The 226790-nt window shown below is 72.7% G+C and carries 198 protein-coding genes and 1 pseudogene; 102 read left to right on the top strand and 97 right to left on the bottom strand.

Features of this window, described 5'->3' with window-relative positions; translation table 11 throughout:
- The first annotated feature begins 48 nt into the window (after nt 1-48).
- From ACLQ2R_RS11380 to ACLQ2R_RS11365, 4 genes are all read left to right on the top strand, one after another.
- On the top strand, nt 49-249 hold the full coding sequence (locus tag ACLQ2R_RS11380; RefSeq protein ID WP_425959370.1) for an MbtH family protein: 201 nt from the start codon (nt 49-51) through the stop codon (nt 247-249).
- Between the two features lie 129 nt (nt 250-378).
- Complete coding sequence (locus ACLQ2R_RS11375) at nt 379-5571, top strand: amino acid adenylation domain-containing protein (protein WP_425959369.1); 5193 nt, start codon at nt 379-381, stop codon at nt 5569-5571.
- 97 nt (nt 5572-5668) lie between these two features.
- The gene (locus tag ACLQ2R_RS11370; protein WP_425959368.1) at nt 5669-11332 is read left to right on the top strand and encodes an amino acid adenylation domain-containing protein; all 5664 of its coding nucleotides are present in this window, start codon (nt 5669-5671) and stop codon (nt 11330-11332) included.
- Nucleotides 11329-12429, top strand: a complete 1101-nt coding sequence (locus ACLQ2R_RS11365; RefSeq protein ID WP_425959367.1) for a TauD/TfdA family dioxygenase — start codon at nt 11329-11331, stop codon at nt 12427-12429. The genes ACLQ2R_RS11370 and ACLQ2R_RS11365 overlap by 4 nt, the downstream gene beginning before the upstream one ends.
- Before the next feature lie 12 nt (nt 12430-12441).
- Here ACLQ2R_RS11365 and ACLQ2R_RS11360 read toward each other — a convergent pair whose 3' ends face one another.
- Nucleotides 12442-13254: a YczE/YyaS/YitT family protein gene (locus ACLQ2R_RS11360; RefSeq protein ID WP_425959366.1), complete on the bottom strand. Its 813-nt coding sequence runs from the start codon at nt 13252-13254 to the stop codon at nt 12442-12444.
- Between the two features lie 94 nt (nt 13255-13348).
- On the opposite strand from ACLQ2R_RS11360, the gene ACLQ2R_RS11355 reads away from it, so the two are divergent.
- A complete protein-coding gene (locus ACLQ2R_RS11355; RefSeq protein WP_425959365.1) occupies nt 13349-14836 on the top strand; it encodes a PLP-dependent aminotransferase family protein in 1488 nt (495 codons plus the stop codon).
- A gap of 98 nt (nt 14837-14934) precedes the next feature.
- Here the strand turns inward: ACLQ2R_RS11355 and ACLQ2R_RS11350 are convergent, their stop codons facing one another.
- On the bottom strand, nt 14935-15771 hold the full coding sequence (locus ACLQ2R_RS11350; RefSeq protein WP_425959364.1) for a hypothetical protein: 837 nt from the start codon (nt 15769-15771) through the stop codon (nt 14935-14937).
- 130 nt (nt 15772-15901) lie between these two features.
- A complete protein-coding gene (locus tag ACLQ2R_RS11345; RefSeq protein WP_425959363.1) occupies nt 15902-16198 on the bottom strand; it encodes a hypothetical protein in 297 nt (98 codons plus the stop codon).
- A 238-nt stretch (nt 16199-16436) separates the two neighbouring features.
- Between ACLQ2R_RS11345 and ACLQ2R_RS11340 the strand changes: the two genes are divergently transcribed.
- The gene (locus ACLQ2R_RS11340) at nt 16437-17435 is read left to right on the top strand and encodes an ABC transporter substrate-binding protein (RefSeq protein WP_425959362.1); all 999 of its coding nucleotides are present in this window, start codon (nt 16437-16439) and stop codon (nt 17433-17435) included.
- Between the two features lie 25 nt (nt 17436-17460).
- Here the strand turns inward: ACLQ2R_RS11340 and ACLQ2R_RS11335 are convergent, their stop codons facing one another.
- The 6 genes from ACLQ2R_RS11335 to ACLQ2R_RS11310 all read right to left on the bottom strand — a co-directional run bounded on the left by ACLQ2R_RS11335 (nt 17461) and on the right by ACLQ2R_RS11310 (nt 26006).
- A complete protein-coding gene (locus tag ACLQ2R_RS11335; RefSeq protein WP_425959361.1) occupies nt 17461-19218 on the bottom strand; it encodes an ABC transporter ATP-binding protein in 1758 nt (585 codons plus the stop codon).
- The gene (locus tag ACLQ2R_RS11330) at nt 19215-21035 is read right to left on the bottom strand and encodes an ABC transporter transmembrane domain-containing protein (RefSeq protein ID WP_425959360.1); all 1821 of its coding nucleotides are present in this window, start codon (nt 21033-21035) and stop codon (nt 19215-19217) included. Before ACLQ2R_RS11330 ends, ACLQ2R_RS11335 begins: the two co-directional genes overlap by 4 nt.
- Nucleotides 21032-22066: a FecCD family ABC transporter permease gene (locus ACLQ2R_RS11325; protein WP_425959359.1), complete on the bottom strand. Its 1035-nt coding sequence runs from the start codon at nt 22064-22066 to the stop codon at nt 21032-21034. The genes ACLQ2R_RS11330 and ACLQ2R_RS11325 overlap by 4 nt, the downstream gene beginning before the upstream one ends.
- A complete protein-coding gene (locus ACLQ2R_RS11320; protein ID WP_425959358.1) occupies nt 22063-23061 on the bottom strand; it encodes an iron chelate uptake ABC transporter family permease subunit in 999 nt (332 codons plus the stop codon). Before ACLQ2R_RS11320 ends, ACLQ2R_RS11325 begins: the two co-directional genes overlap by 4 nt.
- Nucleotides 23062-23424: 363 nt before the next feature.
- On the bottom strand, nt 23425-24999 hold the full coding sequence (locus ACLQ2R_RS11315; RefSeq protein WP_425959357.1) for an N-acetylmuramoyl-L-alanine amidase: 1575 nt from the start codon (nt 24997-24999) through the stop codon (nt 23425-23427).
- Between the two features lie 407 nt (nt 25000-25406).
- Nucleotides 25407-26006, bottom strand: coding sequence for a DUF1349 domain-containing protein (locus ACLQ2R_RS11310; RefSeq protein ID WP_425959356.1), 600 nt, complete (start codon nt 26004-26006; stop codon nt 25407-25409).
- A gap of 245 nt (nt 26007-26251) precedes the next feature.
- Here ACLQ2R_RS11310 and ACLQ2R_RS11305 point away from each other — a divergent pair, with 245 nt between their 5' ends.
- Nucleotides 26252-26746, top strand: coding sequence for a cupin domain-containing protein (locus ACLQ2R_RS11305; protein ID WP_425959355.1), 495 nt, complete (start codon nt 26252-26254; stop codon nt 26744-26746).
- Nucleotides 26747-26750: 4 nt separating this feature from the next.
- Nucleotides 26751-27422: an ArsR/SmtB family transcription factor gene (locus ACLQ2R_RS11300; protein WP_425959354.1), complete on the top strand. Its 672-nt coding sequence runs from the start codon at nt 26751-26753 to the stop codon at nt 27420-27422.
- An 86-nt stretch (nt 27423-27508) separates the two neighbouring features.
- Here the strand turns inward: ACLQ2R_RS11300 and ACLQ2R_RS11295 are convergent, their stop codons facing one another.
- Both ACLQ2R_RS11295 and ACLQ2R_RS11290 read right to left on the bottom strand, forming a co-directional pair.
- The gene (locus tag ACLQ2R_RS11295) at nt 27509-29827 is read right to left on the bottom strand and encodes an SDR family NAD(P)-dependent oxidoreductase (protein ID WP_425959353.1); all 2319 of its coding nucleotides are present in this window, start codon (nt 29825-29827) and stop codon (nt 27509-27511) included.
- A 14-nt stretch (nt 29828-29841) separates the two neighbouring features.
- On the bottom strand, nt 29842-30552 hold the full coding sequence (locus tag ACLQ2R_RS11290) for a TetR/AcrR family transcriptional regulator (protein ID WP_425959352.1): 711 nt from the start codon (nt 30550-30552) through the stop codon (nt 29842-29844).
- 194 nt (nt 30553-30746) lie between these two features.
- Between ACLQ2R_RS11290 and ACLQ2R_RS11285 the strand changes: the two genes are divergently transcribed.
- The 4 genes from ACLQ2R_RS11285 to ACLQ2R_RS11270 all read left to right on the top strand — a co-directional run bounded on the left by ACLQ2R_RS11285 (nt 30747) and on the right by ACLQ2R_RS11270 (nt 32871).
- Complete coding sequence (locus ACLQ2R_RS11285) at nt 30747-31466, top strand: maleylpyruvate isomerase family mycothiol-dependent enzyme (RefSeq protein ID WP_425959351.1); 720 nt, start codon at nt 30747-30749, stop codon at nt 31464-31466.
- A 271-nt stretch (nt 31467-31737) separates the two neighbouring features.
- Complete coding sequence (locus ACLQ2R_RS11280; protein WP_425959350.1) at nt 31738-32130, top strand: hypothetical protein; 393 nt, start codon at nt 31738-31740, stop codon at nt 32128-32130.
- Nucleotides 32127-32654, top strand: a complete 528-nt coding sequence (locus tag ACLQ2R_RS11275) for a DUF6036 family nucleotidyltransferase (RefSeq protein WP_425959349.1) — start codon at nt 32127-32129, stop codon at nt 32652-32654. Before ACLQ2R_RS11280 ends, ACLQ2R_RS11275 begins: the two co-directional genes overlap by 4 nt.
- A 34-nt stretch (nt 32655-32688) precedes the next feature.
- The gene (locus tag ACLQ2R_RS11270; RefSeq protein ID WP_425959348.1) at nt 32689-32871 is read left to right on the top strand and encodes a hypothetical protein; all 183 of its coding nucleotides are present in this window, start codon (nt 32689-32691) and stop codon (nt 32869-32871) included.
- Nucleotides 32872-32948: 77 nt separating this feature from the next.
- Here ACLQ2R_RS11270 and ACLQ2R_RS11265 read toward each other — a convergent pair whose 3' ends face one another.
- From ACLQ2R_RS11265 to chvE, 5 genes are all read right to left on the bottom strand, one after another.
- On the bottom strand, nt 32949-33374 hold the full coding sequence (locus tag ACLQ2R_RS11265) for a hypothetical protein (protein ID WP_425959347.1): 426 nt from the start codon (nt 33372-33374) through the stop codon (nt 32949-32951).
- Between the two features lie 302 nt (nt 33375-33676).
- Nucleotides 33677-34756 (bottom strand): TerC family protein, encoded by a 1080-nt coding sequence (locus tag ACLQ2R_RS11260; RefSeq protein WP_425959346.1) that lies wholly within the window; start codon nt 34754-34756, stop codon nt 33677-33679.
- 195 nt (nt 34757-34951) lie between these two features.
- Nucleotides 34952-36205 carry a multiple monosaccharide ABC transporter permease gene (gene mmsB, locus ACLQ2R_RS11255; RefSeq protein WP_425959345.1) on the bottom strand — a complete coding sequence of 418 codons (1254 nt, stop codon included), beginning with the start codon at nt 36203-36205 and terminating at the stop codon, nt 34952-34954.
- 9 nt (nt 36206-36214) lie between these two features.
- Nucleotides 36215-37744: a multiple monosaccharide ABC transporter ATP-binding protein gene (mmsA, locus tag ACLQ2R_RS11250; RefSeq protein ID WP_425959344.1), complete on the bottom strand. Its 1530-nt coding sequence runs from the start codon at nt 37742-37744 to the stop codon at nt 36215-36217.
- Between the two features lie 105 nt (nt 37745-37849).
- On the bottom strand, nt 37850-38986 hold the full coding sequence (chvE, locus tag ACLQ2R_RS11245) for a multiple monosaccharide ABC transporter substrate-binding protein (protein ID WP_425959343.1): 1137 nt from the start codon (nt 38984-38986) through the stop codon (nt 37850-37852).
- A 239-nt stretch (nt 38987-39225) separates the two neighbouring features.
- Here chvE and ACLQ2R_RS11240 point away from each other — a divergent pair, with 239 nt between their 5' ends.
- The 8 genes from ACLQ2R_RS11240 to ACLQ2R_RS11205 all read left to right on the top strand — a co-directional run bounded on the left by ACLQ2R_RS11240 (nt 39226) and on the right by ACLQ2R_RS11205 (nt 49224).
- On the top strand, nt 39226-40215 hold the full coding sequence (locus ACLQ2R_RS11240; protein WP_425959673.1) for a LacI family DNA-binding transcriptional regulator: 990 nt from the start codon (nt 39226-39228) through the stop codon (nt 40213-40215).
- Between the two features lie 69 nt (nt 40216-40284).
- Nucleotides 40285-41802: a sugar ABC transporter ATP-binding protein gene (locus ACLQ2R_RS11235; RefSeq protein WP_425959342.1), complete on the top strand. Its 1518-nt coding sequence runs from the start codon at nt 40285-40287 to the stop codon at nt 41800-41802.
- Nucleotides 41799-42848 carry an ABC transporter permease gene (locus ACLQ2R_RS11230; RefSeq protein WP_425959341.1) on the top strand — a complete coding sequence of 350 codons (1050 nt, stop codon included), beginning with the start codon at nt 41799-41801 and terminating at the stop codon, nt 42846-42848. Before ACLQ2R_RS11235 ends, ACLQ2R_RS11230 begins: the two co-directional genes overlap by 4 nt.
- Nucleotides 42845-43831: a galactofuranose ABC transporter, permease protein YjfF gene (gene yjfF, locus ACLQ2R_RS11225; RefSeq protein WP_425959340.1), complete on the top strand. Its 987-nt coding sequence runs from the start codon at nt 42845-42847 to the stop codon at nt 43829-43831. Before ACLQ2R_RS11230 ends, yjfF begins: the two co-directional genes overlap by 4 nt.
- Nucleotides 43832-43921: 90 nt before the next feature.
- Nucleotides 43922-45604: a ribulokinase gene (gene araB / locus ACLQ2R_RS11220; protein WP_425959339.1), complete on the top strand. Its 1683-nt coding sequence runs from the start codon at nt 43922-43924 to the stop codon at nt 45602-45604.
- Nucleotides 45601-46272: an L-ribulose-5-phosphate 4-epimerase gene (locus ACLQ2R_RS11215; RefSeq protein ID WP_425959338.1), complete on the top strand. Its 672-nt coding sequence runs from the start codon at nt 45601-45603 to the stop codon at nt 46270-46272. The genes araB and ACLQ2R_RS11215 overlap by 4 nt, the downstream gene beginning before the upstream one ends.
- A complete protein-coding gene (gene araA, locus ACLQ2R_RS11210) occupies nt 46269-47765 on the top strand; it encodes an L-arabinose isomerase (RefSeq protein ID WP_386232032.1) in 1497 nt (498 codons plus the stop codon). Before ACLQ2R_RS11215 ends, araA begins: the two co-directional genes overlap by 4 nt.
- Before the next feature lie 766 nt (nt 47766-48531).
- Nucleotides 48532-49224 carry a hypothetical protein gene (locus ACLQ2R_RS11205; RefSeq protein ID WP_425959337.1) on the top strand — a complete coding sequence of 231 codons (693 nt, stop codon included), beginning with the start codon at nt 48532-48534 and terminating at the stop codon, nt 49222-49224.
- Here ACLQ2R_RS11205 and ACLQ2R_RS11200 read toward each other — a convergent pair.
- The 8 genes from ACLQ2R_RS11200 to ACLQ2R_RS11165 all read right to left on the bottom strand — a co-directional run bounded on the left by ACLQ2R_RS11200 (nt 49214) and on the right by ACLQ2R_RS11165 (nt 58792).
- Nucleotides 49214-50398, bottom strand: coding sequence for a transposase domain-containing protein (locus ACLQ2R_RS11200; protein WP_425959336.1), 1185 nt, complete (start codon nt 50396-50398; stop codon nt 49214-49216). The two genes, ACLQ2R_RS11205 and ACLQ2R_RS11200, sit on opposite strands and share 11 nt — an antisense overlap.
- A 195-nt stretch (nt 50399-50593) precedes the next feature.
- On the bottom strand, nt 50594-51703 hold the full coding sequence (locus tag ACLQ2R_RS11195) for a LacI family DNA-binding transcriptional regulator (RefSeq protein WP_425959334.1): 1110 nt from the start codon (nt 51701-51703) through the stop codon (nt 50594-50596).
- Between the two features lie 26 nt (nt 51704-51729).
- Nucleotides 51730-52929 carry a metal-dependent hydrolase family protein gene (locus ACLQ2R_RS11190; protein ID WP_386232044.1) on the bottom strand — a complete coding sequence of 400 codons (1200 nt, stop codon included), beginning with the start codon at nt 52927-52929 and terminating at the stop codon, nt 51730-51732.
- Nucleotides 52930-53032: 103 nt separating this feature from the next.
- Nucleotides 53033-53998 (bottom strand): ABC transporter ATP-binding protein, encoded by a 966-nt coding sequence (locus ACLQ2R_RS11185; RefSeq protein ID WP_425959332.1) that lies wholly within the window; start codon nt 53996-53998, stop codon nt 53033-53035.
- Complete coding sequence (locus ACLQ2R_RS11180; protein WP_425959330.1) at nt 53995-55128, bottom strand: ABC transporter ATP-binding protein; 1134 nt, start codon at nt 55126-55128, stop codon at nt 53995-53997. The genes ACLQ2R_RS11185 and ACLQ2R_RS11180 overlap by 4 nt, the downstream gene beginning before the upstream one ends.
- Entirely contained in the window at nt 55125-56114 is a 990-nt protein-coding gene (locus tag ACLQ2R_RS11175; protein ID WP_425959329.1) for an ABC transporter permease, read from the bottom strand. Before ACLQ2R_RS11175 ends, ACLQ2R_RS11180 begins: the two co-directional genes overlap by 4 nt.
- A 7-nt stretch (nt 56115-56121) precedes the next feature.
- On the bottom strand, nt 56122-57183 hold the full coding sequence (locus tag ACLQ2R_RS11170; RefSeq protein WP_425959327.1) for an ABC transporter permease: 1062 nt from the start codon (nt 57181-57183) through the stop codon (nt 56122-56124).
- A 13-nt stretch (nt 57184-57196) separates the two neighbouring features.
- Entirely contained in the window at nt 57197-58792 is a 1596-nt protein-coding gene (locus ACLQ2R_RS11165) for an ABC transporter substrate-binding protein (RefSeq protein WP_425959325.1), read from the bottom strand.
- Nucleotides 58793-59628: 836 nt separating this feature from the next.
- Here ACLQ2R_RS11165 and ACLQ2R_RS11160 point away from each other — a divergent pair.
- The 6 genes from ACLQ2R_RS11160 (at nt 59629) to ACLQ2R_RS11135 (ending at nt 65886) form a co-directional block, all read left to right on the top strand.
- A complete protein-coding gene (locus ACLQ2R_RS11160; protein WP_425959324.1) occupies nt 59629-60858 on the top strand; it encodes an amidohydrolase family protein in 1230 nt (409 codons plus the stop codon).
- A complete protein-coding gene (locus tag ACLQ2R_RS11155) occupies nt 60855-61274 on the top strand; it encodes a nuclear transport factor 2 family protein (protein ID WP_425959323.1) in 420 nt (139 codons plus the stop codon). Before ACLQ2R_RS11160 ends, ACLQ2R_RS11155 begins: the two co-directional genes overlap by 4 nt.
- Nucleotides 61271-61618 carry a TIGR04076 family protein gene (locus ACLQ2R_RS11150; protein ID WP_425959322.1) on the top strand — a complete coding sequence of 116 codons (348 nt, stop codon included), beginning with the start codon at nt 61271-61273 and terminating at the stop codon, nt 61616-61618. The genes ACLQ2R_RS11155 and ACLQ2R_RS11150 overlap by 4 nt, the downstream gene beginning before the upstream one ends.
- A gap of 9 nt (nt 61619-61627) precedes the next feature.
- Complete coding sequence (locus ACLQ2R_RS11145; protein ID WP_425959321.1) at nt 61628-62731, top strand: LLM class flavin-dependent oxidoreductase; 1104 nt, start codon at nt 61628-61630, stop codon at nt 62729-62731.
- Between the two features lie 262 nt (nt 62732-62993).
- Nucleotides 62994-64436 carry a kynureninase gene (kynU, locus tag ACLQ2R_RS11140; RefSeq protein ID WP_425959320.1) on the top strand — a complete coding sequence of 481 codons (1443 nt, stop codon included), beginning with the start codon at nt 62994-62996 and terminating at the stop codon, nt 64434-64436.
- 94 nt (nt 64437-64530) lie between these two features.
- Complete coding sequence (locus ACLQ2R_RS11135) at nt 64531-65886, top strand: FAD-dependent oxidoreductase (RefSeq protein ID WP_425959319.1); 1356 nt, start codon at nt 64531-64533, stop codon at nt 65884-65886.
- Nucleotides 65887-65914: 28 nt separating this feature from the next.
- On the opposite strand, the gene ACLQ2R_RS11130 is transcribed toward ACLQ2R_RS11135, so the two are convergent.
- Nucleotides 65915-66481: a helix-turn-helix domain-containing protein gene (locus tag ACLQ2R_RS11130; protein ID WP_425959318.1), complete on the bottom strand. Its 567-nt coding sequence runs from the start codon at nt 66479-66481 to the stop codon at nt 65915-65917.
- Between the two features lie 275 nt (nt 66482-66756).
- Here ACLQ2R_RS11130 and ACLQ2R_RS11125 point away from each other — a divergent pair, with 275 nt between their 5' ends.
- Nucleotides 66757-67887, top strand: coding sequence for a damage-control phosphatase ARMT1 family protein (locus ACLQ2R_RS11125; protein ID WP_425959317.1), 1131 nt, complete (start codon nt 66757-66759; stop codon nt 67885-67887).
- A gap of 103 nt (nt 67888-67990) precedes the next feature.
- Here the strand turns inward: ACLQ2R_RS11125 and ACLQ2R_RS11120 are convergent, their stop codons facing one another.
- Nucleotides 67991-68659, bottom strand: coding sequence for an AIM24 family protein (locus ACLQ2R_RS11120; RefSeq protein ID WP_425959316.1), 669 nt, complete (start codon nt 68657-68659; stop codon nt 67991-67993).
- 189 nt (nt 68660-68848) lie between these two features.
- On the opposite strand from ACLQ2R_RS11120, the gene ACLQ2R_RS11115 reads away from it, so the two are divergent.
- The 5 genes from ACLQ2R_RS11115 to ACLQ2R_RS11095 all read left to right on the top strand — a co-directional run bounded on the left by ACLQ2R_RS11115 (nt 68849) and on the right by ACLQ2R_RS11095 (nt 74094).
- Complete coding sequence (locus ACLQ2R_RS11115; RefSeq protein ID WP_425959315.1) at nt 68849-69646, top strand: RibD family protein; 798 nt, start codon at nt 68849-68851, stop codon at nt 69644-69646.
- A 95-nt stretch (nt 69647-69741) separates the two neighbouring features.
- The gene (locus tag ACLQ2R_RS11110; RefSeq protein WP_425959314.1) at nt 69742-70185 is read left to right on the top strand and encodes a deaminase; all 444 of its coding nucleotides are present in this window, start codon (nt 69742-69744) and stop codon (nt 70183-70185) included.
- Nucleotides 70186-70469: 284 nt separating this feature from the next.
- Nucleotides 70470-71870 (top strand): glycosyltransferase family 9 protein, encoded by a 1401-nt coding sequence (locus ACLQ2R_RS11105; RefSeq protein WP_425959313.1) that lies wholly within the window; start codon nt 70470-70472, stop codon nt 71868-71870.
- Nucleotides 71871-72103: 233 nt separating this feature from the next.
- On the top strand, nt 72104-73132 hold the full coding sequence (locus ACLQ2R_RS11100) for a glycosyltransferase family 9 protein (protein WP_425959312.1): 1029 nt from the start codon (nt 72104-72106) through the stop codon (nt 73130-73132).
- Entirely contained in the window at nt 73129-74094 is a 966-nt protein-coding gene (locus tag ACLQ2R_RS11095; RefSeq protein ID WP_425959311.1) for a UDP-glucuronic acid decarboxylase family protein, read from the top strand. Before ACLQ2R_RS11100 ends, ACLQ2R_RS11095 begins: the two co-directional genes overlap by 4 nt.
- Before the next feature lie 115 nt (nt 74095-74209).
- Here the strand turns inward: ACLQ2R_RS11095 and ACLQ2R_RS11090 are convergent, their stop codons facing one another.
- The 12 genes from ACLQ2R_RS11090 to ACLQ2R_RS11035 all read right to left on the bottom strand — a co-directional run bounded on the left by ACLQ2R_RS11090 (nt 74210) and on the right by ACLQ2R_RS11035 (nt 87692).
- Nucleotides 74210-74938: a hypothetical protein gene (locus ACLQ2R_RS11090; protein ID WP_425959310.1), complete on the bottom strand. Its 729-nt coding sequence runs from the start codon at nt 74936-74938 to the stop codon at nt 74210-74212.
- Between the two features lie 67 nt (nt 74939-75005).
- The gene (locus ACLQ2R_RS11085; protein ID WP_425959309.1) at nt 75006-75515 is read right to left on the bottom strand and encodes a GNAT family N-acetyltransferase; all 510 of its coding nucleotides are present in this window, start codon (nt 75513-75515) and stop codon (nt 75006-75008) included.
- Nucleotides 75516-75592: 77 nt separating this feature from the next.
- Nucleotides 75593-76774 (bottom strand): ROK family protein, encoded by a 1182-nt coding sequence (locus tag ACLQ2R_RS11080; protein WP_425959308.1) that lies wholly within the window; start codon nt 76772-76774, stop codon nt 75593-75595.
- 176 nt (nt 76775-76950) lie between these two features.
- Nucleotides 76951-78447, bottom strand: a complete 1497-nt coding sequence (locus tag ACLQ2R_RS11075) for a hypothetical protein (protein ID WP_425959307.1) — start codon at nt 78445-78447, stop codon at nt 76951-76953.
- A gap of 236 nt (nt 78448-78683) precedes the next feature.
- A complete protein-coding gene (locus ACLQ2R_RS11070; RefSeq protein ID WP_425959306.1) occupies nt 78684-80189 on the bottom strand; it encodes a S1 family peptidase in 1506 nt (501 codons plus the stop codon).
- Between the two features lie 85 nt (nt 80190-80274).
- Nucleotides 80275-81234: a LysR family transcriptional regulator gene (locus ACLQ2R_RS11065; protein ID WP_425959305.1), complete on the bottom strand. Its 960-nt coding sequence runs from the start codon at nt 81232-81234 to the stop codon at nt 80275-80277.
- Nucleotides 81235-81529: 295 nt separating this feature from the next.
- The gene (locus ACLQ2R_RS11060) at nt 81530-82210 is read right to left on the bottom strand and encodes an AAA family ATPase (RefSeq protein WP_425959304.1); all 681 of its coding nucleotides are present in this window, start codon (nt 82208-82210) and stop codon (nt 81530-81532) included.
- Between the two features lie 7 nt (nt 82211-82217).
- Nucleotides 82218-83039 carry a patatin-like phospholipase family protein gene (locus tag ACLQ2R_RS11055; RefSeq protein ID WP_425959302.1) on the bottom strand — a complete coding sequence of 274 codons (822 nt, stop codon included), beginning with the start codon at nt 83037-83039 and terminating at the stop codon, nt 82218-82220.
- Nucleotides 83040-83058: 19 nt separating this feature from the next.
- Nucleotides 83059-83895, bottom strand: coding sequence for a carbohydrate ABC transporter permease (locus tag ACLQ2R_RS11050; RefSeq protein ID WP_425959301.1), 837 nt, complete (start codon nt 83893-83895; stop codon nt 83059-83061).
- Nucleotides 83892-84839 carry a carbohydrate ABC transporter permease gene (locus tag ACLQ2R_RS11045; RefSeq protein ID WP_425959300.1) on the bottom strand — a complete coding sequence of 316 codons (948 nt, stop codon included), beginning with the start codon at nt 84837-84839 and terminating at the stop codon, nt 83892-83894. The genes ACLQ2R_RS11050 and ACLQ2R_RS11045 overlap by 4 nt, the downstream gene beginning before the upstream one ends.
- Nucleotides 84836-86176: an ABC transporter substrate-binding protein gene (locus ACLQ2R_RS11040; protein WP_425959299.1), complete on the bottom strand. Its 1341-nt coding sequence runs from the start codon at nt 86174-86176 to the stop codon at nt 84836-84838. The genes ACLQ2R_RS11045 and ACLQ2R_RS11040 overlap by 4 nt, the downstream gene beginning before the upstream one ends.
- Nucleotides 86177-86180: 4 nt before the next feature.
- Nucleotides 86181-87692, bottom strand: a complete 1512-nt coding sequence (locus ACLQ2R_RS11035; protein ID WP_425959298.1) for an alpha-N-arabinofuranosidase — start codon at nt 87690-87692, stop codon at nt 86181-86183.
- Between the two features lie 181 nt (nt 87693-87873).
- Here ACLQ2R_RS11035 and ACLQ2R_RS11030 point away from each other — a divergent pair, with 181 nt between their 5' ends.
- Nucleotides 87874-88887, top strand: a complete 1014-nt coding sequence (locus ACLQ2R_RS11030; protein WP_425959297.1) for a LacI family DNA-binding transcriptional regulator — start codon at nt 87874-87876, stop codon at nt 88885-88887.
- Nucleotides 88888-88922: 35 nt separating this feature from the next.
- Here ACLQ2R_RS11030 and ACLQ2R_RS11025 read toward each other — a convergent pair whose 3' ends face one another.
- On the bottom strand, nt 88923-89321 hold the full coding sequence (locus tag ACLQ2R_RS11025; protein ID WP_425959296.1) for a PPOX class F420-dependent oxidoreductase: 399 nt from the start codon (nt 89319-89321) through the stop codon (nt 88923-88925).
- A 68-nt stretch (nt 89322-89389) separates the two neighbouring features.
- Between ACLQ2R_RS11025 and soxR the strand changes: the two genes are divergently transcribed.
- The 5 genes from soxR to ACLQ2R_RS11000 all read left to right on the top strand — a co-directional run bounded on the left by soxR (nt 89390) and on the right by ACLQ2R_RS11000 (nt 95964).
- Nucleotides 89390-89848: a redox-sensitive transcriptional activator SoxR gene (gene soxR / locus ACLQ2R_RS11020; protein WP_425959295.1), complete on the top strand. Its 459-nt coding sequence runs from the start codon at nt 89390-89392 to the stop codon at nt 89846-89848.
- 229 nt (nt 89849-90077) lie between these two features.
- Entirely contained in the window at nt 90078-93353 is a 3276-nt protein-coding gene (locus ACLQ2R_RS11015) for a cellulose binding domain-containing protein (protein ID WP_425959294.1), read from the top strand.
- Nucleotides 93354-93859: 506 nt separating this feature from the next.
- A complete protein-coding gene (locus ACLQ2R_RS11010; protein ID WP_425959293.1) occupies nt 93860-94459 on the top strand; it encodes a TIGR02611 family protein in 600 nt (199 codons plus the stop codon).
- A 98-nt stretch (nt 94460-94557) separates the two neighbouring features.
- Nucleotides 94558-95379 (top strand): APH(3'') family aminoglycoside O-phosphotransferase, encoded by an 822-nt coding sequence (locus tag ACLQ2R_RS11005; protein WP_425959292.1) that lies wholly within the window; start codon nt 94558-94560, stop codon nt 95377-95379.
- Between the two features lie 210 nt (nt 95380-95589).
- The gene (locus tag ACLQ2R_RS11000; RefSeq protein ID WP_386232153.1) at nt 95590-95964 is read left to right on the top strand and encodes a hypothetical protein; all 375 of its coding nucleotides are present in this window, start codon (nt 95590-95592) and stop codon (nt 95962-95964) included.
- A 483-nt stretch (nt 95965-96447) separates the two neighbouring features.
- Here ACLQ2R_RS11000 and ACLQ2R_RS10995 read toward each other — a convergent pair whose 3' ends face one another.
- Complete coding sequence (locus ACLQ2R_RS10995) at nt 96448-97218, bottom strand: TetR/AcrR family transcriptional regulator (protein WP_425959291.1); 771 nt, start codon at nt 97216-97218, stop codon at nt 96448-96450.
- A gap of 137 nt (nt 97219-97355) precedes the next feature.
- Here ACLQ2R_RS10995 and ACLQ2R_RS10990 point away from each other — a divergent pair, with 137 nt between their 5' ends.
- The 3 genes from ACLQ2R_RS10990 to ACLQ2R_RS10980 all read left to right on the top strand — a co-directional run bounded on the left by ACLQ2R_RS10990 (nt 97356) and on the right by ACLQ2R_RS10980 (nt 100612).
- A complete protein-coding gene (locus tag ACLQ2R_RS10990) occupies nt 97356-98396 on the top strand; it encodes an ATP-binding cassette domain-containing protein (protein WP_425959290.1) in 1041 nt (346 codons plus the stop codon).
- Complete coding sequence (locus ACLQ2R_RS10985) at nt 98393-99271, top strand: ABC transporter permease (RefSeq protein ID WP_425959289.1); 879 nt, start codon at nt 98393-98395, stop codon at nt 99269-99271. Before ACLQ2R_RS10990 ends, ACLQ2R_RS10985 begins: the two co-directional genes overlap by 4 nt.
- Before the next feature lie 309 nt (nt 99272-99580).
- The gene (locus ACLQ2R_RS10980; protein ID WP_425959287.1) at nt 99581-100612 is read left to right on the top strand and encodes a hypothetical protein; all 1032 of its coding nucleotides are present in this window, start codon (nt 99581-99583) and stop codon (nt 100610-100612) included.
- Nucleotides 100613-100708: 96 nt separating this feature from the next.
- On the opposite strand, the gene ACLQ2R_RS10975 is transcribed toward ACLQ2R_RS10980, so the two are convergent.
- Complete coding sequence (locus ACLQ2R_RS10975) at nt 100709-101029, bottom strand: GroES family chaperonin (protein ID WP_386232223.1); 321 nt, start codon at nt 101027-101029, stop codon at nt 100709-100711.
- Nucleotides 101030-101107: 78 nt separating this feature from the next.
- On the opposite strand from ACLQ2R_RS10975, the gene ACLQ2R_RS10970 reads away from it, so the two are divergent.
- The gene (locus ACLQ2R_RS10970) at nt 101108-102766 is read left to right on the top strand and encodes a DUF885 domain-containing protein (protein WP_425959286.1); all 1659 of its coding nucleotides are present in this window, start codon (nt 101108-101110) and stop codon (nt 102764-102766) included.
- Here ACLQ2R_RS10970 and ACLQ2R_RS10965 read toward each other — a convergent pair.
- The 3 genes from ACLQ2R_RS10965 to ACLQ2R_RS10955 all read right to left on the bottom strand — a co-directional run bounded on the left by ACLQ2R_RS10965 (nt 102756) and on the right by ACLQ2R_RS10955 (nt 107294).
- Complete coding sequence (locus ACLQ2R_RS10965; RefSeq protein ID WP_425959285.1) at nt 102756-103613, bottom strand: ABC transporter ATP-binding protein; 858 nt, start codon at nt 103611-103613, stop codon at nt 102756-102758. The genes ACLQ2R_RS10970 and ACLQ2R_RS10965 overlap by 11 nt on opposite strands.
- A 414-nt stretch (nt 103614-104027) precedes the next feature.
- Nucleotides 104028-106424 carry a helicase-associated domain-containing protein gene (locus ACLQ2R_RS10960; RefSeq protein ID WP_425959284.1) on the bottom strand — a complete coding sequence of 799 codons (2397 nt, stop codon included), beginning with the start codon at nt 106422-106424 and terminating at the stop codon, nt 104028-104030.
- Nucleotides 106425-106739: 315 nt separating this feature from the next.
- Nucleotides 106740-107294, bottom strand: coding sequence for an ATP-binding protein (locus tag ACLQ2R_RS10955; protein WP_425959672.1), 555 nt, complete (start codon nt 107292-107294; stop codon nt 106740-106742).
- A gap of 185 nt (nt 107295-107479) precedes the next feature.
- Between ACLQ2R_RS10955 and ACLQ2R_RS10950 the strand changes: the two genes are divergently transcribed.
- From ACLQ2R_RS10950 to ACLQ2R_RS10935, 4 genes are all read left to right on the top strand, one after another.
- Nucleotides 107480-108340 (top strand): helix-turn-helix domain-containing protein, encoded by an 861-nt coding sequence (locus ACLQ2R_RS10950; protein ID WP_425959671.1) that lies wholly within the window; start codon nt 107480-107482, stop codon nt 108338-108340.
- Entirely contained in the window at nt 108341-108577 is a 237-nt protein-coding gene (locus ACLQ2R_RS10945; RefSeq protein WP_386232247.1) for a DUF397 domain-containing protein, read from the top strand.
- Between the two features lie 122 nt (nt 108578-108699).
- The gene (locus ACLQ2R_RS10940; protein WP_362803356.1) at nt 108700-108957 is read left to right on the top strand and encodes a hypothetical protein; all 258 of its coding nucleotides are present in this window, start codon (nt 108700-108702) and stop codon (nt 108955-108957) included.
- A gap of 278 nt (nt 108958-109235) precedes the next feature.
- Nucleotides 109236-110021 carry a hypothetical protein gene (locus ACLQ2R_RS10935; RefSeq protein ID WP_425959283.1) on the top strand — a complete coding sequence of 262 codons (786 nt, stop codon included), beginning with the start codon at nt 109236-109238 and terminating at the stop codon, nt 110019-110021.
- Nucleotides 110022-110066: 45 nt separating this feature from the next.
- Here ACLQ2R_RS10935 and ACLQ2R_RS10930 read toward each other — a convergent pair whose 3' ends face one another.
- The gene (locus ACLQ2R_RS10930; protein ID WP_425959282.1) at nt 110067-110678 is read right to left on the bottom strand and encodes a histidine phosphatase family protein; all 612 of its coding nucleotides are present in this window, start codon (nt 110676-110678) and stop codon (nt 110067-110069) included.
- Between the two features lie 127 nt (nt 110679-110805).
- A complete protein-coding gene (locus tag ACLQ2R_RS10925) occupies nt 110806-111720 on the bottom strand; it encodes a TIGR03621 family F420-dependent LLM class oxidoreductase (protein ID WP_425959281.1) in 915 nt (304 codons plus the stop codon).
- 171 nt (nt 111721-111891) lie between these two features.
- Between ACLQ2R_RS10925 and ACLQ2R_RS10920 the strand changes: the two genes are divergently transcribed.
- The 10 genes and pseudogenes from ACLQ2R_RS10920 to ACLQ2R_RS10875 all read left to right on the top strand — a co-directional run.
- A complete protein-coding gene (locus tag ACLQ2R_RS10920) occupies nt 111892-112671 on the top strand; it encodes a phytanoyl-CoA dioxygenase family protein (RefSeq protein ID WP_425959280.1) in 780 nt (259 codons plus the stop codon).
- Entirely contained in the window at nt 112664-113755 is a 1092-nt protein-coding gene (locus ACLQ2R_RS10915) for a phosphotriesterase family protein (RefSeq protein WP_425959278.1), read from the top strand. The genes ACLQ2R_RS10920 and ACLQ2R_RS10915 overlap by 8 nt, the downstream gene beginning before the upstream one ends.
- On the top strand, nt 113752-114954 hold the full coding sequence (locus ACLQ2R_RS10910; protein ID WP_425959277.1) for a cytochrome P450: 1203 nt from the start codon (nt 113752-113754) through the stop codon (nt 114952-114954). The genes ACLQ2R_RS10915 and ACLQ2R_RS10910 overlap by 4 nt, the downstream gene beginning before the upstream one ends.
- A 164-nt stretch (nt 114955-115118) precedes the next feature.
- Nucleotides 115119-115940: an SDR family NAD(P)-dependent oxidoreductase gene (locus ACLQ2R_RS10905; protein WP_425959276.1), complete on the top strand. Its 822-nt coding sequence runs from the start codon at nt 115119-115121 to the stop codon at nt 115938-115940.
- On the top strand, nt 115937-116788 hold the full coding sequence (locus tag ACLQ2R_RS10900) for a Gfo/Idh/MocA family protein (RefSeq protein WP_425959275.1): 852 nt from the start codon (nt 115937-115939) through the stop codon (nt 116786-116788). Before ACLQ2R_RS10905 ends, ACLQ2R_RS10900 begins: the two co-directional genes overlap by 4 nt.
- A 430-nt stretch (nt 116789-117218) precedes the next feature.
- Complete coding sequence (locus ACLQ2R_RS10895) at nt 117219-118184, top strand: ABC transporter substrate-binding protein (protein ID WP_425959274.1); 966 nt, start codon at nt 117219-117221, stop codon at nt 118182-118184.
- A 245-nt stretch (nt 118185-118429) separates the two neighbouring features.
- On the top strand, nt 118430-119443 hold the full coding sequence (locus tag ACLQ2R_RS10890; protein ID WP_425959670.1) for a FecCD family ABC transporter permease: 1014 nt from the start codon (nt 118430-118432) through the stop codon (nt 119441-119443).
- An 81-nt stretch (nt 119444-119524) separates the two neighbouring features.
- Nucleotides 119525-120325 (top strand): ABC transporter ATP-binding protein, encoded by an 801-nt coding sequence (locus ACLQ2R_RS10885; RefSeq protein ID WP_425959272.1) that lies wholly within the window; start codon nt 119525-119527, stop codon nt 120323-120325.
- Nucleotides 120326-120437: 112 nt separating this feature from the next.
- A complete protein-coding gene (locus ACLQ2R_RS10880) occupies nt 120438-121175 on the top strand; it encodes an adenosylcobinamide amidohydrolase (protein WP_425959270.1) in 738 nt (245 codons plus the stop codon).
- 62 nt (nt 121176-121237) lie between these two features.
- Nucleotides 121238-121726: pseudogene (locus ACLQ2R_RS10875) on the top strand (Uma2 family endonuclease); the annotation flags it as partial.
- On the opposite strand, the gene ACLQ2R_RS10870 reads toward ACLQ2R_RS10875, so the two are convergent.
- Both ACLQ2R_RS10870 and ACLQ2R_RS10865 read right to left on the bottom strand, forming a co-directional pair.
- Nucleotides 121657-123504 carry a hydantoinase B/oxoprolinase family protein gene (locus ACLQ2R_RS10870; RefSeq protein ID WP_425959268.1) on the bottom strand — a complete coding sequence of 616 codons (1848 nt, stop codon included), beginning with the start codon at nt 123502-123504 and terminating at the stop codon, nt 121657-121659. The pseudogene ACLQ2R_RS10875 and the gene ACLQ2R_RS10870 overlap by 70 nt on opposite strands.
- Complete coding sequence (locus ACLQ2R_RS10865; protein ID WP_425959267.1) at nt 123501-125681, bottom strand: hydantoinase/oxoprolinase family protein; 2181 nt, start codon at nt 125679-125681, stop codon at nt 123501-123503. Before ACLQ2R_RS10865 ends, ACLQ2R_RS10870 begins: the two co-directional genes overlap by 4 nt.
- 588 nt (nt 125682-126269) lie before the next feature.
- Here ACLQ2R_RS10865 and ACLQ2R_RS10860 point away from each other — a divergent pair.
- The 3 genes from ACLQ2R_RS10860 (at nt 126270) to ACLQ2R_RS10850 (ending at nt 130336) form a co-directional block, all read left to right on the top strand.
- Nucleotides 126270-127856 carry a tetratricopeptide repeat protein gene (locus ACLQ2R_RS10860; protein WP_425959266.1) on the top strand — a complete coding sequence of 529 codons (1587 nt, stop codon included), beginning with the start codon at nt 126270-126272 and terminating at the stop codon, nt 127854-127856.
- Nucleotides 127857-127861: 5 nt separating this feature from the next.
- Nucleotides 127862-129385: a serine/threonine-protein kinase gene (locus tag ACLQ2R_RS10855; RefSeq protein ID WP_425959265.1), complete on the top strand. Its 1524-nt coding sequence runs from the start codon at nt 127862-127864 to the stop codon at nt 129383-129385.
- A 288-nt stretch (nt 129386-129673) separates the two neighbouring features.
- A complete protein-coding gene (locus ACLQ2R_RS10850; protein ID WP_425959264.1) occupies nt 129674-130336 on the top strand; it encodes a response regulator in 663 nt (220 codons plus the stop codon).
- On the opposite strand, the gene ACLQ2R_RS10845 is transcribed toward ACLQ2R_RS10850, so the two are convergent.
- A complete protein-coding gene (locus ACLQ2R_RS10845; protein ID WP_425959263.1) occupies nt 130276-130461 on the bottom strand; it encodes a hypothetical protein in 186 nt (61 codons plus the stop codon). The two genes, ACLQ2R_RS10850 and ACLQ2R_RS10845, sit on opposite strands and share 61 nt — an antisense overlap.
- Nucleotides 130462-130669: 208 nt before the next feature.
- Between ACLQ2R_RS10845 and gdhA the strand changes: the two genes are divergently transcribed.
- Complete coding sequence (gdhA, locus tag ACLQ2R_RS10840) at nt 130670-132013, top strand: NADP-specific glutamate dehydrogenase (RefSeq protein WP_425959262.1); 1344 nt, start codon at nt 130670-130672, stop codon at nt 132011-132013.
- Nucleotides 132014-132236: 223 nt separating this feature from the next.
- On the opposite strand, the gene ACLQ2R_RS10835 is transcribed toward gdhA, so the two are convergent.
- Nucleotides 132237-133232 carry a phosphotransferase family protein gene (locus tag ACLQ2R_RS10835; RefSeq protein WP_425959261.1) on the bottom strand — a complete coding sequence of 332 codons (996 nt, stop codon included), beginning with the start codon at nt 133230-133232 and terminating at the stop codon, nt 132237-132239.
- Between the two features lie 90 nt (nt 133233-133322).
- Here ACLQ2R_RS10835 and ACLQ2R_RS10830 point away from each other — a divergent pair, with 90 nt between their 5' ends.
- Nucleotides 133323-134651: an MFS transporter gene (locus tag ACLQ2R_RS10830; protein WP_425959260.1), complete on the top strand. Its 1329-nt coding sequence runs from the start codon at nt 133323-133325 to the stop codon at nt 134649-134651.
- Here ACLQ2R_RS10830 and ACLQ2R_RS10825 read toward each other — a convergent pair.
- Nucleotides 134641-136104, bottom strand: a complete 1464-nt coding sequence (locus ACLQ2R_RS10825) for an RNA polymerase subunit sigma-70 (protein ID WP_425959259.1) — start codon at nt 136102-136104, stop codon at nt 134641-134643. The two genes, ACLQ2R_RS10830 and ACLQ2R_RS10825, sit on opposite strands and share 11 nt — an antisense overlap.
- Before the next feature lie 231 nt (nt 136105-136335).
- Between ACLQ2R_RS10825 and ACLQ2R_RS10820 the strand changes: the two genes are divergently transcribed.
- The 3 genes from ACLQ2R_RS10820 to ACLQ2R_RS10810 all read left to right on the top strand — a co-directional run bounded on the left by ACLQ2R_RS10820 (nt 136336) and on the right by ACLQ2R_RS10810 (nt 138585).
- Entirely contained in the window at nt 136336-136941 is a 606-nt protein-coding gene (locus ACLQ2R_RS10820; protein WP_425959258.1) for a dihydrofolate reductase family protein, read from the top strand.
- A 211-nt stretch (nt 136942-137152) separates the two neighbouring features.
- Entirely contained in the window at nt 137153-137914 is a 762-nt protein-coding gene (locus ACLQ2R_RS10815; RefSeq protein ID WP_425959257.1) for a carbonic anhydrase family protein, read from the top strand.
- A gap of 89 nt (nt 137915-138003) precedes the next feature.
- Entirely contained in the window at nt 138004-138585 is a 582-nt protein-coding gene (locus tag ACLQ2R_RS10810; RefSeq protein WP_425959256.1) for a putative glycolipid-binding domain-containing protein, read from the top strand.
- A gap of 78 nt (nt 138586-138663) precedes the next feature.
- Here ACLQ2R_RS10810 and ACLQ2R_RS10805 read toward each other — a convergent pair whose 3' ends face one another.
- A complete protein-coding gene (locus tag ACLQ2R_RS10805) occupies nt 138664-138891 on the bottom strand; it encodes a hypothetical protein (RefSeq protein ID WP_425959255.1) in 228 nt (75 codons plus the stop codon).
- Nucleotides 138882-139340, bottom strand: coding sequence for an ATP-binding protein (locus ACLQ2R_RS10800; RefSeq protein WP_425959254.1), 459 nt, complete (start codon nt 139338-139340; stop codon nt 138882-138884). Before ACLQ2R_RS10800 ends, ACLQ2R_RS10805 begins: the two co-directional genes overlap by 10 nt.
- Before the next feature lie 135 nt (nt 139341-139475).
- On the opposite strand from ACLQ2R_RS10800, the gene ACLQ2R_RS10795 reads away from it, so the two are divergent.
- The 6 genes from ACLQ2R_RS10795 (at nt 139476) to ACLQ2R_RS10770 (ending at nt 144789) form a co-directional block, all read left to right on the top strand.
- On the top strand, nt 139476-140309 hold the full coding sequence (locus tag ACLQ2R_RS10795; RefSeq protein ID WP_425959253.1) for a helix-turn-helix domain-containing protein: 834 nt from the start codon (nt 139476-139478) through the stop codon (nt 140307-140309).
- On the top strand, nt 140294-140497 hold the full coding sequence (locus ACLQ2R_RS10790; protein ID WP_425959252.1) for a DUF397 domain-containing protein: 204 nt from the start codon (nt 140294-140296) through the stop codon (nt 140495-140497). The genes ACLQ2R_RS10795 and ACLQ2R_RS10790 overlap by 16 nt, the downstream gene beginning before the upstream one ends.
- A gap of 39 nt (nt 140498-140536) precedes the next feature.
- Entirely contained in the window at nt 140537-140740 is a 204-nt protein-coding gene (locus tag ACLQ2R_RS10785; protein ID WP_425959251.1) for a DUF397 domain-containing protein, read from the top strand.
- Nucleotides 140741-140984: 244 nt separating this feature from the next.
- On the top strand, nt 140985-143060 hold the full coding sequence (locus tag ACLQ2R_RS10780; protein ID WP_425959250.1) for a DUF6421 family protein: 2076 nt from the start codon (nt 140985-140987) through the stop codon (nt 143058-143060).
- Nucleotides 143057-143710 carry an SDR family NAD(P)-dependent oxidoreductase gene (locus ACLQ2R_RS10775; RefSeq protein WP_425959249.1) on the top strand — a complete coding sequence of 218 codons (654 nt, stop codon included), beginning with the start codon at nt 143057-143059 and terminating at the stop codon, nt 143708-143710. Before ACLQ2R_RS10780 ends, ACLQ2R_RS10775 begins: the two co-directional genes overlap by 4 nt.
- A gap of 14 nt (nt 143711-143724) precedes the next feature.
- A complete protein-coding gene (locus ACLQ2R_RS10770; RefSeq protein ID WP_425959248.1) occupies nt 143725-144789 on the top strand; it encodes a threonine aldolase family protein in 1065 nt (354 codons plus the stop codon).
- A 152-nt stretch (nt 144790-144941) separates the two neighbouring features.
- On the opposite strand, the gene ACLQ2R_RS10765 is transcribed toward ACLQ2R_RS10770, so the two are convergent.
- Both ACLQ2R_RS10765 and ACLQ2R_RS10760 read right to left on the bottom strand, forming a co-directional pair.
- Complete coding sequence (locus tag ACLQ2R_RS10765; protein ID WP_425959247.1) at nt 144942-145241, bottom strand: DUF3467 domain-containing protein; 300 nt, start codon at nt 145239-145241, stop codon at nt 144942-144944.
- A 74-nt stretch (nt 145242-145315) separates the two neighbouring features.
- The gene (locus ACLQ2R_RS10760; protein ID WP_425959246.1) at nt 145316-145975 is read right to left on the bottom strand and encodes a DUF305 domain-containing protein; all 660 of its coding nucleotides are present in this window, start codon (nt 145973-145975) and stop codon (nt 145316-145318) included.
- A 122-nt stretch (nt 145976-146097) separates the two neighbouring features.
- Here ACLQ2R_RS10760 and ACLQ2R_RS10755 point away from each other — a divergent pair, with 122 nt between their 5' ends.
- Complete coding sequence (locus ACLQ2R_RS10755) at nt 146098-146805, top strand: DUF3105 domain-containing protein (RefSeq protein ID WP_425959245.1); 708 nt, start codon at nt 146098-146100, stop codon at nt 146803-146805.
- Nucleotides 146806-147024: 219 nt separating this feature from the next.
- On the opposite strand, the gene ACLQ2R_RS10750 is transcribed toward ACLQ2R_RS10755, so the two are convergent.
- Together ACLQ2R_RS10750 and ACLQ2R_RS10745 are read right to left on the bottom strand one after the other, a co-directional pair.
- Complete coding sequence (locus ACLQ2R_RS10750; protein WP_425959244.1) at nt 147025-148596, bottom strand: ABC transporter permease; 1572 nt, start codon at nt 148594-148596, stop codon at nt 147025-147027.
- Nucleotides 148593-149486 (bottom strand): ATP-binding cassette domain-containing protein, encoded by an 894-nt coding sequence (locus tag ACLQ2R_RS10745; RefSeq protein ID WP_425959243.1) that lies wholly within the window; start codon nt 149484-149486, stop codon nt 148593-148595. The genes ACLQ2R_RS10750 and ACLQ2R_RS10745 overlap by 4 nt, the downstream gene beginning before the upstream one ends.
- 79 nt (nt 149487-149565) lie before the next feature.
- Here ACLQ2R_RS10745 and ACLQ2R_RS10740 point away from each other — a divergent pair, with 79 nt between their 5' ends.
- Complete coding sequence (locus ACLQ2R_RS10740) at nt 149566-150051, top strand: GbsR/MarR family transcriptional regulator (protein ID WP_425959242.1); 486 nt, start codon at nt 149566-149568, stop codon at nt 150049-150051.
- Nucleotides 150052-150151: 100 nt separating this feature from the next.
- On the opposite strand, the gene ald is transcribed toward ACLQ2R_RS10740, so the two are convergent.
- Nucleotides 150152-151270, bottom strand: a complete 1119-nt coding sequence (gene ald / locus ACLQ2R_RS10735) for an alanine dehydrogenase (protein WP_425959241.1) — start codon at nt 151268-151270, stop codon at nt 150152-150154.
- A gap of 1246 nt (nt 151271-152516) precedes the next feature.
- Here ald and ACLQ2R_RS10730 point away from each other — a divergent pair.
- From ACLQ2R_RS10730 to ACLQ2R_RS10710, 5 genes are all read left to right on the top strand, one after another.
- Nucleotides 152517-153446 (top strand): SecDF P1 head subdomain-containing protein, encoded by a 930-nt coding sequence (locus tag ACLQ2R_RS10730; protein WP_425959240.1) that lies wholly within the window; start codon nt 152517-152519, stop codon nt 153444-153446.
- Nucleotides 153447-153926: 480 nt separating this feature from the next.
- Nucleotides 153927-155258 (top strand): helix-turn-helix domain-containing protein, encoded by a 1332-nt coding sequence (locus ACLQ2R_RS10725; RefSeq protein ID WP_425959239.1) that lies wholly within the window; start codon nt 153927-153929, stop codon nt 155256-155258.
- 243 nt (nt 155259-155501) lie between these two features.
- Complete coding sequence (locus ACLQ2R_RS10720; protein ID WP_425959238.1) at nt 155502-156116, top strand: copper resistance CopC family protein; 615 nt, start codon at nt 155502-155504, stop codon at nt 156114-156116.
- On the top strand, nt 156113-158155 hold the full coding sequence (locus ACLQ2R_RS10715; RefSeq protein ID WP_425959237.1) for a cytochrome c oxidase assembly protein: 2043 nt from the start codon (nt 156113-156115) through the stop codon (nt 158153-158155). Before ACLQ2R_RS10720 ends, ACLQ2R_RS10715 begins: the two co-directional genes overlap by 4 nt.
- Before the next feature lie 191 nt (nt 158156-158346).
- Nucleotides 158347-158748: a sensor histidine kinase gene (locus ACLQ2R_RS10710; RefSeq protein WP_425959236.1), complete on the top strand. Its 402-nt coding sequence runs from the start codon at nt 158347-158349 to the stop codon at nt 158746-158748.
- Between the two features lie 236 nt (nt 158749-158984).
- Here the strand turns inward: ACLQ2R_RS10710 and map are convergent, their stop codons facing one another.
- On the bottom strand, nt 158985-159833 hold the full coding sequence (gene map, locus ACLQ2R_RS10705) for a type I methionyl aminopeptidase (RefSeq protein ID WP_386232355.1): 849 nt from the start codon (nt 159831-159833) through the stop codon (nt 158985-158987).
- Between the two features lie 43 nt (nt 159834-159876).
- On the opposite strand from map, the gene ACLQ2R_RS10700 reads away from it, so the two are divergent.
- The gene (locus ACLQ2R_RS10700) at nt 159877-160047 is read left to right on the top strand and encodes a hypothetical protein (RefSeq protein ID WP_425959235.1); all 171 of its coding nucleotides are present in this window, start codon (nt 159877-159879) and stop codon (nt 160045-160047) included.
- A 25-nt stretch (nt 160048-160072) separates the two neighbouring features.
- Here the strand turns inward: ACLQ2R_RS10700 and ACLQ2R_RS10695 are convergent, their stop codons facing one another.
- Nucleotides 160073-160732: a cyclase family protein gene (locus tag ACLQ2R_RS10695; protein ID WP_425959234.1), complete on the bottom strand. Its 660-nt coding sequence runs from the start codon at nt 160730-160732 to the stop codon at nt 160073-160075.
- Nucleotides 160729-160998, bottom strand: coding sequence for a CBU_0592 family membrane protein (locus ACLQ2R_RS10690; protein ID WP_425959233.1), 270 nt, complete (start codon nt 160996-160998; stop codon nt 160729-160731). Before ACLQ2R_RS10690 ends, ACLQ2R_RS10695 begins: the two co-directional genes overlap by 4 nt.
- A gap of 103 nt (nt 160999-161101) precedes the next feature.
- Between ACLQ2R_RS10690 and ACLQ2R_RS10685 the strand changes: the two genes are divergently transcribed.
- Nucleotides 161102-162043: a LysR family transcriptional regulator gene (locus ACLQ2R_RS10685; protein ID WP_425959232.1), complete on the top strand. Its 942-nt coding sequence runs from the start codon at nt 161102-161104 to the stop codon at nt 162041-162043.
- Between the two features lie 131 nt (nt 162044-162174).
- On the opposite strand, the gene ACLQ2R_RS10680 is transcribed toward ACLQ2R_RS10685, so the two are convergent.
- Nucleotides 162175-162753, bottom strand: a complete 579-nt coding sequence (locus tag ACLQ2R_RS10680; RefSeq protein ID WP_425959231.1) for a hypothetical protein — start codon at nt 162751-162753, stop codon at nt 162175-162177.
- 123 nt (nt 162754-162876) lie between these two features.
- On the opposite strand from ACLQ2R_RS10680, the gene npdG reads away from it, so the two are divergent.
- The gene (gene npdG, locus ACLQ2R_RS10675; RefSeq protein WP_425959230.1) at nt 162877-163554 is read left to right on the top strand and encodes an NADPH-dependent F420 reductase; all 678 of its coding nucleotides are present in this window, start codon (nt 162877-162879) and stop codon (nt 163552-163554) included.
- Nucleotides 163555-163561: 7 nt separating this feature from the next.
- Here npdG and ACLQ2R_RS10670 read toward each other — a convergent pair whose 3' ends face one another.
- Nucleotides 163562-165040, bottom strand: coding sequence for a PLP-dependent aminotransferase family protein (locus ACLQ2R_RS10670; protein WP_425959229.1), 1479 nt, complete (start codon nt 165038-165040; stop codon nt 163562-163564).
- A gap of 62 nt (nt 165041-165102) precedes the next feature.
- Here ACLQ2R_RS10670 and ACLQ2R_RS10665 point away from each other — a divergent pair, with 62 nt between their 5' ends.
- Both ACLQ2R_RS10665 and ACLQ2R_RS10660 read left to right on the top strand, forming a co-directional pair.
- Nucleotides 165103-166275: a trans-sulfuration enzyme family protein gene (locus ACLQ2R_RS10665; protein ID WP_425959228.1), complete on the top strand. Its 1173-nt coding sequence runs from the start codon at nt 165103-165105 to the stop codon at nt 166273-166275.
- A gap of 144 nt (nt 166276-166419) precedes the next feature.
- Nucleotides 166420-167331, top strand: coding sequence for a threonine/serine dehydratase (locus tag ACLQ2R_RS10660; RefSeq protein WP_425959227.1), 912 nt, complete (start codon nt 166420-166422; stop codon nt 167329-167331).
- Between the two features lie 153 nt (nt 167332-167484).
- Here the strand turns inward: ACLQ2R_RS10660 and panB are convergent, their stop codons facing one another.
- Nucleotides 167485-168330 carry a 3-methyl-2-oxobutanoate hydroxymethyltransferase gene (panB, locus tag ACLQ2R_RS10655; RefSeq protein ID WP_425959226.1) on the bottom strand — a complete coding sequence of 282 codons (846 nt, stop codon included), beginning with the start codon at nt 168328-168330 and terminating at the stop codon, nt 167485-167487.
- 383 nt (nt 168331-168713) lie between these two features.
- Here panB and ACLQ2R_RS10650 point away from each other — a divergent pair, with 383 nt between their 5' ends.
- The 3 genes from ACLQ2R_RS10650 to ACLQ2R_RS10640 all read left to right on the top strand — a co-directional run bounded on the left by ACLQ2R_RS10650 (nt 168714) and on the right by ACLQ2R_RS10640 (nt 172500).
- The gene (locus tag ACLQ2R_RS10650) at nt 168714-170021 is read left to right on the top strand and encodes an MFS transporter (RefSeq protein ID WP_425959225.1); all 1308 of its coding nucleotides are present in this window, start codon (nt 168714-168716) and stop codon (nt 170019-170021) included.
- 287 nt (nt 170022-170308) lie between these two features.
- A complete protein-coding gene (locus tag ACLQ2R_RS10645) occupies nt 170309-171874 on the top strand; it encodes an MFS transporter (RefSeq protein ID WP_425959224.1) in 1566 nt (521 codons plus the stop codon).
- A gap of 8 nt (nt 171875-171882) precedes the next feature.
- Nucleotides 171883-172500, top strand: coding sequence for a TetR/AcrR family transcriptional regulator (locus tag ACLQ2R_RS10640; protein ID WP_425959223.1), 618 nt, complete (start codon nt 171883-171885; stop codon nt 172498-172500).
- A 20-nt stretch (nt 172501-172520) separates the two neighbouring features.
- Here the strand turns inward: ACLQ2R_RS10640 and ACLQ2R_RS10635 are convergent, their stop codons facing one another.
- From ACLQ2R_RS10635 to ACLQ2R_RS10590, 10 genes are all read right to left on the bottom strand, one after another.
- Entirely contained in the window at nt 172521-172766 is a 246-nt protein-coding gene (locus tag ACLQ2R_RS10635) for a DUF397 domain-containing protein (RefSeq protein ID WP_425959222.1), read from the bottom strand.
- Entirely contained in the window at nt 172751-173260 is a 510-nt protein-coding gene (locus ACLQ2R_RS10630; RefSeq protein ID WP_425959669.1) for a DUF5753 domain-containing protein, read from the bottom strand. Before ACLQ2R_RS10630 ends, ACLQ2R_RS10635 begins: the two co-directional genes overlap by 16 nt.
- Nucleotides 173260-173445 (bottom strand): hypothetical protein, encoded by a 186-nt coding sequence (locus ACLQ2R_RS10625; RefSeq protein ID WP_425959221.1) that lies wholly within the window; start codon nt 173443-173445, stop codon nt 173260-173262. The genes ACLQ2R_RS10630 and ACLQ2R_RS10625 overlap by 1 nt, the downstream gene beginning before the upstream one ends.
- 63 nt (nt 173446-173508) lie before the next feature.
- Entirely contained in the window at nt 173509-175290 is a 1782-nt protein-coding gene (locus ACLQ2R_RS10620) for an NAD+ synthase (protein WP_425959220.1), read from the bottom strand.
- A 136-nt stretch (nt 175291-175426) separates the two neighbouring features.
- On the bottom strand, nt 175427-177565 hold the full coding sequence (locus ACLQ2R_RS10615) for a sensor histidine kinase (protein ID WP_425959218.1): 2139 nt from the start codon (nt 177563-177565) through the stop codon (nt 175427-175429).
- Nucleotides 177566-177567: 2 nt separating this feature from the next.
- The gene (locus tag ACLQ2R_RS10610; protein ID WP_425959217.1) at nt 177568-179079 is read right to left on the bottom strand and encodes a BTAD domain-containing putative transcriptional regulator; all 1512 of its coding nucleotides are present in this window, start codon (nt 179077-179079) and stop codon (nt 177568-177570) included.
- A gap of 84 nt (nt 179080-179163) precedes the next feature.
- Entirely contained in the window at nt 179164-181122 is a 1959-nt protein-coding gene (locus ACLQ2R_RS10605) for a sensor histidine kinase (protein WP_425959215.1), read from the bottom strand.
- A 321-nt stretch (nt 181123-181443) separates the two neighbouring features.
- Nucleotides 181444-182436 carry a terpene synthase family protein gene (locus ACLQ2R_RS10600; protein WP_425959214.1) on the bottom strand — a complete coding sequence of 331 codons (993 nt, stop codon included), beginning with the start codon at nt 182434-182436 and terminating at the stop codon, nt 181444-181446.
- A 185-nt stretch (nt 182437-182621) separates the two neighbouring features.
- Entirely contained in the window at nt 182622-183188 is a 567-nt protein-coding gene (locus ACLQ2R_RS10595) for an EF-hand domain-containing protein (RefSeq protein WP_425959213.1), read from the bottom strand.
- Between the two features lie 35 nt (nt 183189-183223).
- Entirely contained in the window at nt 183224-184123 is a 900-nt protein-coding gene (locus ACLQ2R_RS10590) for a terpene synthase family protein (RefSeq protein WP_425959212.1), read from the bottom strand.
- A gap of 191 nt (nt 184124-184314) precedes the next feature.
- On the opposite strand from ACLQ2R_RS10590, the gene ACLQ2R_RS10585 reads away from it, so the two are divergent.
- The 6 genes from ACLQ2R_RS10585 (at nt 184315) to ACLQ2R_RS10560 (ending at nt 193539) form a co-directional block, all read left to right on the top strand.
- Entirely contained in the window at nt 184315-185676 is a 1362-nt protein-coding gene (locus tag ACLQ2R_RS10585; RefSeq protein ID WP_425959211.1) for a glutamine synthetase family protein, read from the top strand.
- A gap of 270 nt (nt 185677-185946) precedes the next feature.
- Entirely contained in the window at nt 185947-187119 is a 1173-nt protein-coding gene (locus ACLQ2R_RS10580; protein ID WP_425959209.1) for a cellulose binding domain-containing protein, read from the top strand.
- A 385-nt stretch (nt 187120-187504) separates the two neighbouring features.
- On the top strand, nt 187505-188263 hold the full coding sequence (locus ACLQ2R_RS10575) for a PaaI family thioesterase (RefSeq protein WP_425959208.1): 759 nt from the start codon (nt 187505-187507) through the stop codon (nt 188261-188263).
- Nucleotides 188264-188387: 124 nt separating this feature from the next.
- Complete coding sequence (locus tag ACLQ2R_RS10570) at nt 188388-189089, top strand: type 1 glutamine amidotransferase (RefSeq protein WP_425959207.1); 702 nt, start codon at nt 188388-188390, stop codon at nt 189087-189089.
- A 114-nt stretch (nt 189090-189203) separates the two neighbouring features.
- A complete protein-coding gene (locus ACLQ2R_RS10565; protein WP_425959668.1) occupies nt 189204-192212 on the top strand; it encodes a bifunctional [glutamine synthetase] adenylyltransferase/[glutamine synthetase]-adenylyl-L-tyrosine phosphorylase in 3009 nt (1002 codons plus the stop codon).
- Between the two features lie 94 nt (nt 192213-192306).
- On the top strand, nt 192307-193539 hold the full coding sequence (locus ACLQ2R_RS10560; RefSeq protein WP_425959206.1) for a hypothetical protein: 1233 nt from the start codon (nt 192307-192309) through the stop codon (nt 193537-193539).
- Between the two features lie 149 nt (nt 193540-193688).
- On the opposite strand, the gene ACLQ2R_RS10555 is transcribed toward ACLQ2R_RS10560, so the two are convergent.
- The 6 genes from ACLQ2R_RS10555 to ACLQ2R_RS10530 all read right to left on the bottom strand — a co-directional run bounded on the left by ACLQ2R_RS10555 (nt 193689) and on the right by ACLQ2R_RS10530 (nt 198295).
- A complete protein-coding gene (locus tag ACLQ2R_RS10555) occupies nt 193689-194522 on the bottom strand; it encodes an LLM class flavin-dependent oxidoreductase (protein ID WP_425959205.1) in 834 nt (277 codons plus the stop codon).
- 7 nt (nt 194523-194529) lie between these two features.
- The gene (locus tag ACLQ2R_RS10550) at nt 194530-195285 is read right to left on the bottom strand and encodes an NlpC/P60 family protein (protein ID WP_425959204.1); all 756 of its coding nucleotides are present in this window, start codon (nt 195283-195285) and stop codon (nt 194530-194532) included.
- 240 nt (nt 195286-195525) lie between these two features.
- Complete coding sequence (locus ACLQ2R_RS10545; RefSeq protein WP_425959203.1) at nt 195526-195786, bottom strand: hypothetical protein; 261 nt, start codon at nt 195784-195786, stop codon at nt 195526-195528.
- 106 nt (nt 195787-195892) lie between these two features.
- Nucleotides 195893-196279: a nuclear transport factor 2 family protein gene (locus ACLQ2R_RS10540; RefSeq protein ID WP_425959202.1), complete on the bottom strand. Its 387-nt coding sequence runs from the start codon at nt 196277-196279 to the stop codon at nt 195893-195895.
- Between the two features lie 215 nt (nt 196280-196494).
- Complete coding sequence (locus ACLQ2R_RS10535) at nt 196495-197142, bottom strand: response regulator (RefSeq protein WP_425959201.1); 648 nt, start codon at nt 197140-197142, stop codon at nt 196495-196497.
- Nucleotides 197117-198295, bottom strand: coding sequence for a sensor histidine kinase (locus ACLQ2R_RS10530; protein WP_425959199.1), 1179 nt, complete (start codon nt 198293-198295; stop codon nt 197117-197119). Before ACLQ2R_RS10530 ends, ACLQ2R_RS10535 begins: the two co-directional genes overlap by 26 nt.
- Nucleotides 198296-198457: 162 nt before the next feature.
- Here ACLQ2R_RS10530 and ACLQ2R_RS10525 point away from each other — a divergent pair, with 162 nt between their 5' ends.
- From ACLQ2R_RS10525 to ACLQ2R_RS10515, 3 genes are all read left to right on the top strand, one after another.
- On the top strand, nt 198458-199171 hold the full coding sequence (locus tag ACLQ2R_RS10525; RefSeq protein ID WP_425959198.1) for an ABC transporter ATP-binding protein: 714 nt from the start codon (nt 198458-198460) through the stop codon (nt 199169-199171).
- Entirely contained in the window at nt 199168-200022 is an 855-nt protein-coding gene (locus ACLQ2R_RS10520) for an ABC transporter permease (RefSeq protein ID WP_425959196.1), read from the top strand. The genes ACLQ2R_RS10525 and ACLQ2R_RS10520 overlap by 4 nt, the downstream gene beginning before the upstream one ends.
- A 78-nt stretch (nt 200023-200100) precedes the next feature.
- Nucleotides 200101-200340, top strand: coding sequence for a hypothetical protein (locus ACLQ2R_RS10515; RefSeq protein WP_425959195.1), 240 nt, complete (start codon nt 200101-200103; stop codon nt 200338-200340).
- Between the two features lie 67 nt (nt 200341-200407).
- Here ACLQ2R_RS10515 and ACLQ2R_RS10510 read toward each other — a convergent pair whose 3' ends face one another.
- The 3 genes from ACLQ2R_RS10510 to ACLQ2R_RS10500 are packed head-to-tail and all read right to left on the bottom strand — an operon-like array spanning nt 200408 to nt 201712.
- A complete protein-coding gene (locus ACLQ2R_RS10510; protein ID WP_425959193.1) occupies nt 200408-200590 on the bottom strand; it encodes a hypothetical protein in 183 nt (60 codons plus the stop codon).
- 34 nt (nt 200591-200624) lie between these two features.
- A complete protein-coding gene (locus ACLQ2R_RS10505) occupies nt 200625-201059 on the bottom strand; it encodes a hypothetical protein (RefSeq protein WP_425959192.1) in 435 nt (144 codons plus the stop codon).
- On the bottom strand, nt 201056-201712 hold the full coding sequence (locus tag ACLQ2R_RS10500) for a hypothetical protein (protein ID WP_425959684.1): 657 nt from the start codon (nt 201710-201712) through the stop codon (nt 201056-201058). The genes ACLQ2R_RS10505 and ACLQ2R_RS10500 overlap by 4 nt, the downstream gene beginning before the upstream one ends.
- Between ACLQ2R_RS10500 and ACLQ2R_RS10495 the strand changes: the two genes are divergently transcribed.
- Complete coding sequence (locus ACLQ2R_RS10495) at nt 201656-202069, top strand: phosphotransferase (protein WP_425959667.1); 414 nt, start codon at nt 201656-201658, stop codon at nt 202067-202069. The genes ACLQ2R_RS10500 and ACLQ2R_RS10495 overlap by 57 nt on opposite strands.
- Nucleotides 202070-202273: 204 nt before the next feature.
- On the opposite strand, the gene glnA is transcribed toward ACLQ2R_RS10495, so the two are convergent.
- Together glnA and ACLQ2R_RS10485 are read right to left on the bottom strand one after the other, a co-directional pair.
- The gene (gene glnA / locus ACLQ2R_RS10490) at nt 202274-203698 is read right to left on the bottom strand and encodes a type I glutamate--ammonia ligase (RefSeq protein WP_386232472.1); all 1425 of its coding nucleotides are present in this window, start codon (nt 203696-203698) and stop codon (nt 202274-202276) included.
- A 161-nt stretch (nt 203699-203859) separates the two neighbouring features.
- The gene (locus ACLQ2R_RS10485) at nt 203860-204900 is read right to left on the bottom strand and encodes a hypothetical protein (protein WP_425959191.1); all 1041 of its coding nucleotides are present in this window, start codon (nt 204898-204900) and stop codon (nt 203860-203862) included.
- A gap of 118 nt (nt 204901-205018) precedes the next feature.
- Between ACLQ2R_RS10485 and ACLQ2R_RS10480 the strand changes: the two genes are divergently transcribed.
- The 3 genes from ACLQ2R_RS10480 (at nt 205019) to ACLQ2R_RS10470 (ending at nt 207945) form a co-directional block, all read left to right on the top strand.
- On the top strand, nt 205019-205480 hold the full coding sequence (locus tag ACLQ2R_RS10480) for an RDD family protein (protein ID WP_425959190.1): 462 nt from the start codon (nt 205019-205021) through the stop codon (nt 205478-205480).
- A 183-nt stretch (nt 205481-205663) separates the two neighbouring features.
- Nucleotides 205664-206710 (top strand): RNA polymerase subunit sigma-70, encoded by a 1047-nt coding sequence (locus ACLQ2R_RS10475; protein ID WP_425959666.1) that lies wholly within the window; start codon nt 205664-205666, stop codon nt 206708-206710.
- A gap of 101 nt (nt 206711-206811) precedes the next feature.
- Nucleotides 206812-207945, top strand: coding sequence for a serine hydrolase domain-containing protein (locus ACLQ2R_RS10470; protein ID WP_425959189.1), 1134 nt, complete (start codon nt 206812-206814; stop codon nt 207943-207945).
- On the opposite strand, the gene ACLQ2R_RS10465 is transcribed toward ACLQ2R_RS10470, so the two are convergent.
- From ACLQ2R_RS10465 to ACLQ2R_RS10420, 10 genes are all read right to left on the bottom strand, one after another.
- Nucleotides 207942-208754, bottom strand: a complete 813-nt coding sequence (locus ACLQ2R_RS10465) for a class I SAM-dependent methyltransferase (protein ID WP_425959188.1) — start codon at nt 208752-208754, stop codon at nt 207942-207944. The two genes, ACLQ2R_RS10470 and ACLQ2R_RS10465, sit on opposite strands and share 4 nt — an antisense overlap.
- A complete protein-coding gene (locus tag ACLQ2R_RS10460; protein ID WP_386232488.1) occupies nt 208754-209431 on the bottom strand; it encodes a DUF4191 domain-containing protein in 678 nt (225 codons plus the stop codon). Before ACLQ2R_RS10460 ends, ACLQ2R_RS10465 begins: the two co-directional genes overlap by 1 nt.
- A gap of 89 nt (nt 209432-209520) precedes the next feature.
- Complete coding sequence (locus ACLQ2R_RS10455; protein ID WP_425959187.1) at nt 209521-212016, bottom strand: beta-glucosidase; 2496 nt, start codon at nt 212014-212016, stop codon at nt 209521-209523.
- Between the two features lie 189 nt (nt 212017-212205).
- A complete protein-coding gene (gene lipA / locus ACLQ2R_RS10450) occupies nt 212206-213135 on the bottom strand; it encodes a lipoyl synthase (protein ID WP_425959186.1) in 930 nt (309 codons plus the stop codon).
- A 150-nt stretch (nt 213136-213285) separates the two neighbouring features.
- Nucleotides 213286-213963, bottom strand: a complete 678-nt coding sequence (gene lipB, locus ACLQ2R_RS10445) for a lipoyl(octanoyl) transferase LipB (RefSeq protein ID WP_425959185.1) — start codon at nt 213961-213963, stop codon at nt 213286-213288.
- Nucleotides 213964-213991: 28 nt separating this feature from the next.
- On the bottom strand, nt 213992-214729 hold the full coding sequence (locus tag ACLQ2R_RS10440; RefSeq protein ID WP_386232498.1) for a Type 1 glutamine amidotransferase-like domain-containing protein: 738 nt from the start codon (nt 214727-214729) through the stop codon (nt 213992-213994).
- A gap of 40 nt (nt 214730-214769) precedes the next feature.
- Nucleotides 214770-215672 carry a TIGR01777 family oxidoreductase gene (locus ACLQ2R_RS10435; protein ID WP_425959184.1) on the bottom strand — a complete coding sequence of 301 codons (903 nt, stop codon included), beginning with the start codon at nt 215670-215672 and terminating at the stop codon, nt 214770-214772.
- Nucleotides 215673-216000: 328 nt separating this feature from the next.
- The gene (gene sucB, locus ACLQ2R_RS10430) at nt 216001-217542 is read right to left on the bottom strand and encodes a 2-oxoglutarate dehydrogenase, E2 component, dihydrolipoamide succinyltransferase (protein WP_425959183.1); all 1542 of its coding nucleotides are present in this window, start codon (nt 217540-217542) and stop codon (nt 216001-216003) included.
- A gap of 38 nt (nt 217543-217580) precedes the next feature.
- Nucleotides 217581-218960, bottom strand: coding sequence for a dihydrolipoyl dehydrogenase (lpdA, locus tag ACLQ2R_RS10425; protein ID WP_425959182.1), 1380 nt, complete (start codon nt 218958-218960; stop codon nt 217581-217583).
- A gap of 255 nt (nt 218961-219215) precedes the next feature.
- Nucleotides 219216-220748 (bottom strand): leucyl aminopeptidase, encoded by a 1533-nt coding sequence (locus tag ACLQ2R_RS10420; protein ID WP_425959181.1) that lies wholly within the window; start codon nt 220746-220748, stop codon nt 219216-219218.
- 90 nt (nt 220749-220838) lie between these two features.
- Between ACLQ2R_RS10420 and ACLQ2R_RS10415 the strand changes: the two genes are divergently transcribed.
- From ACLQ2R_RS10415 to ACLQ2R_RS10405, 3 genes are all read left to right on the top strand, one after another.
- Complete coding sequence (locus ACLQ2R_RS10415; RefSeq protein ID WP_425959180.1) at nt 220839-221186, top strand: GntR family transcriptional regulator; 348 nt, start codon at nt 220839-220841, stop codon at nt 221184-221186.
- Nucleotides 221187-221224: 38 nt separating this feature from the next.
- Nucleotides 221225-222217, top strand: a complete 993-nt coding sequence (locus ACLQ2R_RS10410; RefSeq protein ID WP_425959179.1) for a DUF1648 domain-containing protein — start codon at nt 221225-221227, stop codon at nt 222215-222217.
- A gap of 291 nt (nt 222218-222508) precedes the next feature.
- Nucleotides 222509-223459, top strand: a complete 951-nt coding sequence (locus tag ACLQ2R_RS10405) for a CPBP family intramembrane glutamic endopeptidase (RefSeq protein WP_425959178.1) — start codon at nt 222509-222511, stop codon at nt 223457-223459.
- A 117-nt stretch (nt 223460-223576) separates the two neighbouring features.
- Here the strand turns inward: ACLQ2R_RS10405 and ACLQ2R_RS10400 are convergent, their stop codons facing one another.
- The gene (locus tag ACLQ2R_RS10400) at nt 223577-224434 is read right to left on the bottom strand and encodes an adenosylcobinamide-GDP ribazoletransferase (protein ID WP_425959177.1); all 858 of its coding nucleotides are present in this window, start codon (nt 224432-224434) and stop codon (nt 223577-223579) included.
- Between the two features lie 473 nt (nt 224435-224907).
- Nucleotides 224908-225684 (bottom strand): bifunctional adenosylcobinamide kinase/adenosylcobinamide-phosphate guanylyltransferase, encoded by a 777-nt coding sequence (locus ACLQ2R_RS10395; protein ID WP_425959176.1) that lies wholly within the window; start codon nt 225682-225684, stop codon nt 224908-224910.
- Nucleotides 225685-226433: 749 nt separating this feature from the next.
- On the opposite strand from ACLQ2R_RS10395, the gene ACLQ2R_RS10390 reads away from it, so the two are divergent.
- Entirely contained in the window at nt 226434-226640 is a 207-nt protein-coding gene (locus ACLQ2R_RS10390) for a hypothetical protein (RefSeq protein WP_362814343.1), read from the top strand.
- Nucleotides 226641-226790 lie beyond the last annotated feature (150 nt).

The following is a 226790-nucleotide window of genomic DNA, read 5'->3' as shown; positions in this document are numbered from 1 at the left end:
GACCAACCGGAACGTACGAAACATCACACGCGAAACTACGGAGTCTTCATGAGCAACCCGTTCGAGGATGAGAACGGCCGGTATCTCGTGCTCGCCAACGCCGAGGGGCAGCACTCCCTGTGGCCGGTGTCCGTCGAGGTCCCCGGAGGCTGGGACGTCGTGCACGGAGAGGACGCCCGTCAGGGCTGCCTGGACTTCGTCAACGCCACCTGGACCGACATGCGCCCTCGCAGCCTTCCGGTCCCGTAGGCATTCAAGACCCGTCGGCTGATTTTTCGCACCCGAAACCGCGCTCACCGTAATCCGTATCCCCGTTTTACGTCGCCATTCCTCCCTGCTTCTGTTTGGTACGGCACCCTGCCGCGAATTGGAGATCTCATGAACGCCCTTCCTGTCCGGAGGAATCTGGCCGAGTTGTTCGAGGCGCGGGTGGTGGCGGCTCCGGGTGGGGAGGCGGTGGTGTGTGGTGGGGTGCGGTTGTCGGCGGGTGAGGTGAACGCGCGGGCGAATGTGCTGGCGCGGCGGTTGGTGGCGGCGGGGGTGGGTGTGGAGTCGCCGGTGGTGGTGTTGATGGAGCGTTCGGTGGATGTGGTGGTGGCGTTGCTGGCGGTGGTGAAGGCGGGTGGGGTGTATGTGCCGTTGCATCCGGGGTTTCCGGTGGGTCGGATGCGGTGGGTGGTGGAGGAGACGGGTGCGCGGGTGGTGGTGACCGATGGGGTGTTCGCCGGTCACGAGGTGATGGGTCATGTTCCGGTGGTGCTGGTGGTCGGCGCGGGGGAGGGCGCCGACACCGAGGACACCGAGGACACCGAGGACACCGAGGACACGGACGCCGTGGATACGGATGCCGAGGAGGCGGCTGATCTGGGGTTGGCGATCGACCCGGACCGGCTGGCGTACGTGATGTTCACCTCGGGGTCGACGGGGACGCCCAAGGGTGTCGCGGTGACCCACCGCAACGTCGCCTCCTTCGCGGCCGACCGCCTCTGGCACGGTCCGGAGCACCGCAGGGTCCTGTTCCACACGGCCTCGTCCTTCGACGTGTCCATGTACGAACTGTGGGTGCCGCTGCTGAACGGCGGGACCGTCGTCGTGGCCCCGCCCGGCGTGGTGGACGCGCCGGTGGTGAAGTGGGCGCTGGAGGAGGAACGGGTCACCGCGATATTCCTGACGACCGGCCTGTTCAACGTGCTGGCCGAGGAGTCGCCCGCCGTGCTGGCCGCCGTCCCCGAGCTGTGGATCGCCGGAGAGGCCGCGTCCCCGGCCGCGGTCGGGCGTGTCCTGAGAGCGGGCGGGAACGTCCACAACGGCTACGGCCCCACCGAGACCACGATCTACGCCACCGCGCACAACGTGACCGAACCCGGTGACGTCGTCCCGATCGGCGCGCCGCTCGACGACACGAGCGCGTACGTCCTGGACGGGGGGCTTCGGCCGGTGCCGGCGGGGGTGGCCGGCGAGTTGTACGTCGCGGGTGAGCATCTGGCGCGGGGGTATCTGGGGCGTCCCGATCTGACGGCCGAGCGGTTCGTGGCCGATCCGTACGGGGTGGCGGGCTCGCGGATGTACCGAACCGGCGACCTGGTGCGGGTACTCCCCGACGGGCTTCTCGACTACGTCGGCCGGGCCGACGGCCAGGTCAAGATCCGTGGTATCCGGATCGAGCTGGGCGAGGTGGAGAGCGCCCTGGCCCGTCATCCCGAGCTGGCCCAGGTCGTGGTGGTGGCCAGGGAGGACCGGCCCGGGGACAGGCGGCTGGTCGCCTACCTGGTCCCGCACCACGAGGGGGACGCGGGGGAGGAGGGGGAGCTCGCCGGGAGGGTGCGGCGGTTCGCCGAGGAGAGTCTTCCGGCCTTCATGGTGCCCTCCGCCTTCGTCGTGCTGGAGGAGCTGCCCCTCAACCACAACGGCAAGGTCGACCGCCGCGCCCTGCCCGCACCCGAGAGGGTCGCCTCCGGCACGGCGCCGCGTACACCGGTCGAGGAGATCCTCTGCGGGCTGTTCGCGGAGCTGCTCGCCGTGCCGGGAATCGGGATCGACGACGACTTCTTCGCGCTCGGCGGCCACTCGCTGCTGGCCACCCGCGCGGTGTCCGGGATCAGGACGGCGCTCTCGGTCGAACTGCAGGTACGGACGGTCTTCGAGGCGCCGACCGTCGCCGAGCTGGCGGTCAGGGTCGAGGAGGCGAGGGGGAGGGACGGCGGGGTCCGGCCGACGCTCGTCGCCTCGGACGATCCGGACCCGGTGCTCTCCTTCGCCCAGCACCGGATGTGGATCCTCGAACAGCTCTCCGAGTCGGCCGGGCTCTACACGATCCCGCTGGTGCTGCGCCTGTCGGGGCGGCTGGACCGGGTGGCGTTGCGGGCCGCGATCGGGGACGTGGCGTGGCGGCACGAGACGCTCCGGACGGTCCTCCCGTCGAGGGAGGGACGACCGGGCCGGCTGGTGCTGGAGACCGTACCCGGCCTCACGGTGACGGAGGTCGACGAGGCGGGTCTCGAACGGGCGGTCCGCGAGGTGGCGCTGCACGCCTTCGACCTGTCGGCCGAGCCGCCGATGCGGGCGCACCTGTTCGCCCTGCGCCCCGGTTCCCCCGACGCCGACGCTGACGCTGACGCCGACGACGCCGACGCCGACGCCGACGCCGGGGGTTCCGACGGCACCGGGGGGCGTGAGGAGCACGTGCTGGTCCTGCTGCTTCACCACATCGCCGCCGACGGGTGGTCGATGGCCCCGCTGAGGCGCGACCTGGCGATCGCGTACGAGGCCCGCGTCCGCGGTGAGGCACCGAAGTGGAAGCCGCCGGCGGTGCGGTACACCGACTACGCCCGGTGGCAGCGCGACCTGCTGGGCGACGCCGCCGATCCCGGCAGCGTCATGAGCGCGCAGAGCGCCTACTGGAGGCGGACCCTGGCGGGGCTGCCCGACGAGCTCGCGCTGCCCGTCGACAGACCCCGGCCGGCGGTGGCCGGGTACCGGGGGGAGTCGGTGCCGCTGCGGTTCTCGCCGGAGCTGCACGGACGGCTGCTGACCATGGCCAGGGAGACGCGGGCGACGCTGTTCATGGCGTTGCAGGCGGGACTGGCCGCGCTGCTGACCCGGCTGGGGGCGGGCGAGGACGTGCCGATCGGCTCACCGGCCGCGGGCCGCGGGGACGAGGCCCTGGACGACCTGGTCGGTTTCTTCGTCAACACCCTGGTGCTGCGCACCGACACGTCGGGGAACCCGACGTTCCGCGAGCTGCTGTCCAGGGTCAAGGAGACGGGCCTGGCCGCGTACGCGCACCAGGACGTGCCGTTCGAGCACCTGGTGGAGGTCGTCAACCCCGCGCGCGTTCCCGGCCGCAACCCGCTCTTCCAGGTGATGCTCGCGCTCAAGAACACCCCGGACGACGAGACCGGTCTGTCGGGCCTGACGGTGACGGCGGACCCGGCCTACTCGCTGTACGGCCTGAGCGGCGCGAAGTGCGACCTGCTGTTCGGCCTCACCGAGCACTTCACCGACGGCGCCGCCCCCGCGGGGATCGAAGGGGTTCTGCAGTACGCGACCGACCTGTTCGACCGCGACACGGCCGAGTCGATCGCCACCCGGCTGGTGAGGCTGCTGGAGACGGTGGTGGAGGACCCGGACGTCCGGACGGGCGCGGTGGAACTGCTCGCCCCCGACGAGCGGCACGCGCTGCTGGAGAAGGGGAACGCCACCTGGTCCCCGATCCCCGGCGGCAACCTGGCCGAGTTGTTCGAGGCGCGGGTGGTGGCGGCTCCGGGTGGGGAGGCGGTGGTGTGTGGTGGGGTGCGGTTGTCGGCGGGTGAGGTGAACGCGCGGGCGAATGTGCTGGCGCGGCGGTTGGTGGCGGCGGGGGTGGGTGTGGAGTCGCCGGTGGTGGTGTTGATGGAGCGTTCGGTGGATGTGGTGGTGGCGTTGCTGGCGGTGGTGAAGGCGGGTGGGGTGTATGTGCCGTTGCATCCGGGGTTTCCGGTGGGGCGGATGCGGTGGGTGGTGGAGGAGACGGGTGCGCGGGTGGTGGTGACCGATGGGGTGTTCGCCGGTCACGAGGTGATGGGGCATGTTCCGTCGGTGCTGGTGGTCGACGCGGGGACCGAGAGGGGGGACGCCGGGGAGGCGGCCGATCTGGGGTTGGAGATCGATCCGGACCGGCTGGCGTACGTGATGTTCACCTCGGGGTCGACGGGGACGCCCAAGGGTGTCGCGGTCACCCACCGCAACGTCGCCGCCCTGGCCGCCGACCGTCGCTGGCGGGGACACGACCGGGTGCTGTCGCATTCCGCGTTCGCCTTCGACGCCTCGACGTACGAGCTGTGGGTGCCGTTGCTGAACGGAGGGACCGTCGTCGTGGCCCCGCCGGGACACCTCGGCGCCGCCGCGCTGGAGGAGGCGGTGCGGCGGGAACGGGTGTCCGGCGTGTTCATGACGACCGGCCTGTTCAACGTGCTGGCCGAGGAGTCGCCCGCCGTGCTGGCCGCCGTCCCGCACCTGTGGACCGGTGGCGAGGCCGCCTCCGTCCCCGCCATGCGCGGCGTCCTCGACGCCGGTGGCACCCTGCACCACGTCTACGGCCCGACCGAGACGACGACGTTCGCCCTGTCGGGCCAGGTGACGGAACCGCCGTCCGGGACCGTCCCGCTGGGCGGACCCCTGGACAACACGCGCGTGTACGTCCTGGACGGGGGGCTTCGGCCGGTGCCGGCGGGGGTGGCCGGTGAGTTGTACGTCGCGGGTGAGCATCTGGCGCGGGGGTATCTGGGGCGTCCCGATCTGACGGCCGAGCGGTTCGTGGCCGATCCGTACGGGGTGCCGGGCTCGCGGATGTACCGCACCGGAGACCTGATGCGGCGCCGCGCGGGCGGGGACCTGGAGTTCGTCGGCCGGGCCGACGGCCAGGTCAAGATCCGCGGCTTCCGCATCGAGCCGGGTGAGGTGGAGGGGACGCTGGCCCGTCATCCCGCGCTGGCCCAGGTCGTGGTGGTGGCCAGGGAGGACCGGCCCGGGGACAGGCGGCTGGTCGCCTACCTGGTCCCGCACCACGCGCCGCTCACCTCCTCCTTGGACGAGACACCGCCGGCGAACGGGGCGGGCGCGGTCGGCGCGGCCGGCGGGGTGGGCGCGGCCGATGCCGGGGAGCGGGGGGAGCTCGCCGGGAGGGTGCGGCGGTTCGCCGAGGAGGGTCTTCCGGCCTTCATGGTCCCCTCCGCCTTCGTCGTGCTGGAGGAGCTGCCCCTCAACCACAACGGCAAGGTCGACCGCCGCGCCCTGCCCGCACCCGCGTGGCAGGAGCCGGTCACCGCGTCCGTGGCGCCCAGGACCGAGGCCGAGGAGCTGGTCGCCGACGTCTGGGCCGAGGTGCTCGGCCTGGAACGGGTCGGCGTGCGGGAGGACTTCTTCTCGCTCGGCGGCAACTCGCTGCTGGCCATCAGGGTCGCCGCCAGGATCAGGGCCGCGGTGGACCTGGAGATCCCGGTCAACGCGGTCTTCACCGATCCGACCGTGGAGAGGCTGGCCGACACCGTCGAGGCGCTGCTGATCGCGGACATCGAACGACAGAGCTCCTGAGCCGTCCGCTCGTGACTCCCGGCCTCCGAGCCGTCCCTCACGATTCCCGGCTCCCGAGCCGTTTTCCCATGATTCTCAAGGAAGGAAGAAGTCTCGGATGACCGAGCAGTTGTCGCAGCGCGCCGTAGGCCTTGAGGCCGGCAAACGCGCCCTGCTGTCGAAGCGGTTGCGCGGCAGGGGGGCGAGCGTCACGGTCTCGCCGCGCCCGGAGGGAACGGAACCGCCGCCCTCCAGCGGTCAGGAGCGGTTGTGGTTCATGGAGCAGCTCGCTCCCGGCAACACCGCGTACATCATCCCGCTGGCCATGCGGCTGGGGGGTGAGCTGGAGCCCGCGTCGCTGGAGCGGGCCGTGACGGCACTGGTGGCGCGGCACGAGGCGCTGCGGATGCGCTTCCCCGCAGGCGGTGACGGGCTGCCGAGGGTCGTGGTCGACGACCCCGGCCCGGTCGCGCTGGACGTCGTCGAGGCGGGGAGCGCCGAGCGGGCGGCCGAGCTGGTCGGCGAGGAGCTGATCCGCCCGTTCGACCTGGCCGCCGACGCGCTGCTGCGCGCGACGCTCTTCCGCATCGCCCCCGACGACCACGTCCTCCTGCTGGCCGTGCACCACATCGTGATCGACGGCCGGTCGCTGGAGATCATGGGTGACGAGCTGCTCCGGCTGTACGCGGGAGTGCGCGCGGGCTTTTCGGAGGGACCGGCCGGGCCGGCGGACCTGCCGGAGCTGTCCGTGCAGTTCGGCGACTTCGCCGCCTGGGAACGCGAGCGGCTGGCCGGTCCCGCGGCCGAGGCCGACGCCGCGTTCTGGCGGGAGCGGCTGGCGGGCCTGAGCGACCTGGAGCTGCCCACCGACCGGCCGCGTCCGGCCGAGCAGCGCTTCGAGGGCGCGGTGCACGCCTTCACCTGGGACGCCGAGCTGTCCGAGGCCGTACGCGAGCTGGGCAGGGCGCACAACGCCACGCTCTACATGACGCTGCTGGCCGCGTACCAGGCGGTTCTGGCCCGGTACGCGGGCCAGGACGACTTCGCGGTCGGCTCGCCGGTCGCGGGCCGTCCGTACCGCGAGCTGGAGGGTGTGGTCGGCTCCTTCGTCAACATGGTGACGCTGCGGGCCGACACCGGCGGGGACCCGAGCGTGGCCGAGCACCTGGCGCGCACCAGGCAGAGCGTGCTGGACGCGCTGACCCGCCAGGACTACCCCTTCCACCAGGTGGTCAGCGACCTGGGGGTGACGCGCGACCCGAGCCGTTCGGTGATCTTCCAGGCGACGTTCGCCCTGAACGAGCGGCTGGTCGCCGAGCGCGAGGTGGCCGGGCTGCGGGTGGGCCCGTTCACCTCGCCGCTGGAGGTCACCCAGTTCGACCTGGCGCTGTACGTCACCGACGGTGGCGAGGGCGGGTTGAGCGGCTTCTTCACCTACCGCACGGACCTGTTCGACCCGGCCTCGATCGAGCGCGTCGAGCGTTCGATGAGGCGCTTCCTGCGCGAGGCGGTGGCCGACCCCGGACGCCGCCTGTCCCTGGTGCCGCTGCTGGAGGAGCGGGAGCGGGAACTGCTGCTGGGGGAGTGGGCCGGTACGCAGACCTGGGAGCCCGCGTACCGCACGCTGGGCGAGATGGCCGAGGCGCAGGCGGCGCGCACCCCGGACGCGCTCGCGCTGGTCGCCGGTGAGCGGTCGCTGACCTTCGCCGAGCTGCACCGCCGCGCCGACCGGCTGGCCCGCGGGCTGCGCCGGTACGGGGTCGGCCCGGACGCGCGGGTGGCGATCTGCCTGGACGCCGCCGCCGACGCCGCCGTGGCGATCCTGGCGGTGCTCAAGGCGGGCGGCGCCTACCTGCCGCTGGACCCCGAGCAGCCGCGCGAACGGCTGGAGTTCCTGCTGGCGGACTCCGGCGCCGTCGTGCTGGTCACCGACCCCGCGCTGCGCGACCGCGCGGCCGGCTTCACCGGCACCGTCGTCGAGGTGAACGACACGGACCGCGCCACGGGAACGGACTCGGAGGAGGAGCCGCCCCTGGAGCCGGTCGCGGGTCCCGGCGACCTCGCGTACGTGATCTACACCTCCGGTACCACCGGGCGGCCCAAGGGCGTCGGCGTCCAGCACCGCCACATCGTGGCCTACCTGGAGTACGTCCGCCGGGCCTACGACATCGTGCCCGGAGCGGCCTTCGGCCTGCTGCAGTCGCTGGCGTTCGACTTCAGCATGCTGATGTTCTACCTGCCGCTGACCGGCGGCGGCACCCTGCACCAGCTTCCCCGGCGCGGTTCCGGCCCCGAGCTGGCCGAGGCCGTGGCCGGTCTCGACTACCTGAAGATGACCCCCTCGCACCTGGCCGCGCTGGGCGCGGAGGTGGACCCCCTGCTGCTGATGCCGCGCCGGGCGCTGGTCCTGGCCGGAGAGGCCGCGCCGACGGAGTGGGCGCGCGAGCTGGCCGCCACCGCCGGGTGCGCGATCTTCAACAGCTACGGTCCCACCGAGACGGTGGTGGCGGTGACCACCGAGAGGGTCGACCCGTCGGCCGTCGCGGCGGGCCCGGCCTGGCCGATCGGCCGCCCGCTGCCCGGTGCCCGCGCCTACGTGCTGGACCCGGGGTTGCGGCTGGTCCCGGCCGGGGTGGCCGGTGAGCTCTACGTCGGCGGCGACACCCTGGCGCGGGGGTACCTGGGCCGTCCGGGCCTGACGGCCGAGCGGTTCGTCGCCGACCCCTACGGGGAGCCGGGAGCCCGCATGTACCGCACGGGAGACCTGGTGCGCCGGCTGGAGGACGGGAGGCTGGAGTTCCTCGGCCGTACCGACCACCAGGTGAAGATCCGCGGCTACCGGGTGGAGCTGGGGGAGATCGAGGCCGCGCTGGCCACGCTGCCCGGCGTGGTGCAGGGTGTGGTGGACCTGCGCGGCGACCGCCTGGTCGCCTGGCTGGAGAAGGCGCCCGGCGCCGAGGCCATGGCGGTGGGCGAGGTGCGCGCGCACCTGGGGGAACGGGTGCCCGACTACATGGTGCCCGGCCGGTTCACCTGGCTGGACCGGCTGCCCTTGCAGGCGCACGGCAAGGTCGACCGCGCGGCACTGCCCGACCCCGAGCCCGGCCGCGCCGACGAGCAGGCCGGTCACGTCGCCCCCCGGGGGCCGGTCGAGGAGGCCGTCGCCGGGATCTGGGCCGGTGTCCTGGACGTCGAGAACGTCGGGGTGCACGAGAACTTCTTCGACCTGGGCGGGCACTCGCTGCTGGCCACCCAGGTCGTGGCCCGCATCCGCAAGACCCTGCCCGGCGTCAGGCCGCCGGTCGGCGTGCTGGAGATGTTCACGCACCCCACCGTCGCGGAGCTGGCCGCGCTCATCGCCGAACGCCGGAGCGGGACCGGGGACGGGGACGGGACGGCGGCACCCCGGCGGATGCTGGCCGAGCTGACCCGCCCGATCGCCCCCGCGGACCGCGTCGGATCGGTCGTCTGCGTGCCGTACGGCGGCGCCAACGCGGTCGTCTACCAGACGCTGGCCGACGCGATGCCCCCCGGCTACTCCCTCTACGCGGTCGCCGCCCCCGGGCGCGAACCCGGCGAGGAGACCCAGCTTCCCTTCGAGGAGGTGGCCGAGCGGTGCGTGGCCGAGCTCGCCGAGCACGTCCCGGGACCGATCGTGATCTACGGGCACTGCGCGCCCGGCAGCGCGCTGGGGGTGGAGCTGGCCCGCCGCCTGGAGAGCTCCGGGCGGAAACTGGACGCCCTCTACCTGGGTGGCATCTTCCCCTTCGCCAAACCCAGGGGACGCCTGCTGGGCCCGCTCAGCACCCTGATCAGCGACCGGTTGCAGGGCACCCGTTCCGTCGCGGCCGAGCTGCGCGCCATCGGCGGTGACATGTCCGGCCTGGACGAGGAGCAGGTGGCGTTCACCGTCGAGCTGATGCGCCAGGACGGGCGGATGGCCGAGAGGTACTTCACCGACCTGCTGGCCGTCGACCAGCCCCGGCTGAAGGCGCCAATCATCTCCGTCGTCGGCGAGCGCGACCCGGGTACCGAGTTCTACCGGGAGCGCTTCAAGGAGTGGTGCCTGCTGTCGGAGTCGGCGTCGCTGGTCGTCATCGACGAGGCCGGGCACTTCTTCCCCAAGTACCGCGCCGGCGAGCTGGCCCGGATCGTCACCGAGACCCACGTCGGCGACGCCGCCTGGCGGGCCCGGCACTCCGAGGACGCGGGCGGCACCTGGTGGCTGCTCGACAGCGTGCGGCACCCGGCACCGGCCGGGTCCCTCACCGATGCCCCGGCCGGGTCGCGGGCCGACTCCCCGAACGGGTCGCGTACCGGATCACCGGCCGGCGCCGGGACCACGCGCGGGAACGGAAGCGGGAGCGGGAGCGGGAGCACGGCCGCGGGACGCGAGCCGACCATGCGCCGGTTCCTGCCCGTCGCGGCCGGGCAGCTGATCTCGCTGACCGGATCGGCGCTGACCGAGTTCGCGGTCCCGATCTGGATCTACACCGTCACCGGGTCGGTGGCACACTTCGGGCTTATCGCGCTGCTGGCGCTGGTACCGGGCATCGTCGTGGCGCCGCTGGCCGGTGCCGTGGTCGACCGCTACGACCGGCGCCGGGTGATGATCGCCGGTGACCTGGCCTCGGGCCTCTCCCAGGCGGTCATGCTCGCCCTGCTGCTCACCGACAGGCTCACCGTCGGCCCGCTGTACGGGCTGATAGCCGTGGTGTCGGTGTCGGTGACCTTCCAGCGGCTGGCCTACCAGGCGGCCATCCCGCAACTGGTGCCCAAACGCTACCTCGGGCACGCCAACGGCATCGTGCAGCTCGCCATCGGCACCGCGCAGTTCCTGGTCCCGCTGATCGCGGTGGCCATGCTCGCCGCGATCGGGCTGGAGGGCATCCTGACCATCCAGGTGGCCGCCTACCTCTTCGCCGTCGTGGTGGTCCTGATCGTCAAGTTCCCGACCACGCTGGGGCTGCACCGCCGGGAGTCGATCTCGGCCGAGATCGTCAACGGTTTCCGCTTCTCCCTGGGGGACCGCAACTTCCGGGCCATGCTCTTCTTCTTCGCCGGGGTGAACCTGTTCCTGGCCCCGATGTTCGTCATGATCTCGCCGCTGGTGCTGTCGTTCGCCTCGCTGACGGCGGCGGGCGCCATCGCGGTCGCGGCCGGCGCGGGCACCGTCGCAGGCGGCGTCACCATGAGCCTGTGGGGCGGCCCGACCCGGCGCAGGCTCCGCGGGGTGATCGCCACGATCCCGCTGCTGGCCCTGTCCGGCGTCCTGATCGGGCTGCGGCCCAACCTCTGGCTGATCGGCGCGGGCGCCTTCGGCCTGTCCTTCGCCCTGTCCCTGGTCAACGGCATGATCATGACGATCATCCAGGTCAAGGTGCCGCACCGTTTCCAGGGACGCGTCATCGCGGTCAACACGATGATCGCCGCGGCCACCGTGCCGATCGGCTTCGGTGTCGTCGCCCCACTCGCCGGTCCGCTCCTGGACCCGCTGCTGGCCCCCGGAGGCCCGCTCGCCGGGACCCTCGGCGCGGTCATCGGCACCGGGCCCGGACGCGGCATCGCCCTGCTGTACCTGCTGTCCGGCGTGTGCATGGTCCTGCTCGTGATCGCCGGCTCCCGGATCCGCGTGCTGTCGCGCTTCGACGAGCGGGTGCCCGACGCCAGGCCCGACGACCTCGTGGGTCTCGAGGAGCTGGAGAGAGCCCGCGCGTCCTCACCCGTCCCGGCTCCGCGTCAGGAGCCTTTGACCCGTATTCCGACCGGAGGCCGACTGTGAACACCACCACCACCATCGACTGGGAGATCAGGGAGGGCCGCCCGGCTGCGGCCGACGCCCAGGGATCCGATCTCGACCGGACCTGCGACTGGCTGCGCGGGAGCCGCGACGCCATCCGCGCCGGGCTGGACGAGCACGGCGCCCTCTACCTGCGGGGACTGCCGGTCACGTCCGTGCAGGACGTCGCCCGGGTGCGCGACGCCCTGGTCTCCAGGCTCGCCGGGTACGTCGAGAAGGCCACCCCGCGCAGCCACTTCGGCGGCGACGTCTACTCCTCCACCGACCTGCCCCCCTCGCAGGCGATCCGCCCGCACAACGAGAACAGCTACGCGCTCACCTTCCCCGGGATGCTGATGTTCTGCTGCCTGGTCGCCCCCGACGAGGGCGGCGCCACCCCGGTGACCGACGTGCGCAAGGTGCTGAACGACATCCCCGCCCCGCTCGCCGACCGGTTCCGCGAGCACGGCTGGTCGCTGGTGCGCAACTACGGCGACCACATCAGCCTGGGCTGGCGCACCGCCTTCGGCACCGAGGACAGGGAGGAGGTCGCGGCCTACTGCGCGGAGAACCACATCGCCCACGAGTGGGTCGGCGAGGACCGGCTGCGCACCGTGCAGCGCCGCTCGGCGACCGTCCGCCACCCCGGGACGGGTGAGGAGGCCTGGTTCAACCACACCGTCTTCTGGAACGAGTGGGCGCTGGAGGAGGAGGTCCGCGAGGTGTTCCTGGAGGACCTGGGACACGCCGGCCTGCCCTTCAACACCGCCTACGGGAACGGGGAGCCGATCTCCCGGCAGGACATCGAGATCATCGACGAGGCCTACCGCAGGGCGACGGTGCGGGAGACCTGGCGGCCGGGCGACATCCTGATCGTCGACAACATCCTCGCCGCGCACGCCCGCGAGTCCTTCAAGGGCTCCCGCAAGATCGTGGTCACCATGGGCGACCCGGTCGCCCTGGACGCGTGCTCCCCGACCGTCCCGCCCCGGGCCGGGTTCGCCACGTCCGGGACCGCGTCCGGGGCCGCGTCCGGGACGGTGTCCGAGGGGGGCGCCGCGCCCGCGAGGACCCGCCGCTGGTTCGGCCGCCGCTCCTGACGGCGGGCGGCGTCACCCGGTGGGGGCGCCGGCCCGTCGCCGGTAGCCCTCGCCGTCCTCGCCGTCCTCGCCGCTCTTGCCGTCCTTTCGCGCGGCCGGGGAACGCGCGGGCCGGTCGTCGGCGCGGTAGGCGAACCAGGGCAGGAAGAACTGGGCGACTGGGCCGACCGCGAGCGCGTACAGGACGGTGCCGGCGCCTGCCCTCCCGCCGAGGAGCCAGCCCGCGGTGAGCACGGTGAGCTCGATCAGCGTACGGACGAGCCGGATGGAGCGCCCGGTCACGGCGGCCGTGCCGGTCATCAGCCCGTCGCGGGGGCCGGGCCCGAAGCGCGCGCCGACGTAGAGGGCCATGGCGAACCCGTTGAGCAGGACGCCCCCGGCCAGCAGACCGATCCGCCCCGGCAGGCCGAGGTTCGCCGGGACGAGCCAGAGACCCAGGTCCGAGGACGTCGCCAGGACGGCGATGTTGGCGAAGGTGCCGAACGTCGGTCTCTGACGCAGGGGGATCCACAGCAGGAGCACCAGGGCCCCGACGGCGGCGCTGATCGTGCCGAAACTCAGGGGGACGTGATGCCCCAGGCCCTCGTACAGCACGCTCCAGGGGTTGACGCCCAGCGAGGCCCGGAGCATCAGCGAGAGGCTGAACCCGTACAGGGCCAGGCCGGTGAACAGCCGGCAGAGGCGTCCCAGCGGGCGCTCGCCGAGGGGGAGGTAGGTGAGGGGCGGTACGGGCGGGCGCGCGGACGCTGCCGGCCCGGCCGTGGGACGTCTCTCGTGACGGCGCGGAAAGCCGCGCCCGTGACGGTCGGTGATCTCCTGCTTCATGCCGGTCGCCTCCGGTGGACGTGTCTCGGGCCGATGGAGGCGATCCTGGTACGGTGACCGGCCTGGAGAACATGGCCAATTTCCGAGGAGTGGCATGGCCGGCTCGAACCCGCCCCGGCCCCCGGAGGGGACGGGCCGCACCGGCCGCGTCCTGGGGAGCCGGCAGCTCGCCGCCCTGCTGCCCGACGCGGCGGGATCGCGGCCCGCCTACCGCCACCTGGCCCAGGCGATCAGCGCGCTGATCCTGGACGGGCGGATCGCGTTGCACGTCAGGCTCCCGGCCGAGCGGGAGCTGGCCTCCGCCCTGAACATCAGCCGGGCCACCGTCACCGCCGTGTACGACCTGCTGCGCGAGAGCGGCCACGCGCGCAGCCGCCAGGGTTCGGGCACCTGGACGGCCCTGCCCGAGGGGGCCGTCCCCAGGGACGTCACCCGGCGTCTCGAGCCCCCGGACACGACGATCGACCTGGCCAGGGCGGCTCCGGGGCTGCCGGAGCGGGTGCTCGCCGACGCCCTGCACCGGGTCGCGCCCCGGCTGGCCGAGCACGCGCACACCCCCGGCTACCACCCCTACGGGCTTCCGGAGCTGCGCGCCGCGGTCGCCGCGCGTTTCACCCGGCGGGGGCTGGCCACCGTGCCCGAACAGGTCCTGGTCACCTCCGGCGCGCAGCACGCCCTCACGCTCGTCCTGGGGCTGCTGTGCCGCCCCGGCGACCGCGTCATGACCGAGAACCCGTCCTATCCGAACGCCCTGGAGGCCCTGCGACGCGCCCGGCTGCGCACCGTGCCGGTCCCGATGACCGACGACGGCTGGGACGTCGAGATCGTCGAGTCCACCCTGCGGCAGGTGGTTCCCCGGCTGGCCTACCTGATCCCCGACTTCCACAACCCGACCGGCCTGCTCATGCCCGGTCACGAACGCGCCCGCGTCCTGCGCGCCGCCCAGCGCTCCGGCACCTGGCTGGTCGTCGACGAGACCATGGCCGACCTGGCCCTCGACGTCCCCGCGCCACGGCCCTTCGCCTCGTACGCCGAACCCGGCGGGGCCGGTCAGGTCATCACCGTCGGCTCGATGAGCAAGACCCACTGGGGCGGCCTGCGCGTCGGATGGCTGCGCGCCCCGTCGCGTCTGGTCACCGAGCTGGCCGGTCAGCGCATCGCGACCGACCTGGGCGGTTCGGTCCTGGACCAGCTCTTGGCCCTGGACCTGCTGGGCCGGGAGGAGGAGCTGCTTCCGCAACGCCTGGAGCGCGTGCGCGAGCAGCGTGCGGCCCTGGTCGCCGCCCTGTCCGAGCGCATCCCGCGGTGGACCTGGCGGACCCCGCCCGGCGGCCTGTCGCTCTGGGTCGACCTGGGCGAGCCCATCGCCTCGGCGCTGGCCGAGCGTGCCATGGACTACGGGGTGCGGATCGAGGGCGGCGCCTACTTCGCCGGCGAGCCGGGCGTCTTCGAGCAGCGTCTGCGCATCCCGTACACGACACCTCCGGACACCCTGCGCGAGGCCGTGCACCGCATGGCCGCCACGCTCGCCGCCGGCCTGCCGATCCCGTCGGCCGACCGGCGCCCGAACTGGGTCGCCTGAGGACGCCCCGGACTGCTCCGTCGCGGTCACCCGCGCCGGGCGGGGCAGCAGGTCGGGCGGGTCGGCAGGCCGGGGCGCGTACAGGATGCCGGGATGCGTCAGGAGGCCGGGGCGGGCGGGGTGACGGGTGCCGACGGGGTGGCGGGTGCGGGCGGAGAGGCCGGTGCGGTCGGTGCGGTCGGGACCCCCGGAGTGGGCGGGGTCGCGGGCGCGGACGGGGCGGCCGGAGGTGCGGCCGGGGGTCCGCCGGGCCGGTGGCCGTGGTGCCGGCCGTCCCGCTCCCCGCGCATGCCGTGCCGGTCGCGCCCGGCCGCGTCGCGGATCATCACGGCGGTGGCCGTCCCGGCGTTCACCGTCGCCATGACCTGGACCTTCTGGCCGGTCTTGATCGTGTCGATGCCGGTACCGGCGCCGGTGTCAGGTCCGGTGCCGGTGCCGGTGCCGGTGCCGGTGCCGGTGCCGGTGTCGGGTCCGGGTCCGGGTCCGGGGCCGCCCCGGCCGATCCGGGTGTCGCCGTTGACCGCGTACTCCCGGGTGTGGCCGTCCTCGCTCCTGACCGTGATCGAGTCCTGGTCGACGGCCGTGACGTCTCCGTACTGGGTGGCGACGGTCACGTAGGCGCCCTTGCCGTCGGGTACGACGAACTCGCCGTGGAGGGCGGGACCGCCCGGGCCCATCCGGTGGCCCCGGCCCCGATGCTGTCCGGGCAGCTTCTCGGAGGGCGGCCCGGACGGGCTCGCCGTCGGGGGCGTGGGGGCGGCCGTGGGTGTCGGGGCCGGCGAGGGCGAGAACGCCGCCGCGCCCGCGACGCCGGCGCCCGTGATCACGACGAGCGCGGTGGTGGCGGCGAGCAGCAGGGAGCGGGGAAGGCGGCGCCTGGGCGGTTCGTTCGCCAGGGTCTCCGCGGAGCTGAATCGATCCGGCTCAGGTGCCATCGTTCTTCCTCCCGATAGATGCGTAATACGACAACCATGCATCAACGCACCTAAAAGCACCGTAAGAGCCGTCCGTAACCGTGCCTCCGGCCCCGCCTCGTGATCGGGGGCGGGGCCGGGGCGGCGCCTCCTAGTGGAGGAGGTAGAGGTCGAAGGAGGAGCCGGCGGCGGCCCTGCACTCGAAGTCGAGGGCGCCGTTGAAGACGGCCCTGACGCCGGCGTTGGCGCAGAAACTGCGCATCTTGTAGTTGCCCGCGTAGTACCAGCCTCCGGCGAGCCGTGCGGAGTCGGACGCCGACACGGTCGCGGACGACGCGGACGACGCGGACGACGCGGTCGCTGCCGTCGCGGGAGCGGCCGTGGCCGTGGCGCCGAGGGCCAGCCCGCCGGCGATCAGCACCGCCGTGGCCAGACGACGAGTTCTCATTCTGTTTCCGCCCTTCGTGAGGAGGCGCGCGTTCGTGAACGTCGATCCGATGAGAATCGCGGCCGAAGCGCGTCATGTCCCTTCAGAGAGTCCACGGGCTTCCTTGGAAGCCACTTGCGGATCACCTGGAGATCCTCGTGCGGCGATGCGGCTCGTCCGGATCCGGCGAGACGGCCCGTCCCAAAATACTTAGGCAATGCTAACCTAAGTGCACGTTCAGGACCTTCCAAGGAGCACGATGAAAGCCGGCGTTCCCTCCCTTCGTTCACGGTTCGTCGCGGCACTGGTGGCGGGAGCCTTCGCGCTGGCGGCATGCGGCTCCCCGGCGGCGCCCGCGCAGAGACCGGCCGCCTCGCCGGGCAACGCGGCCTTTCCCGTCTCGATCGAGCACAAGTTCGGCTCCACGACCGTGCCGGCCCAGCCGCAGCGGGTCGTCACCGTCGGCTGGAACGACCAGGACTTCGCGCTGTCCCTCGGCGTGGTCCCGGTCAGCACGCGGGCGTGGTTCGACGAGTACGCGACCTACCCCTGGGTCGCGCCGAAGCTGAACGGCAAGCCCCTGTCCGCCTTCTCCGCCGAGCTGAACTACGAGGCCATCGCCAAGGAGCGTCCCGACCTGATCCTCGCCTTCTACGAGGTGATCTCGAAGGAGGCGTACGAGAAGCTGTCGTCGATCGCCCCGACGGTCGTGCAGTCGGCCACCTACCCCGACGAGCAGACGCCCTGGGACGTGCAGACGCTGACCACCGGCAAGGCCCTCGGCAAGAACGCCGAGGCCCAGGCGCTGGTCGACAAGGTCAAGGCCAGGATCGAGGAGGCGAAGAAGGCGCACCCCGAGTTCGCCGGCAAGATCATGGCGGTCGACTTCGGCCCGGACAAGGGCCAGCACTGGATCCTCCCGGCCAAGGACCCGCGCCGCGCGCTGTTCGACGCGCTCGGGTTCGGCACCCAGGAGGTCGAGAACGAGCTCAGCGAGGAACGGCTCGACCTCATCGACAAGGACGTGCTGTTCGTCAACGGCGCGACCAAGAAGACGATGCTGGCCTCGCCCGCCTTCTCCCGGCTGGACGTGGTCAAGACCGACCGCACCCTCTACGCCGGCTTCGACACCCCGCTGGGCGGCGCGCTGTCCTACAGCGGCCCCGACGCCCTGCTGTACGCGCTGGACGCCCTCGTCCCGCAGCTCGCCAACGCCGTGGACGGCGACCCGGCCACCGTGGTCGGCGACCTGTCGTAAGGAACGTCGCCCCGGCGCGAGACGCTCAGCGGGTCTCCCACGCCTGCCAGAGGCGGGCGTAGCGGCCGCCGGCGGCGACCAGACGATCGTGGGGCCCCTCCTCGACGATCCGCCCGTGCTCCAGGACGACGACCCGGTCGGCGGAGACGGCCTGGGTCAGCCGGTGCGCCACGACCAGGGTGGTCCTGCCGCGCGTGGCGGCGGCGGCCGAGTCCTCCAGCACGCGGGCGCCCATGCTGCCCGCCTCCGCGGTGGCCTCGTCCAGGACGGCGACGGCCGGATCCGCCAGGACCAGGCGGGCCAGGGCGAGCTGCTGCGCCTGGGCGGCCGTCACCTCGTGGCCGCCCTCCCCGACCACGGTGTCCAGGCCCTCGGGCAGCGCCAGCACCCACGGCAGCGCCCCGACCGTCTCCAGCGCCGAGGAGACCTGCCCGGCCGTCGCGCCGGGACGGGCCAGGCGCAGGTCCTCGACGAGGGGCCCGGCGAAGACGTGGGTCTCCTGCGTGATGATCGCCACGTGCCGGCGGAGTTCCGCCGTGCCGAGCGAGGAGGGGGAGACCCCGCCGATCAGCACGCTGCCGCCGCCCGGACGCAGCGAACCGGCCGCGATGGCGGCCAGGGTCGACTTGCCCGCACCGGTCGAGCCGACCAGGGCCACCCGGGCACCGGCGGGGACGCGCAGGGTGACGCCGTGCAGCACCTCGGCCGAGTCGTCGTAGCCGAAGCGCACGTCGACCAGGTCGAGCGATGCGTCGGCCGGCGCCGGTCCCCCCTCGGGCTCGGGGGCGGGCTCCAGCCGCACGACGCCGACCAGCCTAGCCAGGCTCGCCCCGGCCGCCTGTACCTCGTCGAAGACGAACAGCAGCGTGCCGATCGGGTTGAACAGCCGGTGGAACAGCACGGCCGCGGCGGCGGCCTCGCCGACGGTGACGGCGTCCGCGCGGACCAGCAGGAAACCGGCGGCCAGGATGGTGGTCAGGCCGCAGAACTCGGCCCTGTTGACCCGCCCCACGAAACGCGTGAACAGGTCCAGCACCCCGACCGACACCTCGCTCGAGTCGCGTGAGGTGGTCTCGACGGCGCGCAGGTGGTCCTCCTCCACGCGGTAGGCGTGGACCGTGCGCACGCCCTGCATGCTCTCCACCAGCCGTTGCGACGAGCGCGCGACCGAGGCGCGCTGCCTGGCGTAGTGGGGCGCGGCACGCGGGAGGTACCAGCGCAGCGCCAGCACGTACAGCGGCACCGCGACGGCCCCGGCCAGGCCGAGCCGCCAGTCGAGGCCGACCATCGCGGCCAGGCTCAGCGTGCCGAGCAGGATCGAGGCGATCACGCCGGGGACCACGTCGGAGACGGCCCCGGTGACCTCGGCGGCGTCCGCGCTGACGCGCGACAGCAGGTCGCCCCTGCCCGCGCGTTCCAGCCGGGTGAGCGGGAGCGCCAGCGCGCTCGCGACCGTACGCTCGCGCAGGTCGGCCAGGATCTGGCCTCCCAGCCTGGCCACCAGGTAGGACGTCAGCCCGGTGGCCGCACCGCCGACGAGCGCCGACAGCGCGATGGTCACGGCGACGCCGACGATCACCGAGGTGCCCGACTGCTCGCGCACGCGGTCGACGAGCATGCCCATCACGTACGCGGGGACGACCGACGCGGTCGCGCCGAGCAGGCCCACGAGCAGTGTCACGACCACGGCGCCACGCCGCTCGCGCAGGCGGGGACGGATCCAGCGCCAGGTCTCGCGGCCGCTCGCGATCGGCAGCAGGTCCCGTTCCCGTGGCGTGCTCATCGCTGCACCGTCCGCCGGTAGTCGTCGTCGGTGGCACCCAGGCCGGCGTGCGACCCCTCGGCGACCACCCTGCCGCCGTCCAGCACGACCACCCGGTCGGCGGCGGCGAGCAGGGCGGGGCTGGTGGTCACGACCACGGTGGTGAACAGGCCGCTTCCGGGGTGGCGCAGGGAGCGCAGGCCCTGGGCGATGTCCTGCTCGGTGACCGTGTCCACGGCCGTGGTCGGGTCGTGCAGCACCAGGACCGCCGGGCGGGCCAGCAGCGCCCTGGCCAGGGCCACCCGCTGGCGCTGACCGCCCGACAGGCTCGCGCCTCGCTCCACCACCCGGTGTTCCAGGCCGCCGGGATGGGCGGCGACCACGTCGTCGGCCGCGGACGCGCTCAGCACCGCCGCGAACTCCTCCGGGCTCCGGGGACGGCCGCCCACGGTCAGGTTGGTGGCGAGGGTCCCTTCGAACAGGTCGGTGTGGTGGGGTTCGACGAGGATCCGGCCACCGGCCCGTACGGTTCCGTCGTACTCGTCGGGGCTCACCCGCCCGGACAGCACCCGCACCAGCGCCTCGGCGTCGGCGGGACGGTAGGCCACGACACCGACGAACTCGCCCGGCCCGGCCACCAGGTCCAGCCCCGCGAGCGTGCCGTGGCGCAGCCCGGCCACCTCCAGCCCGATCGGTCCCACGGGGCCGACCGGCCCTTCCGGCCCGGCCGGCTCTCGTGCCGTCCGGCCGGAGTCGCCGAGGACGGCGGGTGGCGGCCCGGCGGACGACGGCCCGGCGGACGGCGGTTCCGCGGGCAGCAGCGGGGGCGCGCCGGTCACGCGCGCCACCCGGTCGGCCGAGGCGCGCGCCTCGGCCACCCAGCCGGGCACCATCGTCAGCGTGCCCACGGGCTCCATCAGGAACTGCGCCAGCCCGATCACCGTCAGGAACTCACCGGCCGAGATCCGGCCGCGCAGCGCGAACCACCCGGCGAGCACCGCGATCCCGCACGCCAGCAGCGCGCCGCCCGCGCTGGAGACGGCCGCGTAGATCCCCTGGGTACGGGCGGCGCGCAGCGCGGCGGCCAGCGAGAGCCGGCTGACCCGCGCGTACCGCCGGGAGGCCGCCGCCTCGGCGCCGAGGCCGCGCAGCGGTCGTACGCCGCTGACCAGGTCGGTCGCCAGCGACGCGGCCCGGCCGGCCAGCTCCTGCTGGTCGGCGACGTGCCGGGTGATGTACGGGGTGCCGGCGTGCAGCACCAGCAGCGTCAGGGGGGTGGCGACCAGGACGGCCACCCCGAGGGGCAGGTCGACGAGCAGCAGCGTCACGGCGCACACCGCGGCGGCGACCAGCGCCCCGACCGCGCGCGGCAGGTGGTCCAGGAGCTCGGCGGTGGCGTCGGTGTCACCGGAGGAGATCGTCAGCAGCTCGCCCGCGCGCAGGTCGGTGTCCAGCCCGCGCCGGTCGATGATCCTCCCGGCGAGTTCCAGGCGCAGCAGGTGGGCCTCGTCGGCGATGGCGCGCATGAGGGTCCGCGCGCCGTACCGGTAGGCCATGGTCAGGGCGGTGAACAGCGCGGCCAGCGCGGCCGACCACCACAGCAGCGACCCGCCGTCGCCCGGGCCGATCGCGCGGTCGACGATCACGCCGATGAGGATCGGCACACTCGCCTCGCACACCTGGTGCAGGCTGAGCAGCAGGGTGCCCGCGCCCAGGCGCGCGCGGTTGCGCCTGACGGTCCTGCGCAGGACGTCCGCCCCGGTCGTGCGCCGCGCGTCCGCCCCGGTCGTATGCCGCGCGTCGGTCCCGGTCGTGCGCTCCGCGTCCGTTCCGGTCATGCGCGTGCCTGCCTGGCCAGCAGCCAGGCGAAGTAGGCCCCGCCCAGGCTCACGGTCACCACCCCCACCGGTAGTTGCGTCGGAGAGAAAAGCCGCACCGCCAGGAAGTCGCTCACCAGCAGCAGCACCGCGCCGGTCAGGGCGGCGGGGACCAGGGCGATCCCGGGGGCCCGGGTCAGGCGTGCCGCGATCTGCGGGGCCGCGAGCGCGACGAAGGAGATGGGGCCGGCCGTGGCGGTCGCGACGGCGGTCAGCGCCACCCCCACCGCCAGGTAGGCCAGCCTGGCCGGCCCGCCCCGCACACCCAGCGAGGTGGCGGCGTCCTCGCCGAGCTCCATGACGCGCAGGCGCGCGCCCAGGGCCAGCAGCAGCAGGCAGAGCACGCCCAGGGCGCACAGCACAGGCGGGACCTGTTGCCAGCGCAGGTCGTTCAGGGTGCCGCGGGCCCACAGCGCCGCCGCGAAGGCCGCGCGCAGGTCCACCTTGATGATGAGCCATTGGTTCAGCGAGCCGAGGATCGCGCTGACCCCGATCCCCACGATGATCAGGCGCAGTCCCGGCGCCCCGCGCCGGAGGGCCAGCAGGTAGACCACCGTGGCCGCGGCCAGCCCGCCCACCAGGGCTCCCGTGGCGCTCAGCCAGTAGCCGCGGCCCACGAAGGCCATCGTGACCAGGACGCCGGTGTAGGCGCCGGTGTCGAAGCCGATCACGTCGGGGCTGCCCAGCGGGTTGCGCAGCAGCGACTGGAAGACCGCGCCGCTCAGGCCGAGCGCGGCCCCCACCAGCAGGGCCAGCAGTACGCGCGGCAGCCGCCAGTCCAGGACGATCAGCCGGGCGAAACCGGTCTCCTGGCCGGTCAGCACCCGCACGACCTCGCCGGGGGAGAGGGCGAACTCGCCGGTGCCCAGCGCGAGCACCGCCACCACGGCCGCCACCGCGACCAGGATCGCGCACACCACGGCCGTCCGTACGGCCAGGCGCATCGAGAAGGCGGGCCAGGGGCGTACCACCACGGTCCTGCGGGCCGTCACAGCGCACCGGCCCTGGACCTGCGGACCATCCAGATCAGCAGGGGCGCCCCGACGAACGCCGTGACGATCCCCGCCTGCAACTCGGCCGGCCTGATGACCAGCCGGCCGACGACGTCGGCGGCCAGCAGCAGGACGGGGCCGCAGACGAGCGTGAAGGCCAGGATCCAGCGCTGGTCGGGGCCGATCAGCCAGCGGGCCGCGTGCGGGACCATCAGGCCGACGAACCCGATCGGCCCCACCGCGGCCGTGGACGCGCCGGCCAGCAGCATCACCGCCACCAGGGCCAGGGTCCTCGTGGTCGCGACGCTCGCGCCCAGGGAGCGGGCCAGGTCGTCGCCCATCGCGACCGCGTTGAGCGACCTGGCCGTCAGCAGCGCCAGGAACAGGCCGACGCCGACGAACGGGGCGATGGCCCAGGCGATGTCCAGGTCACGCCCGCCGAGGGTACCGACGTCCCAGAAGCGGAGGTAGTCGAAGGCGCGGGGGCGGATCAGCCTGATCCCGCTCGACAGGCCCTCCAGCACCGCGCCCAGCGCCACCCCGGCCAGCGTCAGCCGCAGGGGGGTCGCGCCGGCCCTGCCCATCGAGCCGAGCGCGTAGACCGCCACCAGCGCGACGGCCACCCCGGCGAAGGCGAACCAGACGTAGGCCCAGATGTCGGTCAGCCCGAGCAGCCCGACCGCGATCACCACGAACAGCGCCGCCCCGGCGTTGGCGCCGAGGATCTGCGTGTCGGCCAGCGGGTTGCGCGTCACGGCCTGGATGAGCGCCCCGCACACCGCCAGCGCGACGCCCACCATGAGGCCGAGGACGGTACGGGGGACGCGCAGGTTGCGGACGAGCGCCTGCTCGTCGGTGTCGGTGAAGTGGAACAGCGCGTCCCAGACGACCTGCGGGCCGATGGCGCGGGTCCCCAGGGCCAGGCTCAGCACGCACGCGACCACCAGCAGCATCAGGCAGACCCAGAGCCAGACGACGCGCCGTGCGGGGGACATGGGAACTCTTTCGTGGCTGCTCTGAGCGGGCGGGGGGCGGAGAGCTCGCCTGAAAGAGGTAAGGCTTTCCTAATTAAGGTAAGCCTAATAGGGATGGGCCAATTTCGACAAACCGGACGGCATGCATCATTCGCGATAAGTGATCATTGGTGGGCGGGGTGGGGTCCGGAAGGCCGCTCGAGGACACGGGGGCGAAGGCCGGGGGCCGGGGCTGAGAGCGAGGAGCAAGAAACGAGGGGCAAGAGGGCGGGCCGGGGTGCGGGGGGCAAGGCGCGGGGGCCGGGGGGGCAAGGCGCGGGGACGGGGCCGAAGAGCCGGGGGTGAGGACCCGGCCGGGGAGCCGGCCGGGCCGGGGAGGGCGGGTCAGAGGCGGGTGAGGCGTACGGCGTCGGCGATGACGAGTCCCGTGCCGGAGGTCCACCTGCTGACGCCGACGGCGTCGTACCTCCCGGCCCTGAGGGTGAAGGTGCCGATGCTCCGCCAGGCGCCGCCACCGGCGCGCTGGTCGACGTAGACCGTCCTGCGCCCGGAGGAGGTGGCCACGACGTACGGGGTGGAGCCGTTGTGGCCGGGGGCCGCCGGGTGCCAGACCCTGACCTGGTAGGCGCCCGCGGAGGGGACGGTGAAGCGGTACCAGGCGACGTCGCTGGACCTGACCGGCTTCGCCTGGCAGTGGTCGGGGCCGTGGCGGCCGGTGGAGGAGGCGGAGACGGCCCACCCCGCGCTCGCGGTGAACGCGCCGGAGGTGGAGTTGTCGACGGTGGCCGACCAGGGGGCGGTGCTCCCCGTGACGTAGCGCATGTACCTGGCCCAGTCCCAGTGGGAGCCCGGGTCGGTGTGCGTGGCGCCGGGGACCTGGTTGTGCCCGATGATGTGCGCGCGGTCCTTGGGGATGCCGTACCTGTCGCAGACGGCGCGGGTCAGGGCCGCCGAGGCGCGGTACATCGCGTCGGTGAACCAGGAGGCGTCATTGACGAACCCCTCGTGCTCGATGCCGATGGACCTGGTGTTGTACGACCGGTTGCCGGCGTGCCAGGCGACGTCCTTGTCGCGGACCATCTGGGTGATGTCGCCGTCGGAGGAGCGGACCACGTAGTGCGCCGAGACCCGGGCGGCGGGATTCTGGAACCAGGAGAGCGTTCCGGCGTAGGCCCCCTGCGTGACGTGGACGACGACGCGGTCGATGGTGTGGCTTCCCGGCCTTGCCGCGACGGTCCGGTTGCCGGCGTTGGCGGCCACCCAGTGCGCGCCCGGGTGGTCCGGGCTCGCGGGCTCGGGAGCCGCCTCCCGCAGGCCCTCGGGGACGCCGCGGTCGGCCCGCACCTCCGTGGCGGGGACGGTGAGGACCTCCCCGCCCGCGACGGTGGCGCGCACGCCCCTGCCGAGGAGGTCGTAGACGGTGTCGGCGTACAGCCTGGCCGTCTCCGGGCCGGAGGCGTTGCCGTACTCGGCCACGGCCCGGTACCACCGCCCGGCGTCCTTCCTGGCGGCGGCGTCGAGGCCGAGGGTGTCGGCGTGGGAACGCAGCACGGCGGCGCCCCCGAGGACGTTGGCCGCGTCGTCCCGGCGCAGCGTCGCCGCCGGTCGCCCGGTCAGCTCGGCCGCGCGTTCCAGGACGCGCGTCGTGGGGTTGCTGACCAGGTGCATCACCCCGTACCCGCCGCTCGCGCTCGGCTCGCCGCCGTGGCCGTCGAGGTGCGTCTCGGCGTACGCGAGCGCCACGAGCAGGTCGCGCGGCACGTCGTAGGCGGCGGCGGCACGGGCGAAGGCGTCCGCCAGGGGGCTCGCCGCCCGGGAGCTCTCCGCCGGGGAACCCGCACTCGGGACGCCTGTCGCCCGGGCGTCCGCCGTCTGGGCGGGCGTGAGGAGCAGGACGGTGAGAACGGCGGACAGGACGGCGGCTGGTCGGCGACGCGAGCGCGGCCGGGCGTTCTGCACGGAGCCTCCTCGAAAATCGGGGATCGGGGCCGGCGTCCCGGGTCGAGGGCCAGGAAGGGCCCGGGACCCGGTGACGAGAGGTCGGGGACGGGGATTCGGGCCCGTCCGGACACCGGCTGATTCGGCACCGTAAAGCAGAATTGCGATAAATGTAAATAATTAACACTTGTTTGCTTGTTTTAATAAATTCCCTTTTTTGATCTGATAGGTCGCCGTATGCGCAGGTGAAAGAGGTCGTGGGCGTCGCGTGCCGGTCGATTCGGGCCGCGGTGGCGGTGCCGCCCTCGCCGGTCGGTCGCCGCGACGGTGGCGGCCACGACGGGACGGCGGGGGCGGGCCTTGGAGGCCGAGGGGCTCCCGCCGTCCGTGAGGAGGTCGCACGCCGTTGTGCGGGTCCGCGGGGGAGGTCAAACGCCGTTGCGCAGGTCCGCGAGGCGTTCCGGGGAGTGGCGGATGTCCTCGAAGCGGACGGTGCAGCCCTGGCCGGTGGGCGACTGCGCCTGGAAGCCGACCTCGGGGTCCCCGTCGAGCGCGAAGTACCTGATCAGGTGCCAGAAGCCCGCGTCCGTCGAGGCGTGGAAGGCGAAGGCGGAACCGAGCCGCGAGATCCGCAGCCTGATGTCGTCGCCCTCCAGGGTCAGGGAGTTGCAGTCGTCGGACACCCCGCGGGTCACCACGGAGACGATCGTGGGCCTGCCCTGCGGGGACATCTCCAGGCAGAACTTCGCCCAGGTGTGCTCGCCGGCGTGCAGCAGGAGGACCCCGGCGTCGTAGGTGGACAGCAGATCGACCCTGACGCGGGCGCTCAGGGTGAAATCCCCCTCCAGCCGCCCGACCAGCGCGGGGGCGTTGGCGAAGCGGTCGGGGCCGCCGGGGTCGGTGAACAGGTCGGTGCCGGGGCCCGCCTCGACGGTCAGGGCGTCGTCGCCGTCGACACTCCATCCGGCCGGCGGGTTCAGCCAGCGCAGCGGGGCGGGGAAGGCGGGCAGGGTGACCGGTTCGGTCATGGGGATCTTCCTCTCACGGTGGGGCGGGAACGCTCTCGACGGCAGGCCCGGAACGGTCGGGTGGTCGTACGGCGGCCCGTCCGGAGGTCTCGCGCCGCGAGGTGATCTTCTCTGGAATGCGACGGTACCGCTCCCGCGAGAGGGGCGGAACGGGTCCTTCCCCCTGTTTCCGCCGGGCCTTCCCTCGCTTGTTCTCTTCTTCTATAGTTCTTTGGAACAATGGCCTGCAGGAGGGTGAGGGTGCGATGTCATACCCGGAGGCGCGTTACGCGGGCGAGGCGGGCGAGAGCAGCGGGGTCTTCCGGCCCGCCTCCGCCGAACCTGACCTGACGATGGGCGCGAGCGGGACGCGGGTGCACTACCTGGGCACCGGCGCGTCGACGGACGGGCAGTTCGGCCTGTACCGCTGGGACATGGGAGGGAAGCCGACCGGTCCGGCACCCCACTTCCACAGGACGATCTCCGAGTCCTTCTTCGTCCTGTCCGGGACGGTCCGCCTGTTCGACGGGGAGCGCACGGTCGACGCGACGACGGGGGACTTCCTCCACGTCCCGCAGGGCGGCATCCACAGTTTCAGCAACACCTCCGGCGAACCGGCGTCCATGCTCATCCTCTTCACGCCCGGGGCGCCCCGCGAGGCGTACTTCGAGGAGCTCGCCGAGATCTCCGCCGGCGGGCGCACCCTGAGCGACGCCGAGTGGACGGAGCTCTACCTCCGCCACGACCAGTACATGGTCTGACGTCATGGCGGAGTTCCCCGAGGAGCCGATCTACCGGCAGCTCGCGCGTATCGGCAGGACGCTGGCCAGCCCCGTGCGGCTGAGGCTGCTCGACGTGCTCGACCAGGGCGAGCGCACCGTCGAGCAGCTCTCCGACGAGGCGGACGTCCCGCTGAAGAACACCTCGGCCCAGCTGCAGCAGCTCCGCGCCGCCCACCTGGTGACGAGCCGCAGGGACGGTACGCGCGTCTACTACCGGCTGGCCGACGAACGGGTCTCCCGGTTCCTGGGTGAGCTGCAGGACTTCGCCGGGGACAGGCTCGCCGACCTCCGGGAGGCCGTGTCCGCGCACCTCGGTGACCCCGTGGCGCTGGAGCCGGTGACCGCCGAGGAGCTGTCCCGGCGCCTGGCCGACCCCGGCGTCGTGGTCGTCGACGTCCGCTCCGCCGCCGCCCACGCCGACGGCCACGTGCCCGGGGCGGTCTCGGTCCCCCTGGCCGAGCTGCGGGACCGGCTCGGGGAGCTGCCCCGGGACGCCGAGATCGTGGCCTACTGCGGCGGGCCCTACTGCGTGGTCTCCCCGCGGGCCGTGCGGCTGCTGCGCGACCACGGCCTGCGGGCGCGCCCGCTGGAGGGCGGGATCACCCGCTGGCGCCGTACGGGGAACCGGACGGAGCAGGGACCCGGAGCGAGGTGACCGCGGGTACCTCGCAGGACCTCGCGGGGTGTCACCGGGCTTCGTGTCGGTCTCGGTGTCGGTGTCGGTCGGTCTCGTGCGGCCTGTCAGGGCCGGTGCCTGCGGACCATGCCCGCCGCCAGGGGCGCGTCCGCGAAGTCCCCGGCCGCGATCCGGGCCGCGACGGTACGGCGCACGAGACGGTCGGCCAGGGAGGGGACGTGCCTGCCGACCATCATCTCGACGCGTCCCCGGGCGGTGGTCGCCACGTCCCGGGGAGCGCGGCGGGAGGTGACGGCGCGGACGATCGCGTCGACCACGCCCTCGACGGGCTCCGGCCGGGAGACCGCGTCCAGGGACAGCCCGGCCCGCCTGGTGCTGTCGTGGATCGGGCTGCGGACCATGCTCGGGTAGACCGTCGTCACGCCGACGTGCGTGCCTACCTCCAGGCGGAGCGCGTCGGCGTAGGCCGCGAGCGCCCGCTTGGAGACACCGTACGCCGCCGCGAGCGGCAGCGGCAGGAGCGCCATCCGCGAGGCGATGAAGACCACCTGCCCGCGGGCGCGTACGAGATGGGGCATGGCGGCGGCCGTCACGCGCCAGGCGCCGAGGAGGTTCAGCCGCAGCTGCGCCTCGGCCTCCTCGCCGGGGGCGAGCTCGGCGGGCGCGGGCCCGCCCCGGCCCGCGTTGTTCACCAGCAGGTCGATGCCGCCGAGCAGCGCCACGGCCTCGGCCACGGCCGCGTCGACGGACGCGGGGGAGGTGATGTCGCACGCGACGATCGGGACACCGGGACCGTCCCCGAGGACGGCGGAGCCGGCGGGGACGGCGATGTCCAGGCCGACCACGCGCGCTCCCCGGGCGGTGAACCGGGCGCTCATGGCCCTTCCGAAGGTCCCGGCGGCGCCGGTGACGACGATCCGGCGACCGGCGAGCGCGCGGGACGGGGAGGGGCGCAGCTCGCGCCGCATGACGCGGAGGTAGCCGTCGACGTCGATCCGCATGTGGGGCCTGCGCTCCCCCCAGCGGGCGCGCGCGGCGGCGAGCTCGGCGGAGGCGATCCTCCGCGCGGTCCGAGGATCGGGCAGGCGGTGGGTCCCGGCGCGTACGGCGGCCACCAGACGCCCCTGGACCTCGACGACGGGCAGCGCCGAACCGGTCGACTGCATCAGCCCGACGTAGCTGATCGAGGCGTCGCCGACGGGGAAGACGTGGCGGTACAGCAGGAGCGACGACGGGTCGGGCACCGGCGCCGGGTCGAGGAACGGCGTCACGGCCCGGTAGCCGGTGCACCAGACGATGTGGTCGACCTCGTCGGACCGGCCGTCGGCGAAGTGGACCCGGGAGCCGTCCAGGCGGGCGATGCCGGGACGCGCGAGGATCTCGCCCCGCGCCACCAGCGCGGGGACCGCGTCGCTCAGGGTCGGGTGGTCCTGGAGCACGCCCCGGACGGGGGCGGGCAGGCGCGGCCCGGCGTGCCGGGGACCGGCCACCCTGAGCACCGCCTGGGAGACCACCTGCCGCACCCGCCAGGGCAGCAGGGCGGCGAGGGCGCCGTTGAGCTGGTCGGAGGGACGGCCGAGCAGCCGCTTCGGCAGCACCCAGACACCCCGCCGGGCCGACAGCAGCACGGCGGAGGCGTGCCCGGCCAGCTCGGCGGCGATGTCCACCGCGGAGTTGCCGGTGCCCACGACGAGCACGCGCCTGCCCGCCAGCTCGGCGGGGCCGACGTAGTCGTGCGCGTGGGACTCGGTGCCGGTGAACGTCCCCGGATACGGAGGGTCGGGCAGAAGGGGCTCGTGGTTGTGCCCGTTGGCCACCACCAGGTGCTCCACCGTCTCGCGGTAGGCCCCCTCGGGACCGGTCAGCTCCAGCTCCCAGCCGTCGCCGGTACGCCTGGCCGACTCCAGGACGGTGCCGAACCGGAACCGCTCGCCGACGCCGAAGTGGTCGGCGTACGAGCGCAGGTACTCCAGCATCTGGGCCCGGCCGGGGTAGTCGGGCCAGTCGGGAGGCATGGGGAAGTCGGAGAACTCGGTACGCGGCCTGCTCGTGTTGAGGCGGAGGCTCTCGTAGGAGGCGGTGCCGGGTTCCAGCCGCCACAGGCCGCCGAGGGAGCCGGCGCGCTCGATCCCGAAGACGGGCAGGCCGGCCTCGACGAGGGCCTTGACGGCGGCGATGCCCGCCGCCCCGCCCCCGACCACGGCGGTCATCCCCGCGGCCGTCGTCTGCCTGGCCGTCACTCCCACGGTCGGCACCTCCGCGGCCGTCGTCCGTTCGGCCGTCACCCCTGCGGCGGTCGGCTCCGCGGTCGCTCCCGTGGCCGTCGTTCCCCGGAGCGTCGTCTCCCGGTCCGGCAGCGCGTCCTCGGCGGTCACGCCCGGGTCCTGTTCCGTCGAGCCCATCCGCTGCCTCCCATATTCCATCGCTTGATGGAATATTAGCCGTCCGAGGCGCGCGCGCCAGGGGGTGCGTAGAGCCGGTCGACGAAACGGTGGGCGTAGGCGCGGAACTCCCGCCGCTCGCGGTCGGCCGTGACCGCGTCGCCTCCCCGGGCGCTCAGCGCGGTCACGTGGCCGTGGGCGGCCCAGACCAGGCTGCGCACGGTGATGTGCGGGGTCGGCTCGACGACCAGGCCCCGGGTGGCCGCCTCCAGCAGGGCGCGCTCGATCTCGCCGTAGATCGGCAGCGAGTACGCCTCGTCCAGGGACAGGTGCAGGGTGGGGTCCAGCCAGCGCCGCAGCCACAGGAACGTGGTCTGCGGGTACTCGTCGAGGAAGTCGACGAACGCGTCCACCAGATCGTGCGCGGCCCCGACCACGTCGCCCGGCGGCTCGGAGCGCACCGCGGTGAGGAGGGCGCGCACCGGCGGCGTGAGCGTCGCCTGTTCCCGTTCGAAGACGCGGGCGAAGCAGGCGTCGTACAGCGACGCCTTGGAGGGGAAGTGGTGGTGCACGCTGGAGACGTCGATCCCGACTCGGGCGGCGATGTCGCGCATGGAGACGCCGTCGGCGCCGTGCCGTGCGAAGAGCACGGTGGCCTCGGCCAGGACGCGGTCACGCGTGGACGGCGCCGAGTCGTCCCTGGGCGGCCGTCCCCGGCGGCGCGTCCGGGACGCGGGGGCCTCTCCTGCTTCCTCGCTCTCGCTCATGCCGGACAGTCTGCCAGGGGCGCCGTCGGCTCATAATCCATCCTCGACGGGATTCGACGGAGCGGTGGACCGCCGTGTTCCGGGGTCGCGTACGGAGAATGCCGGCGCGTTCCGGGGTCGCGTACGGGGAGTGCCGGCGCGTTCCGGGACGGCGTGCGGGGGGATGCCGGGCGTTCCCGGGGTACTGCCGGAACATGACGACACGACCCGGGGACTCCCTGACGGATCTCGATCCGTTCGACATCTTCGACGCCGAGGCGGCCCGCCTCGACCGCTTCTTCTCCGGACTGGACGAGGAGGGGTGGAGGCGTCCCTCGCGGGCGGAGGGCTGGTCCGTCCGCGACGTGCTCGCACACCTGGCGGGGGAGGAGCTGTACAACCACGCCTGCCTGGACGGCGACGTCGACGGGTTCACCGCGATGCTCCGGCGCGAGGGCGTGGGCGACGGTTTCAACGGTTTCAACGAGTGGTGCGTGGCACGGCGCAGGGACCTGCCGGTGCACGAGGTGCTCCAGGAGTGGCGGCGCGAGAACGGCGACACCCGCGCCCGGATGCGCGCGCTCGGCCGCGACGCCTCGCTGCGGACCCTCGCGGGCCCGTACCCGGTGGGTTCGCAGGCCTTTCACTACGACTCCGAGTACGCCACCCACGCCGACGACGTGGGCGCGCCCGTCGGGCCGGACGAGGCCGGTCACCGGGCGCGCTGGCGGGCGAGGGTGGGACTCTTCGCACTGGGTGAGCAGCGGGACTCCGAGGTCCACGCCGAGCTCACCGGAGAAAGGGTCGTGGTGCGCGCGTACGGGACGACCGAGGAGCTTCCCCTTCCGGTGTTCGTGGAGGCGACGGTCGGACGGCTGCCCGACGACCACCCGATGGACCCCGGTCTCAGGGACGCCCTGCGCTGCCTGGCCTGACCCGGCGTGGGCCGGGTGCACCACCGTCCAGCGCCGTCCGGGAGAGTCGTCATCCGGCTCACCACCCGCCGGAGGCGGGACCCGAACACGTACGCCGTCGAGATCGGATTTCCGGCGGCCACGATTTCGATGGATCGCGTCCACGGGGGCGTGCGCTTTTCCACGGTGGCGGGCAGGGGTTCGTCCGGCATTCTCTCCACCTGACACACCTCGGTGAGCAGGGCTGATCCAACCGATCACCTCGGCCGGGCATTGGACTAACGTGATACCCATGAAGCGCGTCCAGCAGTATCAAGCCGCCTCCATCGCGGTACTCGCGGGATGGCTGGCCGATCATTCCGACGAGGAGACACGCTGGCGCCTGGTCGCCGAGTTTCTGGAGGAATACCGGCACGAGCCTCCTGCGGTTCGGCTTCACCTGTTGGCGGCGGAACCCCCCGGCGTGGGAGATCCCCATTGGGATGTCTTTCTCGCCGCACTCGCCGAGCATCTCGCCGCGAAGGATGGTCAGGCCGGCCCCCCCTGGACCGAGTCGCGGCGGCTCCACCGGTTCTGGTTCCCGTTCAACACTCCCGCGGCCCGCGTCGACGCGTTCGTCCACGCACCCGCTTCCTTCCGTCGCCGTGGGGTCTTCATTCACCCTCAAGAACTGGAAGTCGCATGAACGACGCCCCGCTGCTCGATCGGGCCGCGATCGAAGACGCGTTCCAGCGACTGGGGGATCGTCTTGCCCGACGCGGAGTCGTCGCCGACCTTTACATCTTCGGCGGGGCGGCCATGGCCTTGGCCTATGACGCACGCCGATCCACCCGTGACATCGACGCCGTCTTCGAACCCCACGGGATCGTCCTCGACGAGGCACGCGCGGTCGCGTCCGAGCTCGGTCTGCCGTCGTGGTGGCTCAACGAGCAGGCCAGTGCCTACGTCGCTCCCGGCGGAGACAGCTCGGCTCGGCGAGTCTTCGACCATCCAGGACTACGTGTGTCCGCGGCGTCACCGGAACATCTTCTCGCGATGAAAGTTCTGGCTGCTCGCCGACGGGACATCGGCGACATTCGTGCTCTTGTCGAGCGTCTCGCTCTTGGCTCTGTCGATGAAATCCTCACCTTGTGCATGGAGATCTTTCCAGAGGAACCCGTACCTGATCGGGCTCGTCTCATCCTGGAAGACCTCTTCAGCGAAGGCTGAATGTCGTCCTGCCGCCTGTCGAGAGTCAAAGGCGGTGCATTCAGACCAGGACTCCGAGGTCCACGCCGAGCTCACCGGAGAAAGGGTCGTGGTGCGCGCGTACGGGACGACCGAGGAGCTTCCCCTTCCGGTGTTCGTGGAGGCGACGGTCGGACGGCTGCCCGGCGACCACCCGATGGACCCCGGTCTCAGGGACGCCCTGCGCTGCCTGGCCTGACCGTGTGGGGGCCGGGTGCGTTTTCGAACACTTTCAAGCGACCTAGGGAAACGTCCGTCTGCAAGCGTGACGCCGACCTAGCGCTGTACCTCGACGGTCGTCCTGATCGGTTCCGAGGTGACCCCGCCAGCCCGGGCGACTATCTCGACGTCCCACGTGCCTGAGTTGAAAAAATCGGCCGCGTCTTTCATCACGTGACATGAGATCGACGTGTAAGGACTGTCGAAGGGCTCTTGCTCGCCGAAGGGCCCGGAGGCACGTACGGTCGGATAGGCGGTGCGGGTGAACGTCACATCGCACACACCGGTTCTCCCGCCGTGAACGTCGGCACTGACGACCACTTTGGAACCGTTCTGGTGGGCGCGGATCAATCTCATCCGTAGTCCGGTGCCGGACGGTATCGGAGTGTTCTTGACGATCGTATGGATTCCGGCCGGCGGAGCCTGAGGGGGAGAGCAGGCAGCGAGGAGCCCACCCAGCAGGAGGACGGTCGACAGCTTCACGTCTTCCTCACGCACGGAGACAGCACTCGGTTTACCTCTTCACCAAGATTGAGTCCTCGGAGGTGGGCCGGTTCGGGGGACGTGGAAATTCGGTCGAACCCGGCGAAGGTTCTGCCTGCTGCCGCGCGGCAGTGAAATGTCAGACCCGGTGCATCAGCCCAGGAGTCGACGTAACCGGCCTGCCCCGCACGCCCTTCCCTCGCGATCCCGCCACAAGTCACCGACCTGGCATCCCGTACTCTTCGCGACACCGAGCACGCCGCTTCAAGCCGCCGATCGGCATGCACGAGGACGTACGCCGTTCACCGGTCGTCCCGGCCGGACCCCTCCTCGTTCTCCGGGGTCTCGTCGTCCCGGTCGCGTTCCCGTGCCGGGGCGTCGTCGCGGCTCCCGTCCCTGCGGCGCAGCCGGTGCAGGGTGCCCGCGTGGGCGCGCTCCTCGGGGTGGGCGCGTACCCGGCGCATGCTGGCGATGACGGTGACCAGCAGCACCAGGAAGATCACCCCGAGCGAGAGCGGGGTGGAGACCTCGGGGAAGGACTTCGAGACGTCCTCGTGCAGGAACGACAGGATGAGCTTGAGCCCGATGAAGCCGAGGATGACCGCCAGGCCGATCGACAGGTAGACCAGCCGCTCCAGCAGACCCTCGATCAGGAAGTACAGGGCGCGCAGTCCCAGCAGCGCGAAGGCGTTCGCGGAGAAGACGATGAGCGGGTGGCTGGTGACGCCGAAGACCGCCGGGATGGAGTCGAGCGCGAACAGCAGGTCGGTGCTGCCGATGGCGAGGAAGACCACGAACAGCGGCGTGACCATCCGCTTGCCGTTCTCGTGGGTGACGAGCCTGCCGCCGTGCAGGTCCTCGGTGACCGGGAGCACCTTGTTCGCACCGTTGATCAGCGGGTTGTTCTCGACGTCGGGGTCCTCGTCGCGGTGCCGGAGGAGCTGGATCGCGGTCCAGATCAGCAACAGGCCGAAGATCAGGAACGTGGGGGAGAAGAGGGTGATGGCGGCGGCGCCGACCGCGATGAGGATGGCGCGCAGCACCAGGGCGGTGGCGATGCCGAACAGCAGCACCTTCTGCTGGTGCTCCGGCGGCACGGAGAACCGCGCCATGATGATCACGAAGACGAAGAGGTTGTCGACGGAGAGGCTCTTCTCCACCATCCAGCCGGCGAAGTACTCGGTGGCGAGCGTGGACCCGGCCAGCCACCACAGGACCAGGCCGAAGGCGATGGCCGCGCCGATGTAGAAGACCGTCCACGCGGTTGCCTCGCGCAGGCCCACCGCGTGCGGCCGGCGCGCCGCCACCACGAAGTCGATCGCGAGCAGTACCACCACCAGGCCGATGACCGCGATCCACATGCCCAACGAGTCGATCGCCATCCGTGTCCTCTCATACCGGGTGAGATCACTCGCCTTACCCGAGGTGAGGGGGCCCACACCATGGCGATACGCGTCGGCGCCGCCGCCCGGGCGGGCGTCGGCGCCGGGGGACGGCTCTGGGTCTCTGTGTCTCTGCGTCCCCGTGTGCGAGGTTCCGTGCCGGTTCCGTGCCGGTGCCGTGCCGGGGATCCCGGCTCAGCGGCCCCCGCCGGCGCGGCGCTTGGTCCACACGTCCAGGGCCACGGCGGCGAGCAGGACCAGGCCCTTGAAGAGCATGACCCGCTCGCTGGGCGCGCCGATGAGCGACATGCCGTTGTTGATCACGGCCATGATGAGGCCGCCGGTGAGCGCGCCGACCACCCTGCCCACCCCGCCCTGGACGGCGGCACCGCCGATGAACGCGGCCGCGATGGCGTCCAGCTCGAAGTTGCCGCCCGCGGTCGGGCCGGCCTGGTTCAGGCGCCCGGCGAAGATGATGCCGGCGAGCGCGGCGAGCACCCCCATGTTGACGAAGATCCAGAACGTGACCGACTTGACCTTGATGCCGGACAGGCTGGCCGCGTTCAGGTTGCCGCCGATGGCGTAGATGTGGCGGCCGAAGACGGCGCGGTTGGTCATCAGCGTGTAGCCCAGCACCAGGATGGCCAGGAGCACCAGCACCCAGGGCAGGTTCTTGAACCTGGCGAGCTGCACGATGACCACCATCACCACCGCGGCCGCGGCGATGATCTTCAGCAGGAACAGCGGCAGCGCGTCGACCTTCTGCCGGTAGCCCAGCCGCGCCTGGCGGGCCCGCCACTGGGTGAGGGCCAGCCCGCCCACGACGGCCAGGCCGACCAGCAGCGTCAGCATGTCGGCGCCGCCGAGCGGGCCCAGGCCGATGTTGCCCAGGTAGCCGGGCACGAAGCCGTTGGCCAGGGTGCGGACCTCGTCGGGGAAGGGGCCGATGCCCTGGTTGCCGAGCACGGTCAGGGTCAGCGCCCTGAAGATCAGCATTCCGGCCAGGGTGACGATGAACGCCGGGATGCCGAAGTAGGCGATCCAGTAGCCCTGCCAGGCGCCGATCAGCGCGCCGGCGACCAGCGTGATGAGGATCGCCAGCGGCCAGGCCATGTCCATGTCGACCATGAGCACGGCCGAGATCGCGCCGGTGAGCCCCACCACCGATCCCACCGAGAGGTCGATGTGACCGGCGATGATGATCAGGATCATGCCGATCGCCAGGATCAGGATGTAGGAGTTCTGCACCATGATGTTGGAGATGTTCTGCGGGCTGAGCAGCTCACCGTCGGTCAGGATGGAGAACAGCACGATGATCAGTGCGAAGGCGATGTAGATGCCGCTCTGCCGCAGGTTGACCGAGAAACGCCCGGCCGGGGTCTTGGCGGGCACCAGGGGAAGGCTGCCGGTCGGTGGCGCGGTTTCTGTCGGGACCTTGCCGCTGCTCATCGTGTTCCCCTAGTCCTTTTCCTTGGTCATGAATTGCATGAGCCGCTCCGGGGTGGCCTCCGCGCGGGAGACCTCGCCGGTGATGCGACCGGCCGACATGGCGTAGACGCGGTCGCAGACGCCCAGCAGCTCGGGAAGCTCCGAGGAGATGACCAGGACGGCCTTTCCCTGGTCGGCGAGCCGGTTGATGATCGAGTAGATCTCGTACTTGGCCCCCACGTCGATGCCGCGGGTGGGCTCGTCGAGGATCAGCACGTCGGCGTCGGTGAAGATCCACTTCGACAGCACGACCTTCTGCTGGTTGCCCCCGCTCAGCTTCCCGGTGACCGACAGCACGCTGGGAGCCTTGATGTTCATGCTCTCCCGGTAGCCGTCGGCGACCTCGTACTCCCTGTTGTCGTCGACCCAGCCGCGCCGGGCGAGCTTGCCCAGCGCGGCGGCCGAGACGTTGCGCTTGATGTCGTCGATCAGGTTCAGCCCGTAGCGCTTGCGGTCCTCGGTGGCGTACGCGATGCCGTGGGCGATGGCCTCGCCGACCGTGCGGAGCTTGATCTCGCGGCCGTTCTTGTAGACGCGGCCGGTGATGTCGGTCCCGTAGCTGCGGCCGAAGACGCTCATCGCCAGCTCGGTGCGGCCGGCGCCCATGAGCCCGGCCAGGCCGACGATCTCGCCGCGGCGCAGCGTCAGGGAGGCGCCGGAGACCACGACGCGGCCGTGGTCGGCGGGGCTGTGCACGGTCCAGTCCTCGATCCGCAGCACCTCCTCGCCGATGTTCGGCTCGTGCGGCGGGAAGCGGTGCTCCAGGTCGCGGCCGACCATGCCGGAGATGATGCGGTCCTCACTGACCGTGTCGCCGCGCATGTCCAGGGTCTCGATCGTCCGCCCGTCCCGCAGGATCGTGGTGGTGTCGGCGATGGCCCGGATCTCGTTCAGCTTGTGCGAGATGATCACCGAGGTGATGCCCTCGTCGCGCAGCCCGCGCAGCAGGTCGAGCAGGTGCGCGGAGTCCTCGTCGTTGAGCGAGGCGGTCGGCTCGTCCAGGATCAGCAGTCGCACCCGCTTCGACAGCGCCTTGGCGATCTCCACGAGCTGCTGCTTGCCCACCCCGATGTCCATGGCGAGCGTCGTCGGGTTCTCCCGGAGCCCGACGCGATCCAGCAGCTCGGTGGCCTCGGCGTTGGTGCGGTTCCAGTCGATCAGGCCCCGGCTGGTGCGCTCGTTGCCGAGGAAGATGTTCTCCGCGATCGACAGGTACGGGCTGAGCGCCAGCTCCTGGTGGATGATCACGATGCCGAGCTTCTCGCTGTCCCTGATGTCGGAGAAGCGGCACTGCTCGCCCTCGAAGAGGATCTCGCCCTCGTAGGAGCCGTGCGGGTACACGCCCGAGAGGACCTTCATCAGCGTCGACTTGCCGGCGCCGTTCTCCCCGCAGATCGCGTGTATCTCGCCCCTGCGGACGGCCAGGTTGACGTCCTGCAGGGCTTTGACACCCGGGAACGTCTTGGTGATCCCGCGCATCAGGAGTATGTCGTCGGTCATGCCGCCCGCCTTCGCAAGGTCCCCTCCACCGCCGGACATCCGGCCGGCGACGACGGGAAGGGGTCGCCGCCGGCCGGATGTCGTCCGCCGTCGTGCCGATCGGTGTTACTTGAGCTGGTCCTCGGTGTAGTAGCCGGAGTCGACGAGGACCTTCTTGTAGTTGTCCTTGTACACGATCACCGGCTCCAGCAGGTTGGAGGGCACGACCTTGTTGCCGTTGTCGTAGTCCTCGGTGTTGTTCACCTCGGGCTTGCCGCCCTTGAGCACGGCGTCGGCCATCTCGACGGTGACCGCGGCGAGCTGGCGGGTGTCCTTGTAGATCGTCGCGTACTGCTCGCCGGCGATGATCGACTTGACCGAGGCGACCTCGCCGTCCTGGCCGGTCACGACCGGGTAGGGCTGGCCGGAGGTGCCGTAGCCGCTGCTCTTGAGCGCCGACAGGATGCCGATGGACAGGCCGTCGTACGGCGAGAGCACACCCTGGACCTTGGTGTCACCGGAGTAGTACTTGGTGATCAGGTCCTCCATGCGCTTCTGCGCGGTGGCCGGGTCCCAGCGCAGGATCGCGACGGTCTTGAAGTCGGTCTGCTTGCTCTTGACGACCAGGGCGCCCTTGTCGATGTAGGGCTTGAGGGTGTCCATCGCGCCGTTGTAGAAGAACGTGGCGTTGTTGTCGTCGGGCGAGCCGGCGAAGATCTCGACGTTGAACGGGCCCTTGGCGTCGCCCTCGGAGCCGTCCTCCTTCTTCAGCTTGAGGCCGACCAGCAGCGAGGTCGCCTGCTGCACGCCCACCTTGTAGTTGTCGAAGGTGGCGTAGTAGTCGACGTTCGGCGACTTGCGGATCAGCCGGTCGTAGGCGATGACCGGGATCTTCTTGTCGGCGGCCTGCTGGAGCTGGGTGGTGAGGGCGGTGCCGTCGATCGAGGCGATGATCAGCAGCTTGGCGCCCCGGGTGATCTGGTTCTCGATCTGGTTGACCTGGGTGGGGATGTCGTTCTCCGCGTACTGCAGGTCGACCTTGTAGCCCAGCTTCTCCAGGGCGCTCTTGACGTTGTCGCCGTCGTGGATCCAGCGCTCGGAGGACTTGGTGGGCATCGTCACCCCGACCAGGGTCTCGGCGGGCGCGGCCGAGGCCTCGCTCGTCGTGCCTTGCTCGGAGGTCTTGACACTCGAACCACAGGCCGTCACCCCCATGGCGAGAGCCAGGCTCACCGCCGCGGTGGCCAGCTTCGCGAACTTCATCGCATACCTCCAGTGTGGGGAATTCTCGCCGGGAGATGTGAGCGCTAACAAAAAGGTATGGGCTAGTTAAGGCGGAGATGACCTAGACGTCAAGGGGGTGTTACAAATGATCTTCACGTGATCTGACCGTAATGTGGGAGACGCTTGACGCGGGGTGTTGTTAACGCTCACAGTCTGTCCCAGGCCACCATCGAGGAGTCCAGACCGTGAGCGCGAACCGCGACCGCCGCCCGCCGGTGATGGCGGACGTCGCGACGAAGGCGGGCGTCTCCCATCAGACGGTCTCCCGGGTGCTCAACGATCACCCCAACGTGCGCGCCGAGACCCGGGCGCGCGTCCTGGAGGCGATCCACGAGCTCGGCTACCGGCGCAACATGGTCGCCCGCGCCCTGGTCACCCGCCACACCCGCACCCTGGGCGTGGTGAGCTTCGACACCACCCTGTACGGCCCGGCGAGCATGGTCTACGGCATCGAGCAGGCGGCCAGGGCGGCCGGTTACTTCGTCAGCATGGTCAGCCTCAAGACCATCGACACCGCCGGCGTGCGCGACGCGCTCGGCTACCTCGCCGAGCAGGGCGTCGACGGGATCGTGGTGGTCGCGCCGCAGCGCTCGGCCGCCCCCGCGCTGGCCGACGTGCCCGTCGACATCCCCGTGGTCGCCGTCGAGGGCGGCCACGACGGCGACGTCTCGGTGGTCAGCGTCGACCAGGTCGAGGGCGCCCGCCTGGCCGTACGGCACCTGCTGGACCTGGGCCACGAGACCGTCTGGCACATCGCCGGGCCACCGGACTGGCTGGAGGTCGAGGGACGGCTGGAGGGCTGGCGCGACGTGCTGGAAGGCGCCGGCCGCCCCGTCCCCGAGCCGCTGCCCGGCGACTGGAGCCCGCGCTCGGGCTACCGCGCCGGCCTGCGCCTGGCGGCGACGCCCGGCGTCACCGCCGTGTTCGTCGCCAACGACCAGATGGCCCTGGGGGCGCTGCGGGCCTTCGCCGAGCGGGGCGTGCGGGTGCCCGAGCGGATCAGCGTCGTGGGATTCGACGACATCCCCGAGTCGGAGTTCTTCTCGCCCCCGCTCACCACGATCCGGCAGGACTTCGGGGCGGTCGGCAGGCACAGCATCGAGGTGCTGCTCAGGCGGCTCGAGACGGGAGCGGAATGGTCCCGCGAACGGCACGTCGTCCCGCCCCGGCTCGTCGTCAGAGCCAGTACCGCGCCCCCCGGTGGATGATCACGGATCCCCCGCCCGCCACCGCAGCAGAACCCGCCCGAGAGCCCCCGAGAGCAAGAGGAACGTCGTATGGCCGCACCCGATCCGATCCTGCGCATGACCGGCATCAGCAAGGAGTTCCCCGGCGTCAAGGCGCTGGACGGCGTGGACTTCCGGCTCCTGCCGGGTGAGGTGCACGCGCTGATGGGAGAGAACGGCGCCGGGAAGTCCACCCTGATCAAGGTGCTCACCGGCGTGCACGACATCGACTCCGGCGAGATCGAGCTGGCCGGCGCGCGCGTCTCGTTCGCGGGCCCCCTGGAGGCGCAGCGGGCCGGAATCAGCACGGTCTACCAGGAGGTCAACCTCTGCCCGAACCTCTCGGTGGCGGAGAACATCTTCATCGGGCGCGAGCCGCGCCGGCTGGGCCGTATCCGCTGGGGCGAGATGCGCACCCGCGCCGCCGCGCTGCTCGCCCGCCTGGAGCTGGACCTGGACGTCAACGCGCCGCTGTCGTCGTACTCGGCGGCCGTGCAGCAGATGGTGGCGATCGCGCGGGCGGTCGACATCTCCGCGAGCGTGCTCATCCTCGACGAGCCCACCTCCAGCCTGGACGCCGGGGAGGTCGCGCAGCTCTTCCGGGTGATGCGCAGGCTCAAGGACGAGGGCATCGCCATCCTGTTCGTCTCGCACTTCCTGGACCAGATCTACGACATCGCCGACCGGATGACGATCCTGCGCAACGGCCGCCTGGTCGGCGAGTACCTCGTCTCCGAGCTCAGCCAGGTCGAGCTGGTCGGCAAGATGATCGGCCAGGCGCTCGCCGACCTGGAACGCCTCGACGACAAGCCCAAGGACCTCGCCGCCGACGCCAAGGCCGTCGTCGAGACGCGCGACCTCGGCAGGACCGGGGCCGTGGAGCCGTTCACCCTCACCATCCACGAGGGCGAGGTGCTGGGACTGGCCGGGCTGCTCGGCTCGGGCCGCACCGAGATCGCCCGCCTGCTCTTCGGGGCCGACCACGCCGGCACCGGCGAGGTCGTCGTCGACGGGACGCCGGTCTCGATGCGCACCCCGCGCGCCGCCACCGCCCACAAGATCGCGTTCTGTCCGGAGAACCGGCGCACCGAGGGTCTGGTCGCCGACCTCACCGTGCGGGAGAACATCATCCTCGCCCTGCAGGCGGCGCGCGGCTGGGCCAGGCCGGTGCCGCGCCGCCGCCAGGACGAGCTGGTGGAGAAGTACATCTCCGCCCTGAGGATCACCCCGCCCAACCCCGAGCAGCTCGTCCGCAACCTCAGCGGCGGCAACCAGCAGAAGGTCCTGCTGGCCCGCTGGCTCATCGTCGAGCCGCGCCTGCTCATCCTGGACGAGCCGACCCGCGGCATCGACGTCGGCGCCAAGGCGGAGATCCAGCGGCTGGTGGCCTCCCTGTCCGACGGGGGCATGGCCGTGCTGTTCATCTCCGCCGAGCTGGAGGAGGTGCTGCGCCTCAGCCACCGCGTCGGCGTGCTGCGCGACCGGCACCTGGTGGCGCAACTTCCCAACGACGACGCCCTCACCACGGACGTACTGATGCAGACGATCGCGAGCGGAGCCCGCACATGAACACGGTGATCCGGCACCGCCTCTTCTGGCCGGCCCTCATCCTGGTGCTGCTGCTGGCCGTCAACGTCGTCTTCACCGACGGCTTCCTGTCGGTGGAGATGAAGGGCGGACACCTCTACGGCAGCCTCATCGACATCATCCGCTTCGGAGCCCCCCTGATCCTGGTCGCGATCGGCATGACGCTCGTCATCGCCACCGGCGGCATCGACCTGTCGGTCGGCTCGGTGGTGGCCATCTCCGGGGCGCTGGCCTGCCTGCAGATCAGCGGGCTGGAGGACCAGAACGCGATCGGCGGCGTCCTGGCCGCGATCGGCCTGGCGCTGGTGCTCTCGGTGGTCCTGGGGTTGTGGAACGGCTTCCTGGTCGCCGGCATCGGCATCCAGCCGATCATCGCGACGCTGATCCTGATGGTCGCCGGCCGCGGGGTCGCCCAGCTCATCACCGACGGCCAGATCATCACGATCAACAGCACCCCGTACAAGCTCGTCGGCGGCGGGTACTGGCTGACCGTGCCGTTCGGCATCCTGATCGTGCTGGTCGTGCTCGCGGTGACCGCGTTCCTCACCCGGCGACTGGCGCTCGGCCTGCTGATCGAGTCCGTCGGCGGCAACGCCGAGGCCAGCCGCCTGGCGGGCATCCGCTCCCGGGGCCTGATCATCCTGGTCTACGCCTTCTGCGGGCTGTGCGCCGGCATCGCCGGGCTGATGATCAGCTCCAACATCTCCAGCGCGGACGGCAACGCCGCCGGCCTGTGGATCGAGCTCGACGCGATCCTCGCCGTCGTGATCGGCGGCACCTCACTGGTCGGCGGGCGCTTCTCGCTCGGCGGCACCGTGCTCGGCGCGCTGATCATCCAGACGCTGACCACCACGATCTACTCCATCGGCGTGCCGCCGGAGACGACGCTGCTGTTCAAGGCGCTCGTCATCGTCGTGGTGTGCCTGCTGCAGTCGCCCACCTTCCGGGAGAAGGTGTTCCGCCGCAGGGAACGCGGCCGGCCCGCCGCACCCTCCGGTACCGATACGAAGGTGAGGATCCCGGCATGACCGGCCCCAGCGTGCTCTCCCTGAACCGCCCCTTCCCGCGGGCGTACGTGCCGGTGATGGTGACCGCCGGCCTCTTCCTGGCGATGTTCACGGCCGGCGGCCTGCGCTACGAGGGCTTCGCCTCCGGCCAGGTGGTGCTCAACGTCTTCGTCGACAACGCGTTCCTGCTGGTCCTGGCGGTCGGCATGACGTTCGTCATCATCACCGGCGGCATCGACCTGTCGGTGGGGGCGGTGGCCGCCCTGTCCACGATGGTCTCGGCGAGCCTGGTGACGAACAAGGGCTGGTCCCCGCTGCTGGTCATCCCGCTGGTGCTGGTGATCGGCGCGGTGATCGGCCTGGCCATGGGCTGCGTGATCCACTACTTCGACATCCAGCCGTTCATCGTGACGCTGGCCGGCATGTTCCTGGCCCGCGGGCTGTGCTACGTCATCGGCACCGAGTCGATCTCCATCACCGAGCCTGCCTACACCGCGCTGGCGCAGACGAGGATCGAGCTGCTCGGCGGCGCGTTCATCTCGCCGAGCGTGATCGTGGCACTCGTGGTGATCGTCATCGCGGCCTACGTGCTGCAGTACACCAGGCTGGGGCGTAACGTGTACGCGACCGGTGGCAGCGAGCAGTCGGCGCTGCTCATGGGGCTTCCGGTGGCCAGAACGAAGATCATCGTCTACACGGTCAGCGGCTTCTGCTCGGCGCTGGGCGGGGTGCTGATGTCCTTCTACATGCTGTCCGGCAACCCGCTGCACGCGATCGGCATGGAGCTGGACGCGATCGCCGCGGTGGTGATCGGCGGCACCCTGCTGACCGGTGGGTCGGGCTACCTGGTCGGCACCGTGCTGGGCGTGCTCATCCTCGGGCTGATCCAGACGATCATCAGCTTCGAGGGGACACTCAGCCCCTGGTGGACGAGAATCGTCATCGGGCTGCTGCTCTTCGCCTTCATCCTGCTGCAGCGCCTCGGCGTGATCCGCCGCACCTGAGGCCGGAGGCTCCGGCGCGGCGGGCCGCGCCGGAGCCTCGTCCACGAAGGTCGTGATGTCCACGGAGGTCCTGATGTCCCGGGAGGACATGTGAACGCTAACAATGATCGTTACGTGGTGGGGGTCGACTTCGGCACGCTGTCGGGCCGCGCCGTGGTCGTGCGGGTGAGCGACGGCGCCGAGGTCGGCTCCGCCGTGCACGAGTACGCCCACCGCGTGATCGAGGACCGGCTGCCGGCGGGCGGCGCGCCGCTGGGCCCGGACTGGGCGCTGCAGTCGCCCGAGGACTGGCGGCAGGTGCTGCGCTCGGCGGTGCCCGAGGCGGTGGCCGCGGCCGGCGTCTCCCCGTCCCAGATCATCGGCCTGGGCACCGACTTCACCGCCTGCACCGTGCTGCCGGCCACCGCCGACGGCACCCCGCTGTGCGAGCTGGAGGAGTTCGCCGACCGGCCGCACGCCTGGCCCAAGCTGTGGAAGCACCACTCGGCGCAGTCGCACGCCGACCGGATCAACGCCCTGGCCGCCCGCAGGGGGGAGTCGTGGCTGCCCCGCTACGGCGGGAAGATCTCCTCGGAGTGGTCGTTCGCCAAGGGCCTGCAGGTCCTGGAGGAGGACCCGGAGGTCTACGCCCGCGCCGAGCGCTGGATCGAGGCCGCCGACTGGATCGTCTGGGAGCTCACCGGTGTGGAGACCCGCAACGTCTGCACCGCCGGCTACAAGGCCATCCGCCAGGACGGGCAGTACCCGTCGAAGGAGTTCCTCGCCGAGCTCCACCCCGGTTTCGTCGACTTCACCGCCAAGCTCGGCGGCGAGCCGTCGCCCCTGGGCGGGCTCGCGGGCCGGCTGACCGCCCGCGCCGCCGGGTGGACCACGCTGCTGGAGCGGACCGCGATCTCGGTCGGCAACGTGGACGCCCACGTCACCTCCGCCGCCGCCGACGCGGTGCGCCCCGGCCAGATGGTCGCCATCATGGGCACCTCCACCTGCCACGTCATGCCCTCGGACGCGCTGGCCGAGGTGCCCGGCATGTGCGGGGTGGTGCGCGACGGCATCGTGCCCGGACTGTGGGGGTACGAGGCCGGCCAGTCCGGCGTCGGCGACATCTTCGGCTGGTTCGTCGAGACCTCGGTGCCCGGCTCCTACGAGCGCGAGGCCGAACTGCGCGGGATCGGCGTGCACGACTACCTCACCGAGCTCGCCGCCGCCCAGCCCGTCGGCCGGCACGGCCTGGTGGCGCTCGACTGGCACAACGGCAACCGCTCGGTGCTGGTCGACCACAACCTCTCCGCCGTGGTCGTCGGCCAGACGCTCGCGACCCGCCCCGAGGACACCTACCGCGCGCTGATCGAGGCCACCGCGTTCGGCGCCCGCACGATCGTGGAGACCTTCGAGGCGTCCGGGGTGCCCGTGACCGACTTCGTCGCGGCCGGCGGCCTGATCAGGAACCGCTTCCTGATGCAGGTCTACGCGGACGTGCTGCGCCGCCCGATCTCGGTGATCGGCTCCGAGCAGGGATGCGCCCTGGGATCGGCGATCCACGCCGCCGTCGCCGCCGGCTCCTACCCCGACATCACCGCCGCCTCGGCCGCCATGGGCGGGCGCGGCGAGACCGTCTACCGGCCGGACCCCTGCCGCGCCGACGTCTACGACCGGCTGTACGCCGAGTACCGCCGCCTGCACGACCACTTCGCCGACGGGGCGATGCTGCACGGCCTGCGGGCCCTGCGCTACGCGGCGAGCCTGCCCGGTACCGAGAAGGAGGAGGTCGCGTGAGCGGCGCCACGGTGAGGAAACTGCGCGAGACGGTGTGCCGGCTCCACGAGGAGCTGGTCCGCTACGGCCTGGTCGCCTGGACCGCCGGCAACGTCTCCGGCCGCGTCCCGGGCGAGGACCTGTTCGTCATCAAGCCGTCCGGGGTGTCCTACGACGATCTGACCCCGGAGTCGATCGTGGTGTGCGACCTGGACGGCGAGCTGGTCGAGGGTGAGCTGGCGCCGTCCAGCGACACCGCCGCGCACGCCTACGTCTACCGGGCGATGCCGCAGGTGGGCGGCGTGGTGCACACCCACTCCACGTACGCCTCCGCCTGGGCCGCGCGCGGCGAGGCCATCCCGTGCGTGCTGACGGCGATGGCCGACGAGTTCGGCGGCGAGATCCCGGTCGGGCCGTTCGCGCTGATCGGCGGGGACGACATCGGCAAGGGCATCGTCGCGACCCTGGAGGGCCACCGCTCCCCGGCGGTCCTGATGCAGAACCACGGCGTCTTCACCATCGGCGCCGACGCCCGCGCCGCGGTCAAGGCGGCGGTGATGTGCGAGGACGTCGCGCGCACCGTGCACGTGGCCGTCCAGCTCGGCGAGCCGCTGCCGATCGCGCAACCCGACATCGACCGTTTGTACGACCGCTACCAGAACGTCTATGGGCAAAGGAGTCCGCGTTGACCGTCCACGAGCGTGAGATCTGGTTCCTCACCGGGAGCCAGGGCCTGTACGGAGAGGAGACGCTCGCCCAGGTCGCCGAGCAGTCCCGGCAGATCGCCGAGCAGCTCGGCGAGCGGCTGGCGTTCCGGCTGGTCTGGAAGCCGGTGCTCACCGACGCCGGGGCGATCCGCCGGGTCTGCCTGGAGGCCAACGCGTCCGACGACTGCATCGGGATCATCGCCTGGATGCACACCTTCTCCCCGGCGAAGATGTGGATCGCCGGCCTGGACGCGCTGCGCACCCCGCTGCTGCACCTGCACACCCAGGCCAACGTGGAGCTGCCGTGGAGCTCCATCGACATGGACTTCATGAACCTCAACCAGGCCGCCCACGGCGACCGCGAGTTCGGCTACATCCAGTCCCGGCTGGGCGTGGCGCGCAAGACCGTCGCCGGGCACGTGAGCGACCCGGCCGTGGCCGCCCGCATCGCCTCCTGGGCGCGGGCCGCCGCCGGGCGGGCCGAGGTGGGCTCGCTGCGGCTGGCGCGCTTCGGCGACAACATGCGCGACGTGGCCGTCACCGAGGGCGACAAGGTGGAGGCGCAGCGGCGCTTCGGCGTCTCGGTCAACACCTACGGCGTCAACGACCTGGTCGCCGCCGTCGACGCCTCCTCCGACGCCGACGTGGACACGCTGACCGTCGAGTACGAGGACACCTACAAGGTCGCGCCCGAGCTGCGCGCCGGGGGCGAGCGGCACGACGCGCTGCGCTACGCCGCCCGCATCGAGCTGGGGCTGCGGCACTTCCTCACCGAGGGGGACTTCGGCGCGTTCACCACCAACTTCGAGGACCTGGGCGGGCTGCGGCAGCTCCCGGGCCTGGCCGTGCAGCGCCTGATGGGCGACGGCTACGGCTTCGGCGGCGAGGGCGACTGGAAGACCTCGGTGCTGGTCCGCACGCTCAAGGTGATGTCGGCCGGTCTTGAGGGCGGCACCTCCTTCATGGAGGACTACACCTACCACCTGGCGCCCGGCGAGGAGGTCATCCTCGGCGCGCACATGCTGGAGGTCTGCCCGACGATCTCCTCGGGGGTGCCCTCGTGCGAGATCCACCCGCTGGGCATCGGCGGGCGCGAGGACCCGGTCCGGCTGGTGTTCGACGCCGAGCCCGGCCCGGCCGTGGTGCTCGGCCTGTCCGACATGGGGGACCGGTTCCGGCTCGTGGCCAACGAGATCGACGTGGTCGCCCCCGCACAGCCGCTGCCCAGCCTGCCCGTCGCCCGCGCGGTGTGGAAGCCCCGCCCCTCGCTGAGCACCTCGGCGGAGGCGTGGCTGACCGCCGGGGGGCCGCACCACACCGTGCTGTCGGCCGCGCTGACCGTGGAGGAGCTCACCGACTTCTCCGACATGCTCGGGGTCGAGCTACTGGTCATCGACGCCGACACCACCCCCCGCCAGTTCGCCAAGGAGATCCGCTGGAACCAGGCGTACTACCGCCTGGCCCAGGGTCTCTGAGGAGGGGACGGGGAGCCCGCGAGGGGGGCTTCGCGTCCACCGGCCCGGAGTGGCACGTTCCCACCCCGGGCCGTGTGCCCACCCCGGGCCGTGTGCCCGTCCAGGCCGGCCACCCCGCCCGGGCCGTCTGCACGGGCCGTTCGTCCGGGCGGTCCGGCCTGACCTTCTGCCCGGGCCGTCCGTCCGGGCCGTCCGGGCCGTCCGTCCGGGCCGTCCGGGCCGTCCGTCCGGGCCGGACAGCATGGAAAACGCGCGTTCCCGGACGCCGGAATCGTCAGCCCTATTCTCTGATATTTTCGGACGGGACCCACGAGAGGGGACCGTCCGATTCCTCTCCGGGCGGCGGGACGGGTCGTCCTTTCCGGAAGGGGAACGCGCTCCGGAGGCGAGCGCGCGGCCCGCCGGAAGGGTTGACCGAAGCGCTTGGGAGGCTCACCCGCGCTCCCGGCGCACCCGCTCCTCGCGGGCGGGGCCGCCCCCCGTCCCGTGCGGTATCTGTGCAGCTCAGAGCGGGTGTGAGGCGCCTTGGTGCCGACCCCAGCCGTCCTCCCACGCTAGGTGACGTCCCGTGGCCCGTGTCCCCGCCGGTGCGCGGAGCCGCTCGTCGGCCGATTCCCCGAACGGTGCCGCGCTTATCTCAACAGCCGTTCAATTGACTTAACGGACGATATTCGAATTCGTCCCCACTGTTCTCGCCGCTGACATTGACGGTGAAAATCCGGCTCCTTACCCTCGCCGTGTCCGGCAGATCACAAGGGAGTCGTCGATGAAACGCATCCGAAACCTCACCGCCGCAGCAGTGGCCGTCACGGCGCTCGTCCTCGCGCCGCTCCCCGCCTCGGCGGCCACCACCACGATCCACCGGGACAACGCGGCCGGCGCCGCCTACGCGGGCAACGTCCGCGCCACGCTCATCGCGCCGGTGTCGGTCACGACCTCCCTCGGCACCGCCACCTGCAACACCGGCACCATCGACTCGACCGTCCAGTCCAACGGCACCGCGCTGAACATCTCCACCTTCAGCTTCAGCAACGTCCCCGGGCCGACCTGCCCGAACAGCGCGGGCGGCTCCTCCACCGTCTCCCCGGTCGGGCTCCCCTGGAACGGCGGCAGCCTCGTCCACGGCGCGGTGAGCGGGGGACGGGACGGCGTCCTGACCCTGCAGGGCGTCAAGGTCTCCTCGGTGACCACCGGCTGGTTCGGCACCATCAGCTGCGTCTACCGCGGCTCGGGTGCGGGCAACAGCATCGCCCTGAACGCCTTCAACTCCGACAACGCCGCCAGGCCGGTCCCCGCGGTCGCCCAGGCGCAGGCCAAGGCCGCCTCCTACAGCCTCACCAAGGACAGCGGCAGCTTCCTGTGCCCCGGCACGGCCAGCTACACCGCGACGTTCCAGCTCCTGGGCGAGACCGTCGCCGGGTCGGGCGTCTTCAACCAGAAGCTGCACATCACCCCCTGAGCCCTCCCAGCCCTCCGAGCCCTCCCTGTCCCCGGAGCGACCCCGCCCCCGTGACACCTCCGGCCCGCCCCCCGGTACGCGTCCGGGGGGCGGGCCATCCGGGTGCGGGCGGGGCCTGCGCGCGTTCCGCCCCCTGGCAGGCCAGGGTCCGTACGGCCTGGTAGACGCAGAGCAGAGCCCAGACCTCCTGGGCCACGGTCTCGGGGGTGCGGGAACGCAGCGCGACCGCCGCGCCGCTCCGGTCGGAGCGCAGCCAGGCCAGCGCGCCGCCCATGACCCAGCGCCGCGCGTACCATGCCGCCAGGTCGGGCGCGGGTGCCCGTCGCGGATCGGTCAGCGTGGTGACGAGCCGTTCCGTGCCGCCGGGAAGGCAGGGAAGGCCGGGCGGGCGGGGCAGGGGGACGACCCGCAGCGGCGTGCCCGTCCAGCCGGGCGGCCGGGACAGGAACGAGCCGTCGCCGAGGTGGCGGGCCACCGGCAGGCCGGCCGTCCCCGCGGCCCCGCAGAGCAGGTGCGCGCCGGTCCGGGACGCCTGCCGCCACAGTCCGGCCCCCCTGGACCCGGGCCCGGCGAGCAGCAGCATGCCGGGTCCGAGGTGGGCCAGGAGCCGGGGCGCGAGCCCGTACCGGCCGGTCCCGGAGGCGCCGATGGTCGCGTCGACCAGCGCGTGCGTCCGGCCGTCGGCCATCGCCGTCACCCGTACGCACGGGAAGCGGGCCGCCTCGTCCGCGTAGCCGAAGGCCGCGTTGTCGCGGGTCTCGGGGACGGTGAGTGTGGCGCCGTCGACCGAGACGAGCCTCAGCCCGGCCGGCGTGCCGGGTTCCGGGGGGCGGGCCATCCGGCCGAACAGCACCCGCAGCGGTTCCGCGCCGAGCCGCGCGCGGGCCCGGCTGATCGCCGAGGCGCTGGGCGGCTCCCAGCTCCGGGCCCAGCGCGAACGCCACGACAGGCCGTTCAGCAGCAGGCGCATGATCTCGTCGTAGTTCCTGTCGGGGAACATGCACAGCGCCAGCACGTAGTAGATCGTCAGGCGGGCGGGCAGTGCCCGTCGCCGCCGGTCCGCGCAGCCGCTGATCCGGATGACCTCGTCGAGGAGCGGCACGGGGAAGGCGGAGGTGAGGAGTGCGATCGACAGGTGATCCGCCAGCCGCCCGTCGACCGGCTCAGTCTTCACGCGGTTGGTCATGCCCGGCCTGACGGGCTGTCAAGCTCCGACAGGATAAATGCTTCATTTATCTGCAAATAGGCTGAAATCGCCCGAACAAATGCGCGTGAGGTGAGTGCTGCACCCCGCACGACCGGACACCGCACGACCTCGGACACCGCGCGACCGGGCACCCGCCGGGTCCCTCCCCGGTGGCGGGACCGATCAGGCCGTCCCCCCGGCGGGGAGCGGCCCGGCGGGTGAGACGGAGAGCGCGGCCGGAGCCGGGAGCGCGGAGGGGGGAGCGGGGGGCTCGCCGGGGGACGGGTCGGGGGGCGGGGGAGCGGTGGAGGAGCGGACGACGAGCTCGGCGCCGACGGTGTAGCGGCGGGGCTTCAGCTCCTGGCCGTCGATCGAGCGCAGCAGGAGCTCGACGGCGAGCCTGCCGAGCTCGTGGGCGCCGGTGTCGACGACCGTGATCGCCGGGCTCCACCACTCCAGCAGCGGCATGTCCTCGAACGCCACGACCGACAGCGCGGACGGGACGTCGACGCCGGACCTGGCCAGCACCGGCAGCGCCCCGTAGGTCGCCTCGTGGTTGGCGAGCATCAGCGCGGTCGGCGCCCGCTCCAGCCCCAGCAGCTCACCCATGACCCGCGCCCCGTACGCCACCTCGAACGGGCCCCGCCGGACCAGCTCCGGGACCGGTGCCAGGCCGGCCTCGGCGAGGGTCTGGACGAACCCGGCGTACCGGTCGCGGCCCGAGGTGGTCTCCGGCGGCCCGCCCACGAACGCGATCCGCCGGTGACCCTGGTCGACCAGGTGGCGGGTGGCGGCCTCGGCGCCCTCGCGGTCGGCGGCGAGCACGGCCGGTCCCTGCGAGCCCTCGATCTCCCGGATGAGGTCGATGACGGTGATCCCCGAGGCGCGCAGGTCGTTGACCTCCTTGACGTTCCCGCCGGTGCCCACGATCAGCACGCTGTCGACCTGGTGGTCGCGGAGCAGCCGCAGGTAGTCCGCCTCGACCGCCGGGTCGGCGTTGGTGATGCACAGCAGCGACTGGTAGCCCGAGGCCACCAGGCGCCGCTGCACGGCCTCGACGACCGTGTGGAAGGTGTTGTTGACCAGGTTGTTGAGCACCAGGCCGACCAGGCCGGAACGGCGGGTCCGCAGGCTCGCGGCGGCGAGGTTGCGCCGGTAGCCCAGCGAGCGGGCGGTCCGGGAGACCCTCAGGCGCGTCGACTCGGAGATCTCCGAGGACCCGGAGAGCGCGCGGCTCGCCGTGCTCACCGACACCCCGGCTGCTGCCGCGACGTCGCGGAGCGTGGCGGCCATCGTCCTCACCGTTCCTCAGGGCCCTGTCAGGCCTTCCGGGTCTCACCTAGATCATCGTCTCGGATGATACGGCCCCCGATGCCGACGAACGACACGTCTCTGTACGCATTCAGATCATGAAGGGGATTGTCACGCAATGCAATGAGATCCGCGGCATAGCCCGGGGCGATCCGCCCCAGCCGCGACGACGCCCCCACCAGCTCGGCCGCGGTCAGCGACGCGGACCGGATCACGTCGAGGGTGCTCAGGCCGGCGGTCGCCAGCAGGAGCATCTCGTGGACGTGCGCGCTGACCCCGCCGACGTCGTCGCCCGGCGGGTAGTCGGTGCCCGCCACGATCGGCACGCCCTCGCGCACGGCCGTGCGGATGCTGTCCAGGTGCCGGTCGGCCGCGTTCAGCGCGTTGCGGATGGAGAACTCCTCGAACCCCTTGGCCCGCATCCAGCTCTCCGAGCGCGTCACGCAGAGCGTCGGGGTCAGGAACGCCCCGGCCTCGCGCATCCGCCGCGCGGTCTCCTCGTCCAGGTCGTAGGCGTGCTCGAAGGACCGTACCCCCTGGGCGAGGGCCTGCCGGATGGCCTGCCAGGCCCCGGCGTGCGCGGCGACGTAGGTGTCGTGCTCGTGGGCCGCCTCCACCGTCGCCCGGATCTCCTCGTCGGTCATCTCCGGCTCGGCGAAGTCCTCGTGCTCGTGCGCCAGCCCGCCCGTGATGAAGATCTTCAGGTGGTCGGCGCCCGCGCGCAGCTCCTCCCTGGCCGCCGCGCCGAACTCGTCGGCGCCGGTGGCGTACGCGCAGGCGCCGCCCTGGCCGTGCCCCTGGGGACGGGAGATCGCCCGGCCCGCGCCGAAGATGCGCGGGGCGTCGATCCAGCCGTGCGCCGCGGCCTCGCGCAGCAGCAGGTCCGCGCGGTTCTGCTCGTGCACGCACCGCAGCGTGGTGACCCCCGAGCGCAGCGCGTCCTGGGCGCGTACCGCCGAGCGGTAGGCGGTGAGCGCGGGGTTCTCCGCCTCGTCCGTCGCGGAGAAGGGGTAGACCACCGACAGGTGCGTGTGGCAGGAGATGAGACCCGGCAGCAGGTAGCGGCCCCCGAGGTCATGGACGTCGGCACCGGGAGGGGGTCCGCCGGAGGTGATCTCGGCGATGAGCCCGTCGTCGGTCCGGACGCTCCGGCCGCGCAGGACCTTGCCGGAGTCCACGTCGACGATGTTGCAGTTCGCGAGCCACACGGTGGGGCTCCTTCCGGGAGGGGGACGGGGATCGAGGGGGAGAGGGGGACCGGGCCCCGCCCGCGGCACGCGCCGGACGCGGGGCGGGGAGGGGAGGCGAGGGTCAGGGGACGGGGCGGAGGGCGATCGTGAGGGGTTCCTCCACCACCGGGCAGGCGACGCTGTGCCCGGGGGCGATCTCCACCCGTTCCGGCACCCGGACGGCGCACTCGGGCAGGGCGAGCGGGCAGCGCGGGTGGAACCGGCACCCCGAGGGGGGCGCCGCAGGGTCGGGCACGTCGCCGGGCAGCGGCGCCGGGAGCGTCCCGGAGCCGTCGGGCCGGGGCACCGCGTCGATGAGCGCCCGGGTGTACGGGTGCCGGGGGCGGGCCCACAGCTCGTGGGTGGGGCCGTGCTCGGCGATGGTGCCCAGGTACATGACGGTGGTCACGTCGGCGATCTGCCGCACGATCGCCAGGTCGTGGGAGATGAACAGCAGTCCCATGTCGAGCTCCCTGGCCAGGTCGACCAGGAGCGTGGCCACCGACGCCTGCGCCGAGGCGTCCAGCGCCGAGATGGGCTCGTCCGCGACGATGCAGCTCGGCTCGGCGGCCAGCGCCCGCGCGATCGCGATCCGCTGGCGCTGCCCGCCGCTGAACTCGTGCGGGTAGCGGCCGGCCGCGTCGACCGGCAGCGCGACGCGCTCCAGCAGCTCCCGCACCCGTCCGGCGTCGCGCCGGTGACCGGCGAGCCGCAGCCCGTCGTTGATCTGCTCGCCGACGCTCCGGCGCGGGTTCAGCGACGAGAACGGGTCCTGGAAGATCATCTGGAGCCGTCGCTGGGCGACCGGCCTGGCCCGGCGGGTGAGCGGCGCGACCGGCGTCCCGTCGAAGACGACCGTTCCGGAGGTCGGGGCGAGCAGGCCGACCGCGGCCTTGCCCAGGGTGGACTTGCCGCAGCCCGACTCGCCGACCAGGCCGACGATCTGCCCGCGTTCGACGGACAGCCCGGCTCCCGCGACCGCGGTCACCGGCGGCCTGCCCGGCGTCTGGTAGGTGACGACCAGGTCCCTCATGTCGAGCAGGGTCATGCGGAGACCTCCGGGGAGTACGACGGGCCGCCCGCGCCGGCCGGACCTGCCGGACCGGCAGGGCTCGCCGGGCCGGGGGGACCCGCCGGACCGGCAGGACCGAACGGGTCGACCAGGCAGGCGGCCGAGTGGGCGGGCTCCAGCTCGACGAGGTCGGGCAGCCGCTCGGCGCACGCGTCGCGCGCCCACGCGCAGCGGGGGTGGAAGGGGCAGCCGGTGGGCGCCGCGCCGGTGGCGGGCGGCTGGCCGGGGATGGGGCGCAGCTCGGTGGCCTCCTCCTCCGGGTGCGGCAGCGCGTCGAGCAGTCCCCGCGTGTAGGGGTGGCGGGGGGCGGTCAGCACCGTCCGGCGCGGGCCGTTCTCCACGACCCGTCCGGCGTACATGACCGAGATCCGGTCGGCCAGCGAGGACATCACCCCGAGGTCGTGGGTGATCAGCAGCACCGACATGTCCCGCTCCCGGCGCAGGCGGTCGAGCAGCCGCAGGATGCCGGCCTGCACGGTCACGTCGAGGGCGGTGGTCGGCTCGTCGGCGATGATCACCTTCGGGTCGCAGGCCAGCGCCACCGCGATCGCGATGCGCTGGCGCATGCCGCCGGAGAACCGGTGCGGGTAGGAGCGCAGCGCCTGCTCGGGGCCGGGGATGCGTACGGTCTCCAGCAGTTCCAGGGCCCGGGCGCGGGCCGCGGCCCGGCTCGTCCCGCGGTGGTGGCGCAGGTGGTCGGTGATCTGCCGCTCGACGGTGAGCATCGGGTGCAGGGACGTCATCGGGTCCTGGAACACCATGGCGATGTCGCGCCCGCGCACGTCGCGCAGCGCCCGCTGCGACAGCGACAGCAGGTCGCGGCCCTCGAAGAGGATCTCGCCGCCTGTCCGCGCGCCGCCGGGGAGCAGGCCGAGCGCGGCGAGCGCGGTCATCGTCTTGCCGCTGCCGCTCTCCCCGGCCAGCCCGACGATCTCGCCGGGCCGCAGCACGAGGTTCATGCCGCTGACGGCCGCCATCCGCGCGCCGCCGCGGCGCGGCAGCGTGACGGTGAGGTCGCGGACGTCGAGGACCGGCGCGAGCGCGGGCGAGGGGACCGGCGCCGGGGCGGGCGCGGGCACGCCGACCGGCTCCGCGGGGCCGCTCATGCCCGTCCCCTGCGTGCCGAGCGCGGGTCGAGGACGTCGCGGACGGTGTCGCCGAGGAAGTTCGCCGCCAGCACGACCAGCAGGATCGCCAGGCCGGGGAAGACGCCGAGCCACCACTTGTCGAAGTACTGCGCGCCGCTGGCGACCATGGACCCCCACTCCGCGACCGGCGGGCGGGCGCCCAGGCCGAGGAACGACAGCCCGGAGAGGGTCAGCACGGCGTTGCCCACGTCGAGCGCGGCCAGGACCACGATCGGCCCCACCACGCCCGGCCGCACGTCGACCCAGAGGGTGCGCAGGCTGGAGGCGCCCAGCAACCGGCTGGCGTGCACGTAGTTCTCCTCCCTCATGCTGAGGATCATGCTGCGCACGACCCGCGAGTAGGCGGGCCAGCTCACGATCACGACCGCCAGCACCGCGTTGACGAGATCGGGCCCCAGGGCCGCCACCACCGCCATCGCCAGGATGATCCCGGGGAAGGCGAAGACCAGGTCGGCGCTGCGCATGATCAGGCCCTCGGCCCAGCCGCCGAAGTATCCGGCGATCGCCCCGAGCAGGGTGCCCACCGCGCAGGCCACGGCGACCAGCAGCAGGGCGACCGGCAGCGACAGCCGGGCCCCGTAGATCACCCTGCTGAACACGTCGCGGCCGATCTGGTCGGTCCCGAACCAGTGCTCGGCCGAGGGAGGCAGCAGCCTCGGCGCGTCCTGCGCGATCGGGTCGTACGGCGCGACCAGCGGGGCCGCGATCGCGAGGAACAGGAACAGCGCGAGGATGACGAGGCCGATGACGCCCAGCGGCCTGAGCCAGGGCGAGCGCATCGCCGAGGCGTCCTCGCGGTCGAGGCGTCGGGCGGCACGCGCGACGGCCCCGGGCCTCATCACCCCGGATCCCGCCGCTCCGGGCCTCCCGGTCCCCGGTTTCGTCGTTCCCGGGTCCAGGCCCTCGGTCCCGGTGCTTCCGGTCTCCGCGCTCGCGGGCTTCATGACGGGCTCACCCCAGCCTGATTCTGGGGTCGACGACCGCGTAGAGCAGGTCGACCACGAAATTGACGACCACGTAGACCACGGCCACCACCAGGCTCACGCCCATGATCGCCGGAAGGTCGAGGGTCAGGGCACCCCGGTAGGCGTAGGCGCCCAGGCCCGGCCAGGAGAACACCGACTCCACCAGCACCGCGCCGCCCAGCAGGTTGCCGAACGCCAGGCCGGCCACGGTGATCACGCTGACCAGCGCGGGACGGAGGATGTAGCCGAACGTGACGTACGACGGAGCCAGGCCCTTGGCCCGGCCGGCGCGCACGTAGTCGTTGCCGACCACCTCCAGCACCGAGGCCCGGGTGAAGCGGGTCAGCGACCCGATCGTGAAGATCGCCAGCACCAGCGCGGGCAGCCACAGGTGGGCGGCGGCCTCGCCGAGCACGGTCCACTGGCCGCTCAGCACGGCGTCGACGGTGTAGAAACCGGTGACGTCCGGCGGCGGGGTGGTGCCCGGGTTCAACCGGCCCGAGCCGGGCGAGATGCCGAGCCGGGCGTAGAACACGTACATCGCCACGAGCGAGAGCCAGAACGTCGGCACCGACACCCCGGTCAGGGAGACGACCCGGATGATCTGGTCGGCGAGCCGGTCGCGGCGCATGGCGGCCAGCACCCCGAGGCCGACGCCGAACAGCAGCGCCACCACGATCGCGGCCAGGGCCAGCTCGAAGGTGGCCGACATGAACTGCCCGAGGTCCTGGGTGACCGGCCGGTGGCTCTGCTGGGAGGTGCCCAGGTCGCCCTGGAGCAGGTTGCCCAGGTAGTTCAGGTACTGCTGGGGCAGCGGCAGGTCCAGGCCGTTCAGGCGGCGCCAGGCCTCGACCACCGCGGGGTCGGCGGCGGCGCGCTCGCCCAGGTTGGCCGTGACCGGGTCACCCGGCACCAGCTGGGTCAGCACGAACGAGACCAGCGTGATGCCGAGGACGAGGAGGAGGCCGGCCGCCAGCCGGCGGAGCGTGAACCGGAGCAGGCCCGGCAACGCGTACCACCGTCTGGCGACCGGTGCGAGGAACGTCATGAAACGGCGCCCGCTAGCGCAGCGCGGTCAGGTCGACGGTCCACAGGGTGTTGTAGTCGAGCGGGCCGAGCTGCTTGGCACCCGCGACCACGGCCGAGGGCTGGAACAGCGGGATGAAGGGACCGTCGGCGTTCATGGCCTTCTGCAGCGCCTGGAAGCCGGCGTCGCGGGTGGCGTCGTCGGCGACCTCGGCCTTGTCGGCGAGCTTGGTGATCTCCGGGGCGGCGTCGTCCTTCCAGCCGCCACGCAGGCCCACCATCTGGCCCGGGGTGAAGAGCAGGTAGTCGTTGGGGTGGTTGTAGTCCGGTCCCCACCACTGCAGGCTCAGCTCGTCCTTGCCGGCGCGGTAGGAGTCGAGCGAGGTGGTCACCGGCTTGCCGTCGAGCTGCACGTCGATGCCGACCTCCTTGAGGTTCTGCTGGAGGCGGGCCGCGATGTCGGCCATGCTGACGCCCTTGTAGGTCAGGTCGGAGGCGTAGTTCAGCTTCACCGAGGGGGAGGAGACCCCCGACTTGGCCAGGGCGGCCTTGGCGCGGGCGACGTCGCGCTTGACGGCGTCGGCCGGCGCGAGCGCCCCGGAGAACATCGAGGGGACCACGCCGCCCGGCTGGACCGCGCCCTCGCCCACCAGGTTCAGCAGGCCCGCGTAGTCGACGCCGTAGCGCACGGCCTCCTGGAAGTCCTTGTTGGAGGTGGTCGCCGAGACCGAGGGGTCGTCGTTGACCAGCAGGAACGCGATGTCGGCGGCGGCGGTCTTGTTGACCGTCACGTTCTCGCCCAGCGAGGTGGTCTGGTCCGGGCGCAGGTCCAGCGCGAGCTGGCTGCCGCCCTGGGTGAGGTTGAGCTGCTGCACGTTCGCCTGGACGTTACGCACGACGATCTTGCTGTAGGCGGGCTTGGTGCCCCAGTAGCCGTCGTTGCGCTCCAGCACGACCTCGCTGGCCGCGTCGAACTTGGTGATCTTGTACGGGCCGCTGCCGTAGGAGGCCTTGGCGAACTCCGGCTCGGCCTTGTCGCTCTCGGCGTCCTTGGTGCCGCCGATCTTCTCGACCGCCGCGCTGTTCTCGATGCCGAGGGCGGGGTTGGAGAGCTTGGCCATCAGGGCCGAGTCGGCCTTCTCGGTGGTCAGCACCACGGTCTTGTCGTCGGGGGCCTCGGCCTTGATGCCGTCGAGCAGGAAGGACGGGTTGCCCTTCAGCCCGGCGATGCGCTCGAAGGTGTAGACGACGTCCTTGGCCGTCATCGGCGTGCCGTCGCTGAACTTCACCCCGTCGCGCAGGGTGAAGGTGAACTTCTTGAAGCTCTCGTCGATCTCGGGAAGCTCGGCCACCCCGGGGACGGCCGTCTTGACGTCGGCCCCCTTGTAGGTCACCAGCGTCTCGTAGACGGGATAGAGCACCGTCTGTGCCGTGGGCTCGAACTGCCGGGCCGGGTCGGCGGTCTTCAACTGGAACGACGTGTCCACGACCAGCGTGCCGCCGGCCGCCGTGCCGCCCGTCCCCCCGCTCGCCGGAGCCGTGCTCGCCGCCCCGCCACCGCCGCCGCAGGCGGCGGTCATCGCGGTCACCACGCCCAGGCCGAGGACCGCGAGACCTCTACGACCAACCATCCTGTCCGCCTCTCATCGTCGCGTACCGGGCTCATGGCGCGAGACGGTTCCGCAAGGACGCAAACGATTCCGGTCAACCTCTTTTATGTCAAGCCTTCTACCGATAAAACCACAGGTGAGCGCATATGTAATCTTTCGGAAATGTTTCTGAAAAGCAGGGGCAGACCGGGCGCCCGCGTGCCGCGTGACGCGTGTCGCCCGGCCCCTCGGGCGCGCGCGATCCGCGGGGGTGATCCCCGGGCGCGGGCGCCGTGCCCGTACGCGGTCCGGCCCGGCCGGGGGTTCCGGCCCCGGCTCTCCCGGCGGCCCTTCCGGTGGCCCGGCACGTTCGGTGCCGGGTCGCGTCCGGGCGAGGGCGTTCCGCGAACGTCCGCCCGGGGCCGGCGAGGGGTGCGCGGCGTCCGGCGGTCCGTCGCGCGCGGTGGCCCCGGGCGCCGCCTGCCGGACCCGGAGGCCGGTGCGGCCCTTCCTCGAAGAGTAGGGCGGCTCGGTCACGTATCGGAGACGTTTTTGTGAAATTCGCTGAACACGGCTCGCTTAAATGATCTTCTACTCTCGTAGAATCTACTTTGAACAGGCATTTTACGCGAAAATGATCACTCTTGCTTGTTCACCAAACTCGTGTCTGATAGAACAAGCGGGTGGGCGAGGGCCCGTCGGGACGCCGGGACGGCGATCCGCCACGCCCGCGCTCTCCCCCCTTCCCGGCTCCTGGAGGACCCCGATGCCCGGCTTCCCCCGGCCGAACGCCCCGGCCGTGCTTCCCGCGGAGGCCGTCCGATGAGGCTCCCCTCCCGCGGAGGCCGTCCGGCGAGGCTTCCATCGCAGGCCGTCCGATGAACGACGTGATCGTCGTCGGCTGCACCGTCACCGACGCCCGGGACGGCGGCGGGCGGATCGCCGACGCCGCGGTGTGGGTCCGGGACGGCCGGATCGCGGCGGCGGGCCCCCGCGAGGAGGTGACGGGCCCGGCCGGCGACGCCCGGGTGATCGATCTCGGCGGCGCTCACGTCACCCCCGGCCTGGTCAACATGCACACCCACTTCTCCCTGTCGCTCCCCGGCCAGGGCGGCGACGACGTCAAGGACATGACGCCGCACGAGCTGGCCCTCTACATGGCCGACGGCGCCCGCCGGACCCTGCGCTGCGGGGTCACCACGGTGAGGTGCGTGGCCGAGAAGGACCACGCCGACTTCGCGCTGCGGCGGGCCGTCGAGGCGGGCAGGGCGACCGGCCCGCGGATCTTCACCGCGGGCCGCGCCCTGGTCTGCACCGGCGGCCACGGGCACGAGGGGGGAGACACCCTGGAGTGCGACGGCGCCGACGGGTTCCGCCGCGGGGTGCGCGCCCAGATCAAGGCGGGCGCGGACCTCATCAAGATCATGATTTCCGGGGGGATCGCCGGGGAGCACGAGCGCATCGAGACCCCGCAGCTCTTCCCCGACGAGATGGCCGCCGCCCTGCGGACCGCGCACGCCTGGGGCCGCAGGGTCACCGCGCACGCCGGACCGGCGTCGGTCATCGCCGAGGCCGTCGAGCTGGGCCTGGACTGCGTGGAGCACGGCTACCAGCTCACCCCCGAGGTCGCGAGGAAGATGGCCGACCGGGGCACGGCCCTGGTGCCGACGCTGCTGGTCACCCGCTGCAAGGAGTTCTTCGACGAGCTGGGCGTGCCCGAGTGGATGCAGTGCCGCTCGCTCGGCGCGGGGCCCCGGCACCTGGAGAGCTACGCCATGGCGCTCGACGCCGGGGTGGAGGTCCTGCTGGGCAGCGACATGCCGCCGTTCTGGGAGTTCGAGGGCACCAACGCCTCGGTACGCGAGCTGGAGTACATGTCCGAGGGCGGTCTCGGCCCGGCGCGGGCGCTGTACGCCGGGACGCTCGGCCCGGTGCGCTGGCTCGGTGCCGACGCCGACCTCGGCACCGTCGAGGCCGGCAAGCACGCCGACCTCGTCGCCATGGACGACGACCCCCTGGCGGACACCTCGGCCTTCCGCGGGATCCGCTGGGTCATGAAGGCCGGCCGGGTCGTCCGCGACGACCGGTCGGGATGGGAGGGACCGTGAACACCGGTGCAATCGATTCCGCAACGGATACCGGGACGGACGCCGCCGCGATCGCGGCCGGCATCGACGACATGTACGACGCGTTCCTGATGGCGGACCGCGCCCGCTTCGACCGTCACCTGCACGCCGAGGTGACCACCTGGGAGACGCACCTGCCGGGGCCGCTGCGGACCCGGTCGGAGCTCGACGCCTACCGGGACGGCCGGGACGACTCGGGCACCCGGCCCGCGCTCGACCGGCTGGCGGCCGAGGACAAGCGGATCGACGTGTGGGGCGACGCCGGGGTGGCCCGGTACGTGCTGGTCGCCGAGCCACCGGGTGAGCCCGCGCAGCACAGCCGGGTGACCGACGTGCTCCGCCGCGTGGACGGCGCCTGGTTCATCGTCCACCACCACTCCGAACTGCTCGCGCGATGAACGGCTCCGGCGGCACGGAGGCCGCGCCCGACGGCGACATGGAGCTCTACGACCTGCGGGTCGTGGTCGACCGCATCGAGGGAAGGTCCGTCTGCGGGATGAGCGTGGGCGACGACTTCGTCCTGGAGCGGAGCGCGCACCTGCGGATCCCCGACGGGAAGCACTTCTGCGTCTACGCGCTCGCCGCCGTCCTGCCCTTCCTCGCGGCCAAGCAGCGTGACCTGGCCTCGGGTGACTGGCTGGCACAGGACTCCCTGTTCTGCTGCCCCGACCCGGAGGAGCGGCTGGTGATGCGGGTCGAGCGGACCGGCCGTCGCCGGATGAACTCCGCCGACCTGACCTGAGGGGGCCCCATGAGTACCGCCGAGATCGGCCTCGGCCTGCAGAGCGACAAGCGGGCCGGTGACTACGCGCGGCTCGCGCGCCGGGCCGAGGGGCACGGCTTCGACGTGCTGAGCGTGTTCGGCGACCTGATGTACCAGCCGCCGATCTTCCCGCTGCTGGAGATGGCCGCCGCCACCGAGCGGGTACGGCTCGGCGCGGCCTGCCTCAACCCGTACTCGCTGGCCCCGTACGAGATCGCCGGGCAGCTCGCCGCGCTGGACCTGGCCTCGCGCGGCCGCGCCTACCTGGGGCTGGCGCGCGGTACCTGGCTCGGCGCGGTGGGCATCGCCCAGCCCCGCCCGCTGACCGCGCTGGCGGAGGCCGCGGAGGTGGTCTACCGGCTGCTGGCCGGTGGCGCCGGTGGTGGCGGTGGCGGCGGCAAGGGCTCCGGAGCCGGAGGCGGCGAGGGGGCCGAAGGGGCAGGGCAGGCCGGGCAGGCCGGGCAGGACGAGGGGTTCGAGGGGGAGATGTTCCGTCTCGCGCCCGGCACCCGGCTGCGCTATCCGGTGTACCGGCCGCGCCCGCCGCTGCTGCTCGGGGCCTGGGGGCCGAAGGGCGCGGCCCTGGCCGGGCGGATCGCCGACGAGATCAAGGTGGGCGGCAGCGCGAACCCGGCGATGGTCGGGGTGATCCGCGAGCGGGTCGCGGCCGGGGCGGTCGCCGCAGGACGGGACCCCGGCGAGATCGGCATCGTGCTGGGCGCGGTGACCGTGGTGGACGCCGACGGGGCCGCGGCCCGCGCCAGGGCCCGCGGCGAGGTCGCCATGTACCTCGCGGTGGTCGCCGACCTCGACCCGACCGCGGGGATCCCCGCCGACCTGCTCGGCCGGGTCAAGGAGCTGGTCGACGCCGGGCGGGACGAGGAGGCCGGGAGGCTGATCCCCGACGACGTGCTCGACCTGTTCGCCTTCTCCGGCACCCCGGAGCAGGTGGCCGCGCAGGCCCAGGCCCTGATCGACGCGGGCGCGCACCGGGTGGAGTTCGGCACGCCGCACGGGCTCACCGACGACGGCGGTGTGGAGCTGCTGGGCGGCGCGGTGCTGCCGCTGCTGGACCGCTCTCCCCGGCGGTAGGCGAGGCCGCTGGGGCCGGGGACGGGCGAGGGGGTGTGGTGGCGCGGTGACCGGAGCGGGTATACCCCTCGTGGGCATCCGATCGTGACGCTCCGTCATCTCGAAACCGGATGCCCGCAGAACCTTCCATCCGTAAAGCGAAGTCCCCGAATCATCTCGTACTCCTGATTTCACCTGAGTTCAGCATGAGTGAACATGAAGGGGACGAAGGAGATGACGCGATGAGCGAGCGCACCGGAGGCCCGGCGAACAGGACGCCGGCGTGACGTCCACCCGGGCCGAAGGGCTCGACGAGCGAGGCGACCTGACCGAGCGGACCGGTCAGACCGGGCGGGCCGGGCGGGTCACGCCGGTCTATCGGCCCGGCGCGGGGGCCCCGACGGTCGCCGTGCTCGGCGAGGAGGGCGAGCGGGCGGCACTGGCCGCCGACGCCCGGGACACGACCTGCCGCCGCGCCGAGTTCCTCCTGCCGCCCCTGCCCGCCTCCGCCCGCCACCCCGAGATCGCCTACTTCGCGGGCAACTCGCTCGGCCTGCAACCCCGCGCCGTCCGCGCCGCGGTCCAGGCGGAACTGGACGACTGGGCGCTGCACGCGGTCGAGGGGCACCACCGGGCGGCCCACCCCTGGCTGCCCTACCACGCCGAGCTGCGCGAGGACGCCGCCGCGCTGGTGGGCGCCGCCCCCGAGGAGACCGTGGTGATGAACTCCCTCACGGTCAACCTGCACCTGATGATGGCGACGTTCTACCGCCCCGAGGGCGAGCGCACCCGCATCGTCATCGAGGACCACGCCTTCTCCTCCGACAGCTACGCGGTCCGCAGCCAGGCCGTCCACCACGGCCTCGACCCCGACGAGACCGTGGTCCGGCTGCGTCCCCGCGCGGGCGAGGACTGCCTGCGCACCGAGGACATCGTCGACTACCTGGCCCGCGAGGGACACCGGGTGGCGCTCGTCCTGCTGGGCGGGGTCAACTACCTGACCGGCGAGTTCCTCGACATCCCCGCCGTCACCGCCGCCGGGCACGCGGCCGGGTGCCGGGTGGGCTGGGACCTGGCGCACGCGGTCGGCAACGTGCCGCTCGCGCTGCACGACTGGGACGTGGACTTCGCGGCCTGGTGCTCGTACAAGTACCTCAACGCCGGTCCGGGCGCCGTCGCGGGCTGCTTCGTGCACCGGCGCCACGTGACCGATCCGGACCTGCCCCGGCTGGCCGGGTGGTGGAGCACCGAGCAGGCGACCCGCTTCGAGATGCGGCCCGAGCTGGTGCCCGTCCCCACCGCCGACGCCTGGCAGATCTCCAACCCGCCGATCCTGGCCATGGCGCCCGTCCGGGTCTCGCTGCGGATGTTCGCCGAGACCGGGACGGCGGCGCTGCGCGAACGCAGCCTGGCGCTCACCGGGTACCTGGAGGCGCTGCTCGCGGAGGTGATCCGGGACCGCCCGCTGGAGATCGTCACCCCCTCCGACCCGGCCAGGCGCGGGGCCCAGCTCTCCCTGCGCGTGCGCGGGGGCGGCGGCACCGCCGATGCCGCCGACGCCGCCGACGTCGCGGCCCTCGCCGACCGGCTGCACCGGGTGCACGGCGTCCTCGCCGACGTGCGGCGCCCGGACGTCATCCGGCTGGCGCCGGTGCCGATGTACTCCACGTTCCACGACTGCTGGCGGGCCGCCGACGCGCTCGCCGCGGAGGTGAGCCCGTCATGAGGTCCCGGACGAGTCCCGGCACGAGAGCCCGCGCGGGGTCGCGCGGTGTGCGATCCCGTACGGAGGCCCGCGCCGGGTCGCGCGGGGAGGCGTCATGAGGTCCGAGGAGGTCACGGTGGTCGGCGCCGGGCTGGTCGGCTGCCTGGCGGCCTGCTACCTGGCCCGGCGCGGCCACCGGGTCGTGCTGTACGAGCGCAGGCCCGACCCGCGCTCGGCGGCGCCGGAACGCGGGCGCTCGATCAACCTGGCCGTGTCCGAACGCGGCATCGACGCGCTGCGCCGGATCGGGCTGGACCGCACCGTGCTGGAGGCGGCGCTGCCGATGTCCGGCCGGATGATGCACGCCCCCGACGGAACGCTCGGCTTCCAGTCCTACAGCGCCACGGGGGAACGGGCGATCAACTCCATCAGCCGTTCCGACCTCAACCGCACCCTGCTGGACGCGGCCCTGGCCATGCCCGGCGTCCGCGCCGTGTTCGAGCACCGGCTGACCGGGTACGACGCCGGCTCCGGCCGCATGGACTTCGACACGCCCGGCGGGCCGGTCACCCGTACCGCCACGGTCGTGCTCGCCGCCGACGGCGCGCACAGCGCCGTCCGCGAGCGGCTGCGGTTCCCCGGAGGCGTCGAGGTCACCCAGGACCAGCTCGACTACGGCTACAAGGAACTGACGATCCCGGCGCGCGACGGCGACTTCGCCCTGGACCCGGGAGCGCTGCACATCTGGCCGCGCGGCAGGGCCATGATGATCGCGCTGCCCAACCCGGACAGGTCCTTCACCTGCACGCTGTTCTGGCCCAGGACCGGGCCCGGCGGCTTCGAGGAACTGGACACCGCGGAGCGGTTCGAGGAGTTCTTCGCCGCCCGCTACGCCGACGCCCACGCCCTCATGCCCGACCTCGCCGACGACTACGCGCACAACCCGATCGGGCGCCTGGTCACCGTACGGGCCCGTCCCTGGCACGTGCGCGGCGCCGGCGCCGCGACCGGGCTGCTCGGCGACGCGGCCCACGCCATCGTGCCCTTCTACGGACAGGGCGCCAACTGCGGCTTCGAGGACTGCGTGGAGCTCGACCGCTGCCTGGAGGAGACCGGCGACGACTTCCCCGCGGCCCTGGCCCTGTACGGGAACCGCCGCAAGGAGCACGCCGACACCATCGCCGAGCTCGCGCTGGAGAACTTCGTGGAGATGCGCGACAAGGTCGCCTCCCGGTCGTTCCTGCTGCGCAAGCGCCTCGAACACGGCCTGGAGCGGCTGCTGCCCGGCCGCTACGTCTCCCGCTACGAGCTCGTGTCGTTCAGCACGGTGCCCTACGCCGACGTCCGGCGCCGGATCGCCCGCCAGAACCGGGCGGTCGCCGCCGTGGCCCTCGGCGCGGCGCTCGGCGTGCCGGTCGTGGCGGCGGTGGCCGCCAGGGTGTCGCGGCGTCTCAGAAGAGGCGGGGCGTGACCGCGGACCTGACCCGGCGAGGGGCGCCTCAGAAGAGGCGCGGCGTGACCACGGACACGACCGTGGTGACCCGGTCGGTGTCGTTGAACATGCTGTGCGGGACGGTCGACCTCAGGTGGACGCTGTCGCCCGGGTGGAGCCTGTGCTCGACGCCGTCGACCTCGTACAGCAGCTCGCCCTCCAGCACGAAGGCGAACTCCTCACCGGCGTGGCCGTAGGAGTTCTCCCGCCTGCCGCCGGGCGCGATGTGCACCAGCAGCGGTTCGAGCACCAGGTTCGGGCCCCGGGCGGAGAGCATGCGGTAGGTCTGCTGGCCCGAGATGTACTCGGTGGCGGCCGTGCTGGACCGGGTGAGGGTGAAGTGGCTCGGCAGCGACGAGACCGGTGCCCGGGTCTCCTCCTTCGTCTCCTCCGCCGGCGCGTCGTTGAAGAACTCGGCGACGCTCCGGTCGAGCGCCGTGGCCACGCTGTTGAGCGCGGTCAGGCCGATGGAGGAGATCCCCCTCTCGACCTGCGAGAGAAACCCGATCGAGAGCCCGGAATGGGTGGCCAGACCGCGTAGTGTCAGACCGCGCTCCTTGCGGAACTGCCGCATCCGGGCTCCGACGGCGTCGTGGCGGTCCGTTTCCGCACCCCCGCGACGCTCCGATACGCCCACCTGCGGCTCCCCTCCGTCGAGCGGCGTGGCCGCCTGTTCGCTGTAGCTAAACATATTTCATAACAAGAGTCTTTGTGCGTCAAAAGGGAGTCGGAATGGCAGACGGTGATGCCCGGGAGCGGTCCGCGACGCCTTCGGAGTTCCCGAGGTCCCCGGGAGTCTCCGAGGCCCCGGGTTCTCCGGGGCCTTCGGACGCGTACGGTCCGCCGGAGTTGCTGAGCGACGTCCCGGGGTCCTTTCCCTGGCGGGTGCTGCACGAACGGCACCCCTCCCTGATCGAGAGGGTCCGCGGCGCCACCCCGTACGACACCCGCGTGAACCGGGCACTGGACGCGCTTCTTGAGGAGATCGAGGGGGTCATGAGGCCGCCGGCGGCCTCCGCGCACGACCGCGACCTCTGGGAGAGCTGGGACCGCGGCCACCTCGGGCGGCGCTGGGACGAGGTGCCGTTCCTGTGGGCGGAGAGCTACTTCTTCCGCAGGCTGCTGTCGGCGGTCGGCTACTTCGAGCCGGGGCCCTGGCGCGGCGTCGACCCGTTCGAGCCCTTCAAGCAGGCCGAGCTGCTGGGCGAGGGCGTCGACGAGGAGTTGCGCGAGCTCGACGCGCTGGACGGCGTGCCCGCGGGCGACCGGGCCCAGGCGCTGCTCCTCAGGGCGCTGTGGGGCAACCGGGCCGACCTGGTCTTCCGGATCTCGGCCGGACCGGAGCTCGCCGACCGCGAGGCCGGGCTGGTGGCCGACGACAGCGCGCTGCTGTGGTCGCTGACCGCCGCCGCGCGGGTCTGCCTGGTCGCCGACAACGCCGGGCCCGAGCTGCTGCCCGACCTCGTCCTGATCGACCACCTGCTGCACGTCCGCGGGACGGGGCAGGTCGTCCTGCACGTCAAGCCCCTGCCGTACTACGTGTCCGATGCCACCGTGACCGACGTCCTGGCCTGCCTGCGGCGCATGGCGGACGCGGGCGGCGAGGCGGGGCGGGTCGCGGGGAGGCTGCGGGCGGCGATCGGTTCTGACCGGCTGGTGCTGCGGGCGCACGCCTTCTCCTGCGCGCCGCTGCCGTACCGCGAGATGCCGGTCGGGATGCGCGACGACTTCGCGTCCGCGTCGCTGACGATCATGAAGGGTGACCTGAACTACCGCCGTCTCGTCGGCGACCGGGCCTGGCCGCACACCACGCCCTTCGCCGAGGCCACCGCGTACTTCCCCGGCCCGGTCGCGGCGCTGCGCACCCTGAAGTCCGAGGTCGCGGTCGGCCTGACCGGCGAGACGGTCGAGGCGCTGGAGCGCGCGGGCCGCCCCTGGCTGACCACCGGCACCCACGCGCTGATCCAGGCCAGGGCCTGAGCGCCGGCCGGAGGGGGCACCGGTCACCGGTGTCCCGCCCGGCCGGGCCTCGCGGCGCTCGGCGCGGGGATCACGGGCCCCGGCCCGGGGGTCACGGGAGGGCTCAGCCCGCGGACTGCGGGATGATCGGCCCCTCGCTCGCCTGGACGAGCACGAAGCCCTGCCCGCGGAACGCGAGCTGCGCGGCCTCGCCGCTCCCGCGCCCGATGAGCGCCGCCACCTTCACGGTGCGGTTCACGCCCACCTGGAGCCCGGCGCTCCAGCAGACCGCGGACTGGCTGTCGGCGAAGGTCGGCGCCTGGGCGGTGTCGAGCAGCACCGGGGCGCCGTGCGCGGTGACGGCCACCCAGCCGGTTCCGGTGATCGTGGTGTTGAACAGGCCGCCGGTGGCGACGCCCGCGCCCTGCACGCGCTGGATGTCCCAGGTGAGCTGCGGGTCGAAGGCGAGCAGGTTGGTGCCGTTGACGGTGAGCGCCTCGTTCTCCAGGTAGAACAGGTGCACGTCGTCGGCGTTGGAGGCGATGAAGATCACACCCCGGCCGCGGACGCGCATCAGCGGCGCGCCCTCGCCGGTGACCATCTTCTTCAGGAACCGGCCGACCCCTCCGGAGCCCTCGTAGTCGAAGTCCATCTGCCCCTGGAAGGCGACCATCGACCCCTGACGGGCCATCACCTCCCCGTTCAGGGCCACCCGCAGCATCTTGGCGTTCTGCAGCGTGAAGTGGCCGGGCAGGTGGCCCTGTTCGAGATTTCCGAAGAACGAGCTTCGCACGGGTGATGCCTCTCGGTGTCGGGGACGTCGCACCCTGAACGACGAATCCGGCCCCGGGGGAGTTCCCGGGGTGCCGGGACGCGGTGGGGGAGCGAGCGCGACGCGCGGGGTGGGCGCATGGTTGTTACCATCGGCCGATGTCCTGCGCCGGGGAACCGGTGCCACGACACCGGGGAGCCGGGGGAGAACGTGGGAGAGCGTCCGTACGTGCTGCTGAGCTGCGCGATGTCCGTCGACGGCTACATCGACGACGGCTCGCCGCGCCGGCTCCTGCTCTCCAACGACGAGGACTTCGACCGGGTCGACGCGGTCCGCGCGACCTGCGACGCGATCCTGGTCGGGGCGGGCACCGTACGCGGTGACGACCCCCGGCTCCTGGTCCGGTCGCCCGGGCGCAGGCGGAAGCGGGCCGCGCGGGGCCTGCCGCCGTCACCGGCCAAGGTGACGCTGACCGCCACTGGTGATCTCGACCCGGCCGCCGCGTTCTTCACGGCCGGTGACACGAGCAGGATCGTGTACGCCGCCTCCCCGGCCGTGGCGGGGCTCACCGCCCGTCTCGGCGACGCGGCCGAGGTGGTCGACGCGGGCGGCGTGAACGGCGTGGCCGACGCGGGCGGCACGGGCGGCACGGGCGGCACGGGCGGTGCGGCCGATGTGACTGACGCGGCCGAGGTGGGGGGCGCGGGTGCCGTGGGAGGGGTGGGCGGCGCGGGCGCGATCGGGCTCGGCGGGGTCCTCGCCGATCTGCACGGGCGGGGGGTGCGCCGCCTGATGGTCGAGGGCGGCACCTCGGTTCACACCCGTTTCCTCCGGGAGGACCTCGTCGACGAGCTGCACCTCGTCGTCGCCCCGTTCTTCGTCGGCGACCCCGCGGCCCCGCGTTTCGTCGGGGACGGGGACTTCCCCCGCCACGACCGCCGCCGGATGCGGCTGGCGGAGGTACGCGCCATGGGGGACGTCACCCTGTTGCGTTACCTGCTGACCTGACCGCCGCGCACCCGGGAGGGGAACCGATCTCCTCCCGGTGCCGAAACCCGGGATCCCCGCCGGAGACGCCGGGGTCCCCGTACCGGAGGTGTCCGATGGACGACCGCGACTGGCTGGAGCTGGCGTGCGACCTGGCGAGGTCGTGCCCGCCGTCGGAGACGGCCTTCTCGGTGGGGGCCGTGGTGGTCTCCGCCGACGGGCGGGAGCTCGCCAGGGGTCACTCCCGGGAGACCGACCCGCACGTGCACGCCGAGGAGGCCGCGCTCGCGAAGATCGCCCCCGGCGATCCCCGGCTGGCCGGCGCCACGGTCTACAGCAGCCTGGAGCCGTGCAGCGCGCGCAGGTCGCGTCCGAGGACCTGTACCCGCCTGATCCTGGAGAGCGGCGCGAGCCGGGTGGTGATGGCGTGGCGCGAGCCCCTGCTCTTCGTCGACTGCCACGGCGCCGAGGAGCTCGCGGCGGCCGGGGTGACGGTGCTGGAGATCCCCGAACTGGCGGAACGCGCCCGCGAGCCCAACGCCCATCTCGTCACCGGCTGACCGCCTCCGGGGAGACCGCTCGGTCTTGGGAGGGCCGCCCGTTCCGGAGCGGTACGTACCCGGCCGAAGCACAGGCAATCGCCAAAATAGTTACTTATAGTGACAAAATTGGGCGCTTAATGCCCTTAACTGCCTCTATATGCGATTTTTCAGTTTGAAGACCGCAGCGCTCGGTAGTCAGTAGGTATCGAGCGAGAGGCCGGCGCCATGAGATTTCCCGGTGTAGAGGCGATCTTCCGCGTTCCGCCGCCCGCCTCCGCAGACGACGCGGAGACGGGCCCGCGGTGAGCGGCACCGTTCTCGTCGCCCGCCTGGACAACGCCGGAGAGGTCCTCCTCGCGGGGCCCGCGATCCGGGCGGTGGCGGCGGGCGCGGACGAGGTCGTGCTGCTGGCCGGGCCCTACGGGCGGGACGCGGGCGAGTTGCTACCCGGCGTCTCGCGGACGGTGGAGTGGCGCGCTCCGTGGATCGAGCCCGGCGCGTCGCCCACGAGCGCGTCGTCCGGGACGTTTTCCGGGACGTTTTCCGGGACGACGTCCGGGACGGTGGTGTCAGGGGCGGCGGCGTCCGTGGGCGCGTCGCCCGTGATCGTGCCTCCCGTGACCGGGCCGCACGTGCTGAGGCTGCTGCGCATCGTCCGGGACGTGGCCCCCGACCAGGCGCTGATCCTCACCTCGGCCCACGAGTCCCCGCTGCCGCTGGCCTTGCTGCTGAGGCTGGCGGGCGCGTTCAGGATCACCGCGGCCTCCCCGGACCAGGCCGGCTCCCTGCTCGACGTACGGTACGTCGCCGACGAGGGCACCGATCCGCCCGAGGCCGAACGCATGCTGGGACTGGCCCGGTCGGCGGGCTTCGACCTCCCCCCGCGCGACGACGGGCGCCTCGCCGTGCGGCGCCCGCTCCCGGAGACCGACCACCTCACCGGGCCCGCGGGGTACGTGGTCGTCCACCCCGGCGTCTCCTGCTCCGCCAGGGCGTGGTCGCTGGAGAGCTGGTCCCGTACCGTCCAGGACCTCGCGCGCTCGGGGCGGAGGGTGGTGGTGACCGGTGGCGCCGACGAGCGCGTGCTCACCGCCCGGATCGCCTCCGGCGCGGGCCAGCACGGCCTGTCGCCCGGCCCGGTGTTCGCGGGCGGCTGGATGGGAGGCGGTCCCTGGGACGCGGGTGAGGGGGGACGGGAGCGGGACGAGGCCGCCCGCAGCGGCGGCTGGGCCGGCCGGCACGCCGGGGGAGGGGTGGAGGGCTGGATCGACGGCTGGACCGACGGCGAGCTCATCGCGTCGGACCGTACGGCCGGTGCGGGCGCCCCGGTGCCGGCGGGCGGATGGCCGGGCGGGACCACGGGGAGATCCGTGACCGACCTGGGAGGTCGTACGACCTTCGCCGAGCTCGCCTCGGTGCTCGCCGGGGCGTGCGCCGTGGTCGCCGCCGACACCGGCCCCGCCCACCTCGCGGCGGCGGTCGGCACGCCGGTCGTCAGCCTGTTCTCCCCCGTGGCCCCGGCGCGTCGCTGGGCGCCGTACGGGATCCCGGTGGTGATCCTCGGGGACCAGCACGCACCCTGCCGGGGGACCCGCGCCGGCACCTGCCCGGTTCCCGGCCATCCGTGCCTGTCCTCGGTGGCGAGCGCGCAGGTCGTCGAGGCGGTCGACCGCCTGACGTTCGCGAGGGAGAGCGTGACCTGAGGTGTGAGGGAGAGCGTGATCTGGCGTACGTGAAGGAGAGCGTGACCTGAGGTGTGAAGGAGAGCGTGATCTGACGTGCGTGAAGGAGAGCGTGACCTGAGGTGCGTGAAGGAGACCGTGGCATGACGTTCACGAAGGAGATCCCGACGATGAAGACCGTGACATGAAGGCCCGGACATGAAGGCCCGGACATGAAGGCCCGGACATGAAGGCCCGGACATGAAGGCCCGGACATGAGCGCCGGCCCCGCGCCGGAACAGGCGGACCCTCTCCCGGCCGCCGCGGGGACGCGCGCGGTGGACGTGACCGCCGCCCCGGCCCCGGAGGACCGGCCGGTCATGGTGGTGCTGCGCGGCCTGGGCCTGGGCGCCCTGCTCACCGCGGTGCCCGCGCTGCGCGCCCTGCGGCGCGCCCATCCCGGGCACCGCGTCGTGCTGGCCGTGCCCTCCGCCCTGGCACCCCTGGTGCCGCTGATCGGCGGCGTGGACGAGGTGTGCGACGTCGCCGGTCCCGGACACGTCCCGCCGCTCGGCCGGGGCGTGGACGTCGCCGTCAACCTGTACGACGGCGGCCCGCACGGGGTCGCCGCGCTGCACCGCACCGGCCCCGCGCGGTTGCTGACCCACGCGCATCCCGCCTTTCCCGCCGTCACCGGGCCGCCCTGGCGGGACGGCGTCCACGAGGTGCGGCGCTGGTGCGACCTGCTCGGCTGGTACGGCATCCCGGCCGACCCGGCGGATCTGGCACTGGAGCACCCGGGCCGTGCCGAGGGGGAGGCCAGGCCGGTCGTCGTGCATCCCGGCGCCGCCTACCCGGCCAGACGCTGGCCGCCGGAACGGTTCGCGCTGGTGGCCGCGGCACTGCGGGAGGACGGGCACGAGGTGGTGGTCACCGGCAGCGCCAGGGAGCGCGATCTCGCCGAACGGGTGGCGCTGCTCGCGCGGCTGCCGTCCTCGTGCGTGCTCGCCGGCCGCACCGGGCCGTCGGAGCTGGCCGCGCTGGTGGCCGGGGCACGCCTGGTGATCTGCGGGGACACCGGGGTGGCCCACCTGGCGACCGCGTTCGCCACCCCGTCGGTGGTGATCTTCGGTCCGGTCCCGCCGGCCCTGTGGGGGCCCCCGGAGACGGGGCCCCACGCCGCGCTCTGGGGCGGGAACGAGGGGGACCCGTACGCCTACCGGCCCGATCCGGGCCTGCTGGAGATCGGTGTCCGGGACGTCCTCGGCGCCGCGGAACGCCTGCTGGAGGTGAGCGTGCGATGAGGGCCCGACGGGTGGTGGTCACCGGCGGCGCCGGATTCCTCGGCTCGCATCTGTGCGAACGCCTCTTCCGCGAGGGGGCGGAGGTGGTCTGCCTGGACAACTTCCTGACCGGCTCGCCGCGCAACGTCGAGCACCTGGCCGGGCCGGACGCCTTCCGGCTGGTCGAGTGCGACCTCACCGATCCCGTGCACGTGCCCGGCGAGGTGGACGTGGTGTTCCACCTCGCCTCGGCGGCCTCGCCCGTCGACTACCTGCGCCATCCCGTCGAGACGCTCAGGGCGGGCAGCCTCGGCACGATGCACGCCCTCGACCTGGCCAGGCTCAAGGGCGCCCGGTTCGTCCTGGCCTCCACCAGCGAGGTGTACGGCGACCCGCTGGAGCATCCGCAGCGGGAGGGCTACTGGGGCAACGTCAACCCGGTCGGACCACGCAGCGTGTACGACGAGGCCAAGCGCTTCTCCGAGTCGCTGACCACCGCCTACCGGGGCTCGTACGGGACCGACACCGCGATCGTGCGGATCTTCAACACCTACGGGCCCCGGATGCGGCCCTGCGACGGCCGGGCCGTTCCCACCTTCGTCAGCCAGGCGCTGCGCGGCGAACCGATCACCGTCGCGGGGAACGGCGGGCAGACCAGGTCGCTCTGCTACGTGGACGACACCGTGGAGGGGATCCTCGCCCTGGCGCGGGGGGAGTTCGCCGGTCCGGTCAACATCGGGAACCCGACGGAGCTGACCGTGCTCGCCCTGGCCGAGACCGTCCGCCACCTGGTCGGCTCGGAGTCGCCGATCCGGTTCGTGGGCCGCCCGCTCGACGACCCGGAGGTCCGCCGCCCCGACGTCTCCCTGGCCGCCTCCGTGCTGGGATGGCGGCCGAGGGTCGAGGTCATCGAGGGCCTGCGCCGTACCATCGCCTGGTTCACGCGGGAGCTCAGCGAGTCCGGAGAGCTGATCCCCCGCTGACGCGGCCCGGAACCGCGAGGGTTCCGGGCCGCGACGGCCGTGACGGAGGTTCCTTGACGGAGGTTCCGGGACGTGACGGATGGCGTGACGGGGGTCGCGTCGACGGGGACGGTGGTCAGGCCGGGCCGTGGGCGTCGGCGCGGACGAGGCGCAGGAACGCCTTCAGGCCGGTGATGACCTCGTGGTTGTCGGTGAGGCCGTCCACGGTGTCCTCGAAACGCCGGGCGAGCCCGGTGATCCGGCGCTCCAGGGCCTCGTCGCCGTCGCGCAGGGCGGCGCGGAGCAAGTCGGCGTCCTCCCTGAGCCGCTCGGTGGTCTCGGTCAGCGCGGTCACCTGGACGGTCAGGACGTCCACCCTGGCCACGAGCGAGACGACGTCCTCGCGGGGATGGCGGGCCTCGCTCATCAGCGTGCCGACCCGCTCGCGCAGGTGCGACAGGTAGGCGCCCGCCGGGCGGAAGGCCGTGCTCAGCAGGTAGAAACCGGCGAAGTAGTAGCCCACCGTGGCGCCGGAGAAGTAGGTGATGACCGCCAGGAGCAGCGCCGAGACGATGTGGCCGCCGACGGCGAACCGGCGCATCCGCCGGGCGATCTCCCGCGCCTCCGCCTCGTGTCCCGCGGGCACCTCGATGCCGCGTTCCCGGGACACGTGGATCTCGTGCACCACCTGTCGTGCCCCGAAGTAGAGGTTCCACGGCAGGGTGAGGATCACGATCAGCCAGATCAGGCTGACCGCGCCGAGTCCCAGGGACAGGAGCGTGGAGAGCGGGACGTCGGCGTACACGAGCAGCCACGCCGCGACCACCGTGCCGACGAGCGCGACCAGGAAAATCCACCATTTCATGATCTGACCTTCTCGAAGATCGCAAAGCTCCGGGAGGGGCGGGGAACTCATCCGCGCCTGAGCACTCCTACTCAGATCGGCCCGCGCCGTCCGACCTCCAGACGACCTCGCCGTCCACCCTGCCGGCGGTCGGTGCCAGGCCCGCGCGGCGCGCCACCGCCGCCGAGGCGGCATGGTCGGGGTGGACGGTGGCGACGACGGTGGTGACGCCGCGTTCCCGGAGCCGGCCGACGAGCGCGACGGCGGCCTCACCGGCGATGCCCCGGCCCTGCCAGGGCGTTCCCACCACCCAGGCCACGACCGCGCGGTCACGGATGACGGTCGCCTGGACATAGCCGACCAGCCGGCCCGGCTCCCCGAGGCGGATCACCCAGTTGAGCCACGACTCCGCGTGCCCGGACGGCGGACCGGCGACCAGGCGGGCGTAGCGGTCACGAAGCCCCTCGGGGGTGTCCGGCGAGCCGCCGACGAAGGTGTGCAGGGCGGGGTCGCCGAGTACGCCGGCCATCTCGGCCGCGTGGCGCACCGCCAGGGGTTCCAGCGTGAGCCGGGCGGTCCTCATCGGTTCGGCGTCCATGGTCGGACGAGTGTCCCACGGACGCCGCCGGACGGTCCCACGCCGGGGCCCGGGACGGCGTCGGGCCGTTCCGGGGGTCAGACGGTGGTGATGGACCGGTCGACGCTGCCCGGTGCCAGGACGTGCTCGATGACCATGACCGCGGCGCCGATCATGCCCGCCCGGTCGCCCAGCTCGCTGGCGGTGATCGTCAGGTGCTGGGTGGCCAGCGGCAGCGACCGGCTGTAGATGACCTCGCGCAGGCCCGCGAGGACCTGTTCCCCCGCCTCGGAGATGTCGCCGCCCACCACGATCACCGCGGGGTTGAAGAAGTTGACGATCGAGGCGAGCACGTCGCCGACCTCGCGGCCCGCCTGCCTGATGAGCTGGACCGCCTGGGTGTTGCCGACCCGCACCAGGCCGACCACGTCGCGGCTGTCCTCGGCCGCCACCCCCTCCGCGCGGAGCCGCGCGGCCATGGCGGCACCGCCCGCGACGGCCTCCAGGCAGCCGAGGTTGCCGCAGCGGCAGACGGTGTCGAGCCCCGAGGCCACCCGGATGTGGCCGATGTCGCCGGCCGCGCCCTGGGCGCCCCGGTGCAGGCGGCGGTCGCTGATGATGCCGCAGCCGATGCCGGTGCCGATCTTTATGAAGATGAGGTGGTCGGCCTCGGGGCGGGCCGCCCAGTGCTCGCCGAGCGCCATGATGTTCACGTCGTTGTCGACGAGGACGGGGACGCCGAGGCGCGAACCGAGCCACTCCGGGACGGGAAAACCGTCCCAGCCCGGCATTATCGGCGGGTTGACCGGGCGTCCCGAACCGTACTCGACCGGGCCCGGGAGGCCGACGCCGACGCCGCAGACCTGGTCGAGGCGGTAGCCGCTCTCGGCGAGCATGTCCTCGAAGGTGTGCTGCAGCGAGCCGAGGGTCTCCTCGGGTCCCAGGTCGATCGGCATCTCGATCGCGCGCTCGGCCAGGACGGCGGTACCGAGGTCGGTGATCGCGACCCGGGCGTGGGTGGCGCCCAGGTCGGCGGCCAGGACGACGCGGGCGGTGCGGTTGAACGTGAAGGCGATGGCGGGCCGGCCCCCGGAGGAGATGGCCTCCTCGGTCGGCACGATCCACTGCAGGGTCACCAGCGCGTCGAGCCGCTGGGCGAGGGTGGACCTGGCCAGCCCGGTCAACTGCACCAGCTCGGCCCTCGTCCGGGCCCGGCCGTCGCGCAGGATGCTCAGAAGCGCTCCGGCCCCGGCTATCGAGCCGTTCGCGTCGTTGATCATGCGCACAGTCAACACTCCTCGTCTCACCGCCGAAGGACTTACGCCCGCCGACAGGTCCATTATGCCCAGCGGAGATGGACTTTTGACGACCGTCGACGTAAGACGTGTGATGTGTGACGTGTGGCGTGTGAGCCGCCCGGGAGTTCTCGGGCCGCCGGGCTTTCCGGATGCCGGGTTCAGGGCGCCCCGCTTCCGTCCGCGAGGCCCGGCGCGCGCCGGGGACGGCGGAAGAACGCGGCCACCGCGTAGGGGTCGACGGGGTCGGTGAGCAGGGCGAGCATCTCCCCCCGCCGTTCCCGGTCGACCTTGAAGGGGTGGCCGAACACGTGCGGGCCCCCACCGTCGCTCAGCACCCTGGTCAGCATCAGGTCCCCGGGCAGCGCCTGCCCGGGGAGCAGCTCGTCGGTCAGCGTCACCCGTTCCCCGTCGTCGGCGGTCCCGTCGGAGACGCCACCCTCGGAGACGCCGCCCTCGGAGAGGGCGGCCACGGTGAGTTCGTCCCCGGACACGTCCAGGACCTCCCACAGCCGCAGCGGCGTCCGCCGCCAGGACTCCAGCAGCTCCACCTCGTCCTCGCGCAGCCAGTCGCCCCGCGCGGCCAGGAACTCGCCGACGACGTCGTTCTCGAACAACGCCAGGTCCGCCAGGGCGGGCTCGGCCACCCGGACGCTCAGCCCGATCAGGTCCTCGATCAGCCGCCTGCGGGCCGGACGGTAGGCGTACACGAGCAACTGGCGGAACAGGTGCGCGGCCCGCTCGGGCAGCGGGGCGCCGGGGTCGGTGCGGCACGCGGCGTACTCGGCCGCGTCGCCCTCGGCCGGCGCCAGGCCGGGGGAGAGGGAGAGCACCTCGGAGATCAGCCCGGCCGCCTCGAACGAGCGGCCCTCGCCCTCGGCCGACCGCGCGAGGAGCAGCAGCGCGGCCGGCTCGTCGCGGGGCAGCGCCTCGGCCACGGCAGGGGCGAGCGGTTCGCGCTCCACCTCGTCGGCGATCCTGGCGAGCACCGTCTCCGACCGGGACAGGTAGGCGACGGCCTTGGACAGGCCGGTGCCCTCGCCGTGGGCGCGCAGCGCGCTGCGCACCAGGGCCAGCCTGACGATGTCCGGCGGCGCGAGGTCCGCGACCGACGCCACGTCCCACGGCGCGCCGACGATGCCCACGCGGCCGTCGCGCACCTCCAGCGAGGCGTTGCGCAGCAGCGGGGCCAGCGGCGGCAGCGGGTCGGCGAAGGTCTCGGGTGCCTTCGTCAGCAATTCCAGGACCACGACGTCGACGGGTACGCCGGGGCTGGGCTCCAGCCCCTCGGCGAAGGCGCGCAGCGCGTCGAGCGCCTGCTCGCCGAACTCCTGGACGACCCGCATCGCCCGTTCGGCCGGGACGTCCTCCAGGTCGGCCACCGACAGCTCCAGGGCGCCCCCGCGCAGGCGCAGCGCGACCACCTGGCCGGGCTCCACCCCGGCCAGCCAGCCGCCGGGCCCGGTCAGCACGGGTTCGCCGGTGTCCATCGAGGTCCGGACCCGGCCGCCGCCGGCCAGGGGAACCCCGTCGCCGTCGGCCAGCCGCGCCCACAGCCTCAGGTCGTCGGAGGCGGGCAGCACCTCGCCCGACAGTTCGGCCCGGGTGACGAGGTGCGTCAGCACCGTGCCCTCGCTCAGCGTCAGAAGCTCGCTCATCCCCTCATTGTTCTCGACGTCCCGGCATGGCGGCGCCGCCCTCCCCCCTTTCGGATCCCGTGCGATCCGAGAAGGGGGGAGGGCGGCCGGGGGGTGCGGCCCGGGGGCCGTGGGACCGCCGGGACCGGTCCGGAGGTGGTTCTCGGGTCCGGGGCCGGTTCCGGCGGGGGTGCGGTGGCCGGTGCTTCTCAGGGCTCCGGCCGGTGTCCCTCAGGACCCCGGCCGGGGCCTTCGTGCTACGGCCTGGTCAGGCCGAGGGTGTAGGAGCCGGAGCCGCTGTAGGCGTGCACCCGCACCCGGTAGGTGCCGGCGGTGCCGCTGTAGGTGAACGCCTCGTCGGCGCTGGCGCTGGTCCCGCTGGCCACGGTGGTCCAGGTGGAGCCGCTCAGCTTCTGCAGGTAGGCGTCGTAGTCGGTGCCGTTGGGGCCGTCCAGGCAGACGCGGTGGACGCCGGCGGAGGCGCTGTAGCCGGAGGTACCGGGCTGGTAGGCGTTGGCGTTGGAGGTCAGCGAGCCGCTGTAGGTGTTGGTGTAGCCGCTGCAGCCGGTGGGCGGCGGGGTGGTGCCGCCGGTCACCAGGGTGAGCCCGTACACCGAGAGGATCTCGTTGATCGGCTGGTGGTAGGTGGTGCCGCCGGAGGTGCAGTTGCCCGAACCGCCGGAGGTCACGCCCTGGGCCTGGGTGCCGGAGATGTAGGAGCCGCCCGAGTCGCCGGGCTCGGCGCAGACGGTGGTCCGGGTCAGGCCGGTGATGGTGCCCTCGGGGTAGGTGACGCTCGTGTTGTGCTGGCTGATGGTGCCGCAGCGGTACTGGGTGGTGGAGCCGGAGCGGCAGATGGAGCTGCCCACGACCTGCTGGGTGGAGCCGTTGACCGGCAGGTTGCCCGCGCTGTAGCCGTTCACGAAGCCGGTGGGCGTCCAGTTGGCGTTGACCGCGACCCACGCGTAGTCGTTGCCGGGGAAGGAGGAGGCCTGGAAGGTGCCCTGGGCGACCCGGTTGAAGCCCTGGGTGGCGGTGCCGGCGGTGCCGCAGTGGCCGGCGGTGGCGAAGCCGCCCTGGGTGCCGCGGGTGACCGAGAAGCCGACCGAGCAGCGGCCGCCCATGTAGTAGGCGTCACCGCCGCGGACGTCGTACAGCGCGGTGGGGCTCTCCTGGGAGGCCTCGACGCGGACCAGCGAGGCGTCGACGCCGCTGCCGTTCACGAACGCCTGGGCCTCGGCGGTGTCGCGCGCCAGCACGACGACGCTGTTGGTGCGCACGTCGACGTACCAGGAGGGGACGGACTTCGGCGCGCTGCCCTGGAGACCGTCGAGGGTGGCCTTGGCGGCCTCCAGCGTGGCCAGGGAGTTCTTGAAGAGCTTGACCTCCGCGCCGGACCTGGCGAGGGAGGCGACCTTGGTGGAGTCGCTGGTGGCGACGACCATCTCCGAGGTGGGGCCGTTCACCCACGCTCCGGCGTAGGCGGCGCCGAGCTGTCCCCGCAGGGCGGGCTCGATCTTGGCGGCGGCGGCCTCGTTGACGAGACGCGTCGCGGCCTGCGCGCCGGTGCCACCGAGGTCGCGCCGGATGGCGTCGATCAACCCCGGGGACGGCTTGCCGGTGGTGGCCGCCACCTGGGCGCGGGCCTCGGCGAGGGTGTAGGGGGCGGCGGGGGCCTCACCGGGGCCCTGAGCCATGGCGGGGGCTGCCACCATGGTGAGGGCGAGCGCGAAGCCCGCCGTCATGGCACTTCTGCGGAGCATTGGTTCTCTCCTCGTGTGGGGGGTGACGTCACGGTAACGGCCCGTCCACACGCCATGGCTCTACCAAATGTCCCCTATCGTCACGTTATGGGGTGGTGCCCAGACCGGGGTTTCCGGTCAGCCATTCTGCGTACCTTCTGCTCCGCCCGACCGCGTCGGAATGCGCGGCCTTGGCGTGCTCGATGATCGACGCCGCGACCGCGGCGCTGGAGGACTCCGGGTGCCAGCCGAGCAGCTGCCGCCAGCGCAGCGGGGCGCCGGCGATCGGTACCAGCCTCAGTCCCTCGGCGGGCTGGAAGGTGGCCTGGCAGAGGGCGGCGGCACGGCCCACCTTGGCGAGGTGCATGCAGGTGGCCACGTCGGTCTCGTAGATGGTCCGGGGGGTGAAGCCCGCGCGTGCGCAGGCCGTGGCGAAGCAGTCGCCGAAGCAGCTGTCGCCCGGGGTGACCGTCCACTGCTCGTCGGCCAGCTCGGCCAGCTCCACCTCTTTCCTGTCCACCAGCGGATGGTCCTCGTTGAGCAGGACGAAGACCGGGTCGGTGCCCACCGTCGACCACACCACCGGCCCCTCCACCGGAGGCGGGCTCTCCCCGCACGCCCCGATGAACGCGAAGTCGATCCGGCCGAGCATCACCATGGTGGTGAGCTCCTTGGCCGACCAGGAGGTGTGGGTGCTGACCGGGGTGTTGGGCCAGGCCGTGGCGAGGCGGTCCATCAGGCCGCCCAGGATCGGCCCGTTGGTGGCGCCCAGCCGGTAGCTGGGGATGTCGGAGTTGGCGTTGGCGAACCGGAGCGCCTCCTCCTGCAGCTCGCGGGCCGCGGGCAGCAGCACCATCGCCCTGGACAGGACCAGTTCCCCCAGGGGGGTGGGACGGGCGCCGTTGTGGTCGCGTTCGAAGAGAGCTCCCCCGAGCACCCGCTCGATCCGTTTGAGCTGCGCGGTCAGCGCGGGTTGTGCCAGTCCGAGATGCGTGGCGGCCTTGGTGACGCTACCCGCCTGGGCCACCGCGCGCACGATCTTGAGGTGTCGGAGCTCGAGATCCATACCGGGAACGTAAGGCCGCAACGTTATGGCCGCAATGCAAAGTTGTCATGAAATATGACTCAATTTTGTCGGATCGTTCCAACGGGGGTTGCGGCCGGGAAAACAGAGTACTTCCGGTTATCCACTTTTGTCTGCTGTGTAGTAAAAAATCCGTTCCGTCCCAGCTGGGAGCGGAATCTGCGGCGCCACTTACCATCGGTTACGGGGGTGTGGGATACATCTCTGTTTCGGTCGGCCCGACGACCCATATCTCAACATGTGAGATCATGGCGCCTTTCTCGGCAGGATCATCCGATCATCCTGCCTGTCGGCCCTGCCCGGGGGTGACGATCCCGTCCAGTTGCGAGGCGAGCGAGGGGGCGCCGGGGCGGTTGTCGATCTCGTCGTGCGGGACGACGGGCGGTTCGTCCACCCTGATGGCCCGCAGGTACTCCTCGAAGCGCCCGAGCTTGCCCGCGTCCCTGGCCAGCCCCCTGGCCTCCAGCCGGGAGCGCAGGGCCGGGCCGTCCGAGCGGACCCAGAGCAGGCGCACCACGGGCCCGCCCAGTCGCTCGACCCAGCGTCCCCAGACGGCCGCGTCGTGCACCTGGGTGGTGAAGGGCCCCTCCAGCAGCACCGGGCAGCCGTACGAGCGGATCTGCCGGGCGACCTCGGTCAGGCCCTCGTACTCGTGGGTCTTGACGTGCTCGTCGTACCAGCGTCCCTCGCGCTCGCCCTCGTCGCGGCCGTGCGCGCGCAGGGTGGCCGCCACGAAACCGCCGTAGACGGTGTCCTTGTCGAGCAGCGCGGGGACCGGGTCCAGCCGTTCCAGCAGCGCCGCCGCCACGGTCGACTTACCGGCCCCCGGCGGTCCGCTCACCACCCACAGCGCCGCCGTCCGGGACGCGCCGGTGCCACCGGGCGCGGCACCCGGGTCACCGGGAGCGCCGGGACCGTCGAAAGCATCGGGAGCGCCGGGAGCCCGTTCCCCGCCCACGTCGTTCTCAGCCCTTCCAGACCTCGGCCACGCTCCCGGCGACGGCGGGCGCCTGGGCGAGCCCGGCCTCGAAGGCCGGGCGCCACAGGGCCGGGTCGAGGACGTCGGCGCCGAACACCGTGATCGCCGCCTCGTCGGGGCCGACGTGCGTGATCCGGGCGTCCCCCAGCTCGGCGACCTCCGCCTCGAAGCGGCTCCTGGGCGAGGCGTGCGCCAGCGGCTCCAGGACGACGACGGCGGAACTGCCCGCGGCCAGGTCGATGTTGCTCGCCGAGCGCACCCCGCCGTCCATGTAGCGGCGTCCGTTGATCTCCACGGGCGGGAACACGCACGGGACCGCGCAGCTGGAGGCGACGGCCAGGACCAGCGACGCCCCGGAGTCGCGGTCCCAGACCACGAACTCGCCGGTCCCGGCGTCGACCGCGGTGATCAGCAGACGGCGCGAGGGCCACTCCTTGACGGGCAGCCGCTCGCCGATCGTCTCGATCCTGGCACCGGTGTCCGGCACGGCCAGGGCCAGCTCGCCCACCCGGCGCCGGGCCTCCTGCGGCTCCAGCGACGGGTCGTACAGGAGGCTGAAGGCGGCCATGACCGCCTCCATGTCCACCGTGGAGGCCGTCGTCGTCTCCGACCGCGCCCGCACGCCGACCGCGGTCTCCAGGTCGGCCTCGGTGGCCACCAGGGCCCCCACCACCGACCCGGCCGACGTCCCGATCACCAGGTCCGCCTCTCCCAGGTCCACGCCCGCCGCGCGCAGGCCCGTGATGACCCCCGCCTCCCAGGCGATGCCCGCCACGCCCCCGCCACCCAGCACCAGTGCTCTCGTCATACGTCCTATTCTTACCGGTTCATCCCTTCAATCCGGAACGGGAGACGCCCTCGATGATCCAGCGCTGCGCGACGAGGTAGATCCCGATCACCGGCAGGCTGGCGATCACCGCCCCGGCCATCAGCAGGTCGTAGCGGATGCTGTTGGCGCTCTGGAAGTTGCCCAGGCCCGCGGGCAGCGTCAGCGACTCCGGGCTGAGCAGCACGAAGATCGGCCACAGGAAGTCGTTCCAGTTGGTGAGGAAGGACAGCAGGAACAGCGTGGCCAGCGCGGGCCGGGCCAGCGGGAGCGCGATGACGGTGAAGATCTGCCACCGGTTGCAGCCGTCCAGCTCGGCGGCCTCCTCCAGCTCGCCGGGCAGGGTGAGGAAGAACTGCCGCAGGAAGAACACGCCGAACGCCCCGGCCGCCGCGGGGACGATCACCGCCGGCAGGCTGTCCACCCAGGCGAGTTCGTTGACGATCAGGAAGTTGGGGATCAGCAGCACCACCGGCGGGACGAACAGCGTCGCCACGACGGTCGCGAAGATCGTTTTCCGGCCGCGGAAGCGGAGCCTGGCCAGCGCGTACGCGGCCGGCGCGGCGGTCACCAGCACCAGGGCCGCGTGCCCGGTGGCCGCGGCCAGGCTGTTGAGGAACCACGTCATGATCGGGCTGTCGGCGCTGCCGAGCAGTTCCCGGTAGGCGTCCAGCGACACCGGGTCCGGGATCCAGTGCGGCTCGGTGGACCCGGCCGCCTCGCGGGTCTTGAACGAGGTGACGACCATGTAGACCAGCGGGCTCAGGTAGAGCGCCGCGATCACCGCCAGGACCAGGTGCAGCAGGGCACGCCGCAGCCGCCGGGTGTCGTGGGTCATCGCCGTGCGCTCCTGTCCCTGAAGGCGCCGAAGACCAGGCCGCTGGCCACCATGAGGAACGCCGCCAGGATGAAGCTCATCGCGGAGGCGGTGCCCATGTCGAACTGGCGCAGCCCGGTCTCGGCGATGAGGTAGATCGCCGTCTTCGTCTGGTCGGCGGGCGCCCCGCGGGTGATCAGATAGGACTGGCCGAACATGTTGGCCGAGGCCAGGATCGTGGCGTTGACCACGAACACCGTGACGGGCCGCAGCCCCGGCAGGGTCACCGAGCGGAACCGCTGCCAGGCGGAGGCGCCGTCGACCATCGCGGCCTCGCGCAGCTCGCGCGGGATGTCCTGGAGCCCGGCCAGGAAGATGACCGAGTTCAGGCCGAGCGTCCACCAGACCGTCACGCCCACCAGCGCCACCCAGGCGGGCGTCACGTCGTTGGTCCACTGCACGTCCAGGCCGAGGTAGTGGTTGACCAGGCCGATGTTGCCGTCCAGCAGGAACTGCCAGACGAACCCGACGACCGCCACGCCCAGCACGTACGGCGCGAAGTAGACGGCGCGGTAGACGTTGCGCCCGGCGAAGCGCCCGTTCATCAGCAGCGCGGTGAGCAGCGGCAGCACGATGAGCAGCGGCACCGACGCGAGCGTGAAGATCCCGGTGGCCCGCATGGCCGTCCAGAACCGCGAGCCGTCCACGCTGGAGGGGTCGAACAGCTCCAGGTAGTTCTCCAGCCCGACGAACGGCTTGTCGGGGAGGTTGATGTCCCACTCGTGCAGGCTCGTCCAGAACCCGAAGCCGATCGGCAGCAGCATGAAGACGGAGAACAGGGCGAGATAGGGGGCGAGGAAGGCGTACGGCGTCCACGGCCGCATCCTGGGCGTGACCCCGCCGGGGGCCGGCCGGTCGGGCCCGGGGGCGGCCGGCCGGCCCTTCTCCTCGGTGAGGAGGCTCACCTCTCGTACTTCCGCTTGTTGGCGGCGAGCAGCTTGTCGGCGGACGCCACGCCCTCCTTCAGCGCGTCGGCGGGGGAGGACTGCTTCAGCACGGCCTTGGCGATCGCGAGCTCCAGCGCCTTGGACTGCACGTCGCCGACACCGGGCAGCGGCGGCAGGAAGCGGAAGATGTTCACGTCGGCGGCCATCTTGATCTGCGGCAGGTCGGCGATCGCCGGGTCCTGGCGGGCGGAGTTGCGCGCGGGGATCATCCCGGCCTTGGCCCACTCGGTCGACTGGCGGCTGATGTGGTCGATGAAGAACTTGGCCGCCTGCACCTTGTTCGGGTCCTTGCCCGCCTGGGAGGTCATCACGAAGTTGTGCGAGGAGGCCCACGCCGCGGCCGTGCCGCCGATGGTGGGGATCGGGGACATGCCCCACTTCAGCGACCTGGCGTTGGTCTTCAGGTCGTTGATCTGCCAGATGCCGTCCCAGGTGAAGCTGACCTTGTCGTTCTTGAAGGCGGCGTACTGGCTGTCCTGGGCGACCTTGGCCGGGCTGAGGCCCTTGTCGATCTGCTCGACCATCCAGCCCAGCGCCTTGGCTCCCGCCTCGGAGCCCCACAGCGCGTTCGCGCCGTCCTCGCTGTAGAGCTCGCCGCCGAACTGCCACAGCAGGGTCATGAACATCAGGTGCGCCGGCCACTTGCTGGGCATCCAGAACGGGTTGGCGATCCCGGCCTGCCTGAGCCTGCCCAGCGCGTCCTCGTAGCCGGCCCTGTCGGCCGGGGCGTCGTCGAGGCCGATCTTCTCCAGGTGGGAGGCGTTCCAGTAGTCGGCCAGGCTGTGCACGTCCAGCGGGACGCTGTAGCGCTTGCCGTCGTAGATCCCGGCGTTCCACACCGCGGGGATGAAGTCGGCCTCGCTGAGCTTCAGCGCGCCGACCACGTCGTCCAGCGGGATCAGCGTCCGGCGGGTGGCGAAGGTGCCGATCCAGTCGTTGTGGATGACCGCCACGTCCGGGCCCTTGCCCGCGGTGATGGCCGTCGGCATGGCCGGGTAGAGGTCCTCCCAGCGCCGGGTGACGTTGCGGACCTCGATGCGGCCGGCGTACTCCTTGTTGAACGCCTCCAGCATGGTCCGCATGTGCGGGCCGTCGCCGCCGGTGAAGCCGTTCCAGTAGTCCAGCGTCACCTTGGGGCCCGAGTACTCCCCGCCGGCGAAGGTCGGCGCGGCCGAGGCCGGCGAGGCGGCGCCGGACCCGATCTTGGTGCCGCCTCCGCAGGCGGCCAGCGCGGCGGTCAGGCCGGCCGCGCCGGTCAGGCCCATGAACGAGCGGCGGGACAGGGGACTGGTCATGTTCCTACTCCTGGGGGGAAGGGGCGAAGCGGACGATGTTCCACGAGACGGGTGAGAGGTTCAGGACGGAGCGGCGGCCGTCCTGGCGCGGGCCCGCACCGGGCCGGGGGACGACGCGGTCGGGCGCCTCGGCGGTGTTGACCGCCGACAGGTCGTCGTCGGTGAGCTCCAGGTGCTCGACGGGCCGCATCCCCTCGGGCAGCGTGAGCTCCAGCGCGCACGGCGCGTTCCGGTCGCGGTTGACCACGAACAGCGTCAGCTCGCCGGTCGTCTCGTCGTGCGTGGCGGTCGCCCAGAGCGCGGGTGCCTCCCCGTACCTGGCGGTCGGGATCGTCGCGCACTCGGGCTCCACGCGCAGCACCTGGCCGCGGGCGTGCCGGGCGGTCAGCGCGAACGGGTGGAAGATGCTCTGCCGCCACGCCGGGCCGCCCGGCTCGGTCCTGATCGGGGCGATCACGTTGGCGAGCTGCGCCTGGCAGGCGACGCCGACCCGGTCGGCGTTGCGCAGCAGCGTGATGAGCAGGCTGCCGACCACCACCGCGTCGGTCACGTCGTAGGTGTCCTCGATCAGCCGCGGGCGCTCGCGCCACTCCAGCGACGACTCGCCCCCGAAGCGGCTCTGGTACCAGACGTTCCACTCGTCGAAGGAGAGCCTGATCCGCTTGGTGCTGCGCAGTTTCGCGCCCACGTGGTCGGCGGTGGCCGCGATCGAGCGGATCATGTGCTCCATGTCGGCGCCGCTGGCGAGGAAGGAGTCGACGTCGCCGTCGGAGGGGTCGTAGTAGGCGTGCAGCGAGATGTAGTCGACCATCTCGTACGTCGCCTCCAGCACCTCGGCCTCCCAGGAGCCAAACGTCGGCATGCCGCTGTTGGAGCTGCCGCAGGCCACCAGCGACAGGCCGCCGTCGAAGCGCAGCAGCGCCCGCGCGGTCTCGGCGGCGAGGCGGCCGTACTCGGCGGCGGTCTTGTGGCCCATCTGCCAGGGGCCGTCCAGCTCGTTGCCCAGGCACCACAGCCGCACGTCGTGCGGTTCGTCGACGCCGTGCGCGCGGCGCAGCTCCGACAGGCGCGTGCCGCCGGGGTAGTTGGCGTACTCGACCAGCTCCAGTGCCTCGGCGACCCCCCGGGTGCCGAGGTTGAGCGCCATCATCGGCTCGACCCCGGCCTTGGCGGCCCAGGCCATGAACTCGTTGAGCCCGAAGGCGTTGCCCTCCAGGCTGCGCCAGGCCATGTCCAGCCGCGCGGGCCGCTCCCCGACGGGGCCGACGCCGTCCTCCCAGCGGTAGTTGGAGACGAAGTTGCCCCCCGGGTAGCGGACCACCGTGACCCCGAGCTCGCGGGTCAGCTCCAGCACGTCGGTGCGCAGGCCGTCGGCGTCGGCCAGGGGGTGGCCGGGCTCGAAGACGCCGGTGTAGACGCAGCGGCCCATGTGCTCCACGAACGAGCCGAAGAGCCGGGGCTCCACCGGGGCGATCCGGAAGGCGGGGTCCAGGGTGAGACGGGCGGTGGACGCCACGGCACGACCTCTCTGTTGACGCGGCATTTCGTGGTAGGTGGTTTCTACAACGTTGTTTCAACGTTGTAAACAGGGGCTCCGGGAGTCGATACCGGGGCGTTACGATCGTCGGGACCGGATCCCGTACGGCCCCCCGGAGCGCCGGGCAGGGCGGTGAGGGCCGGGCGGGAACGGGGCGGGAATGGGGGAGCGAGTGGGAGCGAGCCTGCGCGACATCGCGCGCCTGGCGGGGGTGTCGGTGAAGACCGTCTCCAACGTCGTCAACGGGTACGCCCACGTCTCGCCCGCGACCCGGGCCAAGGTGGAGGAGGCGCTCTCCCGGCTGGACTACCGGCCCAACCTGTCGGCCAGGAACCTGCGCCAGGGCCGCACCGGCGTGATCGCCCTGGCGCTGCCCGAGCTCGACGCGCCCTACTTCGCCGAGCTGTCCAGGTTCGTCATCGACGCCGCGGCCGAGCTGAGGTGGCTGGTGGTCATCGAGCAGACCGACGGCAGCCTGGAGCGGGAGCGGCGCATCCTCGACGGGGTCCGCGACCACCGGGTGGACGGGGTCATCCTCAGCCCCATCGCGATCGGCGCCGACGAGCTCGCCGCGCGCACCGACGCGACCGCGCTCGTGCTGCTGGGCGAGCGCATCCACGACGGCCCCGCCGACCACGTGGCCATCGACAACGTACGGGCGGCGCGCGACGTCACCGAGCACCTGATCGGGCTCGGCCGTACCCGCGTCGCCGCGCTGGGCGCCGAGGACAACGCCGCCAGCGGCACCGCCCCGCTCCGCCTGGCCGGCTACCGGGAGGCCATGGCCGCCCACGGGCTGCCCGAGACGGTCGCCACGGTCGAGCGCTACCGCAGGGACCAGGGGGCGGCGGCGATGGCCGCGCTGCTGGAGCGCGCCGAACCGCCCGACGCGGTGTTCTGCTTCAACGACCTGCTGGCGCTGGGCGCCATGCGGACCCTGCTGTCGTCGGGACTGCGGGTGCCCGAGGACGTCGCGCTGGCCGGGCTCGACGACATCGAGGACGGCCGCTTCAGCACCCCGACCCTGACCACGGTCGCCCCCGACAAGGCCGAGCTGGCCAGGATCGCGGTCGACCTGCTCAGGCAGCGCGTCGAGGGCCCGGCCGACCACCCCCCGAAGGAGGTCGGCGCGGGCTACCGGCTCGTGGTCAGGGAGAGCACCCTGGGACGGTGACCGGCCCCGGCACCCCGGGGCTGCGGCCGGCCCCGTCAGACGTCGCGGCCCCTCATGCCCTCGTGCGCGGGGTCGACGCCCCAGGAGACGATCCTGCGGGGATGGATGCGGATGACCTCGCGGCTGAGGTGGGGGAAGGGCGGGTCGTGGTCCTCGATGGCCTCGGCCTCCCCGCGGATCTCCACCCCCCGCACCCGCCAGGGGTCGGTGGAGGCGAGCTCGTCCACCACGAACGCCACCCGGGGGTTCGTCCGGACGTTGCGGAACTTCCTGGTGGTCCCCATGGCGCGGCCGTAGATGTCGACGGCGCCGGTCTCGGGGTCGACGTGGAAACCGGTCGGGCTGTTCTGCAGGCCCCCGGCGGCGTCGGTGGTGGCCAGCCGGCCCAGGTGCTGCTCCTTGAGGAAGGCGAGTTCCGCCTCGGTGAAAATCATGTCCCCACTCTGTAACCTCAATGTTGATTGAGGTCAAGTTAGACTGCCGCATGCCCAACACTCCGGAGATGACCGTCGGACAGCTCTCCGCGCGCAGCGGGGTGGCCGTCTCCGCCCTGCACTTCTACGAGTCCAAGGGGCTCATCCACAGCCGCCGCACCGCCGGCAACCAGCGCCGCTTCTCCCGCGACACGCTGCGCAGGATCGCCTTCATCCGGGTCTCCCAGCGCGTCGGGATCCCGCTCAGGACGATCCAGGAGGCGCTCGCCGCCCTCCCCGACGGCCGCACCCCCACCCGGGACGACTGGGAGAGACTCTCCACGATGTGGCAGGGCGAGCTGGACGGCCGCATCAGGCAGCTCGAACGGCTCCGGCACGGGCTGACCGACTGCATCGCCTGCGGCTGCCTGTCGCTGGACCGCTGCACGCTGGCCAACCCCGGCGACGTGGCCGCCGCGCGCGGGCCGGGCTCGCGGCTGATGATCGCTCCCCGCGAGGCGTGCGAGCCCGCCTGCGCGGTGGAATGACCTCTCCACCAGGCGCCCGGCCCGCCGTCCCGGCCGGGTCCCGGGTGTCCCGCACCCGGTGCGCGGCTGCGAGTTTTTTAGTTGTCCATCCAAACTATTGACGGCCCGGGGTCCGGCGTGTGACCCTCTGGGCGTTCATGCACGCGCATCATGGGCGGTCGACGGTCAGGGTCCCGTCACCTGATCGTGCATGGCGGTTTGTCCGTTGCATTGCGAAGGGAAGCCGTACATGCGAAGAAGGCTGTTCAGCGTGCTCGCCGCCACGGCGGTGGCGTGCGCCTCGGCCGGCGTGGTCGCCGCGGGCGGGAGTGCGAGCGCCTCGGCGTCCGCGCCCGGCTCCGCGGGCGCCGCCCCGGCCGGATCCGCGGTCCGCTCCGCGGCCGCCGAGTCCTACGACTGGAAGAACGTCAGGATCGACGGCGGCGGGTTCGTGCCGGGGATCGTGTTCAACCAGAAGGAGAAGAACCTCGCCTACGCCCGCACCGACATCGGCGGCGCGTACCGCTGGGAGCAGTCGAGCAAGAGCTGGACCCCGCTGCTCGACTGGGTGGGCTGGGACAAGTGGGGCTACAACGGCGTGGTCAGCCTCGCCACCGACCCGGTCGAGACGAACCGCGTCTACGTCGCCGCCGGCATGTACACCAACAGCTGGGACCCCAACAACGGGGCCATCCTGCGCTCCGCCGACAAGGGCGCCACCTGGCAGGCCACCACGCTGCCGTTCAAGCTCGGCGGCAACATGCCCGGCCGCGGCATGGGCGAGCGGCTGGCCGTCGACCCCAACAGGAACAGCGTCGTCTACTTCGGCGCCCCCGAGGGCAACGGCCTGTGGCGCAGCACCGACAAGGGCGTGACCTGGGCCAAGGTCGCGAGTTTCCCCAACGCGGGCAACCACGCCGACAACCCCTCCGACCCCAACGGCTACACCAGCCACCGTCCGGGCGTGGTCTGGGTGACCTTCGACCCCAGCTCGGCGACCGCGGGCACCACCACGCAGAAGATCTACGTCGGCGTCGCCGACAAGCAGAACACGATCTACAGCTCCGCCGACGGCGGGACCACCTGGACGCGGGTGGCCGGGCAGCCCACCGGCTACATCGCCCACAAGGGCGTGCTCGACCACGTCAACCACACCCTCTACATCGCGACCAGCGACACCTCGGGCCCCTACGACGGCGCCAAGGGCGACGTGTGGAAGCTGAACACGACCACCGGCGCGTGGACCCAGATCAGCCCGGTCCCCTCCAGCTCGTCCGACGCGTACTACGGCTACAGCGGCCTCACGATCGACCGGCAGAACCCCGGCACGATCATGGTCGCCACCCAGATCTCCTGGTGGCCGGACGTGATCTTCTTCAGGTCCACCGACTCCGGCGCGACCTGGACCCGCATCTGGGACTTCACCTCCTACCCCAACCGCAGCTTCCGCTACACCATGGACGTCTCCTCCTCCCCGTGGCTGACCTTCGGGACCAACCCGCAGCCGCCCGAGGTGACGCCCAAGCTCGGCTGGATGACCGAGTCGCTGGAGATCGACCCGTTCGACGGCAACCGGATGATGTACGGCACCGGAGCCACGCTGTACGGCACCGAGGACCTCAAGAAGTGGGACACCGGCGGCCAGCTCACCATCAAGCCCATGGTCAAGGGGCTTGAGGAGACCGCCGTCCTCGACCTGATCAGCCCGCCGTCCGGGCCCCCGCTGGTCAGCGCGCTGGGCGACCTCGGCGGCTTCCGCCACAACAACCTCGACGCCGTCCCGGCGATGATGTTCACCTCCCCGATCTTCACCTCCACGACCAGCCTCGACTACGCCGAGACCAACCCGGCCGTCATGGTCCGCGCGGGCAACTTCACCGACGCCGACCGGCCGAACGACAGCCACGCCGCGTTCTCCACCGACGGCGGCGCCAACTGGTTCCAGGGCAGCGAGCCCGGCGGGATCAACGAGGGCGGCACGATCGCCGCCGCGGCCGACGGCTCCCGGTTCGTCTGGGCGCCCAAGGGCGTGGGCGTGCACTACTCGGTCGGCTACGGCAACACCTGGACCGCCTCCACCGGCCTGCCGACGGGCGCCGTGGTCGAGTCCGACCGGGTGAACCCGAGCACGTTCTACGGCTACAGCGCCGGGAAGTTCTACGTCAGCGTCAACGGCGGCGCCACGTTCACGGCCACCGCCGCGACCGGGCTGCCCGCCGAGGGCAACGTCAAGTTCAAGGCCGTACCCGGCCGCGAGGGCGACATCTGGCTGACCGGGCCCGCCAACGACACCGGCGCCGCCGCGGGCATCTGGCGCTCCACCAACGGCGGCGCGTCGTTCACCAAGCTGTCCGGCGTCACGAACGCGGTCAACATCGGCTTCGGCAAGGCCGCGCCAGGAAAGAGCTACCAGGCGCTCTACACGCTCGCCACCGTCGGCGGCGTCACCGGCGTGTTCCGCTCCGACGACACCGGCGCGAGCTGGGTCAGGATCAACGACGACCAGCACCAGTACGGCAACGCGGGAGAGGCCCTCACCGGAGACCCGCGGGTCTACGGCCGCGTCTACCTCGGCACCAACGGCCGCGGCATCCTGTACGCCGACAACGGCGGGACCGTCCCGCCCGACGACACCGTCGCCCCGACCAGGCCGGGTACTCCGGTGGCGTCGGCGATCACCTCTTCGGGGGCGGCGCTGGCGTGGACGGCGTCGACGGACGCGGTGGGTGTGACGGGGTACGACGTCTATCGTGAGGCGGGTGCCACGGATGTGAAGGTGGCGACGGCCTCGTCGGCGTCGCATGCGTTGACCGGGTTGAGCGCGGACACCTCGTACACGTTCTACGTCATCGCCCGCGACGCGGCCGGTAACAGCTCCACCGCCTCGGCTCCGGTCACGTTCAGGACCGCCGCGGGTCAGGGGGACACCGTCGCCCCGACCAGGCCGGGTACTCCGGTGGCGTCGGCGATCACCTCTTCGGGGGCGGCGCTGGCGTGGACGGCGTCGACGGACGCGGTGGGTGTGACGGGGTACGACGTCTATCGTGAGGCGGGTGCCACGGACGTGAAGGTGGCGACGGCCTCGTCGGCGTCGTACGCGCTGAGCGGGTTGAGCGCGGACACCTCGTACACGTTCTACGTCGTCGCCCGCGACGCGGCGGGCAACAGCTCCACCGCCTCGGCTCCGGTCACCTTCACGACCGCCGCCGGACAGGGCGGCGGGGGCTGCACCGCGACGTACAAGGTCGCCAACGTCTGGCCGGGCGGGTTCCAGGGCGAGGTGACGGTGAAGAACACCGGCACCTCGGCGATCACCGGCTGGACCGTCACGTGGTCGTTCCCGAACGGTCAGACGATCAGCCAGCTCTGGAGCGGCGTGCACACCCAGACCGGTGCCGCCGTCACGGTGAGGAACACGAACTGGAACGGTGCCCTGGGCGCCGGGGCGTCCACCGTGTTCGGCTTCGGCGCGAGCTGGAGCGGCACCAACGGCGTCCCCGCCGCCGTCACCTGCACCACCTCCTGACGAACGTCCCCGTTCGCGACGGCCGCTTTCGCGAGACCGCCCCGGTGGGGTGATCTCGCGGGAGCGGCCAGGGAGAGACGACCCGCCGGTGCGGCCGGTCGCCGAGGCCGGGGGGTCCTGGCGGCCCGTCACCGGCCTCCCGGCCCGTCGTGAGAACCACGACGGGCCGGGAGCCCGTACGGCCCCGGCCGCGCCCCGAACGGGCCCGGCCGGGGCCGTTCGGGTTCCGGCCGGGGGTGTTCCGTCTCCGGCGGGGGAGCGATCCGGTTCCGGCGCGGGGAAGCGTCCTGGTTCCGGCGCGGGCGGAGGCGTTCCGGTTCCGGGGGCGTTGCGGGCGCGGCGGCGGCCTTTTCGGTTCCGGTGCGCCTACGGGCCTCCCCTTGAGCCGGTGGCCTCCCCCTTGAGGGGGTAGGGGACTCCGTCTTCAGGATGAGATAAGCCGTCCGCTGAGGCCGGATCACCCGGCAGACCTTATTGTGGAAGAAACCGACAGTCCGGGGGAGAGCATGACGATCTCAGACGGGGTGCGTGGCCCTCGGGACGCGGCAGGGAACCCGCCGCACGACGATCACACCGGCACTCCGCGTCAGAACGAGGTCCGCGCGGGGGCGGGTGACCTCGGTGACGCCGACGGAATCGGTGACCTCGGTCCGGGGGGCCCCGGTCAGGGCGGTCCCGGTGGCGTCGGCGGAGCCGGTGAGCCCCAGGAGGCGAAGGTCCGGCGATCCGGTGTGCAGGGCAGGCTCGACGGCATCAGGTCCACCCGCACGGGCCACCTCACCCTGAAGATCGTCATCGGTGTCGTCGGCGCCGTGCTGGTCATCGGCGGACTGATCATGGTGCCCTTCCCGGGCCCCGGCTGGCTGGTCGTCTTCGCCGGGCTGGCCGTGCTGGCCACCGAGTTCCAATGGGCCCACCGGGTGCTGGAGTTCGGCAAGCGGACGCTGTCGGCCTGGACGGCCTGGCTGGGCCGCCGCGGCTGGACCGTCAAGATCCTGGTGGTCGTGGTCGCCGCGGTCACCGCCACCGCCATCGTCTACTTCGGGCTCAAGCTCAGCTTCGGGCTCGACCTGGTCGTCGAGGCGCAGAAGCTCCTCACCCGCTAGGACGTCCCGTTCGGATCATGCCGTGTCGCCTCCGAGAGGATGGCGGGCCGGGACCGTACGGCCCCGAGCCCGCGTCCGGGCTGATGAGAGTGCCTGCCATGAGTGATCGTCCCGGACCTCGGGCCGTGTCGCCGGAGCCGCTCGTCGCGGGCGGTGGCGACTGGCTGCGCGTCACCGCGGGCGAGTCGGGAGCCCGCGTCTTCCGCAGCGCCGACGCCACCCGGTACGCCAAGTGCGTACCCGCCGAGAACGCGGCCGGCCTGAGGGCCGAACGCGACCGGATCGCGTGGCTGCACGGCCGGTGCGTACCGGGGCCCCGGGTCCTCGACTGGCACTGCGGTGACGCGGGCGCCTGCCTGGTGACGAGTGCCGTCCCCGGCGTACCCGCCGACCAGGTGTCCGCGCAGGACCTGCGGGCCGCCTGGGAACACATCGCGGACGCGGTCCGCCGACTGCACGAGCTGCCCGTGCCGGAGTGCCCGTTCCGCCGGGACCTGGACTCCATGGTCGCCACGGCACGTGACGTCGTGGCCCGTGACGCGGTGAACCCGGAGTTCCTGCCCGCCGAGCAGCGGCACACGCCCCCCGCGGAACTGCTGGCCCGCCTCACCCGGCAGCTCCCCGGGCGACGGGATCAGGAGCTCGCCGACACGGTCGTCTGCCACGGAGATCCGTGCCTGCCCAACATCGTCCTCGACCCGCGGACCCTGCAGGTGTCGGGCTTCATCGACCTGGGCCGCCTCGGGGCGGCCGACCGTCACGCCGACCTGGCGCTGCTGCTCGCCAACGCGCGGGAGACCTGGGCGGACGAGGAAGAGGCGCGAAGCGCGGACACGGCGTTCGAGAGCGGGTACGGCGTCGCCCTCGACCACGACCGCCTGCGCTTCTACCTCCATCTGGACCCGCTCACCTGGGGTTGACCGGTTCGCCCGGATCGCGACCCCCGGTGACGGCGACGAGGCGTCTGACCGGGGATGACGCCGTTGATGCGGGAAGGACCCCACGGCCCCGGCGAGTTTTACCCACCGGGGCCCGTCTCGTTATCCTCCCCGGAGGTGACTCTTCGTAGTGTCTCCACGTCCGATCCGCAGGGACGGATCGGCAGAGACGAATAAGGAGAGTGACGTTCTATGCGCGCCCTGTCCTCGATGCTGGTCCTCGCGGCCGCCGGAGCCGTCATCCTGACCGGCACCCCCGCCCACGCCGACGACGTCAACCTGGCCGCGAGGGTCCAGCCCGGCGAGGAGGTCTTCCTCACGCCCGAGCTGGTCCCCGCGGCCCAGTACAACGGGAACGTCCTGATCAAGCTCGACAACAACGACGTCCCCGTCAAGATCAAGATCGGCAACTGCCGCGGCAGGTACATCGGCACGCTCCCGATCGCCGCCAACGACCACGCCGCGTACGTCGCCGCCAGCACCACCCCGCCCGCGCAGTGCATCCGCTACCGCGTGAAGAACATGGGCAACACCCCGGCCGCCATCACGGGCACAGGCTACTTCTAGGCTCTACCCATGGCGACGCTGACGCGTCGCGGTGAGGCCGCTTAGACCCGGCTCCTTCCCTCGTCGAGGGGGATCGATCGTTCCTCACGATCCCCCTCTCCTCGGTCCAGTCCCCGGCGCGGCCTCACGGTCGGTTCCCGGCGCAGCTTCACGTGTGCCGGGTCCCTGGGGAGAGGGGAGGGGCCGGCCGGATTTCGAGATCGCCGAATCGGTCGCCGACATCACGCTGGGACTGCTTCGTGGGCCGCGCCGGGGACTGGGCCGAGGAACGAAGGAGCCGGGTTCGAGCGGCCGAGCCGTGACGCGTCCCGCTCCGATCCCTGCCTGGTGCTCCCCGACCCCGGCGGCCCCGGAAGGTGCGGCCTGCTGAACACGATGGCGGCCCACTGGGCGGTGGCCATCGGTCCCGCGGTCGCCGTCGACGAGGGCGGGCCCTCGCTCGGACCGGCCCGCAGCGCCCTGGGCGGCGGCCCGCGCGCCCGGTCAGCCGCTCTCGCGGGCCGCGATCAGGACGGCCACCCCGTCCAGGATGCGTTCCAGGCCGAACGAGAGGGCGTGGGCGGGGTCGGTGATCGCCTGGTACGCCTCGCCGGACGCCTGCCCGACGCGGGAGGCGACCGGGAAGCGTCCGGCGTCGGTGAACCGTTCGAGCAGCGGGGCGTTGGACAGCCACCACTCGTTGTCGGTCATCCCGCTCTCCCCCTGGACGCGCAACAGGTCGGCCCCGGTCCTGGCGGTGCTCTCGACGTGGGCGAGGACCAGGGTGAGGACGGAGTCCATCTCGACGTCCGACAGCCCCACGCCCTCCAGCGGGCGCAGCTCGGCCTCGTACTTGAGCGTGGCGTTGGGCCCGAGCGTGGAGCGCGGGTCGCGGGCCTGGAGCATCCAGGGGTTGCGCCGGTACAGGTCCCAGTTGCGGGCGGCGACGTACTCCAGCGCGCCCCGCCACCCGCCGGGCTGCCGGGACGGCGCGTCCACGTCGGCGTACAGCTCCCCGTACGCGGTGTCGATCATGAGGTCGAGCAGCTCGCCCTTGCCCGGCACGTGGGTGTAGAGGGACATGGTCCCCACCTCCAGCCGTTCGGCGACCTGGCGCATGGAGACCGCGTCGAGGCCCTCGGTGTTGGCCAGCTCGATGGCGGCCAGGACGATCGAGCGCACCGTCAGCCCGGAACGGCCCGGTTTGGTGTGCGAGCCCCACAGGAGGGCGAGGCTGCGTGCCGGGTCGGCGTCGGAGGCTTTCTTCGCACTCACGGGATCGGTCTCCAGGTTCTCGGCGTCACATCCACCGTAGCGGAGCCGTACGCTGTACCGTACGATATACGGTAGGTTGCGTGTCGCGCCGGGCGGATCCTCCGGCCGGGGCGGCGCGGGAAGGCGGGTGAGCACGGGTGATCCGTGAGAGGGCCACGGCGAGGGCCGGGGCCGCGATCGTCGCGGACGGTCTGCGCAAGACGTACGCGAAGGCTCCGCCGGGTACGGGGCTCGACGGCTTCGACCTGGAGGTCGCGACCGGCACGGTCTGCGGCCTGCTCGGCCCCAACGGGGCGGGCAAGACGACGGCCGTCAGGATCCTGTCCACGCTGCTGCGCCCGGACGCGGGCCGGGCGAGCGTGGCCGGGTTCGACGTGCGGGCCGACGCCGGGCGGGTCCGCGAGCGCATCGGGCTGGTCGGCCAGTACGCCGCGGTCGACGAGATCCTCGGCGGCCGGCAGAACCTGGTGATGTTCGGCAGGCTGAACCACCTGCCCGCGGCGCGGGCGCGGAGCCGCGCCGACGAGCTGCTGGAACGCTTCTCGCTGGCCGACGCCGCCGACCGGCCCGTCGGCGGGTACTCCGGCGGCATGCGCAGGAGGCTCGATCTCGCGGCGAGCCTCATCGTGACGCCGCCGGTCCTGTTCGTGGACGAGCCCACCACCGGCCTGGACCCGGCCGCGCGCCGCCAGGTGTGGGCGGCCGTGCGCGACCTGGTCGACTCCGGGACCACCGTGCTGCTCACCACCCAGTACCTGGAGGAGGCGGACCGGCTGGCCGACCGGATCGTGATGCTCACGGCCGGCAGGGTCGTCGCCGAGGGCACCCCGGAGGAGCTGAAGTCGGCCCTCGGCGGCGACCGGATCGACGTCGTCCTGGCCGACGCCCGGGACGCGGAGGCCACGCGGGTCATCGCGGAGCGGGTCGCGTCCGGCGAGGTCCTCCTGGACGCCGCGAGCTGCCGGGTCGGCGTCCCGGTCTCCGAGCGCACCCGGGCGCTCGTCGCGCTGGTCACCGCGCTCGGCGACGCCGGGATCGAGCCGGTGGACGTCACACTGCGCCGCCCGACGCTGGACGAGGTGTTCCTGCACCTGACGGGCGAGGACCGCCGGACCGCGGGAGCCGGTACGGGCGCGGCCGTCCCCGTCCCCGTCGCCGAAGGGAGGGTGTCCCGATGAGCCTCACGACCCCCGTACCGGCCTCCTCCGGCGGGTTCCCGCCGACCCGGCCGACCCGGCCGACCCGGGCGACCCGCGCGGCCCGCGTGGTCACCGACTCCTGGACGATCGCCCTGCGGGACCTGCGGCACTGGGTCCACCGGCCGGGACCGGTCGTCGTCGGCTGGTTCTTCCCGGTCCTGATGGTGCTGATGTTCGGCGGCCTGTTCGGCGGCGCCATCGGCGGCCCGGGCACGGGCGGCTCCGGTACGGGGGACTACATCGACTTCCTCGTCCCCGGCATGTTCGCCATGGCCATGCTGTTCGGCCTGGAGGCCACGATGACGGCGGTCACCACCGACGCGTCCAGGGGTGTGACCGACCGGTTCCGCTCGATGCCGATGAACTCCTCCGTGGTCGTCATGGGCCGCGGGATCGCCGACATGCTCGACTCGGCCGTCGGGCTGGCCGTCCTGTTCGCGGCCGGGCTGCTGCTCGGCTGGCGGCCCGGGGGCGGACCGGAGGGCACGCTCGCGGCGGTGGGCCTGCTCCTGCTGCTCAGGTTCGCCCTGCTCTGGGTGGGCATCCTCGTCGGCCTGGTCGCGGGCGGGCCGGAGACGGTGACGTCCGTGCAGATCCTGGTCTGGCCGGTGGGATTCCTGTCGGGCGTGTTCGTCGATCCGGCGACCATGCCCTCCTGGCTCGGCGCCGTCGCGGAGTGGAACCCGCTCTCGGCGACCGCGACCGCCGTCAGGGGGCTCCTCGGCGACCCCGGCCGGGTGGGGGAGTCCTGGGCCGCGCAGCACGCGACGCCGATGGCGGTGATCTGGCCGCTGCTGCTGATCGCGGTCTTCCTGCCGCTGTCGGCCCGTACGTTCCGCAGGCTCGGGGACTGAGACACGCGCACGCCGGCCGGAGCGTCCTGGCCGGCACCGCACGGCACCGGCACGACATCGGCCTCGCACGGCCGTGAAATCGGCACCGTACGGCACCGGCACGACATCGGCCTCGCACGGGCGTGAAATCGGCACCGTACGGCACCGGCATCGCACGACACCGGCAAGGCGTCGGCACGGCAGGCGCCGGTGCGGTGCCGGAGAAGCGGCCTTCCGGTATTCCTCACCCCGGAAGGCCGCTTCCACACCTGTTCTAACCCTTTCGTTCTAGATCGCGATCTTGAGCGATTTCCGACTTAGGATGCCGCAGTGCCCGTGACTCCTGGTATCCGCCGACTGCTCGGCTGTCTCGTCGCCCTGACCCTGCCGGTCGTGCTCGCCCCGCCCCTCCCGGCGGCCGCCGACGCCGCCGCTACGGTCACCGGGACGACCGCCGAAGCCGCCCCGGCGCCGTCCGCGCGTTCCTCCGCGGCCTCTCCCGCGGCCGCGGCCGACATCGTGCTGCCCGGCACCCGGGTCACCCTCAGGGAGCAGGCCGCCGACGCGCTCAAGGTGTCGTCCTACTCGCTGGGCAGGACGACCTACCTGCGCCGGGGTGCGGGGTTCACCCGGCAGAGCACCTATCAGGAGATCACGGTCGCCCCCAAGGGCGGCAAGGCCCTCGCGGTGCCCACCTCCTACCGGAGCGGTTACGACACGGCCGTCCTGCTCGACCTGGCCGCCTCCAAGGGCATCGTGATCCGTACGGTGCGCAAACCGCTCGTCGCGCACCACGCGCACTGGAGCCGCGACGGCCGCAAGGCGGTGCTGACCGTCCAGCGCAAGAGCGGCTCGGCGTGGGTCACCTCGGGCTTCGTGATCGTCGACGCCTCCGCGAGGACCGCCAAGCCGACGATCGTGGCCAAGGTCGACAAGGCCGCGCGGTTCCGCTGGAGTTCCGACGGCTCCGACGTGGTGGCCGAGTACCAGGGCGGCACCCGCTTCTACGGCCAGGACGGGGCGGTCCGCCGCACCCTGACCAAGACCGGCAGGCCCGCCGGAGGGGAGGACGCCTTCACCCCCTCGGGCCGGAGCCTGATGACCTGGTGCCCGTCCACCTACACCGAGCACGTCTGCGTGTGGGACCGCACCTCGGGCAGGCTCGCGGCCAAGGTGCCCGGCATCCGGCCGAAGGCCCTGTGGGGGTGGTGGGACGAGAAGCAGTTCATCGCCGTCATCCCCTCCGGGGGGCACTACCAGGTGGTGCTGTCCACCCTCCAGGGCAAGGTCACCCGGGTGCTGGCGGCCTTCGCCGCCGCCGACTGGAACGCCAAGATCTACCTGGGGTACACCCGCCGCTGACCGGCACGTCGCGCGGAACGCCTGATCCGCCGTCCCGGTCGCGGCCGTCCCCGGGGAAGCGGACGATCTCCCGGTGCCCTCGGCGCCGGACGGTCCTCACAGGTACAGGCCGGTGCCGTTGTCGGTCTGGGGGGTGGCGATGGCGTGCAGGTCCCGCTCGCGCATGACCAGGTAGATCTGGCCGTGCACCTCGACCTCGTACTGCTCCTCGGGGTTGAACAGGACCTTGTCGCCGACCTTGACCGCGCGGACGTTCTGGCCCGCACCGCAGACCTCTCCCCAGACCAGGCGGTTGGCCATCTTCACCGTCGCCGGGATGACGATGCCCGCGGTGCTGCGCCGTTCCTCGGACTCCTGCTCGACCTTGACCATCACACGGTCGTGGAGCATCTGGATCTCGAACTTGGGGTCGCCCACAGATGCAGTTTATGGGAACGCCGGAGTCGTACCGGCTCGTCCGCGTGAGAAGGGGTCCGCCCAGTAGTATCCGGCGTCATGACGTCTCCCGAGCTGGTGAACGGCTTTCTCGACTGGTATCTGACCGCGAATCCCGTCTACGCCTCCCTCGCCGGGGCCCGGGGGTACGACAGAACCCTGGGGGACTTCACCGAGGAGGGCCTCCTGGCCCAGGAGCGGGAGGCGCGCAACTGGCTGGAGAGACTCCAGGCGCCGCCCGCCGGAGCCACCGCGAACGGCGGGAATCCCGGGGATCCCGGGGACTTCGACGACGAGATCGACAGGGAGCTCGTCGTGTCCACGCTGCGCGGCGAGGTCGCCTACCAGGCCTGGCCGCTCTGGAGGCGGGACCCGGCCGCCTACGTGGGCCCCGTCTTCTCCTCCATGTTCGGCCCGTTCCTGCAGCGGCTCGCGGGCGAGGACGAGCTGGTGGACGCGGCCGTCGCACGGCTGGCCGAGGTGCCGGACGTCCTGGCGGCCTGCCGTGCCAACCTCGACCCGGCGCTGGCCGCCCCCCTGCTCGTCGAGCGGGGGCTCGGCCAGGCGCGGACCGCCCGGGCCTTCCTCACCGGGACGGTTCCCGGCCAGGTCGGGGACGAGGTCCTGCGCGCACGCCTGGCCGAGGCGGCCGAGCCCGCGGCGGCGGCCTTCGACGAGCTGGTGGGGTTCCTGGAGGGCTTCCGGGCGGAGGGCACCTGGCGGATGGGGGAGGAGCTGTACTCCACCCTGCTGCGCGAGCGGGAGATGCTCGGCTACGGCGCCGGCGAGCTGCTGGAGCGGGGACGGGCCGCCTACGACGAGCTGGACGCGCGGATGCGCGAGGTCGCCGCCCGGCTGGACGGCGGCTCCGGTGACTGGCACGCCGCCGTCACCGCGCTGCAGGACGACCACGCGCCGACGCTGGAGGCCATGCGCGCCGAGTACGAGGCCGAGACCGAACGCGCCAGGGAGTTCGTCCGGGAGCGCGGCCTGGTGACCTTCGCCCGGGGAGAGGAGTGCCGGGTCGTCCCGTCGCCGGAGTTCCAGCGGCCCATCATCGCCGTGGCCTCCTACATGTCGCCCCCGCCGCTGTCGACCTCGCGGATCGGGCACTTCTTCGTGCCGTTCACCCCGTCGTCGTTCACCGAGGAGCAGGTCCGCCACCGGCTGCGCGGCAACGCCAGGGCGCAGATGCCCTCCATCGCGGTTCACGAGGCCTACCCCGGCCACCACTGGCACCTGTCCTGGGTGGCGGACAACCCCCGCCGGGCGCGCAAGCTGCTGCGCACCCCGTACTTCGCCGAGGGCTGGGGGTTGTACGTGGAGAGGCTCATGGCCGAGCAGGGGTACTTCACCACCCCCGCCCAGGAGCTGGCCCACCTGGACTTCCGGCTGTTCCGGGCGGCCCGCATCATCGTCGACACCTCGCTGCACTGCGGCGACATGACGGTCGAGCAGGCCGAGGAGTTCATGACCACGCGCTCCTCGCTGCCCCACGGCACGGCCGTGGGCGAGGTGAACCGCTACTGCGCGTGGCCCACCCAGGCGCCGTCCTACCTGACCGGCGCCCTGGAGATCGACCGCATCCGCGACGACTACCTGGCGGCCGGTCGCGGTGACCTGCGCGCCTTCCACGACACGCTGGCCGGTTCCGGCGGCCTCCCGCTGGGCCTGGCGCGCCGGGTCGCCATGGAGGGCCCTGTCGGCGCTACGCCCTGAACGGCACCGGTGCCGCCGGTGTCTTCGGCGCCGGTGCGGTGAACGCCGTGGCGGTGGCGGGCACGCCGGCGCGGCGCCGGGTCTCGGGGACGATCAGCGGGGTGCCGCTCTGCGGGTCCTCGATGATCTCGCAGCGCAGCTCGAAGACCTCCCGCACCAGGTCGGCCGTGACGATGGAGGCCGGGTCGCCCTCCGCGACGATCCGGCCGTCGCGCATCACGATCAGGTGGGTGGCGTAGCGGCAGGCCTGGTTCAGGTCGTGCAGCACGGCCACCATGGTCCTGCCCTGCTCGTGCAGGTCGGCGCACAGGTCCAGGACCTCGATCTGGTGGGCGATGTCGAGGAACGTGGTCGGCTCGTCCAGCAGCAGGATCGGGGTCTCCTGGGCCAGGGCCATGGCCAGCCAGACGCGCTGGCGCTGACCGCCGGAGAGCTCGTCGACGCAGCGGTCGGCCAGCTCGGTCACGTCGGTCGACCTCATGGCCGCGGCCACCGCGACCTCGTCCTCGCGCGACCACTGGCGCATCATCCGCTGGTGCGGGTAGCGGCCCCGGCCCACCAGGTCGGCGACCGTGATGCCGTCGGGCACGATCGAGCTCTGCGGCAGCAGGCCCAGCCTGCGCGCCACCTCCTTGGAGGGCAGCGAGGTGATCACGCTCCCGTCCAGGTGGACCGCCCCGGCGCGCGGCTTGAGCATGCGGGCCAGGGCGCGCAGCATCGTGGACTTGCCGCACGCGTTGGGGCCGATGATGACCGTGAACGACCCGTCGGGGATCGTGACGTCCAGGTCGGTGGCGACCACGCGCTTGTCGTACGAGAGCGTCAGCCCGGTGCCGTACAGTCTCAACGTCGTTCCCTCCTGAGGAGAAACACCAGGTAAAGGCCGCCGATGGCGGCGGTCGTGACTCCCGCCGGCGACCGGGCCGGTGCGATCAGCGCCGGCGCCGCCCTCCTTCTCCGTCGGCCTTGGTAAGGCAAGGCTAATCTAATGAAAAGGTCATTAAGGTGAGCCTAGCCTTTGGAGTAATGGATGTCGCCATCCGTCATGCCGGGGCGGGGGACGGCGTCGTCGTGGCGAGGCGAGGTTCGCCGCGGATGTCGACCACGTCACGCCAGAAGATCGTGACGGACGGGACGCGGGTCACACGGGTCGTCCGGGTTTTTTGCGGAACGGGCGGATCGCGCGGGTCTCTTGTGGAACGGGCGGATCGCGCGGATCTCTTGTGGAACGGGCGGATCGCGCGGATCGCGCGGGACCGGGTCAGGCGAAGGAGCCGCGCACCTCGACGATGTCAGCCAGCGGGAACTCCAGATAGTCGCCCGCCTCCTCGCACCACGCGTCGAGCACGCCGCTGCGCAGCTCGCCGTGGCTGATGGTGGCAGTCAGGCCGTCGGCCAGCGTGATGGCAGCCCGTACCCCGCGGTCGACGACGAACCCGAGCAGCGACTGCTGCGCGGTCGGCAGCCGGGAGGCCATGCGGCCGATGACCGCCCACGTCCTGCCGCCGGGCTGGGCGGCCTCGTCCTCGGCGCCCAGCAGGCGCTGGGCGTGCTCGCGCGGGTCGGGCGGCGGCTCCACCAGCGGGTACGCGGGCTGCTCGAACTCTGCCACCCGCCCCCCGGGCAGCAGGATCAGCCGCCCGTTCTGCGGCTCCTCCACCCGGGCGCGGCGGATGGTGATCTCCCCGGTGTCGGAGACGGGCACCGGCGCGTAGCCGTTCTCCCGCAGCGCGGCCAGGGTCCTGTCGGCGGGCTCCGAGCTGGCCAGCACGGTCGGGGCCAGCAGCCGCAGGCCCAGCCTGCCCAGCCGCCGGTGCGCGGCGATCTCGGCGAGCAGCACCGGGTCGGAGGCCTGCACGATGCAGGCGACCGTGGTCACCGTCACCTCGCCGTGCCGTCTGGCCACGTCGTGCACCAGGTACTCCAGAGGCTGCGGGACGGTGCCCACCGCGGCGAGGTCGGCCAGCAGGCCGTCGGCGGTGCAGCCGGCGTCCATGGCGCGGCGCACGCTGGCCGGGGTGAACCGCCAGACCGAGGCGGCGCCGCGCGACTCGCGCTCGGCGGTGCGATCCAGCAGCTCGGCCAGCTCACCGGCCGGGGGGCCGGTCACGACGGCGGTGAGGTCGGCGCCGAAGAGCGCGCTGCGCCGTACGCTGGCCAGCGCCCTGACGGAGCACTCGACCAGCATCGGGTCGTTCTCCACCAGCGGGGTGCAGTCGTCGATCTCGTCGCCGGGGAAGGCGTCCAGCCCGGCCAGGGCGCGGCCGAGGTCGGTGATCGTGTCGAGGGCGACCAGCCCGAGCATCCTGGCCTCCTCCAGCACGGCGGGGGCGCACTCGGCCAGCAGCGACCGGTCCAGCAGGGGGGCGTGCCAGTGCGCCGACCTGACCAGCCCGGCGCGGTCGGTGCACGCGGTGCTGGCGGGCAGCCGGGCCAGGACGCCGAGCACCGCCCGCCTGGCGCGGGCCACCATGGCCCCGGCGGGGTCGTCGCCGAGCACCGTGCCGTACTTGCCGGCGACCTTGCGCAGCGACGAGCGCTCCATCCGCCACCACGCCGAGAGCAGCACCCGCAGCCTGGCCGCGGCGTCGTCCAGCCGCCAGCGGTCGAACTTCTCGGTGGGCACCAGCCCGCCGGCCGGCTCGTCCCAGGCCAGCAGCCGCGCCACCGCGCAGACCTCCAGCAGCAGCCGGGTCTCGTCCTCGTCGCAGCCGGTGTCCCTGGCCACCCGCCGGACCTCGCGCACGCCGACGCCACCCGCCTTGAGCAGGGGCAGCGGGGACTTCGCGGTGTTCTCCAGCATGGCGGCGCAGCGCTCCACCACGTGCGGGGCGGCCAGCGTCATCAGGTGGTCGACCGCCTCGGGATCCACCGGCATGGTGGCCAGGTCGGGCGGGACGGGCGTGAACGGCGGGTGGTAGTCGGGCCCTCGCAGCGCGAGCGCCACCTCCCGGGGCATCTCGGCCACGTTCCAGCTCGGGCGGAACAGCAGCCCGTGGTCGGCGGCCCATTTCTCCGGGGCCCCGGGCACCACGAACCTGCCGCCCTCCACGTCGCGGACCGGGCCGTCCCAGGCGAACGCGTCGAGCAGCCGCGCGGTGCCCTCCGGCGCCCTCTCCAGCAGCGCGGCCACCCGCGCGGGGTCGGAGAGGATCTCGCCGATCCTGCCGATCACGCGGCGCTTGGGGCCGTTCGGCAGGCCGAGGGACCTGGCCAGGCCGCGCAGCGCGTCGGCGCTGACCGTCCAGGAGTTGAGGTAGTGGGGGAGGGGCTCGCCGAGCCCGCAGGGCGCCGCCCACCACCGGGCGACCCCCTCGGCCACGCGGATGCGTCCCTCACCGTCCGGCCATGCCAGCGCGTGGTCGAACAACAGGTCGAGCCAGGGCGTCACCTCCGGCTCGGGCACGCCCAGAAAGCGTGCCACCGCGGCCGGATCGGCCTGCTCACCGAGGGCCAGCGACGCCTGCGCCACCTCCAGCGAGGGCAGCGGGAGGCCGCGCATGACCTCCATCACCGCGAAACCGTTGCCCAGTCGCTGCGCCAGGGTGTCCAGGCGGCGCGGCCACGGCGGGGCGATGGCGTCCAGCCGGTTGGCCAGAACTCGGGCGAGCCGTTCTTCGTCGAGGGTTTTCAACCAGCCGAGCAGGTGATCGTCCATCTCGCAGCTCTTTCAGGAATCTCGCGCGGGGACTCTCCGTGAGCCATAAACATCCACGGTAATGCAGAGGGCATCTCTGACGGTGTCTACCGCGCAGAATGCGCCGCGTTATCACGGCCCCCGTCCGGTTCCGGCCGTTCCCGGGACCGCCGGGCGGGAGGGGGCGGTTCCGGGAACGGCGGGCGCCGTCCGGGGGAAGGAGGAGCGGCGCCGTCAGGAGGGGGCCGGCAGGGCCTCGACGTCACGGAGGTGACGGACGTCGAGGGCGCGGAACTCAGGTGGCGGGACGCAGGGGAGGCGGCGGCGGAAGCGCGGTCACGGCCGGTCGGGCCCCTCGTGGTGGCCGGTCCGCAGGACGGCCCAGACGATCTTGCCGTAGGGGGCCAGCGGTGCCCAGCCCCAGCGCAGGCTCAGGGACTCGACGATGTGCAGCCCGAGGCCGCCGATGTCGAGGGCGGAGGGGGTGCGGAGCGAGGGGAATCCGGCCCCGGGGTCGTTGAGCGTGCAGGCGACCGTCGCGCCCCGGCGGAGCAGGGAGAGCCGGATCGGCTCCCTGGCGCGGGACTCGGCCAGCCGCAGGCCGTGCCTGAAGGCGTTGGTGGCCAGTTCGGAGACGACCAGCTCCATGTTCTCGCTCAGCTCGCCGAGACTCCAGCCGGTGAGGGTGCCGGTCGCGAAGTTGCGGGCGGAGTGGACGGACTCGGCGTACGGGGGGAGCACGAAGGTGGCGCTGGCCGTGACCGCGGGAGATCCGGGAAGCAGATCGCGGGCGGAGTCGGGCCACCATCCTGCGGGGGGCCACCAGTCAAGGGTCGTCCAGGACGTGGAGGCTCGGGGGGGCGCGGTTTGGGCGGACTGCACAGCCGCCATCATGGTGCAAACTCCCGTGCAGGTGCAAGGGCGAATGCACGTGCATAAGACCTGTGCAACCGCTACCGTTACCCATGATTGGGCCAAATCGCGCGAAAGGGGATCTTGTCCGCGGCCAGGGATTCTTAGGCCGCGAAGTGACAGACTGTCGATCCAGGAAAGCGAGCGAGGAGCACTACGTGTCCATGGATCCGCCCGGTACCGGTTCCACAGTCCGGCGCATCATGCTCGGTGCGAGCCTGCGCCGGCTGCGTGAGGAGAAGGGGCTCGCCCGCGAGGCGGCCGGATTCCACATCCGCGCCTCGGAGTCCAAGATCAGCCGTATGGAGCTCGGCCGTGTCGGTTTCAAGACACGTGACGTGGAAGACCTACTCACCCTGTACGGCGTTCTCGACGACGCGGAACGGCGCGGCCTGCTGGAGATGGTCCGCGAGGCGAACACCCCCGGCTGGTGGCACAAGTACGGCGACCTGTTGCCGCACTGGTTCACCACCTACGTGGGGCTGGAGGAGGCCACGAACATGATCCGCACCTACGAGGTGCAGTTCGTTCCCGGTCTGCTGCAGACGTCCGCCTACGCGCGCACCGTGATCCGGCTGGGCTACCCGGACGTGCCGGACGCGGAGATCGAACGTCGTGTGCACATGCGCATGCAGCGGCAGGATCGCCTGACGAAGAAGGACGGCCCCCGGTTGTGGGCGGTCATCGACGAGGCGGCCCTGAGGCGTCCCATCGGAGGCAAGGAGACCATGCGTGAGCAGCTCCAGCACCTGCTGGAGGTGGCCACACTTCCCAACATCACCCTTCAGGTGATGCCCTTCCGGTTCGGCATGCACGCGGCTGAGGGTGGTGCGTTCAGCATCTTGCGGTTTCCCGAGTCCGACCTGTCGGACGTCGTCTATGTCGAGCAGCTCTGGGGTGCCCTCTACCTGGACAAGCGTGAGGACATCGATCCATACCTCACGGCCATGGAGCAGTTGTGCGTGGAAAGCACCACGCCCGGGGGCACCGCCGAGATCCTCGGCGACCTTCTCAGAGAGATGTAAATGAAGCCGACCTACAACGGTATGCCCGCCACTGACCTTGCCGGGGCCAGCTGGCGCAAGAGCCGCTACAGCAACTCGACGGGTAACTGCGTCGAGCTGGCCGAACTGTCGGACGGCAGCATCGCGGTCCGCAACTCGCGTTTCCCCGAGGGTCCGGCCCTGATCTACACCCGGGACGAGATCCGCGCCCTGGTGCTCGGGGTGAAGGACGGGGAGTTCGACGGTCTCACGGTGTAACGCCGTTTTTACATCGGGGCGGTCCGGTTAACCGCGCCGCGCCGGTGGTGTAACCGGGGAAGTGGGCCGGCACGGAAGAGTTCGAGCTCACAGTGATTGGGGGCTCAGACGTGCTGGACCAGATGACCTTGTATCCGGTGGCCGACGACGTGCTGATCGCGCCAGGCGGGCGCGTCGTGATCCGTACCTACGGCGTCGCCTCGGCCGCCACGGGGGAGGGTGCGCCCACTCCGGTGTCCTATCGCACATGGGTCACCGGAGTGCGCGACCAGCCGAGGTACTGGCGATGGGGACACTTCGAGGACGCCTGCCACGGCCACCGCAAGGTCCTCGAATGGCTGACCGGCCGCGGGCCCCAACCGGCCGCCGCCGCGGCCTGAGCCGGACCTTCCCGGTAGCACCCCTTGAACCGGACATCGTGAGCCGGACCTTTTGCACCAGGCCCCTTGAGCCGGACCTCTCGGATCATACCCCTTGAGCCGGACTCCGCCCCGAGCCGGGCATTCCTGAGCGGAACCCTGCCGTGAGCCGGGTATTCCTGAGCCGGACCCTGCTCCGAGCGGGGCCTCGCCCCGGGTCGGGCCTCGCCCTGTACGACATGATCCTCCTCGGCTAGTGTGCCAACCAAGCATTCGCTTGGGTCAAGGAGGCGTTCACCGTGCGGCGAGGCATCTACCTGGTCGAGGAGGTCGACTTCCGGCCCATGAACTCCCGCAGGCCGCTGGAGTACCTGACCTGGCTGACCGGCTACAAGCGCCAGGACGAGGAGCGCGACGCCCCCGAGCTGACCGAGGGACTGTCGATCAGGTCCCGCGACATCGACCTGGTGGGCGCCTTCTACGCCGTCGGCATCACCGGCCATCCCCAGTTCAGGGCCGTCACGCTCTGGGACTGCCACGGAGGCTGGGACGGCGGCTGGCGGCAGATGATGGACATCTACGACGGCGTCGACGCCCGGCTGTTCCTCTCCGACATCGACGACCTGCGCTTCTCCGCCTTCTCCCGGCCGCTGGGCGCCGTCCACGGCAGCCCCGCCCTCGCCGACCTGGTCGCCGAGGGCTACGCGGCCCCGTTCTACCTGTTCGAGAGTGCCCAGGTGCGGCCCGGAGCCGCGCTCGACTACCTCGACGCCGTACGCGCGGAGCGCGCGCCCGTCCTCGCAGACCACGGTCACCGCCCGGTCGGCCTGTACGAGGTGCTCTTCTGCGACACCGAGGTCGTCACCGTCTGGGGCATGACGCTGGACGACCACCTGGCGCTGCAGCGCTCCAGGGACGCCGCGCTCGGCCTGGACGACGAGGTGGAGGCGGACGGGCGGCTGCTCGACTGGAGCAGGCGGGCCAGGGAGTTCCTCGCCGGGCCGTGGCGGGAGACCCTGCTGGCCCCCTTCCCCGGCTCCCGCCTCTCCCCGCTCGCCCGTACCGCCCCTCCGGCCCGGTTCTGACGGGGTCCACCGGGACGCTGGGGCGACCCGCCGGAGGGCGACCGCTCAGACGGGCGCCCTGCCGACGGGCGCCGTCGCGAGGGGCGCGTTCCAGGCCAGGACGACCGGCTCGCCGTGCTCGAAGCCGAGCCGGGAGTAGGTCCCGGTGTCCAGCCGGAAGAGCCGGCCGTCCTCGGGCGGCAGGCCGAGCCAGCGGGCGCACAGCACCCGCAGGTAGTGCCCGTGCGCGACCAGCACCACGTCACCGTCGACGGCCGTGGCGCGGGCGATCACCCGGTCCGCCCGCGCGCCGACCTGTGCCGCGCTCTCGCCGGGGTGGTCCGCGTCACCGGGGACGACGCCGTCGCGCCACAGGTACCAGCCCGCACGGGTCTCGCGGATCGTGGCGGTGGTGATGCCCTCGTAACCGCCGTAGTCCCACTCCCACAGATCCGGTTCGGTCTCGCAGGCGTCCAGACCGGCCAGCCGGGCGGTGTCCCTGGCGCGCAGGGCCGGGCTGACCAGGGCGAGATCGAACGCCCGGTCCACCACCAGCGGGGCCAGCCCGCGCGCCTGCTCCTCGCCCTTGGCGGTGAGCGGCAGGTCGGTACGCCCGGTGTGCCGGCCGTCCCGGCTCCACTCGGTCTCGCCGTGCCGCAGCAGCGTCATCTGTTTCATGACGCCCATCATGGCGTCGGACGGGGCCGGGAGGGCGGCAGGGGATCGCCGGTGTCCCGCACCCGTCCGGGACCGCGGTGAGGGCGCCTGTCCCGAGGCAGGTGGCGGGAGGGGGCCGGCGGCGGGGTCAGCGGCCGGAGAGTTCCTGCACGACCGGGGTGAAGGCGTCGAGGTCGCGCTCGTGGTGGAGCACGAAGTAGGACAGGTCGTGGGTGTCGCGCCAGTGGCGGAGCTTGTCGGCGATGTCGCGGCGGGTGCCGAGCAGCACCTGGGGGGTGTCGTCCTGGCGGGAGGAGTCCGCGGCGCTCCACGGCTCGCCGCGCCTGCGGATGCCGACCTGCTGGACGCTGGTGCCCAGCTCGATCCGGTCGTAGCGGTCACCGGCCGCCCGCCGTACCACGTCGATCTTGGCCAGGAAGGCGGCCTGCCCGCCGTCCGTGCCGTCGGGGCCGGTGCCGTCGGCGCGTACCCGCATGCCCAGGTTGATCACGTCGGCCTCGCGGGCGGCGAGCCCGAGCAGGCGCGGGCCGCCGCCGCCGAGCAGCAGCCGGGGGTGGGGACGGCTCCACGGCGCGGGGCTCTGGTCCAGCTCGGTGATCCGGTAGTGCTCGCCGTGGAAGGTGAAGGGCCCGCCCGCCCACAGGCCCTTGAGCACGGCGATCGCCTCGGCCAGCCGGTCCACCCTGACCCGGGGCGGCTCGAACGCCAGCCCGGTGGAGGCGTAGTCGGCGGCCATCCAGCCGGTGCCGAGGCCGAGCTCCAGCCGTCCCTCCGAGAGGAGGTCGACGGTGGCGGCCTCCTTGGCGAGCACCGCGGGGTGGCGGAAGTCGTTGGCGAAGACCAGGGTGCCGACCCGCAGGCGCCTGGTGGCGCAGGCGGCCGCGGTCATCGCCGCGACCGGCGCGAAACGGGGACCGACCAGGTGGTCGGGGACGAGCAGGACGTCGAAGCCCGAGTCCTCCAGGCGGCGCGCCTTCTCGGCCCACTCCCGGGCCGAGCGGGCCTCACGGATCACGGCGGCGAACCGGAACGGACGGTCCATCGGATGTCCCCTTATTCAGGCCAAGCGCTTGATAAGCATAGGCGCGGCACCCCGGGCCGGGAAGCCCGGCGCGTGATCCGCTTCGGGCGCCTCGACGGGCGGTCCCGGGCGACGCCCGGCATCTTTACCAAGCGCTTGCTTTATTCGCGGGTGAGGTTCGACACTGGGGCCATGGCTGACGACACCCCGGTCCGGGACGTGACCGACGACGAGGTCGCCTTCTTCGCCGAGAACGGCTGGGCGGTGCTGCCGCGCCTGGTCGACCCCGGGCACGTGGCCCTGCTCCGCGACCGGGCCCTGGAGCGTCTGGCCGAGCGCTCGCGCGCGGTGACCTCGATGGTCGACCGGGCGTTCGGCCAGTCCAGGGACGTCGCCGAGACCGACGCGTACTTCCGCGACCTCGCCGCGGCCCCCGCCCTCGGACGCGGCGCCACCCGGCTGCTGCGCGGGGTGAGCCGGGTGCGCATCCAGGTGACCAACCTGCTGATCAAGGAGCCGGGCGGCGGGCACGGCGCCACCGCGTTCCACCAGGACTTCCCGTGGATGCCGATGGACCGCTCGGCCATGATCACGGTCTGGCTGGCGCTGGTGGACGTGCCCGCCGGCATGGGCTCGCTGCGGTTCCTGTCCGGCTCCCACCGCCACGGGCTGCTCGGCCGTTCCTTCACCCGCGACGGCGACGACCAGTTCGCCCAGCATCCCTGGCTCGAGGAACGGGAGGCCTCCCCGCCGCTGGACCTCGCCGCCGGGGACGCGACCGTGCACCACGCGCTGACCGTGCACGGCGCCCCCGCCAACAGCGGGGACAGCGCCCGGCTCTCGTTCACGGTGACCTACTTCGACGCGGACGCGCTCTACACCGGGACGCCGTACGGGCAGACCGACGGCCTGGGGCTGGTCGTCAACCGCCCGTTCGAGCACCCGAGGTTCCCCGTCGTCGCCCATGCGTGAGCGGGCGGCGGGCACGCCGGCGGACACGGGCACGGGCACGGGCACCGGATCGGGGACGGGGATCGGCATGCCGGACGGCGCGGGGGCGGGCGTGGAGACGGTCGCCGGCAGGGTCGCGGACCCGGGGGCGACGCTCATGCACGAGCACGTCTTCGGCCTCAGCCCGGAGATCCTGTGGAACTGGCCCGACATCCCCGAGGGGTGGGAGCAGGAGCGGCGCGCCCGGGAGGCCGCGGCCAGGCTGGACGACCTCAAACGGCACGGCATCGACACGATCGTCGACCTGACCGTGGTCGGGCTGGGCCGCCACGTGCCCGCCGTGCAGCGGGTGGCCGAGCTGACCGAGGTCAACATCGTGGCCGCCACCGGCCTGTACACCTACGACGCCCTCCCGCCCTACTTCGGCAACCGCGGGCCCGGCTCGCTCTTCGGCGGCCCCGACCGGCTGGCCGAGTTCTTCGTCCGGGACATCGCCGAGGGGATCGGCCGTACCGGTGTGAAGGCCGGTGTGCTGAAGTGCGCCAGCGACCACCTCGGCATGACGAAGGGCTGTGAGCGGGTGTTCCGCGCGGTCGCCGAGGCGCACCTGGAGACCGGGGTGCCGATCTCCACCCACTCCCACAGCGCCTCCGGCGGCGGCCTGGAACAGCAGCGGCTGCTGGCGGGGCTGGGGGTGGACCTGTCCAGGGTCGTCATCGGTCACGCGGGCGACTCCACCGACCTCGCCTACCTGGAGGAGCTCATCGCCAACGGCTCCTACCTGGGCATGGACCGGTTCGGCATCGAGACGATCAGCCCGTTCGAGGACCGGGTGGCCGTCGTCGCCGAGCTCGCCGCGCGCGGCCACGCGGACCGGATGGTGCTCTCCCACGACTCCTACTGCTTCAACGACCGCTTCGACGCCGACGTCGTGCGGCGCCGCCACCCGAACTACCACCTGCTCCACATCTCCAGGGACGTGCTGCCCGAGCTCCGCAGGCGGGGCGTCACCCCGGAGCAGATCGACCGGATGCTCGTCGCCAACCCCCGCGCGATCCTCACCCGGCGCGAGACGCGCGGGGCCGTACCCGGAGGCACGTCATGATCACCGCTGAGGACTTCGACGTCGGCGCGGCCTGGCACGTCGCCGCCCCCTACGACTTCCTGCGCAGGCTCCGCCGCGAGCACCCGGTGTTCCGCAGCGAGCACCTGGACGCCCACGTCCTGACCAGGTACGGGGACGTGCGCGCCGCCTACGGCGATCCCCGGCGGTTCTCGTCGGAGGGCTCGCTGACCATCTCGCGCAGCCTCGCCGCCGAGACCCGGCGGGTGCTGGGCGAGCACGGCTCGTTCCTGTCGAGCTTCGTCGCCAACGTGGACCCGCCGGCCCACACCCGGCTGCGCCGCTCGGTCTCGCGCGCCTTCACCCCGCGTGCCGTCGCCGCGATGGAACGGCGCTTCCGCGACCTGAACGAGGAGGTGCTCGACCGGGTGGCCCCGCACGGCGGCGCCGACCTGGTCGCGGAGATCGCGCACGTGCCCTCGGCCAGGCTCACCGCCCGCTTCATCGGCGTGCCCGAGGAGGACGAGGACTTCGTCAGGGAACACGTCAGGGACTGGTTCCAGCTCTTTCTGTCGCCGCAGCCGCCCGAGCGCCAGCTCGCGCTGGCCGGGAGCTTCCTGGCCTACCTCGACTACGTCGACCGTCTGGTCGCCGCGCGTGCCGCCGAGCCCCGGGACGACTTCGTCTCGCTGATGACCTCGCTGATCGGCACCGAGCTCTCGCACCGCGAGGTCGTCGAGCTGATCTCCACGATCCTGCTCGGCGGCAACGACACCGTGCCCAACCAGCTCGGCAACAGCGTGCTGCGGCTGCTGCGCGAGGAGGTCTGGCCGGTCCCGCCGGAGCTGCTGCGCACCGCGGTCGAGGAGTGCATGCGCATCGACGGCGCCAGCCTCGGCTCGTTCCGCCACGTCACCGCCGACGTGGAGCTGCACGGGGTGACCATCCCCGAGGGCTCGCTCTGCCTGCTCTCCACCGACTCCGCCGCCCACGACGAGGACGTCTTCGACGCGCCTGAGGAGTTCCGCCCCGCCCGCCGCAACGCCGACGCGCACATGACGCTGGGGTACGGCATCCACTTCTGCGTGGGGGCCGCGCTCGCCCGCCTGCAGCTGCGCACCGCGCTGGAGGTGCTGGGCGAGCGCCTGCCGCGACTGCGCCTGGCACCGGGCGCGCCGCCCGTCGCCTACCGTACGTCGATCGTCGGCCGTGGCCTGACCGCGCTGGAGGTCGAATGGTGACGCGCCCCGGCGACGGACCTTCGGGCGGACCGGCGGAGGAGCCGGCTGGTGGGCCGGCGGAGGAGCCGGCTGGTGGGCCGGCGGAGGAACCCGCGGGCGGACCGATGAGGAGACCGGCGGAGAGGCGGGCGGAGAGGCCGGCGGGAAGACCGCTCGGAAGACCGGTGGGAGGACCGGGCGGCAGGCTGGCCGGCCGGGTGGCACTGGTCACCGGGGCGGCCTCCGGGATCGGCGCGGCGACCGCGCGGCGGCTGGCCGCGGAGGGAGCCCTCGTCGGGGTCGCCGACCTGTGGATCGCCGGGGCGCGCCGGGTCGCCGGGCAGATCAGGTCCGCCGGCGGCACCGCCTGCGCGCTCCGGTGCGACGTGTCCCAGGAGGCGGAGGTGAGGGCCGCCGTGTCCGAGCTGACCGCCTCGTTCGGCCCGCTGGACGTGCTGCACTCCAACGCCGCCTGCCTGGACCGCGAGGTCTACGGCCGCGACCGGGACGTGCTCGACCTGGCCGTCGAGGTATGGGACCGCACCATGGCGGTCAACGTGCGCGGGGCGATGCTCATGGTCAAGCACGCCGTCCCGGTGATGCGCGACGGCGGCGCGATCGTGCTGACCTCCTCGGTCTCCGGGCTGGTCGGCGCCGCCGACCACGCCGCCTACGGAACCTCCAAGGCGGCCCTGACCGGTTTCACCCGCTACGTCGCGACCATGTACGGCTCGCGCGGCATCCGCTGCAACGCGATCGCCCCCGGCCTGGTGATGACCGACGCGGCACGCGAGGCGATGCCGCCCGAGCGCCTGGCCGAGAAGGCCGCGGAACGCCTCCTGCCGTGGCCGGCCGAACCGGACGACGTGGCCGCGCTGGCCGCCTTCCTCGTCTCGGACGAGGCGCGGTGCGTGACCGGCCAGACGATCGTGCTCGACAGCGGGACCACGGCGCATCGGCCCGAGCACGCGATCAGGGTGTGGGAGCGTGCGAGACTGGATCGGTGACGTTATCTGTGGGTCTGGTGGGCGCCGGACCATGGGCCGAGATGGTGCACGCGCCGATGCTCGCGGCCGGTCCGAACACGCGTCTGGCAGGTGTGTGGGCACGCCGCCCCGAGGCCGCGGCCAGGTTCGGGGCCCCGGTCTTCGAACGCATCGAGGAGCTCTTCGACAACTGCGAGGCCGTGGCGTTCTCCGTCCCGCCCGCGGTCCAGGCCGAGCTGGGCGTGCTCGCCGCCAAGGCGGGCAAGGCGCTGCTGCTGGAGAAACCGCTCGCCGCCGACCTGGACGGGGCCCGCCGGCTGGCCGAGGCGATCGCCGAGGCGGGCGTACCCTCGCAGATGGTCCTCACCTGGCGTTACTCGCCCGCCACCCGCGCCTTCCTGGCGAGGGTCTCGGCCCTCGAACCGTTCGGCGGCCGGGCGGCCAACGTCTCCGGCGCGATGCTCGGCGGGGACTTCGCCACCTCCTGGCGGCTGGAGCGCGGCGCGATCCTCGACGTGGGCCCGCACATGATCGACATGCTGGACGCGGCGCTCGGCAAGGTCGTCGGGGTCCGCGCGCACGGCAACCCGCTGGGCTGGGTCGGGCTGCTGCTGGAACACGAGACCGGCGCGGTCAGCGAGGCGTCGCTGTGCATGAGCGTGCCGGGCGAGGTCCCGCCCTCCCAGGTGGAGATCTACGGCCGGCTGGGCCGCGAGTCCCTCGACGACACCCGGCTCGGCTCCGACGCCTTCTCCCTGATGCTGGCGGAGTTCGCGCTGACCGTACGGCGGGGCGGGCATCCGCTGGACGCCGCGCACGGCCTGCGCCTGCAGGAGATCATCGCCGCCGCCGAGGAGCAGCTCGGCTGAGAGCACGGCGGGGCGGTCCTGCCGGAAGGGCCGGGAGGCCGGGAGGCCGTGACACCGGGACGGCCGAGGGCCGTGACATCGGGACGGCCGAGGGCCGTGACACCGGGACGGCCGAGGGCCGTGACATCGGGACGGCCGAGGGTCGTGGCACCGGGGTGACCGGGGTGACCGTGATACCGGGACGGCCGAGGGCCGGGACGCCGGGGCGACCGGGGACCGTGACACCGGGGCGGCCGGAGGGATTGATACCGTTCGTTCGACGCGTAGCTGAGCGAAGTCCGGTGTGAGTCCGGCGCTGTCCCGCAACTGTCATGGCCTCCCCGGGGGTCGAGCCAGGTCGCCTCCGCCGCGTCGACGTCGTCGACCCTCGTGGAAAAGGGTGACCCGTCCCCACCGGGTCTCTCGGTTCCGGCAACTGAAAGGACCTCGTGTGAGGCCCGTACGCAGCGCCCTCGCCGGTGCCCTGCTCGCCGCACTGACCCTGGCCGGATGCGGCCAGAGCACTCCCGCCGCCTCCCCGGCCGCGACCACCCCCTCGGCAGGAGCGGCCTCCACCCCCTCGGCGGCGGTGAGCTTCCCCGTCACCGTCCAGGCGGGCAACGGCCCCGTCGCCGTGGCGCGCAGGCCCGAGCGGATCGTCTCGCTCTCCCCGACCGCCACCGAGAGCCTGTTCGCCATCGGCGCCGGCCCGCAGGTGGTCGCCGTGGACGACCAGTCCACCTATCCCGCCGACGCGCCCAGGAGCGACCTGTCCGGTTTCAAGCCGAACGTGGAGGCCATCGTCGCCAGGAAGCCCGACCTGGTGGTGATCGCCAACGACACCGAGAGCCTCGTGGCCGCGCTGGGCAAGGTGGGCGTCCCCGTGCTGCTGGAGCCCGCCGCCACCAAGCTGGACGAGGCCTACGACCAGATCACCGACCTCGGCGCCGCCACCGGCAACGTGGACCGGGCCGCCGAGCTCGTCGCCGGGATGCGCAAGCAGCTCGACGAGGTCGCCGCCACCGCGCCCAAGGACACGAAGCTCACCTACTACCACGAGCTGGACGTCACCCCCTACGCGGCCACGTCCACCACGTTCATCGGTCAGGTCTACGGGTTGTTCGGCCTGACCAACATCGCCGACAAGGCCCCCGACGCGGCCGGAGGCTACCCCAAGCTCTCGGCCGAGTTCGTGGCCCAGGCCGACCCCGACCTGATCTTCCTGGGCGACACCAAGTGCTGCGGCCAGTCCAAGGACACGCTCGCCAAGCGCCCGGGCTGGTCCAAGCTGTCGGCGATCGAGAACGACCGGGTGGTCCCGCTCGACGACGACATCGCCTCCCGCTGGGGGCCGCGTGTCGCCGACCTGGCCAGGCAGGTCGGCGACGCCGTCCAGAAGGCCGCGGCCGGCGGGTGACCCTCTAAGTGACCGACCCCTTCCCGCGTCCCCCGGGAACGCGCGGCACCCGTACCGACGCCGGGACCGGCACCGGCGTCGACGCGGACACCGGCACCGAAACCAGCACCGATGTCGGGACTGACGTCGGCACCGGCACCGGCACCGAAACCGGCACCGAAACCGGCACCGAAACCGGCACCGACGCCGGCAACGGTGCCGGTGCGGAGCGGTGGGCCGGGGCGCGGTCATGGCGGGCGACCCGGCTGAGCCCGGTGGTCGCGTCCGCCGCCGTCTGCCTGCTCCTGGCGAGCATGCTCGCCGGGCTGCTGGCCGGCGCGGCGGACATCGCGCCGCGCAGCGTGATGCTCCAGCTTCTCGACTGGCTCCCGCTGGTCACGGCCGACTCCGGCCTCGCCCCGGTCGAGCTGGGCCTGCTGTCGGAGATCCGGCTGCCCCGCGTCGTGCTCGCCGCGCTCGTCGGCGGCCTGCTGGCCATCGCCGGAGCCGGGTACCAGGGCGTCTTCCGCAACCCGCTGGCCGACCCCTACCTGCTCGGGGCCGCCGCGGGCGCCGGGCTGACGACCACCGCGGCGATCGTCTTCAGCCGGGGCGACGACCTGGCCGTCGGCATCCCCGTCGCCGCCTTCGCCGGGGCCGTCGGCGGCGTGCTCCTCGCCTACGGGCTGGGCAGCGTGGCGGGCCGGGGAGGCGGCACCGCCACCCTGGTCCTCGCCGGGGTGGCGGTCACCTCCTTCCTCACCGCCGTCCAGACGTTCCTGCAGCAGCTCCGGGTCGAGGAGCTCCAGCGCATCTACGCCTGGATCCTCGGCGACCTCGGCGGCGGCTGGGAACAGATCACGCTCGTCGCCCCGTACGCCGCGGTCTCGGTGGCGATCATGCTGCTGCACGGCAGGCTGCTCGACGTGCTCTCGGTCGGCGACGACGAGGCCGTCACCCTCGGCCTGAACGCCACCCGCGTCCGGCTCGTCGTGCTGCTGGCGGCCTCCCTGGCCACCGCCGCCGCCGTCGCGGTCAGCGGGCTGATCGGCTTCGTCGGCATCGTGGTGCCGCACGCGGTCCGCCGCCTGACGGGCACGTCGTACCGGATCGTGCTGCCGGTCTCGCTGATCGGCGGGGCCGCTTTCCTGGTCCTGGCCGACCTGCTCGCCCGGACCGTGCTCGCCCCGGCCGAACTGCCCATCGGGGTGGTGACGGCCTTCGTCGGGGCCCCGTTCTTCGTGCTCGTGCTGCGGATGACCCGGAGGATGGAGACGTGACACCTCCCGCGCCCTACCGGACGCCGCCGACCCGGAGGGTGGAGACGTGAAACCTCTCGCGCCCCGCCGGGAGGGGACCCCGTGACCCGCCTGACGGTGCGGGACCTGTCGGTCGTACTGGACCGGCGGCCCGTGCTCCGCGAGGTCGGGCTCGACGTCCGCGACGGCGGCTGGCTGGCCGTGATCGGCGCCAACGGCGCGGGCAAGTCCACGCTGCTGCGCGCCCTGGCCGGGGTGCTGCCGTACGACGGCGACGTGCTGGTCGACGGCGACCCCGTCCGGCGGCTGCGGCACAGGGACCGCGCCCGGCTGCTGGCCTACGCCCCGCAGGCCCCGGCGCTGCCGGTCGACATGACCGTGTTCGACTACGCCCTGCTCGGCCGGACCCCGTACATCCCCTACCTGGGGCGCGAGGGGCGGCGCGACCGGGAGGTGACCGCGTCGGTGCTGGAGCGGCTGGACCTGTCGCGGCTGGCGGCCCGCACGCTCGGCAGGCTGTCCGGCGGCGAGCGCCAGCGCGTCGTGCTCGCCAGGGCGCTGGCCCAGCAGGCCCCGGTGCTGTTGCTCGACGAGCCGACCACGGCCCTGGACCTGGGACACCAGCAGCAGGTGCTGGAGCTGGTGGACCGCCTCCGGCTGGCCGACGGGCTGACCGTCGTCACGACCCTGCACGACCTGAGCCTCGCCGGCCAGTACGCTGACGCGATGATGCTGCTCTCGGCCGGCCGGGTGGCCGCCTCCGGCGCCCCGGACGAGGTCCTCACCGAGGAGCTGATCGCCGAGCACTTCGAGGCCCGTGTCCGCGTCGGGACCGGATCCGCGGGCAGGCCCGAGGTCCACCTGGAGCGGTCACCGGTCCTGGACCACCCGGAGCGGCCGTGACGGCGGCGCCGGTCCCAGGCCACCGGGGAGCGCTCGTGACGGCGGCGCCGGTCCCTGGCCGTCGTGGAGCGCTCGTGGCGGCGGTGCCGATCCCGGGCCGCTTGGAGCGGTCGTGAAGGCGGCGCCCGTCCTGGGCCACCGCGACGAGGACGGCGCCCTGCTGGCGTGCCTGCTGTGGGAGTTCGGCCCCGGGTGGCGGGCGATCTCCTCGGCGGTGCTCGGCGGCGGCATCGGCCCGGCCGCCTGGGCGCTCAACGCGCAGGTCGTCGCCGGGTACGCGCGCATGGACCCGGTGGAGCACCTGCTGGAGCTGGCCCCGCCGGGGCCGGGGGTGGGCATGCTCACCGCCGCGTCGGTCGACCGCTTCACCCGGGCCGCCGACGGGGGAGTGGAGGTCGTGGCGACCGTCGGCCTGCGCGTCCCCACCTGGGCCGCCGCCCCCGAGGGCGTGCCCGACCCCGAGCTGGCCCCGATACGCCTGCCCGGCACCGGGCCTGCCCCGGCGCGCCCGCACGACTCCGGACCGGCCCCGGCGCGCCTGCCGGGAACGGTCAACATCATCGTGGCCGTGCCGGTCGCGATGAGCGACGCGGCCCTGGTCAACGCGGTCATGACGGTGACCGAGGCCAAGACCCAGGCGCTGCTGGAGGCGGGTTTCTCCGGCACCGGCACCGCCTCCGACGCGGTCTGCGTGGCCGCCCCCGAGCGCCGTCCCGGGCACGGTCCCCAGGAGCCGTTCGGCGGGCCCCGCTCCACCTGGGGTGCCCGCATCGCCCGCGCCGTCCACGCCGCGGTTCGTGAAGGCGCCCATCTTTGGTCGAATCGTGACGCGCCAACTACGCAACGTTAAAGAAATGCGGGAAGTAGCATGTGGACGAAGGTGAGACTCCCGATACTGGGCGGGTGACGACGATGGCGACGACGGAGCCGACGACCAGGCGGACGGTTCTTCACGGAGAGCCGCCGTTCACTGTCGATGACCTGCTCAGGTTCCCCGATGACGGGAACCGTTACGAGCTCTTCAACGGGAGCCTGCTGGTGAGTCCTTCCCCTGTCCCCTTGCATCAACGTGCGATCTTGCGCCTCGCGCGCATCCTCGAAGACGCCGCGCCGCCGGAGTACGAGCCGATGCAGGAGGTCAACCTCCGGGTGAGCGACCGCGACTTCTTCATCCCCGACCTCGTCGTGGTCCCGACGGAGACCGTCGAGGAGACGGAGCTGATGTTCGCGCCGCGCGACCTCCTGCTGGCCGTCGAGATCGTCAGCCCGAGCACCCGGGCGCGGGACCGCCACCTCAAGAGGGCCGCCTACGCCGCGGCGGGCATCCCCCTCTACTGGCGGATCGAGCTCTCCGACGGGCCGTCCGTCCACGTCCACGAGCTCGCCGGTGACGAGTACAAGCCCGCCGAGAAGTACGACGCGGGAGAGGTCGCGAGCCTGTCCGCCCCGTTCGAGGTGTCCTTCGACCCGGCCGTGCTGGTCCGACGCCGGGCCTGAGCCGTGTCGTCGCCGGTGACGGCGACGCCGTAGTCGGCGCGGGCGCCGTGGCGGGTGACGCGGCCCGCGTCGAGGTCGGCCAGGACCTCCTCGACGGGACGCTCGTACGGTGAGCCGATGCCCCCGCCCCCGGTCGTCTCGACCACGAACGCCTCGCCCGCCGCGAAGCGGACGTTGTTGGACTTGGAGGGAAGGCGTTCCAGCGTCCCGTCCGCGCGCCGCAGGAAGAAGCCGCCCAGCCGTCCCGGCAGGCCGCCCGAGCGGCCGGGCGGGGCGTTGCGCAGCCGGTCGCCCCGGGTGGTGACGTGGGCGTCGGCCAGGAAGCGGATCACCGTCCGGGAGCCCAGCCCGCCCCGGTGGCGGCCGGGGCCGCCGGAGTCGGGGATCGTCTCCACCGACTCCACCAGCAGCGGGCAGCGCGTCTCCACCGGTTCGGCCTGGGGGACCGAGTTGCGGCCGATGCCGAAGTGCACGCCCGTCGCGTCCGGCCCGTCCTTGCCCTGCCGCGCGCCGACCCCGCCGAAGTCGTACGAGAGGTGGATCCAGTACGGCGCCTCGACGGCCGCGATGGAGAACGGCTGGAGGATGCCGCTGGCGGCGATGGCGCGCTCGGGCATCGCGTCCGAGAGCGCCTGGAAGATCGCCTCCATCGCCGCGTAGATCGGGACGAACCGGCCGCCGCACGGGTGGGGGGAGCGGGCGTTCAGCAGCGAGCCGGGCGGCAGCCGCACCTCGATCGCCCGCAGGCAGCCGTCGTTCATCGCGATGGACGGGTCCAGGAAGCAGCGGGTGGCGAACACCGCCGCGGCCAGTGACTGCGACAGGGAGGCGTTGATCGCCGCGGGGACCTGGGGACCGGTGCCCGCGAAGTCCAGCACGACCGCCTCACCCGGCGTCAGGGTGATCGCGACCTTGACGGTGTGCGGGACGGTGACGTCGATGCCGTCGTCGTCGATCGGGTACGACGCCTCGTGGCGTCCGGCGGGCAGGGTGTCCAGGGCCGCGCGGGTCATCGCCTCGGTGTGGTCGAGGTAGTCGTCGACGCCCCGGGCGAGCCCGGCGGGGCCGTACTCGGCGACCAGCGCCTCCATCCTGGCGGCGGCGACCGCGGTGCCCGCGACGAGCGCGCGCACGTCGCCCATGACCTTGTCGGGAGTACGGCTGTTGGCCCGCAGGATCGCCTCGATCGCCGGTTCCACGCCCCGCGCGGTAGCCAGCAGGACCGGCGGGAGCTGGAGCCCCTCGAGGAAGACGTCGGTGGCCAGCGGCGCCATGCCGCCCGCCGACAGGCCGCCCAGGTCGGAGACGTGGATCATCGTCGCGGTGAAGTACGCGGGCTCGCCGGAGACGAAGACCGGCCGGTAGACGAGCAGGTCGTTGGTGTGCACGCCGCCCCGGTAGGCGTCGTTCAGCACGAACACGTCGCCGGGCCGCATGGTGGGGGCGGGGACGTCCTTCAGCAGCTCGGGCAGGGCGACCTTCAGCGCCATGCTGTTCATCAGCGTGGTCGCCGTCGACTGGGCGATCAGGCGCCCGCCCGCGTCGAGGATCGCCGCCGAGGCGTCCGACCCCTCGACGATGAACGTCGAGTACGCCGAGCGCACCACCACGATGCCGGCCTCCTCGGCCGCCACCACCAGCGCGTTCCGCAGCACCTCCGCGGTCAGCGTCTCCGCGCTCATCCGGCCCGCCCTTCCCCCGCGGCCTCTTCCCCCCGCGTGGTTTCTTCCTCCCGCGTGGTTTTCCCCTCCCGCGTGGCCTCTCCCTCCCGGGCCGCCCCGTTCCCCGGTGCGGCCCGCTCCCGTCGCGGGGCGGGTCCGTCGGCGGTGAGGACCACGGACATGTCGCCGGTGAGCCTGGCCGTCCACCCCGGCGGCACCACGATCGTCGCCTCGGCGTCCTCGACGATCGCCGGTCCCGCCGTCTCGCGCAGGTCCGCCCTGTCGTACACCGGCGTCGGCGTGTACCCGCCGGTCTCGGGGAAGTACGCCTCCCGCTCCGTCCGGGGACCCGCCGGGGCACCGGAGCCCGTACGGGCCGGGCCGGCGGTGGTGGCGGGGCCGGCGGGGGTGGCGGGGGCGGCGGGGGCGGGGCTCAGGGTGACGCGGACGCGGTAGCCCAGGACCTCGACGGGTCCCCGCTGCTCGATGCCGTACACCTGCCGGTACCGCGCGTGGAACCGGCCGGCCAGTTCCCCGGGGGAGTCGCTCCACGGGACGGTCAGGTCGTGGGCCTGGCCGGTGAGGCGGACGTCGGCCGAACGGGCGGCCGACACGCCGGGGGAGCCGAGGGTCACGTTCAGGTCGGCGGCCGCGGCCTCGGCCAGCGTGGTGAGGACCCGCACCGGGTCGGCGTCCAGGGCGGACAGGACGCGCTCGGCGGACAGGTCGCCGGCCAGCAGCCCGGCCGCCGAGGCGACCCCGCAGTACGCCGGGACGACCACGGTGGAGATGCCGAAGCGGGAGGCGACCCGGGCCGCGTGCATCGGGCCCGCGCCGCCGAAGGCGACCATGACGAACCCCCGGGGGTCGATGCCGCGCTGCACGGTCACCACGTGGACGGCCGACCCCATCGAGGCGTTGGCGATCTCGTGGACGGCGTGCGCGGCCTCGGCCCGGGAGACCCCGAGCGGCCCGGCCAGGTGACGGTCCACGGCCTTGGCCGCGAGGTCGGGAAGGAGCGGCACGGTCCCACCGGCGAACGAGGCGGCGTCCAGGTAGCCGAGCACCAGGTCGGCGTCGGTCACCGTCGGCTCGTCGCCCCCCAGGCCGTAGCAGGCCGGCCCCGGTGACGAGCCCGCCGAGCGCGGCCCGGCCCGCAGGGTGCCCGCCGCGTCCACCCAGGCGACGCTGCCCCCACCGGCCCCGACCTCGGCCAGGTCGATCGCCGGGGTCTTGATCGGCACCCCGGTCCCGGCCCTGCGCCCGCCGAAGCTGCCCCTGCCGCCCACGTGGAACTCGTGGGTGATCTCCGGCTCGCCGTTCCTGATCACGCAGGTCTTGGCGGTGGTGCCGCCCATGTCGAAGGAGACCACGTCCGGATGTCCGGACGCGGCCGCCGCCAGCACGCCGGCGGCGGGCCCGGACTCGATGGTCGCCACGGCCCGGCGGGCGGCCAGCTCGGCGGGCATCACGCCCCCGCTCGAATCCATCACGTGCACCGGCGCGGTGATCCCGAGGTCCGCCAGCCGCGCGGCCAGCCGCCGCAGGTACCCCGCCATGACCGGGCCGACGTACGCGGACATGATCGTGGTCGTCGCCCGCTCGTACTCGCGCAGCTCGGGCCAGACGTCGGAGGAGATCACCACGGCCGGGACGGAGCGGCGCAGGATCTCGGCGACCCGCCTCTCGTGGGAGGGGTTGGCGTACGCGTGCAGCAGGCAGACGGCGACGGACGTGACGCCCCGCCGCGCGATCTCCTCACCGACCTCGGCCACGGCCGCCTCGTCGAGCGGTTCGAGCACCTCGCCGTGGCCGTTCACCCGCTCGGGCACCTCGAAGCAGTCGCCGGCGGCGACCGGTGGCGCGGGCGGGTCGAAGCGCAGGTCGTAGCGGTCCTCCTCGACCCTGGCGTAGCGGCCCAGGGGGATCATCGAGCGGAACCCGCGCGTGGTGACGAAGGCGACCCGGGCGCCCCGCCGTTCCAGCACCGCGTTGGTGGCCAGCGTGGTCGCGTGCACCACCCGGGTCACCCGGGAGGGATCGGTGCGGCCCAGCACGGCGGCGACGCCGACGACGATGCCCTCGGCCGGGTCGTCGTGGGTGCTCAGGCACTTGGCGACGGTGATCTCGCCGGTCGGCCCCCGCAGCACCACGTCCGTGAACGTGCCTCCGACGTCGATCCCGATCGAGTGGCTCACGAAGGGCAGGCTATTTCCCTAGCAAGCGCTTGTCTATGCAATGAGGCCGGATCCGGCACCGGCCCCCGTTCGGCCCCCGTCCGAACCCGGTCTCCCGAACCCCGTCTCTCGGACCTCGCCCTCCGGGCCCGCTCTCCGAATCCGGCCCCTGCCCCGCCTCTCACCTGGTCTCACCTGGTCTCGCCTCCCCTTGCCCGGTGCCCGGCGGCCGCCCCTTCCCGTTTCCCCCTTTCTCCCTTGGAGAGTTATATGTGCCTTACTTTCTGTTTCATCCCTTATTGGGGAAATGTGCAGAACCATCCTTGGATGGGCTTCTGGAAACGGGCGTGCGGGGGTCCGCGGGCCGATTCCGGTATCCGACCGTTGTCTCCCGGAGGGCCGACGAGGATTAGACTTTGCGTAACTGCCCGCGACGGGGTGTGGGCATGGGGAAAGGCCGTGAACGGATTGGTGAAGGCCGGGGAGGGATGCCCGGCCCGTGACGTCCGGCGGACCGGAGGGGGAGCGGCGGCAGGTCTTCCGTCTCCGGACGGTTCACGTGTTCACTCCGTTGTACGACCCTTGTTTCATGCCCGGTTGGGAGTGGCGATGCGGCGGTCAGGTTCGGTGCTGGCGATGATCGGAGGGCTGTGCCTGGCGATCGCCGGGACGGTCCCCGCGCTGGCCCACGAGCATCCCAGCGGGATCACCGACCTGGTGACCCCCGCGGTGGTCAGGATCGAGGCCACCGCGCACGTCGACATAACGCTGCTCGACCACATCGGCGACCTGGTGCACGTGGAGCGTTCCTACCGGGTGCCCATCGGCAGCGGCACCGGCACCGTGATCAACCCCGAGGGCGGCATGGTCACCCTCACCCGGGTGGTCACGACCGACCGTGACGTGCGGATCCTCGCCGCCAACAGGATCTTCTCCGAGCACCACAAGGTCAAGATCCCCGCGGACTTCGAGCGGCACAAGGTCAAGGACGACAGGCTCAACCACCACCTGCAGGACTGCTACCCGCCCAAGAAGCCCACCGCCACCTGCATCATCGACGTCACCACCGAGATCACGGTCTTCCCCAACATCGCCCCCGCCGACAAGGAGGGGTTCAAGGCCGAGATCGTGCGCGTCGGCGACAGGCCCGACAGCCCCGCGGTGCTGGCGCCGATCGGGCGCGCCGACGGCGGCGCGGGCCTGCCCACCGCCCCGCTCGCCGCCGCGGTGCCCTCCAAGGAGGGATCGCCCGTGGCGGTCGCCGGGTTCACCGGCAAGCCCGCCGCGAACCTGCCGGAGACCGTCGACATCGCCCACCTGCGGGCGGGCGGCGCGGGCGAGGGCGGGCGCCAGTTCAAGGACCCGGAGAACAAGGCCGACGAGCCGAAGAAGCTGGGCGCCCTCATCGACAAGGGGCTGCTCGGCGGCCCGGTCATCGAGGACAAGAAGGGCGAGGTCGTCGGCCTGCTCGTCGGCGGCGGCGCCGACGCCCGCATGATCGGTATCCGTGAGGTCACCAAGGCCCTGGCCGAGGCGAACGTCGCCCCCGGGCGCGGGCCGATCGACGCCGCCTTCGAGCAGGCGCTGACCCGCTTCCACACCCACTACTACGGCGACGCCGTCCCGGCCTTCCAGCGCGTGCTGGAGCTCTACCCCGGCCACACCGTGGCCGCCGCGCACCTCAAGACCGCCCAGGCCAAGCGCGGCACCGCCGAGGACGAGGCGACCAAGACGGTGGCCGCCTCCGGCGACGCCCCCCGGGGCGCGCCCCTGTGGCCGTTCGTCGCCGGCGGCGGCCTGCTGGTGCTCGCCGTGCTGACCACCGCCTTCCTGCTCTGGCGGCGCAGACCCGCCGACCCCGGGCCCGGGACCGGGCCCACCACGGCCGCCGACACCCGTCCCCCCATGCCGGACCCGCCGTCCATCCCGCCCCGGCCGGTCCTCGACGAGCACGCCGACTCCACCAGGGTGGTCAGCCGCTCCTTCCCGGCGCTGCCCAAGCTCTCCTCGACCGTGCCGGGACCGGTGCTGGTGGCACGCGATCCCGGCGCCACCGGCGCCGGCGCCACGGGTGCCGGCGCCGTCCCCGACGGCAGACCGGCCGACGCGGTGCAGAAGTACTGCACCGGCTGCGGAATGCGACTGGGCCACGCCCACAGCTTCTGCGGCTACTGCGGCCAGCCGACCAAGACGTGACGCCGGTGAACGACAGGGCACTGATCGGCCGGGAGATGGCCGGCTACCAGATCGAGGACATCATCGGCAAGGGCGGCATGGCCGTGGTCTACCTCGCCGTCGACCCCAGGCTCAACCGCCGGGTGGCACTGAAGATCCTCAACCCGCTGCTGGGCGAGGACGAGAGGTTCCGCCAGCGCTTCGTGCTGGAGTCGCGCACCGTCGCCAGCATCGACCACCCCAACATCATCCCGATCTACGAGGCCGACAGCGCCGACGACGGCACCCTCTACATCGCGATGCGCTACGTCGACGGACCCGACCTGCGCAAGCTCTTCTACGACCGGGGCCCGCTGCCGGTCGGCCAGGTCAACCGGATCTTCGCCCAGGTGGCCGCCGCGCTCGACACCGCCCACGCCCACGACCTGGTGCACCGCGACGTCAAGCCCGCCAACGTCCTGATCGCCGCGCACACCGAGGGCGACCACGCCTACCTCACCGACTTCGGCATCACCAAGCACCGCACCTCGATCTCCGGGCTGACCCAGACCAACCAGTTCATCGGCACCCCCCGCTACATGTCGCCCGAGCAGATCAACAAGGAGCACATCGACGGCCGCTGCGACCAGTACGGCCTGGCCTGCGTGGTCTACGAGGCCCTGTCCGGGCGGCTGCCCTTCCAGCGCGACAACGAGATCGCGCTGCTGTGGGCGCACCTCGCCGAGACCCCCACCCCGCTCACCACGCTCCGCCCCGAGCTGCCGCCCCAGGTGGACGCGGTCATGGGGCGGGCCCTGGCCAAGTCTCCCGAGCAGCGCTTCGAGACCTGCGGCCGGTTCGTCGCGGAACTGCGCGACGCGATCAGCGGCACCGGCCACCCGTACCAGCTCACCCAGGCGCCCCCCGCGGCGCCGACCGTTCCGGGGCGCAGGACCGGCGGCCGCAAGGGCATCCTGATCGGCGCGGGCGTGGCGATCACGGCGATCGTCGTGCTGGTGGCGCTGCTCGCCACGTTCCTGCGCGGCGGTGACGCCTGGGCCGCGTACGACGGCTCGGCCGCGGTCCCGATCGCGTTCCAGCACCCCGGCGGCTGGACCCTGGAGCCGCACGCGGACGTGTTCGTGATGGCCTCGCCCCGGGTCGACCGGTTCCGGGCGCTGTTCGCCACGCCCGTCACCGCGGACTGGGCCGGCGCGAACGAGATCATCAAGGACGCCCCCAAGGACGCCACCGGCCTGTACGCGCAGACGCTCGACACCCTCGATCCGCGCAGCGGCGCCGAGCGGCTGCAGGAGGCCCTGCAGTCCTCCCTCCCCGGCACCGTCAGCGTCTTCTCCCAGGTCGTCCAGACGAACGTGGGCGGCAGGACGGCATCCCGGCTCCAGGGGACGATCGCCGACCCGCAGCGCGGCGGCCAACTCGACTTCACCGGCTGGGTGGTCGACCGTCCGGACGAGGCGGCACTGCTGATCTACTTCTGCGCGCCGGGCACCTGTGACACCGCGACCGCCCTCCGGTTCGTGCAGAGCGTCTCCTTCCCGGTCCTCTGAGGTCGCGCGGAGCGCTTCCTCCGGACGAACCGGGTCCGTACGGGGCGCTCCTTTCCCGTCTTCCGGGTTCATGTGAAGTGTCGCCTTCCCGTCTTTTGAGAAAGCGACTTGCGTCCCACTTGTGACCGGCTTGTCCGGGCGTTTTGTCCTATGGGCAAGACGGCCACCAGCCTTTAGTCTCCCCGAATGGCGGTTCTCCTCTCCCGTTCGGCATCCGTGCGCGGCCGTACGGGTCGTTGACCGCGCGTCCCGGAAACGAGGCGTCCCGTCACCGGCCAAGGAGAAGAAGTGAACATCCGCGTCGTTATCGCCGACGACCAGGCCATGGTCCGCGCCGGGCTGAAGCTCGTCGTGGAGAGCGAGACCGGCCTGGAGGTGGTCGGCGAGGCCGCCGACGGGGTCGAGGCGGTCGCCGTGACCCGCCGGACCAGGCCGGACATCGTGCTGATGGACATCTCGATGCCCCGCATGGACGGCCTCACCGCGGCCAGGGAACTCCTGGGCCGGCCCGACCCGCCCAAGGTGGTCATGCTGACCACCTTCGACACCGACGAGAACCTCTACGCCGCCCTGCGCGCCGGGACCAGCGGGTTCCTGCTCAAGGTGTCGCCGCCCGAGCAGCTGGTGGAGGCGATCCGCGTGGTCGTCGCGGGCGACGCCCTGCTGGACCCGGCCGTCACCACCCGCGTCATCGCCTCCTTCGCCGGACGTCACGACCCCGCGCCCCCGCCGAGGCTCGCCGAGCTCACCCCGCGCGAGCTGGAGGTGCTGCGCTCGCTGGCCCGCGGCCTGACCAACGCCGAGATCGCCACCGAGCTCTTCGTCGGCGAGGCCACGGTCAAGACCCATGTGGCGCGGGTGCTGATGAAGCTCCACCTGCGTGACCGGGCTCAGGCGGTGGTGTTCGCGTACGAGTCGGGCGTGGTCCGTCCTGGCCGGTTGATCGGGTAGGAGGAGACCCACTCCTCCCGGTCGTCACCCCACGTCCCCGGGGCGGTGAGGAAGGAGGGCGGCGGGGCGACGATCAGCGGCGTTCCGGAGGCGACGCGCCGGAACCGGGCGGAGTCGGTGAACATGGCGTCTTCCTTGTCTGTGCGGGACCGTGACGGCCTGCCGTTCAGGAAGGTAGGCGCGGGCACCCCGCCGGGTCGTCCGTCGCGGGACTGATGCGGGGTCCCTCTGGCGGGGTAAGGAGATCTCACTGCGGACCGGTTGAAGGTGTGAGAAAAACGCCTCATAGGGTCTGGAGCACACCGCGTGATCCGACGACCGGAAAGACGAGTGATGTTGCACGAGAAACTGGACTCGATCTATGACAGCGTCCTGCGCCGCAACCCGGGAGAGATCGAGTTCCACCAAGCCGTCCGCGAGGTGCTGGAGAGCATCGGGCCGGTCCTGGGCAAACACCCCGAGTACGCCGAATCGAAGATCATCGAGCGCATCTGCGAGCCGGAACGGCAGATCATCTTCCGGGTGCCCTGGGAGGACGACCGGGGCGAGGTGCACATCAACCGCGGCTTCCGGGTCGAGTTCAACAGCGCGCTCGGCCCCTACAAGGGCGGCCTGCGCTTCCACCCCTCGGTCTACCTGGGCATCGTCAAGTTCCTCGGCTTCGAGCAGATCTTCAAGAACAGTCTGACCGGCCTGCCGATCGGCGGCGGCAAGGGCGGCTCGGACTTCGACCCCAAGGGCCGCTCCCAGCGCGAGGTCATGCGTTTCTGTCAGAGCTTCATGACCGAGCTCTACCGGCACATCGGTGAGTACACCGACGTCCCCGCCGGTGACATCGGCGTCGGCGGGCGCGAGGTCGGCTACCTGTTCGGCCAGTACAAGCGCATCACCAACCGGTACGAGTCCGGCGTGATCACCGGCAAGGGGATCGGCTACGGCGGCGCCCAGGTCCGCACCGAGGCGACCGGGTACGGCTGCGTGTTCTTCGTCGACGAGATGCTGAAGGCGCGCGGCACCTCCTTCGACGGCAAGCGCGTCGTCGTCTCCGGCTCGGGCAACGTCGCCGTCTACGCCGTCGAGAAGGTGCAGCAGCTCGGCGGCACCGTGGTCGCCTGCTCCGACTCCTCGGGGTACGTCGTCGACGACAAGGGCATCGACCTCGATCTGCTCAAGCAGGTCAAGCAGGTCGAGCGCCTGCGGATGGACGCCTACGCCACGCGGCGCGGCGGCAGCGTGTCCTTCGCGGAGGGGCGGAGCATCTGGGAGGTGCCGTGCGAGGTGGCGCTGCCGTCGGCCACCCAGAACGAGATCACCGCCAGGGACGCCGAGTCCCTGGTGCGCGGCGGGTGCGTCGCGGTCGGTGAGGGCGCCAACATGCCCACCACGCCGGAGGGCGTCCGGATCTTCCAGGAGGCGGGCGTCGCCTTCGGCCCGGGCAAGGCCGCCAACGCGGGCGGCGTGGCCACCAGCGCGCTGGAGATGCAGCAGAACGCCAGCCGCGACTCGTGGACCTTCGAGTTCTCCGAGGGCCGCCTCCACGAGATCATGAAGGACATCCACGGCCGCTGCCTGCGCACCGCCGACGAGTACGGCATGCCGGGCAACTACGTGGCCGGTGCCAACATCGCCGGCTTCAAGGGCGTCGCCGACGCGATGCTCTCCCTCGGCCTGATCTGAGGCGTCCGCCGATGACCGCCGAAGGCGCCGGTCATCGGCACGCCGAAGCCGGTCGCCGAAGCCGGTCGCCGAAGCCGGTCGCCGAAGCCGGTCGCCGAAGCCGGTCGCCGAAGCCGGTCGCCGGCGCGTCACGGCCGGTCGTCGGACGCCGAAGCCGGGCGAGAGGTGCCGTTCCCGGAGCTGCCCCAGCGCGGCACGGGGTCCCGCTCCCGGAGCACGCCGTCTACCCCGGGAAGAGCCACTCCATCGCGACCAGGCACTTGCCGACGTAGACCTCCCGGCCCGTCTCGATCCCGTACGCCAGGTCCTCGAACACGCGGCACCTGCCGTGGAAGACGGCACGCTCGTGCAGGGAGACGCCGGAGGGCCCGTAGGCGAGCAGGGCGGCCTCCAGCGCGTCGGGGCCGAGGTCCCGGTACAGCAGGCCGAAATCGTGGGCCGGATCGACGAGCGCGGCGTCGCTCCAGTCGATGATCCCGGTCACCGCCCCGGTGCCGGGGTCGACGAGAACGTGCTCGATGCCCAGGTCGTTGTGGGAGAGGACCGGCCGGTCCCCGCCCTCCGGGGGCGGGGCGTCCAGGAACGCCCGTACGGCCTCGTGGCAGGACGCCGGAAGCTCCCCGGCGATCGCCGGGTAAATCTCCGCCGCCTCGTCCAGCCACTCCGCCGGTGCCGTGCCGTCCGCCTCCACCAGTCCGTCCACCCGCGCGGCCGGGACGGCGTGCAGGGCACGGAGCAGCCCGCCGAGCACGGTGCCCACCGACCGGGCGTACACCGCCCGTTGCGGTCCCGGCAGGGCGAGCAGCGGCACGCCCGCGAGCGTCGGGTAGGCCAGGCACCCCCGTTCCGGGTCGGTGAACCTCGGCTCGGGAACGGGCAGCGGGGAGACGGCCGCGACCACACCCAGGAGCCGGGCCTCGCGCTCCACCAGCGCGGCCCGGCGCGTCGGATCGGGCTCCTTGGCGAAGCGCACGATCAGCTCCCCGTCGACCTCGTACGCGGTGTTGTCCTCGCCCTCGCCGAGGGGCGTGACGGTGCCGGCCCGGTAACCGGGCAGCCGGGCGGCCACGGCCTCGCGGACCCGCGCCTCGCCGGCCTCGGGGACGGGTGTCCCTTCGGCCCCTGGGACGCGTGCCCCGGAGGTCTGCGGCGGGCGAGCCCCGGTCTCGCGGGCCCGCGCGGAACGGTCGTGGTCCTCGTCCCCGATCCTGTTCTCCATGCCGTGACCCTACCGACCACACCTCCGGCCGGGTCCCCGCCCCGCGTCATCCCCGTCCTGTCTGCCCGGAAAGCTCGGTAGCGTCCGGGCATGGCCACCGATGAGGGGAAGACCCCGGCGCCGCCGGAGAAGGCCGACGACCACCGGGTCTGGCCGGTGCTGCGGCGGTATCCCGACTTCCGCAGGCTCTTCGCCGGAAACGCCACGTCGCTGCTCGGATCGAGCGTCACCACGGTGGCGCTGCCGCTGACGGCGGTCGTCCACCTGGACGCCTCACCCGCCCAGATGGGTCTGCTCGGTGCGGCGGGGCTGCTCCCGCACCTCGTCCTGGGACTGCCCGCGGGGGTGTGGGTGGACCGCGTGCCCTACCGGCGGACGCTCGTCCTGGCCGACCTGGCGCAGGCGGCGCTCCTGGTCTCGGTCCCGGTCCTGGCCGTGCTCGGGTCGCTGCGGATCTGGCACCTGTACGCCGTGGTGGTCCTCGCCGGCGTCTGCGGCCTCTTCGAGTCGGTGGCCGCACAGTCGTTCACCCCCCTGCTGGTGCCGCGGGAGCGGTTGCTGCCGGCCAACGGCGCGCTCGTGCTGAGCAACGCGACCGTCGCCGTGACCGGCTCGGCCGCGGGCGGACTGCTGGTCTCGCTGCTCACCGCGCCGATCGCCGTCGCCGTCGACGCCGTCTCGTTCCTGCTCGCCGCCCTGTGCAAGGCGCGCATCCGCACCGGGGGACCGGCCGCCGCCCCCGCCGCACGGCACCGGCGTCACCTGCGGGCCGACATCCTCGAAGGAGTGCGCGCGGTCCTCGCCCACCGGATCGTCCGCGCCACGACGCTGGCCGCCACCCTCGGCGCGCTCGGCGGCCAGATCCAGAACGTCGTCCTGATGCTCTATCTGGTCGAGGACCTCACGCTCTCCCCGGCGCTGATCGGCGCGGTCGTCGCGACCGGCGGTGTGGCGGGCGTCCTCGGCGCCCTGGTCGTGACCAGGATCACCCGGCGCATCGGCCCGGGCCCATCTTTCATCGCGGGGATGTTCCTCGCGGCCGTCGCCGGCCCGGTCCTGGCGGTCGCGGGCGGTCCCCCGATGCTCACGCTCGCGGTCCTGGCCGTGGCGCAGGTGCTGCGGGGGACGGGGCCGGCGCTCTACGGCGTCAACCAGCAGACCCTCCGGCAGGTGCTGATCGCCCCCGCCCTGCTCTCCCGGGTCAACGCCACCTGGAGGTTCCTCGTGTACGGGACGCAACCCCTCGGCGCGCTCCTCGGCGGGCTGCTCGGATCGGTGTTCGGCCTGCGGGCCGCCCTCGTCGTCGGCGGCGGCGTGATGCTCGCCGGTGCCGCGATCGCCTGCGCCTCCCCCCTGCGCTCGCTGCGCGAGCTTCCCGCGCCGCCCCGCGACCCGGGGCCGGACACCCTCACAGGGTGAGCGGCAGGCCGAACGCGGGGAACAGGTGGGGCTCGAAGGCGGTGATCTCGGCGATCGCGCCGTCCTCGATCCGCAGCACGTCCAGGACCTGCGCGCGGTAGACCGTGGTGCCCGGCCGCTGCACGTACCCGGCCGCGGCCGGTTGCCCGTTCGCCCGGGTGGGCAGGTGCCGCCAGCGTCCGAAGTAGGCCGGTGAGGCGGGATCGTAGGTCCGTGCCAGCGCGGCCCCGATCGCGTCCCGGCCGACCAGCCACAGCGGGCCCGGAGGCATCGTCACCAGCGCGTCCTGCCGCAGCAGCTCGGCCACCGCGGCGGCGTCGGCCCGGTCGGCCGCGTCCATGTACCGCTGCAGGATCACGCGCTCGGACGGGTCCGGGGCCACCGGGGCGGTCCACCGCGCCCGTTGCCGGGGCAGGTGCTCGCGAAGGGTCGACCGGGCCCGGGTGAGCGCGCTGTTGGCCGAGGCCACGCTCATCTCCAGCAGCGCGGCCGTCTCACCGGCCGGCCAGCCGAGCACGTCCCGCACCACCAGCACCGCCCGCTGCCGGGGTGGCAGGTGCTGGATCGCGGTCAGGAACACCAGCTCCACCGTCTCGCGCGACACCGCCGCGTCCTCCGGTCCCGCGGCGGGTTCCGCCCCGCTCCCGGCGGCGTCCCGCAGCAGGTGGTCGGGGTAGGGCTGCAGCCAGGTGATCCGCGTCGGCGCCTCCACCCCGTCCGCGGCTCCCTCGTAGCGCTGCGGCCGGCGGGTGTGGCGGCGAAGGAAGTCCAGGCAGATGTTGGTGGCGATCCGGTACAGCCAGGCACGGAGCGAGGAACGCCCCTGAAAGCCGTCGCGGCTGCGCCAGGCACGCAGGAACACCTCCTGCGCCAGGTCCGCCGCGTCGTCGTAGGAGCCGACCATCCGGTAGCAGTGCACCTGGAGTTCCCGCCGGTACGGCTCCGCCGCCCCCGCGAACGCCCACTCGTCCCCGGAGGTCACCGCCGCCACCACCGCGTCGTCCTCCCCGGTGCCGGTGCCGGTGCCGGTGCCGGTGCCGGTGCCGGTGCCGGTGCCGGGCTCGTCCTCGGGCTCGGGCAGGGGGCGTTCTCCCGTCACCGGTGCCGGTGTGACGATCCGGCCGATCCGTTCCGGCGCCGGTGAGGTCGCGTCGGCCCGCGCCGCGTCCCACGCGGTACGGGCGATGCGCCGCAGCCTGCCGACCGAGGACGACAGCGCGTTCACATCCGCGTAGAACGCCTCGGGAAGCCCCGGGGCCAGCTCCCGTGCCCGCCGCTCGATGTCGGAGATCAGCTCCCGCACCGTGTCGCCCGCCGCCGGTTCCCGCCGGAACCGGTAGGCCCGCTGCCTGCAGGCCGCCGAGCAGTACACCGAGGCCCGGCCTCGCCGGCCCGTGCGCGCCGGCAAAGCCTCGCCACAGTTGTGGCAGCGCGTCATCGTGCCCCCAGACATAACGTCACATCATTTGGCGTTACGCATTAACCCACCCTTCGCCGCCGGCCGCCAGCCGCCGATCCCCGGCCGGCGGTGAGCAGGGGCTCTTCCCCGCCTCCGACGGGGCCGGCCCTCTCGCCCGGGCCGTCCGGTCAGTTCCGTGGACCGCGCGCGTCTCAATGACCGAACCGCGCGGGCAACGGCCACGCGCACCACGGCACCCGGAACCCCGGGGAACGGAGTGATCTCATGGCGACGGTGTACATCGAGGCGTCGGTGTCGTTGGACGGTTTCATCGCGGGCCCGTCCAACAACGGGTTCGAGCACCTGTTCGCGTGGTGTCGCAACGGGGACGTGCCGACGTCGACCGCGAACTCCACGCGGGTCGCCTACCGCACCTCGCCGGCCAGCGCCGCCCACGTGCGGGAGCTGAACGACATCACCGGGGCCGTGGTCGTCGGCCGCCGGCTGTTCGACATGACCAACGGCTGGGACGGCAACCACCCGATGGGCGTGCCGGTCTTCGTCGTGACCCACACCGCGCCCGAGGACCGTGCGCCGACCGAGACCCCGTTCACCTTCGTCACCGACGGGCTCGCCGCCGCCGTCGCCCTGGCCGAAGAGGCGGCCGGGGACAGGGCGGTCGGGGTCGGCCCGGGCAGCGTGGCCTGGCAGGCGCTCGACGCCGGACTTGTCGACCAGGTGCGCGTCGACCTGGTGCCGGTGCTCCTGGGCGGTGGCACCCGCATGTTCGACCGGCTCGACGGCGCCCCCGTCCACCTCGGCGACCCGCGCGTCATCGCCGGCACCGCCGTCACCCACCTGATCTACGACGTGGCCGACCGCCGCGCCTGACGTCACGCGCCACCGCTTGTAATCAAATGTTTACTTAAGAACGTCCGGGGTGCTGAAAACCAGGTTGAGAATTCACCTTTCTCCGCTAATCTCACCAATGCTTTATGTCGCCTTTAATGCTGACATAGCGCTCTCGCATGTCTTTAGGTGACATAGCGGATACCCCTCGTACGAAAGGCATCTGGTGCGGTACCGTCTTGCCCCCCTCGCGGTGGCTGCCGCTTTCCTCCTCCCGTTCGCCACCCTCTCCGCCCCCGCGCAGGCACGCGCCGAACGGCCGTGCCACGGCACCGGCACCGACGCCGCGGTGCAGAGTCCCGTCACGATCGACCGTTCGGTGGCGTGCCCGGGCGCCCAGGTCCAGCTCGACGTCCACTATCCGGGCAGCGTCGACGGAACGCTCCTGTTCCAGGACCGCACTCCGGTCGGCGAGGCCGGTGAGCACGACGACGTCCGGTTCGTCGTCGGCACCGCAGGCACGCAGCCGTACATCACCTACGGCGGTCAGCGGTACAACCTGATCAACGTGCACTTCCACGGCCACGCCGAGCACAGGTTCGCCGGCCAGCCCTTCGCCCCCCTTGAGGCCCACCTGGTCCACGAGAGGGCGACCGGCACGAAGGGATACGTGGTCTTCTCGGTCCTCGTGGACTCCAAGGACTTCCACGGCCTGTCCGAGCACGACCACCTGATCGCCTCGCCCCCGGCCCTCGGCGCGTCCAGGCCCCTGAACGGCGTCCACCTGAGGGACCTGCTGCCGGCCAACCACACGACCTACCGCTACACCGGCTCGCTCACCACGCCCGACGAGAGCGACGTCTACTTCCAGCCGGTGAACTGGGTCGTGTTCGGCCAGCACGCGAAGGCCCGCCGGCACGACGTCCAGGCCTACAGGTCGCTCTGGGGCGCGGAGGGCAACCACCGGGAGGTCCAGGACAACCACCCGGCACCCAACGTCTACTCCTACCACTGAGCCCTTCCCCGCACGCCGCCGCGTCCGTGCCGTCGATACGATCATGACGAACCGGGTGGGAGCCACACGGGATCACGGAAGGAGCGGGCATGACCTTCGCGACACCGCCGCGGGCGGCGGCCTGGCGGCACCTCGACGCGCGCACCGGTTTCGAGGTGGTCCACTTCCACCCGGCCGGCGACGGCCACCGCATCGAGGGATGGACGACCGCGGTGGAGGACGGCGTGACCTGGGCCGTCGGTTACGTCATCGAGGTGGACGCCGCCTGGATCACGCGAAGCGCCAGGATCGGCGGGCACTCGGCCGAGGGGGCCCGCAGCACCGTGCTGGAGGCCGACGGCGCGGGTCACTGGCGCGTCGACGGCGAACCGGCGGCCCACCTGGACGGCTGCCTGGACGTCGACCTGGAGTCCTCGGCGATGACGAACGCCTTTCCCGTGCACCGGCTGGGGCTTCGGCCCGGTGCCGCGGCCACGGCCCCCGCCGCCTACGTGCGCGCCGTCGACCTCGCCGTCGAACGGCTGGAGCAGGACTACGCCCGCGTCGCCGACGAGGGCTCCCGCCGGTGTTACGACTACGCCTCACCGGCCTTCGGCTTCGCGTGCCGCCTCGTCTACGACGAGTCCGGCCTCGTGCTCGACTATCCCGGTATCGCCGTACGCGAGTCGTGACCCGAAGGGAAGGGGCGACGACGAACCGAATTCCCGCCGCGTCGTCCGCTCATCGGCGATCTCCGTCATGTCCGCGAATCACGCGGTGCTTTCCGGAAACGCGCCGGAGGGCATGCCGGGACGGTTCGCCGATCGAGGAAGGTCCGGACCGTACGGGCTTTTCGTCTCGCGCGGCCCCGGATCGAACCAGCCGTTCCTGGCCCGCCGCAGGAACGCCTCCCAGGCGTCGAAACCGACCAGCACCCCTCCCTGACCCGGAGCGCTGATCCTGACCCCGTCACGGGTGAGGCTCACGATCACCCGCATGGCGGCCCCTCGGAGCCGATCACACACCACACGGCACGGCCCCGCTCTCCCAGGTCACGGACTCCCCACCGGTTCCGGGAGACCTCGGCGACGATGCCGAGCCCGCGTCCGCGCTCCCCGTCGCCCGGTACGCCGCCGGGCTCCCGGGGCCGCCAGGGGCCACCGCCGGGGTCCAGGACCTCCACGCGCAGCAGCTCCTCGCGGCGGGTCAGGGTGAACGACACCAGGTCGCCGGGATCTCTCCGCCGCGCGTGCAGAACCGCGTTCGTGACCAGCTCGGAGGTCGCCAGCCGCACGTTCTCGTACGCCGGATGGTCGTCACCGAGCCATTCCCTCACATGAGAGCGGGCCTTTGACGCGGAGGTGGGATCGAGGTCGAGAAACACCTTTCCGAGGATCTCGTATTCGTCGCCCGGGTCTTTCCACCAGGAGTTGATCGCGGGATTCATGTCACCTGTCCGACGGCCGGATTCCGGATATGCCTTCGCAGCATGACACCGCCCCACTACAGTCGGTAATCGAAAGAGCGCGGCGCATGTTCAACGGTTTTTGTGAAACCGCCGATGAAACCGAGATGATGTCCCGTGCCGCAGGCCAAGGTGCTCGACCCGACCACGTCGCCGGTCGCCTTCTTCGGATTCGAGCTCCGCCGCTATCGCCACGAGGCCGGTCTCTCCCAGGAGAAGCTGGCCAGGCGGATCGGCTTCGCGCTGGGCACCGTCTCCATGGCGGAGACCGGCCGCCGCCCGCCGACCGAGGACTTCGTCCGCAGGTGCGACCAGGCCCTCGGGGCCGAGGGGGCGTTGATCCGCATCAAGGAGATGATGGACAACGTCGCGGCCCGGCTACCGGCCTGGTTCCGGCCGTGGGCGGAGATCGAGCAGGCCGCCGAGAGCCTGCGCACCTGGGAACCGCTCATCGTTCCGGGGCTGCTCCAGACGGCCGAATACGCCCGGGTGCTGTTCGTCGGGGAGCCCAGGGCCTCGGCGGAGAAGGTGGAGCTGGACGTGGCCGCCCGGCTGGAACGGCAGCGCATCCTGGAGCGGGAGGATCCGCCCATGTTCTGGGTCGTCCTCGACGAGGGCGTGCTCGGGCGCTGTATCGGTGACGGCGCCGTCATGACGGCACAACTCGACCATCTTCTGGAGGTCGCGCGCACGCCGCACGTCACCATCCAAGTCGTGCCCTCCGGGGCGGGGAGCACCGTCGGTCTGCTGGGCGGTTTCGTCATTGCACAGGTCCGAGGGCTCGCCAATACTGCATATATGGAGTCGGCTGGCCAGGGCCAGGTCACCGACCGGCCCGTTGACGTGGCGAACATCACCATCAAGTACGAGGCGATTCGCGCCGATGCACTCCCGCAGCGGGCGTCGCTGGAGCTGATCAGGGAGATGAGGGATCGATGGATCGCGAACTGAGCGAGGCCGTCTGGGTGAAGTCGTCGTTGTCCGGCGGTAATGGCGGTAACTGCGTCGAGGTGGCGAGGTTGTCCGGCGGGCGGATCGGGGTGCGGGACAGCAAGGACCAGGTCGGTCCGGCGCTGGTGTTCACCCCGGGCGAGTGGGCCGCCTTCACGGGGTGGGTCCGCGCCGACGAGATGCTCTAGCGCGTCGAAGACAGTCGTCTCCCGGAAGGGGAGGAAACGATGGATAGGGAACTGAGCGAGGCCACATGGGTGAAGTCGTCGTTGTCCGGGGGGAACGGCGGCGAATGCGTGGAGGTGGCGAGACTGCCCAGCGGGCGGGTCGGGGTGCGGGACAGCAAGGATCAGGCCGGTCCGGCGCTGGTGTTCACCTCGGGGGAGTGGGCCGCCTTCGCCCGGTGGGTTCGGGCTGAGGTCAGCCCCTGAGAAGCCCCCGGGTCCCGGAGAGGCGCCGATCGGCGGTCATCGTGTGGCCGATGTTCACTCCGTGACCTGACGTCGTATGAGAAGGGCCGGTCGTCCTGTGGCGGGACGACCGGCCCTTTCGCGTCCCCTGCGGAGAGTGGCCCGGCGAGGCCGCCTTACCTTCGCCACCTGTAGAGATCTTTTGGAATGGGGCAGTATTGTGTATATTTTCCGGCATTAAGCTCCAGCAGAAGGAGGATTTATCGTGACGGCGCTACCGCGGGTACTGTTCGACGAGGCACACGGCGAGTCGTGGACCATCCGGCGGGACGTGGCCGAGACGATGAATCCCGGCAATCCCGACGACAGCGGCTACGTCCGCGCCGCCGGCCTGTTGCGCGGGCTGGGACACGACGTCGGCGCGCACACCGGCGGCCCCCTCACCCCGGGCCTGCTGGCGGAGCGGGACGTGCTCGTGATCGCCCACCCGGCCGCCGAGCGCTGGGAGCGCACCACCGGCGGCGACCCCGTTCTGGCGGACGGGGAGCTGGACGCCGTCGAGGAGTACGTGCGCGCGGGCGGCGGCCTGGTCGTGATGGCCGAGTACGAGCAGGAGAAGTACGGCAGCAACCTCGTCGAGCTGCTCGCCCGCTTCGGGGTGGGCGTCGAGAGCACCCTCGTCCAGGACTCCGCCAACTCCCACAACGGCGTGGCCTCCTGGGTCCTGGGCGTCCCCGGGCCGGGGACCGCGGCCGGGCAGGACCTGCTCGCCGGGGCCCGGCGCGCCTGCTTCTACCGCGCCGGGACGCTCACCGCCCCCGAGGACGCGACCGTGCTGTTCCGTAGCTCTCCCACCGCGACCCCGGCGGGACGCCCGCTGGCGGTGGCCCTGCGGCACGGCGAGGGCAGGGTCGTGGTGCTGGCCGACTCCGACCTGTTCGGCGACGACTCGATCGGCGAATACGACCACGCCGCCCTCTGGGTCAACCTGGTCACCTGGGCCGCGCGCCTGCCCTCGAACGCGAGCCGGACGGCGGGCGAGCCGGAGGGCCGGGCCGAATTCCAGGCGCTGAAGGAGGCGGTGGAGGCGCTGCGGCCGCTGCAGGCCAAGGACGGCTCGGTCGAACGCGACCGGGAGCGGGCCGCCGGGCTGGTCGCCGAGATCGCCGGGCACGTCGAGCGGCTCGCGCCGCGCTTCCCGCACGACGCCGCCTACCTGGCCGCCGTCGTCGCCGACCTGAACACATGGGCCGACCAGGGCCTCGGGGTGCCCGACTTCCTCGACGCGCTGGAGGCGTTCCACCCCGACACCCAGCGGGTCGACGGCCTGGAGCACCTGGTGGTGTTCCCGATGTACACCCAGAACGGCACCACGTCCCGCCACCTGGAGGCGGTGTGGATCCGCACGATCTGGCCGGACTGGCTGGCCGAGCTGGAGCGGGCCCGCTACGACAACCCGATGTTCGTGCCGATCGCCTTCGAGGACTTCACCTCCGGCTACGACACGAACTCGGCGGTGCTCTTCCCCGAGACCGTCGCCGTCCGCGAGACCCCGCCCCGCTTCACCTGGGGAGGGATCTTCGCCGACCGCGAGGCCGCCCGCTTCCGCGCCGTGAGCACCGCCGCCGCGGCCACCCTCAAGCTGGACCTGCCGCCGGACGCGGCCCGCCTGATCGCCTCCCAGGAGCTGGCCCAGGACACCTTCGTGCTCTGGGACCTGATCCACGACCGCACGCACAGCCACGGCGACCTGCCGTTCGACCCGTTCATGATCAAGCAGCGCATGCCGTACTGGTTGTACTCCCTGGAGGAGCTGCGCTGCGACCTGACCGCGTTCGGCGAGGCCGTGCGGCTGGAGGGCGAGAACGTGCCGCACGCCCGCTACGTGCAGCTCGCGATCCTGTTCGACCGGTTGTTCCGCTTCCCGATCACCGGCGGCCGGGTCCGCAACTACGACGGCCTGGGCGGGCAGCTGCTGTTCGCGTACCTGCACCGCAACGACGTGGTGCGCTGGACCGACAACCGCCTCGGCGTCGACTGGGACCGGCTCGCCGGGGGCGTCGCCGATCTTCGGGCCGAGGTCGAGAAGCTCTACCGGGACGGCATCGACCGCTCCAAGCTCGCCCACTGGCTGGCCGCCCACCAGCTCGTCGCCGCCTACGTCGAGCCGCACCCGGCCTCGGTGTGGGCCCGCGGCGCGACCGCGCTGCCCGCCGAGGGATTCCCCAAGAGCGCGGTGGACGCGGTGCTGCCCGACGAGTTCCCCCTGAGCATGTTCTACGAGGCCCTGCGCCGTAAGCTCGGCGATGTCGTCGACTCCACGAAGGGCATCCGAGCATGATCATCCTTGTCACCGGCGCGGGCGGTCCCGCGGGCCGGGCCGTCACACGCAGGTTCACCGGGCAGGGCCACACGGTGATCGGCGTCGACCGGAGCGGCGCCGACGGCCTGGTGGCGGTCGACCTGCTCGACACCGACGCCGTCGCCGGTCTCGCCAGGGACGTGGCGGCCCAGCACGGTCACGTGGACGGGATCGTGCACCTGGTCGGCGGCTGGCGCGGGTCGAAGACCTTCGCCGAGACGTCGCTGGAGGACTGGGCGCTCCTGCACGACCTGCTGATCCGTACCCTCCAGCACGTCACGCTCGCCTTCGAACCCCTGCTCAAGGCCGCAGAACGCGGCCGGTTCGCCATCGTCTCGGCCAAGGCCGCCGAGCGGCCCACCCAGGGCAACGCGGCGTACGGGACCGCCAAGGCCGCCTCCGAGGCGTGGACCCTGGCCTTCGCCGACGCCCTGGAGGGCACCGGCGCCACCGCGAACATCCTGGTCGTCAAGGCCCTCGTGCACGAGGGCATGCGCGAGGCGAGCCCGGAGCGGGCCTTCCCCGGCTTCACCGACGTCGACGATCTCGCCGAGGCGGTCGAGCGGCTGTGGGAGAGCGACGCCAACGGCACCCGGATCGACCTGTCCGCCGGGCGAAGCACCGGCTGAGGGAAGGAGAGCCCGTGACGGACGCCGTCCGCAGGCACGACCCGCTGGCGAAGGGCTTCGCCAGCGACAACTACGCCGGGGTGCACCCGGAGATCCTCCAGGCGATCGCGCTCGCCAACGAGGGCCACCAGACCTCCTACGGCGACGACGTCTACACCGCCGCGCTCCAGGACGTCTTCCGGGGGCACTTCGGGCCGGCCGCCGAGGTCTGGCCGATGTTCAACGGCACCGGCGCCAACGTGGTCGCGCTCCGCTCGATGACCGCCCACTGGGAGGCGGTGGTCTGCGCGGATTCGGCGCACATCCACACCGACGAGGGAGGCGCCCCCGAGCGGTCGGCCGGGCTCAAGCTGCTGCCGGTCGCCACCCCGGACGGCAAGCTCACCCCCGAGCTGATCGACAGGCAGGCGTGGGGCTTCGGCGACGAGCACCGGGCCCAGCCCAAGGTCGTCTCGATCAGCCAGACCACCGAGCTGGGCACGCTCTACACGCCCGAGGAGATCAGGGCGATCTGCGACCACGCCCACGGCCTGGGCATGGTCGTCCACCTCGACGGCGCCCGCGTCACCAACGCCGCGGCCGCGCTCGGCGTGCCGCTGCGCGCGTTCACCACCGACGCGGGGGTGGACGTGCTCTCCTTCGGGGGCACCAAGTCGGGCCTGATGTTCGGCGAGGCCGTCGTGGTGCTCGACCCCGGCGCCGTCCGGGGCCTGCGCTACCTGCGCAAGACCGCCATGCAGCTCGCGTCCAAGATGCGGTTCGTCTCGGTGCAGTTCGAGGCGCTGCTCGCGGGCGATCTGTGGCTGCGCAACGCCCGCAACGCCAACGCGATGGCGAACCGGCTGGCCGAGGCCGTGCGGGACGTGCCCGGCGTGCGGATCCCGCGGCCGGTGCAGGCCAACGCGGTCTTCGCGATCCTGCCCCGGGACGTGACCGAGCGCCTGCAGAAGCGTTTCCGCTTCTACACCTGGAACGAGGCCACCGGCGAGGTCCGCTGGATGACCGCGTTCGACACCACCGAGGCCGACGTGGACGCGTTCGCCGCCGCCGTGGCGGAGGAGTCACGCGCCTCGGCGTGAGCGGACGCCGGGGTGCGCGAGCGTGAGCGGGCGCCGGGGGCGCGGGGGCCGGCCGGGAGGCCGGGGCGGGACGCCGTGAGGCGGACCCGCCCCGGGCCCGGTGAGGCCGGGCGGGGACGGGGCCGGGCGGGGACGGGGCCGGGCGCCCGCGGTCAGTTCTTGTGGCCGCTCTCGTGCTCGTAGGCGGTGAGCTGCTGTTCGAGCGCCTTCATCAGCTCGAACACCTGGCTGGGAGGGATGCGGATCCGGCTGACGATCCGGGTCGGCACGCTCACGAAGTGCTCCCCGGAGGAGGGGTCGTTGTCGAGCTGGGGCGGCCTGGTGATCACCGCGAAGTCCAGAACGAAACCATCCTGGGTGTGCCAAACAGAGGCAAAATTGGCGTACTGCCCCATTTCCACCTCGGCGGAGATGCTCACCTCCAGCCGGTTCTCCGGTTCCTCGTTCACCATTCTCATTCCTCCGGCCAGGCTGGTTCCATGCTGCCCTGGCCGGGAACCGGCCGCACAGGGACGCGCCGACGTCACTAAAGGATGGAAGGCAGTCGCTGGGCGCCGCGCTGCCGCAACATGTCGGTCATCAACGTGATCTCGCCTGTCTGACCGCCGACGATGTGCCGTGCCATCGTGGTCACCTCGTCGCGGTCGGACAGTTTCAGCAGGCCCTGGCCCATCTGCACACCACCCTCGTGGTGGCGGATCATGAGCTGCAGGAAGAGGACCTCCTGATCCTTGCCGGTGGCCCGGCGGAGTCTCTCCAACTCGTCCTGTGAGGCCATACCGGGCATCGTGGCCGAGGCGGCCGGTGTTACAGCCTGGCCGCCGTGCCCCCCGTGACCGGACATCCACGCCATGGCGGGCCGCTCCCCCGACTGCGACAGCCCCCACTGCTGCAACCAGCCGGTGAAGATCCCGCGCTGTGCCGTCTGGGTGACGATGATGTCGTAGGCCAGCCGCCGCAGCGCCTCGTCCTGGCTGCCGTCCCTGGCGATGAAGGACATCTCGACGGCCTGGGCGTGATGGACGGACATGTCGCGGGCGAACCCCGCCTCCGCCGAGGCGTCGGTCGGTGTGGTCGTCCGCCCCACGACCAGCAGGAGAACGACCGCCGCCAGCAGGCAGCCGAGCAGCACGCCGAGCGCCACCCCGCGTCTGGGCCGCGTGCCCTCTTGAACCCCGGTTTCCATTATCTCCCCAGAGTACCCACTGTCAGGAATCATCGCTGTATCAGGCATTGTCGCCTGCTTATTCTCCGCATACGCCCGTAGGGCATAGGGTGACCCGAAGTTGTTTGCCGGCTGGAGGGTCGATGACCAAGGAAAAGGCGCAGGCGAGGCGAGAGCACCTCACCAGGATGCGTGACGAGCAGAAACGCAAGGAGCGCAGGACCGCGTTCCTGATGTGGGGCGGCGGCGGCCTCGTCATCGTCCTGCTCGTCGGGGTGGTCGCCTTCTACCTGATCAACGAGCGTTCACGGACGTCGCTGGACGGGGTCGCGACCGCGAAGTACCCGGGCAGTGTCCACGTCGAGAGCAAGGTCTCCTACAAGGAGAACCCGCCGATGGGCGGGGAGCACAACTCGGCCTGGCAGAACTGCGGGATCTACGAGCAGCCGATCAACAACGAGAACGCCGTCCACTCCATGGAGCACGGCGCCGTGTGGATCACCTACCGGCCCGACCTGCCCAAGGCCGAGCTGGACACGCTCAGGGAGCTGGCCTCCAAGGACTACATGCTGCTCAGCCCCTACCCGAACCTGCCCGCCAAGGTGGTGGCCAGTTCCTGGAACAAGCAGCTCACGCTGAACAGCGCCGAGGACCCGCGCCTGCCCAAGTTCATCACCAAGTACAAGAACGGGCCGGACACCCCCGAGCTCGGCGCGTCCTGCAGCGGGGGCGTGGGCACCACCACCGCCCAGGCGCCCATCCCGGCCGCCGCCCCCACCCCGACGACCGGCCCGAGTTCGACGGCCACCGCCGAGGCGACCCCCGCGCCCAGCGCCACCCCGGCTCCCTGACGGACGGCGTCTCACCCTCTCGCGACCCCTCCGGTCCGGTCCCGTGTCGAATCCGGGCCGGGACCGGGGCGGGGCGCGCGGTCAAAGCCTGATCCCGGTCCGCGCTCGCGGCCGGGATCACGCCATGTCCGGCCCCGGTCACGCTCTGGCCGGGCCCGTGCTCGCGCTCCGGGCTCGGGTCAGGGGCATGGGCGTGGCCCCGGGGGCCGGAGGCGCGGGTCAGCCGATGTCGCGGCGGCGGAAGCCGTACAGCCCGGCGGCCGTCAGCGCCGCCGTGATCGCGACCAGCGCGATCAGCGGTGACGCGGTCACCTCCCCGCCGGGCACGTGGGGAAGATGGCTGAAGGGGGACAGGTTCAGCAGCGCCCCCGGCAGGTCCAGGGCCGCGCCGACCTGCCCGAACAGCAGGAACGCCACCAGCGCCACCCACGCCAGGACGACCAGCCTGGGCAGCAGCCCGAACAGGGCGGCCGCCAGCGCGCCCAGCGACCACACCGCGGGAAGCTGGACGAGCGCCGCCCCCAGGATCTCGGGCACCTGGGCGCCCACGTCCCCCGTGGCGGCACCGTAGGTGATCCCCATCGACAGTCCCAGGACCACCATGGCCACGGCCGGGCCCGCGAACACGAACACCAGGTGGCTCGCCATCCAGCGGGCCCTGCCCACCCCGGCGGCCAGCAGCGGCTCGGCGCGCATGAGCGTCTCCTCGGCACGCATCCGCGACGCGGCCTGGACCGCGTGGCAGGACACGGCGACACCCAGGACGCTCGTCACGCTCGCGAGGAAGACCTGGCTCACGCCGGAGGCGCCGCCCAGCCTGGCCAGCATCTCCAGGACCTGCCTGTTCTCCCCGAGCGCGCCGGAGGCGGCCTCGGCGGCGGCACCCAGCACCGCGCCCCCGAAGGCCGTGCCCGCGCTCCAGCCGATCAGCGGCCCCCTGTGCAGACGCCAGGCCAGCGCCGACGGGCCGGCGAAGCCGGGGGCGGCGCCGGCGGGTCCCGGCCGGGGCGGCAGCAGGCCCGCCCCGAGGTCCCTGCGCCCGGCCAGCGCGTAGGAGAGCGCGCAGAGCGCGGCCAGCAGCGCGGCGAACAGGGCCAGCGGCCACCACTCCTCCTCCGCGAAGGGGCGCATCCGCTGCCCCCAGGCGATGGGGGAGGACCACGACAGCCCGTCGGCGCCGCTCGCGTCGCCCGCCATCCGCAGCACGTACGCGATCCCGAGCACCGAGATCGCGATCGCCCTCGCGCCGCCCGCGCTCTCGGTGAGCTGCGCGGCCACGGCGGCCACCGCCGCGAACACCAGGCCGACGGCGGCGTAGCCCAGGCCCGTGGCGAGCGCGCCCGGGACGGGGTAGGCGGCGAAGGACAGGGTGATCAGCAGCCCGGCGAGCAGGCAGGCCGCCCCGGCCACGACCAGCGCCGCCGACAGGCCGGCCCGGCGGCCCAGCACGGTGGCGCCCAGGAGCTCGCGCCGGCCCGTCTCCTCCTCCACCCGGGTGTGCCGGATCACGGTCATGATCATGGCCAGCGCCAGGATGACCGGGGTGAAACCCGCCCGCCACACGCCCATGGCTGCGGCACTCCCCTGCGGGACCGGTCCGTACAGGGCGGAGAAGGCCGGGGTGGAGCTCATCGAGGCGGCGAACCGGCGCAGGGCGGCCTCGTCGGCGTACACCTCCGCGATGCCGGAGGTCTGCACGATCGGCAGCGCGGCGATCACCAGCACCCACGGCAGGAGCACGAACCTGTCGCGGCGCAGGATCAGCCTGACCAGGGACCACGTCCCGGTCATCGGGCCGGCTCGCTGCGGTAGTGGCGCATGAAGAGCTCCTCCAGCGTCGGCGGCCGGCTGGTGAGCGACCGCACCCCGAGAGCCGACAGGTGCCGCAGCGCCTCGTTCAGGCCGTCGGCGTCCACCTCGAAGGCCACCCGGTCGCCGTCGACGCGGAGACCGTGGACACCGCGCACGGCTGCGAGACCGTCGGGCGCGGTGACCAGCTCGGCGTCGACGGAGGTACGGGTCAGGTGGCGCAGCTCGGTCAGGGTGCCGGTCTCGACCGTGCGGCCGTCGCGGATGATGCTCACCCGGTCGCACAGCTTCTCCACCTCGGCCAGGATGTGGCTGGAGAGCAGCACCGCGCGTCCCCGCGCGCGCGCCTCGCCGACGCAGTCGGTGAAGACCGCCTCCATCAGCGGGTCCAGCCCGGAGGTCGGCTCGTCCAGGAGCAGCAGCTCCGCGTCGGAGGCGAGCGCGGCGACCAGGGCGACCTTCTGCCGGTTGCCCTTGGAGTAGGCGCGGCCCTTCTTGCGCGGGTCCAGCCCGAAGCGCTCGATCAGCTCGTTCCTGCGCGCCGTGTCGAGGCCGCCGCGCAACCGGCCGAGCAGGTCGATGACCTCGCCGCCGGACAGGTTGGGCCACAGGGTGACGTCGCCCGGCACGTACGCCAGGCGGCGGTGGAGCTCGACGGCGTCCTTCCAGGGGTCGCCGCCCAGCAGGCGGACCGTCCCCGAGTCGGCCCGCAGCAGCCCGAGCAGGACGCGGAGGGCGGTCGACTTGCCCGCCCCGTTGGGGCCCAGGAAGCCGTGCACCTGACCGGCCTGGACCTCGAGATCCAGGCCCGCCAGCGCGTGTGTCCGGCCGAAACGTTTCGTCACGCCGGACATGGAGATGACATTACTCATGCTTTAGAACGTACAGAGCTTTCAGAGATAAGTGAACGCAGTTTCTGTGAAATCCTCGATGACCGACCGAGGGAGACCGATGCGCGATGAGGACGCCGTTCGCCAGTTCGTGGAGCGGATGAGCCACCAGATGGCCGAGTGGAACTTCCCGCCGATGGCCGCCCGGGTGCTGCTCACCGTGATGACCGCGGAGGAGGACGCGCTCAGCGCCGCCGACCTGTCACAACGGCTCAACGCCAGCTCGGGCTCGATCTCCGGTGCCGTACGCCACCTCACGGCCATCGGCATGATCCACCGGGAGCCGGTGCCGGGGTCGCGGCGCGACTTCTACGGGATCAGCGACGACACCTGGTGGGAGGCGACGCTCACCAAGGGCAACCGCCTCCAGCTCGTCGTCGAGGCCATCGAGGAGGGCCTGGAGGCGCTCGGCGGCCCCGAGACCCGTCCCGGCCGCACCCTGGCCGAGATGCGGGACTTCATGGCCTTCTGCCACGAGGAGATCCCGCTCCTGCTGGACAAGTGGCGCGCGCGGCGGGACGCCTCCCTCGGTGACGTCGTCCCGTGAGGCCGTCACGGGGTGGGATCGGTCCTCGGCGAGGCCGCGTCCCCCGCGTCCCCCGCGTCCCCTGGCGGGACCGCTTCCCGGTGAGGCCGCTCCCGCCGCTCTAGTCGCGCAGGACGTCCTCCGGGGGCACGGCCTCGACCCCGTGCGCCTCGGCCACCGGCCGGCTGGTCAGGTGGCCCTCGTAGGTGTTCAGGCCCAGCGCCAGCGCGGGATCGGCCCGCAGGGCCTCCCGCCACCCCTGGTCCGCGATCGCCAGCGCGTACGGCACGGTCACGTTGGTCAGCGCGTAGGTCGAGGTGTGCGGCACGGCGCCCGGCATGTTGGCCACGCAGTAGAACACCGAGCCGTGCACCCGGTAGGTCGGGTCGTCGTGGGTGGTGGGGCGGGAGTCCTCGAAGCAGCCGCCCTGGTCGATGGAGATGTCCACCAGGACCGAGCCCGGCCTCATCCGCGACACCAGCTCGTTGCTCACCAGCTTGGGCGCCTTCGCGCCCGGGACCAGCACCGCGCCGATCACCAGATCGGCCTCCAGCACCGCCCGCTCGATCTCGTACGCGTTGGAGGCCACGGTCTTGCAGTGGCCCTTGTAGATCACGTCCGCCTGGCGCAGCCGGTCGATGTCGCGGTCCAGAAGGAGCACCTCCGCCTGCATGCCCAGCGCGATGACCGCGGCGTTCATGCCGGAGACCCCGGCGCCGATCACGACCACGGAGGCCGCGCGCACCCCAGGGACCCCGCCCATCAGCACGCCCCGCCCACCGCCCTGGCGCATCAGGTGGTAGGCCCCCACCTGCGGGGCGAGCCGCCCGGCCACCTCCGACATCGGCGCCAGCAGGGGCAGGAATCCCCCGGCGCTCTGCACGGTCTCGTACGCGACGCCGGTGACGCCGGACTCCAGCATGGCCAGGGTGCACTCCCGCGAGGCGGCCAGGTGCAGGTAGGTGAAGAGCACCTGTCCCTTGCGCATCCGGTGGTACTCCTCGGGGACGGGTTCCTTGACCTTCAGGACCAGGTCCCCCTCGGCCCACACGTCGTCGGCGGAGTCCACGATGGTCGCGCCCGCGTTCCGGAAGTCGTCGTCGGGCAGGGAGGACCCCAGGCCTGCGTTTTTCTCGACGAAGACCCGATGGCCGTGCCGGACGAGCTCGTGCGCTCCGGCGGGGGTCAGGGCCACGCGGTACTCGTGGTTCTTGACCTCGCGGGGAACTGAGATCCTCACGGCTCCTCCAGGGTGGGCGCGTGTCCTGCTCGGCACGGTGCTCTCCCCCTGTGCGTTCCCCGAAAGGGGGCGGTCACGCCCGCCGCCGGCGGACGGCGAGGTCAGGGAGGCCGTCCGCCGCCGGCCGTCCGCCGGGGTCCGCCCCGGTCCGGCCGGGACATGATCCTTCTTTCCGGCACATGTCCTGACGTACGGGGTTACCGGCCGGTCGCGCAGATCGGTAGGCTCGCCGCGAACGCATGCGAACGGCTGTGAGGAACGCGGGGACGTGACGATGGGGACGAACGCGGGGCAGGGTGGGGGGCCGCCTGGACCGCAGAGGCCTCAAGCCGGTTCCGGCGACCCGTCCGGGGCGTCGCGGGAAGCTCCGCCCGGCTCCCGCGACGCCCTCGGACCCGACCCGCGCGATCTCGGGCCCGACCCTCGCGACGCCTTCGCGCCCGGCTTCTACGACGCCTTCGGGCCTCGCATCCAAGAGGTCTTCGCGTCCGACACCTACGACGCCTTCACGCCGCCGCCGCGCTCCGGCGCCCGGTCCGGACGCCACTCCCGCGGCGTCACCGGGTCCGGGGACACCGCGGGAGCGGCGTCCGGCGGGCAGGGCGCGCCCGGCCGCGATGCCGGCGCTCCCGAGCCCGGCGGCCCGGAGCAGGGGGGCCCGGAGCAGGGGGGCCCGGAGCAGGATGGCCCGGAGCAGGGTGGCCCTGACGGCCTGAGCGGCCCGGCGTACGGCGACCTCGGTGGCCCGAGCGGCCCGAGAGGACCGGGCGGCCCCGGGGACGGCGATCCTGACGGCCCGAGCGGACCGGGCGGCCCCGGGTACGGCGGTCCGGGTCCGGGAGGCCGGCCGTACGGCGCCCCCGCGTACGGGGAGGCGTGGCCGGGGCGCGGGGGCCGGGGCGCGGACGAGCCCGGCGAGGAGGCGACGCGGGTGGGTGGCTTCGGGACGGGCGCACCCGGCGCCGGCCCGCAAGGGGCCTTCGGCATGCCCGGCGCCGGTGTGCCGGGTCCGGACGCCCCCGGGAGCGGCGTTCCCGGGGGCGCCGGGGTGCTCGGTCTTCCCGGGGGCGCCGGGGTGCTCGGTGCCGGCCCGCCCGGAGCCGCCGACGCGCCCGGCGCCGGTGCGCCTGGGACGGGAGTGCCGGGAAGAGGTGCGCCTGGAACGGATGCGCCCGGCAGGGGGACGCCACCGGCCGGAGGCGGGCCGGCGGTTCCCCGGGCGAGCCGGGCCACCACCGTGGTCCTGGTGGCGGCCCTCGTCGTGGTCGTGCTGGTCACCGGGGTCCTCGGCACCATCGCGGTGCTCATGACCCGCAACCCCGACATGCCGCTCGGCGCCCCGCCGCCCAGCAAACTGGCGGTCCCGATCCACTTCGCGCCGGTGACCGAGGTGAAGGCCGGCACCTGCACGGTGCCCGAGACCTTCCCCGACGATCTCGGGCAGAACTGCTACACGGTCGCCGCGGGCATCACCGTGAACGCGGTGCGGAAGATCGAGGCCGTCCAGGAGAAGAGCGGCGGCTACTCGGTGAGGATCGCGTTCGCCCCCGCCTTCCGCGAGCAGATCAAGGCCCTGACCCAGGAAGCGGTCGACGAGGAGAACCCCGTCAGGCAGCAGATCGCGATCGTGGTGGGGGAGAAGGTGGTGGCCGCCCCCCGGGTGGCCCAGGCGATCACCGACGACAGCCTGAGCATCGCCGGATCCTTCACCAAGGAGCAGGCGGACGCGATGGTCGTCCGGCTGCGCGGCTCCGTCGCGGTGCCGTCGTCGTCCGGCCCCCAGACGAGCGAGTCGGTCTTCACCCCGCCCGTCGGCGACCCCGCCGCGACCGACCCCGCCGCGACGAACCCCGCTGCCACGAACCCCGCCGCGACCGACCCCGCTGCGACGAATCCCGCCGCGACCGACCCGGCCGCCACGAACCCCGCCGCCACGAACCCGGCCGCCACGAACCCGGCCACGAACCCCGCCGCGAACGACTCGGCCGTGACGAACCCCGCCCCGCAGAACGGAGCGACGACCACGCCCCCCAAGGGAGGCACCGACCCCCAGTACCGCACCTGCAAGCAGGCGATGGCCGACGGGTACGGCCCCTACTACCGTGACGTCCACGAGGAGTACGCGTGGTACGCCGACGTGGACAAGGACGATGTCGTCTGCGAGTCGAACACCTGACCCGAGGACGCCGCCGGCCCGTGACGACGCGGAGGGCGAACGCGGCCGGAGGGTCCGGGAGAGGCGGGGAGGACCCGGGGCGGACGGGTGTGTTCGCGACAAGCGAAAGGCCAGGTCCTGTGACGGACCTGGCCTCAGGGGGTGCTCACGCCGGGCCCGGGGGAGGAAGCCGACGACGTGACGCCGAGGTCACCGGGAGAGGTGCCTCGGTATCGAGAAGCCCTTCACGGAAGCGGATTCGGTTCCGATCCGCTCACGGTTGCGCCTGACGAACTGAGTCCCGACTTAGTCGGGACCATTCCAGCCCAGCTCGCCCATGGCGTTCAGCGGCAAAGAATAGTCAACGGCGGTGTTCTGAGGGGCAGACGAATCGGCGCTCGCGGTCGTAACATTGCTAGAGGCGGCAAAAGCAGCCGCAAATAGCATGGCGAGGGCAGACAGGGACAAGGTAAGGCGTCGGCGCACGGGGAGACTCCTGTCGTGGGTTCTGCTTCTCAACACTATCTTTCAAGGGGCAACGTGACCGGTCAAGACTTAGTGGGGCAACGCATCAAGACCGTCCGTCGGCAACGAGGTCTCTCCCAGGCGCAGCTCGCCCATCCGGAACTCTCGGACAGCTATGTGTCCCTCATCGAGAGTGGCAAGCGTACTCCGACCCCCGCAGTGTTGGAGCTTCTCGCCGAAAAACTCGACTGTTCGCTCACCTATCTGGTGAACGGGGTCACGGCCGAGCAGATGCAGGAGATCGAACTCGCGCTGAGGTACGCGAAACTCGCGATGGAGAACGGCGAGGTCGTCGAGGCCCGTACCCGCTACAGCGAGCTTCTCGCGGACGGCGGCCTGGCGGGCCTGCCGCAGCTGCGGCAGGACGCCGAGTACGGCCTTGCCCTGGCGACCGAGGCCTGCGGCGAGCTCGACCAGGCGATCACCCTGCTCGAAGGGCTGCGGGAGAACGACCTGGTGGTCATGAACCCCGAGCGCCACGTCGCGGTCGCCGTCGCGCTCTCCCGGTGCCACCGTGAGAAGGGCGACCTGGCGCGGGCGGTGCAGGTCCCCGAGCAGATCCTCGGCGGCGCGGTCCGGCCGGCCTGGAACGACGACCTGATGAGGCTGGGCGGCCAGCTCCTGGTGGCCTACATCAGCCGGGGCGACCTGCTCCGGGCGCGCCAGTTCTCCGCCGAGCTGCTGGCCGCCGCCGAGGTCCTCGACACCCCGCAGGCGCTCACCCTGGCGTACTGGGGTGCCGCGATCGTCGCCGTCGAGAGCGGGCGCGCCCAGGAGGCGGTCGCCCACGTCGAGCGGGCCCTGGCCATCCAGTCCGAGTACGGCGACCCGCGCCGGCTGGCCCGCCTGCGCGGCGACTACGCCCAGGTGCTGCTGACCGCCCGGCCGATGGAGGCCGAGGCGTGGCGCGACGTGCTGCTGAAGGTGGAGGGCGAGCTCTCCGAGAGCGCCGCCAACCCGATGGACAAGATGCGCTGCGCGATGAACCTCGCCCGGGTGGAGCTGCTGCTCGCCCGGCCCGAGCCGGCCGCGGAGCGCATGCAGGTCGTCTGCGGCATGCTCGACGGCCTCCCGCAGATCATGCAGGCGGAGGCACGGCTGCTGTACGGCCAGACCCTCGCCGAGCTGGGCAGGCAGGAGGAGGCCGCGCGGGAGCTGGGGGCCGGGGCCGAGTGCCTGAAGCGCTCGCCCACCACCAGGGACACCGCCCACGCGTGGCTCACCGCCGCGCAGGTCCTGGAGCGCATCGACGAGCCCGTCCGGAGCGTCGACGCCTACAAGCGGGCACTGGCCAGCGTCGGACTGTAGGCCGCCCGGTGCCCCTGATGCCCTCGGTGTCCTTGATGCTCCCGATGTCGCCGGACGACGCGGCGCGGCGCCGGCCTTCCCCGGGGAACGGCCGGCGCCGGGTCACGGGCTCCCCGGGGCGTCCCCGGCCGGGGACGCCCCGGGCCCGGGACCTTCCGTGAGGGCCGGGCGGGAAAGGACACGCGGCCGTGGATCGGGTGGGGGTCGTGACCGCGGTGCCGCGTCGGTAGCCTTGTGGTTGCCATGAAGACTTCCCCTGTCGCGGCCCTCCTCGCGCTCCTCGCCGTCCTCGTCCTCGGCACGGCCCTCGCCTCGCCCGCACTCGCCCATGACCGGCTCAAGAGCAGCGACCCGGCCAAGGGCGCGGAGATCGAGAGCCTGAAAGAGGTGAAGCTGACGTTCAGCGCCTCGGTGCGCTTCCCGAACGTCGTCGTTCGCTCCGGGGACGAGAACCACCAGGAGGGCAAGCCCTCCGCCGACGGTCCCGTGGTGACCCAGAAGGTCAAGGAGGATCTTCCTCCCGGCCGGTACGTCATCGCCTACCGCGTCGTCTCCTCCGACGGGCACCCGATCGAGGGGGAGATCCCCTTCACCCTCCTCGGCCCTGACCCCTCCCCGTCCCAGGCGCCGGAGTCGCCGTCCGCGGACGCCGGGTCCGGCTCCGCCGCGGCGAGCGCTCCCGCCACGAGCGCCTCCACCACGGCCGCCCCGGCCACGGACCCGCTCGCCCCGGCCGCCGCGTCCGAGGACTCCGGCTCCTCGGGAGGCGTACCGGGCTGGATGTGGATCGTCGTCGGCGCCCTGACCGGCGTCGGCATCGGCCTGTTCTTCAGCATGCGCGGCAAGAAGCAGCCGTGAGCGGCCCCGCGCGGGCCGCGCAGAAGACCCCGGCGACCCCGGAGCCGAAGGGCGGGACGCTGCGGATCGTCCTGGCCGGCACCGCCGCGGCCGTCGCCGCCCTGGTGATCGCGATGATCGCCGGAGGCGCGGCGTTCCCCCGGATCATCCCCGGCCTGCCGGACCAGGGGGCCTTCACCCGCTGGGGCCTGCCGCTGGCGAAGCTGGCGATGGACGGGGCGGGTCTGCTGACGGTCGGCACGCTCCTGGCAGCCGCGATCCTCCTCCCCAGCGACAAGGGCCTGCTGGGCGGGTCCGCCCTCACCTACGTCAGGGCCGCCTCCTGGACCGCCCTCGTCTGGGCCGGGGCCGCCGCGGCCACCATGGTCTTCAGCCTCTCGGACGCGTTCGGGCTGCCCGTGACCGAGGTGCTCGGCGGCGACGAGCTCACCAGCTTCGCCAGCCAGGTCTCCCAGGGCATCGCGCTGACGCTGGTGGTGCTGTTCTCGGTCGCCATCGCGCTCTTCGCGCGCGGCGCGATCACCGTGAGCGCGGCCGGCGGCCTGCTGGTCCTGGCCCTGGCCACGATGCTCCCGCCCGCCCTGACCGGCCACTCCTCCTCCTCGCCCAACCACGACCTGGCCACCACCGCCGTGGCCGTGCACCTGATCGTCCTGGCCCTGTGGGTGGGCGGTCTCGGCGTGCTCTGCGCGCACGCGCTGCGTCGCCGGCCGCACCTGGCGATCGCCGCCGCCCGCTTCTCGTCCCTGGCGCTGTGGTGCTTCATCGGGGTGGGGCTGTCGGGCGTGTTCAGCGTCATGGCCAGGCTCACCTCCGTCTCGGAGCTGTTCACCTCGTCGTACGGGCTGCTGCTGCTGGCCAAGACCGCCGCGTTCGCGCTGCTCGGGGTCATCGGCTGGTGGCACCGCAGACGGACCCTGCCGCTGCTGGCCACGCAGGGGTCCGGGACGTTCGTCCGGTTCGCCACCGGTGAGATCGTCGTCATGTTCGCGGCCGTCGGGCTGGCCGTCGCGCTGTCGCGCACCGCGCCGCCGCCCGCCGTCCTGCCCGTGGACAGGGCCTTCGAGCTGCTCGGCTACAGCATGCCCCCGGAGATCTCGGTCGCCAACCTGGCGTCGCTGTGGTGGTTCGACCTGTTCTCCGGCACGATCATCGCCCTGCTGGCGGGTCTGTACGCCGCCGGTGTCGTCCGGCTCGTCCGGCGCGGCGACTCCTGGCCCAAGGGCCGGACGGCCGCCTGGTTCACCGGTGTCCTGATCCTGCTGGTCGCCACCCAGAGCGGTGTCGCCCGCTACGCCAAGGTGCTGTTCAGCGCGCACATGGCCGAGCACATGACGCTCTCCATGATGGTGCCGATCTTCCTGGTGCTCGGCGCGCCCGTGACCCTGGCGCTGCGCGCCCTCGCCCCCGCGGCCCGCCGGGGTGACCGGGGGCCCAGGGAGTGGGTGACCACGATCCTGCACAGCAGGTTCGTCCGGTTCGTCTCGCACCCGGCGATCGCCACGGCGATCTTCATCGTCTCCACCTACGCGCTGTACTTCACGCCGCTGTTCGCCTCCGCCATGGAGGAGCACCTCGGCCACATCGCGATGACGGTGCACTTCCTGCTCAGCGGCTCCCTGTTCTTCTGGGTGATCATCGGTATCGACCCGGCCCCCCACCGGCTGCCGCACTTCGCCCGGCTCATCCTGCTGTTCGTGACCATGCCGTTCCACGCGTTCTTCGGCATCGCGCTGATGAGCATGACCAGCGAGCTGGCCCCGGAGTGGTACGACCAGCTCGGCCGGACCTGGGGCCCCACCGCCGTGGCCGACCAGCAGGCCGGCGGGGCCATCGCCTGGGGGTTCGGGGAGATCCCGACGCTGATCGTGCTGCTCGCGCTGGCCTTCCAGTGGTGGCGCGCCGACGACCGCGGGGCCCGGCACGCCGACCGCCGCGCCGAGGCCGCCGCGGCCCGCACGGGCGGAAGCGGGGACGAGCGGCTCGACGACTACAACGACTACCTGGCCAAACTCAACAGGAGAGACGGCAGTCGGTAACCGGACGGCTACGCCCTCCTACCCTTGACCGCTTTCTCGGAGGCCCTCCCGGTAGCCTGGTGTCTCAGGGGGGCTCGTGCTCACCGCAGCGGGCGCAGCGCATCGTCACCGCGCGCCACGCCGAGTCACATCCGGTCGGGGGGCCGGTGACTGACATGTGCATCAGGGAAGGGTGAGCGGTGTCCGAGGAAGTGCGTGTACGCGATGACAGGAGCCGGACCCTGGCCCAGGCCCTTGAGGAACACCTCACCGCATGGTCGGAGCGCACCGGGATCGCCGTCGAGATCTGGGCGCTGCCCGGCCGCGACGTCCCGGCGGCCTTCGCCGAGGTCGTGCTTGCGGTGCTGGAGGAGGCGCTCGCCAACGTCGAGCTGCACAGCCGCGCCCGCGTCGTCTCCGTCGCCGTCACCCACGGGTCCGGCGGGCTGCGCATGACCGTCAGCGACGACGGCGTCGGTTTCTTCGGTGAGGCCCGGGGACGGGGCGTCGCCGCGATGCGTGACCGGTTCCGGCGGCTCGGCGGGTCGCTGGGGGTCAACGGCAGTCCCGGTGAGGGGACCACCGTCACCGGGGTGCTGCCCCACCGGAGGTAGGCCGGGGCGGGGGGCCGCCTGTCGGCCCCTCGGCTCACCGGCCCTTCGGTTCACCGGTCCCTTCGGCTTACCGGCCTCTTGGCTTACCGGCCCCTTCGGCTCACCGGCCCCTTGGCTCACCGGCTCTTTGGCTCATCGGCTCTTTGGCTCACCGGCCCTTCGGCTCGCCGGTCGGCCGCGGGCGCCGGTTCGGCCCGGTCGTCCCGGTCGCCGACCGCCGGTTCGTCCCGGGCGGCTCAGGGAAGCGTCAGGATCTCGCGGCCGGTCTCGGTCACCAGGATGGTGTGCTCGAACTGGGCGGTCCGCCTGCGGTCCTTGGTCACGGCGGTCCAGCCGTCGGGCCAGACGTCGTAGTCGATGGTGCCGAGCGTCAGCATGGGCTCGATCGTGAACGTCATCCCCGGAACCAGGGTGACCGCCAGCGACGGGTCGTCGTAGTGCGGGACGATCAGGCCCGAGTGGAACGTGGTGCCGATGCCGTGACCGGTGAAGTCGCGGACCACGCCGTAGCCGAACCGCTTGGCGTACGCCTCGATCACCCGGCCCGCCACGTTGAGCTGGCGTCCGGGGGCGACGGCCTTGATGGCCCGCTCGGTGGCCTCCCGGGTGCGCTCGACCAGCAGGCGCGACTCCTCGTCGACGTCGCCGACCAGGAAGGTCGCGTCGGTGTCGCCGTGCACGCCGCCGATGAAGGCGGTGATGTCGACGTTGACGATGTCACCGTCGCGCAGCACGGTGTCGTCCGGGATGCCGTGACAGATCACCTCGTTGATCGAGGTGCACAGCGACTTGGGATAGCCCCGGTAGCCGAGCGTGCTGGGGTAGGCGCCGTGGTCGCAGAGGAACTCGTGGCCGATCCGGTCGAGCTCGTCGGTGGTGACGCCGGGGGCCACGTGCCGCCCGACCTCCTCCAGGGCCTGGGCGGCCAGCCTGCCCGCGATCCGCATCCGCTCGATGATCTCGGGGGTCTTGACGTCGGGTTCCCCGGTCTTCGGGGATTTCTTCCCGACGTACTCCGGCCGCTGGATGTGGGAGGGGACCTTGCGGAGGGGAGAGATCCGCCCGGGCTGGAGCAGTGTCGTCATGGTCCCGCAGTCTAGTTGCCTCGTCACTGGGCAGGATTGCGGCATGAGTGATCAATGGTGGTTCTGTCTCACGCACAAGGCCGTCGAACCCGAGAAGGGGTGCCCGAACAAGGACCGGATGGGGCCCTACCCGACGCGCGAGGCCGCGGCCGGCGCGCTGCAGACCGCGGCCCGGCGGAACGAGGAGTGGAAGAGGAACGACGACGACGACTGAGGCCGTCGTCGTGGACGGCCGCCCGCTAGCCGTCCACGACGGCGTACGCGCGCACGGGGAAGGTCCCCAGGCCGGCCAGCAGCGGTGGCGCGGCGTGGAGGCGGAACCCGCTGCCGGGCAGCGCGGCCAGCCCGGTCATGTGCTCCACGATCGGGATGCCCGCACCGAGCAGCAGCGTGTGCGCGGGACGTTCGCCGCGGGGCGGGGTGTCGTCGATGTTGAGGCTGTCGATGCCGACGAGCGCGGGCCCCCGCTCCGCGAGCCACCGGGCCGCCTCCGGTTCGAGGAAGGGGTGGCCGTGGAAGTAGGCCTCGGTGCCGAAGTGCCGGTCCCAGCCGGTGTGCAGCAGCACGGCCCTGCCGCGCACGTCCAGCCCCGAGAGCCGGTCCAGGCCCACGGAGGACGCCCCCTCGGCCCGTACGACCACGCCCGGCAGGTCGGCGAGCGACTCCAGCGGCACCCCTGACAGGTCGGGTCCCTGCGGGTAGCGGTGGTAGGGGGTGTCGAGGTAGGTGCCGGTGTTGGCGACCAGTTCGACGCTGCCGATGTGGAACTCCGTGCCCGGCGCGTAGACCTCCCGGGAGGCCTCCCGGCTGAGGTGCACGCCGAGGCGGGGGCCGGGGACTCCGGGGTAGGTGATCATGCCCTCGGTGATGCGGTGGCTCAGCTCGACCAGCCGGCTCACGGCACGCTCACCTCCCCGCGCCTCGTACGGGTCGCGACCATCCCGCCGATCGCGACGAGGCCGATCACGCCCCAGACGACGTTCAGGATCGCCGACGGCCAGGCCGCGTGGTAGGCCGAGTTGACCATCAGGGCGACCGCCCCGACGAGGTTGGTCACCTGGTAGGGCATGCCGTCACCGGACATCCTGGACATCGAGACCATGGCGTACCCGTACAGCAGGGCGGCGGCGCCGGCCCAGCCGAGCAGGTCGAGGAAGAGGGACACGGGATCACGCTCCCGGTGGGAAGAGGCTCATGCCCCCATGATTTCCGTCCCGCTCACTGAAGGGCAAATAAAGTTCTCTTAATATCTGCGTAAGCTTGGCTACATGGACATTGACCCCCGTCGGCTGCGGGTGCTCCACGAGGTCGCCCGCCGCGGCGGCGTCATGCGCGCGGCCGAGGCGCTCCACCTGACGGCCTCGGCCGTCTCGCAACAGCTCGCGCTCCTGGAACGGGAGGTCGGGCTCTCCCTCATCGACAGGTCGCAGCGCCGGGTCGCCCTCACCCCCGCGGGCAGGGTCCTCGCCGGGTACGCCGAGCGCGTCGAGGAGGAGCTGGGCGAGGCCAGGCGGGAGCTGATCCGCTTCACCGAGCGGCTGGCCGGGCCGGTGGCGATCGCCGCGTTCCCCACCGTCATCCGGCACCTGCTGGTGCCCGCACTCGCCAGGCTGGCCGAACGCCACCCCCGGATCACGCCCCGCATCCGGGAGCTGTACGGGCCGCCCGCGCTGCAGGAACTCCGCCTCGGCGGGGTCGACCTCGCCATCACCGAGCAGGACGCGGACGAGACCGTCGTGGTGAGGCAGGCCATCGCCTCCCACCCCCTCTACGTCGACGAGTACCGGATCGTGGCCCCGCCGGGATGGGCGGAGGTCCCCCGGGAGGTGGCGGACCTGGCCGGGGTGCCCTGGATCGCCGGGCCGCCCGGCCAGGCCTGCGGCCAGGCCCTGGAACGGCTCGCCGCCCTGCACGGGTTCACCCCGAACCGGGTGCACCTGATCCAGGAGTTCCCGCCCACGCTCGCCCTGGTCGCGGCGGGGCACGGGGTGGCGATCGTGCCGTCGCTGGCCCTGCTCGACGTCCCCGAGGGCGAGGTCGTCGTCACCGGCATCACCGGCGTGGGCGCCAGGAAGCTGGAGGCGATCACCCGGGTGAGCCGTACCCGCTCGGGTGAGCCCGACCCGGTGCAGGCCGTGGTCATCGCGGCGCTCAGGGAGGCGGCCGAGGAGCTGTCGGGACGGCTCGGGGAGCGCTGGAGGACCTCCTGACCGCACCGGCGGCGGACCGGCCGGCGACAGCGGTCCGTGCCCGGGACCCGGGGCTCTCCTGGATCTGTCCGGAAGCCCCTCCGGTGAGCACGGCCCGTCCGGTGAGCACGGCCCGTCCGGTGATCCGGGGACTAGTCGGTGATCCGGGGGCCGCTGACCCGTTCCAGCAGCCTGGCCAGCCGGTCGCGCAGCCCGGGGCGGCGGCCGGCCTCGCCCGCGGCCATGCTGACCAGGTGCTGGGCGCCGTCGAAGGAGAACGGCGCCCGCTCGGGGATCGTCAGCGCGTCGTGGGCCAGGGCGGCCAGCTCGGTGTCGCCGCCGTCCAGGGCCAGGATCGTCGTGCCGGTCCTGCGGGCGTCGCTCACCCGCTCCAGCAGCGTCTCCGGAGCCGCCTCCTCGGCCACCACGAACAGGGTCTCGCCCCGTCGCGCCCGCCCGATCCTCTCCAGCCCGACCCGCAGGTGCGCCGGCGCGTCCGGGGCGGGCGCCCAGCGGACCAGCGTGGGGGCGAGCTGCGGCAGCCCGGACAGCCTGGCCTCGTCACCCAGGTGCGCGGTCAGGTGCCAGGGTTCCTCCTCGGGGGTGCCCACCACCATCAGCCCGCCGGGGGAGCGTGTCGCGCGCAGGGCGAGGCCGAGCTCGCGGGTCCGCTCGACCCAGCCGGTGGAGGCCAGCATCTCGCGCAGCAGTGTCACCGAACCGGTGTCCATGGGGCCTATCGTGCCTCACCGACCCCGCGGCGATCCGGGGAACGCGATCCTGAGATGATCGGAACAGGCGATATGGTCGACGGAGTCCGGCTCCGAGTGACCGGGGACGACGAGGAGCGGCGAGTGAGCACTGACAATCCGACCGATGTTCCGGACGTGAGCGGCATCTCGATCGGCATCCTGGGCGGTACCGGAGACCAGGGCAAGGGGCTGGCCCGGCGTTTCGCCCTCGCGGGACACACCGTGCTGATCGGCTCGCGGAGCGCCGAGCGCGCCCAGGAGGCGGCGCGGGCCCTCGGCGGGCCGGTACGCGGGGCCGACAACGCGTCCGTGGCGGCCGAGGCCGACGTGGTGATCGTGGCCATTCCCTGGGACGGGCACCGCTCCACGCTGGAGTCCCTCCGCGCCGAGCTGGCCGGGAAGATCGTCATCGACTGCGTCAACCCGCTGGGCTTCGACAAGCAGGGCGCCTACGCCCTCCCGGTCGAGGAGGGGAGCGCCGCCCAGCAGGCCGCCGCGGTCCTGCCCGACAGCCGGGTGGTCGCCGCCTTCCACCACGTCTCGGCCATCCTGCTGCTGGACCCGGAGGTCGCCGAGATCGACCTGGACGTGCTCGTCCTGGGCGAGGACCGCGAGGCCACCGACATCGTCCGGGGGCTCGCGGGCCGCATCCCGGGCGTGCGCGGCGTGTACGGCGGCCGGTTGCGCAACGCCCACCAGGTCGAGGCGCTGACGGCCAACCTCATCTCGATCAACCGCCGCTACAAGGCCCACGCCGGCCTGCGCCTCACCGACATCTGACCGTCCCTCAGACGACGAGCGCCTGCAGGGTGCCGGGACGGCGGGTGCCGTCGTAGTCGCGCCAGGCCGCGGCCAGCGACGCGACGGACTCGGTGAGCCTGTCCTCCTGGGACAGGAACGGCAGCCGCAGGTGGTCGCCGTGGCCGCCCGAGGGGTCGAAGGAACGCCCCTGCGGCACCGCCACCCCGTGCCTGAGCGCGACCTGGGCGAAGGCGCCGGCGTCGCCTGCGGGGAGCCGTACCCAGATCGTCTGCCCGCCGAGGGCGGGTTCCGCGCGCCACGAGGGCAGCCTCGCGGCGAGCTCGCCGAGGAGATGGTCGTGGCGGCGCCGCAGGACGGTGATCCGGTCCTCGCGGAGCCGCTCCACCTGCGAGATCAGCCGCGTCGCCGCGAGCTGGCCGACGATCTCACCGCCCAGGTCGTGGACGGCGCGCAGCCGCACCAGCCGGGAGATCACCGGTGACGCCGCGCGGATCCAGCCGACCCGCAGCCCGCCCCAGACGAGCTTGCTGAGCGAGCCGACCGTGATGATCCGCCGCCCGTCCCCGTAGTGCGCCAGCGGGGGAGGGGTCTCGCCGGAGAAGCACAGCTCGGCCGGGACCTCGTCCTCGACGAGCGGCACGTCGTGCTCGGCGGCCAGGGCTGCCAGGCGGCGCCGTACCAGCGGCGGCATGATCGTGCCGGTCGGGTTGTGGCAGGTCGGGATGAGGTACCCCAGGGCGGGGCGGTCCGCCAGCGCGGCGCCGAACTCCTCGGCGTCGGCGGCCGTGCGGAACAGGGCGGCCGCCTCCCGGAAGGACTCCAGCGCGCCGGGGTAGGTCGGGGCCTCGGTCAGCACGGTGTCGCCGGGCGACAGCAGCAGGTTCGCCAGCAGCGTCAGGGCCTGCTGGGCGCCGTTGGTGACCAGGATCTGCCCGGGGGAGGTGAGGACGCCGCGCGCCCGGTAGTAGGAGGCGATCCGCTCGCGCAGCTCGGGGTAGCCGGCCGGGTGGTAGCCGATGTCGTGCCGGATCCGGCCCAGCCGGGCCACGGCCTCGAGGTAGGCCTCCGCCAGGATCGGCGGGGGCTCCTCCGGGGCGGCGCAGCTCAGCAGGACGACGCTCTCGGGCGGGTCCAGCAGGTGCAGCAGCAGCGGGTTGGCCGTCGTGCCGCCGGTGTCGCCCGTGCTCGTGCCGTGTGTGCTCCCGCCGTTGACGCCGGCGATGCCGGGGGGCAGGTGCTGGGCGGCGCAGACCCGGGTGCCGCTGCCCTGGCGCCGTACCACCCGGCCCTCCTGCTGGAGCAGGTCGTAGGCGGCGACCACGGTGCCCCGCCCGACCGCCAGTGACCGCGCCAGCTCCCGGTCGGGCGGGAGCCGCGTGCCCGGGCGCAGCTCGCCGTCGTCGACGAGGGCGCGCAGCCGTGCCGCGAGCAGCACGTAGAGCGGCCCCCTGCCGGACGACCAGCGGCCGAGCCTGGCGATCAGTTCGTCGTTATTGGCTCCCATGATGAACCAATCTTGCCGGATTGGATCTGACAAGGAGCCTATTTTGCGTACATCCTTGGTCCATGACTGATTTCCGTCCGGAGACCCGCACCGTCCACCTTCCCCAGCCGCCGCTGAACGGCAGCCGTCCCATCACGGTGCCGCTCTACCAGACCTCGGGCTTCGCCTTCGACGACCCGGCCGTCTTCGCCGACGGCATGGGCCGCCCCGACGGGGCCTACGTCTACGGGCGCATGTCGAACCCGACGGTCCGCTCCCTGGAGGAGGCCGTCTCCGGCCTGGAGGGCGGCGTGGGCGCCGTGGCCACCGGCTCCGGCATGGGAGCCATCAACGCCGTGCTGTTCGGGCTGCTGGCCCCCGGCGACCACCTGATCGCGCAGAAGCCGCTCTACGGCGGCACCGCCGCGATGATCAACGACATGGCGGGCCGGTTCGGGATCGCGGTCACCTACGTCGCCGAGGACGACCCGGCGGAGCTGCGCGCGGCCGTACGGCCCGAGACGAAGCTCGTCTACCTGGAGACCATCGCCAACCCGGTGACCCAGGTCGCCGACCTGCCCGGCATGTGCGCCGTGGCCCGCGAGGCCGGCCTGATCTCCGTGGTCGACAACACCTTCGCCTCCCCGATCCTGTGCCGGCCGATCGAGCACGGCGCCGACATCGTGGTGCACTCCACCACCAAGTACCTCAGCGGCCACACCGACGTGCTCGGCGGGATCGCCGTGTTCGCCTCCGACGAGCTGTACCGCAAGGTGTGGGCCTTCGCCGGCAAGCTGGGTTCGACCCCGGACCCGTTCGCCGCCTGGCTCACCCTGCGCGGCATGCAGACGCTGGCGCTGCGGATGGAGCGCCACTGCTTCAACACCCGCGAGCTGGCCACCCGCCTGGACGCCCACCCCGCGGTCTCGACCGTGTACTGGCCGGGCCTGCCCTCGCACTCCTCGTACGAGCTGGCGGCCAAGCTCCTGCCCGACTTCGGCGGGGTGTTCTCCTTCGACCTGGTCGGCGGGCGGGAGGCGGGGGAGCGGTTCATGAGCGCGGTGCGCCTGGCCCTGCTGGCCCCGTCCCTCGGCGGCGTCGAGACGCTCATCCTGCACCCGGCGACCACCTCGCACCGCACGCTGACCGCCGAGGAACTGGCGCGGCACGGGATCGGCGAGGGCACCGTACGGGTGGCCGTGGGCATCGAGCACATCGAGGACCTGTGGGCCGACATCGAGCAGGCGCTCTCCTGACCGGCCCGCCCGTACGTCCGCCCGTACGTCCGCCCGGCGGAAGGCCCGCGGGCGACCGTCGGGGCGTCTCCTAGACTGCGGCACGGAGGTCGCCGGAACACCCCGGGGCCTCGACGATCCGCCCGCCGTGGAAGGGGGACGCGCGTGAGCGTGTCGATCGGGGACGTGGAGCAGGCCGCGGGACGTATCGCCGGGCATGTCCGGCGCACACCGGTGATAGAGGTGTCGCCCGGGCTGTTCATGAAGCTGGAGTCGCTCCAGCACTCGGGGTCGTTCAAGGCCAGGGGAGGCTTCAACAGGGCGCTGTCGGCGCCGGAGATCCCGGAGGCGGGACTGGTCGCGGCCAGCGGGGGCAACCACGGCCTGGCCGTGGCGCACGTGGCCCGCGACCTGGGCGTCCGGGCGGAGATCTTCGTCCCGACGGTGGCAAGCCCGGTGAAGGTGGCCGGGCTGCGCGCGCTGGGCGCCGAGGTGACGCAGGCCGGCGCCTTCTACGCGGAGGCGTACGAGATGTCGGTCAAGCGCGCGGCCGAGACCGGGGCGCTGGACGTGCACGCCTACGACCAGGCCGAGGTGGTCGCCGGGCAGGGCACGGTCGGCCTGGAGACGCTGGAGCAGACCGGAGGGGTCGACACGGTCCTGGTCGCGGTCGGCGGCGGCGGGCTCGTCGCCGGGATCACCGTCGCCCTCGACGGCCGGGCCCGGGTGGTCGCCGTGGAGCCGGAGCTCATCCCCACCCTGAACCGGGCCCTGGCGGCCGGCGGGCCCGTTCCCGTCCAGGTCTCGGGGGTCGGCGCCGACGCGCTGGGCGCGAGCCGTGCCGGTGCGCTCGCCTACGAGATCACCGGTGCGGCCGGGGTGGAGAGCGTCCTGGTCACGGACGAGGCCATCGTCGAGGCGCGGCGCGCGATGTGGCGCGACCTGCGGATCGCCGTCGAGCACGCCGGGGCCGCCGCCTACGCGGCGCTGCTGTCGGGTGCCTACCGCCCGGCCCCCGGGGAACGGGTGGCGGTCGTGGTGTGCGGCGCCAACACCGACCCCGCCACCCTCACCTGAGGCGGCCCCGGGGTTCGCCGGGGCGTGGGTGGCGGGTCGGGTCCGCCGGCGGTAGCCGTTCCCGGGGTCGGTGGGACCGGGTCCTTCAGCGGGTCCTTCAGCGGTAGCCGCGCTCGGGGGTGTCGGCGGCGGCCGTACCCGGGGCAGGGTTCGTCAGCGGTAGCTGTGCTCGGAGGTGGGGAAGGCGCCGGTCGTCACCTCGTCGGCGAAGGCGCGCACCGCCTTGTCCATCTCCCCGGCCAGGTCGAAGTACTTCTTGACGAACTTCGCCGGGCTCGCGGTCAGGCCCATCAGGTCCTGCCAGACGAGAACCTGCGCGTCCGTGCCGGGCCCGGCGCCGATGCCGATCGTCGGGATCGACAGGGAGGCGGTGACCCGCTCGGCCAGGTCCACGGGCACGCACTCCAGCACCACCGAGAACGCCCCGGCGTACTCCAGGTCCTTGGCGTCGGCCATCAGCTCGTCCCCCGACTGGCCGCGGCCCTGCACCCGGTAGCCGCCGAGGGCGTTGACCGACTGGGGGGTCAGGCCCAGGTGGGCCATCACCGGGATGCCCGCCGAGACCAGGGCCTCGACCTGGGGGATGACCCGGCGGCCGCCCTCCAGCTTGACGGCGTGCGCCCCGGCCTCCTTCATGAAGCGGGTGGCCGTCTCCAGGGCCTGCTGGGGGGAGGCCTGGTAGGAGCCGAACGGCAGGTCGGCCACGACCAGGGCGCGCGAGGAACCGCGGACCACGGCCGCCGTCAGGGGCATGAGATCGTCCACCGACACCGGGAGCGTCGAGTCGTACCCGTACACGACCATGGCGGCGGAGTCGCCGACGAGCAGCACGGGGATGCCGGCCTCGTCGAAGATCCTGGCGGTCATCGCGTCGTACGCGGTGACCATCGGCCACCGCTCGCCCCGCTCCTTGGCGGCGGCGATGTCGCGTACGGTGATCCTGCGTCCAGCCTGGCCGCCGTAGAGGGAGGTCGGCCGGTTGGTGACGGAAGAGGACATGTGGGACCTCCAGTGAAGTCTCGAGGCGCCCCAGTGGCGTCCCCGGACGGTTCGATGATTGCACGCGCCCGGCAGGTTCAACAGACCCGATCGGCCAGGTAATCCGCCCCCGGCACAGGGCCGTTCCACGGGCGTCCGGCCGAGGATCCCGCCCTCGTCCCGCTTCCCGCGGCGTCCCCGGCCCGCCTCTCACAGGGTTCCCGGCCCGCTTCTCACGGGGTCGCCAGGCCGTTTCTCACGGGGGTCGAGGCCCTTTCCCCGCAGGGCCCGGGCTCGGCCCTCGTCGGTCTCCCGGCCCCGGCCCCCGGAAGGGCCACGGGGTAATCCGGTGGCGGGGACCCCGGTGGCGTACGGCAGAATGCCCGTGGAGGTAAGTAATCACCATGGCTGTCGAACCTTACCGCCGCCTGCTGGCACTACCGGGCGTGCGGTCGTTGTTGCTGGTGGGAATGCTCGCCAGGGTGCCGACGACCGCGGTGTCCATCACGCTGACCCTGCACGTCGTCGACCCGAGCGGGCTCGGCCTGAACTATGTCCAGGCCGGTCTGGTGACCACGGCGAGCACCGTGGGGACGGCCGTCGGGTCGCCGCTGGTCGGAAGGCTGGTCGACGGCTACGGCCTGCGCCCGGTGCTGGCGGTGACCACGCTCGCCCAGCTCCTCTTCTGGTCCACCGCCTGGCTGATGCCGTTCCCTCTGCTGCTCGCCGCCGCGGTCCCGGCGGGCCTGCTGAGCCTGCCCGTCTTCAGCGTGATCAGGCAGTGCCTGGCGGCGCTGGTGCCGCCGGAGCAGCACAGGGTCGGGTTCTCCCTCGACTCCATCCTGGTGGAGTTCTCCTACATGGTGGGACCCGCCCTGGCCGTCGCCGGGGTCGCCCTTCTGGGCAGCGTCCCCACCATGGGCATCGTCGCCGTCGGCCTGGTCGTCTCGGGAACGACGCTGCTGGTGCTGAACCCGCCCGTCCGCTCGGCCGAGGAGCTGCGGGAGCCCGCGGCCCGCGTCCCGCGGCGCCAGTGGCTCACCCCTCGCCTGTTCGGCCTGCTCGGCACGGTCATGGCGGCGACGTTCGTGCTGGCCGCCACCGAGCTCGCGCTGGTGGCGACGATGAAGGAGGGGCACGCCAGCGAGTGGCTCGGGCTGGCGATCGCCCTGTGGTGCTTCTACTCGCTGGTGGGCGGCTTCGTGTACGGCATGCTGCCCCGGGGGGTGTCGCCCCTGGTCCTGATCGGTGGCATGGGAGTGCTCACCATCCCGATCGGGCTGGTCGACGGGCACTGGCTCTGGCTGCTCCTGGCCATGCTGCCGGCCGGCGTGCTGTGCGCTCCGGCGCTGTCGTCCACGATCGAGGTGATGACCCGCTGGGTCCCGGCCGGAGCCCGGGGCGAGGCGATGGGCCTGCACGGTACGGCCCTGCTGATCGGTATCGGCGTCGCGTCGCCCATCTCGGGTGCGATCATCGACGGCCCCGGCCCCGGCTGGGCCTTCGCCTTCGCCGGGCTGGTGAGCGTGACGATGGTGCTCATCGCCCTGCCGTTCTGGCGGCGAGGATCGGACTCCTCGACCACGGACCCGGTCGCGAAGCCCGACTCCGACGGGAAGTCGGATCTCGACTCCCCGTCCGATTCCGGCTCCGATTCTGGTTCCGCCCCAGCCTCGGGCTCTGTGGAGCAGTCGGCGTCGGCCACCACCTGACCGCCCCGACCCGACCCGACCCGACCCGCCTTGGCCCGACCCGGCCCGGCCTGGCGCGGTTCGGTCCGGCCTGGCTTGGTCCGCTCTGGCTTGGTCCGCTCAGGTCCGGCTGTTCCGTCCAGCCTGATTCAGCATGGTTCCGCTCGGCCGTTCCACCCTCTTCGGCGCACTCCCGTGTCGCGCCGGCACACTGTCCCGGCCCGTCAGAAACGGTACGGTTGCGTATCGAAAAGATGGGCGATACGGTGATGTTTCGAAACTAAGACGTATCGAAACACGGGGCAATCGTGGAACAACAACTCGGCCATCCCAGACGGTGGCAGATCCTGGGAGTGCTGGTCTTCAGCCTCCTGGCGGTCGTGCTGGACAACACCATCCTCAACGTGGCGCTCAAGACGATCGCCTCCCCCTCCCCGGAGGGCCTGGGCGCGACCCAGAGCCAGCTGGAATGGGCCATCAACTCCTACACGCTCGTCTTCGCGGGCCTGCTGTTCACCTTCGGCGTGATCGGCGACCGGACCGGACGCAAGCGCATGCTCCTGGTCGGGATGGTGCTCTTCGGCCTGGCCTCGCTGGCCAGCGCGTACGCCCAGGACCCCACGCAGCTGATCGTCGCCCGCGCGTTCATGGGCATCGGCGGCGCCGCCATCATGCCGGCCACGCTGGCGATCATCTCCAACGTCTTCCCCGCGCAGGAGCGCGGCAAGGCGATCGGCGTCTGGGCCGCGGGGGTGGGCCTGGCCGTGGCGATCGGGCCGATCACCGGCGGCCTGCTCATCGAGCACTTCTGGTGGGGCTCGGTCTTCCTGATCAACCTGCCGATCGTCGCGGTCAGCATGGTGCTCATCGGCCTGGTGGTGCCCGAGTCGCGTGACCCCAAGCCCTCCAGGCTCGACCCCGTCGGGGTGGTCCTGTCGATCATCGGCCTGGTCGCCGTCACGTACGGCATCATCCGGGGCGGCGAGCTGGCCACGATCGCCAGCGCACAGGTACTGGTCCCGACCCTCCTGGGCGTCGCCGTGCTGGCGGCCTTCGTCTGGTACGAGCGCCGCATCGACCACCCGGCCTTCGACGTCCGCTACTTCCGCGACCCCCGCTTCGCCACCGCGATCGGCATGATCGGCATCGTGTTCTTCGCGATGATGGGCGCGATGTTCTTCCTGGTCTTCTACCTGCAGATCGTGCTGGGCTTCAGCGCGCTCCAGGCGGGTGCCCTGATGATCCCCTTCGCCGCCGCGCAGCTCATCTTCGCCCCGCTCAGCCAGCAGATGGCCAGGCGCTTCGGCGGCAAGCTGTCCGCGACCGTCAGCATGGTCATCGTGGCCTGCGCGCTGGCCTCCTACTCGCTGATGGACCAGAACACCCCGATCCTCGCGCTGGAGATCGTGTTCTTCGTCCAGGGCGCGGCGATGGCCAACATCATGCCCCCCGCGACCACCGCGATCATGGAGGCGCTTCCCCGGGAGAAGGCCGGTGTGGGCTCGGCGATGAGCAACACCATCCGCCAGGTGGCCGGTGCCCTGGGCGTGGCGCTGCTCGGCTCGCTCCTCTCGGCCACCTACCGCGACCAGATCAGCCCGGCGCTGAACGGGCTGTCCGAGGAGGCCAGGCACATCGCGGGTGAGTCGCTGACCGGCACGCTCAGCGTGGCCCAGCAACTCGGTGCCCGTGGCGCGGCGCTGATCGACCCGGCGAAGCTCGCCTTCATCGAGGGGATGCACGTCACCGCCCTGGTCTCCGCCGCGATCGCGCTGGTCGGGGCACTGGTGGTGCTCAAGTGGCTGCCCGGCAGGTCAGCCGCCACCCCCGCCCCGAAGACCATCGATCACGACAAGGAACCGGCAGTAGTGTAAGGATCGCGATGACGAGCACCGAAGAGACCCCGACGACCGCCTCTCCCGCCGCCCGCCCCGCGGGCCGCCCTCGCAGTGCCAAGGCGGAGAAGGCCATCATCGACGCCACCCTTGACATGATCGGGGAGGGGATGGGTCTCTTCGAGCTGTCGATCGAGGCGATCGCGGCTCGGGCGGGGGTCGGCAAGACCACCATCTACCGGCGCTGGTCCAGCAAGGAGGACCTGTTCGTCGACGCGGTGGCCACCCTCAAGTCGCCGTTCCCCCCGCCGGGGGGCGGCTCGGTCCGCGACGACCTGATCGCCTGCATGCGGGTCTTCCAGAGTGACGCGAACGACGCGCGCAGCCGGTGCGTGATGAGCATCGCGATGAACGAGGCGGAACGGCACCCACGCCTGGTGGGACGCATCCAGCAGGAGGCCATCGAGCCGCGCAAGGCGGTCGTCACCGCCCTGCTGCGGCGCGGCATCGCCACCGGGGAGCTCCGGGCCGACCTCGACCTCGCGATCGCGATGGCGACCCTGGTGGGAACCGTCATGTGGTACATCCGCACCACGGGCGACCACTCCAGCCCGGACCTGGCCGAACGGGTCGTCGACCAGCTCCTGGCGGGCCTCGGCCCCTGACGCACCCTCCCGTACGGGGGTCAGGTGCCGAGGTGGTCGAACTCGCCGAGCTTCACACCCGCGACGAAGACGTCCCACTCGTCGCGGGTGAAGAAAAGCGTCGGCCCACCGGGGTCCTTGGAGTCGCGCAGCACGTGCAGCGCCCCGAGGTGCGCCTTGTGCCCGGTGGGGGAGGCGTCGATGACGGCCACCTCGACGCACTCGCCGCCGCTGGATCCGCTCAAAGAGGATTTGCGCCAGGTCACGCCGGTCAGGTCTGCTGCCATTGCGTCATCACCTTCGCTATCAGGTCGGCGCTCGCCCGCTCGGGCAGGGCCGCCGAGCGGACCGCTTCGTACCGCCTGCAGATCGCCGCCACGTCGCGAGGATGGTCCGTGACATTTCCTACGGCAGCGGACTCCATGAATACACTATCCAGGCTGCCTTCGACGCTCGCAATGAAGAATCCTCCTTCCAGGCCCGCGATCGCACCGCCCGTCACATAGGCGCTTTTCGGAACGATCTGGATGGAGATGTTTCTGCGTTCGGACGCGGCCAGAAGCGCGGCGAGCTGATCGCGCATGATCTCCGGGCTTCCGACACCGCGGTGCAGCACCCCCTCGTCGAGCACGGTCCACAGCGGCGGAGGGTCGTCGCGCGCCAGAAGCCTCTGGCGCTCCAGGCGTGCGGTCAGCAGCTCCTGCACCCGCTCGTCGGTCGTCCCCGGATAGGCCTCCAGGACCGTTCGGGCGTAGTCGGGGGTCTGGAGGAGACCGGGGATCAGGAGCGGGTGCCAGCCTCTTCTCCGGTCCTGTCGACGATTTTCTTGTTCGCCGCCGGATGGAACGCCTCAAGTCTTTTCGCGTCCTGGGCCAGCGTCCTGGCGGCCTCGTCCAGCGCTGGGCCGTCACTGCCGCAGCCGACGGCCAGAAGCAGTATCAGGGCACATCCCGCGACATGACGCACCCTGACAACTGTACTGATCATTCTTCTGGCGAGGGAGCCCGACGGCCGGAAACGGCCGTGCCGTCAGACGGTGGTCTCGCGCCAGCGGTTGGTGATGGGCAGGCGGCGGTCGCGGCCGAAGTTCTTGGGGGTGATCTTCGGGCCCGGGGGATACTGGCGGCGCTTGTACTCGGCCAGGTCGACCAGGCGGATCACCCGGGTGACCAGCTCGGGGTCGTGCCCGGCCGCGATCAGCTCGGCGGAGCCCATGTCCTTCTCGACGTAGTCGCCGAGCAGCCGGTCCAGGATCGCGTAGTCGGGCAGCGAGTCGGTGTCGCGCTGGTCGGGCCGCAGCTCCGCGCTGGGCTCCTTGTCGATGGAGTTCTCCGGGATCGGCGGCACCGCGAACCCGTGCAGGAGCTCGTCCGAGCGGCCCGCCTGGGCGTTGCGCCAGCGCGACAGGTCCCACACCAGGGTCTTGAGCACGTCCTTGATGGGCGCGAAACCGCCCGCCGAGTCGCCGTAGAGGGTGGAGTACCCGGTGGCCAGCTCGCTCTTGTTGCCGGTGGTCAGGACGAGGTGGCCGTGCTCGTTGGACAGGCCCATCAGGATCATGCCGCGTACCCGGGCCTGGAGGTTCTCCGCGGCGATCCCGGTGAGCTCGACCTCCTTCTCGAAGCCGCCGACGATGTCGGCGATCGGCACCGTGCGGGCGTTGATCCCCTGCCGCTCGACCAGCTCCAGCGCGTCGCTCAGCGAGTGGTCGGAGGAGTAGCGGGAGGGCATCAGCACCGCGTGCACCCGGTCGGGCCCGAGGGCGTCGGAGGCGATCGTGGCGGTCAGCGCCGAGTCGATCCCGCCGGACAGGCCGAGGACGACCGAGGTGAAGCCGTTCTTGGCGACGTAGTCGCGGACCGCCAGGACCAGCGCCGAGTAGACCTCGGCGGTGTCGTCGAGCTGATCGGCGACCGAGGGTGGCTCCGGCTCGTAGGCGTCCAGGGGGCGGGCCGACAGCTCCAGCCGTTCCACCGTGATCTCGGTGCCGTCGGCGGCGTCGACCTGGAACGTGCCGGGCTCGCCGCCGCCCTCGGGCAGCTCCAGGTCCACCACCAGCAGCTCCTCACGGAAGCGCGCCGCGCGTGCGACCGGCTCGCCGGAGGCGGAGACGACCAGGGAGTCGCCGTCGAAGACCAGCTCGTCCTGGCCGCCGACCTGGTTGACGTAGGCGAGCGCGCACCCCGCCTCGCGGGCGCGCCTGGCCACCAGCGCGAGCCGTACGTCGTCCTTCTCCTTCTCGTACGGGGAGGCGTTCGGCACGACCAGCAGCCCGGCTCCGGCCCTGGCCACCACCGCGACCGGGCCGCCCTCCTGCCAGAGGTCCTCGCAGACCGCGATCGCCACGTCGACGCCGTGCAGCCGGAAGATCGGCATCCGGTCGCCGCGGACGAAGTAGCGGTACTCGTCGAAGACGCCGTAGTTGGGCAGGTGGTGCTTGGCGGTCCTGGTCACCACCCGTCCCCGGTGCAGCAGCGCGGCGGCGTCCAGCGGGGCGCCCTTGGGCTGGCCGACCCGGGGGGCGAGCCGCGCGCGGTCGACGTAGCCGGCGACCACGGGGATCTCGCCGAGCCCGGCCTCCTGAAGCCGCCGCGCGGCCTCCTCGACCGCGGCGACGGACGCCTCCACGAACGAGGTGCGCAGCACCAGGTCCTCGACGGGGTAGCCGGTCAGGAACATCTCGGGGAAGACCACGAGGTGCGCGCCACGGTCGGCGGCGCGCCGGGTCCACTCGACGAGCCGGTCCGTGTTGGCGGCGAGGTCACCGACGGAGGGATTGGTCTGGGCCAGGGCGATGCGGAGTTGAGCCACCCGCTCATCCTAGGTTTGACCTGTGACGGCGAGGTTAACCGGTGCCCGGACTGTCTCACCGCGGGCCGGGACGCATCACCGGTGATCAGGGCGTCTCACCGCTGTTCGGGGATTCCCGGCCGCCGACAGGGACGCCTCACCGGTGGCCCGTCACGGCCGGTACGGCGGGCAGGGGCAGGACGGCCTCCACGACCGTGCCGCCGCCGGGGGACGTCTCGATCACGCAGGTCCCGCCCAGTTCGGCGGCGCGCTCGCGCATGGACAGCAGCCCGACCCCCGAGCGCGGCCCGGAGGGCAGGCCGGTCCCGTCGTCCTGGACGCGTACCGTCAGCGACTCCGCGCGCCGCAGGGAGACGACCGCGCGGGCGGCCCCGGCGTGCTTGCGGACGTTGGTGAGCGCCTCCTGCGCGATGCGGTAGGCGGCCACCTCGGCCGCGGCCGGCAGGTCCGACAGGTCGCCCTCGGTCTCCACGGTGACCTTCGGGCCCCCCTCCTGCGCCAGCGCCCGTACCGCCCCGGCCAGGCCGAGCTCGTCCAGCGTGGGCGGGCGCAGGCCGTACACCAGGTCCCTGATCTCCTGGCTGACCGCGTCCATGCCGCCGCGCAGCTCCATCAGGAGCCGGTCGGCCGAGGCGGGGGCGGAGCGCAGGCTGATCCTGGCCATGTTGATCGACATCGCCATGTCGGTCAGCGCGTGGCCGAGCCCGTCGTGCAGGTCCCTGCGCAGCCGGCGGCGCTCCTCCTCGCGGGCGGTCAGGATGCGCTCCCGGGACCGCTGCAGGTCGGCGGTCATCCGGACGGCGTGCACCACGTCGGCGACGTACGGGGTCGCCGCGGCCACCAGGCGGTCGTTGTGCGCCGCCGCGAACCTGCGCCGGCCCGGAACCCCCAGCAGCAGCCGCCCCACCGGCTCGCCGTGCCAGACCAGCGGCACCCCGCGCGGCGCGGGTCCCAGCAGGCCGACCTGCACCTGCCGGGCGCCGGGCTCGTGGACCTCGACGGCGACGCCGGTGACGCTCAGCCCGTCCTTGATCACCGAGGCGACGGCGGCGAGGGCGTTGGCGGGCTCGCTGTCGCGGACCTCCGCGGCCAGCCGGGCGGCGAGCGCCTGGGGATCGCCGTGCGTGCCGTACATGAGCCGGTCGATCAGGCGCCGCAGCCGGTGCCGGATCGGATGGAAGACCACTCCGGCCAGCAGGGCCGCGATCAGGCCGCCGATCCGGTCGTAGCCCGACAGCGCCAGCCCGACGACCGTGCCGACCGCGTACAGGACGCTGATCGCGGCGATCAGCCCGGCGGCCACGAAGGCGCGGCTGACCACGGTGTCGATCCCGTACAGCCGGTACTTCAGCGCGGAGAAGGCGATGGCGACCGGGATCAGGCCGGCCCAGACCGTGGTGATCAGCGCCCACTCGCGTTCGAGGCGCACGAACCCGATCAGCAGCAGGACGACGTAGAGGGCGAACGCGAGCAGCGGCCAGGCGATCTGGCGGCGCAGGACCGGGTCCGCCCGCCGGAAGCGCAGCAGCAGGGAGACCATCGCCAGGGCCACGAAACCGATGACCAGGGTGGAGGTCACCTGGCGCACCGGCAGGTTGTAGGGGGCCAGCGCGTCCACCGCGAGCACGTTCGGGATGACCTGAGGCCAGGGGTAGTGGGCCGGGGCGGGCGCCGGGCGGACGGTGGTGGCCACGATGTCCACCGCTCCCACCACCAGGGCGGCCACCACCACCGGCCGCCAGCGCCGCGAGGGGAGCCGGCCGTCGGGGGAGTAGAGGGGGAGCATGACCCCCAGCAGGGTGCCGCCGATCACCTTCCCCGGGCTCATGAACCAGCGCAGGTAACCGGCGACGTCGAGGTTCCCCGCGGCGGCGAAGGTGAACATCAACGCCTCGGAGAACACCATGATCGAGCACATCAGCCCGCCCGCGCACATCAGCCAGGCCGTGACCGGCCGCGAGCGGTGCGCCAGCAGGAAGGCGCCCACCACCGGGAACGTCAGTCCCGACGACATGTCGGGCATGAAGGGCTGATCCGGCAGCCACTCGGCCGGCAGGGCCAGGTCCAGCGCGATCGTGCTCACCACGAGCGTCACCGAGACCGCCGCCATCGCGAACGCCGCGACCCGCTGCCAGGAGCCGAGCAGCCCGCGCGCGAGCGGCACGGCGGGCTCGGCGAGGTACGGCTCGACCGTGACGACGCCGTCGACGGCCCGCCGGGGCACGTCGCCGACGCCGGCCAGCACCCGGCCGTGGTCGCGGGCTCGCCGGCTCATCGCTATCTGACCACGTCGCCGCGGCTGACCAGTCCCGACTCGTAGGCGGTGACGACGAGCTGGGCCCGGTCGAACAGGCCCAGATGGTCCAGGAGCTTGACCACCGACTCCGAGACCGCCCGTTCCGGCACCGCCAGGGTCGCCGCGATCTGCCGGTTGGTCAGCCCGCGGGCGACCAGCTTCAGCAGGTCGAGCTCGGTGTCGCCGAGACCGGCCAGGCCGGGCGGGGCGGCCGGGTCGGTGCGCCCGGCGAAGGCCGCGATCAGGCGGGTGGTCACGGCGGGGTCGATCAGCGCGTCACCGGCCTGCGCGGCCCGCATCGCGGTGATGAGCTGCTCGGGCGCGGAGGTCTTGAGCACGAAACCGCTCACGCCCGCGCGCAGCGCCGCGTAGAGGTTGTCGTCCGTGCCGAAGGTGGTCATCATGACGACCTTCGGCGGCGCCTCGTCGGCCAGGATCCGCCGCGCGGCGGTCAGCCCGTCCAGCCTGGGCATCTGGATGTCCATCAGCACCACGTCGGGACGGGTCTCGCGGACGACCGCGATCGCCTGCTCGCCGTTCTCCGCCTCCCCGACGATCCGGAAGCCGGGCTCGCTGTCCAGCACCACGCGCAGCCCGGTGCGGACCAGCGCCTGGTCGTCGACGACCACGACCCGCAGGCCCGGCGGGGATCCGGCCCCCTCCTCCTCGTCGCCGGGCGCCGCGTGCGCGGCCGTGCCCGCCGTGCCCGCCGTGCCCGTCGTGCCGGTCCCGGCCGCCGCCGGGGCGTCGAGGTGGACGGCCTGCGCCAGCATGTCCGACTCCAGGCGCTGCAGGGTCGCGCCCAGGTCGAGGCCGAGCTCGTCGCGGAGCAGCATCCTGGCCCGCCGGAGCGCGCCCAGCGCGTCCCCCTGCCTGCCGTTGCGGTACAGGGCGAGCGCGAGCAGCCGCCAGGCCTCCTCGCGCAGCGGGTGCGCCGAGGCGTGCGCCTCCAGGTCGGGGACCAGCGCGCCGGAGTGTCCCAGCAGGAGCCCGGCGTCGGCGCGGCGCTCGACCGCGATCAGCCGCAGCTCCTCCAGCCGTCCGGCCTCGGTCACCGCCCACGACAGGTCGGAGAACTCGGCCAGGGCGGGGCCGCGCCACAGGGCGAGCGCGGCGTCCAGGCGTTCCCAGACCACGGCGGGCTCGCCGGCGGTCTTGACGGCGCTCTCGAACCGCCAGGTGTCCACCTGGCCGGAGGAGGCGCGCAGCGCGTACCCGGGCGGGGCCGAGACCAGGACCTCCGCCTCCTCGCGCGGCGCGCGGCCGGGTTCCAGGGCGCGCCGCAGCCGCGACACGTAGCCCTGGATGGTCGACAGGGCCTGGGCGGGAGGCTCGCCCGGCCAGAGCTCGTCGATCAGCATGCTCACCGGCACGGCGCGGCCACCGGCCACCAGGAGCCGGGCCAGCACCGCCATCTGCCGCTGGCCGCCGAGGTCGAGCACCGTGTCGTCGTGACGGGCCTGGAACGGTCCGAGAGCGCGAAAAGTCAGCATTGCAGGCGTAAGGGTAGGAGTACCTGGGCCACTGTCATAGAGCAACACTCACCATCGTTCGAGGGCGTAGGAAATCATCGGTGGTCAGATCTCCACATTCAAGTTCACCGGCAGTACCGCCTCGATCACGGTGCCGCCACCCGGCGGCGTCGTGATCATGCAGGTGCCGCCCAGCTCGGCGGCGCGCTCGCGCATCGACGCCAGTCCCGCCCCCGCCCGCCGCCCGGCGGGGAGGCCGATCCCGTCGTCGCGCACCCGGACGCTCAGGCCGTCCTCGCCCCGCTCCAGCCAGACCCGCACGGTGGCGGCGCCGGCGTGCCTGCGGGCGTTGGTCAGCGCCTCCTGCGCGATCCGGTACGCGGCCACCTCGGCGGCGGCCGGGAGCCCCGTCAGCTCGCCCCTGGTCTCCAGGACGACGCCGGGGCCGGCCATCTCCGCCACCGCCCCGGCCAGGCCGAGCTCGTCCAGCGCGGGCGGGCGCAGGCCGTACACCAGGTGCCTGATGTCGCCGGTGACGCCGTCCATGCCGGAACGCAGCTCGCCCAGCATGCGCTCGGCCGCCTCCGGGGAGGTGCGCAGGGAGTGCCTGGCCATGGTGATGGTCATCGCCATGCCGCTCAGCGACCGGCCGAGACCGTCGTGCAGGTCGCGGCGCAGGCGGCGGCGCTCCTCCTCGCGGGTGGTGACGATCCGCTCCCGCGAGCGCCGCAGCGCGCCGACCAGCCGGACCGCGTGCGCGGCGTCGGCCACGTAGGGGGTGAGCGCGGCGATCACCCGCTCGTTGTGCGCGGCCGGCAGGCGCCGGGCGCCCGGCGGGCCGATGAGCAGCCGCCCGACGGGCTCGCCGTGCCAGACGAGCCGGACGTCGCGCGCGACCTCGCCGAGCGTGCCGACCGTGGCCTCCTCGGGCCGGCCGTCCGGGAACCGCACACCCGTGCCGGTGACCGACAGGCCCTCGCGCAGCACCTCCAGGGCCGCGAGGAGCCCCTGGGGCGGGTCGGTGCGCTGGAGCCTGCGCCCGAGCTCGGCGGCCAGCGCCACCGGGTCGCCCCTGCTGCCGTAGAGCAGCCGGTCGGCGTTGCGCTGGAGCATCCGCCGGATCGGCTGGAGGAACGCCCCCGCGCAGAGCGCCGCGACCAGGCCGCCGATCCGGTCCACGTCCGACAGGAACAGGCTGGAGGCGGCGCCCGCCGCCACGTACACCCCGCCGACCACGCCGACCAGACCGGCGCCGACCAGCGTCCTGGTGATGAGCGTGTCGATCCCGTAGAGGCGGTGCCGCAGCACCGAGAAGGTGATCGCGGCCGGGACCAGGGGGATGGTGAACGACGCCAGCCACCGGACCGGGTTGCCCATCACCCAGGGGACGATCACCGTGGCGATCGCGACCAGCGGCCACAGGATCTGCCGCCGCTCCTCAGGGCCGGCCCCGCGGAAGCGCGCCGCCAGCGAGGCGAAGGACAGGAGGATCACCGCGTTGGTGAGCGCGCCCAGGACGGACCTGACCGGTGCCGGGTCCACCTGCCGCAGGGCGGGGAGGAACGCGAGGTTCGTCGCGACCGCGTCGGCGGCCAGTACGGCGAGGGCGGCCCGCACCAGCGGGCGCCAGCGCGGCGACGGCAGCCTCCCGTCGGGGTAGAGCAGGGGCAGCAGCACCGTCAGGAAGAGGATGACCAGCTCCCAGCTCACCCCGGCGACCGTCCAGATCGCCTCGGGCGAGCCGGGCAGGCGCGGCCCGTACCGCAGCAGGGCGACGTTGACCGTGAGGCTGTTGAGCGCGGAGAACGCCCCGCCCAGGCAGAGCAGCCAGCCGATGACCAGCCGGGGCCGCTGGAAGACCAGCAGCGCCCCCAGGACGGGGAACGCGGTGCCGGCCACGTCCTCCGGGGAGAACGGCAGCGGCGTGTAGGAGGGCTGCGGGAGCCGCGCGGTCACCCAGATGTTGACGCACTCCATCGCCACGGACGCCGCGGTGACCAGCACCGCCGTGATCCGCGCCCGCACGGGCGTCACCCAGGGCGACACCCGGTTCAGCCCGCGCATGGTCCCGGCCCTTCATCGTGTACTTGAAGGGACCTTAACCGGCTTAAGCCGCAATCTAATCAATAAGCGTTTAAAGACCGATGGATCTACATGTATGCCCCGGAACTGCTCGGATCGCCGGGTGGGGCCGAGGCGAGCCGGGCGGCGGCCCCGCGGCCCGGCGGTTTCGGTCCACCCGTCACGGACCGCCGTAATCCACGTCGATCGGTCCTGGGGGCCGCTCTCAAAGGAGATCGTTCCGGGAGGGAGTCGCCGAGCGGGGCCCGGGGGGAACCGCTCCCGGGTGGACGCGAGCGGTTCCCCGGCATGCGGGACGGAAGGTCAGGACACGTCGTACCGGCTGGACTCCAGCAGCCACTCCAGCTGGGCCCGGGGCGCCGACAGGAAGGCGCACGCGACCTTGCTGACGTCCCTGGCCTGGGAGGTGGAGAACCCGAAGCGGTCGAACAGCGCCGGCAGGCGCCGCGCGGAGGTGCGCAGATCCTCGGCGCGGGCCGCGATCCGGTCGTTCACCCAGGCGACCGCGGCACCGTCGGAGAGCCCGAACGCGGTGGCGGCGACCGTCACGTAGTTGTGCACGTCGCCGTTGGCCCGCTCCTTGTGGTGCGAGGCGACGTCGTTGCACCACGCGGTGACGTCGTTGCAGGCGTCCACGAGCGTCCGCCAGGTCACGCTCTCGCGCAGTCCCGCGGGCACCTCCACCCCCAGGCAGGGCTCCACCAGGTCGAACAGGTACGGGCCCGCGGTGCCCCGCCGCAGGCGCGGGTACTCCGCGGGGGAGGGGACCCGCCCCGCGCACCGGTTCTCCGCCTCGGTACGGCAGGCCTCGCCCTGCGCGGCCAGCCCCGCCAGGAACCGGTGCCGCCACCGGGTGCTCATCCGCCCCGAGGTGGTCTCCCACAGGTCGGCGAAGGCCACCTCGACGGGTGAGCGGGCGTGGGCGGAGGCCCGCGCGAGGCGGTCGAGCCTGCCGAAGGCGGTCTCCATGATCTCGGCGGCCCGCCCGGCGGGTTTCTCGTCCCACTCGTCGTCGAAGTGGAACAGCCAGGTCAGCCACTTGGCGAAGAGCGACGCCGCCCGCGTGTCGAAGGCGGCGAACGCCCGCCCCGCCATCCGCTCGAACCCGGCGCCCGGGGGTGGCTCCAGCCCGGTGTCGCGGGCCCAGAGGGCCAGTTCCGCCGCGATGAGTTCCACCGAGGGGTGCATGCGGCAGGGCGCCGACATCGCGGGCACCAGCTCCACCAGGGGGAGCAGCGCGTCCGCGGCCACCCCGGAGGGCCGTCCGGGGAGTGTCCCGGCGGGCATGGCGGGCATGGCGGGCACTTCGGGGCCGGCGGAGCCGGCGGGGGCATCGGGATTCACGGAATCGGCAGGACCGATGAAACCGGCAGGACCGGCAGGGTCCGGTGGTGCGGGAAAGGGAGAGGGGAAACGGGGCAGGGACGCGGGACGGGGCCGGGGACGGGCCGGGGACTCGCCGAAGGCCGGGACGCGGGCCACTACAGCGGACCGAACAGCCAGTTGCCGGCCACGTCCGGATCGGCGCTCGTGTAGAACTGCCGCGTGGCCTCCACGAGCTCGCCTACGGACACGGCGCCGTCGCCGTCGCCGTCGAGCCGGGCGAAGGCGGCCGCCGCGTCCTCGCGCGGGGTGCCGAACGCGTCCATCAGCACCCAGAACCCGTCCGGCCCCACGGCGCCGTCGCCGTCGGTGTCGCAGAGTCCCGCCAGCGCGGCCGCGGCCGGCTCGAAGACCGCCTCGAACCGGTCGCCCTCGACGAACGCGGAGGTCATCCCGGCCCGGAACTCCTCGGGAGAGATGGCCCCGGACCCCCCGGGAGAGATCGCGTCACCGCGGGCGCCGAGCTGCGCGGTCAGCGTCCGCCAGATCTCCTCGATGCCCCCGGCGAGCCTGCTGCCCGCCGGGGAGGTCGGCGACTCGCCGAAACCGACGAGGATCCGGGCGCCGAGGCCGAGCAGGTCGTCGCGCCCGATCGATCCGCTGCCGTCCGCGTCCACGTGCGCGAAGGCACGGTCCAGCTTGCGGTTGAGGAGCGTGGTGCTCACCGTTTACTCCCATGTCACTTGTTGGACTCATTCCGTTACCCGCAGTGACGATAGCGGGGTTTCCGCATCAGCCACTCCAGGTAAGCCCTGGGAACGGTCAAGAAAGCGCATGCGACCCCGGTCACCTCGCGGGAGGCGCCGAAGCCCAGGCCGTGCCGTTCGGTGAGGGCCGGGACCGCCCGGGCGGCGGCCCACAGCTCCTCCATCCGCACGGCCAGGCGGTCGATCACCCACTCCTCGGCCGTCCCTGCCGTGGAACGTTCCAGGAGGGCCCCGGCGGCGCTCACGTACCCGCGCCCGCCCTCCGCGTCCACGCACCAGGCGGCCACGTCGGCGGCGGCCTCGGCCAGCGCCCGCCACTGCCGGCTGGAGGCCACCGCCTCGGGCACCTCCGTCTCGCGGCACGGCTCCACCAGGTCGAACAGGTAGCGGCCGAAGGCGTCCCTGCCCAGGGGCGGGTACTCCTCGGCCGCAGGCGTCCCGGTCGCGAGCAGCGCCTCGCGCTGGGCGGCGAGGGCCGCGGTGAACCGCGCGCGCCACGCGTCGCCCATCCCCGGCGCGCAGGAGCGCCACAGGCCCGAGAACGCCCGCTCCAGCGGCTCCGGACCCGGTTCAGCGCCCCCGGCCACGGCGAGCAGCCCGCCGATCGCCCCGGGGGACTCGCGCAGCCGCGCGGCCAGGGTCAGCCAGCGGGCGAGGAGCGTGACCGCGCGCGTCTCGCAACGGGCGAAGGCCCGCCCGGCCAGCCAGGGGGCGTCGGGGTCGGGCTCCAGGCCCATGGCGTGCGCCCATTCGGCGGTGGCCGCCTCCACCAGGTGTGACGACGGGTGTACGGGGCAGGGCATGGTCAGTGCCGCGAGCCGTTCGGTCAGCCCGGCCGACACCGCCTCCCGGCCGGCCGCCCGCGGCGATCTGTGGACTTCGGTGCTCGTCATCGCTCCCCCGGATCGAACTTCCAGCGGTTCCGGTCGCACACTGTAGGAGGAGACGGGGCCCGCAGGGCGGAGGCGCGACGGGCCCGATGCCACATCTCACCGTTCTTCCTCGTAACGTGTGCGAAACACTGAGAGGGCAGACTGAGAGACCACCAGGCGTGTCGTGGCACGTCGGCAATGAAGGAGAAGCCTTGGACCGCCAGCAGGAGTTCGTTCTCCGCACCCTTGAGGAGCGCGACATCCGGTTCATCCGGCTGTGGTTCACCGACGTGCTCGGGTTCCTGAAGTCGGTGGCGATCGCCCCGGCCGAGCTGGAGGGGGCCTTCGCCGAGGGCATCGGCTTCGACGGCTCGGCGATCGAGGGCTTCGCCCGGGTCTACGAGTCCGACATGCTCGCCAAGCCGGACCCGTCGACCTTCCAGATCCTTCCCTGGCGCAGCGAGACGCCCGGGGCGGCCCGGATGTTCTGCGACATCCTCATGCCCGACGGCTCTCCCTCGCACGCCGACCCGCGCTGGGTGCTCAAGCGGACCCTGGCCAGGGCCTCGGAGATGGGCTTCAGCTTCTACACCCACCCGGAGATCGAGTTCTTCCTGCTGAAGAACCGGCCCGAGGGGACCGGCCGCCCCGAGCCGATCGACGGCGGCGGCTACTTCGACCACACCCCGCACAGCTCGGGCCACGACTTCCGGCGCAACGCGATCATGATGCTGGAGTCGATGGGCATCTCCGTCGAGTTCAGCCACCACGAGGGCGGCCCGGGCCAGCAGGAGATCGACCTGCGCTACGCCGACGCGCTCACCACCGCCGACAACATCATGACCTTCCGCCTGGTCATGAAGGAGGTCGCGCTGGAGCAGGGCATCTGGGCGAGCTTCATGCCCAAGCCCTTCACCGAGCACCCCGGCTCGGGCATGCACACCCACATGTCGCTGTTCGAGGGCGACCGCAACGCCTTCTACGAGCCCGGCGCCGACTACCAGCTCTCGAAGATCGGCCGCTCCTTCATCGGGGGCCTGCTCACGCACGCCGCCGAGATCACCGCGGTCTGCAACCAGTGGGTCAACTCCTACAAGCGGCTCTGGGGCGGCGCCGAGGCGATCGCCGGGGCCGGGGGCGAGGCCCCGAGCTACATCTCCTGGGGGCACAACAACCGCTCCGCCCTGGTCCGGGTGCCGATGTACAAGCCGCACAAGAGCGGTTCGACCCGCATCGAGTTCCGCTCGCTCGACTCGTCCTGCAACCCCTACCTGGCCTTCGCCGTGATCCTCGCGGCCGGGCTGAAGGGCATCGAGGAGGGGTACGAGATGCCCCCCGGCGCCGAGGACGACGTCTGGGCGCTCACCTCGGCCGAGCGCAGGGCGCTGGGCATCCAGCCGCTGCCCCAGTCGCTGGACGAGGCCATCGGGGTCATGGAGCGCAGCGAGCTCGTCGCCGAGACCCTGGGCGAGCACGTCTTCGACTACTTCCTGCGCAACAAGCGCGCCGAGTGGAACGACTACCGCCGCCAGGTCACCGAATTCGAGCTGGGCCGCTACCTGCCGGTGCTGTAGTCCTGGCAGAGGTTTTTCCCAGCGTGTTTCCCGGGGCGTTTCCCGGGGTGTGGAGCAGACCGGGGTGTTTTCCGGGGCGTGAAGGAGAAAGGGCCGGACGGCGAGACGCCGTCCGGCCCTTTCCCGGTGCGCCCCGGGCCGTGCGTGCCGCTCCGCCGGGTCACGCGGTCCTCGTTTTCCCGCCCTGTGGGACGCCGCTTTACGGGGCGCCGGGAATGATTCACACTCACTGCGGGGGGTCACAGGCCGACGTCATTCGATAGGGGCACCATGCGATTCGGCAGGCAGGCCGTGAGAACGGCCCTCCTCACCCTCGGGTTCTTCACCCTGGCGTTACTCGTCGCCGTACTGGCGATCGGCCCGGCGGGGGAGACGGCCCTGGCCGCGGCCCCCGCGAGGGACGCCGGGCACGTGGCCGTTCCGGCGGGGGCGGTGGCGGGGGCGGACACCACGCCGCCGACGCGTCCTGCGGGGACGCGGCCCTGCCCGGTGCCGATGGCCCCCGGCAACCCCACCGGCTACGCCTCCATCTGCTGGAACGCCTCGACGGACGAGAACGGGGTCGTCGGCTACGACCTGTACCGCCTGGAGGTCGGCGGCTTCGTGCGGGCCACGACCACGACCGGCACGGTCGGCGGCTTCTCGGGCGAGCTGAACCGCGCGTACACGATGTACGTCGTGGCCAGGGACGCGGCCGGGAACGTCAGCCCGCCCTCGGCGCTGATCACGGTGTCCGCGACGGTCGGGATGACGCCGACCGCCTCGCCGACCCCGCTGCCGGGGGACCGCCAGCCCCCCTCCAAGCCGGCCGGGCTGCGGGACGCCTGCCTGCAGGACTTCCCGGGCGCCACGTTCTGCTGGCAGCCGTCGACCGACAACGTGGCGGTGACGGCGTACGACGTCTACCGCGAGGGTCTGTCGAGCTACGTCAAGGTCGGCACGATCACCCCTCCCCAGTTCCTCAACTTCGCCGAGTCGGGCCTGGTCACCGGGCTGCGCTACACCTACGTCGTGGTCGCCAGGGACGCGGCCGGCAACCTCAGCGCGCCGTCCGACCCGCTGTCGGCCCTCGCCAGGGAGGGGTTCCCCTCCCCGAGGCCGACCCCGACCCCGACGGCCGGTCCGTCGTGCGCGGTGTCGTACGAGGTGACGTCGTGGGGTTCTGGCCTGCACGCGCAGATCACCGTGCGCAACACCGGGACGACCGCGATCGACGGCTGGACGCTGACGATGGACTACCCGGCGCCGGGTGTCCGCCTCAGCTCGGGCTGGTCGGCGGACTGGACCCAGGAGGGCTCGCGGCTCACCGCCGCGAGCAAGCCGTGGAACCGGGTCATCGCGGCGGGCGCGGCGACCCAGATCGGGTTCGTCGCCTCCTACAGCGGTTCCCTGGCCGCCCCCGTGGGCTTCGGCCTCGACGGAACGGCCTGCGCCACCGACTGACCGTGCCGTCCCCGAGAACCGGTCGACCGGCCGTCCTCAAGGACCGGTCGACCGGCCGTCCCCAAGAGCCGGCTGACCGTGCCGTCTCCGGGAAGCGGGTTGACCGTGCCGTCTGCACGGGCCGGTCGATCGTGCCGTCCCGGCGGGCCGCCGCCACCGTGCGGCGGCCCGCTCGCGCCCGGGAGGATGACGTACCGTGGCCGCCGTCTCGCGGAGCGTGTGATCCGGAACGGTCTCCCGGACGTCATACCGGAGTCGTCCGAGGGTGGCGGGGGTGTCACCGACCCCGAGTCGGCTGCATGTACAAGCAGTCCGATAAAATCGGCCGGTCCATTTAATGTGATTTATGAGGATTGATCGCCGTAAAGGCGATAGGAGGTGCGGCATGACAACGATGTCCGAGCTGCAGACCGTGCTCACCGTCCCGGCGCGTTTCCGCGGGCCCGAGGGGTCCGCGAACGGCGGATGGATCGCGGGAACGGTCGCCGGGGCGTTGCACGGCGCCGGGCACGACTCGGCCGTCGAGGTCACGCTCCACGCGCCCACACCGCTGGACACCGAGCTGTCGCTGCACCACCTGGCCAACACCGCGAACCTCACCCAGGGGGACCGTCTCCTGGTCGAGGCCATCCCGGTCGCCGAGAAGCTCGGCGCCCCCGCGTTCGTGCCCTTCGTCGACGCGGCGCGGGCCGAGGGCGGGTTCGCCGGCCTGACCGCGCACGCCTTCCCCGGCTGCTTCGCGTGCGGCCTGCGCGCCCCCGGCGACGGGCTGCGCATCTTCCCCGGGCCGGTGGACGGCACCGACCTGGTCGCCGCCGGCTGGCGCGTCCCGATGACCATCCTCAACGAGGACGGCACCGTCCCCGACGCGATCGTCTGGGCCGCCCTCGACTGCGCCAGCGGCTGGGCGCACTTCCGGCCCGGCGAGTACGCCCTGCTCGGCCGCATCACCGCGCGGCTGCACCGCCGCGTCTACCCCGGCGGCACCTACTCGGTCGTCGCCCGCCCCACCGGCCGCCAGGGCCGCAAGCTGTTCGCCGAGAGCGCCGTCTACGAGGTCGACGGCACGCTGCTCGCCTCGGCCGAGGCCGTCTGGATCACCCCGGCCCAGGCCGCGGACCCGGCCGCCACGCGGACGAGCTGACGGCCGCGTTCCGGTCCGCCGCCGGAGACGGTGACCCTCCGCCCCGGCCGGTACGCCGCCGGGGCGGTGACCCCCGTCCCCGCCCGGTGCGGGACCGGTTCCCGTACCGGCCCATAATCGGCACATGAGGATCACCGTCGTCGAGCACGAGGCGGACGCGGGGCCCGGCTTCCTGAGCGGCTGGCTCGCCGGGGCCGGGGCCGTCTGCGAGGTCGTCCGGCCCTACCTGGGGGAGGCCGTTCCGGCGAGGGCCGCCGACGGGCTGATCGTCCTCGGGGGCGAGGCGGCGGCCTGGGAGGACGAGCGCTTCCCCTGGCTGCCGGCCACCCGCGACCTGATCCGGGACGCGGTGCGGGCGGGCGTCCCGACCCTGGGCGTCTGCCTGGGCGCCCAGCTCATGACGCTCGCCTGCGGCGGCACCGTGGAGCGCGGCGAGCACGGCCTGGAGGTCGGGGCCCGCGAGATCGTCCCGCTGCCCGCCGCCGCGACCGACCCGCTCTTCGCCGGGTCCGTGCCCGCCCCCGCCGTCCAGTACCACCGCGACGCCATCACGACGCTCCCGCCCGGCGCGGTGCCGCTGGCCACCGGCGACCCGTACCCCAACCAGGCCTACCGGCTGGGACGCGACGCCTGGGCCGTGCAGTTCCACCCCGAGGCCACGCCCGAGATCTTCGCGAGCTGGACGGCGGGCTCGGCCGCTCACCTGGCCGGCCTGGGCCACTCGGCCGAGCAGCTCGACCGGGAGGTGGAGGAGGCCCGCGACCGGCTCGTCGCCGCCTGGAGGCCGCTGGCCGAGCGGTTCGCCATGGTCGTGCGAAACGCGTGATCGTACGATTACGGTGCGGATCCACCGGCGACGCCGCACGGTTTCGGGACTAGCCTGTGCGGCAACGCTCCGATGATCGAAGAACATGGAGGGTCGGTGGAGACGGTGCCCCGGATGCAGACGACGGCCGGACGGCTCGCCCGGCTCGGCTTCGCCGACGGGACCAGGGCCGGACGGCTGCTCGACGAGCTGGGACCGGAGGCGGTCGGGGACCTCGGCCTGCTGAACGCGCTGGTCGCCGCGGCCGACCCCGACCTGGCGCTCACCTCGCTGAACCGGCTGGTCGAGCGGGATCCCAGCGTGCTCGGGGAGCTGCGGAACGATCCAGGGCTGCGCGACCGCCTGATCGGCGTCTTCGGGGTCAGCGCCGCGCTCGGCGACCACGTCGTCAGGCACCCCGAGCACCGGCACCTGCTCGGCGAGGCGGCGGCCGTGGAACGCCCGACCGAGGCCGCGCTCCGCGCGGAGCTGCTGCGCGCCGTGGGGGCCGACCCCGGCGACCCCGCGCCGAGGGCGGCCGACGCCTCCACCGGCACCCTGTCGGCGCTGCGCGTCGCCTACCGGGGCCGGCTGCTCCACCTCGCGGCGCGGGACGTCACCGGCACCCTCTCGCTCTCCGAGGTGACCGCGGAGCTGTCGGACCTGGCCGGGGCCGCGCTGGAGGCGGGACTCGCCGTCGCCAGGTCCGAGCACCCGGAGGCGGGATCGGTACGCCTGGCCGTCATCGGCATGGGCAAGTGCGGGGCACGCGAGCTGAACTACATCAGCGACGTCGACGTCGTCTTCGTGACCGAGCCCGGCCCCGGGGACGCCGGTGGCACCGGGGACGCCGGGGGTGCGGGAGGCACGGACGAGCAGCAGGCCGTCCGGCTCGCCACCCGCCTGGCCCAGGGCATGATGCGCGCCTGCTCGGCCAGCACCCCCGAGGGGTCGCTGTGGGAGGTCGACGCGGCGCTGCGGCCCGAGGGCAAGGCCGGGCCGCTGGTGCGCACCCTCGCCAGCCACGAGGCCTACTACCGGCGCTGGGCCAAGACCTGGGAGTTCCAGGCCCTGCTCAAGGCCCGGCCGATCGCGGGCGACGCCGAGCTCGGCGAGCGGTACGTGGCGGCGATGAACGAGATGGTCTGGCAGGCGGCCACCCGCGAGAAGTTCGTCGAGGACGTCCAGGCCATGCGCCGCCGGGTAGAGGCCCACGTCCGCGGCGGCGAGGCCGACCGCCAGCTCAAGCTCGGCCCCGGCGGGCTGCGCGACATCGAGTTCGCGGTGCAGCTCCTCCAGCTCGTGCACGGCCGCCTGGACCCGCTGCTGCGCCGCCGCGCCACCCTTCCCGCGCTCGCGGCCCTGTCCCGGGGCGGGTACGTGGGCAGGGACGACGCCAGGACGCTCGGCGAGGCGTACACCTTCCTGCGCCAGGTCGAGCACCTGATCCAGCTGCACCGGCTCCGCCGCACGCACGTGGTGCCCGAGGGCGAGGCCGACCTGCGCCGCCTGGGCCGGAGCATGGGCATGACGGCCGACCCGGTGGGGGAGTTCACCACCCGCTGGCGCAGGCACGCCGTGGAGGTCAGGCGCCTGCACGAGAAGCTGTTCTACCGGCCGCTGCTGCAGGCCGTGGCCAGGCTGCCCGAGTCGGAGGACCGCCTGTCCACCGCCGCGGCCAAGGCCCGCCTGGAGGCCCTCGGCTACGCCGACCCGGCCGGGGCGCTGCGGCACATCAGCGCGCTGACCACCGGCGTCTCCCGCCGCGCCGCGATCCAGCGGACGCTCCTGCCGGTCATGCTCGGCTGGTTCGCCGACGCCCCCGACCCGGACGGTGGCCTGCTCGGCTTCCGCCAGGTCTCCGACAAGCTCGGCACCACCTCGTGGTACCTGCGGCTGCTGCGCGACGAGACCGCGGTGGCCTCACGGCTGGCCAGGATGCTCGGCACCAGCCGCTACGTGACGGGCCTGCTGATGAACGCCCCCGAGGCGGTCGCGATGCTCGGCTCGGACGACGACCTGGCCCCCCGCCCCGCCGAGGCGCTGCTGTCGGAGGCGCGCACCGTGGTCGCCCGCCACGTCGGGAACGCCGAGGGCGCGGTGGCCGCCGTCCGGGCGCTGCGCCGCAGGGAGCTGTTCCGCACGGCCGTCGCCGACCTGTCCGGCCTGATCGGGATCGAGGAGGTCGGCCAGGCGCTCTCCGGCCTCAACGACGTGACGATCCAGGCCGCGCTCGACGCCGCGATCGACAAGGTGGAGATGGAGCGGCGCGCCCGGCTGCCCACGAGGTTCGCGGTGATCGCGATGGGCCGCCTGGGCGGTGTCGAGTCCTCCTACGGCAGCGACGCCGACGTGATGTTCGTGCACTCGCCGCTGGAGGGCGTACCCGAGCGGGAGGCCACCGAGACGGCGTTCGAGGTGGCCAACGAGCTGCGCCGGCTGCTGGCCCTGCCGGCCCCCGACCCGCCGCTGCTGATCGACCCCGGCCTGCGCCCGGAGGGCAAGGCCGGGCCGCTGGTCAGGACCCTGGCCTCCTACGCCGCCTACTACCGGCGCTGGTCGTCCCCCTGGGAGTCGCAGGCACTGCTGCGCGCCCGCTTCTCCGCCGGGGACGCCGGCCTCGGTGTCGAGCTGCTGCACCTGGCCGACCCGCTGCGCTACCCGCCCGAGGGCCTCCCGGACGCGGCCGTGCTGGAGATCCGCAGGCTCAAGGCCCGGATGGAGGCCGAACGCCTCCCCCGGGGGGCCGACCCCGCCCTGCACACCAAGCTCGGTCCCGGCGGCCTGTCCGACGTGGAGTGGGTGGCCCAGCTCATCCAGCTCCGCCACGCCGGGCGCCTGCCGTCGCTGCGGACCACCCGCACCCTGGAGGCGCTGTCCGCGGCGGTCGCGGAGGGGCTGCTCACCGAGGCCGACGAGGCGGTGCTCGCCGAGGCGTGGCGGCTCGCCTCGCGCATCCGGGACGCCATCGTCGCGGTCCGGGGCCGCGCCGGCGACGCGATCCCGGTGGACGCGGGCGAGCGCAGGCTCATCGCCCGCGCCCTCGGCTACCCGCCGGACGGTACGGAGGACTTCGTGGACGACTACCGCCGGGTCACCCGCCGGGCCCGCCGGGTGGTGGAGCGCGTCTTCTACGAGGGCTGACCCCGTCGCGTCCCCCCCGCGGGGGATCACGAAACCGGTCCGTTTCGGGTGATCGCGGTGCGCCGTGCGGGGCGGGCGTGTATCAACGGTCCGGGTGATCCTTTTGATATCCGTTTACATTGATCTGGCCATCGGCCTGATCCTGGCCTTCCTGCTCCTGTCCCTCCTGGTGAGCGGGATCAACGAGGCCTTCGTCCGGCTGCTCGGGATCCGCAGCAAGTTCCTGTGGGCCTACCTCAGGGACACGATGGACGGCTCCGAGGGCGGCAGGTCGTGGATCCCGTCGAAGGTGGCCGACGTCTTCGCGAAGCTCCCCTTCTCCGGCGACGATCCGCGCCCGGTGCACAGCCCCGACCCGGCACCCTCGGTGGTGGAGCCGATGCCGGTGGACCTGGCCGCCGTCCAGGCGTCCGCGGACGCGAAGGCGGAGGCGAATGCGGAGGCGGACACGGGGACGGGTGCGGGGGAGGCGCCCGTGGTCGTGGGCGGGAGCCTCGCGGCCGTGACCGGGGAGCTCGCGGGCGCAGGGGACGTGGGCGGTGCCGCCGGGGCGGGCGGGGCCGTACCGGCGGTCGACATGACCGCCCGGCTGTACGAGCGGCTCCAGGAGATCGACCACCCCAAGGGCGCCCGTACCAGCATCGCGAACATCCCGCCCGAGCGGTTCTCCGGCGCCGTGATGGAGCTGGTCGCCGCCGAGGAGGACGGCATCGACGGCCTGCTCGCCAAGCTGGAGGCCATCCGCAGCCCGCTGGCGGGCCACCTGCGCGGTGTCTGGGAGAGCGCCCAGCGGGACACGCAGAAGTTCCGCACGGGTGTCGAGCACTGGTTCGACGGCGAGATGCAGCGGCTGTCCACGCTCTACGCCCGCTACGTCAGGTGGGTGGTCCTCGCCCTGGGCCTGGTGCTCACGCTGCTGTTCAGCATGGACGCGCTGGAGTACGGCAAGACGCTGCTGCGCGACAACGCCTACCGCGCCGGGGTGGCCGCCATCGCGGGCGGCGGCGGGGACGGGTACGCCGCGCTCAAGGAGAGGTGCGCCGGTGCCGAGCCCGGCCTGGCCGAGCCGTACCGGTGCGTGACCGAGTCCCTCAGCTCACCGGCACTGGTCAAGATCTTCGACCATGCGATCGTGAGCGTCGCGATCCCGCCGGAGGACTCCGCCGACCCCTCCTTCACCTGGAACGGCGCGGCCTGGTGGGACCGGCTGATCACCCCGGGGCACTGGCCCGGATACCTGCTCACCGTGGTCGCGCTGCTGTTCGGCGCCTCGTTCTGGTGGGACGTCCTGCGCCGGCTGACCGGTGTGCGGGGCAACCGCTCCTGAGGGCGCGTACGGCAGGCGCGGAGGTCGCGCCGCGGTCCCCGCGGTGCCCGGACGGGCCCGCACGCGGGTGACCTCCGTCCTCGACGGACCCGGCCGGCACCGGGCGGCACCGATCGGCACCGGCCGGCGCGTGCCGGTCGGGGAGAGCGTCAGCGGAGTTCCGCCAGGAGCAGGTCGACCTGGGCGAGCGGGTCGGGGCCGAACGGCCGGACCGCGACCGTGGTGGCACCCGCCTCCCAGAGGGACCTCACCTGGTCGGCGGCCTCCTCGGCCGAGCCCGACGCCATCACGACCTCGTCCGGTGAGACGCCCAGGAACCCGGCGGAGTCCGCCGCCAGGGCGGCGGCGGCCTCGGGATCGCCGACGCACAGGTGGGTGAAGACCACCATCTCGTGGTCGCCCCCGCCGGTGGCCTTCAGCGCCTCGGCGATCCGCTCGGGACCGGTCCCCTCCGGCAGGATCGTGCCCTGCGCGACACGGCCCGACATCTCCAGCGAGCGGGGCCGCACCACCCCGGCCAGCACCGGCGGCACGACGGCGGGGGGGTGCACCAGGCGTACCCCGTCGATGTGCACGGCCCGCCCGGACAGGGACACCGTCTCGCCGCGCAGCAGCCCGCGGACCGCGATGATCGTCTCCTCCAGCAGCGCCAGCGGGGACGGGGCCAGGACGCCCACCTGGCGCATCCAGTCCTGGACGCCGTGCCCGATCCCGGCGGCGAGCCGGTGCGGGTGCAACCGGGCGAGGTTGCCGAGCTCCATGGCCAGCAGGGCCGGGTTGCGCAGGGGAGCCGGGGCGATGCCGATGCCCACGCGGAGACGCCCGGTGACGGCGAGCGCGGTGGCCGCCGAGGAGACGGCTCCCGTCCAGCCGAGATCCTCCACCACCCACAGGTCGTCCACCTCGGCCGCGTCCAGGTGGCGCGCGAACGGGACGAGCGACTCGGGGGGAAGGTCGCGGTCGAACATGACACCCAGACGCATGTCTCTCCTACAGGTAGCGGAAGTAGCCGGCGAAGCCGCGGACGGCCGCGACGCGGTCGATCCGCACCTCGGTGCCGGTTCTCCGCGCATTGATCATCTTGCCCCGGCCGACGTAGATGCCGACGTGGTGGGTGCTGATTTTACGCTTGCCGACCTTGCCGTAGAAGACGAGGTCCCCGGGCCTGGCCGCCGCCGCGGGGATCCTCTTGAGCCGCCTGACGTGGTCGTCGGTGTTGCCGCGGCCCAGTACGTCCCGGCCGTAGGCGAGGTGGTAGACCCAGCGGGCCAGCCCCGAGCAGTCCAGGCCGCGGGTCCTGGTGGCCGGGCAGGGCCTGATCGCCCCCTGGTATCCCAGGCAGGTGCCGAACGAGGGGCCGGGAAGGTCGTCGTGGCCGCCGCCCCAGGAGTAGGGGATCCCCCCGCCCCGCCAGCCGGGCTGATCCTGCCCGGCCTCGATCGCGTACGCGATGCCGGTGATGCGGTTGGGGGGAGCCGGCGGGATCGGTACCAGGGCGGAGGCGCTCGCCAGCAGGACCGTTCCCAGCAGCGCGGCCGTCGCGAGCCACCACCTGCGTCCGGCATCACGTCCGGCATCACGTCCGGCATCGTGTTCCGCGTCGTGTCCGGCGTCGCGCCGGGGGGAGGCGTCGTGCTCGTGAGGGCTCGCGTGCCGGGCAGGACCTTCGTGTCCGGGAGGGGGATGCCGTTCTCCGGCGCGGGGAGATGCCGGAGGGGGGTCTCCGTTCCGGAGAACCTCTGCCACGTCACCTCGCTTTGGATGATTTATCCGTATAAGTCATCCTCAGTCTGCCTGATGAGCCGACAGCGCGCGTGGTCCGTGAAGCCCGGGACAGGCCGTCGGACCCCGTACCGGACATGCCGCGACCCGCGTGCCGGGCACACGGGTCGCGGATGGAGGCGGGGTCACGCGGGACGGGGCGGCCGGGGTGACGGGGACACGGTCACCCCTGGCCCGCGGCCCGCGACGCACGGCCCGCGGACGTCAGTTGTTGTCGTCCGCGTCGTCGGGCTCGTTCGTGTCGTCCGCGTCGTCGGGCTCGTTCGTGTCGTCCGCGTCGTTGGGGTCGTTGGGCTCGTTCGCGTCGTCCCCGTCGTTGTCCTGGCCCGGGGCGGACGTGGTGTTCACCACGTCCGGACCGTCGTCCCCGTCGTCACCCCCGCCGCCGCAACCGCCGGCCAAACCGACGAGAGCGACCATCGTCGCGGCGGCCAGCGCCGCCTTCCGGGTGGTCTGAGCCAGCATGCGCAACCTCCAGATGGTGATCCTGGACCGGACGCGTGGGCGCCCGGCTCACCACCCCACTGTCCCGTGCGGGCCCTCTCTAACATCTTCCCCCGAGCCGTGTGCGTCAGGCGGGACCCGCGTGGGCGGCCAGGATCCGCCAGCCGGTCCCGTCCTCGTGGACCCAGGTCCGGGTGTAGGACAACCGCCCGGCGAACGGCCTGCCCGCGAAGGTGCCCTCCAGCGTGCCGAGGAAGCAGGTGACGCCGGTGCGCCCCTCGACGAGCACGGTGAGGTCCTCCTGCGCGACCTTCGTCAGCACCTGCGCGCGCGAGCGGTGGTTCTCCAGGTCGAGCTCCTTGGCCCCGGGACGGCACCTGCCGTCCGGCGGGCCGGTGAAGACGAGCCGCTCGTGGAGCAACCCGTCCAGCGCCTCGACGTCCCCGGCAAGCTGTGCCGCCTGCAGGCGCCGCTCGGCCTCGCGCAACTCCTCGACAAGCCTCTGGTCGGCCATCAGAACTCCGTTCCTCCGGACAGGGGCGCGCGCCCGGGAGGCCGCGCGCGTCACCGGTCGGGGAGCAGTACATCAGGGCCGTCGTGAGACGGGGGACCCGCTTTCGCGGCGGGCGGAAGCGGAATCCTCCGGCTCCGGTACGGGTCCGTGCTCCCACGACCCCGGGGCAGGCCGGCGTCTCCTGCCCGGGCGGACCGTCCCACCATGGGGACCCCTCAGAGCAGGCCCGCGTCGCGTACCCTCATCGCCACCTGGACGCGGTTCTCCGTCCCCAGCTTGGCGAAGATCCGGGTGACGTTCGCCTTCACGGTCGCGACGCTCATGTGCAGGCGCTCGGCGATCTCGGCGTTCGAACCGCCCCTGGCCACCTCGACCGCCACCTCCCGCTCGCGCTCGGTGAGCCTGGCCATCTCCCGCCGCGCGTCCGGGCGCCGCGGCTCGCTCCCCCCGGTGGCCGCGGCGATCACCCGCCGCGCGACGTCCGGCGACAGCACCGGCTCGCCCCTCGCCACGGCGCGGACCGCCTCGATCATCTTCGGTGGCGGGGTGTCCTTCAGCAGGAAGCCGTCGGCGCCGAGCCGCAGGGCCCGCAGCACCATGTCGTCGGCGTCGAAGGTGGTGAGCACGAGGACGCGGGGCGGGTCGGGCCGGGCCCGCAGCAGTTCGACGGTGACCAGGCCGTCCTGGACGGGCATCCGGATGTCCATCAGCACGACGTCGGGCCGCAGTTCGTCGATCACCTCCATGGCCCGCCGGCCGTCCTCGGCCTCGCCGGCGAGTTCCAGATCGGGTTCGCCGCCGAGGATGAGCCGCAGCCCGGTCCGTACCATCGCGTCGTCATCCACGATCACCAGTCGAATCACGGTGTGAAGCCTCCCACGGCAGTCGTACGTCGAGGACGAAGTGCCCGTCGCGGACGGCGTGGCCGAGGCTGCCGCCGGCCATCCGGGTCCGTTCCGCCAGGCCGACCAGGCCGAGTCTCGCCCCGGGGCCGGTCGGGGCCCGGGCCGCCACCGGGTTGCTCACCCGGATCCGCAGTCCTTCGCCCGGCCGCCCGTCGAGCTCGACGCTCACCCCGGCGCCCGGCGCGTGCTTGCGCGCGTTGGTCAGGGCCTCCTGCACGATCCGGTACGCGTGCCGGCCGGTCTGCGTCGGCAGCAGGTCCCGCCCGTCGACGGTGTCCCTCACCTCGATCCGCTGACCGGCGGCGCGTACCTCGTCGAACAGGCCGTCCAGGTGGGACAGGTTCGGCTGCGGGGCCTCCGCGGCGCCGTCGTCGCGGAGCGTCCCGAGCACGGCGCGCAGCTCGTTCAGCGACTGGTGGGCGTTCTCCTGGATGGCCAGGGCGGCCTCGCGGGTCTCCTCGGCGGTGAGGTTCCTGCGGTACGCCAGGCCTCCGGCGAGCATCGACAGCAGGGAGATCCGGTGGGCCAGCACGTCGTGCATCTCCTGGGCGATCTGGACCCGTTCGGCCAGCCTGGCCTGCTCGATCCGCTGGAGCTGCTCGCGTTCGGCGGCCAGCGCCGCCTCCCGCTCCGAGGCGGCCAGGTCGCGGCGCCCGCGCAGGTACAGGCCGAAGACGGTCAGCCCGCCCAGCAGGACCGTCCCGGCCGCCGTCGAGACGTAGGTCGCCTGGTCGACGCCGAAGAAGCTGGAACGTGCCAGCAGGCACACCCAGGACAGGATCGCGACCGGGACGATCTGCCGCCAGCGCCGGTGGGTGACCAGGGAGACGTACGCGACCTGGGCCGGTCCGGCCGCCATGGTGGAGAAGGAGGTCAGCAGGGCGGTCGCCGTCGCGATCGGCACGGGCCACCGGCGCCGCCACCACATCAGCACCAGCCCGGCCAGGCCGAGCCCGGCGTTGAGCAGCACGAGTCCGAGCCGGTCGGGCGCGCGCCGGACGGCCACGACCAGGATGACGGCGTCGAACAGCATCGGTGTCACGGCGCACAGGTAGCGCAACGCGACGGCCCGTCGGTCCAGGGGCGGCTGGTTCTCGGTGGGATCGTGCACGGTCCACAGCCTAGGGAGTGGGGGCGGGACGCCCCAGCGACCTGGGTCCACCCTTCGACGGCCTTTGGTCCACAACCGCGGCCCCGGACGCGGTACCCGGGGGCCGGCGGTCCTCGACCCGGGGACGATGACCGGCGGCCCCGGATCCGATGGACTGGAGTCATGATCGAATTCAGCCACGTCACCAAGGACTTCCGGGGGACGAGAGCGCTCGACGACGTGTCCTTCGGCGTCGCGCCGGGCAGCGTCACCGGGTTCCTCGGGCCCAACGGGGCCGGGAAGTCGACGGCCCTGCGCGTCCTGGTCGGGCTCTCCCGGCCCACCTCGGGGTCGGCCACCGTCCTGGGCCGGCCGTACGCCGAGCTGGGGTGCCCGGCCCTCGTGGCCGGCACGCTGCTCGACGCCGGCGCGCTGCATCCCGGCCGTACCGGGCGGGAGACCCTGACGCTGGGCGCGATGACGCTCGGCCTTCCACGGTCGCGGGTCGAGGAGGTCCTCGACCTGGTCGGGCTGACCCGATCCGAGAGCCGCCGGACGACCGGCGGCTACTCGCTCGGCATGAGGCAGCGCCTCGGCATCGGCCACGCCCTTCTCGGCAGGCCCGGGGTGCTCGTCCTGGACGAGCCCGCCAACGGCCTGGACCCCCAGGGCATCCGGTGGATGCGTGAGCTCCTCGGCGACCTGGCCGCCTCGGGGTGCGCGGTGCTGCTCAGCTCGCACCTGCTGCACGAGGTCGAGCAGGTCGCCGACCGGATCGTGATGATCGGCCGCGGCCGCGTCCTCGCGAACGGCACCCTCGACGAGCTCGGCCGGGGCCGGAGCCTCGAACAGACCTTCCTGGAACTGACCGCCGACGCCGATCGGAGCATGACATGACCGACACTCCCGCGACCGGCACTCCCGCGACCGGCACTCCCGCGACGGACATGCCTGCGACCGGGCCCGTGACCGGCACCTCCCGCGCCGGTACCCCGCTCCCGGCGCCGGCCTCGACCCGGGCACGGATCCCGTTCCGGCGGCTGCTCGGGGTCGAGGCCAGGAAGCTCGTCGACACCCGCAGCGGCAAGATCATGACGGCCCTGATGGTGGCCCTGATCCCGGTGTCCGTCACGGCACGGGGCTTCGTCACCGACCCCGACCTCTACACCCTGGCGGGCACCGCGGGGATCGGGCTCGCGATCCTGCTGCCGGTGCTCGGCATCCTCACCGTGACCGGTGAGTGGAGCCACCGCACCGCCCTGGTCACGTTCGCGCTCGAACCCCGGCGGTCGCGGGTGCTGGCGGCCAAGTGCCTGCCGCCGTTGATCGTCGCCGCGCTGGCCTCGCCGTTCTCCCTGCTGGTCGCGGTGCCGGTGACGGCCGTCGTGGCGGGTGTCCGGGACCTCCCGGCCACCTGGGAGGTCGCCCCGACGGCCCTGCTGGGCTGGATGACGACGAACGTCCTCGTGGTCGCGGCCGGCCTCGCCCTGGGCATGCTGCTGCTGAACGGGCCGGCCGCGATCGTGATCTGCCTGGCGATGCCGATGGCGTGGTCGCTGGTGGGCGAGCTGGGTTCCACCGGCAGGCTCCTGGCCGACTGGCTCGACGTGAACCGCGCCGCGAGTCCCCTGGTGGACGGCCACCTCACCGGGGGTGACGCCGCCCGGCTGGCCACGTCGGCGCTGGTGTGGATCGTCGTCCCGGCGATCGCCGGGACGGTGCGCGTCGGCCGCAAGGAGATCACCTGACGGGCGCGGGGGACGGGGCGGCGAGACGTGGAACCTCGGCTTCGCCCTGGCCCACTCCCGCGTCCGGGGCCCGTACGGGTGACGATCCCGATCGCCCGCCGCGTCCGCGTCGGCCGGCGGGTGCTGCTGACCCTCGGCCCGGCCGACGCCGACGCCGACGCCGAGGCCGCAGTCGCCTGGGCGACGAGGCTCCGTTCGAGCCGGCTCGTCGAGGGGTACGCGCTGGCCCCCGCCACCCTCGAAGACGTCTACCTCGCCGCCACCGCGGAAGCGACCCCGGGCGCGGCCGTCACCCCGCAGGAGACCGCCCATGCCTGAGGCGACCGTCGCCCCGCCCCGTACGCGCGCCTCGCGCCGTCCCGCCGCGCACCGGCCTGTGGACGACCTACGGGACCCTGCCGCGCTGGACCGTGGCCCAGATCGGCGCGATGCTGCCGCTGATCGTCATCGTCCAGGCGCTGCTCGCCGCCGGCGTCATCATCGGCTTCGGGTTCCTCGCCGGCGACATCGACACCCCCGCCGCGCGGTTCCTGTCCACGGGCACCCCCACCGTGCTGCCGATGGTCACCGGTCTCGTGATGGTCCCCCAGGGCGTGGCGCAGTCACGCGCCGGCGGCACGTTCGCCTACCTGCGCACCCTGCCGGTGCCGCGCCCGCTGCTGCTGCTGGCCGACCTGACGGTGTGGCTGCCGGTCGCGCTGCCGGGGGTCCTCGCGGGGCGCGTCCTCGCCCGACGGCCCGGGCGACGGACACGGGGTGGGCAGGGCTGGTGGCCGGTTCTCCCGAAAACCGTTCGCGGGACCCGGACGGCGGCCCGCACACTGGGCGACGTGGAAAGAACCGTGACCGCCCTGGTCACCTGCGGTGACGAGGGTATCGGCGTCGTCGGCCCGTTCCCGGTGGCGGTCCCGTGGTGGGCGGCGGTCGAGCCGGTGGCCGAGCGTCTCGAGGCCGTGCTGGGCGGGCCCGTCGTGGTCCTGCGCCTGGTGGGCGTCGACGGCGGCGACCCGCCGCGCGGCGGCCACGTGACCTATCACGCCGAGTTCCTCGGCGACCCCCGGAGAATCGCCTCGCGTGCCGTTGGGACGCCCTTCCCGAGCACCGCGGCCGACCTGTGGGACATCCCGGCAGGGCGCTCGCCGTGGGCCACGCCCCACGGCGTACGGGAGGCCCTGGCCTGGGCCGACGACGCGCTCCGCGCGGCCGGACGACCCGCGCTCGGCCCGTCCCGGCAGGTCAAGTCCTGGAACCTCGCGGGGCTGTTCCGCATCCCGGCGTCCGGCGGCCCGGTCTGGCTGAAGGTCACGCCGGGGTTCGCCGCCGACGAGGGCGGCGTGACGGCGGCGTTCGCCGAGGCCGACCCGGCGATCGTGCCTGCCGTGGTCGCCTCCGACCCGGTAGGCCGTCGGGTCCTGCTCGGCCACGTGCCGGGCGAGGACTGCTGGAACGCCTCACCCGAGGTCGTCCGCACGACCATCGCCCGCTTCGTCGCCGCCCAGGCGGCGGTCACCCCTCCCGCGGGCCTGTCCCGCCGTACACCGGAGAGCCTGGCCGGGCGCGTCGGCGAGGTGATCGACCGGACGGACCTCCCCCCCCCGGCGAACGAGACGGGGTCCGCGGGCTCGTCGACGCCCTGCCCGCCCTGGTCGCGGAACTCGACGCGTGCGGGCTGCCCGAGACGGTGGTGCACGGCGACTTCCACACGGGCAACTGGCGCTCGGACGGCGGGGCCGCGGTCGTGCTCGACTTCGCCGACGCGCACGTCGGCCATCCCGTCCTGGACGGCCTGCGCGCCCGGATGTTCATGCCCGAGGCCGCCTGGCACCTGCCGGCCGACGCCTGGATCGACGCGTGGCACGAGCACGCGCCCGGCTCGGACCCGGCCCGGGCCCTCGAACTCGCGGAGCCCTACGAGCACCTGTCCTACGCGGTGCGCTACCAGGAGTTCCTCGACGGCATCGAGCCCAGCGAACGCGTCTACCACGAAGGCGACCCCGCCGCCGAACTCCGGGAGGCCCTCCGCGCCGCCCGTCCCCGCACGGCGTGAGCACGGTTGCCCCCGCCCCCGGCCACGAGGACCCCGGATTCACAGCGCGGACCCCCACGCGCTTCGTGCCGCAGGGGAGGAGCGCATGCGAAAGGCCGTCGGACGTGCCCTCGGCGGAGGGACGACCGACGGCCTTTCGCGGCATGCCTGAGTGCCCCTGACGGGTTGAACCGTCAGTGTTTACCAGGTCAGAAGCTCGACAACTCAGACGTCGTAGTACAGCTCGAACTCGTGCGGGTGCGGGCGCAGGCGGATCGGGTCGATCTCGTTCTCGCGCTTGTAGGCGATCCAGGTCTCGATCAGGTCCGGCGTGAACACGCCGCCCTCCAGCAGGTACTCGTGGTCGGCCTCCAGGGCCGCCAGCACCTCCGACAGCGAGCCCGGGACCTGCGGGATGTTGCGGGCCTCCTCGGGGGGAAGCTCGTAGAGGTCCTTGTCGACCGGCTCGAGCGGCTCGATCTTGTTGCGGATGCCGTCGATGCCCGCCATCAGCTGGGCGGCGAAGGCGAAGTACGGGTTGCAGGACGGGTCGGGAACCCGGAACTCGACGCGCTTGGCCTTCGGGTTGGAACCCGTGATCGGGATGCGGATGCACGCCGAGCGGTTGCGCTGGGAGTAGACCAGGTTGACCGGGGCCTCGTAGCCGGGCACCAGGCGGTGGTAGGAGTTGACCGTCGGGTTGGTGAACGCCAGCAGCGAGGGCGCGTGCTTGAGCAGGCCGCCGATGTAGTAGCGGGCGGTGTCCGACAGGCCCGCGTAGCCGACCTCGTCGTAGAAGATCGGCTCGCCGTCCTTCCAGAGCGACTGGTGGCAGTGCATGCCGGAGCCGTTGTCACCGAAGATCGGCTTGGGCATGAAGGTGACCGTGTGGCCGTGCTCCAGAGCCGTGCTCTTGACGATGTACTTGTACAGCATCATCGTGTCGGCGGCCTTCAACAGCGTGTTGAACCGGAAGTCGATCTCCGCCTGGCCGGCCGTGCCCACCTCGTGGTGCTGCATCTCGACCTCGACGCCGGAGTCGATGAGCCTGCGGACCATCTCCGAGCGCAGGTCGGTGAAGTGGTCCATCGGGGGCACCGGGAAGTAGCCACCCTTGAAGCGCGGCTTGTAGCCGAGGTTGCCGCCGTCCTGGGCCTTGCCGCTGTTCCAGGCGCCCTCGATCGAGTCGATGTGGTAGTAGCTCGAATGGGCGTTGGTCTCGAAGCGCACGTCGTCGAAGATGTAGAACTCGGCCTCGGGGCCGAAGTAGACCGTGTCGGCGATGCCGGTGCCCTTGAGGTACTCCTCGGCCTTACGGGCCACGTTGCGCGGGTCGCGGCTGTAGGCCTCGCCGGTCAGCGGGTCGTGCACGAAGAAGTTGATGTTCAGCGTCTTGTGCTGCCGGAACGGGTCGAGCACGGCCGTGGAGGGGTCGGGCAGCAGCAGCATGTCCGACTCGTGGATGGCCTGGAAACCGCGGATCGACGAGCCGTCGAACATCAGGCCGTCGGTGAAGACGGAGGCTCCGAAGTTCTCCGAGGGGAACGTGAAGTGGTGCGTCGTTCCCGGCAGGTCGGTGAACCTGACGTCAACGAACTGGACCCCCTCGTCCTTGATGAACGTCAGGACGTCGTCGGCGGAGTTGAACACTCTAACCTCCCATGGGGCACGGGCCATCACACCGAACGTATGCCTGGGCCGTTACCGTGCCGTGTCTCGTTTGTTTCACCCGTGTTAAGCGAACGTCGCTTCCACGCTAGTGCTCAGGCCCGGCCTGGGCGGGTATGGCGCGTCTTTCCTTTACGGGAGTTTCACGTCCCTGACTGCAGCACCGAGCACTCCTGCGGCCCCTCCTCCTCCAGGGAGTAGGGGTCCACCGGCGGGGCGGTGACGTCCACCTTCGTGTCGGGTGCCGAGTCGGGGTAGAACGGGTGGACGAACCCGTCGTCGACGTCGCACCGCGCCGGGGCGCTGCCCCCGACGTTCCACCGGCTCACCCAGAAGCGCAGCTCGCCCCGGTCCCTCTCGTCCTTCCACGCCTCCAGCCTGCCGGTGCTGTGCACGACGAGCCTCGTCAGGGTCTCCGGTCGTCCCGGCCGGCGGATCGCGTACACGAACAGGTAGTTGACCTTGACCCGGACGCCCCTGAGGCCGTCCTCCCTGAAGACCGAGAGCCCGCTTCTGCCGTGGACCTTGACGACGTCGCCGACGAGCTCGGAGCTCCCGGGGGCCAGGCTGGTCACCCAGTTCCGGCTGTGGTAATCCCCCTTGGGGGAGGGGTGGTCGAGGCCCTTGACGAACGGCCCGCGCTGCTCGGGGTCCAGCAGGCGGATCAGCTTCTTCGGCCTGCCGCCCAGGAGCACCGCGCGGTTCAGGTGGGAGGCCACCAGCATGTCCTTGGCCCGCCGTACGGCCGCGGCCACCTCCTTGCGGCTCAACCCGCCCATCGCCTTCGCCCGCGGCATGACCAGGCCCTTGACCCCGTCGGCGTACGCGGCGGCGGGCGAGCCCGCGAAGGGGGTGTCCGTCCCCGAGGCCCCTGCCCCGAGGCCCGCCTCCGCCCTGCCCGTCCCGCCGTCCGGGCGGCCGGAGCCCGAGAACCCCCCGAAGACACCGGCGCGGAACCGGTCGACGACATCGGGACGGTAGGTGACGAACGCCCCGGCGGCCACGACCAGGGCCGTCGCGACGGCCACCCTCCTCCAGCGCCTCCGGGTACGCAGGGAGCGCCGGAAGCGCTGCGGGCGCGTCCTCTCCCGTGCGGCGCTCCTGCGCATCCGCCTGCGTTCCCGCTCGGAGATCTGGGCCGTGAGCGCGGTGAAACGCTCGTCGATGTCGTCGGTCTCGGACACGGGGTCTCTCCGGGGGGAAGGCGCGGTGGGACACCAATGATCTATGACCAGGACCGGGTCGCGACAGCCGGTCCGGGCGGATACGGGGGCGGCGGCCGGGGCGGCTACCGTTGAGGTCATGAGCAGCAAGCAGCCCCGGTGGACCCAGACCTGGCTCGGCGGCGTCAGATCGGCCGGGATCGACCTCGGGCACCCGGGGGAGCGGCTCGGGCTGCCCCAGGAGGGCCCCGGCGCGGTGGCCGGGTTCGGCCGCAGGATCGCCGCCCTGCTGATCGACTGGCTGATCTGCACCTGGGCCATCAGCCGGGGGCTGCTGGGGATCGACCCCACCCGGCAGGGGTGGGTGCCGGTGGCGATCCTCGCGATCGAGTACCTCCTGCTGGTCGGCACCATGGGAATGACCTTCGGGATGCGCCTGCTCAGGATCAGGGTCGCGGCGCTCGGCGGCGGGCAGCCGGGCTTCGTCGCCGTCCTGGCCCGGACCTTCCTGCTCTGCCTGGCCGTACCGGCCCTGATCTGGGACCGCGACCAGCGCGGCCTGCACGACCGTGCGGCGAACACCGTGGTCGTACGCCTCTGACCGGCGCCTCCGACCGGTCTCGCGCCCGCCGGATCCGGTGCCGCCCGCCCGGTTCCTCCGCCCGCCGGTTCCGTCCCGCGCCCGTTTCCACGATCATCGTCGCGACCGATTCCTTTTCCGCACCGCGGCCGTCACACCGTCGGCGGCCGCGCCGCCGGAACCCCGAGCGGGAGGGAAGACGTGATGATCGAGGACGGGACGGCGCCGGAACGGACCGAGGACGCCGCGGTCCTGGCCGCCGCGCCGGCGGGTGACGAGACGGCGTTCGGCGCGCTCGCCGAGAGGTACCGGCGGGAGCTGCGGGTGCACTGCTACCGCATGCTCGGCTCCCTGGAGGAGTCGGAGGACCTGGTGCAGGAGACCTTCCTGCGTGCCTGGCGGCGCAGGGAGACCTTCGAGGGACGCTCGACGTTCCGGGCGTGGCTGTACCGGATCGCGACCAACGCCTGCCTGGACCACCTCGACCGCCACCCGCGCCGCCCCCGCCCGCGCGGGACGCCGGTGCTGGCCACCCCCGGCGTGCCCTCGCCGCCAGCGACCGAGGTCTTCTGGCTGCGCCCCTACCCCGACCGGTTGCTGGAGCCCGCGGCCCCGGCCGACGCCGGACCCGACGCCGAGGTGGTCGCCAAGGAGACGATCGAGCTGGCGTTCCTGGCCGCCGTCCAGCACCTGCCACCCCGGCAGCGGGCGGTGCTGATCCTGCGCGACGTGCTCGGCTGGCCGGCGCCGGAGACCGCCACGCTGCTGGAGGTGAGCGTCGCGGCGGTGAAGAGCGCCCTGCAGCGGGCACGGGCGACGATGCGGGAGCACCTGCCCGCGCGGAGGCTGGACTGGGCGCCGTCCACCGATCCGACCGCGGAGGAACGCGCGGCCCTGCGGCGCTACATCGACGCGGTCGAACAGGCCGACCCCGCCGTTCTGGCCTCGGTGCTGCGCGCGGACGCCTGGCAGACGATGCCGCCCGCGCCCATCTGGATCCTGGGCGGGAACGCGATCGTCGAGGCCTGGCGCGACGCCATGGTCGGCCCGGACGCGTGGGGCGACTGGCGCGTCCTGCCCACCCGCGCCAACCGCCAGCCCGCCGCGGCGGCCTACCTGCGGCGTCCCGGCGAGTCCGGCTACCACGGCTCCTGGCTGGGGGTCCTGCGGGTCGAGGACGGGCTGGTGACCGAGATCACGACGTTCGGCCCCGAGCTCTTCCCGGCCTTCGGCCTGCCCGCGTCCCTGTGACCGCGCGTCCCCGGCGTCCTTGCGGCGATTCCTTTCGCGGCCCGTGGCCGTCACAACGACCACCTGCCGTACAGGAAGCCGTACAGGAAAGAGGATCGACCATGAACGATGTGCAGAAGCTCGTCCAGGAGGCCGCCGACAGGCTCGTGGAGACCGGCGCCGAGCGGGGCCTTCAGGTCGCCGCCTACCGGGACGGGGAACAGGTGGTCGACGTCGTCGCGGGCGTCGCCGACCCGGCCACCGGGCGTCCGGTGACCCCGGACACCCTCTTCTACAGTGCCTCGACGGGCAAGGGCGTCACCGCGACCGTGATCCACGTGCTCGTGGAGCGGGGCGTTCTCGGCTACGACACGCCGATCGCCGAGCTGTGGCCGGAGTTCGGCGCCCACGGCAAGGACCGCGCCACGGTGCGGCACGCCCTGACCCACTCGGCGGGCGTGCCGGGCGTGCCGGTCGACACCACACCGGAGGACCTGTGCGACCGGGAGGGGATGTGCGCGGCGATCGCCGCGGCCGTGCCCTGGTGGGAGCCGGGAACCCGCACCGGCTACCACGCCCAGTCGTACGGGTACATCCTCGGCGAGGTCGTCCGCCGGGCGACCGGCACGCCGATCTCGCACGTCCTGCGACAGGAGGTGGCGGGCCCGCTGGGGGTGGCGGACGAGCTGTTCTTCGGCGTGCCCGCGTCCGAGCTGGGCCGCCTGGCCCCGCTGGAGGACCCGCCCGGCGAGGCGCGCGGGGAGATGCCCGCCGAGCTGCTCGCGAGCATCCCGTTCTTCAGGGTCGTGGACGGCTACACGGCGGCGCCGACGGCCGCGATGCCCGACGCCGCCCTCGGCAACCGCGCCGACGTGCTGACCTCCGACATCCCGGCGGGCGGCACCATGTCCGCCCGCGCCGTGGCCCGCATGTACGCCGCCCTGCTGACGGAGGTGGACGGGGTCCGGCTGGTCCCGGCGCGGCGGCTGCGGGAGATCACCGCCGTGGCGGTCGCCGGCGTGGACGAGATCATCGGCCGCCCGGTCCGCAGAGGTCTCGGGTACGCCCTGGGCGCCACCGAGCGGCTCGACGCCCCGACCCTGTTCGGCATGGCCGGAAGCGGCGGATCGGCCGCCTACGCCGACACGGCCACCGGGACCGCCGTCGCGGTGACCAAGAACATGGTCCGCGGCGGGGACTTCGGCACCTTCGACGCTTTGGCCGGGATCGTCCTGGAGGCCGCGAAGAGCCGCTAGGAGCCGGGAGCCCGCTCGCAGGTGAAGATCGCCGTTCCCGGCAGGAGGCGGCCGCGCAGCGGGCTCCAGCCGCCCCACTCCCGGTCGTGACCGGCCGGCCACTCCGGCTCGGTCAGGCCGCGCACGGTCAGCCCCGAGGCCGTGATCAGGGCGATCCAGTCGCCCATCGTGCGATGGTGCTCGACATAGGACGGCCGGCCGTCCTCGCCGATCTCCACGTACGGGGAACGGTCGAAGTAGGACCGGTCGCTGGTGAGCCCGGCGGGGCCGGGGTCGTCGGGGAAGGCCCAGCGGACCGGATGGCTGACCGAGAACACCAGGCGCCCTCCGGGCCGCAGCACCCGGCGGACCTCGGCCAGCACGGCTCCGGCGTCGGCCACGAACGGCAGCGCCCCGAACGCCGAGCAGGCCACGTCGAAGACCTCGTCCGCGAACGGCAGGACCTCCGCGTCCGCCTGGAGCACCGGCAGGGCGGGACCGGAGCCGGAGCCCAGGTCGATCCGCCGGGAGTGCTGAAGCTGGCGGAAGGACAGGTCGAAGGCGGCCACCCTGGCGCCGCGACCGGCCAGCCAGCGCCCGCACTGCCCGGCGCCGCAGCCGATCTCCAGGACGTCCCTGCCCTCCACCTCGCCCAGCAGGCGCGCGTCGGCCTCGTCCAGCCCCTCCGGACACCAGACGAACCCCGCGTCGCGCAGGAACTCCCCGTGCTCCGCCTGGTACTCGTCGGCGGCGCCGTCCCACCAGCCGCGGTTGGCGCGGGAGGTGGTCGTGGCGTCCACCCCCTGGCGGCCCACCCCGGCGAGGGACATCAGCGCATCTTCGGGCGGGGCATCTTCGCGCCACGCGGCAGCGGGCCCTTGGGCATCGGCATCGTCTGCGGAAGCGCCTTGAGCCGGTTGTTGATCTCGTAGACGGCGGGCTTCTTGAGGTTGCGGGGCAGCTTCATCAGGTGGCGCTGCAGCTTCGCCAGCGGGATCTGCCCCTCGCCGTCACCGGACTGCACGTCGTAGACGGGCACGTCCAGCGCGACCCGCTGGACGCGCTTCTTCTCGGCGACGAGCATCCTCTGCACGCGGTTGCCGGGCCCCTCGGAGACCAGGACGATCCCGGGGTAGCCGACCACGCGGTGCACGATGTCCTGGTCGCGGGTGACCGCGACGGCCGGGGTGACCTCCCAGTTGCCGCGCATGCTCTGCAGGATCGCGGCGGCGGCGCCCGTCTGGCCGTGCAGCATGGAGTACTGCGCCCGCTGGGCGAGCTGGCCGAACACCACGAGCCCCACGGTCAGGGCCAGCATGACCCCGAGGACGAACAGGTACCACCAGCCCGTGACCAGGCCGATCACCACGAACAGGACGAGCGTGCCCAGCGCGGAGGCGTAGACGATCGGCATCCCCTTGGGGTTGGCCTGCTTGATGATCCCCGCGATCATGCGGAGCTGCTTGATGCGCCCCGGGCGCTCTGAGTCTTCGGGCTTCTTGGCCATGTTCTGAAGGATACAAATCCAGGGCTCAAGAAGTGAAAACGTGACCTGCGGGCCGTGCCCTCCGGCGGCGCCCCGGCCCTGTCCCGGCCCTACTCGGGCACGGTGACGGTCGCGGACAGGCGCCGGTCGGCGACGCTGCGTCCCACCTCGACGGTGTGCTCCCCCGGTACGGTCCGCCACCCCCGCTCCCCCCAGACCTGGAAGGCGCGTTCGGGCAGGTAGACCGTGGTGATCACGGTCTGTCCCGGGGCCGCGTCGACGGCCGAGAAGCCCGCCAGGACCCGGGCGGGCCGGCGCGGGTCCTCCTCGGGCGGCGCGAGGTAGAACTGGACGATCTCCCGCCCGGGGCGGGTGCCGGTGTTGGTCACCGCGACCGTCACGGTGGTCCCGGTGACGGCGACGGAGTCGTAGGACCAGGTGGTGTAGCCCAGTCCGTGGCCGAACCAGAAGGCCGGGACGCGACCGGTCCGCTCCCAGGCGCGGTACCCGACGAGGGGACCCTCCCGGTACGCGAGCTCACCGCCCGACGGCGTCACGTCCAGGACGGGCACGTCGGCCTCGCGCAGCGGCCAGGTGGTGGGCAGCCGCCCACCGGGCTCGGCGTCGCCGGACAGCACGTCGGCCAGGGCGGCACCCGCCTCCTGCCCGGGGAACCACGTCAGCAGGACGGCGGGGACCTCCTCCAGCCAGGGCATCAGGACCGGTGAACCGGCGTTGACCACCACGATCGTGCGGGGATTGGCCCGGGCGACCCGGGTGATCAGCTCGTCCTGCCGGCCGGGCAGGGCGAGGCCGGTGCGGTCGAACCCCTCGCTCTCCACCTCCGGCGTGGTGGAGGCGATCACGACGGCCACGTCGGCCCCGGCGGCCGTCGCGACCGCCTCGGCGATCGTCGCGTCGTCGCCGGGGGAGGGGTCGGCGTGCCCCAGGGAGAACGCGACGAACGCCATGCCACGGGACGCCGTCGTGAGGTGACGGGCGCGCAACTCGACCGGGACGCCCGAGGCGAGGGCGAGGGTCATCCGCTGCTCCGGAGGCGACAGGAACGCCGTCGCCGGGTCGTCGCCCGGAGGCGAGACGAGCCCGTCGAAGACCACCTCGCCGCCGATCACGACGGTGAACGCTCCCGTCCCCACCAGGGAGAACGCGTGCGAGCCGGTCACGTCCGGGGTGTAGGCGCCACGGATCTCGACGGCCGCCAGCCGGTCGGTGTCGACGTCGGAGGGCAGCCGGCCGACCCAGCGGGCCTCGGCGTCGGCCAGCGGGTGCTCCGCCAGGGACGCGCCCTCGGCGTCCAGGAAGACCGCGCTGCAGGGCACGGCGAGCGTCGCCAGCCGGATCCGGGGGTCGGTGCCCGGCGCGTGGCGGACCTCGACGTCCCCGCGCCCGCGTAGCCCGTCCAGGGGCGAGACGATCCGGTCGGGGTAGACCTGGGCGCTGCCGCCCCCCATGATCCGCGCCTCGGCGGCGGCGGACCCGATCAGCGCCACGCTCCGCACGCCCGTCAGCGGCAGCAGGCCGCCCTCGTTGCGCAGCAGGGTGAACGAGCGCGCGGCCACCTCCCTGGCCAGCGCCACCCCGTCGACGGGGACGTCCTCGCCCGCCGGGAGGACCGTCGCGACCCCGGCCCCCGCCCCGGTCCCGGCCCGGGTTCCGGCCTCGGTCCCGGCCCCGTTCCCAGCTCCGGTGCCGACCGCGACCCCGGTTCCGGCCTCGCCGCCGGGCTCCGGAGCCGGGCGCAGGGCGCCGACCCGCAGGGCCAGGCGCAGCACCCGGCGGACCTGGTCGTCGACGACCTCCTCGGCCACCCGGCCCTCGCGGACCGCGGCCTCCAGCTTCGCGCCCCAGGGACCGTACGGGCCCGGCATGGCCACGTCGAGCCCGCCGGTGGCCGTCGCCTCGGTGGAGCGGGCGGCCGTCCAGTCCGAGACGACGAGGCCGTCGAAGCCCCACTCGTCCTTGAGCAGGTCGCGCTGGAGCGCCCGGTGCTCGGTCATCGTGGTCCCGTTGACCGCGTTGTAGGCGGACATCAGCCCCCAGGCGCCGGCCCGCACCACCCGCTCGAAGGGGGCCAGGTACACCTCCCGCAGCGTCGCCTCGTCGACCGTGACGTTCACCGTGAACCGCTCGGTCTCGGAGTCGTTGGCCACGAAGTGCTTGGGCGTGGTGGCCACGCCGCCCCGCTGGACGCCCTCGACGTAGGCGGCGCCGATCTCACCCGTCAGGTACGGGTCCTCGGAGAAGCACTCGAAGTGCCGGCCGCCCAGGGGACTGCGGTGCAGGTTGAGCGTCGGGGCCAGCAGCACGTGCACGCCCTTGCGCCGCGCCTCCTGGGCGAGCAGCCGCCCGGCCCTGCGGACCAGCTCCACGTCCCAGGTCGCGGCGAGCGCGGTGGGACTGGGCAGCGCGATCGAGGGGTCGCCGGGCGACCACCGCTCACCCCGGACGCCGATCGGGCCGTCGCTCATCACCAGCGGGTCGAGCCCGATCTGCGGGAGCGCGGGCAGAGACCACATGTCGGTCCCGGTCAGAAGGCGCACCTTGGTGCCCAGGTCGAGCTTTCCGATCAACGCTTCGATGTCCACGCGGACAGTCTCGCCCGCCGGGCCGTGCGGCCGACAGGGCCGCCGGTGACAGCTTTACGAAAGAACGCCGGAAGCGGGCCCGGGGGACGCGGAGCGGGCCCGGGGGCACGGACGACCTCTCGGCCAGGGCGAACCCCTCCGCGCGGGAGCGCTCCGGGGCCCGGCCCCGTGAGGGACCGGGCGGCGGGCTCAGGCGTGCTGGCGGGCCTCGACGGCCTGCTTGTACAGGCGGCCGGCCCGGTAGGAGGAGCGCACCAGCGGCCCGGACAGGACGCCGGCGAAACCGATGGCCTCGGCCTCGGCCTGCAGCTCCACGAACTCCTGCGGCTTGACCCAGCGGTCCACCGGGTGGTGGCGCGGGGTGGGGCGCAGGTACTGGGTGACGGTCAGCAGGTCGCACCCGGCCTCGTGCAGGTCGCGCATGGCCTGGACGACCTCCTCGCGCTCCTCGCCCATGCCGAGGATCAGGTTGGACTTGGTCACCAGACCGGCCTGCCGGGCCTTGGTGATCACTCCCAGCGAGCGGTCGTAGCGGAACGCGGGCCGGATCCGCTTGAAGATCCGCGGCACGGTCTCGACGTTGTGCGCGAACACCTCGGGCTTGGCGGAGAAGACCTCCTCCAGCTGGGCCTGGTCGCCGTTGAAGTCGGGGACCAGCAGCTCGACGCCGCAGCCGGGCAGGAGCGCGTGGATCTGCCGCGCGGTCTCGGCGTACAGCCACGCCCCGCCGTCGGGCAGGTCGTCGCGGGCGACACCGGTCACGGTCGCGTAGTTCAGGCCCATCTGGCGGACCGAGTCGGCCACCCGGCGCGGCTCGTCGGTGTCGTACTCCTTGGGCTTGCCGGTGTCGATCTGGCAGAAGTCACAGCGCCGGGTGCACTGGTCGCCGCCGATGAGGAAGGTGGCCTCGCGGTCCTCCCAGCACTCGGAGATGTTGGGGCAGCCGGCCTCCTGGCAGACCGTGTGCAGTCCCTCGCGTTTGACCAGCGCGCGCAGCTCGGTGTGGTTCGGGCCGGCCCTGAACCGAGTCTTGATCCACTCGGGCTTCTTCTCGATGGGGGTCTCGGCGTTGCGGACCTCCAGGCGGAGGAGTTTGCGGCCTTCGGGGGAGACGGTCATGCGAGCTCCTTCATCGGTCGCGGGACCGAGGTGGTGCACATCGAGGTGCGGTACATGTCCTCACGCTCGCTCACCCCTCCAGCTTATGTCCCGCCGCAGGCTGCGGCCGCCCCGGGCCGGTGCCCCGGGCCCACCTCGACCGGCCCCGGGTCAGCGCCGGAACAGGTCCTCCTCGGGCAGCTCGAAGGACCGCGCCCCCAGCGCCTCCGCCAGGTGCTTCTCGGCGTACGGCAGGACCTCGTCCACCACGATGCGGCGGCCGGTCTCGGCCGAGAGCGAGGAGACCCCGGCGTCACTGATCCCGCACGGGATGATCCGGTTGTACCAGCTCGGGTCGTTGGAGCAGTTCAGGGCGAACCCGTGCATCGTCACGCCGCCCGTCACCCGGATGCCGATCGCCCCGACCTTCCTGTCGGGCAGGCCGTGCGAGGGGTCGCCGGCCACCCAGACGCCGCCGCGTCCCTCCACCCGGCCCGCCTGCACCCCGAAGTCGGCGCAGACGTGCACCAGGGTCTCCTCCAGGAGCCTCACGTAGGCGTTCACGTCGAGCGGGCCGCCGAGCCTGACGATCGGGTAGCCGACGAGCTGGCCGGGACCGTGCCAGGTGATGCGGCCGCCCCGGTCGACCTCGACGACCGGGGTGCCGTCGGAGGGCCGCTCGTGCGGCGCGGTGCGCCTGCCCGCCGTGTAGACCGGCGCGTGTTCGAGCATCAGGCAGGTGTCGGGAATCTCGTCGGCCACCCGGCGGGCGTGGATGCGCCGCTGAAGATCCCATGCCTGCTCATAGGGGAAGTCAACGCCAAGACGGACGATCGCCAGGTCACTCACGGCTCAAGAGTAGTTGACCCGTTCGTGGTCATGGTGTGAGAAGCCGAGGCTCGATGCGGAACTCCTTGGCGCCGCCCGACCCGTCGTGCTCGACCCGGTAGGCGTGGCCTCCCGGGCGCACGCTGACGGCCTGGATGAACTCGGTGCCCACGTAGTGCAGCGCGACGCCCTCGTCGGCGGCGTACCCCATGGGCAGCTCGCCCGAGGCCACCGAGGCGTGCAGCAGCTCGCGCCGCTGGGGGTCGGAGTCGTAGTGGACGCCGCACGCGTAGGGGAGCAGGCCCAGGCCGTCGGACCAGGCCCGCAGCTCGGGGCCGAAGGAGTCGGTGTTGCCGCCCACGTGCCAGCACAGCGCCCCGGCGCTCTGCCCGCTCAGCACCACCCCCGCCCGCCAGGCCTCCTCGAAGATCTCGTCCAGGCCGTGCAGCCGCCACAGGGCCGCCAGGTTGGCCACGCTGCCGCCGCTGACGTAGACGACGTCCTGGCCGAGGACCCACTCGCGCGGGTCCTCGATGTTGGGCATCGGGAAGAGGGACAGGTGACTGACCTCGACGTCCCAGTCGCGGAAGGCGCCGTACATCTTCAGCAGCCACTCGGAGTCGTCGCCGGTGGCGGTGGCCAGCAGGCCCAGCCGGGGCCGGTCCTGGCCGCTCAGGTCCAGGGCGTACCGGAGCAGCGGGCTCGCCTCGATGGATCCGTGGCGGGCGGACGGGCGGAACGAGCCGCCCCCGATCGCGACGATGTGCGAATGCCCGGGCCTGCCCATGTCGATCTCCCAGTGATGTCCGGTGGTCGGAACAGGGACCCTAGAGTACGGCGGCCAGTGCCTCGTCGAGACGCTTATGCCGGAACGGGTAACCGGCGTCGAGCAGGCGGCGCGGGAGCACCCGCTGGCCGGTCAGCACGCCCTCGTCGGCGAACTCGCCGAGCAGCGCCCGCAGCGCGAACCCCGGCACGGCCAGCGGCATCGTGGGCCGGTGCAGGGCCGCCCCGAGGACCTTCGTGAACTCCGCGTTGGTGACCGGCTCGGGCGCCGTCAGGTTCACCGGGCCGGTGATCTCCGGGTTCGCGAGGACGTACCGCACGGCGAGCACCCAGTCGTCGAGGGAGATCCACGACCAGTACTGCCGGCCCGACCCCAGCGGGGCGCCCAGGGCGGCCCTGAAGACCGGCAGGATCCGGGCGAGCATGCCCCCTTCCGGGGTCAGCACCAGGCCGGTGCGCAGGTGCACCACCCGCAGGCCAGCCTCCTCGGCCGGGGCCGTCTCCGCCTCCCACGGCACCACGACCTCGCGCGCGAGGAACCCCTCGCCGGCGGGGGCGGTCTCGTCCACCGCCCGGTCCCCGGTGTCGCCGTAGAAGCCGACCGCCGAGGCCGACAGCAGCGTGGCGGGCCCCTTCCGCGGGCCGAGGCCGGCCAGGGCGGCCGCCAGGGTCCGGGTCCCCTCGACCCTGCTGCGGACCACCTCGCCCTTGTGCTCGTCGCTCCAGCGCCTGTCCTCGATGCCCACGCCCGCGAGGTGGATCACCGCGTCGGCGCCCTCCAGGACCGCCGGGTCCAGAACCCCCTTGGCCGGGTTCCAGAAGGCCTCCTCGTCGCCGCGCGGCACCCGCCGTACCAGACGGACCACCCTGGCGCCGTCGTCCCGCAGGGCCTTGACCAGGGCCGTGCCCAGCAGGCCCGAGGAGCCGGTCATGATGATCGTCATAGCGTCCAATGTAATCGACCTCCACGAGGCTCTTCGGGAGGCGGGCGCCGTCCGGATTCGCGTCGCGGCCGGTGGATCGGCGCCGTCCGCCGGGGCGGGCACCGGCCGGTGCGGAGACCGCGACCGGGGCCGGGCCGGTGCGGAGACCGCGACCGGGGCCGGGCCGGGGCGGGACCGCGACCGGGGCCGGGCCGGGGCGGGACCGCGACCGGGGCCGGGCCGGGAGAGGGGCAAGGGCCGCGCACCGCCTCCGGGGGCGGCCCCGGTGGGAAAACGCGCGAGGGCCGGTCCGCGACGTCGCGGACCGGCCCCCGGGGAGCGGAGAAGACTAGCCGCCCAGGCCCAGCTGGTTCTCGAAGCGGCCCTCCTCCAGGCGACGCTTGATCGTCGTCAGGAAGCGGGCGGCGTCGGCGCCGTCGACCAGGCGGTGGTCGTAGCTGAGCGCCAGGTACATCATCGAGCGGACCGCGATGACCTCGCCGTCGGGGGTGTCCAGGACCACCGGGCGCTTGACGATCGCGCCGGTGCCCAGCATGCCGACCTGCGGCTGGTTGAGGATCGGGGTGTCGAACAGCGCGCCGCGGCTGCCGGTGTTGGTCAGCGTGAACGTGCCGCCGGTGAGCTCGTCCGGGCTCACCTTGTTGGTACGGGTGCGCTCGGCGAGGTCGGCGATCTTACGGGCCAGCCCGGCGATGTTGAGGTCGCCCGAGTCCTTGATCACCGGGACGATCAGGCCGCGCTCGGTGTCCGTCGCGAAGGCCAGGTGCTCGGTGTCGAAGTAGGTGACCTCGTTGGTCTCGCTGTTGATCGTGGCGTTCAGCTTCGGGTGCTGCTTGAGCGCCTCGATCGTGGCCAGGGCGAAGAACGGCGTGAACGAGAGCTTGACGCCCTCGCGCCGCTGGAACTCGGCCTTGGCCGTCTCGCGCAGTCGCGCGATCTTGGTGACGTCGACCTCGACCACGCTGGTGAGCTGGGCCGAGACCTGCAGCGACTCGACCATGCGCTTGGCGATGGTCTGGCGCAGCCGCGACATCTTCTCGGTACGCCCGCGCAGCGTGGTGTCCACCGCGACCGGCTCGGGAGCCTGCGCCGGGGCGGCCTGCGCCTGGCCGGCCGGGGCCTGGGCGGCGGCCTGCGGGGCCGGGGTCTCGGCCGCGGCGGCCTGCTCGCGACGGGAGCGGGCGGCCTCCAGGACGTCCTGCTTGCGGATGCGCCCGCCGACACCGGTGCCGGTCAGCGACTCCAGTTCCACGCCGTGCTCGCCGGCGAGCTTGCGCACCAGCGGGGTCACGTACGGGCTGTCGCCCGAGGACGGCGCGGCCTGCTCGGCGGCCGGCGCCGCGATCGGGGACGGCGGGGCGGCCGGCGAGGCCTGGACGGCCTGGGCCGGCTCCTGCCGCTGCGGCTCCTGCTGGGCCGGCGCCTGCTGGGCGGGAGCCTGCTGCTGCGCGGGCGCCTGGGCCTGCTGCTGCGGGGCCTGCTGCTGGGCGGGTGCCTGCTGCGGGGCGGGCTGCGGGATGGAGGAGGCGGGCTGCGCCTGCTGCTGCGGGGCCTGCTGCGGCTCCGGCTCGGGCTCGGGCTCCGGCTCGGGGGCCGGCTCCTGCGTCTGCTGCGAGGCCGCCCCCTCGGTGCCGTTCTCGTCGATGACGGCCAGCTCGGCGCCGACCTCGACGGTCTCGTCCTCGGCCACCACGATCTTGGTGAGGATACCCGCGGCCGGGGAGGGGATCTCGGTGTCCACCTTGTCGGTGGACACCTCGAGGAGCGGCTCGTCGGCCTCTACACGCTCGCCCTCCTTCTTCAGCCAGCGGGTGACGGTGCCCTCCGTGACGCTCTCACCGAGCTGGGGCATCTGTACGGACTTCGGCATGGGTTGTCTTCTCTCGCGTTCCGAGTGAGGGCTTACGTTTAGTTGTGGACGTGGAGGGGCTTGCCGGCCATCGCCAGCATCGCCTCGCCGACGGCCTCGGACTGGGTCGGGTGCGCGTGGATCAGCTGCGCCACCTCGGAGGGCAGGGCCTCCCAGTTGTAGATCAGCTGTCCCTCGGTCACGAGCTCACCGATGCGGCGGCCGACCATGTGCACGCCGAGGACGGGGCCGTCCTTCGCCGAGATGATCTTGACCGCGCCCTGGGTCTGCAGGATCTGGCTCTTGGGGTTGCCCGCGAGGTCGTAGGTGAACTCGACGATCTCGTGGCCGCGCTCCCTGGCCTGCGCGGAGGTGATGCCGACCGAGGCGACCTCGGGGTCGGAGTAGGTGATCCGCGGCACGCCGTCGTAGTCGATCGGCACCGGGTTCAGGCCGGCGATGTGCTCGGCCACCAGGATGCCCTCGGCGAAGCCGGCGTGGGCGAGCTGCAGGGTCGGGATGAGGTCGCCGACCGCGTACACGCCGGGCACGCTGGTCTGGCAGAACTCGTTCACCGTGACGGTGCCGCGCTCGATCGCGACGCCCGCCTCCTCGAAGCCCAGGCCCGACGAGACCGCGCCGCGGCCGACCGCGACGAGCAGCAGCTCGGCCTCCAGCGTCTTGCCGTTGGCCAGGCTGACGACCACGCCGGTGTCGGTGGTCTTGACGCCCTCGAAGAAGACGCCGAGCTCCTGCTTGATGCCGCGGCGCCGGAAGGCGCGCTCGATCAGCTTGGAGCTGGACTCCTCCTCCAGCGGGAGCAGGTGGGGCAGGCCCTCGACGATCGTCACCTCGGAGCCGAAGGAGCGCCAGACGCTGGCGAACTCCACGCCGATGACGCCGCCGCCCAGGACGACCACGGAGCCGGGCACCCGGTCGAGCCTGAGCGCGTGCTCGCTGGTGATGATCCGCTCACCGTCGATCTCCAGGCCGGGCAGCGTCCTGGGCGCGGAGCCGGTCGCCAGCACGATGTTGCGGCCCTCGTAGACGTCGGAGCCCACCGTCACCCGGTTCGGGCCCGCGAGACGGCCCTCGCCCTCGACGATCGTGATGCCCTTGCCCTTGAGAAGGCCCTGCACGCCCTTCCAGGCGCGGTTGACGATCTTGTCCTTGAAGGCGTGCACCGCGGGCACGTCGATGCCCTCGAACTTCGCCCTCACGCCGTAGGTCGCGCTTTCCCGGGTCTCGTCGGCGACCTCCGCGGAGTGCAGAAGCGCCTTGGTGGGGATGCACCCCCGGTGCAGGCAGGTGCCGCCGATCTTGTCCTTCTCGATCAGCACGACCGTCTTGCCCAGCTCGGCCGCCCGCAGAGCGCAGGCATAGCCACCGCTGCCGCCACCCAGGACGACGATGTCGTACGGGCCGCTGCCATCAGCCACAGGAAAGCTCCTTGTCGGATCGGAATGCCGTGTTCATCGTGTTCGTCGTGTGCACGGTCGCGCCCCTCCCGGACCCCGTCCGGCCGCGCGGATCGCCGATCGCATCCGCACCGCCGCCTGACCCGGCTCGGCGCCGTGCCGGGGAGCGCCCTTGGCCCGGCCCCGGCAACCGCATCTTTTCATTTGTCCACATCGCCCGTGACCCGCTTGCGCGGCCACGAGGGCCCGAGGGGGCCGGCGAGCAGCGTGTGGGGGTCACTCGCCCGCGTGACGCTCGGCCAGGCCCACCAGCGTCCGGGTGATCGCCCCGGTGCCGCCCTTGGGCGTGTACCCGTGCGGCTCACCCTTGTTGAAACCGGGACCGGCCATGTCAATGTGTGCCCAACGGACTCCGTCCGGCACGAATTCCCGCAGGAAGATGGCGGCCGTGAGCATGCCGCCGAAACGCTCGGGGTGCAGGTTGGCGATGTCGGCCACGGGGGAGTCGAGCCCCTTGCGGAGCTCGTCGGGCAGCGGCATGGGCCAGGCGCCCTCGCCCTGCTCGGCCGCGACCTCGACCACCTCGGCGCGCAGCGCGTCGTCGTTGCCCATGACGCCCGCCGTCCGCCAGCCCAGCGCGACGATCTGCGCGCCGGTGAGCGTGGCCACGTCGACGATCACGTCGGGCTCGTCCTGGGCGGCGCGGGCGATGCCGTCGATCAGCACCAGGCGGCCCTCGGCGTCGGTGTCGAGCACCTCGACGGTCTTGCCGGAGAAGCTGGTGAACACGTCGGAGGGGCGCTGCGCGGTGCCGCTCGGCATGTTCTCGGCCAGGCAGAGGTAGCCCACGGCGTTGACCTTCAGCCCCAGCCGGGCGATCGCCAGGAGCGCGCCGAGGACCGCTCCGGCGCCTCCCATGTCCGACTTCATCCAGTCCATCGCGGTCGTCGGCTTGAGCGACAGGCCGCCGGAGTCGAAGGTGATGCCCTTGCCGACGTAGGCGAGCCTCGTGCCGGCCTCGGGGTGGCTGTAGGCCAGGCGGACCAGGCGGGGCGGGTTGACCGACCCCTGGCCGACGGCGACGATGCCGCCGTAGCCGCCCTCCTTGAGCGCGGTCTCGTCCAGGACCTCCACCGACAGGCCGGCCTCGGTGCCCAGCCGCTCGGCGATCTCGGCGAAACGGGCCGGCCACAGGTGCGAGGGCGGGGTGTTGACCAGGTCGCGGACGAGCGAGACCGACTCGGCCAGGGTGGTGGCGCGCTCGATCGCGGCCTGGGCCCCCTCGGCGTCGCTCAGCACGGTCAGCTCGGCGACCGGCGCGCTCTGCTCGCCGGTGGTGCGGTACCGGGTGAAGGCGTAGGCGCCGAGCAGGCCGCCCAGGGCGACGGCGCCGGCGGCGGCGCCGGTCGCGGCGGGCAGGGCCAGCGCCACGCGGCCGGTTCCGGCCAGGGCGCGGACGGCGGTGCCCGCGGCCCGGCGCAGCACCTCGGCGTCGTGGCCCGCCCCGTCGGCGGGGGCCTCACCCAGGCCGACGGCGACCAGCAGGGGAGCGGTCAGCGCGCCGAAGGTGGGGATCTTGGAGATCTCGCCCGGCGCGCCCTTGGCGCCCATGCCGGCGAGCGTGGTGGCCAGCCTGCCGCCGAGCGCTTCGTCGAGGCCCTCGGCCCCGGGCGCGGCGATCAGGCCGTCCGGCCCGGTGTGCACTCCGACGACCAGCGCGTCGGAGTCGAACGAGACAGCGTTGTCAGTTGGGTTCAGCCGCACAGTGGTCACGTAGGCCGATGCTAGTAGGGCTTTCACGGTACGCATAAACGAGGGTTCGTCCTACGAATTCTATCGCACGATGGTGCTGTTCGGGGTGGCACCATCCGGGGTGATGATGCTAATGTCGATAGCATCATGCTGATCAGATTAGATCTGAACGACCCCCGGCCGCTGCACGAGCAGGTGGCCGAGGCGATCAGGCGCGCCGTCGCCGAGGGGTCCTACGCGCCGGGGGACCGTCTCCCGCCGGCGCGGGACGTGGCCGCCGCGCTGGGGATCAACGCCAACACGGTGCTGCGCGCCCTGCGGGACCTGCGCGACGAGGGCGTGCTGGAGTTCCGGCGGGGACGCGGCGTGAGCGTCCTCAACCGCCCCGACCCGCGCAGCGTCATCGAGGAGAAACTGCGCTCCCTGCTCGCCGAGGCGGTCCAGTACGGCTACCGCCACGACGACGTCATCGAGCTCATCAGGGAACTGTCGTGACCGGGCCACGGGCCCGGTCCATGAAGGGAATGATCGATATGAACCTGCGAGCCCGTTTCCTGGCCGTGGCCGTGGGCTGGTCCGTGCTGGTGGCCGTCGTGCTGGTGGCCGCGCCGCTGATGCTGCGCGATCGGCTGCCGGACCCGCTCGCCACCCACTGGGGCCTCTCCGGCGGCCCCGACCGTTCCACGCCGTTCGCCGCCTTCCTGCTGTTCCAGGTGGTCGTGTGGGTGGTGATGGCGGGCGTGGTCGTCGTGTCGGCCCTCGTCGGCAGCCGGTCGATCAGGCGCAGGAGCGGCCGTATGGGCCTCGGCGCCCTGCTGGGCGGTGGCGGCCTGTTCCTCCTGGGCATCGAGGCCCTCACGCTGGCCGTCAACCTGGACGCCCCCGTCTGGTGGCGGGCCGGCCCCCTGGGGTGGGGCGCGCTGATCGCGGTCCTCGGGCTGGTGGCGGGCGGCTGGCTCGGCGCCATCGCCGCCAGGCCGGGGCCCGACGAGGTGCCGGAGGCGTCCGCCGGGGTGCGGCGGCTGTCGCTGGGAGCCGACCAGCGCGCGGTCTGGGTCTCCTCGGTGAGCAACGTCCCGCTGGTGGCCCTCGGCGGATCGCTGCTGGCCGCCGGGGCCGGGTGCGCCGTGTTCGCCCTGCTCGGCGGCGAGAGCACCCTGTGGAGCATGGCGGGCACCCTGATCTTCGTGGGGCTGGTGGGCATGGTCTTCAGCTCGGTGCGGGTGCAGGTCACCGAGGAGGGCATAGTGCTCTTCTACGGGCCGTTGCGCCTGCCCCGGTGGCGCGTCCCGATCCGGCGGGTGGAGCGGGCCTGGTCGGAGGAGCGGTTCCCCTCCGGTGTCGGCGGCTGGGGCATCCGCGGCCTGCCGGGGGCGACCACGGTCATGCTCCGCGGCGGGGAGTGCCTCGTGCTGGGCTACGTCTCCGGTGGCCGGCTCGCCATCTCGATCGACGACGCCGAGAACGGCGCGGCTCTGATCAACACCCTCGTCGCCAGGGAGTCCACGGGGCCCGGCGCGCGCTGACCCCCTTCCGGGGCCCTCCCCGGCACCTCCCGGTATCCATCAGCACCCCCGTCCCCCGCATACCCCCGACACCTCTTCCGGCGTCCCCGACACTTCTCCCACCGCTTTCCAGCGCTTCTCCCGGCGTCCTCGGCACCCGTCCTGCTCCGGCACCGCCTGTCCCGACACCTCCCGCCGTCCCAGACGCCCGCCCTTCGATGTCCGTTCGGTTCCCCTCGGTGCCCGCTCGCCACTCGTTCCCGTGCTTTGGCGCCCGATCTGTACCGTCCCTCCACACCCGAAGGTGGTCCCATGCTCCGTCGTCTTCCCGATCTGTGGCTGTTCCTGCTCGTCGCGTTCGGCCTGTCCTGGTTGTTCGTCCTCCCCCTCTGGTCCGCGGACACGCTGACCGGCGCCCCCCTGTTCTTCGTGACGGCGCTGGCGATGATGTTCACACCGACGCTCGGCGTCCTCGCCGTCCTGGCGCGCGCCAGGCGGCTCGGGCGCCCCGGCACCACCTGGCGTGAATGGGCCGGGCGGACCGGGCTGGGGCTGGGATACCGGCGGGGGCGGACGATCGCGCTCTTCGCCCTGGGGTGGTTCGGCATCCCCGTCCTGGTCGTCGTGGCGATCGCGCTCAGCGTCGCCCTGGGCCTGCTCTCCCTCGACCTGCACGGTCTGAGCCTTTTCCAGGGGACCATGGCGGCCTCCGTCACGGGGCCGCTCGCGATGGACTCCGCGACCCTGGTGGCGGTGCAGCTCGCGGCTATGGTCCTGATCGCTCCGCTGATCAACTCGATCGCGGCCTTCGGGGAGGAGTGGGGATGGCGCGGGTGGCTCCTGCCGCGTCTGGCGCCGCTCGGCACCTGGCGGGCGCTTCTGGTGTCCGGGGTGATCTGGGGGGTCTGGCACTTCCCGCTCACCCTGCGCGGATACAACTACCCCGACCTGGGCGCGTGGGCGGGGCCGATGTTCGTCATCTTCTGTGTGGCCTTCGGCGCGCTGCTCGGCTGGCTCCGGCTGTACTCCGGGAGCGTCTGGCCGGCGGTCGTCGGGCACGGATCGCTGAACGCCTCGGCCGGCATGATCATGCTCGTCGGTGACGCGGCCGACCCGCCCGTTCTCGCGATCGCGGGGATCACGGGCCTGGTCGGGTCCGTGCTGCTGGTCGTGGTCTCGGCTCTGCTGTTCAAGAGCCTTCCCGCCGAGGCACCCGTTCCGGCCGCCCCGCCTGCCCACCCGGCGTCTTCCCACCCGTCCTGAGGGGGAGGACGATCGGTGGCCTGTGGCCAGTCGTCGATGACCGGTGTTCGGTGACCGCCGTCCTGGGGGGCCGGCCGGTGGTCGGTGACCGATCACCGGTCGAGGATGCTCGCGACCTCAGGTCGCGAGCACCGTGCACGCCAGCAGCGTCGCAGCGGTGGCGGTCTCGACGAGGGCGCCGAGCACGTCACCGGTCACGCCGCCCAGTCGCCGCACGGCCCGGCGTCCTACCACCCAGGCCGCCAGCAGGCCCACCGCCACGGCGAGGGGAAGACCCCAGGGGGCGAGGAACGGCCCGAGACCCGCCGTGAGGCCATAGTCCACGAGGAAGTTCCCCTCGGGGGCGAAACTGACGTAACCCACGTAATCCCGGTCGCCGTCTCCGAAGGAGGGGGAGGCGTACCCGCCCAGGACACCGAGGTCGTGAATCCAGGCCAGTGCCGTCGTTCCCGCGAGCGTCAGCACGGTCACGACCAGTACGGCGCCCCAACGGACGGTGCCCGCGACCATCGCGCCCAAGCCGTCGGGGCGGGCGGGCGGGACGCCGGTCCGGCAGGCCCAGGTGAGGGCGAGGCGTCCGGCCGCGCAGGCCACGACCAGGGTGATCGGCCCCGTTCCCGCCCGGATCGTCTCGTGCAGGGCGGTCACCTGGATCAGCAGGGTGAAGATCAGCGTGACCACCCCGAACGGGCCGATGTCCGACCGCTTCATGATCTCCAGAGCCCGATCGGCGGGTTTCCCGCTGCCCAGCCCGTCGGCGAGGTCGGCCAGCCCGTCGAGGTGAAGTCCCCGGCTGAGCAGCGCCACGGTCGCCACCGCCAGGACCGACGCCGGGAGCGGGGTCATCGCCGCCCACAGCGAGATCGTCAACACCAGCGCTGCCACGAGCCCGATCACCACCCCGACCAGCGGGGCGACCACCATCGCGACGCCTCCGGCCCGGCGGTCGACCACGCCGGGCCGGACCGGGAACACGCTCAGCGTGCCGACCGAGAGACGGATTCCGTCGGCCGTCGTCGAGGGCCTGTCCGGAGGCGCCGGCGATTCCGGAGGCGCCGGCGATTCCGGGGACGTGGGCGGTTCCGGGGACGTGGGCGGTTCCGGAGGCGTGGGGGGTGCCGGAGGCACGGGGGGCTGAGGTGGCACGGGGGGCTGCGGAGGTGCGGGGAGCTCGGGGGAGGCGGGCGGTTCCAGAGGTGTCGGAGGCCTCTCCGAAGAGGGGGGCTCGGGCATGACCGGTGATCCTAGTCTGCCCCTGTCGCACCTCGGCGGATCCGGTCCGAGATGACCGGTGCCGGGTTCGGTCCGGGCCGACGGGTATCGGGTTCGGTTTGAGATGAGCAGGTGGTGGACTCGGTTCGGGACACGACGGGGGCGGAGACGACAGGTGGTGGACTCGGTTCAGGGCGCGACGGGTGGCGGATTCGACAGGGGAGCCGTTGTCGGGTTCAGCCGAGGAGGCGACCGGCGACGACGAGGCCGACGTCCTCCGACTCCACGGACAGGCGCTGGTTCAGGCGGCCGAGGGCGTCTCGGAACATCCGGCCGCTGGAGGTGGAGGGCACCACGCCGAGACCGACCTCGTCGGAGACCGCCACGACCCGGACACGGGTCTGCCGCCAGGCCGCCACCAGCTCGTCACACCGGGCCGCGACCGCGTCGAGGCCGTCCCCGCCCGACCAGGCCCCGCACTCGTCGAAGACGGCGGTGATCCAGGTGCCGAGCCCGTCGATCAGCAGCGGGCTCGTCGCGGACCGCAACGCCTCGGCCAGATCGGTGGTCTCGGCGGTCCTCCAGTGGGCGGGCCTGCGGTCGCGGTGCGCGCGGACGCGGCGCGACCACTCGGGGTCGCCGTCCCCGGACGGCCCGGTCGCGATGTAGAGGACGTCGGGTTCGGCCGCGAGCCGGAGTTCGGCCTCCGCCGACTTGCCGGATCGGCTCCCCCCGAGCAGCAGGGTCCGCCGAGGTGGGGCGGGAAGGACGGGCGGGAGCTCACGAAGGTCGATGACCGTGCCGTCCACCACGACGCGCACTCCCCACAGCGCGGCTCTGCGGTCCAGCTCCGCCTCCGTCGGCACCCGGTGGTCGACGTCGACGGCCACCACGTGTGTCCGCTCGTCCAGCAGGCCCCGGCGCCTCAGGTCCCCCAGCCGTTCGGGCCGATCGAGCACGTCCACCAGAACCATGTCCAGCCCGCGCCCCGGACCGGGGGTCCGGACTTCCACACCCCCCGCGCCTTGTGCGTCATCCCCGGTCCGGGTCCCTACGGCCTCCATCGCCTTTACGGCTTCCCCTGCCTCCACGGCCTGTGCGGCCGCGTACAGGACGCGTCGGCCGTTCGGTGTGGTGACGGTGAGGCCGTCGGGGCCGGACCGGACGTGATGGCCGGGCGGGAGCGGACCGGTGGGTGGCAGGACGGGAATGTGGGGCGACGGGTTGTCGTCGTGGGAGGCGGCGTCGCCGAGCAGTACGCGGGTGCGGCGCCGGCCGGGGGTGACGCGGGCACACGAGGCGCACCCGCACCCCGGGGCGGGCCAGCCCGCCGTACTCGCCGTACCGGAGATCAGGACCTTCACACCCGGTCTCCCGTCAGGTCGAAGAGGTCGGGGCCTCCACCGGAGGCGGAGGCGATGGACAGCCGCAGCGTACGGGGGCGCCGCGCACGCCCTTGTGGCGGAGGGGGCGGAGGAGACGGGGGAGGGGGACGGGTTCTGTGATCGTTTGCCCGTACCGGAAGCCGGAAGGCGTGGCCGAAACCGCGATCACGTTTCCAGGTCCGGGGGGCGCGAAGAGCGGGTGTGAAACAGCGGGACACGAAGATCGGGTATGTGGGGCAAGGGTGTGTGGAGAGCCGGTGCGCGGAGAACGGGCACGGGTTCGTGATCACGCCTCCACGCCCGTGGGCGGCTCGGAGAGGTAGGGTTCGCTGAGCCGACGAGGGGCAACGGCGAGACCCGCGAGAAGGAGCTGTGGCATGACGTGGCGCTGGCGTTACGAAAACGCGAACGGTGGCGAGCTGGTCGAGGGCGTGACGCCGTCCGACACGTTCCCCAGCCAGGCCGACGCCGAGTCGTGGCTCGGTGAGAGCTGGCGCGAGCTGCTGGACGCCGGGGTCGAGAAGGTCACCCTGCTCGAAGGCGAGCGCGTCGAGTACGAGGGAATGTCGCTGCGTCCAGAGTGAACCCGTCCGGACCTCGGTGAAGCGAAGCGAAGGCGAATCGGGGCGAGGGTGAACGGCGGTGTTGCCGGCGCGCGGGGTGTCGCGCGCCCGGCCCCCCCCCCGGGCCCGGGCCCCCCGGCCCGGGGCGGACCCCCGGCACCTCCCCCCCCG

It is taken from the genome of Streptosporangium sp. DT93 (genome assembly GCF_049844535.1).
In the GTDB taxonomy this organism is placed as follows: Bacteria; Actinomycetota; Actinomycetes; order Streptosporangiales; family Streptosporangiaceae; genus Streptosporangium.
The sequence above is the reverse complement of the archived record's forward strand: the minus strand, read 5'-3'. Positions and strand labels throughout refer to the sequence as shown.

Coding starts and splice junctions, on each gene's coding strand:
- ACLQ2R_RS10745 (WP_425959243.1), bottom strand. CDS start 149,486: ATGAGTAATGTCATCTCCATGTCCGGCGTGACGAAACGTTTCGGCCGG.
- ACLQ2R_RS10480 (WP_425959190.1), top strand. CDS start 205,019: ATGAGCAGCAAGCAGCCCCGGTGGACCCAGACCTGGCTCGGCGGCGTC.
- ACLQ2R_RS11195 (WP_425959334.1), bottom strand. CDS start 51,703: ATGGCCGCCACGCTCCGCGACGTCGCGGCAGCAGCCGGGGTGTCGGTG.
- ACLQ2R_RS10545 (WP_425959203.1), bottom strand. CDS start 195,786: ATGCTGGCTCAGACCACCCGGAAGGCGGCGCTGGCCGCCGCGACGATG.
- ACLQ2R_RS11130 (WP_425959318.1), bottom strand. CDS start 66,481: ATGCGGCAGTTCCGCAAGGAGCGCGGTCTGACACTACGCGGTCTGGCC.
- ACLQ2R_RS10960 (WP_425959284.1), bottom strand. CDS start 106,424: ATGGACGATCACCTGCTCGGCTGGTTGAAAACCCTCGACGAAGAACGG.
- ACLQ2R_RS10685 (WP_425959232.1), top strand. CDS start 161,102: ATGGACATTGACCCCCGTCGGCTGCGGGTGCTCCACGAGGTCGCCCGC.
- ACLQ2R_RS10405 (WP_425959178.1), top strand. CDS start 222,509: ATGCTCCGTCGTCTTCCCGATCTGTGGCTGTTCCTGCTCGTCGCGTTC.
- ACLQ2R_RS11145 (WP_425959321.1), top strand. CDS start 61,628: ATGAGTACCGCCGAGATCGGCCTCGGCCTGCAGAGCGACAAGCGGGCC.
- ACLQ2R_RS11050 (WP_425959301.1), bottom strand. CDS start 83,895: ATGACCCACGACACCCGGCGGCTGCGGCGTGCCCTGCTGCACCTGGTC.
- ACLQ2R_RS10680 (WP_425959231.1), bottom strand. CDS start 162,753: ATGGACACCGGTTCGGTGACACTGCTGCGCGAGATGCTGGCCTCCACC.
- ACLQ2R_RS10805 (WP_425959255.1), bottom strand. CDS start 138,891: ATGCGGGTGATCGTGAGCCTCACCCGTGACGGGGTCAGGATCAGCGCT.
- ACLQ2R_RS10720 (WP_425959238.1), top strand. CDS start 155,502: ATGAAGACTTCCCCTGTCGCGGCCCTCCTCGCGCTCCTCGCCGTCCTC.
- ACLQ2R_RS11205 (WP_425959337.1), top strand. CDS start 48,532: ATGAAACGCATCCGAAACCTCACCGCCGCAGCAGTGGCCGTCACGGCG.
- ACLQ2R_RS11070 (WP_425959306.1), bottom strand. CDS start 80,189: ATGCTCCGCAGAAGTGCCATGACGGCGGGCTTCGCGCTCGCCCTCACC.
- map (WP_386232355.1), bottom strand. CDS start 159,833: ATGACGACACTGCTCCAGCCCGGGCGGATCTCTCCCCTCCGCAAGGTC.
- ACLQ2R_RS11280 (WP_425959350.1), top strand. CDS start 31,738: ATGAAGCGCGTCCAGCAGTATCAAGCCGCCTCCATCGCGGTACTCGCG.
- ACLQ2R_RS10940 (WP_362803356.1), top strand. CDS start 108,700: ATGACCTTGTATCCGGTGGCCGACGACGTGCTGATCGCGCCAGGCGGG.
- ACLQ2R_RS11135 (WP_425959319.1), top strand. CDS start 64,531: ATGAGGTCCGAGGAGGTCACGGTGGTCGGCGCCGGGCTGGTCGGCTGC.
- ACLQ2R_RS10800 (WP_425959254.1), bottom strand. CDS start 139,340: ATGAATCCCGCGATCAACTCCTGGTGGAAAGACCCGGGCGACGAATAC.
- chvE (WP_425959343.1), bottom strand. CDS start 38,986: ATGAAGTTCGCGAAGCTGGCCACCGCGGCGGTGAGCCTGGCTCTCGCC.
- ACLQ2R_RS10930 (WP_425959282.1), bottom strand. CDS start 110,678: ATGAAACAGATGACGCTGCTGCGGCACGGCGAGACCGAGTGGAGCCGG.
- ACLQ2R_RS10945 (WP_386232247.1), top strand. CDS start 108,341: ATGAAGCCGACCTACAACGGTATGCCCGCCACTGACCTTGCCGGGGCC.
- ACLQ2R_RS11230 (WP_425959341.1), top strand. CDS start 41,799: ATGAACACGGTGATCCGGCACCGCCTCTTCTGGCCGGCCCTCATCCTG.
- ACLQ2R_RS11285 (WP_425959351.1), top strand. CDS start 30,747: ATGACGACACGACCCGGGGACTCCCTGACGGATCTCGATCCGTTCGAC.
- ACLQ2R_RS11295 (WP_425959353.1), bottom strand. CDS start 29,827: ATGGAATATGGGAGGCAGCGGATGGGCTCGACGGAACAGGACCCGGGC.
- ACLQ2R_RS10605 (WP_425959215.1), bottom strand. CDS start 181,122: ATGCGCGGGCTGAACCGGGTGTCGCCCTGGGTGACGCCCGTGCGGGCG.
- ACLQ2R_RS11055 (WP_425959302.1), bottom strand. CDS start 83,039: ATGACGAGAGCACTGGTGCTGGGTGGCGGGGGCGTGGCGGGCATCGCC.
- ACLQ2R_RS11015 (WP_425959294.1), top strand. CDS start 90,078: ATGCGAAGAAGGCTGTTCAGCGTGCTCGCCGCCACGGCGGTGGCGTGC.
- lipA (WP_425959186.1), bottom strand. CDS start 213,135: ATGACCGTCTCCCCCGAAGGCCGCAAACTCCTCCGCCTGGAGGTCCGC.
- ACLQ2R_RS10635 (WP_425959222.1), bottom strand. CDS start 172,766: ATGGCAGCAGACCTGACCGGCGTGACCTGGCGCAAATCCTCTTTGAGC.
- ACLQ2R_RS10910 (WP_425959277.1), top strand. CDS start 113,752: ATGATCACCGCTGAGGACTTCGACGTCGGCGCGGCCTGGCACGTCGCC.
- ACLQ2R_RS11380 (WP_425959370.1), top strand. CDS start 49: ATGAGCAACCCGTTCGAGGATGAGAACGGCCGGTATCTCGTGCTCGCC.
- ACLQ2R_RS10785 (WP_425959251.1), top strand. CDS start 140,537: ATGGATAGGGAACTGAGCGAGGCCACATGGGTGAAGTCGTCGTTGTCC.
- ACLQ2R_RS10775 (WP_425959249.1), top strand. CDS start 143,057: ATGATCATCCTTGTCACCGGCGCGGGCGGTCCCGCGGGCCGGGCCGTC.
- ACLQ2R_RS10845 (WP_425959263.1), bottom strand. CDS start 130,461: ATGTTCACCGACTCCGCCCGGTTCCGGCGCGTCGCCTCCGGAACGCCG.
- ACLQ2R_RS10830 (WP_425959260.1), top strand. CDS start 133,323: ATGGCCACCGATGAGGGGAAGACCCCGGCGCCGCCGGAGAAGGCCGAC.
- mmsB (WP_425959345.1), bottom strand. CDS start 36,205: ATGAGCAGCGGCAAGGTCCCGACAGAAACCGCGCCACCGACCGGCAGC.
- ACLQ2R_RS11010 (WP_425959293.1), top strand. CDS start 93,860: ATGACGATCTCAGACGGGGTGCGTGGCCCTCGGGACGCGGCAGGGAAC.
- ACLQ2R_RS10575 (WP_425959208.1), top strand. CDS start 187,505: ATGACAACGATGTCCGAGCTGCAGACCGTGCTCACCGTCCCGGCGCGT.
- ACLQ2R_RS10600 (WP_425959214.1), bottom strand. CDS start 182,436: ATGCCCGCCATGCCCGCCGGGACACTCCCCGGACGGCCCTCCGGGGTG.
- ACLQ2R_RS11345 (WP_425959363.1), bottom strand. CDS start 16,198: ATGAGAACTCGTCGTCTGGCCACGGCGGTGCTGATCGCCGGCGGGCTG.
- ACLQ2R_RS10810 (WP_425959256.1), top strand. CDS start 138,004: ATGACCTTCGCGACACCGCCGCGGGCGGCGGCCTGGCGGCACCTCGAC.
- ACLQ2R_RS10750 (WP_425959244.1), bottom strand. CDS start 148,596: ATGACCGGGACGTGGTCCCTGGTCAGGCTGATCCTGCGCCGCGACAGG.
- ACLQ2R_RS11370 (WP_425959368.1), top strand. CDS start 5,669: ATGACCGAGCAGTTGTCGCAGCGCGCCGTAGGCCTTGAGGCCGGCAAA.
- ACLQ2R_RS10590 (WP_425959212.1), bottom strand. CDS start 184,123: ATGACGAGCACCGAAGTCCACAGATCGCCGCGGGCGGCCGGCCGGGAG.
- ACLQ2R_RS10415 (WP_425959180.1), top strand. CDS start 220,839: ATGCTGATCAGATTAGATCTGAACGACCCCCGGCCGCTGCACGAGCAG.
- ACLQ2R_RS10740 (WP_425959242.1), top strand. CDS start 149,566: ATGCGCGATGAGGACGCCGTTCGCCAGTTCGTGGAGCGGATGAGCCAC.
- ACLQ2R_RS10475 (WP_425959666.1), top strand. CDS start 205,664: ATGATCGAGGACGGGACGGCGCCGGAACGGACCGAGGACGCCGCGGTC.
- ACLQ2R_RS11030 (WP_425959297.1), top strand. CDS start 87,874: ATGGGGGAGCGAGTGGGAGCGAGCCTGCGCGACATCGCGCGCCTGGCG.
- ACLQ2R_RS11260 (WP_425959346.1), bottom strand. CDS start 34,756: ATGGCGATCGACTCGTTGGGCATGTGGATCGCGGTCATCGGCCTGGTG.
- ACLQ2R_RS11275 (WP_425959349.1), top strand. CDS start 32,127: ATGAACGACGCCCCGCTGCTCGATCGGGCCGCGATCGAAGACGCGTTC.
- ACLQ2R_RS10610 (WP_425959217.1), bottom strand. CDS start 179,079: ATGCTGACTTTTCGCGCTCTCGGACCGTTCCAGGCCCGTCACGACGAC.
- ACLQ2R_RS11095 (WP_425959311.1), top strand. CDS start 73,129: ATGAGGGCCCGACGGGTGGTGGTCACCGGCGGCGCCGGATTCCTCGGC.
- ACLQ2R_RS10765 (WP_425959247.1), bottom strand. CDS start 145,241: ATGGTGAACGAGGAACCGGAGAACCGGCTGGAGGTGAGCATCTCCGCC.
- ACLQ2R_RS10435 (WP_425959184.1), bottom strand. CDS start 215,672: ATGACGATCATCATGACCGGCTCCTCGGGCCTGCTGGGCACGGCCCTG.
- ACLQ2R_RS11240 (WP_425959673.1), top strand. CDS start 39,226: ATGGCGGACGTCGCGACGAAGGCGGGCGTCTCCCATCAGACGGTCTCC.
- ACLQ2R_RS10870 (WP_425959268.1), bottom strand. CDS start 123,504: ATGAGCGCGGAGACGCTGACCGCGGAGGTGCTGCGGAACGCGCTGGTG.
- ACLQ2R_RS10440 (WP_386232498.1), bottom strand. CDS start 214,729: ATGGGCAGGCCCGGGCATTCGCACATCGTCGCGATCGGGGGCGGCTCG.
- ACLQ2R_RS10555 (WP_425959205.1), bottom strand. CDS start 194,522: ATGCGTCTGGGTGTCATGTTCGACCGCGACCTTCCCCCCGAGTCGCTC.
- ACLQ2R_RS10985 (WP_425959289.1), top strand. CDS start 98,393: ATGAGCCTCACGACCCCCGTACCGGCCTCCTCCGGCGGGTTCCCGCCG.
- ACLQ2R_RS11350 (WP_425959364.1), bottom strand. CDS start 15,771: ATGGCACCTGAGCCGGATCGATTCAGCTCCGCGGAGACCCTGGCGAAC.
- ACLQ2R_RS10420 (WP_425959181.1), bottom strand. CDS start 220,748: ATGCGTACCGTGAAAGCCCTACTAGCATCGGCCTACGTGACCACTGTG.
- ACLQ2R_RS11165 (WP_425959325.1), bottom strand. CDS start 58,792: ATGGTTGGTCGTAGAGGTCTCGCGGTCCTCGGCCTGGGCGTGGTGACC.
- ACLQ2R_RS10950 (WP_425959671.1), top strand. CDS start 107,480: ATGGATCCGCCCGGTACCGGTTCCACAGTCCGGCGCATCATGCTCGGT.
- ACLQ2R_RS10920 (WP_425959280.1), top strand. CDS start 111,892: ATGGCTGACGACACCCCGGTCCGGGACGTGACCGACGACGAGGTCGCC.
- panB (WP_425959226.1), bottom strand. CDS start 168,330: ATGTCCTCTTCCGTCACCAACCGGCCGACCTCCCTCTACGGCGGCCAG.
- ACLQ2R_RS11065 (WP_425959305.1), bottom strand. CDS start 81,234: ATGGATCTCGAGCTCCGACACCTCAAGATCGTGCGCGCGGTGGCCCAG.
- ACLQ2R_RS10570 (WP_425959207.1), top strand. CDS start 188,388: ATGAGGATCACCGTCGTCGAGCACGAGGCGGACGCGGGGCCCGGCTTC.
- ACLQ2R_RS10790 (WP_425959252.1), top strand. CDS start 140,294: ATGGATCGCGAACTGAGCGAGGCCGTCTGGGTGAAGTCGTCGTTGTCC.
- yjfF (WP_425959340.1), top strand. CDS start 42,845: ATGACCGGCCCCAGCGTGCTCTCCCTGAACCGCCCCTTCCCGCGGGCG.
- ACLQ2R_RS10835 (WP_425959261.1), bottom strand. CDS start 133,232: ATGGAGAACAGGATCGGGGACGAGGACCACGACCGTTCCGCGCGGGCC.
- ACLQ2R_RS10540 (WP_425959202.1), bottom strand. CDS start 196,279: ATGGCCGACCAGAGGCTTGTCGAGGAGTTGCGCGAGGCCGAGCGGCGC.
- ACLQ2R_RS10915 (WP_425959278.1), top strand. CDS start 112,664: ATGCGTGAGCGGGCGGCGGGCACGCCGGCGGACACGGGCACGGGCACG.
- gdhA (WP_425959262.1), top strand. CDS start 130,670: ATGTTGCACGAGAAACTGGACTCGATCTATGACAGCGTCCTGCGCCGC.
- ACLQ2R_RS10825 (WP_425959259.1), bottom strand. CDS start 136,104: ATGTCTGGGGGCACGATGACGCGCTGCCACAACTGTGGCGAGGCTTTG.
- ACLQ2R_RS11090 (WP_425959310.1), bottom strand. CDS start 74,938: ATGAAATGGTGGATTTTCCTGGTCGCGCTCGTCGGCACGGTGGTCGCG.
- ACLQ2R_RS11000 (WP_386232153.1), top strand. CDS start 95,590: ATGCGCGCCCTGTCCTCGATGCTGGTCCTCGCGGCCGCCGGAGCCGTC.
- ACLQ2R_RS10615 (WP_425959218.1), bottom strand. CDS start 177,565: ATGAGCCGGCGAGCCCGCGACCACGGCCGGGTGCTGGCCGGCGTCGGC.
- ACLQ2R_RS10955 (WP_425959672.1), bottom strand. CDS start 107,294: ATGGCGGCTGTGCAGTCCGCCCAAACCGCGCCCCCCCGAGCCTCCACG.
- ACLQ2R_RS10665 (WP_425959228.1), top strand. CDS start 165,103: ATGACTGATTTCCGTCCGGAGACCCGCACCGTCCACCTTCCCCAGCCG.
- ACLQ2R_RS11080 (WP_425959308.1), bottom strand. CDS start 76,774: ATGATCAACGACGCGAACGGCTCGATAGCCGGGGCCGGAGCGCTTCTG.
- ACLQ2R_RS10390 (WP_362814343.1), top strand. CDS start 226,434: ATGACGTGGCGCTGGCGTTACGAAAACGCGAACGGTGGCGAGCTGGTC.
- ACLQ2R_RS11335 (WP_425959361.1), bottom strand. CDS start 19,218: ATGAGCACGCCACGGGAACGGGACCTGCTGCCGATCGCGAGCGGCCGC.
- ACLQ2R_RS11290 (WP_425959352.1), bottom strand. CDS start 30,552: ATGAGCGAGAGCGAGGAAGCAGGAGAGGCCCCCGCGTCCCGGACGCGC.
- ACLQ2R_RS10820 (WP_425959258.1), top strand. CDS start 136,336: ATGGCGACGGTGTACATCGAGGCGTCGGTGTCGTTGGACGGTTTCATC.
- ACLQ2R_RS10520 (WP_425959196.1), top strand. CDS start 199,168: ATGACCGACACTCCCGCGACCGGCACTCCCGCGACCGGCACTCCCGCG.
- ACLQ2R_RS11235 (WP_425959342.1), top strand. CDS start 40,285: ATGGCCGCACCCGATCCGATCCTGCGCATGACCGGCATCAGCAAGGAG.
- ACLQ2R_RS10460 (WP_386232488.1), bottom strand. CDS start 209,431: ATGGCCAAGAAGCCCGAAGACTCAGAGCGCCCGGGGCGCATCAAGCAG.
- ACLQ2R_RS11150 (WP_425959322.1), top strand. CDS start 61,271: ATGAACGGCTCCGGCGGCACGGAGGCCGCGCCCGACGGCGACATGGAG.
- ACLQ2R_RS11300 (WP_425959354.1), top strand. CDS start 26,751: ATGGCGGAGTTCCCCGAGGAGCCGATCTACCGGCAGCTCGCGCGTATC.
- ACLQ2R_RS10580 (WP_425959209.1), top strand. CDS start 185,947: ATGCGATTCGGCAGGCAGGCCGTGAGAACGGCCCTCCTCACCCTCGGG.
- ACLQ2R_RS10700 (WP_425959235.1), top strand. CDS start 159,877: ATGAGTGATCAATGGTGGTTCTGTCTCACGCACAAGGCCGTCGAACCC.
- ACLQ2R_RS10465 (WP_425959188.1), bottom strand. CDS start 208,754: ATGTCCCTCGCCGGGGTGGGCCGCCAGGGGGTGGACGCCACGACCACC.
- ACLQ2R_RS10670 (WP_425959229.1), bottom strand. CDS start 165,040: ATGGGAGCCAATAACGACGAACTGATCGCCAGGCTCGGCCGCTGGTCG.
- ACLQ2R_RS11005 (WP_425959292.1), top strand. CDS start 94,558: ATGAGTGATCGTCCCGGACCTCGGGCCGTGTCGCCGGAGCCGCTCGTC.
- ACLQ2R_RS11075 (WP_425959307.1), bottom strand. CDS start 78,447: ATGAGCGAGCTTCTGACGCTGAGCGAGGGCACGGTGCTGACGCACCTC.
- ACLQ2R_RS11305 (WP_425959355.1), top strand. CDS start 26,252: ATGTCATACCCGGAGGCGCGTTACGCGGGCGAGGCGGGCGAGAGCAGC.
- ACLQ2R_RS10755 (WP_425959245.1), top strand. CDS start 146,098: ATGACCAAGGAAAAGGCGCAGGCGAGGCGAGAGCACCTCACCAGGATG.
- ACLQ2R_RS11160 (WP_425959324.1), top strand. CDS start 59,629: ATGAACGACGTGATCGTCGTCGGCTGCACCGTCACCGACGCCCGGGAC.
- ACLQ2R_RS10525 (WP_425959198.1), top strand. CDS start 198,458: ATGATCGAATTCAGCCACGTCACCAAGGACTTCCGGGGGACGAGAGCG.
- ACLQ2R_RS11360 (WP_425959366.1), bottom strand. CDS start 13,254: ATGAAGCAGGAGATCACCGACCGTCACGGGCGCGGCTTTCCGCGCCGT.
- ACLQ2R_RS11025 (WP_425959296.1), bottom strand. CDS start 89,321: ATGATTTTCACCGAGGCGGAACTCGCCTTCCTCAAGGAGCAGCACCTG.
- sucB (WP_425959183.1), bottom strand. CDS start 217,542: ATGCCGAAGTCCGTACAGATGCCCCAGCTCGGTGAGAGCGTCACGGAG.
- ACLQ2R_RS10470 (WP_425959189.1), top strand. CDS start 206,812: ATGAACGATGTGCAGAAGCTCGTCCAGGAGGCCGCCGACAGGCTCGTG.
- mmsA (WP_425959344.1), bottom strand. CDS start 37,744: ATGACCGACGACATACTCCTGATGCGCGGGATCACCAAGACGTTCCCG.
- ACLQ2R_RS10565 (WP_425959668.1), top strand. CDS start 189,204: ATGCAGACGACGGCCGGACGGCTCGCCCGGCTCGGCTTCGCCGACGGG.
- ACLQ2R_RS10760 (WP_425959246.1), bottom strand. CDS start 145,975: ATGGAAACCGGGGTTCAAGAGGGCACGCGGCCCAGACGCGGGGTGGCG.
- ACLQ2R_RS11355 (WP_425959365.1), top strand. CDS start 13,349: ATGGCCGGCTCGAACCCGCCCCGGCCCCCGGAGGGGACGGGCCGCACC.
- ACLQ2R_RS11170 (WP_425959327.1), bottom strand. CDS start 57,183: ATGACGTTCCTCGCACCGGTCGCCAGACGGTGGTACGCGTTGCCGGGC.
- ACLQ2R_RS11110 (WP_425959314.1), top strand. CDS start 69,742: ATGGACGACCGCGACTGGCTGGAGCTGGCGTGCGACCTGGCGAGGTCG.
- ACLQ2R_RS10860 (WP_425959266.1), top strand. CDS start 126,270: ATGCGGCGGTCAGGTTCGGTGCTGGCGATGATCGGAGGGCTGTGCCTG.
- ACLQ2R_RS11085 (WP_425959309.1), bottom strand. CDS start 75,515: ATGGACGCCGAACCGATGAGGACCGCCCGGCTCACGCTGGAACCCCTG.
- ACLQ2R_RS10650 (WP_425959225.1), top strand. CDS start 168,714: ATGGCTGTCGAACCTTACCGCCGCCTGCTGGCACTACCGGGCGTGCGG.
- ACLQ2R_RS11310 (WP_425959356.1), bottom strand. CDS start 26,006: ATGACCGAACCGGTCACCCTGCCCGCCTTCCCCGCCCCGCTGCGCTGG.
- ACLQ2R_RS11180 (WP_425959330.1), bottom strand. CDS start 55,128: ATGAGCGGCCCCGCGGAGCCGGTCGGCGTGCCCGCGCCCGCCCCGGCG.
- ACLQ2R_RS11185 (WP_425959332.1), bottom strand. CDS start 53,998: ATGACCCTGCTCGACATGAGGGACCTGGTCGTCACCTACCAGACGCCG.
- ACLQ2R_RS10970 (WP_425959286.1), top strand. CDS start 101,108: ATGACGTCTCCCGAGCTGGTGAACGGCTTTCTCGACTGGTATCTGACC.
- ACLQ2R_RS11320 (WP_425959358.1), bottom strand. CDS start 23,061: ATGTCCCCCGCACGGCGCGTCGTCTGGCTCTGGGTCTGCCTGATGCTG.
- ACLQ2R_RS11100 (WP_425959312.1), top strand. CDS start 72,104: ATGAGCGCCGGCCCCGCGCCGGAACAGGCGGACCCTCTCCCGGCCGCC.
- ACLQ2R_RS11375 (WP_425959369.1), top strand. CDS start 379: ATGAACGCCCTTCCTGTCCGGAGGAATCTGGCCGAGTTGTTCGAGGCG.
- ACLQ2R_RS11330 (WP_425959360.1), bottom strand. CDS start 21,035: ATGACCGGAACGGACGCGGAGCGCACGACCGGGACCGACGCGCGGCAT.
- ACLQ2R_RS11175 (WP_425959329.1), bottom strand. CDS start 56,114: ATGAAGCCCGCGAGCGCGGAGACCGGAAGCACCGGGACCGAGGGCCTG.
- ACLQ2R_RS10410 (WP_425959179.1), top strand. CDS start 221,225: ATGAACCTGCGAGCCCGTTTCCTGGCCGTGGCCGTGGGCTGGTCCGTG.
- ACLQ2R_RS10640 (WP_425959223.1), top strand. CDS start 171,883: ATGACGAGCACCGAAGAGACCCCGACGACCGCCTCTCCCGCCGCCCGC.
- ACLQ2R_RS11040 (WP_425959299.1), bottom strand. CDS start 86,176: ATGACCAGTCCCCTGTCCCGCCGCTCGTTCATGGGCCTGACCGGCGCG.
- soxR (WP_425959295.1), top strand. CDS start 89,390: ATGACCGTCGGACAGCTCTCCGCGCGCAGCGGGGTGGCCGTCTCCGCC.
- ACLQ2R_RS11340 (WP_425959362.1), top strand. CDS start 16,437: ATGAAAGCCGGCGTTCCCTCCCTTCGTTCACGGTTCGTCGCGGCACTG.
- ACLQ2R_RS10925 (WP_425959281.1), bottom strand. CDS start 111,720: ATGGACCGTCCGTTCCGGTTCGCCGCCGTGATCCGTGAGGCCCGCTCG.